General features: G+C 57.1%; 227 protein-coding genes, 3 tRNA genes and 8 pseudogenes (2 of these 238 cut by a window edge). 116 read left to right on the forward strand and 122 right to left on the reverse strand.

Annotation, left to right across the window (positions count from 1 at the left end):
- From LGL98_RS10740 to LGL98_RS10755, 4 genes are all read right to left on the reverse strand, one after another.
- Positions 1-168, reverse strand: the beginning of a protein-coding gene (locus LGL98_RS10740; RefSeq protein ID WP_136032488.1) for a cupin domain-containing protein. 516 nt of this gene lie to the left of the window's left edge; the window shows 168 of its 684 coding nt (coding positions 1-168); it begins with the start codon at positions 166-168; the stop codon falls past the left edge of the window.
- 40 nt (positions 169-208) lie between these two features.
- A complete protein-coding gene (locus LGL98_RS10745; RefSeq protein ID WP_007712977.1) occupies positions 209-553 on the reverse strand; it encodes a carboxymuconolactone decarboxylase family protein in 345 nt (114 codons plus the stop codon).
- Between the two features lie 36 nt (positions 554-589).
- On the reverse strand, positions 590-871 hold the full coding sequence (locus tag LGL98_RS10750) for a hypothetical protein (RefSeq protein ID WP_050887078.1): 282 nt from the start codon (positions 869-871) through the stop codon (positions 590-592).
- Between the two features lie 217 nt (positions 872-1,088).
- Complete coding sequence (locus LGL98_RS10755; RefSeq protein WP_136032490.1) at positions 1,089-2,003, reverse strand: LysR substrate-binding domain-containing protein; 915 nt, start codon at positions 2,001-2,003, stop codon at positions 1,089-1,091.
- 176 nt (positions 2,004-2,179) lie between these two features.
- On the opposite strand from LGL98_RS10755, the gene LGL98_RS10760 reads away from it, so the two are divergent.
- From LGL98_RS10760 to LGL98_RS10795, 8 genes are all read left to right on the forward strand, one after another.
- Complete coding sequence (locus LGL98_RS10760; RefSeq protein WP_032730570.1) at positions 2,180-2,956, forward strand: SDR family NAD(P)-dependent oxidoreductase; 777 nt, start codon at positions 2,180-2,182, stop codon at positions 2,954-2,956.
- Positions 2,957-3,001: 45 nt separating this feature from the next.
- Positions 3,002-3,484 carry an OsmC family protein gene (locus LGL98_RS10765; protein ID WP_032730568.1) on the forward strand — a complete coding sequence of 161 codons (483 nt, stop codon included), beginning with the start codon at positions 3,002-3,004 and terminating at the stop codon, positions 3,482-3,484.
- A gap of 37 nt (positions 3,485-3,521) precedes the next feature.
- Positions 3,522-4,040 (forward strand): carboxymuconolactone decarboxylase family protein, encoded by a 519-nt coding sequence (locus LGL98_RS10770; RefSeq protein WP_136032492.1) that lies wholly within the window; start codon positions 3,522-3,524, stop codon positions 4,038-4,040.
- A 26-nt stretch (positions 4,041-4,066) separates the two neighbouring features.
- Positions 4,067-5,095: a zinc-binding dehydrogenase gene (locus LGL98_RS10775; RefSeq protein ID WP_136032494.1), complete on the forward strand. Its 1,029-nt coding sequence runs from the start codon at positions 4,067-4,069 to the stop codon at positions 5,093-5,095.
- Between the two features lie 4 nt (positions 5,096-5,099).
- Positions 5,100-6,305, forward strand: coding sequence for an MFS transporter (locus LGL98_RS10780; RefSeq protein WP_032730563.1), 1,206 nt, complete (start codon positions 5,100-5,102; stop codon positions 6,303-6,305).
- A gap of 297 nt (positions 6,306-6,602) precedes the next feature.
- Positions 6,603-7,493, forward strand: coding sequence for a LysR family transcriptional regulator (locus LGL98_RS10785; protein ID WP_136032496.1), 891 nt, complete (start codon positions 6,603-6,605; stop codon positions 7,491-7,493).
- Positions 7,494-7,642: 149 nt separating this feature from the next.
- The gene (locus tag LGL98_RS10790) at positions 7,643-8,635 is read left to right on the forward strand and encodes a zinc-dependent alcohol dehydrogenase family protein (RefSeq protein WP_136032498.1); all 993 of its coding nucleotides are present in this window, start codon (positions 7,643-7,645) and stop codon (positions 8,633-8,635) included.
- Between the two features lie 79 nt (positions 8,636-8,714).
- A complete protein-coding gene (locus tag LGL98_RS10795) occupies positions 8,715-9,590 on the forward strand; it encodes an MBL fold metallo-hydrolase (RefSeq protein ID WP_203034095.1) in 876 nt (291 codons plus the stop codon).
- A 524-nt stretch (positions 9,591-10,114) separates the two neighbouring features.
- Here the strand turns inward: LGL98_RS10795 and LGL98_RS10800 are convergent.
- Positions 10,115-10,612: pseudogene (locus LGL98_RS10800) on the reverse strand (LysR substrate-binding domain-containing protein); the annotation flags it as partial.
- 28 nt (positions 10,613-10,640) lie between these two features.
- On the opposite strand from LGL98_RS10800, the pseudogene LGL98_RS10805 reads away from it, so the two are divergent.
- Positions 10,641-10,887: pseudogene (locus tag LGL98_RS10805) on the forward strand (transcriptional regulator).
- A gap of 36 nt (positions 10,888-10,923) precedes the next feature.
- Here LGL98_RS10805 and LGL98_RS10810 read toward each other — a convergent pair.
- The 13 genes from LGL98_RS10810 to LGL98_RS10870 all read right to left on the reverse strand — a co-directional run bounded on the left by LGL98_RS10810 (position 10,924) and on the right by LGL98_RS10870 (position 23,342).
- A complete protein-coding gene (locus LGL98_RS10810; RefSeq protein ID WP_136032500.1) occupies positions 10,924-11,412 on the reverse strand; it encodes a DinB family protein in 489 nt (162 codons plus the stop codon).
- 117 nt (positions 11,413-11,529) lie between these two features.
- Entirely contained in the window at positions 11,530-12,057 is a 528-nt protein-coding gene (locus LGL98_RS10815; protein ID WP_136032502.1) for an anti-virulence regulator CigR family protein, read from the reverse strand.
- Positions 12,058-12,421: 364 nt separating this feature from the next.
- Positions 12,422-13,393: an ABC transporter ATP-binding protein gene (locus tag LGL98_RS10820; RefSeq protein ID WP_136032504.1), complete on the reverse strand. Its 972-nt coding sequence runs from the start codon at positions 13,391-13,393 to the stop codon at positions 12,422-12,424.
- Entirely contained in the window at positions 13,390-14,370 is a 981-nt protein-coding gene (locus tag LGL98_RS10825; protein ID WP_136032506.1) for an ABC transporter ATP-binding protein, read from the reverse strand. Before LGL98_RS10825 ends, LGL98_RS10820 begins: the two co-directional genes overlap by 4 nt.
- Positions 14,367-15,317: an oligopeptide ABC transporter permease gene (gene opp4C / locus LGL98_RS10830; protein WP_136032508.1), complete on the reverse strand. Its 951-nt coding sequence runs from the start codon at positions 15,315-15,317 to the stop codon at positions 14,367-14,369. Before opp4C ends, LGL98_RS10825 begins: the two co-directional genes overlap by 4 nt.
- Positions 15,314-16,273, reverse strand: a complete 960-nt coding sequence (locus LGL98_RS10835; RefSeq protein ID WP_008804589.1) for an ABC transporter permease — start codon at positions 16,271-16,273, stop codon at positions 15,314-15,316. Before LGL98_RS10835 ends, opp4C begins: the two co-directional genes overlap by 4 nt.
- 45 nt (positions 16,274-16,318) lie before the next feature.
- On the reverse strand, positions 16,319-18,022 hold the full coding sequence (locus LGL98_RS10840) for an ABC transporter substrate-binding protein (protein ID WP_136032510.1): 1,704 nt from the start codon (positions 18,020-18,022) through the stop codon (positions 16,319-16,321).
- 148 nt (positions 18,023-18,170) lie between these two features.
- Entirely contained in the window at positions 18,171-19,214 is a 1,044-nt protein-coding gene (locus LGL98_RS10845; RefSeq protein ID WP_136032512.1) for a methionine ABC transporter ATP-binding protein, read from the reverse strand.
- 51 nt (positions 19,215-19,265) lie between these two features.
- Positions 19,266-20,042 (reverse strand): MetQ/NlpA family ABC transporter substrate-binding protein, encoded by a 777-nt coding sequence (locus tag LGL98_RS10850; RefSeq protein ID WP_136032514.1) that lies wholly within the window; start codon positions 20,040-20,042, stop codon positions 19,266-19,268.
- A 32-nt stretch (positions 20,043-20,074) separates the two neighbouring features.
- Positions 20,075-20,749, reverse strand: coding sequence for a methionine ABC transporter permease (locus LGL98_RS10855; RefSeq protein WP_136032516.1), 675 nt, complete (start codon positions 20,747-20,749; stop codon positions 20,075-20,077).
- A 1-nt stretch (position 20,750) separates the two neighbouring features.
- Positions 20,751-21,977 (reverse strand): SfnB family sulfur acquisition oxidoreductase, encoded by a 1,227-nt coding sequence (locus tag LGL98_RS10860; RefSeq protein ID WP_136032517.1) that lies wholly within the window; start codon positions 21,975-21,977, stop codon positions 20,751-20,753.
- A 266-nt stretch (positions 21,978-22,243) separates the two neighbouring features.
- A complete protein-coding gene (locus LGL98_RS10865; RefSeq protein ID WP_136032520.1) occupies positions 22,244-22,927 on the reverse strand; it encodes a CatA-like O-acetyltransferase, family 1 in 684 nt (227 codons plus the stop codon).
- A 31-nt stretch (positions 22,928-22,958) separates the two neighbouring features.
- A complete protein-coding gene (locus tag LGL98_RS10870) occupies positions 22,959-23,342 on the reverse strand; it encodes a VOC family protein (protein WP_136032522.1) in 384 nt (127 codons plus the stop codon).
- Positions 23,343-23,433: 91 nt separating this feature from the next.
- On the opposite strand from LGL98_RS10870, the gene LGL98_RS10875 reads away from it, so the two are divergent.
- Positions 23,434-24,204: a DeoR/GlpR family DNA-binding transcription regulator gene (locus LGL98_RS10875; RefSeq protein ID WP_136032524.1), complete on the forward strand. Its 771-nt coding sequence runs from the start codon at positions 23,434-23,436 to the stop codon at positions 24,202-24,204.
- Between the two features lie 4 nt (positions 24,205-24,208).
- Here LGL98_RS10875 and LGL98_RS10880 read toward each other — a convergent pair whose 3' ends face one another.
- Complete coding sequence (locus LGL98_RS10880; protein ID WP_136032526.1) at positions 24,209-24,838, reverse strand: LysE family translocator; 630 nt, start codon at positions 24,836-24,838, stop codon at positions 24,209-24,211.
- 248 nt (positions 24,839-25,086) lie between these two features.
- Here LGL98_RS10880 and LGL98_RS10885 point away from each other — a divergent pair, with 248 nt between their 5' ends.
- On the forward strand, positions 25,087-25,722 hold the full coding sequence (locus LGL98_RS10885) for a carbonic anhydrase (protein WP_002907811.1): 636 nt from the start codon (positions 25,087-25,089) through the stop codon (positions 25,720-25,722).
- Positions 25,723-26,044: 322 nt separating this feature from the next.
- On the opposite strand, the gene LGL98_RS10890 is transcribed toward LGL98_RS10885, so the two are convergent.
- The 3 genes from LGL98_RS10890 to LGL98_RS10900 form a co-directional block, all read right to left on the reverse strand.
- Positions 26,045-26,254: a YdgH/BhsA/McbA-like domain containing protein gene (locus tag LGL98_RS10890; protein WP_016946501.1), complete on the reverse strand. Its 210-nt coding sequence runs from the start codon at positions 26,252-26,254 to the stop codon at positions 26,045-26,047.
- An 84-nt stretch (positions 26,255-26,338) separates the two neighbouring features.
- Positions 26,339-27,055, reverse strand: coding sequence for a hypothetical protein (locus LGL98_RS10895; RefSeq protein ID WP_136032527.1), 717 nt, complete (start codon positions 27,053-27,055; stop codon positions 26,339-26,341).
- A 46-nt stretch (positions 27,056-27,101) separates the two neighbouring features.
- Positions 27,102-27,536 (reverse strand): winged helix-turn-helix domain-containing protein, encoded by a 435-nt coding sequence (locus LGL98_RS10900; RefSeq protein WP_136032529.1) that lies wholly within the window; start codon positions 27,534-27,536, stop codon positions 27,102-27,104.
- 401 nt (positions 27,537-27,937) lie between these two features.
- Between LGL98_RS10900 and LGL98_RS10905 the strand changes: the two genes are divergently transcribed.
- Positions 27,938-28,087 (forward strand): hypothetical protein, encoded by a 150-nt coding sequence (locus tag LGL98_RS10905; protein WP_168435331.1) that lies wholly within the window; start codon positions 27,938-27,940, stop codon positions 28,085-28,087.
- A gap of 72 nt (positions 28,088-28,159) precedes the next feature.
- Here LGL98_RS10905 and LGL98_RS10910 read toward each other — a convergent pair whose 3' ends face one another.
- Both LGL98_RS10910 and LGL98_RS10915 read right to left on the reverse strand, forming a co-directional pair.
- A complete protein-coding gene (locus LGL98_RS10910; RefSeq protein ID WP_136032531.1) occupies positions 28,160-28,996 on the reverse strand; it encodes an MBL fold metallo-hydrolase in 837 nt (278 codons plus the stop codon).
- Positions 28,997-29,003: 7 nt separating this feature from the next.
- Complete coding sequence (locus tag LGL98_RS10915; protein ID WP_136032533.1) at positions 29,004-29,519, reverse strand: DUF4286 family protein; 516 nt, start codon at positions 29,517-29,519, stop codon at positions 29,004-29,006.
- 155 nt (positions 29,520-29,674) lie between these two features.
- On the opposite strand from LGL98_RS10915, the gene LGL98_RS10920 reads away from it, so the two are divergent.
- Positions 29,675-30,559: a LysR substrate-binding domain-containing protein gene (locus tag LGL98_RS10920; RefSeq protein ID WP_136032534.1), complete on the forward strand. Its 885-nt coding sequence runs from the start codon at positions 29,675-29,677 to the stop codon at positions 30,557-30,559.
- Here LGL98_RS10920 and LGL98_RS10925 read toward each other — a convergent pair.
- On the reverse strand, positions 30,556-31,482 hold the full coding sequence (locus LGL98_RS10925) for an AraC family transcriptional regulator (protein WP_136032536.1): 927 nt from the start codon (positions 31,480-31,482) through the stop codon (positions 30,556-30,558). The genes LGL98_RS10920 and LGL98_RS10925 overlap by 4 nt on opposite strands.
- Positions 31,483-31,580: 98 nt before the next feature.
- On the opposite strand from LGL98_RS10925, the gene LGL98_RS10930 reads away from it, so the two are divergent.
- The 3 genes and pseudogenes from LGL98_RS10930 (at position 31,581) to LGL98_RS10935 (ending at position 33,776) form a co-directional block, all read left to right on the forward strand.
- Positions 31,581-32,333 carry an SDR family oxidoreductase gene (locus tag LGL98_RS10930; protein ID WP_136032538.1) on the forward strand — a complete coding sequence of 251 codons (753 nt, stop codon included), beginning with the start codon at positions 31,581-31,583 and terminating at the stop codon, positions 32,331-32,333.
- A gap of 950 nt (positions 32,334-33,283) precedes the next feature.
- Positions 33,284-33,552 (forward strand): annotated as a pseudogene (locus tag LGL98_RS26320) (hypothetical protein); the annotation flags it as partial.
- 53 nt (positions 33,553-33,605) lie between these two features.
- Positions 33,606-33,776, forward strand: coding sequence for a hypothetical protein (locus LGL98_RS10935; RefSeq protein WP_168435344.1), 171 nt, complete (start codon positions 33,606-33,608; stop codon positions 33,774-33,776).
- A gap of 184 nt (positions 33,777-33,960) precedes the next feature.
- Here LGL98_RS10935 and LGL98_RS10940 read toward each other — a convergent pair.
- The 3 genes from LGL98_RS10940 to LGL98_RS10950 all read right to left on the reverse strand — a co-directional run bounded on the left by LGL98_RS10940 (position 33,961) and on the right by LGL98_RS10950 (position 34,199).
- Positions 33,961-34,037: transfer RNA gene (locus LGL98_RS10940), tRNA-Val, on the reverse strand.
- A 4-nt stretch (positions 34,038-34,041) separates the two neighbouring features.
- Positions 34,042-34,118 (reverse strand) — tRNA-Val (locus LGL98_RS10945).
- A 4-nt stretch (positions 34,119-34,122) separates the two neighbouring features.
- Positions 34,123-34,199 (reverse strand) — tRNA-Val (locus LGL98_RS10950).
- 254 nt (positions 34,200-34,453) lie between these two features.
- Here LGL98_RS10950 and LGL98_RS10955 point away from each other — a divergent pair.
- The gene (locus LGL98_RS10955; protein WP_136032542.1) at positions 34,454-35,032 is read left to right on the forward strand and encodes an LOG family protein; all 579 of its coding nucleotides are present in this window, start codon (positions 34,454-34,456) and stop codon (positions 35,030-35,032) included.
- Here LGL98_RS10955 and ydgU read toward each other — a convergent pair.
- From ydgU to mdtK, 3 genes are all read right to left on the reverse strand, one after another.
- Positions 35,025-35,108: a small membrane protein YdgU gene (gene ydgU, locus LGL98_RS26400; RefSeq protein WP_002907795.1), complete on the reverse strand. Its 84-nt coding sequence runs from the start codon at positions 35,106-35,108 to the stop codon at positions 35,025-35,027. The two genes, LGL98_RS10955 and ydgU, sit on opposite strands and share 8 nt — an antisense overlap.
- A 65-nt stretch (positions 35,109-35,173) precedes the next feature.
- Positions 35,174-35,467 (reverse strand): acid resistance repetitive basic protein Asr, encoded by a 294-nt coding sequence (asr, locus tag LGL98_RS10960; protein ID WP_136032546.1) that lies wholly within the window; start codon positions 35,465-35,467, stop codon positions 35,174-35,176.
- Between the two features lie 176 nt (positions 35,468-35,643).
- Positions 35,644-37,017, reverse strand: a complete 1,374-nt coding sequence (gene mdtK / locus LGL98_RS10965) for an MdtK family multidrug efflux MATE transporter (RefSeq protein WP_025710853.1) — start codon at positions 37,015-37,017, stop codon at positions 35,644-35,646.
- A gap of 229 nt (positions 37,018-37,246) precedes the next feature.
- Here mdtK and LGL98_RS10970 point away from each other — a divergent pair, with 229 nt between their 5' ends.
- Entirely contained in the window at positions 37,247-37,882 is a 636-nt protein-coding gene (locus tag LGL98_RS10970; protein ID WP_136032548.1) for a riboflavin synthase subunit alpha, read from the forward strand.
- 36 nt (positions 37,883-37,918) lie between these two features.
- Here LGL98_RS10970 and cfa read toward each other — a convergent pair whose 3' ends face one another.
- Positions 37,919-39,067, reverse strand: coding sequence for a cyclopropane fatty acyl phospholipid synthase (cfa, locus tag LGL98_RS10975; protein WP_136032550.1), 1,149 nt, complete (start codon positions 39,065-39,067; stop codon positions 37,919-37,921).
- Between the two features lie 292 nt (positions 39,068-39,359).
- A complete protein-coding gene (gene punC, locus LGL98_RS10980; RefSeq protein WP_136032552.1) occupies positions 39,360-40,541 on the reverse strand; it encodes a purine nucleoside transporter PunC in 1,182 nt (393 codons plus the stop codon).
- Positions 40,542-40,653: 112 nt separating this feature from the next.
- Between punC and punR the strand changes: the two are divergent.
- Positions 40,654-41,562: pseudogene (punR, locus tag LGL98_RS10985) on the forward strand (DNA-binding transcriptional activator PunR); the annotation flags it as partial.
- Between the two features lie 22 nt (positions 41,563-41,584).
- On the opposite strand, the gene purR reads toward punR, so the two are convergent.
- A complete protein-coding gene (gene purR / locus LGL98_RS10990; RefSeq protein WP_136032556.1) occupies positions 41,585-42,610 on the reverse strand; it encodes an HTH-type transcriptional repressor PurR in 1,026 nt (341 codons plus the stop codon).
- Between the two features lie 292 nt (positions 42,611-42,902).
- Between purR and cydH the strand changes: the two genes are divergently transcribed.
- Complete coding sequence (cydH, locus tag LGL98_RS10995) at positions 42,903-42,995, forward strand: cytochrome bd-I oxidase subunit CydH (protein ID WP_002907776.1); 93 nt, start codon at positions 42,903-42,905, stop codon at positions 42,993-42,995.
- A 167-nt stretch (positions 42,996-43,162) separates the two neighbouring features.
- Positions 43,163-44,329, forward strand: coding sequence for an MFS transporter (locus tag LGL98_RS11000; RefSeq protein ID WP_136032559.1), 1,167 nt, complete (start codon positions 43,163-43,165; stop codon positions 44,327-44,329).
- A gap of 62 nt (positions 44,330-44,391) precedes the next feature.
- On the opposite strand, the gene sodB is transcribed toward LGL98_RS11000, so the two are convergent.
- The gene (sodB, locus tag LGL98_RS11005) at positions 44,392-44,973 is read right to left on the reverse strand and encodes a superoxide dismutase [Fe] (protein WP_002907771.1); all 582 of its coding nucleotides are present in this window, start codon (positions 44,971-44,973) and stop codon (positions 44,392-44,394) included.
- 486 nt (positions 44,974-45,459) lie between these two features.
- Between sodB and LGL98_RS11010 the strand changes: the two genes are divergently transcribed.
- Positions 45,460-45,945 carry a helix-turn-helix domain-containing protein gene (locus LGL98_RS11010; RefSeq protein WP_136032866.1) on the forward strand — a complete coding sequence of 162 codons (486 nt, stop codon included), beginning with the start codon at positions 45,460-45,462 and terminating at the stop codon, positions 45,943-45,945.
- Here the strand turns inward: LGL98_RS11010 and LGL98_RS11015 are convergent.
- Complete coding sequence (locus tag LGL98_RS11015) at positions 45,900-46,772, reverse strand: C40 family peptidase (protein ID WP_136032561.1); 873 nt, start codon at positions 46,770-46,772, stop codon at positions 45,900-45,902. The two genes, LGL98_RS11010 and LGL98_RS11015, sit on opposite strands and share 46 nt — an antisense overlap.
- Positions 46,773-47,112: 340 nt before the next feature.
- Here LGL98_RS11015 and LGL98_RS11020 point away from each other — a divergent pair, with 340 nt between their 5' ends.
- A complete protein-coding gene (locus LGL98_RS11020) occupies positions 47,113-47,460 on the forward strand; it encodes a Grx4 family monothiol glutaredoxin (RefSeq protein WP_002907768.1) in 348 nt (115 codons plus the stop codon).
- Positions 47,461-47,507: 47 nt separating this feature from the next.
- Here LGL98_RS11020 and rnt read toward each other — a convergent pair whose 3' ends face one another.
- From rnt to LGL98_RS11040, 4 genes are all read right to left on the reverse strand, one after another.
- The gene (gene rnt / locus LGL98_RS11025; RefSeq protein ID WP_136032563.1) at positions 47,508-48,155 is read right to left on the reverse strand and encodes a ribonuclease T; all 648 of its coding nucleotides are present in this window, start codon (positions 48,153-48,155) and stop codon (positions 47,508-47,510) included.
- Positions 48,156-48,292: 137 nt separating this feature from the next.
- A complete protein-coding gene (gene gloA, locus LGL98_RS11030) occupies positions 48,293-48,700 on the reverse strand; it encodes a lactoylglutathione lyase (RefSeq protein WP_136032565.1) in 408 nt (135 codons plus the stop codon).
- Positions 48,701-48,778: 78 nt separating this feature from the next.
- Positions 48,779-49,876 (reverse strand): alkene reductase, encoded by a 1,098-nt coding sequence (locus tag LGL98_RS11035; protein WP_136032566.1) that lies wholly within the window; start codon positions 49,874-49,876, stop codon positions 48,779-48,781.
- Positions 49,877-49,929: 53 nt separating this feature from the next.
- Complete coding sequence (locus LGL98_RS11040; protein WP_136032568.1) at positions 49,930-50,529, reverse strand: TetR/AcrR family transcriptional regulator; 600 nt, start codon at positions 50,527-50,529, stop codon at positions 49,930-49,932.
- Positions 50,530-50,668: 139 nt separating this feature from the next.
- Here LGL98_RS11040 and LGL98_RS11045 point away from each other — a divergent pair, with 139 nt between their 5' ends.
- The 3 genes from LGL98_RS11045 to sodC all read left to right on the forward strand — a co-directional run bounded on the left by LGL98_RS11045 (position 50,669) and on the right by sodC (position 52,446).
- Entirely contained in the window at positions 50,669-50,911 is a 243-nt protein-coding gene (locus tag LGL98_RS11045) for a DUF1289 domain-containing protein (protein ID WP_168435332.1), read from the forward strand.
- Between the two features lie 48 nt (positions 50,912-50,959).
- Positions 50,960-51,856: an aldo/keto reductase gene (locus LGL98_RS11050; protein ID WP_136032572.1), complete on the forward strand. Its 897-nt coding sequence runs from the start codon at positions 50,960-50,962 to the stop codon at positions 51,854-51,856.
- A 68-nt stretch (positions 51,857-51,924) separates the two neighbouring features.
- On the forward strand, positions 51,925-52,446 hold the full coding sequence (gene sodC / locus LGL98_RS11055; protein ID WP_136032574.1) for a superoxide dismutase [Cu-Zn] SodC: 522 nt from the start codon (positions 51,925-51,927) through the stop codon (positions 52,444-52,446).
- On the opposite strand, the gene LGL98_RS11060 is transcribed toward sodC, so the two are convergent.
- Genes LGL98_RS11060 through LGL98_RS11070 form a run of 3 tightly spaced genes read right to left on the reverse strand, consistent with a single transcriptional unit; the run spans position 52,439 to position 55,606 of the window.
- Entirely contained in the window at positions 52,439-54,463 is a 2,025-nt protein-coding gene (locus tag LGL98_RS11060; RefSeq protein WP_136032576.1) for an FUSC family protein, read from the reverse strand. The genes sodC and LGL98_RS11060 overlap by 8 nt on opposite strands.
- The gene (locus LGL98_RS11065; protein ID WP_136032578.1) at positions 54,463-55,359 is read right to left on the reverse strand and encodes an efflux RND transporter periplasmic adaptor subunit; all 897 of its coding nucleotides are present in this window, start codon (positions 55,357-55,359) and stop codon (positions 54,463-54,465) included. Before LGL98_RS11065 ends, LGL98_RS11060 begins: the two co-directional genes overlap by 1 nt.
- A gap of 10 nt (positions 55,360-55,369) precedes the next feature.
- Positions 55,370-55,606: a DUF1656 domain-containing protein gene (locus tag LGL98_RS11070; RefSeq protein ID WP_136032580.1), complete on the reverse strand. Its 237-nt coding sequence runs from the start codon at positions 55,604-55,606 to the stop codon at positions 55,370-55,372.
- Positions 55,607-55,778: 172 nt separating this feature from the next.
- On the opposite strand from LGL98_RS11070, the gene slyA reads away from it, so the two are divergent.
- Positions 55,779-56,219 carry a transcriptional regulator SlyA gene (gene slyA, locus LGL98_RS11075; protein WP_004143833.1) on the forward strand — a complete coding sequence of 147 codons (441 nt, stop codon included), beginning with the start codon at positions 55,779-55,781 and terminating at the stop codon, positions 56,217-56,219.
- 34 nt (positions 56,220-56,253) lie between these two features.
- On the opposite strand, the gene LGL98_RS11080 is transcribed toward slyA, so the two are convergent.
- Both LGL98_RS11080 and slyB read right to left on the reverse strand, forming a co-directional pair.
- Positions 56,254-57,615: a sensor domain-containing diguanylate cyclase gene (locus LGL98_RS11080; RefSeq protein ID WP_136032582.1), complete on the reverse strand. Its 1,362-nt coding sequence runs from the start codon at positions 57,613-57,615 to the stop codon at positions 56,254-56,256.
- A gap of 223 nt (positions 57,616-57,838) precedes the next feature.
- Positions 57,839-58,306, reverse strand: a complete 468-nt coding sequence (gene slyB, locus LGL98_RS11085; RefSeq protein ID WP_002907749.1) for an outer membrane lipoprotein SlyB — start codon at positions 58,304-58,306, stop codon at positions 57,839-57,841.
- A gap of 267 nt (positions 58,307-58,573) precedes the next feature.
- Here slyB and anmK point away from each other — a divergent pair, with 267 nt between their 5' ends.
- The 5 genes from anmK to pdxY all read left to right on the forward strand — a co-directional run bounded on the left by anmK (position 58,574) and on the right by pdxY (position 63,147).
- Positions 58,574-59,698, forward strand: coding sequence for an anhydro-N-acetylmuramic acid kinase (gene anmK, locus LGL98_RS11090; RefSeq protein ID WP_136032584.1), 1,125 nt, complete (start codon positions 58,574-58,576; stop codon positions 59,696-59,698).
- A 91-nt stretch (positions 59,699-59,789) separates the two neighbouring features.
- Positions 59,790-60,113, forward strand: coding sequence for a C-type lysozyme inhibitor (gene mliC, locus LGL98_RS11095; protein WP_032428306.1), 324 nt, complete (start codon positions 59,790-59,792; stop codon positions 60,111-60,113).
- 57 nt (positions 60,114-60,170) lie between these two features.
- Positions 60,171-60,827 (forward strand): pyridoxamine 5'-phosphate oxidase, encoded by a 657-nt coding sequence (gene pdxH, locus LGL98_RS11100; protein WP_136032869.1) that lies wholly within the window; start codon positions 60,171-60,173, stop codon positions 60,825-60,827.
- A gap of 124 nt (positions 60,828-60,951) precedes the next feature.
- Positions 60,952-62,226, forward strand: a complete 1,275-nt coding sequence (gene tyrS, locus LGL98_RS11105) for a tyrosine--tRNA ligase (RefSeq protein ID WP_136032586.1) — start codon at positions 60,952-60,954, stop codon at positions 62,224-62,226.
- A 60-nt stretch (positions 62,227-62,286) separates the two neighbouring features.
- On the forward strand, positions 62,287-63,147 hold the full coding sequence (gene pdxY / locus LGL98_RS11110; RefSeq protein WP_136032589.1) for a pyridoxal kinase PdxY: 861 nt from the start codon (positions 62,287-62,289) through the stop codon (positions 63,145-63,147).
- Positions 63,148-63,192: 45 nt separating this feature from the next.
- On the opposite strand, the gene gstA is transcribed toward pdxY, so the two are convergent.
- From gstA to blr, 13 genes are all read right to left on the reverse strand, one after another.
- Positions 63,193-63,798: a glutathione transferase GstA gene (gstA, locus tag LGL98_RS11115; RefSeq protein WP_136032591.1), complete on the reverse strand. Its 606-nt coding sequence runs from the start codon at positions 63,796-63,798 to the stop codon at positions 63,193-63,195.
- A 110-nt stretch (positions 63,799-63,908) separates the two neighbouring features.
- Positions 63,909-65,414: a dipeptide/tripeptide permease DtpA gene (gene dtpA / locus LGL98_RS11120; RefSeq protein WP_136032593.1), complete on the reverse strand. Its 1,506-nt coding sequence runs from the start codon at positions 65,412-65,414 to the stop codon at positions 63,909-63,911.
- 601 nt (positions 65,415-66,015) lie between these two features.
- Positions 66,016-66,651, reverse strand: a complete 636-nt coding sequence (nth, locus tag LGL98_RS11125; RefSeq protein ID WP_008804641.1) for an endonuclease III — start codon at positions 66,649-66,651, stop codon at positions 66,016-66,018.
- A 1-nt stretch (position 66,652) separates the two neighbouring features.
- A complete protein-coding gene (locus LGL98_RS11130; RefSeq protein ID WP_025710825.1) occupies positions 66,653-67,351 on the reverse strand; it encodes an electron transport complex subunit E in 699 nt (232 codons plus the stop codon).
- Positions 67,352-67,353: 2 nt separating this feature from the next.
- Positions 67,354-67,974 carry an electron transport complex subunit RsxG gene (gene rsxG / locus LGL98_RS11135; protein WP_136032871.1) on the reverse strand — a complete coding sequence of 207 codons (621 nt, stop codon included), beginning with the start codon at positions 67,972-67,974 and terminating at the stop codon, positions 67,354-67,356.
- A 10-nt stretch (positions 67,975-67,984) separates the two neighbouring features.
- The gene (rsxD, locus tag LGL98_RS11140) at positions 67,985-69,037 is read right to left on the reverse strand and encodes an electron transport complex subunit RsxD (RefSeq protein ID WP_136032595.1); all 1,053 of its coding nucleotides are present in this window, start codon (positions 69,035-69,037) and stop codon (positions 67,985-67,987) included.
- The gene (gene rsxC / locus LGL98_RS11145) at positions 69,038-71,299 is read right to left on the reverse strand and encodes an electron transport complex subunit RsxC (protein ID WP_226651844.1); all 2,262 of its coding nucleotides are present in this window, start codon (positions 71,297-71,299) and stop codon (positions 69,038-69,040) included.
- The gene (rsxB, locus tag LGL98_RS11150) at positions 71,292-71,870 is read right to left on the reverse strand and encodes an electron transport complex subunit RsxB (RefSeq protein WP_136032599.1); all 579 of its coding nucleotides are present in this window, start codon (positions 71,868-71,870) and stop codon (positions 71,292-71,294) included. Before rsxB ends, rsxC begins: the two co-directional genes overlap by 8 nt.
- The gene (gene rsxA / locus LGL98_RS11155) at positions 71,870-72,451 is read right to left on the reverse strand and encodes an electron transport complex subunit RsxA (protein ID WP_025710820.1); all 582 of its coding nucleotides are present in this window, start codon (positions 72,449-72,451) and stop codon (positions 71,870-71,872) included. The genes rsxB and rsxA overlap by 1 nt, the downstream gene beginning before the upstream one ends.
- Positions 72,452-72,529: 78 nt before the next feature.
- Complete coding sequence (locus tag LGL98_RS11160) at positions 72,530-72,970, reverse strand: DUF2569 domain-containing protein (RefSeq protein ID WP_136032601.1); 441 nt, start codon at positions 72,968-72,970, stop codon at positions 72,530-72,532.
- 75 nt (positions 72,971-73,045) lie between these two features.
- A complete protein-coding gene (gene ydgT / locus LGL98_RS11165) occupies positions 73,046-73,261 on the reverse strand; it encodes a transcription modulator YdgT (RefSeq protein WP_004202843.1) in 216 nt (71 codons plus the stop codon).
- A gap of 216 nt (positions 73,262-73,477) precedes the next feature.
- Positions 73,478-74,848, reverse strand: coding sequence for a GH1 family beta-glucosidase (locus tag LGL98_RS11170; protein WP_136032603.1), 1,371 nt, complete (start codon positions 74,846-74,848; stop codon positions 73,478-73,480).
- A gap of 115 nt (positions 74,849-74,963) precedes the next feature.
- Positions 74,964-75,101 carry a division septum protein Blr gene (gene blr / locus LGL98_RS11175; protein ID WP_136032605.1) on the reverse strand — a complete coding sequence of 46 codons (138 nt, stop codon included), beginning with the start codon at positions 75,099-75,101 and terminating at the stop codon, positions 74,964-74,966.
- Positions 75,102-75,290: 189 nt separating this feature from the next.
- On the opposite strand from blr, the gene LGL98_RS11180 reads away from it, so the two are divergent.
- Positions 75,291-76,331 carry an oxidoreductase gene (locus tag LGL98_RS11180; protein ID WP_136032607.1) on the forward strand — a complete coding sequence of 347 codons (1,041 nt, stop codon included), beginning with the start codon at positions 75,291-75,293 and terminating at the stop codon, positions 76,329-76,331.
- A 35-nt stretch (positions 76,332-76,366) separates the two neighbouring features.
- On the opposite strand, the gene add is transcribed toward LGL98_RS11180, so the two are convergent.
- Positions 76,367-77,368, reverse strand: a complete 1,002-nt coding sequence (gene add / locus LGL98_RS11185; RefSeq protein WP_136032609.1) for an adenosine deaminase — start codon at positions 77,366-77,368, stop codon at positions 76,367-76,369.
- A gap of 220 nt (positions 77,369-77,588) precedes the next feature.
- Between add and LGL98_RS11190 the strand changes: the two genes are divergently transcribed.
- Positions 77,589-77,774, forward strand: a complete 186-nt coding sequence (locus tag LGL98_RS11190; RefSeq protein ID WP_136032611.1) for a hypothetical protein — start codon at positions 77,589-77,591, stop codon at positions 77,772-77,774.
- Between the two features lie 9 nt (positions 77,775-77,783).
- Here the strand turns inward: LGL98_RS11190 and LGL98_RS11195 are convergent, their stop codons facing one another.
- Positions 77,784-78,146, reverse strand: coding sequence for an RND transporter (locus tag LGL98_RS11195; protein ID WP_136032613.1), 363 nt, complete (start codon positions 78,144-78,146; stop codon positions 77,784-77,786).
- A gap of 255 nt (positions 78,147-78,401) precedes the next feature.
- Here LGL98_RS11195 and cybB point away from each other — a divergent pair, with 255 nt between their 5' ends.
- From cybB to LGL98_RS11210, 3 genes are all read left to right on the forward strand, one after another.
- The gene (gene cybB / locus LGL98_RS11200; RefSeq protein WP_136032615.1) at positions 78,402-78,929 is read left to right on the forward strand and encodes a cytochrome b561; all 528 of its coding nucleotides are present in this window, start codon (positions 78,402-78,404) and stop codon (positions 78,927-78,929) included.
- A gap of 105 nt (positions 78,930-79,034) precedes the next feature.
- Entirely contained in the window at positions 79,035-79,310 is a 276-nt protein-coding gene (locus LGL98_RS11205; RefSeq protein WP_136032617.1) for a metal/formaldehyde-sensitive transcriptional repressor, read from the forward strand.
- Between the two features lie 24 nt (positions 79,311-79,334).
- Positions 79,335-80,453 carry an S-(hydroxymethyl)glutathione dehydrogenase/class III alcohol dehydrogenase gene (locus LGL98_RS11210; protein ID WP_136032619.1) on the forward strand — a complete coding sequence of 373 codons (1,119 nt, stop codon included), beginning with the start codon at positions 79,335-79,337 and terminating at the stop codon, positions 80,451-80,453.
- Between the two features lie 69 nt (positions 80,454-80,522).
- Here LGL98_RS11210 and LGL98_RS11215 read toward each other — a convergent pair whose 3' ends face one another.
- The 4 genes from LGL98_RS11215 to pcaH form a co-directional block, all read right to left on the reverse strand.
- Entirely contained in the window at positions 80,523-82,895 is a 2,373-nt protein-coding gene (locus tag LGL98_RS11215) for a glucose/quinate/shikimate family membrane-bound PQQ-dependent dehydrogenase (RefSeq protein ID WP_136032620.1), read from the reverse strand.
- 296 nt (positions 82,896-83,191) lie between these two features.
- Entirely contained in the window at positions 83,192-84,115 is a 924-nt protein-coding gene (locus tag LGL98_RS11220; protein ID WP_136032622.1) for a LysR substrate-binding domain-containing protein, read from the reverse strand.
- 178 nt (positions 84,116-84,293) lie between these two features.
- Positions 84,294-84,914 carry a protocatechuate 3,4-dioxygenase subunit alpha gene (gene pcaG, locus LGL98_RS11225; protein ID WP_136032624.1) on the reverse strand — a complete coding sequence of 207 codons (621 nt, stop codon included), beginning with the start codon at positions 84,912-84,914 and terminating at the stop codon, positions 84,294-84,296.
- Positions 84,911-85,651, reverse strand: a complete 741-nt coding sequence (gene pcaH / locus LGL98_RS11230; protein WP_136032626.1) for a protocatechuate 3,4-dioxygenase subunit beta — start codon at positions 85,649-85,651, stop codon at positions 84,911-84,913. The genes pcaG and pcaH overlap by 4 nt, the downstream gene beginning before the upstream one ends.
- Positions 85,652-85,890: 239 nt before the next feature.
- Here pcaH and hglS point away from each other — a divergent pair, with 239 nt between their 5' ends.
- Positions 85,891-87,234, forward strand: coding sequence for a 2-oxoadipate dioxygenase/decarboxylase HglS (gene hglS, locus LGL98_RS11235; RefSeq protein ID WP_136032627.1), 1,344 nt, complete (start codon positions 85,891-85,893; stop codon positions 87,232-87,234).
- A gap of 41 nt (positions 87,235-87,275) precedes the next feature.
- Positions 87,276-88,781, forward strand: a complete 1,506-nt coding sequence (locus tag LGL98_RS11240; protein WP_136032629.1) for a carboxylesterase/lipase family protein — start codon at positions 87,276-87,278, stop codon at positions 88,779-88,781.
- Positions 88,782-88,834: 53 nt separating this feature from the next.
- Here the strand turns inward: LGL98_RS11240 and LGL98_RS11245 are convergent, their stop codons facing one another.
- Positions 88,835-89,923: an NAD(P)-dependent alcohol dehydrogenase gene (locus tag LGL98_RS11245; protein ID WP_136032631.1), complete on the reverse strand. Its 1,089-nt coding sequence runs from the start codon at positions 89,921-89,923 to the stop codon at positions 88,835-88,837.
- Positions 89,924-90,363: 440 nt separating this feature from the next.
- Between LGL98_RS11245 and LGL98_RS11250 the strand changes: the two genes are divergently transcribed.
- Entirely contained in the window at positions 90,364-92,019 is a 1,656-nt protein-coding gene (locus tag LGL98_RS11250; protein ID WP_136032634.1) for a glucan biosynthesis protein D, read from the forward strand.
- Positions 92,020-92,072: 53 nt separating this feature from the next.
- Positions 92,073-92,651: a 50S ribosomal protein L7/L12-serine acetyltransferase gene (rimL, locus tag LGL98_RS11255; RefSeq protein ID WP_136032636.1), complete on the forward strand. Its 579-nt coding sequence runs from the start codon at positions 92,073-92,075 to the stop codon at positions 92,649-92,651.
- Here the strand turns inward: rimL and ydcK are convergent.
- On the reverse strand, positions 92,637-93,617 hold the full coding sequence (gene ydcK, locus LGL98_RS11260; RefSeq protein WP_136032638.1) for a YdcK family protein: 981 nt from the start codon (positions 93,615-93,617) through the stop codon (positions 92,637-92,639). The two genes, rimL and ydcK, sit on opposite strands and share 15 nt — an antisense overlap.
- A 111-nt stretch (positions 93,618-93,728) precedes the next feature.
- Between ydcK and tehA the strand changes: the two genes are divergently transcribed.
- From tehA to LGL98_RS11275, 3 genes are all read left to right on the forward strand, one after another.
- Positions 93,729-94,733 carry a dicarboxylate transporter/tellurite-resistance protein TehA gene (gene tehA / locus LGL98_RS11265; RefSeq protein ID WP_136032640.1) on the forward strand — a complete coding sequence of 335 codons (1,005 nt, stop codon included), beginning with the start codon at positions 93,729-93,731 and terminating at the stop codon, positions 94,731-94,733.
- A complete protein-coding gene (gene tehB / locus LGL98_RS11270; protein WP_136032642.1) occupies positions 94,730-95,326 on the forward strand; it encodes a tellurite resistance methyltransferase TehB in 597 nt (198 codons plus the stop codon). The genes tehA and tehB overlap by 4 nt, the downstream gene beginning before the upstream one ends.
- A 263-nt stretch (positions 95,327-95,589) precedes the next feature.
- Positions 95,590-96,258, forward strand: a complete 669-nt coding sequence (locus LGL98_RS11275) for a DUF3313 domain-containing protein (protein WP_136032644.1) — start codon at positions 95,590-95,592, stop codon at positions 96,256-96,258.
- A 47-nt stretch (positions 96,259-96,305) separates the two neighbouring features.
- Here LGL98_RS11275 and LGL98_RS11280 read toward each other — a convergent pair whose 3' ends face one another.
- Entirely contained in the window at positions 96,306-97,202 is an 897-nt protein-coding gene (locus LGL98_RS11280) for a DMT family transporter (protein ID WP_136032645.1), read from the reverse strand.
- A gap of 181 nt (positions 97,203-97,383) precedes the next feature.
- Between LGL98_RS11280 and LGL98_RS11285 the strand changes: the two genes are divergently transcribed.
- On the forward strand, positions 97,384-98,253 hold the full coding sequence (locus LGL98_RS11285; protein ID WP_136032647.1) for an AraC family transcriptional regulator: 870 nt from the start codon (positions 97,384-97,386) through the stop codon (positions 98,251-98,253).
- Here LGL98_RS11285 and LGL98_RS11290 read toward each other — a convergent pair.
- Complete coding sequence (locus LGL98_RS11290; RefSeq protein ID WP_136032649.1) at positions 98,230-99,396, reverse strand: benzoate/H(+) symporter BenE family transporter; 1,167 nt, start codon at positions 99,394-99,396, stop codon at positions 98,230-98,232. The two genes, LGL98_RS11285 and LGL98_RS11290, sit on opposite strands and share 24 nt — an antisense overlap.
- A gap of 184 nt (positions 99,397-99,580) precedes the next feature.
- Here LGL98_RS11290 and LGL98_RS11295 point away from each other — a divergent pair, with 184 nt between their 5' ends.
- Entirely contained in the window at positions 99,581-100,150 is a 570-nt protein-coding gene (locus tag LGL98_RS11295; RefSeq protein ID WP_136032651.1) for a helix-turn-helix domain-containing protein, read from the forward strand.
- Between the two features lie 10 nt (positions 100,151-100,160).
- Here the strand turns inward: LGL98_RS11295 and LGL98_RS11300 are convergent, their stop codons facing one another.
- Positions 100,161-100,328: a hypothetical protein gene (locus LGL98_RS11300; protein ID WP_168435333.1), complete on the reverse strand. Its 168-nt coding sequence runs from the start codon at positions 100,326-100,328 to the stop codon at positions 100,161-100,163.
- Between the two features lie 33 nt (positions 100,329-100,361).
- Here LGL98_RS11300 and LGL98_RS11305 point away from each other — a divergent pair, with 33 nt between their 5' ends.
- Positions 100,362-102,323 carry a peptidase U32 family protein gene (locus LGL98_RS11305; RefSeq protein ID WP_136032655.1) on the forward strand — a complete coding sequence of 654 codons (1,962 nt, stop codon included), beginning with the start codon at positions 100,362-100,364 and terminating at the stop codon, positions 102,321-102,323.
- A gap of 7 nt (positions 102,324-102,330) precedes the next feature.
- On the opposite strand, the gene LGL98_RS11310 is transcribed toward LGL98_RS11305, so the two are convergent.
- The 5 genes from LGL98_RS11310 to LGL98_RS11330 form a co-directional block, all read right to left on the reverse strand.
- Entirely contained in the window at positions 102,331-102,564 is a 234-nt protein-coding gene (locus tag LGL98_RS11310; protein ID WP_136032657.1) for a DUF2554 family protein, read from the reverse strand.
- Positions 102,565-102,715: 151 nt separating this feature from the next.
- Entirely contained in the window at positions 102,716-103,042 is a 327-nt protein-coding gene (locus tag LGL98_RS11315; protein ID WP_136032659.1) for a hypothetical protein, read from the reverse strand.
- A gap of 95 nt (positions 103,043-103,137) precedes the next feature.
- Positions 103,138-103,263, reverse strand: a complete 126-nt coding sequence (locus tag LGL98_RS11320; RefSeq protein WP_136032661.1) for a DUF2474 domain-containing protein — start codon at positions 103,261-103,263, stop codon at positions 103,138-103,140.
- Positions 103,263-104,273: a cytochrome d ubiquinol oxidase subunit II gene (gene cydB / locus LGL98_RS11325; protein WP_136032663.1), complete on the reverse strand. Its 1,011-nt coding sequence runs from the start codon at positions 104,271-104,273 to the stop codon at positions 103,263-103,265. Before cydB ends, LGL98_RS11320 begins: the two co-directional genes overlap by 1 nt.
- The gene (locus LGL98_RS11330; RefSeq protein WP_136032664.1) at positions 104,273-105,670 is read right to left on the reverse strand and encodes a cytochrome ubiquinol oxidase subunit I; all 1,398 of its coding nucleotides are present in this window, start codon (positions 105,668-105,670) and stop codon (positions 104,273-104,275) included. The genes cydB and LGL98_RS11330 overlap by 1 nt, the downstream gene beginning before the upstream one ends.
- A 528-nt stretch (positions 105,671-106,198) precedes the next feature.
- Here LGL98_RS11330 and LGL98_RS11335 point away from each other — a divergent pair.
- From LGL98_RS11335 to patD, 6 genes are all read left to right on the forward strand, one after another.
- Positions 106,199-107,611, forward strand: coding sequence for an aminotransferase-like domain-containing protein (locus tag LGL98_RS11335; RefSeq protein WP_136032666.1), 1,413 nt, complete (start codon positions 106,199-106,201; stop codon positions 107,609-107,611).
- Positions 107,612-107,915: 304 nt separating this feature from the next.
- Complete coding sequence (gene ydcS / locus LGL98_RS11340) at positions 107,916-109,061, forward strand: putative ABC transporter substrate-binding protein YdcS (RefSeq protein WP_136032668.1); 1,146 nt, start codon at positions 107,916-107,918, stop codon at positions 109,059-109,061.
- A 16-nt stretch (positions 109,062-109,077) separates the two neighbouring features.
- Positions 109,078-110,091, forward strand: a complete 1,014-nt coding sequence (locus LGL98_RS11345; RefSeq protein WP_136032670.1) for an ABC transporter ATP-binding protein — start codon at positions 109,078-109,080, stop codon at positions 110,089-110,091.
- A gap of 1 nt (position 110,092) precedes the next feature.
- A complete protein-coding gene (locus LGL98_RS11350) occupies positions 110,093-111,022 on the forward strand; it encodes an ABC transporter permease (protein ID WP_136032672.1) in 930 nt (309 codons plus the stop codon).
- The gene (locus tag LGL98_RS11355) at positions 111,012-111,818 is read left to right on the forward strand and encodes an ABC transporter permease (RefSeq protein ID WP_136032674.1); all 807 of its coding nucleotides are present in this window, start codon (positions 111,012-111,014) and stop codon (positions 111,816-111,818) included. Before LGL98_RS11350 ends, LGL98_RS11355 begins: the two co-directional genes overlap by 11 nt.
- 22 nt (positions 111,819-111,840) lie before the next feature.
- A complete protein-coding gene (gene patD / locus LGL98_RS11360; RefSeq protein ID WP_136032676.1) occupies positions 111,841-113,268 on the forward strand; it encodes an aminobutyraldehyde dehydrogenase in 1,428 nt (475 codons plus the stop codon).
- A 336-nt stretch (positions 113,269-113,604) separates the two neighbouring features.
- Here patD and LGL98_RS11365 read toward each other — a convergent pair whose 3' ends face one another.
- Positions 113,605-113,727 carry a small membrane protein gene (locus LGL98_RS11365; protein ID WP_168435334.1) on the reverse strand — a complete coding sequence of 41 codons (123 nt, stop codon included), beginning with the start codon at positions 113,725-113,727 and terminating at the stop codon, positions 113,605-113,607.
- Between the two features lie 477 nt (positions 113,728-114,204).
- Here LGL98_RS11365 and LGL98_RS11370 point away from each other — a divergent pair, with 477 nt between their 5' ends.
- Entirely contained in the window at positions 114,205-114,456 is a 252-nt protein-coding gene (locus LGL98_RS11370) for a hypothetical protein (RefSeq protein ID WP_136032677.1), read from the forward strand.
- A 51-nt stretch (positions 114,457-114,507) separates the two neighbouring features.
- Here LGL98_RS11370 and yncL read toward each other — a convergent pair whose 3' ends face one another.
- Positions 114,508-114,600, reverse strand: coding sequence for a stress response membrane protein YncL (yncL, locus tag LGL98_RS11375; RefSeq protein ID WP_071993330.1), 93 nt, complete (start codon positions 114,598-114,600; stop codon positions 114,508-114,510).
- Positions 114,601-114,795: 195 nt separating this feature from the next.
- Here yncL and LGL98_RS11380 point away from each other — a divergent pair, with 195 nt between their 5' ends.
- Positions 114,796-114,969, forward strand: coding sequence for a GhoT/OrtT family toxin (locus LGL98_RS11380; RefSeq protein WP_008804686.1), 174 nt, complete (start codon positions 114,796-114,798; stop codon positions 114,967-114,969).
- Positions 114,970-115,057: 88 nt separating this feature from the next.
- Complete coding sequence (locus LGL98_RS11385) at positions 115,058-115,807, forward strand: alpha/beta fold hydrolase (protein ID WP_136032679.1); 750 nt, start codon at positions 115,058-115,060, stop codon at positions 115,805-115,807.
- Positions 115,808-115,820: 13 nt separating this feature from the next.
- On the opposite strand, the gene LGL98_RS11390 is transcribed toward LGL98_RS11385, so the two are convergent.
- On the reverse strand, positions 115,821-117,254 hold the full coding sequence (locus tag LGL98_RS11390) for an aldehyde dehydrogenase (protein WP_136032681.1): 1,434 nt from the start codon (positions 117,252-117,254) through the stop codon (positions 115,821-115,823).
- 269 nt (positions 117,255-117,523) lie between these two features.
- On the opposite strand from LGL98_RS11390, the gene LGL98_RS11400 reads away from it, so the two are divergent.
- Both LGL98_RS11400 and LGL98_RS11405 read left to right on the forward strand, forming a co-directional pair.
- Positions 117,524-119,122 carry an ABC transporter substrate-binding protein gene (locus LGL98_RS11400; protein WP_136032683.1) on the forward strand — a complete coding sequence of 533 codons (1,599 nt, stop codon included), beginning with the start codon at positions 117,524-117,526 and terminating at the stop codon, positions 119,120-119,122.
- 15 nt (positions 119,123-119,137) lie between these two features.
- Positions 119,138-119,371: a YdcY family protein gene (locus LGL98_RS11405; protein WP_136032685.1), complete on the forward strand. Its 234-nt coding sequence runs from the start codon at positions 119,138-119,140 to the stop codon at positions 119,369-119,371.
- Between the two features lie 8 nt (positions 119,372-119,379).
- On the opposite strand, the gene LGL98_RS11410 is transcribed toward LGL98_RS11405, so the two are convergent.
- Positions 119,380-119,829: a DMT family transporter gene (locus LGL98_RS11410; RefSeq protein WP_136032686.1), complete on the reverse strand. Its 450-nt coding sequence runs from the start codon at positions 119,827-119,829 to the stop codon at positions 119,380-119,382.
- On the reverse strand, positions 119,826-120,344 hold the full coding sequence (locus LGL98_RS11415) for a GNAT family N-acetyltransferase (protein WP_136032689.1): 519 nt from the start codon (positions 120,342-120,344) through the stop codon (positions 119,826-119,828). The genes LGL98_RS11410 and LGL98_RS11415 overlap by 4 nt, the downstream gene beginning before the upstream one ends.
- A 162-nt stretch (positions 120,345-120,506) precedes the next feature.
- Here LGL98_RS11415 and LGL98_RS11420 point away from each other — a divergent pair, with 162 nt between their 5' ends.
- Both LGL98_RS11420 and curA read left to right on the forward strand, forming a co-directional pair.
- Positions 120,507-121,088, forward strand: a complete 582-nt coding sequence (locus tag LGL98_RS11420; RefSeq protein WP_002906794.1) for a helix-turn-helix domain-containing protein — start codon at positions 120,507-120,509, stop codon at positions 121,086-121,088.
- 65 nt (positions 121,089-121,153) lie between these two features.
- Positions 121,154-122,191, forward strand: a complete 1,038-nt coding sequence (gene curA / locus LGL98_RS11425; protein WP_136032690.1) for an NADPH-dependent curcumin/dihydrocurcumin reductase — start codon at positions 121,154-121,156, stop codon at positions 122,189-122,191.
- Between the two features lie 63 nt (positions 122,192-122,254).
- Here curA and rihA read toward each other — a convergent pair whose 3' ends face one another.
- A complete protein-coding gene (gene rihA / locus LGL98_RS11430; protein ID WP_136032692.1) occupies positions 122,255-123,190 on the reverse strand; it encodes a pyrimidine-specific ribonucleoside hydrolase RihA in 936 nt (311 codons plus the stop codon).
- Between rihA and LGL98_RS11435 the strand changes: the two genes are divergently transcribed.
- On the forward strand, positions 123,152-123,382 hold the full coding sequence (locus LGL98_RS11435; protein ID WP_136032694.1) for a hypothetical protein: 231 nt from the start codon (positions 123,152-123,154) through the stop codon (positions 123,380-123,382). The genes rihA and LGL98_RS11435 overlap by 39 nt on opposite strands.
- Before the next feature lie 89 nt (positions 123,383-123,471).
- Positions 123,472-123,771, forward strand: coding sequence for a DUF406 domain-containing protein (locus LGL98_RS11440; protein ID WP_136032696.1), 300 nt, complete (start codon positions 123,472-123,474; stop codon positions 123,769-123,771).
- 98 nt (positions 123,772-123,869) lie between these two features.
- Here LGL98_RS11440 and LGL98_RS11445 read toward each other — a convergent pair whose 3' ends face one another.
- Both LGL98_RS11445 and pqqU read right to left on the reverse strand, forming a co-directional pair.
- Positions 123,870-125,576, reverse strand: a complete 1,707-nt coding sequence (locus LGL98_RS11445; RefSeq protein WP_136032697.1) for an amidohydrolase — start codon at positions 125,574-125,576, stop codon at positions 123,870-123,872.
- A 196-nt stretch (positions 125,577-125,772) separates the two neighbouring features.
- Positions 125,773-127,878 carry a TonB-dependent receptor PqqU gene (pqqU, locus tag LGL98_RS11450; protein ID WP_168435335.1) on the reverse strand — a complete coding sequence of 702 codons (2,106 nt, stop codon included), beginning with the start codon at positions 127,876-127,878 and terminating at the stop codon, positions 125,773-125,775.
- A gap of 258 nt (positions 127,879-128,136) precedes the next feature.
- Here pqqU and yncE point away from each other — a divergent pair, with 258 nt between their 5' ends.
- The gene (gene yncE, locus LGL98_RS11455; RefSeq protein ID WP_136032699.1) at positions 128,137-129,198 is read left to right on the forward strand and encodes a 7-bladed beta-propeller protein YncE; all 1,062 of its coding nucleotides are present in this window, start codon (positions 128,137-128,139) and stop codon (positions 129,196-129,198) included.
- Positions 129,199-129,369: 171 nt separating this feature from the next.
- Positions 129,370-129,591 (forward strand): YgdI/YgdR family lipoprotein, encoded by a 222-nt coding sequence (locus LGL98_RS11460; RefSeq protein WP_136032701.1) that lies wholly within the window; start codon positions 129,370-129,372, stop codon positions 129,589-129,591.
- A 50-nt stretch (positions 129,592-129,641) separates the two neighbouring features.
- Here the strand turns inward: LGL98_RS11460 and ansP are convergent, their stop codons facing one another.
- Both ansP and LGL98_RS11470 read right to left on the reverse strand, forming a co-directional pair.
- Positions 129,642-131,096, reverse strand: a complete 1,455-nt coding sequence (gene ansP, locus LGL98_RS11465; protein ID WP_136032703.1) for an L-asparagine permease — start codon at positions 131,094-131,096, stop codon at positions 129,642-129,644.
- Positions 131,097-131,285: 189 nt separating this feature from the next.
- On the reverse strand, positions 131,286-132,173 hold the full coding sequence (locus LGL98_RS11470) for a LysR family transcriptional regulator (protein ID WP_136032704.1): 888 nt from the start codon (positions 132,171-132,173) through the stop codon (positions 131,286-131,288).
- Between the two features lie 245 nt (positions 132,174-132,418).
- Between LGL98_RS11470 and LGL98_RS11475 the strand changes: the two genes are divergently transcribed.
- The 8 genes and pseudogenes from LGL98_RS11475 to LGL98_RS11510 all read left to right on the forward strand — a co-directional run bounded on the left by LGL98_RS11475 (position 132,419) and on the right by LGL98_RS11510 (position 140,578).
- The gene (locus LGL98_RS11475; protein ID WP_136032875.1) at positions 132,419-132,970 is read left to right on the forward strand and encodes a P-loop NTPase family protein; all 552 of its coding nucleotides are present in this window, start codon (positions 132,419-132,421) and stop codon (positions 132,968-132,970) included.
- 91 nt (positions 132,971-133,061) lie between these two features.
- Positions 133,062-134,069, forward strand: coding sequence for an MsnO8 family LLM class oxidoreductase (locus tag LGL98_RS11480; RefSeq protein WP_136032706.1), 1,008 nt, complete (start codon positions 133,062-133,064; stop codon positions 134,067-134,069).
- On the forward strand, positions 134,059-135,180 hold the full coding sequence (locus tag LGL98_RS11485) for a M20 peptidase aminoacylase family protein (protein ID WP_136032708.1): 1,122 nt from the start codon (positions 134,059-134,061) through the stop codon (positions 135,178-135,180). The genes LGL98_RS11480 and LGL98_RS11485 overlap by 11 nt, the downstream gene beginning before the upstream one ends.
- A 24-nt stretch (positions 135,181-135,204) precedes the next feature.
- Positions 135,205-137,468, forward strand: a pseudogene (locus tag LGL98_RS11490) (NtaA/DmoA family FMN-dependent monooxygenase).
- A gap of 11 nt (positions 137,469-137,479) precedes the next feature.
- Complete coding sequence (locus LGL98_RS11495) at positions 137,480-137,989, forward strand: GNAT family N-acetyltransferase (RefSeq protein WP_136032713.1); 510 nt, start codon at positions 137,480-137,482, stop codon at positions 137,987-137,989.
- Positions 137,990-137,998: 9 nt separating this feature from the next.
- Positions 137,999-138,925 carry an amino acid ABC transporter permease gene (locus LGL98_RS11500; RefSeq protein WP_008804709.1) on the forward strand — a complete coding sequence of 309 codons (927 nt, stop codon included), beginning with the start codon at positions 137,999-138,001 and terminating at the stop codon, positions 138,923-138,925.
- Positions 138,909-139,688, forward strand: coding sequence for an amino acid ABC transporter ATP-binding protein (locus LGL98_RS11505; protein WP_025712680.1), 780 nt, complete (start codon positions 138,909-138,911; stop codon positions 139,686-139,688). Before LGL98_RS11500 ends, LGL98_RS11505 begins: the two co-directional genes overlap by 17 nt.
- Positions 139,689-139,726: 38 nt before the next feature.
- A complete protein-coding gene (locus LGL98_RS11510) occupies positions 139,727-140,578 on the forward strand; it encodes a transporter substrate-binding domain-containing protein (protein ID WP_168435346.1) in 852 nt (283 codons plus the stop codon).
- A gap of 65 nt (positions 140,579-140,643) precedes the next feature.
- Here LGL98_RS11510 and LGL98_RS11515 read toward each other — a convergent pair whose 3' ends face one another.
- Entirely contained in the window at positions 140,644-141,954 is a 1,311-nt protein-coding gene (locus LGL98_RS11515) for an MFS transporter (protein ID WP_136032715.1), read from the reverse strand.
- A gap of 205 nt (positions 141,955-142,159) precedes the next feature.
- Positions 142,160-143,356 (reverse strand): L-talarate/galactarate dehydratase, encoded by a 1,197-nt coding sequence (locus LGL98_RS11520; protein WP_136032717.1) that lies wholly within the window; start codon positions 143,354-143,356, stop codon positions 142,160-142,162.
- A 304-nt stretch (positions 143,357-143,660) separates the two neighbouring features.
- Between LGL98_RS11520 and LGL98_RS11525 the strand changes: the two genes are divergently transcribed.
- The 6 genes from LGL98_RS11525 to LGL98_RS11550 all read left to right on the forward strand — a co-directional run bounded on the left by LGL98_RS11525 (position 143,661) and on the right by LGL98_RS11550 (position 147,085).
- Positions 143,661-144,665 carry a LacI family DNA-binding transcriptional regulator gene (locus LGL98_RS11525; protein ID WP_136032719.1) on the forward strand — a complete coding sequence of 335 codons (1,005 nt, stop codon included), beginning with the start codon at positions 143,661-143,663 and terminating at the stop codon, positions 144,663-144,665.
- 83 nt (positions 144,666-144,748) lie between these two features.
- Positions 144,749-145,366: a glutathione S-transferase family protein gene (locus tag LGL98_RS11530; protein WP_136032722.1), complete on the forward strand. Its 618-nt coding sequence runs from the start codon at positions 144,749-144,751 to the stop codon at positions 145,364-145,366.
- A gap of 70 nt (positions 145,367-145,436) precedes the next feature.
- Entirely contained in the window at positions 145,437-145,664 is a 228-nt protein-coding gene (pptA, locus tag LGL98_RS11535) for a tautomerase PptA (RefSeq protein WP_136032724.1), read from the forward strand.
- Positions 145,665-145,870: 206 nt separating this feature from the next.
- Positions 145,871-146,188, forward strand: a complete 318-nt coding sequence (locus LGL98_RS11540) for a type II toxin-antitoxin system RelE/ParE family toxin (protein WP_136032726.1) — start codon at positions 145,871-145,873, stop codon at positions 146,186-146,188.
- A 75-nt stretch (positions 146,189-146,263) separates the two neighbouring features.
- Positions 146,264-146,560, forward strand: a complete 297-nt coding sequence (gene nadS, locus LGL98_RS11545) for a NadS family protein (RefSeq protein WP_004180116.1) — start codon at positions 146,264-146,266, stop codon at positions 146,558-146,560.
- A gap of 78 nt (positions 146,561-146,638) precedes the next feature.
- Positions 146,639-147,085: a hypothetical protein gene (locus LGL98_RS11550; protein ID WP_136032728.1), complete on the forward strand. Its 447-nt coding sequence runs from the start codon at positions 146,639-146,641 to the stop codon at positions 147,083-147,085.
- A 40-nt stretch (positions 147,086-147,125) separates the two neighbouring features.
- Here the strand turns inward: LGL98_RS11550 and LGL98_RS11555 are convergent, their stop codons facing one another.
- The 3 genes from LGL98_RS11555 to LGL98_RS11565 are packed head-to-tail and all read right to left on the reverse strand — an operon-like array spanning position 147,126 to position 151,760.
- Positions 147,126-148,742, reverse strand: coding sequence for a carbohydrate porin (locus LGL98_RS11555; protein WP_136032729.1), 1,617 nt, complete (start codon positions 148,740-148,742; stop codon positions 147,126-147,128).
- Between the two features lie 43 nt (positions 148,743-148,785).
- Complete coding sequence (locus LGL98_RS11560; RefSeq protein WP_136032731.1) at positions 148,786-150,168, reverse strand: glycoside-pentoside-hexuronide (GPH):cation symporter; 1,383 nt, start codon at positions 150,166-150,168, stop codon at positions 148,786-148,788.
- Between the two features lie 23 nt (positions 150,169-150,191).
- Positions 150,192-151,760 carry an alpha-L-rhamnosidase-related protein gene (locus LGL98_RS11565; RefSeq protein ID WP_136032733.1) on the reverse strand — a complete coding sequence of 523 codons (1,569 nt, stop codon included), beginning with the start codon at positions 151,758-151,760 and terminating at the stop codon, positions 150,192-150,194.
- A 204-nt stretch (positions 151,761-151,964) separates the two neighbouring features.
- On the opposite strand from LGL98_RS11565, the gene LGL98_RS11570 reads away from it, so the two are divergent.
- Complete coding sequence (locus LGL98_RS11570; RefSeq protein ID WP_136032735.1) at positions 151,965-152,789, forward strand: helix-turn-helix domain-containing protein; 825 nt, start codon at positions 151,965-151,967, stop codon at positions 152,787-152,789.
- Between the two features lie 55 nt (positions 152,790-152,844).
- Here the strand turns inward: LGL98_RS11570 and LGL98_RS11575 are convergent, their stop codons facing one another.
- The gene (locus LGL98_RS11575; protein ID WP_065811240.1) at positions 152,845-153,426 is read right to left on the reverse strand and encodes a flavin reductase family protein; all 582 of its coding nucleotides are present in this window, start codon (positions 153,424-153,426) and stop codon (positions 152,845-152,847) included.
- Positions 153,427-153,735: 309 nt separating this feature from the next.
- Between LGL98_RS11575 and nhoA the strand changes: the two genes are divergently transcribed.
- Positions 153,736-154,581, forward strand: a complete 846-nt coding sequence (gene nhoA / locus LGL98_RS11580; protein ID WP_136032737.1) for an N-hydroxyarylamine O-acetyltransferase — start codon at positions 153,736-153,738, stop codon at positions 154,579-154,581.
- Positions 154,582-155,249: 668 nt separating this feature from the next.
- Here nhoA and narI read toward each other — a convergent pair.
- The 6 genes from narI to LGL98_RS11610 all read right to left on the reverse strand — a co-directional run bounded on the left by narI (position 155,250) and on the right by LGL98_RS11610 (position 164,150).
- Positions 155,250-155,930, reverse strand: a complete 681-nt coding sequence (gene narI / locus LGL98_RS11585) for a respiratory nitrate reductase subunit gamma (RefSeq protein ID WP_136032738.1) — start codon at positions 155,928-155,930, stop codon at positions 155,250-155,252.
- Positions 155,927-156,622: a nitrate reductase molybdenum cofactor assembly chaperone gene (narW, locus tag LGL98_RS11590; protein ID WP_136032740.1), complete on the reverse strand. Its 696-nt coding sequence runs from the start codon at positions 156,620-156,622 to the stop codon at positions 155,927-155,929. The genes narI and narW overlap by 4 nt, the downstream gene beginning before the upstream one ends.
- Complete coding sequence (narH, locus tag LGL98_RS11595) at positions 156,622-158,166, reverse strand: nitrate reductase subunit beta (protein WP_136032742.1); 1,545 nt, start codon at positions 158,164-158,166, stop codon at positions 156,622-156,624. Before narH ends, narW begins: the two co-directional genes overlap by 1 nt.
- Positions 158,163-161,903: a nitrate reductase subunit alpha gene (locus LGL98_RS11600; RefSeq protein WP_136032744.1), complete on the reverse strand. Its 3,741-nt coding sequence runs from the start codon at positions 161,901-161,903 to the stop codon at positions 158,163-158,165. Before LGL98_RS11600 ends, narH begins: the two co-directional genes overlap by 4 nt.
- Positions 161,904-162,017: 114 nt before the next feature.
- On the reverse strand, positions 162,018-163,400 hold the full coding sequence (locus LGL98_RS11605; RefSeq protein ID WP_038435361.1) for a NarK family nitrate/nitrite MFS transporter: 1,383 nt from the start codon (positions 163,398-163,400) through the stop codon (positions 162,018-162,020).
- Positions 163,401-163,574: 174 nt separating this feature from the next.
- Positions 163,575-164,150 carry a TetR family transcriptional regulator gene (locus LGL98_RS11610; protein ID WP_136032746.1) on the reverse strand — a complete coding sequence of 192 codons (576 nt, stop codon included), beginning with the start codon at positions 164,148-164,150 and terminating at the stop codon, positions 163,575-163,577.
- A gap of 123 nt (positions 164,151-164,273) precedes the next feature.
- Here LGL98_RS11610 and kmrA point away from each other — a divergent pair, with 123 nt between their 5' ends.
- Positions 164,274-165,773, forward strand: a complete 1,500-nt coding sequence (gene kmrA / locus LGL98_RS11615; protein ID WP_136032749.1) for an efflux MFS transporter KmrA — start codon at positions 164,274-164,276, stop codon at positions 165,771-165,773.
- Here the strand turns inward: kmrA and LGL98_RS11620 are convergent.
- Positions 165,768-166,658, reverse strand: a complete 891-nt coding sequence (locus LGL98_RS11620; protein WP_168435347.1) for an IclR family transcriptional regulator domain-containing protein — start codon at positions 166,656-166,658, stop codon at positions 165,768-165,770. The two genes, kmrA and LGL98_RS11620, sit on opposite strands and share 6 nt — an antisense overlap.
- A gap of 117 nt (positions 166,659-166,775) precedes the next feature.
- On the opposite strand from LGL98_RS11620, the gene LGL98_RS11625 reads away from it, so the two are divergent.
- The 7 genes from LGL98_RS11625 to LGL98_RS11655 all read left to right on the forward strand — a co-directional run bounded on the left by LGL98_RS11625 (position 166,776) and on the right by LGL98_RS11655 (position 173,022).
- Positions 166,776-167,939: a muconate cycloisomerase family protein gene (locus LGL98_RS11625; RefSeq protein WP_168435336.1), complete on the forward strand. Its 1,164-nt coding sequence runs from the start codon at positions 166,776-166,778 to the stop codon at positions 167,937-167,939.
- 19 nt (positions 167,940-167,958) lie between these two features.
- Positions 167,959-168,249 (forward strand): muconolactone Delta-isomerase, encoded by a 291-nt coding sequence (gene catC / locus LGL98_RS11630; RefSeq protein WP_009307770.1) that lies wholly within the window; start codon positions 167,959-167,961, stop codon positions 168,247-168,249.
- A 66-nt stretch (positions 168,250-168,315) separates the two neighbouring features.
- On the forward strand, positions 168,316-169,242 hold the full coding sequence (catA, locus tag LGL98_RS11635) for a catechol 1,2-dioxygenase (RefSeq protein WP_136032754.1): 927 nt from the start codon (positions 168,316-168,318) through the stop codon (positions 169,240-169,242).
- Between the two features lie 103 nt (positions 169,243-169,345).
- On the forward strand, positions 169,346-170,728 hold the full coding sequence (locus LGL98_RS11640; protein WP_136032756.1) for a Rieske 2Fe-2S domain-containing protein: 1,383 nt from the start codon (positions 169,346-169,348) through the stop codon (positions 170,726-170,728).
- Positions 170,728-171,213: a benzoate 1,2-dioxygenase small subunit gene (gene benB / locus LGL98_RS11645; protein ID WP_136032759.1), complete on the forward strand. Its 486-nt coding sequence runs from the start codon at positions 170,728-170,730 to the stop codon at positions 171,211-171,213. Before LGL98_RS11640 ends, benB begins: the two co-directional genes overlap by 1 nt.
- A 9-nt stretch (positions 171,214-171,222) precedes the next feature.
- On the forward strand, positions 171,223-172,239 hold the full coding sequence (gene benC / locus LGL98_RS11650; RefSeq protein ID WP_136032761.1) for a benzoate 1,2-dioxygenase electron transfer component BenC: 1,017 nt from the start codon (positions 171,223-171,225) through the stop codon (positions 172,237-172,239).
- 9 nt (positions 172,240-172,248) lie between these two features.
- Complete coding sequence (locus tag LGL98_RS11655) at positions 172,249-173,022, forward strand: 1,6-dihydroxycyclohexa-2,4-diene-1-carboxylate dehydrogenase (protein ID WP_136032763.1); 774 nt, start codon at positions 172,249-172,251, stop codon at positions 173,020-173,022.
- On the opposite strand, the gene yddG is transcribed toward LGL98_RS11655, so the two are convergent.
- Positions 173,019-173,897: an aromatic amino acid DMT transporter YddG gene (gene yddG / locus LGL98_RS11660; RefSeq protein ID WP_136032765.1), complete on the reverse strand. Its 879-nt coding sequence runs from the start codon at positions 173,895-173,897 to the stop codon at positions 173,019-173,021. The two genes, LGL98_RS11655 and yddG, sit on opposite strands and share 4 nt — an antisense overlap.
- Before the next feature lie 225 nt (positions 173,898-174,122).
- Here yddG and fdnG point away from each other — a divergent pair, with 225 nt between their 5' ends.
- From fdnG to fdnI, 3 genes are read left to right on the forward strand one after another with little or no spacing between them, the layout of a single operon-like run.
- Positions 174,123-177,170, forward strand: coding sequence for a formate dehydrogenase-N subunit alpha (gene fdnG, locus LGL98_RS11665; protein ID WP_136032767.1), 3,048 nt, complete (start codon positions 174,123-174,125; stop codon positions 177,168-177,170).
- Between the two features lie 11 nt (positions 177,171-177,181).
- Positions 177,182-178,066, forward strand: a complete 885-nt coding sequence (gene fdxH / locus LGL98_RS11670; RefSeq protein ID WP_136032769.1) for a formate dehydrogenase subunit beta — start codon at positions 177,182-177,184, stop codon at positions 178,064-178,066.
- Positions 178,059-178,715, forward strand: coding sequence for a formate dehydrogenase-N subunit gamma (gene fdnI, locus LGL98_RS11675; protein ID WP_032447504.1), 657 nt, complete (start codon positions 178,059-178,061; stop codon positions 178,713-178,715). The genes fdxH and fdnI overlap by 8 nt, the downstream gene beginning before the upstream one ends.
- A gap of 51 nt (positions 178,716-178,766) precedes the next feature.
- Here fdnI and LGL98_RS11680 read toward each other — a convergent pair.
- The 4 genes and pseudogenes from LGL98_RS11680 to LGL98_RS11695 all read right to left on the reverse strand — a co-directional run bounded on the left by LGL98_RS11680 (position 178,767) and on the right by LGL98_RS11695 (position 180,780).
- Positions 178,767-179,093 (reverse strand): annotated as a pseudogene (locus tag LGL98_RS11680) (CcdB family protein).
- On the reverse strand, positions 179,090-179,275 hold the full coding sequence (locus tag LGL98_RS11685) for a hypothetical protein (protein ID WP_136032771.1): 186 nt from the start codon (positions 179,273-179,275) through the stop codon (positions 179,090-179,092). Before LGL98_RS11685 ends, LGL98_RS11680 begins: the two are co-directional and overlap by 4 nt.
- A gap of 178 nt (positions 179,276-179,453) precedes the next feature.
- Positions 179,454-180,272, reverse strand: coding sequence for a polyphosphate kinase 2 (ppk2, locus tag LGL98_RS11690; RefSeq protein WP_025711566.1), 819 nt, complete (start codon positions 180,270-180,272; stop codon positions 179,454-179,456).
- Between the two features lie 67 nt (positions 180,273-180,339).
- Entirely contained in the window at positions 180,340-180,780 is a 441-nt protein-coding gene (locus tag LGL98_RS11695; RefSeq protein WP_136032773.1) for a VOC family protein, read from the reverse strand.
- Positions 180,781-181,045: 265 nt separating this feature from the next.
- On the opposite strand from LGL98_RS11695, the gene araJ reads away from it, so the two are divergent.
- Entirely contained in the window at positions 181,046-182,200 is a 1,155-nt protein-coding gene (gene araJ, locus LGL98_RS11700; protein ID WP_136032775.1) for an MFS transporter AraJ, read from the forward strand.
- Positions 182,201-182,206: 6 nt separating this feature from the next.
- Here araJ and LGL98_RS11705 read toward each other — a convergent pair whose 3' ends face one another.
- From LGL98_RS11705 to adhP, 7 genes are all read right to left on the reverse strand, one after another.
- Positions 182,207-183,298, reverse strand: coding sequence for an alkylhydroperoxidase domain protein (locus tag LGL98_RS11705; protein ID WP_136032777.1), 1,092 nt, complete (start codon positions 183,296-183,298; stop codon positions 182,207-182,209).
- A 9-nt stretch (positions 183,299-183,307) separates the two neighbouring features.
- The gene (locus tag LGL98_RS11710; RefSeq protein ID WP_168435337.1) at positions 183,308-184,294 is read right to left on the reverse strand and encodes a putative FMN-dependent luciferase-like monooxygenase; all 987 of its coding nucleotides are present in this window, start codon (positions 184,292-184,294) and stop codon (positions 183,308-183,310) included.
- Entirely contained in the window at positions 184,294-185,910 is a 1,617-nt protein-coding gene (locus LGL98_RS11715) for a dipeptide ABC transporter ATP-binding protein (RefSeq protein ID WP_136032781.1), read from the reverse strand. The genes LGL98_RS11710 and LGL98_RS11715 overlap by 1 nt, the downstream gene beginning before the upstream one ends.
- Positions 185,907-186,755, reverse strand: a complete 849-nt coding sequence (locus LGL98_RS11720) for an ABC transporter permease (protein WP_136032783.1) — start codon at positions 186,753-186,755, stop codon at positions 185,907-185,909. The genes LGL98_RS11715 and LGL98_RS11720 overlap by 4 nt, the downstream gene beginning before the upstream one ends.
- Entirely contained in the window at positions 186,752-187,696 is a 945-nt protein-coding gene (locus tag LGL98_RS11725) for an ABC transporter permease (RefSeq protein ID WP_136032785.1), read from the reverse strand. The genes LGL98_RS11720 and LGL98_RS11725 overlap by 4 nt, the downstream gene beginning before the upstream one ends.
- Before the next feature lie 10 nt (positions 187,697-187,706).
- On the reverse strand, positions 187,707-189,329 hold the full coding sequence (locus LGL98_RS11730) for a TIGR04028 family ABC transporter substrate-binding protein (protein ID WP_136032787.1): 1,623 nt from the start codon (positions 189,327-189,329) through the stop codon (positions 187,707-187,709).
- Between the two features lie 171 nt (positions 189,330-189,500).
- A complete protein-coding gene (adhP, locus tag LGL98_RS11735) occupies positions 189,501-190,511 on the reverse strand; it encodes an alcohol dehydrogenase AdhP (RefSeq protein ID WP_136032789.1) in 1,011 nt (336 codons plus the stop codon).
- Between the two features lie 252 nt (positions 190,512-190,763).
- Between adhP and LGL98_RS11740 the strand changes: the two genes are divergently transcribed.
- Positions 190,764-191,372 carry an inorganic diphosphatase gene (locus tag LGL98_RS11740; RefSeq protein ID WP_136032791.1) on the forward strand — a complete coding sequence of 203 codons (609 nt, stop codon included), beginning with the start codon at positions 190,764-190,766 and terminating at the stop codon, positions 191,370-191,372.
- 3 nt (positions 191,373-191,375) lie between these two features.
- Positions 191,376-191,471: pseudogene (locus LGL98_RS11745) on the forward strand (MarR family transcriptional regulator); the annotation flags it as partial.
- A 36-nt stretch (positions 191,472-191,507) separates the two neighbouring features.
- Here LGL98_RS11745 and LGL98_RS11750 read toward each other — a convergent pair.
- From LGL98_RS11750 to LGL98_RS11765, 4 genes are all read right to left on the reverse strand, one after another.
- A complete protein-coding gene (locus LGL98_RS11750) occupies positions 191,508-193,226 on the reverse strand; it encodes an ABC-F family ATP-binding cassette domain-containing protein (RefSeq protein ID WP_136032793.1) in 1,719 nt (572 codons plus the stop codon).
- A 361-nt stretch (positions 193,227-193,587) separates the two neighbouring features.
- A complete protein-coding gene (locus LGL98_RS11755; RefSeq protein WP_136032795.1) occupies positions 193,588-194,274 on the reverse strand; it encodes a hypothetical protein in 687 nt (228 codons plus the stop codon).
- Entirely contained in the window at positions 194,271-194,966 is a 696-nt protein-coding gene (locus LGL98_RS11760; RefSeq protein ID WP_136032797.1) for a glycosyl transferase, read from the reverse strand. The genes LGL98_RS11755 and LGL98_RS11760 overlap by 4 nt, the downstream gene beginning before the upstream one ends.
- Before the next feature lie 180 nt (positions 194,967-195,146).
- The gene (locus LGL98_RS11765) at positions 195,147-196,844 is read right to left on the reverse strand and encodes an NAD-dependent malic enzyme (RefSeq protein ID WP_136032800.1); all 1,698 of its coding nucleotides are present in this window, start codon (positions 196,842-196,844) and stop codon (positions 195,147-195,149) included.
- A 56-nt stretch (positions 196,845-196,900) separates the two neighbouring features.
- On the opposite strand from LGL98_RS11765, the gene LGL98_RS11770 reads away from it, so the two are divergent.
- Entirely contained in the window at positions 196,901-197,029 is a 129-nt protein-coding gene (locus LGL98_RS11770) for a hypothetical protein (protein ID WP_002906122.1), read from the forward strand.
- On the opposite strand, the gene sra is transcribed toward LGL98_RS11770, so the two are convergent.
- Together sra and LGL98_RS11780 are read right to left on the reverse strand one after the other, a co-directional pair.
- Positions 197,026-197,166, reverse strand: coding sequence for a stationary-phase-induced ribosome-associated protein (gene sra / locus LGL98_RS11775; protein WP_136032802.1), 141 nt, complete (start codon positions 197,164-197,166; stop codon positions 197,026-197,028). The two genes, LGL98_RS11770 and sra, sit on opposite strands and share 4 nt — an antisense overlap.
- 177 nt (positions 197,167-197,343) lie before the next feature.
- Positions 197,344-198,195, reverse strand: coding sequence for a Vmh family MBL fold metallo-hydrolase (locus tag LGL98_RS11780; protein WP_136032804.1), 852 nt, complete (start codon positions 198,193-198,195; stop codon positions 197,344-197,346).
- 114 nt (positions 198,196-198,309) lie between these two features.
- On the opposite strand from LGL98_RS11780, the gene LGL98_RS11785 reads away from it, so the two are divergent.
- A complete protein-coding gene (locus LGL98_RS11785) occupies positions 198,310-199,203 on the forward strand; it encodes a LysR family transcriptional regulator (RefSeq protein ID WP_136032806.1) in 894 nt (297 codons plus the stop codon).
- Between the two features lie 57 nt (positions 199,204-199,260).
- On the opposite strand, the gene LGL98_RS11790 is transcribed toward LGL98_RS11785, so the two are convergent.
- Positions 199,261-199,506 (reverse strand): DUF2543 family protein, encoded by a 246-nt coding sequence (locus tag LGL98_RS11790; RefSeq protein ID WP_136032809.1) that lies wholly within the window; start codon positions 199,504-199,506, stop codon positions 199,261-199,263.
- A 166-nt stretch (positions 199,507-199,672) separates the two neighbouring features.
- Complete coding sequence (locus LGL98_RS11795) at positions 199,673-200,587, reverse strand: SDR family oxidoreductase (protein WP_168435338.1); 915 nt, start codon at positions 200,585-200,587, stop codon at positions 199,673-199,675.
- A gap of 652 nt (positions 200,588-201,239) precedes the next feature.
- Between LGL98_RS11795 and LGL98_RS11800 the strand changes: the two genes are divergently transcribed.
- The 5 genes from LGL98_RS11800 (at position 201,240) to LGL98_RS11820 (ending at position 204,235) form a co-directional block, all read left to right on the forward strand.
- Positions 201,240-201,425, forward strand: coding sequence for a con-10 family general stress protein (locus tag LGL98_RS11800; protein WP_008804757.1), 186 nt, complete (start codon positions 201,240-201,242; stop codon positions 201,423-201,425).
- 200 nt (positions 201,426-201,625) lie between these two features.
- Positions 201,626-201,841, forward strand: coding sequence for a hypothetical protein (locus LGL98_RS11805; protein WP_136032810.1), 216 nt, complete (start codon positions 201,626-201,628; stop codon positions 201,839-201,841).
- A gap of 23 nt (positions 201,842-201,864) precedes the next feature.
- Entirely contained in the window at positions 201,865-202,371 is a 507-nt protein-coding gene (locus tag LGL98_RS11810; protein WP_136032812.1) for a ferritin-like domain-containing protein, read from the forward strand.
- Positions 202,372-202,388: 17 nt separating this feature from the next.
- Positions 202,389-202,571, forward strand: coding sequence for a hypothetical protein (locus tag LGL98_RS11815; protein ID WP_136032814.1), 183 nt, complete (start codon positions 202,389-202,391; stop codon positions 202,569-202,571).
- 38 nt (positions 202,572-202,609) lie between these two features.
- Positions 202,610-204,235, forward strand: a complete 1,626-nt coding sequence (locus LGL98_RS11820; RefSeq protein WP_136032817.1) for an alpha-amylase family protein — start codon at positions 202,610-202,612, stop codon at positions 204,233-204,235.
- Here the strand turns inward: LGL98_RS11820 and LGL98_RS11825 are convergent.
- The 3 genes from LGL98_RS11825 to LGL98_RS11835 form a co-directional block, all read right to left on the reverse strand.
- Positions 204,232-205,227 carry an SDR family oxidoreductase gene (locus LGL98_RS11825; RefSeq protein ID WP_136032819.1) on the reverse strand — a complete coding sequence of 332 codons (996 nt, stop codon included), beginning with the start codon at positions 205,225-205,227 and terminating at the stop codon, positions 204,232-204,234. The two genes, LGL98_RS11820 and LGL98_RS11825, sit on opposite strands and share 4 nt — an antisense overlap.
- Before the next feature lie 316 nt (positions 205,228-205,543).
- Positions 205,544-205,990: a DUF421 domain-containing protein gene (locus LGL98_RS11830; protein ID WP_136032821.1), complete on the reverse strand. Its 447-nt coding sequence runs from the start codon at positions 205,988-205,990 to the stop codon at positions 205,544-205,546.
- Positions 205,991-205,998: 8 nt separating this feature from the next.
- Complete coding sequence (locus LGL98_RS11835) at positions 205,999-206,502, reverse strand: hypothetical protein (RefSeq protein WP_136032823.1); 504 nt, start codon at positions 206,500-206,502, stop codon at positions 205,999-206,001.
- A 145-nt stretch (positions 206,503-206,647) separates the two neighbouring features.
- On the opposite strand from LGL98_RS11835, the gene LGL98_RS11840 reads away from it, so the two are divergent.
- From LGL98_RS11840 to LGL98_RS11855, 4 genes are all read left to right on the forward strand, one after another.
- Positions 206,648-207,052 carry a YdeI family stress tolerance OB fold protein gene (locus tag LGL98_RS11840; protein WP_136032825.1) on the forward strand — a complete coding sequence of 135 codons (405 nt, stop codon included), beginning with the start codon at positions 206,648-206,650 and terminating at the stop codon, positions 207,050-207,052.
- 15 nt (positions 207,053-207,067) lie between these two features.
- Positions 207,068-207,214 (forward strand): hypothetical protein, encoded by a 147-nt coding sequence (locus LGL98_RS11845; RefSeq protein ID WP_168435339.1) that lies wholly within the window; start codon positions 207,068-207,070, stop codon positions 207,212-207,214.
- Positions 207,215-207,336: 122 nt separating this feature from the next.
- Positions 207,337-207,768, forward strand: a complete 432-nt coding sequence (locus tag LGL98_RS11850; RefSeq protein ID WP_002906030.1) for an OsmC family protein — start codon at positions 207,337-207,339, stop codon at positions 207,766-207,768.
- A 104-nt stretch (positions 207,769-207,872) separates the two neighbouring features.
- Positions 207,873-208,742 carry an oxygenase MpaB family protein gene (locus tag LGL98_RS11855; RefSeq protein WP_136032826.1) on the forward strand — a complete coding sequence of 290 codons (870 nt, stop codon included), beginning with the start codon at positions 207,873-207,875 and terminating at the stop codon, positions 208,740-208,742.
- 3 nt (positions 208,743-208,745) lie between these two features.
- Here the strand turns inward: LGL98_RS11855 and LGL98_RS11860 are convergent, their stop codons facing one another.
- The gene (locus LGL98_RS11860) at positions 208,746-209,432 is read right to left on the reverse strand and encodes an ABC transporter substrate-binding protein (protein WP_136032828.1); all 687 of its coding nucleotides are present in this window, start codon (positions 209,430-209,432) and stop codon (positions 208,746-208,748) included.
- Positions 209,433-209,651: 219 nt separating this feature from the next.
- On the opposite strand from LGL98_RS11860, the gene LGL98_RS11865 reads away from it, so the two are divergent.
- The 11 genes and pseudogenes from LGL98_RS11865 (at position 209,652) to LGL98_RS11915 (ending at position 223,826) form a co-directional block, all read left to right on the forward strand.
- Positions 209,652-210,593 carry a cation diffusion facilitator family transporter gene (locus LGL98_RS11865; protein WP_136032831.1) on the forward strand — a complete coding sequence of 314 codons (942 nt, stop codon included), beginning with the start codon at positions 209,652-209,654 and terminating at the stop codon, positions 210,591-210,593.
- 232 nt (positions 210,594-210,825) lie between these two features.
- Positions 210,826-211,743, forward strand: coding sequence for a bestrophin family protein (locus LGL98_RS11870; protein WP_136032832.1), 918 nt, complete (start codon positions 210,826-210,828; stop codon positions 211,741-211,743).
- Between the two features lie 317 nt (positions 211,744-212,060).
- Positions 212,061-214,361, forward strand: coding sequence for an FdhF/YdeP family oxidoreductase (locus LGL98_RS11875; RefSeq protein WP_136032834.1), 2,301 nt, complete (start codon positions 212,061-212,063; stop codon positions 214,359-214,361).
- A 146-nt stretch (positions 214,362-214,507) separates the two neighbouring features.
- Entirely contained in the window at positions 214,508-215,389 is an 882-nt protein-coding gene (locus tag LGL98_RS11880; RefSeq protein ID WP_136032836.1) for a LysR family transcriptional regulator, read from the forward strand.
- A 403-nt stretch (positions 215,390-215,792) separates the two neighbouring features.
- Positions 215,793-217,028: a PTS sugar transporter subunit IIC gene (locus LGL98_RS11885; protein WP_168435348.1), complete on the forward strand. Its 1,236-nt coding sequence runs from the start codon at positions 215,793-215,795 to the stop codon at positions 217,026-217,028.
- A 50-nt stretch (positions 217,029-217,078) separates the two neighbouring features.
- On the forward strand, positions 217,079-219,691 hold the full coding sequence (locus tag LGL98_RS11890; RefSeq protein WP_136032840.1) for a family 78 glycoside hydrolase catalytic domain: 2,613 nt from the start codon (positions 217,079-217,081) through the stop codon (positions 219,689-219,691).
- A gap of 42 nt (positions 219,692-219,733) precedes the next feature.
- Positions 219,734-220,678 carry an AraC family transcriptional regulator gene (locus tag LGL98_RS11895; RefSeq protein WP_004180047.1) on the forward strand — a complete coding sequence of 315 codons (945 nt, stop codon included), beginning with the start codon at positions 219,734-219,736 and terminating at the stop codon, positions 220,676-220,678.
- A 193-nt stretch (positions 220,679-220,871) separates the two neighbouring features.
- Positions 220,872-222,155, forward strand: a complete 1,284-nt coding sequence (locus LGL98_RS11900) for a carbohydrate porin (RefSeq protein ID WP_136034477.1) — start codon at positions 220,872-220,874, stop codon at positions 222,153-222,155.
- Between the two features lie 32 nt (positions 222,156-222,187).
- Positions 222,188-223,143, forward strand: a pseudogene (locus tag LGL98_RS11905) (alpha/beta hydrolase fold domain-containing protein).
- 35 nt (positions 223,144-223,178) lie between these two features.
- On the forward strand, positions 223,179-223,502 hold the full coding sequence (locus LGL98_RS11910; protein ID WP_025711521.1) for a PTS sugar transporter subunit IIB: 324 nt from the start codon (positions 223,179-223,181) through the stop codon (positions 223,500-223,502).
- A 9-nt stretch (positions 223,503-223,511) separates the two neighbouring features.
- Positions 223,512-223,826: a PTS lactose/cellobiose transporter subunit IIA gene (locus LGL98_RS11915; RefSeq protein ID WP_136034473.1), complete on the forward strand. Its 315-nt coding sequence runs from the start codon at positions 223,512-223,514 to the stop codon at positions 223,824-223,826.
- A 40-nt stretch (positions 223,827-223,866) separates the two neighbouring features.
- Here the strand turns inward: LGL98_RS11915 and LGL98_RS11920 are convergent, their stop codons facing one another.
- A protein-coding gene (locus LGL98_RS11920; RefSeq protein WP_136034471.1) for an MFS transporter crosses the window boundary here: on the reverse strand, positions 223,867-223,962 show its end. The gene runs 1,311 nt beyond the window's last position; only the last 96 of its 1,407 coding nucleotides appear in the window; its start codon lies off the right edge, out of view; its stop codon occupies positions 223,867-223,869.

Raw genomic sequence — 223,962 nt, forward strand, 5'->3', positions numbered from 1 at the left:
AAATTCGGATCCGGGCGCATACCGGACAAGGCTGGTTGCGCGGGCCTGCTCGCGACCAATCCGGTCAAGCATCACGCGCTTAACGCCGGGCTGGGGAGAAGGTATCCACTGATAATCGTCCGGAGTAACGATCGCACGCTGCGAAAAATCAGAATTCAGTAACATCATAGTGAGTGATTAGACGGCCCCGCAGGGGCCGTCTGCAGGCCTATTTGTTCGGCAGATTATCGTAAACATCCAGAGCACGCGCGGTATATGTCAGCGCTGCGCCAGTGTTCAGGTTAATGGCAACGGCCAGCGCTTCGGCGATCTCTTCGCGCGTGGCACCGTGCTTAACAGCAGCGTCGACGTGTACGGCCAGGCAACCGTCACAGCGGGTGGTGACGGCCACGGCCAGTGCAATCAGTTCATGGGTTTTGGGATCGAGGTGCTTGTTTTCTGACGCCCCTTTATCCATCTGTTGAAAGCCTTTCATAAACTCTGGCTGCAGTTTGGCAAATTTGCCGATGGTGGCGAGCAGGCCACTGCGATATTCATTCCAGTTTAAGAACATTGAAAACTCCGGTTATTTTTTGTCTCAGAAAAATCATTACATGACGTCGAAAATACGTACGTCAGGCGCGCTGTTTAAATAGGGTTTTAATCCTGCAACGACATCCTGCGTGAACAGCGGACTGCCAAGGTATGCCTGCGCCTGCGCTACAGTCTTAAAGCCGTGCAGCACCTGGACATCCTCATCACGGACAAGCAGCTCTTTAGAGGTGGCACCCTCGATGGTGGTCAGAAACGGGGTTTTGTATTTCTGGTATACCCCCGCGGCTGCCGCACGGTTTTCATTACTGATATCCAGGGTGATTTGCAGATAAGCCATCGTTCTCTCCTTCGCTCAGGGTTGAGGTAACACGCCCGCTTAAAAACCCGGCCTGTATTACCTTTCGTTGAGGGCGATTATCAGAAAGCCAGACAGCTTCAACAAATCAGATAATCTTGCGGAGCAGAGAAGAAATTCTACGTCGTGGTATAGCAGGGAATAAAGCATCACGCGGCTGGACTGATTGCCGGGACAGCGTGATGCCTGATGAGGCAGTTTATGAGCGGTCTGAAACGACATCCTGAAGAAGCCAGTCATGGAAAACTTTTACTTCATCACGCATTACATTCTGCTGCGGGGTGACCAGATAATAAGACCACTTGAGCGGCCACCGGTGGTCAGGATGCAACTGGACCAGCTGTCCGGTTTCGATAAGCTTTTTCACCAGAGCGTATCGCACGATGGCCACGCCTCTGCCGCTCAGGGCCGACAGAATCACCGCTGAGGTGGAGTTAATATGCAGCCCGCTTTCCAGCGCTTCGGGGGCACCGACCGCCATCAGGACATCATTCCATGACGGAAAATCCGCCCCCGGGTGGGGCGTGTCATCATGAATGAGTTTTTGCGTGGCGAGCCATTCACTGCAGGCCATTTTCCCGGACGGCACCAGGTGGGGACTGCAGACCAGTACCGCTTCCTCATCCATCAGCCAGGTTTTATTCACGCCTGGCCAGTCGCCCTGGCCGCAGCGAATACCTATATCCGCCTCGCCGTGCGACACGTCCATCAGCTTTTCCGTGACGTTAAGCCGCAGATCGATATTTTCGTGCGCTTCCGAAAACCGGTTCAGGCGATCCATCAACCAGTTCATCATCAGTACCTGCGATGCCGTCACCACCACCACTGAGCGCGAGCGGCGACCACGAAGCTTGTTTAATCCGGTTTCAAGTTTGTCGAGCCCCTGCGTGATGTCCTGGAGTGCCTCCTGCGCTTCGTCAACCAGCGTCAGCCGCTCTTTTCCTGAGCGGGTGCGGTGAAGAAGCGGGTGTCCGACCCAGTCTTCCAGCGAGCGGACCAGCTGGCCTACTGCGGCGGGCGTAACACCCAGCTCCTGTGCCGCGCCGGTAAAGCTGCCGTGCCTGGCGGTGGCTTCAAAAGCATGCAGCCATTTAAGTCGGTTTAGCGATCGCATTGAGGTTATCCTGATGCATTATTTTCCTCAGTATACGCCAACGAGAAAGATTTTCTTTCCTGAGTCGCAATTTCTTCTCAGTCGTCAATCAGGGGCCCGGGTGGCATTCTGATTTCACACGATGAGGAGCGCGGCTTTTCATCAATGACAACCATATGAATTCAAAGAGGTTAGCGATGAACGCATCTTTTGCCGGTAAAAAACTGTTAGTGGTCGGTGGTACAAGCGGTATGGGCTTCGAAACGGCGAAGCTGGTTCTGAAAAACGGTGGCAGCGTTGTGCTGGTTGGCAATCGTCAGGACAAAGCCGAGCAGGCCCGCCAGGCGCTGGCTGCAGACGGTCAGGTTTCCATCATCGTTGCCGACCTGATGAAAGAAGAAGGTATGCAGCACGTGGTGAATACCATTAATGCCGAACACAAAGATATTAGCCTGCTGGTCAATGCGGCTGGCGTATTTTTCCCGAAACCGTTCACCGAACATGAAACGTCAGACTATGACATGTACATGAGCATTAACCGCGCGACGTTCTTTATTACCCGTGACGTGGTGCGCAATATGGTCGAAGCCGGCATTAAAGGCTCCATCGTTAATATCGGTTCCATGTGGGCACAGCAGGCCATCGGTGCCACTCCGTCTTCAGCTTACTCAATGGCAAAAGCGGGTCTGCACGCGCTGACCAAAAACCTGGCCATTGAGCTGGGTGAAAAAGGGATCCGCGTGAATGCGGTGTCTCCGGCCGTTGTTCACACGCCAATTTACGAAGGCTTCATTCCGAAAGACGACGTGAAGGACGTGATGAGCAGCTTTGACAGCTTCCACCCGATCGGTCGCGTGGGTACCCCGGTCGATATCGCGGAAACCGTTGCTTTCCTGCTTTCTGACAAGACTGGCTGGGTCACCGGCGCTATCTGGGATATTGATGGTGGCGTAATGGCTGGCCGTAACGCCTGATGACCATGCCGCACGCGCTTACCCGCGTGCGGCACTGGAGTAATTATGCAAATCCAGACCGTGCATTATGACCTTGTCACCTCATGGCAGGGGGGCATGGCCAGCCGGACGCTCTGCCAGTCCTTTTCCGCAGACAACGCTTCGCCGGCCCTGCAAAGTCATGTTATCGATTCCGATGAACCGGTTTCGCTGGGTGGCGAAGGGCTGGCTCCTGACCCCCAGGAGCTGATGCTCGCTGCGTTTAACGCCTGCATAATGGCCGCCTTTATTCTCGAAGCCAGGGCTGAAGGTCTCGCCCTTACGCATCTTGAAATTCACACTGACGGGCACCTTCCGAAGGGTATACCTGCCTCCGGTGACAGACCTGCAGAGGATGCCTCCGGCAGGCTTGTGTATGTCATCCACGTAAGCGGTAGCGGCACGGTGCATCAGTTTGAAGGGGTCCATCAGCGGGTGATTGACTCCTCCCTGAACCGGTGGTTACTGGCCCAGAATATGCTCATCGAAGGTGACTTAATACTGAGCTGACGCGGCTGGATTGTTTTGTTCAACAGGAAAAAATGATATGACCACACCAAGAGTAACCCCCTGGCAGGATGAAGAGCCCGTTGACGCCAATCTTCTCAACGCGATAAAGGCCCGTCGGCCCGGCGGAAAACTGATAGGTATTGACCGGGTATTACTGAAGAGTGCCCCCCTGGCCACGGGCTGGAACGAACTGATGGTACGGGTACGTCAGGAATTTTCGCTCAGCCTTGAATACCGGGAACTGATCATGCTGCGCGTTACCTGGCTGAATAAAGCAGAATTTGAATGGAACGTGCACTACCCTGCCTATCTGGATGCAGGCGGAACGGCTGAAAAAGCAGAAGCCCTGCGGTTATCCTCCGCGCCACACATCTTTAATGACACCGAAACGTTGCTGATACATCTTACGGACCAGTCCACCCGGAACGTCGTGGTTGAGGAGAACATCATCGGGGCGCTGAAAAGCCTGTTAGGTGAAAAAGAGACCGTGGAAGCGGTTGCTACTGTCGCCGCCTATAACATGGTATCCCGTTTTCTCGTCGCCCTTGCCATCTGATATCCCTAATTTTTCCGGTGCAATTTATGAATAAAAAATATCGCGCTATGCAGATCGTTGCCCCCGGGGTGCTGGAAATGACAGAGCGGCCGGTACCCGCTCCCGGCCCGGATGAGGTGCTCATCAGAATTGAAGCATGCGGCGTATGCGGTGCCGATCTCCGGGACGCGGAAAAAGCGCCGCAGGCGGGCCAGCCCGGCCGTATACCGGGACATGAAATTGTCGGATTTATTGCCCGGAAAGGGAACAGGGTACCCGATATCTGGCAAACCGGTCAGCGGGTTGGCATCGGGCGTCTGGGGGGATACTGTCAGCACTGCAAACCCTGTCGCAGCGGGCTTTTTCACCTCTGTGAAAATCAGCTTACGCCAGGACTCAGCTGCGATGGCGGCTACGCAGAGTACGTTGTCATGCGGCATACCGCGCTGATAGCCATCCCCTCCGCGCTCTCTTCCGTACATGCAGCGCCGATCCTTTGCGCCGGTACCGCAACCTTCAACGCACTGCGTAATTCTGGCGCCAGAGCGGGCGACAGAGTGGCGGTTCTCGGAATGGGTGGCCTTGGCCACATGGCCGTTCAGTACGCCCGTAAAATGGGGTTTGACGTTACGGTGGTGGCGCGCGGTAGCGATAAAGAACGAGCGGCCATTGAGCTGGGTGCGCATCACTACATCGATACACTTAAGGAAAACGCATCAGAACGTCTGAAAAATGACGGCGGTGTGGATTTTATTGTGGCAACGGCACCGGATTCAGAAACGGTATCAGCCCTTCTGTCCGCCCTCGCCCCCCGGGGAAAAGCGATCCTGCTGGGTACCGGACAAACGCCGGTGCAGGTCACGCCGGGTATGATGATCGGCGCTGAACGTACCCTGACAGGATCCTTCGTCAGCACACCGGCGCAAACCGAGCGCGCACTACAGTTCAGCCACCTCTTTCAGACGTTGCCTGTCACTGAACTGCTGCCATTTGAAAGGGCAAATGAGGCGCTCAGCAGACTGAAGCAGGGTCTGGCGCGATACCGGATAGTGCTCACCATGAATCAGGATAATTAATCACATGTCCGCAGAACATTTCCTGCCCGTTGCAGATCAGAAAAATAATATTATACGCCTGTCGGCCGCACAGGCTCTCGCCGGTGCTAACTCCGTCGTCTTTTATGCCACAGGGGCAATTGTGGGTAATGCGATTGCACCTGCCAGTTCGCTGGCCACCCTGCCCATCACCATGTTTGTTCTGGGGATGGCGGCCTGCATTCTGCCGTTAGGCTCATTGGCGCGGAAAAATGGTCGTAAAACTGCCTTTATGGTCGGCACCGGAGCAGGCGTCATCACCGGCCTGACGGCTGCTCTGGCCGTCTTCATCGGCTCATTCCTGCTGTTCTGCATTGCTGCATTTCTGGGCGGTGCCTATGCGGCAGTCGCGCTCAGCTTTCGTTTTGCCGCAACGGACGGCGTTACGCCCGAACGAAGGGCCAGGGCTTTGTCGCTGGTTATGGGGGGCGGAGTGATTGCCGGCGTGGTTGGGCCCATGCTGGTTTCCGGAACGATGCACCTCTGGCCGCCTCATACCTTCGCCGTCACGTTCCTCGCCCAGGCGCTCGTGGCCGTTATTTCGGCATTCATACTCAAAGACGTGAAAACCACAGAACCTGCCGGCGCAGTAAAAACGGGTGGACGACCTTTGCGCGAGATTGTCCGACAGCCAGGGTTTGCCAGAACCGTATTCAGCGGTGCGGTCACCTATATGGTGATGAATTTCCTGATGACGGCAGCCCCCCTCTCGATGCACATGCACGGCATTTCTCAGCAGGCGTCCAATCTTGGTATCCAGTGGCATGTGATTGCCATGTACGGTCCGGGCTTTTTCACCGGCAAATTAATTAACCGTTTTGGGGCCATGCGTATCGCCGCTGCGGGTCTGCTTATCACGGCATGCTCTGTGCTGGCCGGACTTGGTGGAACTGATATTTTTCACTACTGGCTGTCGCTGATATTGCTGGGTCTGGGCTGGAATTTTGGCTTCACCGGCGCATCGGCGAAGATCATTGAATATCACCGTCCCGAAGAGAAAAACCAGGTCCAGTCCCTGAATGATTTTGTGGTGTTTGGGGTGATGATTGTTGGGTCATTTTCTTCAGGAGCCCTGCTCAGTCTCTACGGCTGGAACGCCGTCCTGTGGGGATCCCTTGTTCCCGTCGGGCTTGCATTTTTAGGTATTATTAACGGGTTGCGGACAAAAAAGCAGGATAAATTAAGCTTCTGACGTAGTTTTCTCTGCGGCCTGGAAGCGGTTTATGTTGATGTGCATAGTATCTTAAGCCCAAAATCAATGAGCATGATTTTGGGCATACTTGTCGATGCTCACTGGCCCCATTATTTCATGAACGTCCGTTCTTCGCTCACAGCGGACTTTAAACGCACCCAGTACGCCCGCTTCGAGCCAGGAGCGGACATTTTGAAAGCCATCAAGTCCTTAGTTTGATGCCCATCGGAATTGTTTACTTTACAATACCAGCTACGAACAGCCTAACTAAAGCCAGGTGATCACGTGCATTCAAACATGATTGAATACCTTAATATTTTCGTACAGGTTGTTGAGCAGGGCAGCTTTACAAGAGCCGCTGACATTCTGCAGATTCATCGTCCCACCGTGAGCAAAGCGATACAGCAGATAGAGGACGACCTCGGCGTAAAACTCATCCATCGCACTACTCGTAAGTTGAGCGTTACGGCTGAAGGGGAGGCGTTTTATCATCGCGCCAGGCTTGTATTGTCTGAAGTTAATGACATGATGGCGAGTTTTTCACCTACTCTTCCGCCTCGGGGGCGGCTCAGGCTTGATGTCCCGCTGGCGCTGGCTCACGCCATACTGATCCCTAATCTCAAACATTTCCAGTCACTGTATCCTGACATTGATGTCATTTTGGTTTCATCGGACAAAAAAACCGATCTAATCACGGAAGGTGTGGACTGTCTTGTCCGCCTGGGCGAGCTTCAGGATTCGAGTTTTATCTCCAGACGTCTTGGTGACATCAGGATGGTCACCTGTGCAGCCCCGTCTTACCTGCAACAACATGGACGACCGGAAACACTTGCGGATCTGGAGCAGCATCGGGCAATAAATTTTTTCAGCGACCACAGTCGTGATGTGATGGAGTGGAAATTTATTAAGGACGGGAAGATCGTTTCGTTGCGTCCCGTGGGCAGCATGCTGGTTGATAATTCAGATATTCTGCTCTCCTGTGGCCTGGCGGGCCTCGGCATAATTCAGGGCACCTTAAACGCCCTTGCTCCACATATTGCTTCCGGCGCTCTTGAAGAGATTCTGACGCAATACCCTTCTGTGTCCAAGCCCGTGTCGGTGCTGTATCCGGACAGGCGCTACCTTTCCCCCAAAGTACGGGTCTTTATCGACTGGTTCAGTGAAGTTCTGACCATGCAGAACCGCTGAAACCAGTGGATTGTTAACAGATAATTAATACTGAAGTTCCCTGTCAGCTATTTTTGGTACGTTTATAGCAGCGTAGATTGTCAGTAAATGAACCGGGCATGTCTTCAACAATATTCTAAAGATATGCTGATAACTGACGAGAGCTGAAAATGTCTAAAGTTGTTACCTTTAACCGCACCGGTGGTCCGGAAGTTTTGGAAGTTGTCGATGTGGAGGTGCCCGCACCAGCAGCGGGTGAAGTTCAGATTCGCGTACATGCTATTGGACTTAACCGTGCAGAAATCATGTACCGCAACGGCCAATATGTTATTGAGCCGGAATTTCCGGCACGTCTTGGTTATGAAGCGGCTGGCGTTGTGCAGGCCGTAGGTGAGAATGTTGAGGCATTTACCACTGGCGATCTGGTCAGCGTAATCCCTTCATTTATGTTTAATGAATACGGTATGTACGGCGAAGTGGTCAATGCACCTGTGCACGCTGTTGTGAAGCATCCTGAAAATCTTTCCTTTGAGGAAGCCGCTGCAAGCTGGATGATGTATATCACTGCATATGGCGCGCTGGTTGAATATGGCAACCTTCAGGCTGGGCAGAATGTTGTGATCCGCGCGGCATCAAGCAGCGTAGGACTGGCTGCCATACAGATAGCTAACATGCTGGGTGCTAAACCCATTGCGCTTACCCGGACTGCCGAAAAAAGAGACATGCTTCTTAAAGCGGGTGCCGCCACTGTTATAGCTACCGCTGAGCAGGATATGGTTGCGGAAATCAATCATGCGACAGATGGCATGGGCGCCCATATTGTTTTTGATCCTGTCGGTGGGCCGGACGTGGCAAAACTGACCCAGGTGATGGCACCGCAAGGTATGTTCTTCCAGTACGGCGCGCTAGACAGCCGCGACCTGCTTGTGCCTGTCTTTGATATTCTCGGTAAGCATCTCACGCTCCGTGGATACGAGCTGTTCGAAATCACGACGGACCCTGAAAAAAGGGCACGCGCAAAATCCTTCGTCACCGAAGGGTTACGTTCCGGCAAACTGAAACCGGTCATTGATAAAACATTTCCGCTTGAGGATATTGCGGATGCACAGCGCTATATGGAAGCAAATGGACAGGTTGGCAAAATCGTTGTAGTGGTTGAGTAAACCTCAAACCCACTATGAGAAAGTTGCATTCGCCAATCGGTTTATTTCCTGAAATAACTTCACCGCAATGGAGTAACTCTTGAATTCACAATACAACTGGCAGGCACCAGCCATTAATCGCAAAAAAGTGGGCAACATGACTGTGACCATGCTCAGTGATGGTTACCTGGATGTATCCTTTGAGCTATTGTCGGGTATCGAAGGCTCCCGAGCGGAGGCACTCCTTCAGAAGCGGGGCGTGCCAGCATTGCCTCGCATTAATATCAACGTTTACGTGATCCAGACACCTGAGCGCACTATCCTGGTAGACAGCGGTGCTGGCGGTATCAATGGCTGGGGCGGTCGGCTTCAGGTTGCGCTGGCCGCTGCCGGTATTGACCCGCTCGCTATCGACACCATTTTACTGACTCACGCGCACCCGGATCATATCGGTGGTCTTGCCGGCCCTCTGCAGACTCCGGTGTTCCGTAATGTTCAACAGCTTTTTGTTCATGAAAAAGAACTCGCTTTCTGGCGCGATGAAACTATTTCAGCCAGCGCGCCTGATGCGTTCAGGCCGTTCTTTGAGGTAGCTAAAAACGCTTTTAACGCCTACGACGACAAACTGGTGCCTTTTCGTGAGGAAGCTATCCTGCCGGGGATCCAGACCGTTGAACTGTTTGGCCATACACCGGGCCACAGCGGATACCTGCTGGGCGATGAAAAAGAATCTCTGCTCATCTGGGGCGATATCGTTCATTTCCCGCATGTCCAGGTTGCTCAGCCTGATGTAACCATCGCGTTCGACAGCGATCCTGTGGCCGCTGCTGCCGTCCGGGGCAGACTGCTTGACCGTGCTGCGAGTGATAACCTGGCCGTTAGCGGAATGCATTTTAACCTGCCAACCACGGGTAAAGTTGTTCGAGATGGCAGCAGCTTTGCCCTGAACTATGATCTCTGGTCACCAGCAGTCTGAACCTTCCCCTTCCCGGTAGAATCACCGGGAAGGCATTTCTTACTTTCCCGCGCTTATCTAAGGGCCTGTGAATATGACATATTCGCAAACAAAAGGCTTATTGCCACCACGCCCAGGTTCTTTGTTCTTCTCTTGAGAACACGCATTGTTGCGGGGAATATTCGCCTGTTCAGTACAGCGCACCGTTTCATCTACTGTTCTTACGCGGGGCTTTTTCCTGATTAATATTTTTTGCTTCTCTGTTTTTAAGATTCAACGTCTGCCCTGCGCTGTGAGTTCAATCGGTCGATGCAGCGCTATTCTTAATCAAGGGGGACGTTGCCATGAAACGAAGAACTCGGATTCACTCCACGCCAGTTCGCCTTGGATATACGGAGTCGAGTTCCCACTAACCGTTCACCCAGATAAGCTGGTGTGAAAGGTGAAGCGGAGGGCCATATGCTGCAGATCAGGATTCATCGGTGCAGACATTTCTGACCTTAAGGGAAGGGGGCGGCACACTCTGCTTCAGTGGGGGTAGTGAATCACCTCAAATTGTTAGATACAAGGGATAGGGGTGCCGATGCGGGTGACAAGGGTATCTTTGCCGCAGCCATAAAATCGATAAAACAGCGTATTCGCGGTGACAGATAGCGGCTGGCGGGCCACAGGACCGAGAAATGCCCATCCTTCACGCAACAGCTGGGCAACACCTCCTGCAGCCGTCCCTCATCCATGGCCTCGCGCACGACAAAATCAGGCACACAAGCGATGCCCATTTCCGCCGTACTTAAGCGAATGACGGCCTCAATGTTATTGACCGTTATCACGGAAGCGGCCCTGAAATCTCCCGTCAGCCGCATATCGCGTAGCTCCCAGGGCTGGATCAGCTCCGTCGCGGGGAAGCGGAAAAAAATGCAATTATGCGCCGCCAATTCCGCTGGCGAGCCGGGAACGCCGTATTCCGCCAGATAAGCCGGACTGGCGCAGAGCACAAAACGAAAGCCACCCAGCGTTCTGGCTATCAAGCGGGAGTCCGCTAATTATATCGAGATCCTGGAAACGGTGCTGATGGCCACCCTGGATCCTGATTTGTGGAAATCGGCGCTGCAGAAACTGGTGTTTCTCACCGGCAGCGCTTTGATGGAGCTGTTTAATGTCAAGCCCGCCGAGAATGCGGTGGCGGAGCTGCTGGTGAGGGACATGACCCCGGATGAATGCGCCTTACATCTGGGCGTATCCATCGCCACCTTCAGAACCCACCTCCGCGCCCTGTACCGGAAAACTCATACCCGTCATCAGGCAGAGCTCCTGCTGATTCTCCGCGCGATACACGGCAGATGGTTTCGCTTCCTCAGGAATGATGGTCGCGCAGGAAAACGGTCAGCACCTCTTTCGGCGGCACGCCGCCGCATTCGCCAATCATCCAGCCCACCGCCCCGCGGTGATAGGTGCCGTGAAAGAGCATGTGATTCAGCATCTCCATTGCGGTCATATTGCCGTCGCCGCCGTCGACGAATTTGAAGGCGATACGTTGGTGGAAATCGGCGGGGGTCATGGCGCTGGCGTACTGAATGTATTCGTCCGTACAGGCGGTCATGGCCGTTTCCAGCTGATCAACGGTTGGCGTCTCAGGGGTATTCAGCGCGGTGTAACCGTGCGGCCTGCCGCGCAGGTTCGCCCGGAAAATCATGTCAACGACATGGATATGGTTCATCAGCCTGAGGGTCAGATGACGTTTTTCACCATATACCGTTGCGTCAATCGCGCGGATCGCCTGCAAGGTGGCAAGGTCAATCCAGCGCTTGTATTTCAACAGCGTTACTACTGTGTCTTTGTCCATAGTCAGTCCCGGGTTGGTTGAACCGTTATCATACTGGTTATGCCGGTGAGTCGTCACTCACCGGCAGCAGGCACAAAAAAGCCTCGCCGGGGCGAGGCTTTTCAACAAGCAGGTGATTTAGTCAAACACACCGTTAATCACGGCGGTGACGATCGCGGTGCTCAGGGCGACCAGCACCAGATCATCGCCGACCGCACGCCATTCGTAGCCAGGATAGTAGGGCAGGTCGTTAATCATCGAAGCAGGCAGGGTCTTTTTCGCGATACCCGGAGGGAGCGGTTTGCCGCGGGCGACGTTTTTGGCGATACCCGGCGGCAGCGCCTGATAGCCGACCAGACCATAGTTCACGGCAAGGGAGCGCGCCCGTGAAAAGCTAATATCGCTATCGACGTGGTCGGGTTTGCCGTAGTTTTTGCGTTTGCCATGATCGTCAGTGGACTGACCTTTATTCTGGCCTTTATTGCCATGGTCGCCATTGTTACTGCTGTTACCATGATTGCCGCTATTGCCATGGTTACCGCTGTTCCCGTGATTACCACCACCATTACCGTTGCCGTTACCCGGGTTGGCATAGACCGGCGCGGCCAGCACGGCAAGAGAAATAACCGCCGCCAGTGCTGTTTTGAGAGTGCGACGCTTAAGCATGATGTTGTTTCCTTAATGGGGAGTACACGCTTAAAAAATAAGATAAAGCTATACCCCTGACAATCTCATTATTTCTGATTTTCAGAAGGCTTTTGAACGCTGGTGGGAAAGGGATAGCGGGGCGCGGACGAGCAATTCCATTGCTGCGTTTTGACAGACGGGCGACCGCGCCCCGCTAAATGGGTTGCCAGCAGGATCGCTCCCGGGCATGGAGAAAAAAATGCCCGAAGCCATCGGGCAAAAAGAACAAAAATATTACGCTTCATTCATAACGCGTCTCACAAGACGGAGCGGATAGTAAAGCCTGGCGCCGTCGCGCACAATCGGCCGGTTGTTTAGAAATAAACAACCCCGCCGACCGTGCTCAGGGTGCGACCCAATGACAGGCAACCCGATGGCCGGGGACTATCTCGCGTAGCGCCGGAGGCTCTCTGCGGCAACGTTCGCTGGCCAGCGGGCAGCGGGATGAAAAGCGGCAGCCGGTGGGCGGATTGGCTGGATCCGGGATCTCGCCTTGCACCAGCGCCTGTGGTTCACTGTGCGGGTCGAGGGTGGGCACCGCGGCCAGCAGGGCGCGGGTATAGGGATGGAGAGGGCGACTGAACAGCGCATCGCGGCTGGCGCTTTCCACCAGCTGCCCGAGATACATTACCGCCACATCGTCACATAAATGCTCCACCACCCCGAGGTCATGGGAGATAAACAGGAACGTGACGCCGCGGTCGTCGCGCAGGTCGGAAAACAAATTGATAATCTGCGCCTGAATCGACACATCGAGAGCCGAGATGGGCTCATCAGCGACGATAAAATCCGGGTTAAGGATCAGCGCCCGGGCAATACCGATCCGCTGGCGCTGGCCGCCGGAGAACTGATGCGGGAAGCGGGCGTAGTGTTCCGGCGCCAGGCCACAGATCTTCATCACGGCGATCACCCGGTCATACAGCTCATCGCGGGTGCACAGCTTGTGCTGCAGCATAGCTTCGCCAATCGCGTCGCCAATACGCAGCCGTGGGTTCAGCGAGCTGTAGGGATCCTGAAACACCAGCTGCATTCTGGGCCGGATGGCGCGCAGGGCAGGCGCAGTCAGGTCGGCCAGCTCCTGACCGTGAAATTTCACGCTGCCGGCACTTTTCTCATACAGGCCAAGCAGGGTCCGGCCGACGGTGGTTTTACCGCTGCCGGACTCGCCCACCAGGCCAAAAATGGTGCCCGGACGGATGTTAAAGCTGACGCCGTCCACTGCGCGAAGCTCGCCGGTCTGCTGGCCAAACAGGCCGTAGCGCAGGGGAAAATATTTTTTCAGACCATCCACTTCAATGACATAGCGTTCGCTCATGCTGTCGCCTCCGTAAATTCGCTATAAAAGCAGGCGGCCCGCTGGCGCTCACCGAGCAGGGGCGGAATCGCCTCCCGGCAGCGCGCTGTCGCCCGCTCGCAGCGCCCTGCAAAGGCGCAGCCCGCTGGCAGAGCGGCCAGATCCGGCACCTGGCCGGGAATAGAGTACAGCCGCCGACGCCGCTCACCCGGCACCGGCCGGGAGGCGATCAGCCCCTGCGTGTAAGGGTGCTGCGGATGCCGTAACACCTCCGCGGTGGCGCCCTGTTCCACGATCCGTCCGGCATACATCACCACTACCTGCTCGGCCATCTGCGCGATCACCCCCAGATCGTGGGTAATCAGCATCATCGCCATCTGGCTGGCCCGCGCCCGATCGCGCAGCAGGCGCAGGATCTGCGCCTGCACGGTGACGTCCAGGGCGGTGGTCGGTTCATCGGCGATCAGCAGTTTGGGCCGACAGCTCAGCGCCATGGCGATCATCACCCGCTGCAGCATGCCGCCGGAAAGCTGGTGAGGATAGCGGGTCATCAGGCTGTCGCCGCGCGCCAGGCCGACCTCGCTTAACAGCTGGATGGCCTGCTGCCAGGCGGCTTTCGGCGTGGCGCCGAGGTGGCGGATCGGCGGTTCGCACAGCTGCTCCCCGATGGTCAACACCGGGTTCAGGGCCGACATCGGTTCCTGAAAGATCATGGCCAGCTGGTGGCCGCGCAGGTCGGCCATCTGTCTGGCTTTCAGCCGCAGCAGATCGCGGTCCGCGAAGCGGATCTCGCCGCCGTCGATGCGCGCCGCCTGCGGTGGCAGGAGACCCATCAGCGCCATGGCGGTGACGCTTTTGCCGCAGCCGGATTCGCCCACTACGCCAACGGTTTGTCCGGCCTGAATGGTGAAAGAGACCTCCTGCACCGCGCGCACGCGGGTGCGTTCGCCGGCGAAAGAGACGGAAAGATGATTAAAGGAGACTAACGGCGGGGTCATTTCAGCCTCGGTTTCATATTGGGATCCATGGCGTCGCGCAGGCCATCGCCCAGCACGTTGATAGCAATCACGGTGATAAAGATGGCGATGCCCGGCGGCATCCACAGCCAGGGGCGGCGCTGGAAATCGATCAGGCTATTGGCGGCATCCATCATATTGCCCCACGACGGCGTCGGCGGTACCACGCCGAGGCCGAGATAGCTCAGCGCGGATTCACTGAGAATGGCGTTGGCGACGGCCATGGTCGCCATCACCACCAGAATCGGAATGGTATTCGGCAGCAGGTGGCCAAACAGCCGGCGGCGCGCCGACAGGCCCAGCACCTGGGTGGCCAGCATAAAATCGCGTTCGCGCAGGGAGAGACATTGTCCGCGCACCAGCCGCGCCAGTCGGGGCCACTCCAGCAGGCTGAGCATCACCACTACCATGTAAATGCGCGAGTCCGGGGAAAAATCGAGCTCGGAAAGCATCGCCCCGGCGACAATTAACAGCGGTAATCCGGGAATGGTCATCACCAGGTCGGCCACGCGCATGATCAGTTTGTCGGTTAACCCGCCGAGATACCCCGAGAGGGCGCCGAGCAGGTAACCGAGAAACACTGACATCACCATGGTCAGCAGGCCGATAATCAGCGATATGCGCCCGGCCAGCAGCAGGCGGGTGTAGACATCGCGACCGAGGAAGTCGGTCCCCAGCCAGTGTTCCTCCCCGGGCGGTTGGTTGATGCTCAGAGCATCGGTGGCATCCTCTTTCCACGGCGACCAGACGGGCCCCAGCACGCACCACACCGCCATTACCGCCAACAGGATCAGGCAGAACATGGCCAGCCGGTTACGGCGCAGCTGTCGCCACCCCTGGCGCCAGGGCGAGGGGGTAATGTGCGCCAGCGCCGGGATAGCCGCCTGTCGCTGGCGGCGACGGGAAGCAAAATAAGACAGCATCATCATGACCTCACCCGAATACGCGGATCGGCCCAGGCGTACAGCACGTCGGCGAGCAGATTCCCGACTATCGTCAGCACCGCCAGAAACAGGGTAAACCCCATCAGCACCGGATAGTCGCGGGCCGCCAGCGAGTCGATATGAATGTGGCCCGCCCCCGGCCAGTTGAATACCTTTTCGGTAATGATCGCCCCGGAGAACAGCCCCGGCAGCTCGAAGCCCAGCAGGGTGATAATCGGCAGCAGGGCGTTGCGCAGGGCATGTTTGAGGATCACCGTGCGCTCCTGCAATCCCTTGGCGCGGGCGGTACGGATAAAATCCATTTTCACCACGTCGAGCATACTGGCGCGCACATAGCGCGTCAGGCTGCCCGCCTGCAGCATCACCAGCGCCAGCACCGGCAGCGCCAGGTGGGCGGCCACCTGCAGTACATACTGCCAGCCGCTCTCGTCGCTGCCGGTGTTGGTCATCCCGCCTACCGGTAGCCAGTGGAGATCGACGGCAAACCATTTAATCAGCAGCAGGCAGAGGAAAAAGGTGGGGAACGACATGGCGGCAAACACCGCGACGCTCACCAGATGATCAAACCAGGAGCCAGGTCGCAGGGCAGAAACCACGCCGACCGCCAGGCCAATGCCCCAGTAAAAGACCAGCGCGACGCTGGCCAGCAGAAAAGAGTTCCAGATGTACTGGTTGAGCAACTGGCTGACCGGGATCTGATATTGCAGTGAAAAGCCTAAATCGCCGCGAAGCAGCTGTCCCAGCCAGTGGAGGTAGCGGGTGAACAGCGGCTGGTCGAGGCCGTAGATCGCCTTCAGCTCCGCAGCGCGGGCAGCGGTGAGGGTGATATTGCCATCGATAAAGTCGCCGGGGGTTTTGGCGAACAGCATAAAAATGATGAACGAGGCCAGCAGCAGCATCGGCAGCGTTTGCAGCAAGCGCCTCAGGATGAAATTTTTCATGACGGTCTCACATCAGCCGCCGGTTAACCCGGCGGCCAGGGGGATTTACTTGACGATTTTTACATCCGGCAGGCTGCCGGTCAGGCCGTTGTAGATATCCGGCTTAAAGCCGCTGACGCGGGCGCTGCTGGCGGAAAGGATCTCGCGATAGCCGAGCAGGATCACCGGCGGATCGTCGGCCAGCACTTTATACAGCTGGTGGTAGATCGGCTTGCGCTGTTCAATGTCGAGCACCGCGTTGCCGGCGTTAATCAGCTTATCGACTTCCGCGTTATGGTAGCCGGACTCTTTAGCTTCGCTGCTGTAAAAATCCCATACCCCATCGTGCGGGTCGTTGAGGGTGCTGGTGCTAAAGGAGGCCAGATCGTAATTTCCGGCTTTACGCTGCGCCATCAGGGCGTTGAAATCCACCACCTGCGGCTTCAGCAGCACGCCAATCTGCCGCCAGTTCTCCTTGGCGATGGGGATCAGCGCATCGTTGAGCACCTTCTTGCTCACCAGCAGGGTCAGCTCCAGGCGCTGGCCGTCTTTGGCGCGGATACCGTCGGCGCCAGCTTTCCAGCCGGCCTCATCCAGCAGCTTTTTCGCCTGTGCCGGATCGTAAGGGTAAGGGTTGACGCCTTCAGCGTTAAAGGCCCAGGAGATCGGCGCGATCGGTTCGATGGCGACTTTGCCGTACCCCTGATAGACCACGTCGATCAGCTTCTGCCGATCCAGGCCGTAAATCAGCGCCTGGCGCACCCGCTTATCCTGTAGCGCCGGGCGATGCACGTTGAATTCCACCTGGCTGTAGTCGCTGGAGCCGTAAAGATTAATATTGGCGAAGCCGAGCATCTTCAGTTGCTCAATATCGTCGGGGCGCGAGGTAAAGGCGTCGTAGTCGGTCTCCCCGGTCTGGAACAGCTGGAAGTTGGTGGACGGATTGGTCACGCGATAGATAAAGCGCGGCGTTGGCGGCGTCCCACGGTAAAAATGGCTATTGGCATGGAAGCGAATTTCCTGACCGGGAATGTATTTGTCGTACACGTAAGGGCCGTTGCCCAGCGGCTTGCCGTGCAGTGAGCGCAGATAGTCGAGATTTCCCCGCTGATACCCTTTGCCGTACCAGGCTTTCGACAGTACAGGCCCGCCAATTTTGGCCAGCGTGGTGGCGCCTGGCTGCGTGGTGGTCACCTGCAGAGTGAGCGGGTCGATGACCTTCAGGCCGCTGACGCTGTCAGCCTTGCCGGCTTTGTAGTCCGCGCCGCCAGCGATATTGGCCAAGGTGATGTCGGTATCGCCATCATAGCTGGGGTCGAGCAGGACCGTCAGGGTAAAGGCGACATCTTCCGCCGTCAGCGGTGAGCCGTCGCTAAAGGTGAGGCCCGGGCGCAATTTGATGGTATAGACTTTACTGTCCGGGCTCACCGTCCAGCTCTCCGCCAGTCCCGGGACCAGCTTGCCCTGGCTGTCCCAGTCGATCAGGCGTGAAAAGATAACGTTGGTGACGTTCTCATCCCAGCCGTTGACGAAAAAGTAGGGGTTAAAGATCCCCTGCGGCTCGGAGATCCCGGCCACCACCGTGTCTGTGCGCAGTTTGGCGCTGGCCGGGATCTGGCTGGCGTCGCTGGCTGGGGTGATGCCTTCTTTCAGGAGCCCTTCCGCATGGGCAACAGAAGAAAATGCTACCACGCCGCCGAGCAGGGCCACTTTTAGCGCCAGGGCGAAGCGGGTTTTTCGGGTTTTTAATCCTTGTTGTAATCTGGACAAAAGTGCTACCTCATCAAATAATTGCGTGGTTATTTACAATTCATGACGAAAGATAAGAGGCGCACTTCGCCCTGTCTAACACTGAAACGCTATGGTTTATAACCAATTATCCTTAGCAAAGGATCGGCAATATAATCCCATTCGATGGCTAAGAAGCAGTGGTTTCCGCTGTCTGATGATGGTGGGTCAGAATGCTGTCTGCGACCCAGCCATCCTGCGCCAGCGCGCTGGCGGCCAGCGGCCCGCTCAGCCGGACCTGCAGCTGGCCGATCACCCGGCCCTGAATGCGCTCGCAGTTGCCGTACAGCAGTCGGGCGTCGCCTCCCAGCAGGCTGGCGATATGCTGCAGATTGGGTTCGCGCCCGCTGCTGCCGTCAAAACGTAAGGTCACGATCTGCTCGCCGTCGCGCAGCGCTGGCCCGGCCTCCGGGCGATCAGGGTGCTGCAGGCCGAGCATGGCGCGCGTCACCGGGTGCTGCGGGTTGCCAAACACGCGCCAGACATCGCCCTGTTCGACAATGCGCCCGCCCTCAAGCACGCTGACCCGATCGCAGAGAGTGCGAATGACCTCCATTTCGTGGGTAATTAGCACAATAGTCAGCCCCAGGCGCTGGTTAATCTCCTTCAGCAGGGTTAACACCGACAACGTGTTTTCCGGATCCAGCGCCGAAGTTGCCTCATCGCACAGCAGAATTTCCGGTTGAGTCACCAGCGCCCGGGCGATGCCGGTCCGCTGTTTCTGGCCGCCGGAAAGGCGGGCAGGATAGCTGTCGCGCAGGGCGCTGAGGCCTACCAGCTCAAGCATTTCCGTGACCCGCCGCTGTCGTTCGCCGGCCGGGACGCCAGCCATCTTCAGCGGCAAGGCGATGTTCTGCGCCACGGTTTTGGTGGCCATCAGATTAAAGTGCTGAAAAATCATCGCCACCCGCCGACGCAGGTCGCGCAGCTGGCGCGTGGAATAATGCACGGTTGACTCACCGTGGATGAACATCTCGCCGCTGTCGGCATTTTCCAGACGATTAAACAGGCGCAGCAGGGTGGATTTTCCGGCGCCGCTGCGGCCGATGATGCCGAAAATTTCGCCCTGACGGATGGTCAGGTTAATGTCCTGTAGCGCCTGCACGCCGTTAGGATAGGCTTTGCTGATACCGGCAAACTCAATATGGATCGGTGGGGCGGGGATATGCGTCACGATAATGCGCTCCGTTAGCCGGGCAGCGGCTGACGCCGCTGCCCGCGGTGATTAGAATCCAGGTAAAATTTTGCCCTGATAACGCGTCAGGATGAACTGACGAACCGCGTCCGAATGCAGCGCTTGCGCCAGCTTCTGAATGCCCGGATCCTGAATATTGTCCGGGCGCGCCACCAGATATTCGACGTACAGATCGCTGCCTTTTTCCACCAGCAACGCTTTATCGGTATCAATGCCAGCCTCCAGCGCATAGTTGGCGAAGATAAAGGCCAGGTCGACCTGCTTCACCGCCCGCGCCAGCATGGCGCCCTCCAGTTCGCGGATTTTAAAGTGATGCGGGTTACTGGTAATGTCCTTGGTTGCCGATTGCGGGTTGTGCGGATCCTTGAGGGTAATCAGCCCCGCGTTACTTAACATCACCAGCGCGCGGCCGGTATTCACCGGATCGTTAGGAATGGCAATCGTGGCGCCGTCAGGCACCGCGGCGAGGGCCGTGTATTTGCTGGAGTAGGCGCCAAAGGGCTCAATATGCACCCCCACAACCGGCACAAGATTGGTATGCCGGGTCTGATTGTAGTTATCAAGGAACGGACGGTACTGGTAGTAGTTGGCGTCGAGGTGTTTCTCCGCCAGCTGTTGGTTAGGCTGAATAAAATCGTTAAACACTTTGACCTGTAAGTCGACGCCTTCCTTTGCCAGGACCGGCTTCACAAATTCAAGGATTTCCGCATGCGGTACCGGCGTGGCGCCGACGATCAACGTCTCGTTAGCCAGCGCTGCGCTGGAGAAGAGGGCCAGCAGTCCGGCGGCAATAATGGATTTTTTCATAATCGTGATTTCCTTAAACCTGGAAGGGTAAGTTATTTGCGGCTGACGTAGCGCACCAGGCGGTCGCCGCTCATTTGCAGAAGCTGTACCAGCGCAATCAGCATCAGGACGGTGACCACCATCACGTCAGTCTGAAAGCGCTGATAACCAAAACGAATGGCCAGATCGCCCAGCCCGCCGCCGCCGATCACCCCCGCCATCGAGGTGTAGTCGACCAGCAAAATGGCCGTCACGGTCACGGCGGCGATCAGCCCGGCCCGCGACTCCGGCAGCAGCGTGTGCCAGATAAGCTGCCAGGTGCTGCCGCCCATCGACCAGCTGGCCTCCACCAGGCCGTGCTCCACTTCGCGCAGGGCGGTTTCCACCAGCCGGGCGAAGAACGGGGCGCAGCCGGCGACCAGTGGCGGAATGGTTCCTTCCACCCCCAGCGAGGTGCCGGTCAGCAACGTGGTCACCGGGATCATCACGATGAGTAAAATGATGAACGGCAGGGAGCGCAGCACGTTGACGCACAATGACAGCAGGCGGTAAAGGCGCGGGGCGTACAGCAAACGCGGCTCGCCGGTGAGATAGAGCACAATCCCCAGCGGAAGGCCCAGCAGTACGGTCCATCCCAGCGACCAGGCCAGCATAGTGAGGGTATCGAGGGCGGCCTGGGCCACATCGCTCCAGTCGATTTGCGCGAAAAACGCCAGCAGACTCGTCATATCAGTTCCAGTCATGTCGTTGCGGGCGAACGCCGTTCAGTACCCAGTTGCCAAGCAACTGATACTTCCAGCGAACCGGGTCGTGCAGGGTGTGCACCCGGGCATTGCGCCAGTGACGGTCGAGGTTGAGCGACTCACCGGTGGCGCGAGTGCCACCCAGCTCGAACAGGCGGCTGGCGGCCTCCAGCGCCACTTCGGTGGTCCAGATTTTGGCGCGGGCGACGGCCAGCGACGCTTCGGCGACGTGCTCCTCGCTGAGGTCATTTTTATAGCGATCAAGCACCCGTCCCGCCCGCTCCAGCAGCGCGTCGGCGGCGGCAAGACGGCTGTCCAGCTGACCGATATGGTAGATAGTCAGCGGATCGTCGCTCGCCTGCTCTACACCGGCGTCGATCCACGGCCGGGCACTGTGGCGCACGAACGCCACGGTATCGTCCAGCGCCGCGCGGGCGATCCCGGCGTCTATCGCCGCGGTGGTCAACTGGGCGAAGGGGCCGGCAAGGGTCGGGCTGGCGTAGGACTTCCACGTTGGAAAAAGGTGGAATGGATTAACCGGAAGATTATCGGCCAGTACGGTACCGCTGGCGGTGGTGCGCTGACCGAGGCACGCCCAGTCATTAATTACTGTCAGACCGGGACTGTTCTGTGGCACAAAGGCGAGCTGAGCCCGCTCGTCGGCGTCCAGCGCCAGAATGCCAATCCAGTGGGCGTACAGCGAGCCGGTGCAGTAGCCTTTGCGGCCATTGATCCGCAGACCATCTGCGCCTTCCACGATACGGGTACGAATATCAAGGACCGTTTTCCCCCCGGTTTCCGACAGGGCATTGGCGAAGCGATAGCCCTGTAATACCTGGGCGAAAAAGTACGCCTGCTGGTCGTCGCTACCCTGCAGACGAATATCCTCCAGCAGGCAGTAGTGGTTCTGGGGTATCTGGCCTAACGACGGATCCGCTGCAGAGAGAATGGCGATAACCTGCGCGAGGGTCGCGGCCGAGACCTCGGCGCCGCCAAAGCGGCGCGGCACCGTGATGCCCCACAGTCCGCTGTTGGAATAGGTGTTGACGATCTCCGCCGGGACAATGCCCGTCCGGTCGCGCTCGGCGGCGCCGGGTTTAAGCACGGCGGCGATCTCATGGGCGATGGCGAGGGCTTCCGCATCGCTGGCAATAATATGCGCCTGCGGCGTGGACTGGGTGTAAGGCAGAGCGGGTGAACTGGCTGACATCATCTTCTCTCTTATTCAGTAGATAGCTTATGCATAAATTAGATAAATAAATAATTCATAATGCCTGGATGTTATATGTATGCATAAGCAAAACCTGTGCCAGCGAGAGAGGAAGGCGCGATGGCGTTATTTAGCGGGTTGCAAAGGTCTGCTGCTGGTGCGGACTGCTGCAAATGCAGCGCAGTTTTGCGCCGGCTGTTGCAAAGGCAACAGTTGGAGAAACGATCGCCGGACAGAGGGGGCTGTCCGGCGGTGAGTATGGCGAGGCCTCAGCGCCCCTTCGCCGCTGGGGGAAGCAGTGAGGGGGCGGTCGCCGTTAGCGGCTGCCAGAGCCGCTCGGGCTCGCTAAATCCCTCTTCGACGAGGGCAAAAAAGCGGCTGGCGTGGAGACCGTCGACGAAGGCATGGTTAAACCGCCCGGCCACCGGGATCACGCCGTTCTGCAGTTTCCCCCAGGTGAGCGCGGGGACCGCCGCGCCGACGGCATATTCCGCATGGGTCATCGAGGTGAAGTGGAGCCACGGTAGACAGCTGGCGCAGATAAAATGCTCGCCATCGACGATGAGCGGCGCCGGGGATGTCTCTTTTGCCGCGACGATCTTCGGCGTGGCCGCGTCGCTGAAGGCGGTGAACTCGGGGGCGTTGTCGCACCACACCTGGCGGAATCCCTCCCCAACGGTCATTACCGGCGTCATTACCGCCAGACTGTCATATTCAATCACGTCATCGTTCCGCACGCGCTGGCGTAGCTGCGGTACCCCGTTGGCCGCGCGCAGCAGGGCATAGAGCGCGAGCTGAAAAAACGAGACCCGACGGTCCTTCGCACATTCATACAGGCGCTGCGCCGCTATCGGCACGCAGAGGTTAAAGCTGGGGTTGGCAAATTGGCGGTAAAAGGTGAAATGGTCCCGACGTGGCCAGGATGCGGTGTCGATAATCCGGTAATGAGCCATGGATGCCTCCTTATTGCTGGCGGTCTGCTGACTATGCGACGATTTCGATCAGGTTGCCATCGGGATCGGCAATCACCGCCTCATAATAGCCGTCGCCGGTGGTGCGCGGCGGCGAAACCAGTATCCCGGCGGCCTCGGCGCGTTGAGCGAGCGCATCGACCTGTTCCGCACCGCCCACCGAGAGGGCCAGATGCGCCCAGCCGGTATGGTTGTTATCCGCGCTGGTCTGCTGCAGGCCTGGCTTGGTCATCAGCTCGATCACCACCTCGTCGTCGATAGTAACAAAATAGGAGGCAAAACCGGGGTTGGTCTGGCTAAGGTATTGTTCGTTGATGCTGGCGGCAAAGAACTCCACCCAGAAGCGGGCCTGAACGTCTAGCTGCTGAGTCCACAGGGCGAGATGGGCAATTTTCATGGTAAACCTCCGGGCAGGAATGTTGACAACCAGAGCAGGGCAGACGATTATGCTTGCTGTTGCTCGGTTATGATTGTTTAAGGATTATGTTATGCTCGATTATGCTGCTTTCCCTCAACAACGACAAGCGCTGATTTGCCAGATCCTGCAGGAAAACGGCAGAGTAGTGTGCGCGGAGCTGGCGGCGAGGCTACAGGTGTCGGAGCATACTATTCGGCGCGATCTGCATGAGCTCAGCCGTGAGGGGGTGTGTAAAAAGGTGTATGGCGGGGCGGTGCTGAGTCTGCCGGAGGCCGGGGACTACAGTGAGCGGAAAGATAAAAATCGCGCGACAAAGCTCAGGATCGCGCAGCAGTGCGCCCGACTGGTGAAGCCCGGCGGCACTATTTTCATTGATACCGGCACCACTAATCTGGCGATGGCCGAGGCACTGCCTGCCGAGCTGGCGCTGACGGTGGTGACGAATTCCCCGGAGATCGCCGCGGTATTGGTGAAAAAACCGCTGTATGACGTGGTGATCCTCGGCGGCCAGGTGCAGCGGGCAAGCGGCGGCTGCGTCGGCGCCGCGGCTGTGGCTCAGGTGCAGGGCATGTTATTCGACCAGGGGTTTATCGGCGGCTGCGCCATGGCGCCAGAGTCGGGCCTGACCGGCTTTGACTATGCCGACTGCGAGTTCAAGAAAGCGGTCATTAAACAGTGCAGCGAAATTATTGTTGGCCTGACCTCGGATAAAATTCCGGCAGTAGCGAGGTTTGTGGTCGCCGCCAGCAGCGATATCGATGTGCTGGTGGTGGAAGAGAATATCAGTCGCGAATATCGTGCTGCCTTTCAACAGCACGATATTCGCATCCATACCGTGTAACCCGCTAGCGGGTAAGGGAGGTGGCGATAAGCCGCAGGCCCAGTGCCCCTAGCACCGTCGCGGTGGCGATGTCGATCCGTCGCTTCAGCCGCAGGTAGACGCGCCGCGGGCGGTCGGCAGACAACACCAGCGCCACCAGCGAATACCAGCTGACGTCAATCAGAAAGCTCATCAGCGGCACAATATAATAGAAAGCGGTAGGGATCTGCGCCGGTAGCAGGGCGGTAAAAATTGAGGCGAACACCAGCGCGGTTTTGGGATTGCTCAGCTGGGTATACAGCCCGTCGCGGAAGGTCTTCAGCAGCGAACGGCTGCCGGCCATGCCGCTGGCGGAAAAGTCCATCGGCTGTGCCGACCCGCGAAAAATTTTATAGCCCAGCCACAGCAGATAGAGTCCGCCCGCCACCTTTAAACCAATGAACAGCTCGGGTACCGCGGTAAGCACCTTCTGCAGGCCCAGCATCGCCATAATGGAAAAAATGGCCGCACCGGCGCCGGTACCGAGGGCGGTCACCATACCGTGCAGACGCGAGCGGGCGACCGCATTACGCGCGACAAAGATAAAGCTTGGACCGGGACTGATCACGCCCATGATCAGCACCGCGGCAATGGCCATCAGGCTGGATAGGAACATAGCGACTCCTGTTATGTCCGCCGCTGGCAGGCGGTCGGTAACATGTGACGGTTGGAGCCGACAGAGTAGCAAACTGGTTCAGGAAAGCACGTCAAAAAGGTGTGGTTAAGGCGGGGAGAAGTGGGCGTTGGCGGCGCGCGTTTTCTGCGCAACTGTTTGAATAACGATTCCCATTCTTGTCATCGATGGTAAACTGAATAAATGTGATCTTTGTCATACCGTAATAACAACAGAGAAGAGACACTGCTATGCAACATATCATTGAGGGCTTCCTCAACTTCCAGAAAGAGATCTTCCCCCAGCGTAAAGAGCTCTTCCGCAGCCTGGCCTCCAGCCAGAATCCCAAAGCGCTTTTCATCTCCTGTTCTGACAGCCGTCTGGTGCCGGAACTGGTTACCCAGCAGGAGCCGGGACAGCTCTTTGTCATTCGTAATGCCGGGAATATCGTGCCGTCTTTCGGGCCGGAGCCGGGCGGCGTTTCCGCGACCATCGAATACGCCGTGGTTGCGCTGGGCGTGACGGATATTGTGATCTGCGGCCACTCCAATTGCGGCGCGATGAAAGCCATCGCCACCTGCCAGTGCCTCGAGCCGATGCCGGCGGTGTCTCACTGGCTGCGCTATGCCGATGCCGCGAAAGCGGTGGTGGAAAAGAAAACCTGGGCCAGCGAAACCGATAAGGTCAACGGCATGGTGCAGGAAAACGTCATCGCTCAGTTGAACAACATCAAAACCCATCCATCGGTGGCGGTCGGTCTGCGCGACCATACCCTGCGCCTGCATGGCTGGTTCTACGACATCGAAACCGGCGACATTCAGGCGCTGGATAAAAACACGAAATCCTTTGTTTCGCTGTCGGAAAATCCGGACGTCTTTTTCGAATAAAGTCGTTCCAGGGCACGGAGGCCCTGTACAACTCTCAACCCCCCCCCCCCACGCAAGTTTTGCCAACATGGGCGCCGCTTTGCAGTTAGCGAAAGGCCTCTGACAGTTTCGCCACGACAGACCTATCAGCGCTATGCCGACAAGCCACAAATGATCCAGCGAATCGGGAATTTTTTGTTATCAGGCTCTTTTTTGGGCTGAGAGTTAGTATTATCCGGGAACGGGCGAATGCCACATTGACCTGCTGGGAAACGTCAGGAAGGGGAAAAAAGTAAAGCGCCCTCAAGGCTGGCGCTTCAGGAAACGTTTAAGGTAAAAGGGATTATTTACTCAGTTCAGCCGTCATATGAACACGGTTGTTAAACTGGGCGCTGGTAATTTTATAGGATGCACCCTGTTCTGCGGCCTGGGCGGCAATTTTTGCTTCCGCGCGGTCCAGCGTGGAGGCAGTGGCGCTGATGCTTTGGGCGAAGCTGGCAGCAGAGAACAGAGACAGCGCAGCAACAGCAACGAAAGTTTTGATGAATTTCATGGTCGTATTCCTTAATTTGGTGTCTGATAAAGGGCCTGTCGCCCTGATGTGATAAAGAATACGCTTGAGGCCTTGAGGTTAAAATCAAAACAATTTGCGAAACTCTTTCAAATAATATGAATGATTTTCCAGCGTCCGTGAGGCTGCGCGCTGCGCGTGGGTTGGGATAGCGGCTGTGTTCAGGCTGCGGAGATCGGCAGACAAGTGACTAAAAGAGAGCCTGGCGGTCATGAAATGATGGAAATGGCTATGACTGACCAGACGGAAATTCACTTTAATCCTTTCCAGACCGTTATAGACCCGCTTACGATTAATTCCCAGCGTAGCGGCCATTTGATGAACCGACTGACCCTTCATTGTGGCATCAATCATCCGCATTTCCAGGCGGTTGAGCGGGGCTCGTTGACGGGAAGAAACGCTCTGACGTTGGTGACGCGGCACGAGTGGCCAGCGATGCTCGGCCAGGCAGCGCAGAAGGCGGCTCACTTCACGTACCGTTTCGCGCTGGCTGACCCACAGTAGGGTATCCGCGAAAAAGGCACGGCCACGCTTTACGTGACCGGCTGACGTAAAGCCGATGACCAGGCCCTGAAAGTGCTGAGCGATTTCAGTGGCAGCCAGGTAATCATGATAGTTTTCCAGTGACAGAATAATCACATCCAGCCCGGACAGTTCTGGTAGATGGCTGAGGGGCAGGGAGTGAATAACCTTTAATTCGGGCGTCGTTTTCTGAATATCCCGAAAACACTGGGCAAGACCAATATTAAAATAAATATTATTGCTGTGAATTAAAATGTTCAACGGGAAATACCTGTTACAAGCGACGTATTGGGATCCAGAGAGGGGGTTAGCTACGTACCAGGAGTTTCTTCATATCAGCAGGCGAGGTGTTAATATAATTCAACATCCCCGGCGGCTTAAATGAATAAATTTCGGCTACATACGCATTATTAATATAATACCCTTCACATTTAACCCTAATAATTAATGTGTTTTCCACCCCCACCTCGGCTAGTCGGGATTTCAAGCTCTGAATGACCTGCCATAGGCGCTGCGCGGAAGGGCGGAGATTATTTTTTTCCCAGACATTAATCATTAACTCTTCGTCGTTGACTATCCGTTCTCTGCCATGCGCCAGCAGGTACTCCAGTAAACAGGCCATGGTGCTACGCAGTTGAATCTGTTTTCGGGCCCCTCGTAGGGTAATAATTTCCCGATGATGCAGGCAGTAGAAAATATCATCTGCTAACTTATAGCCAAGTAGTTTATAGCCTTTAGTCATCCACCACTCCATGATAAATTCTCTTATTGCCGATGCAGATTACCTGCCAGGCGCGTCCTGACCAAGTTAATTTTATCAGCTAGAATAATCAAAACAAATAACTATACACGTATACATAACTAGAATAAAAATCTGATAATCTTGCTCTCTTCTGTTGGATTATGTGGTATAGGAAAAGTCTTAATCAAGGGGCGGTCACAGGCAAGCGGTTGAAAATATGGATGGCAGAAAAAAATAAAACCACTTACATTGATCTAGATCAATTTAATAACTTTCAACTGGTATTGGACATTTACACAGGAAAACAAAGACTGAAATAACTTACGTTATGCGATGTTAAGCTGATTCTGAACTTATGGAATTACCCAGGGAACTGTTCACGACTTTACAGGAGCGTTTTTATGGTTATTGCAACGCGTAAGCCTCTGTGCAACAAACGCTGGTCGGCCAGTCCGGCCTCTCAGGATCTTCATCTCACCCAACTACGCCATCCATGGGTCGCCACTAAAGCCAGCTGCAAAAGTAAAAAAGCCTGGAAAAGCCGCGGTTAGCGGCCTGTCCAACCGCCCTTACATAAAGCCCTGCTTGCCCCTGCGGACATGCAGGGCTTACCTCTGCGACGTTTACACCGCCCGCAACAGATAGCCGGAGGGGGTCTCCACCACCCTGGCAAAACCAGGCAGGCCAAGATGCATCCCGGCGATCAGCCATTGTTCGCTGGCGGCCTGACGCAGCAGGTTCTCGCGGGTTTGCCGGGCCTGGTCAGGATCGACGTCGAAAGCCACCGATACCTCGGGCCGCGCGGTCTGGATCGGCGGAAAATGGACGATATCCCCCCAGATCAGCAGCGAGGTATCGCCCAGTTCCAGTCGATAGCCGGTATGCCCGGGGGTATGGCCGGGTAGCGCACATGGCTGGATACCTGCCACCCTTGTTTCTTCATTAAGTTCACGAATTTGTTCTGCGCAGATCGCCAGCACGCGGCGGACGAACAGCACGTTGCGCTGGCCGCGATCGCTGGCATGGGTGAGGGTCGACGCCGCAAGCCAGTAAGCGCTTTCCCGCAAAGGCAGGAACACCGTGGCGTTGGGATACGCCGGAGCGCCAGCGGCCGTCAGCAGGCCACCAATATGGTCCGGGTGTGCGTGGGTCAGGAGGATGGTGTCGATTTCTTCAGGGCGTACGCCGAGCAGCGCCAGATTGGCGATAAGTTCGCCGCCGACGCCGTTGACCCCACCGGTGCCGGTATCCACCAGCACCGTGTGCCCACGACCACGGATCAAATAGGCGCCAATCTGGATGGACTCTGGTGAAGCGATTCCGGCCTGTCGCTGCAGGCGCGCCGCTTCATCAGGAGGCAATCCCGAGAGTAATGTCAGTGGCGCTGACATCAGACCATCACTCACGGCGGTCACCGTCAGGTCGCCTGCGGTCAACGTATAAAAGGGGGCTGATGTCATGGCGACCTCACGTGCGCTGCGCCGGGTTACGTAACCGGGCGGTGATGGGCTGATAGATAAAGACGGCGGCAGTCGTGCCCAGGTGATGCAGGTCGTCACGGGGGACGATGGCGGCATACCGGATTTGTTCGGTCGCCAGGCCGCCAGGCTGCATGACGATCGCCTGCGTGACGGGTAGCGCCTGAGGCGTATCGCTCAGCAGCAGCACCTCATCCTGTCGGACCTCCCGCACGTCGCCATCTGTAACATAGAGGTGGCGGTGCCAGTCAATGATCGCCGATTGCCAGCGGGCAAAATGGCCGCCGCCGTGGCGGCGATAGGCGTCGCTGTCGATGACCGTAGCATCATGGACATCGTGCAGCGCCAGGTAGCGAGGACAGTCCTCGCTGAGGGCGCGAAAGCGCTGGGAGGCGTAGAAACCGGGCACAGAGACCAGCGCCGGCAGTTTTTCCTGATTGTAAAAGGTATTCCACGCCGCTTCGCTTTGTGGGTCGGTGTAGGCGCATTCGACGACATAGAGCATTGGGACCTCGCTGGACAGATGATTGCGCGCACAAGGCGCTTTAGTGAGTTTTCATCATCCTATCGGCTAAAACTGGCGCTGAAAAACGACGTTAATTCAAGGTTCAGTGATATTCTGTCACTGACTTTCGCCGAGGCCGTACAGGAGCCATCGTTATGCGTCGTAAAATCCCCAGCAGCGCTGCGCTACTGGCTTTTGAGGCCGCCGCCCGCCACGGCAATTTTGCCCGCGCCGCGGCGGAGCTCGCGTTAACGGAAGGGGCGATCAGTCGGCAGATAGCCCGTCTGGAAGCGCTCCTCAACAGCAAACTCTTCGACAGAACAGGGAGTCGGGTACGGCTCAACCCGGCAGGCGCTCGCTATGCCCGCCAGGTCCGTGAGATTCTCACCCGACTGGAGCGGGAGACCCATGACGTCAGCGGGATGCCCGCCGAGGGTCGCAGTCTGGAGATCGCTGTGCTCCCCACCTTTGCCAGCCGCTGGTTAATTCCCCGGCTCGGGCGCTTTACGGCGCAGCATCCACATATCGTGGTTAATATCGCCGCCCGCAGCGATCCCTTCATCCTGCCGGGAAGCGGATTTGATGCCGCCATCCATTTTGATCACCCGGCGTGGACGGGCATGGAGGTGACGTTTTTGTTCGAGGAGTATCTGCTGCCGGTCTGTCATGCTGCGCTGCTGACGGATGACGATCTTCCGGGGCTGCTTAACCGGCTAACGCGCATTCACCGGAGGCAAAACCCGGATGCCTGGCTGCACTATGCTCGTGAGTGTGGTCTGGCGCTGGATAACCCCTCTCAGGGACCGCGCTACGATCTGCATGAGATGGCGATCGCCGCGGTACTAAGTCAGCAGGGAGTGGCCCTGGTGCCGAAGATGTATGTGGAAAGCGAGCTGCGCGCCGGAACGCTGGCCGCCCCGTGGCCGGGCTCCCCGACGCTGGCTAAGCGCTTCTGCCTGATCAAACCCGGCGGCGGGGAGGGGGAGCCAGCGCTGCAGATGTTTGAGCGCTGGCTGCTGGCTGAGATTGCGGCAGGTTAGGGAATGGCTGTACCTGGAGCCGGTAATGTTGCCCGCTGGCGGGCATATTTGCCTGGTGATATCCCGGTATAACGGGTAAAGGCCACGCTGAACGCGCTGGCCGAGCCATAGCCCAGGCGCTCGGCGATATCCGCAATGCTCATGCCCGTCTCGCCCAGCCACTGCATGGCCAGCGTCATTCGCCAGCCTAACAGATAGCCCATCGGGGTCATCCCGATCAGGCCGGTAAAGCGTTCAAATAATGTCGAACGAGACAGCGCGCAGTCGGCTGCCAGGGCGTTGACCGTCCAGCGTCTGGCGGGCTCCTGATGCAGCAGGCGAATTGCCTGAGCGATCCGTGGGTCGCTCAGGCCGCGCACCAGACCGGGGGTCGCAAGAGTTCCGGTGGAACGGATGGCTTCGATGAAAAGCAGTTCCACCATCCGCGCCAGAACAAAAGATTTGCCCGCGCGATCCGCCTGCGCTTCCTCTTTCAGCAGCCCGACAAAGGTGGCCAGCCTCGGCTCGTCGCGGACTACCACAAAGGCTGGCAACAGCGAGGCCAGCAGGCTGGCGTTCGTCGAACCGGAAGCGCAGTGGCCAATTAGCGCCTGCATCTGCACAGGCTTGTCGAGGGCGCCCAGCCGAAAGTGTCCCTCCGCCAGTTGCACCGGGAGGGTCTCCAGCGCTGGAGAAGGGGGCGGGGTCAGGCTGGTTAGGGCGAAGCGGTACGCCGCCGGGATCAGAATAAAATCTCCGGCGCGCAGGATCTGCGGCTCATACTGGTCAATTTCCAGCCGACAGCCCCCTTCCAGCACGACGCCATAAAATGACAACCCCTGGTCCGAGCGTCGCACTCGCCAGTCTCCCGCCCCTTCGATGGTTTTGGTCAGCACCGCTCTGAGATGTAACATCGCGATGACCTCCGCCAGCGGATCGCTCATTTCCGGACTCCTGCTAATGAATGATGGATTATTGACCCTATATCGTCCTGCGCGGCCTGTCTATGATGAAAAGGAAGAAACCAATCGGAGACAGAGATATGCAAACGATTATGATCACCGGCTGCTCATCGGGTTTTGGCCTGGAGACGGCGCGTTATTTTCTCGAGCAAGGCTGGAAGGTTATTGCCACCATGCGCACGCCGCAGGAAGGAGTGCTGCCCGCCAGCGACCGCCTGCGTCTGGTGCGTCTTGACGTCACCTCGGCGCAGAGTATCGCAGAGGCTATTGCTGAGGCGGGCGAGATTGATGTGCTGGTTAACAATGCCGGGGTGGGGATGCTTAATGCTCTGGAGGGTGCCTCGCGCGAGGCGATAACCGACCTGTTTGCCACCAATACCCTGGGAACAATCGCCATGACTCAGGCGGTGATCCCCCAGTTCAGAGCGCGCCGAAGTGGAGCAATTGTCAATATTACCTCGGCGGTGACCCTGCAACCGATGCCTCTGCTGGCGGTCTATACCGCAAGCAAGGCGGCGGTGAATGCCTTCACGGAGTCGCTGGCGCTGGAGCTGCGTGCTTTTAATATTCGCGTCGGGCTGATCCTCCCGGGACGCGCCCCGCAGACCCGGTTCGGGGAAAACGCTCGCCGGACGATGGGGCAGCTCCCGGAGAGCTATGCGGCGCTCGGTCAGCAGATCTTCGACAGCATGCAGGATAACGCCCGCGTGACGCAGGCGACCGATGTCGCTCAGGCCGTCTGGCGAATGGTGCACGATCCTGATACCCCTGTGCGGCTGCCGGCAGGGGAAGATGCCCTGGCGATGGCGCAGGCCAGTCTTAGCCGTGTCTGAGGCAATATGCGGGGCTTGTCTGTCAGACGGTAGGTGCGCAAGCTGCCGCTAGGCTTTATGGCCGGGGAATATTATCCCTGTCAGGATCGCGTGGATAATATTAGCTGTTATACGAAATAACGGTTGGGCGGTGCTTACTCATGTAAATCAGGACAGCAATGTATTTCATGGTGCGTTTTTCGCAGTTTATTCTGGATACGTGCGATCCGTGCACCATATTATTACATGATCAATGACTCAGGTCTTTTATATTTAATTTCTAAATGTCATTCGGGCGTTAATCTTAAAAATTTAGTCTGGCCAGGCCGGGGCTGGACTTTCTTTATTCTCTTGTGGCAAGGTTTTATCCCTTATTTACCGCATGCTTGCTTTATTACGCCAGAGATAGTTTTCAGTATGGAATCTTGTTTTTGCGAAGCCACCGCTTCCGCCCTGCGTCCAGACGGCTTCCTTCTCTGGCATGACAAAATATTGTCAGTTTATTTTTTTTATTCTGTTTATCGTCTTTTTCAACATTACACAGCCACCTCCGAGCTGAACCGAAATACCGCTGAACTCAAACTGAATGTACTCCGCGAATACGCGGAGACAAACGGGATTTTCATGTGCATGTATTGCTGAGTGTCTGTTATCCAGGACGTTAAAAAAAGCAACCGTTCTGCCTTGCTCAGTGCGCTTAGGGTTCCTTTAGGAGACAGCGATGGGCGGTAGCGTTCGCGAAAACAGGCGGGTGCGTTAGCGCAGCCAGGGGGCGGGACGGCGGAGGTAAATGAATGAAGGACGTTGTGATGGAGCTTAACACCAGAAAAGATGGAGTAAAGCGATGAGTAACAGCCTGCTGAATCAGCAGATATTGCCGGTGCTGAGTTAGCAACTGTTACCCCATATAGCGGCAGGACAGAAGCCGCAGCACCTGACCCTGGACTGGGATGAGGTAGAGGGGGAGCGCCTCCAGAGGCGTGTCCGCTTTTTTCGCAGGAAGTCTGCCGGGTTATTATTATCCATTGGTGCTGAAACATCCAGAGCAATATATACGTCGCGATATCTGAAGCGTAGAAATCCGATACTGCATGATAAACTGCAAAATCTGGGAGATCTGGATCTTCTGTATTTTCTTGTTGAGGATATTGTAAAACCTTTCGAAACAGCGTGTATGGTCGGTGATAAGAATTCAGCAGAATTTAACAAAATATGTGAATACTTCTTTGGTGGATTATGAATATAAAACGAACATTACTCATCATACTTTCCCGTGTTACCAGAGGGGCAGGTATGGGATTAGGTGCTTCAGGTATCGCGCTGGCTGGCTGGTTCTTTTTTTTCTCAGTCAATGAATATAAATATCTCTGGGGTTTACTTTCAGTTGTGGAATTCCTGGTGGGGTATCTGATATATCGATTTGCATATGCATATATTTATGATGAATGGAATGATTATCATTAAAAATTAAACGGCATGATCTGCTAATCGATTATTGATGCTCAATAAAAGGGTTGGCTTCCACAACATTCATGTTGGCTAGTATGGAAGGCGCAGGAAAAACTCTTTTCCAGTGCACAACAGTTTTGTCAGCAAGACCATCGGGGAGCAGGTGATAAAATTCAGGAATTACAGAAGAAAAACGGATTGGTGCGTCTGAATGGACTCGAACCATCGACCCCCACCATGTCAAGGTGGTGCTCTAACCAACTGAGCTACAGACGCATTATGGTGCGTTTAATTGGACTCGAACCAACGACCCCCACCATGTCAAGGTGGTGCTCTAACCAACTGAGCTATAAACGCATTATGGTGCGTTCGATTGGACTCGAACCAACGACCCCCACCATGTCAAGGTGGTGCTCTAACCAACTGAGCTACGAACGCAATGTTGTGGTGACAACGGGGACGCATATTAACGGCAGGGAGGGGATGTGGCAAGAGGTAAACATCACTTTTCTTGTACATTGCATGCGATTGCGGAACTTTTACCCATTCCGGATATATTTTACTGAACCACAAGGATATTTCTTCGCCAGCGAGCGTCACGGCTCTCATTTTTCAGCCAGTCCAATCCTGCGCGAAAGGGTTGCCGTTGTGTTAAATTATCGGCCACCAGAAGAGAAGGAGTCATAACGAAGATGAAATCGATTGGTATTTTCTGCGGTTCTTCAGCTGGCGAGCATCCGCTGTATCTTGAAACTGCCCGTCTGGTTGGACGTACGATGGCGCAGCAGGGGCTGGCGCTTGTCTATGGCGGCGGCAAAGTCGGTCTGATGGGGGCGGTCGCCGATGCGGCGCTGGAGGCCGGTGGCGTGGTGATAGGTGTGATGCCGCGCGGCCTGGTAGAGCGGGAAATTGCCCACCGTGGTTTGACGGACCTGCATGTGGTCGAGGATATGCACGAACGGAAAACCAAAATGGCGGCGCTGGCGGATGGCTTTATTGCCCTGCCGGGCGGGGCGGGGACGCTCGAAGAAATTTTCGAACAGTGGACCTGGGCGCAGCTGGGGATCCATGAGAAACCGTGCGCGTTCCTGAATATCAAGGGCTATTACGATCCGCTTCAGGCGATGGTGGAAAACATGGTGCGGGAAGGGTTTATGCACCCGCGCTACGCGGAGATGCTGCCGTTTGCAGACTCGGCAGATGAGATTATCACCGGTTTTCGCGACTATACACCGCCGGCCCGTAAATGGGTTCAGCAGCCCGCTATTTAAACATCAAACGCAGGGTAAACAGCGCGCAGACGATGAGCAGTAACAGCAGCAATTCGAAGCGATAGCGTTGCAGCATGATGTCCTCCAGAAAAAAAACCGGCGCTGATCAGCGCCGGTTTATCACCTTTTACGCCCTGACCGTTATGCCGCTGGTTTAACCGCCGGTTTAGCTGCATGGTGCGCTGCTTTGTGGTGCTTTTTCGCTGCCTGGGCTTTTTGCTCAGCAGCCGGTTTCGCAGCGGCTTTATGGTGTTTCTTCGCGGCCTGGGCTTTCTGTTCGGCTGCCGGTTTAGCGGCCGCTTTATGATGTTTCTTATGGTGAACGGTGGTATGGCTGGCTGCTGTACTCGGGGTGGTGCTCGCTGCATCGGCAGCGAAAGCAACTGACGACAGACCCATAGCAGCGGCAACGACCAGAGCTAATACTTTTTTCATTCTGCAATCCTCGACTTGGTTTCTTGAGTAACCCCACTGCGGGGCTGTTGGCAACACTATAAGCGCCTGCCGGGAGGCCATCAGTGAGTCTTTGGTGTCAGGGAGTAACGGAATGTACAACGCGGCCGTTATAGCGGAGAACGAAAAAGCCCGCCGGAGCGGCGGGCTTAGACAAGTTAGCGCGCAGCGCGCTGTAAGATGATGCTCGAAGGCTGGCGCTGCAGAAAACGCATCCGCAGCATCATCATGATGGCGGCGGAGGTCAGACCGATGATAAATCCGCACCAGAAACCGGCAGGTCCCATGCGGGGCACAATCATATCGGTCAGCGCCAGCAGATAGCCGCTCGGCAAACCCAGCACCCAGTACGCAGTGAACGTGATAAAAAAGATAGACCGCGTGTCTTTATAGCCGCGAAGGATGCCGCTGCCGATCACCTGAATGGAGTCAGAGATCTGATAGATAGCCGCCAGCAGCATCAGGTGCGAGGCCAGCGTCACTACCTCCGGGTTGTCGTTATACAGCAGGGCAATCTGCTTACGCATCAGCACGGTAAAGATAGCAGTAAACACCGCCAGGCAGACGCCCACGCCCACGCCGGTGCGGGCCGAAACCTGGGCATCTATCGTAGAGCCCTGGCCAAGGCGGAAGCCGACGCGAATGGTGACCGCTGCCGCCAGCGACAGCGGCAGAACGAACATCAGCGAACTGAAGTTCAGCGCGATCTGGTGTCCGGCGACGTCAATGATCCCAAGCGGGGAGACCAGCAGCGCGACGACGGCAAACAGGGTGACTTCAAAGAACAGCGCCAGAGCAATGGGCAGCCCCAGCTGCACCAGTCGTAACAGAACGGCGAAATCGGGACCATTGAAGCCCTCGGCGCAGCGAATATCCCGCATCGAACGCGCCCGGCGCACCCACCACAGCATGCTGGCGAACATCACCCAGTAAACGGAGGCCGTCGCCACGCCGCAGCCGACGCCGCCCAGCTCGGGCATGCCGAAATGACCATAGATAAAGATATAGTTCACCGGAATGTTGACCAGTAAGCCAATAAAGCCCATGACCATCCCGGGCTTGGTTTTTGCCAGCCCTTCACACTGGTTACGCGCTACCTGGAAGAACAGATAGCCCGGCGCGCCCCACAGCAGCGCGCGCAGATAGCCAACCGCCTTTTCTGCCAGCAACGGATCGATGTTATGCATAGAGCTGATGATATACCCGGCATTCCACAGCACGACCATGATCAGCACCGAGACAAAGCCGGCCAGCCAGAAGCCCTGACGCACCTGCGGCGCGATACGCTCCCGCCGCCCGGAGCCGTTAAGCTGCGCCACCACCGGGGTCAGCGCCAGCAGCAGGCCGTGGCCGAAGAGGATCGCCGGCAGCCAGATGGAGGTCCCGATGGCCACGGCGGCCATATCCGTGGCGCTGTAGCCACCCGCCATCACGGTATCGACAAAACCCATCGCCGTCTGCGCCACCTGCGCAAGAATGACGGGTATGGCCAGAGCTAATAACTGACGCGCTTCAATAAAATACTTCTGCACGTGAACACCTTCGAATTGTTGTTATTTTGAGACTAAAAAAGCCGCCGTAACTGGCAGCAAGGGGATAAAAATGAGGAATTTCCAGTCTATTGTAGCGAGGATTGGCTATTAAGCCAGTGAAAAAAGAGTTGGGGCACGAAGCGCGCTGGCAACCGCTTTGCCCTCCTGTTATTGTTCCCGATAGCGAAAACGGTAATCATACCGTCATGATTTTCAACAGGAGCCTAAGATGTTTACAGGTATTGTTCAGGGAACCGCGAAAGTGGTCTCCATTGATGATAAACCCAATTTTCGCACCCACGTGGTGGAGCTACCGGCACATATGCTGGAGGGGCTGGAAACCGGCGCCTCGGTTGCCAATAACGGCTGCTGCCTGACGGTGACTGAAATCAACGGCGCGCGCATCAGCTTCGATTTGATGAAAGAGACACTGCGCATCACCAACCTCGGCGATATCAAGATCGGCGATGAAGTGAACGTTGAGCGAGCGGCGAAATTCAGCGATGAGATTGGCGGGCATTTAATGTCCGGTCATATTATGACCACCGCGGAAATCGTGAAGATCCTGACCTCCGAAAATAACCGTCAGATCTGGTTTAAAGTGCAGGATCCGACGCTAATGAAATATATCCTCTATAAAGGATTCATCGGTATTGATGGCATTAGTCTGACGGTGGGTGAGGTGACGGCTACCCGTTTCTGCGTGCATCTTATTCCGGAGACGCTGCAACGGACCACCCTGGGAGCGAAAAAGCTGGGCGATCGCGTCAATATTGAGATCGATCCGCAGACCCAGGCGGTTGTCGATACGGTTGAACGCGTGCTGGCTGCGAAAGAGATTGCGGCTAAGATCAATGAGGCCTGAAAAAAAATCCCCCGCTGATAAGCGGGGGAGTGCTATTTAACGGGCGACGCGCAGTCCATGTTCAATACCGCGCGAGAACACCACCTGCCAGAGCTGAATGTCGCGGGCGCGGAAGGCGCCGGCGCAGGCGTTCAGATAATAGGTAAACATGCGTTTGAAACGTTCAGAATAATTATCGGCAATTTCCGGCCAGCTGGCGAGGAAACGCTCATACCAGGCCATCAGGGTCGTGTCGTAATCAGCGCCGAAGTTGTGCCAGTCTTCCATCACAAAATGCTTCTCGCTGGCTTCGGCAATGTGACGCACGGAAGGCAGGCAGCCGTTAGGGAAGATATATTTATCGATCCACGGGTCAACGTTATGGTCAGTGACTTTGGAACCAATAGTATGCAGTAAGAAACGGCCATTGGGTTTCAAATTACGGTCGGCAACCTCAAAGTAGGTGGCGTAATTTTTCGGCCCCACGTGCTCAAACATGCCTACGGAAACAATGCGGTCAAAGCTGTCATGCAGATCGCGATAATCCTGGAGACGAATTTCTACATCGAGATCGGCGCAACGGGCCTGAGCCATCTTTTGCTGTTCAGCGGAGATGGTTACACCCACGACGCTGACCTGGTAGTTTCGTGCCATATATTCGGCAAGGCCACCCCATCCACAGCCGATATCCAATACCCGCATGCCCGGTTCAAGCTCCAGTTTGCGACAGATCAGATCCAGTTTGTCCTGCTGCGCGGCCTCGAGGGTTTTCGCCTCTTTCCAGTAACCACAGGAGTACTGCATGTAAGGATCAAGCATTCGACTAAAAAGATCGTTACCGAGGTCGTAATGCTCTTTGCCCACAATCCAGGCACGTTTTTTACTTTGTAAATTAAACAGACGAGCGCCTGCTATGCGGAGTGTGTCTTTGAAATGATGAGGGAGCTGCTTTTCCAACCCGGCGCGTAACACCTTGTGGAAGAATATATCCAGGCGCTCGCATTCCCACCAGCCGTCCATATAGCTTTCGCCTAAACCCAGCGAACCTTCCTGCAAAACCCGTTTAAAAAAGAGAGGGTTTTTAACCCGCAGGTCTGACGGCGCGGAGCCATTGATTTCAATTCCCGCACGGCCTAATAATTCAGCTGCAATCCGGTACCAGTCATCATTTGGTACACTTACTTCTTCTATACACGATGAACTCATAGCTTCTCCATCACGCCCAAGTGATCAGAACCTTAAAACAGCGTAGACGCTTTTTTGGCTTTGTGAGAAATCTCACGGATAATCCGTGAAGTCGCTATCCGACGTAAACAGAGGAAGGGAGATAACCCTTGCCGAAAGGCCTTCCATGGTGAAACGGAGGCATCCTGCTTCCGTTAATCTGTAACTATTTTCTATTTATGTGAACCCGGATCCAGTATAGGACGCTAAGTACTGGCTTTCAATAAAAATTTCTTAGCATGCTAACGACTGGCCCGGGCCCTGATGATGAAAATTATGCGTGGGAAGAGTGGGGTGTCAGCGCTGGTGTCTGCTGCAGACGAAAGCCTATCCCGGCTAAGCCAATCGAGACCAGCATTACGCTGGTAGTGGTCAGCAGCGGCGTGGCGATCAGCGCGGACACCAGCAAGCTGGTCAGGAAGCACAGGCCAAGCTGCAGGGTATTCTGCAGCGCCGCTGCCCGGCCGGTCGCCTGCGGGAAAGGCTTCAGCGCCTGGGCAACCACAATAGGGTAGATCCCGCCGTTGACCACTGCCATCAGGCAGAAGGGGATCATTAACGCCACCAGCGAGGCATGCGTCTGCAGACCGACCAGCCAGGTGGCGGCTACGCTGACGGCGAAGACCACCAGCAGCCACGGCAGCATCTGTTGACCGGACCACTTTTGCAGCAGCGCGCGGCAGCCATAGCCTCCCACCAGAAAGGCGATGGTCTGTGGGATGTAGCTCAGGCCGATAGCGGTTGGGCCGTAGCCCATTTCATGAAGGATAAAAGGCGAACCGGTAAGCCAGGCGAAGAAGCTGGCGGAACAGGCGGCGTAGATCAGGACGTTGCCGCTGTATTCCCGTGAACGGAGCAGCGCGAGGAAGGTGATCTTCTGCTGCGTCACTGCGGCTGGCCTTGCCGCTGCCTTCAGGCGCAATGCCGGCAGCATCAGCAGCAGGGTAATTGCAAACAAGGTGGCGAAGATGGCCTGCCATTCAAAGTGAACCAGCAGCCAGCTGCCCAGCAGCGGGGCCAGGGCTGGCGATAATCCCACCAGCGGCATAATAGTGGCGAAGATGCGGTTAGTGCGCTGTGCGGGATAGTAATCGGTAACCATTGCCTGCCAGGTAACGGCCGCGGCACAGACGCCGATCGCCTGCAGAAAGCGCAGCGCCAGCATCAGAGTGGCATTGTGCACCCACAGCATTCCCAGACAGCCGAGAGCGAAAATCGCCAGGCCGCTCAGCAGCACGGGTTTACGCCCATAGCGGTCTGACAGCGGCCCCCAGAACAGCTGACCCAGCGCGAAGCCAGCGAGGAACAGGCTCAGACTGGCGCTGATCGAGGCGGCGGAGGTATTGAGATCCTGCTGCATGGCGGCAAACGCCGGCAGGTACATATCAGTGGCCAGAAAGCCCAGCACGCTCAGGCCGGCCAGCCAGACTAAAAATCCTTTCCCAGGTCGTGACATAACGTTCTCATTTTTGGAGTACAGGTACGATGCCGCAGAGTGTAGGGAGTGCATTGAGGCTTGTGAAACGCTAATATTTGTCACATGCATTCAAAAATTTTGCAGGCAGAAAATGTGGTCTGAATACTCTCTGGAAGTGGTTGATGCCGTTGCACGCAACGGCAGCTTCAGCGCCGCCGCGCAGGAGCTGCACCGGGTCCCTTCCGCGGTTAGCTATACCGTACGTCAGCTTGAAGAATGGCTGGCGGTTCCCTTGTTCGAGCGTCGTCATCGTGATGTGGAGCTGACCCCCGCCGGGGTCTGGTTTTTGCAGGAAGGGCGCTCTGTTATCAAAAAAATGCAGATCACCCGCCAGCAGTGCCAGCAAATCGCCAACGGCTGGCGCGGGCAGTTATCGATCGCGGTGGACGACATTGTGAAACCGGCGCGGATGCGCCAGATGATCGTCGATTTCTATCGCCATTTTCCCGATGTCGAGCTGATCGTCTTTCAGGAAGTGTTCAACGGCGTGTGGGATGCGCTGGCCGACGGCCGCGTAGAACTGGCGATTGGCGCAACGCGCTCTATTCCGGTCGGCGGTCGCTATGCGTTTCGCGATATGGGGATGCTGAGCTGGGACTGCGTGGTGGCGAGCGATCATCCGCTGGCGAAGATGGATGGTCCGCTGAGCGACGATATCCTGCGTAACTGGCCGTCGCTGGTGCGGGAGGATACCTCGCGCTCGTTGCCTAAACGAACAACCTGGCTGCTGGATAATCAGAAGCGGGTGGTCGTGCCCGACTGGGAATCGTCGGCGACCTGTCTGTCGGCGGGCCTCTGCGTTGGCATGGTGCCGAGCCATTTCGCCCGTCCGTGGATAGATCGCGGCGAATGGACTGCGCTGATGCTGGAAAATCCGTTCCCGGATGCGGCCTGCTGCCTGACGTGGCAGCAGAATGACGCTTCACCGGCGCTAAACTGGATGCTGGACTATTTGGGAGACAGCGATACGCTGAATCGGGAGTGGCTGCGGGCGCCGGAGTGATCCGCGCCCGCCAGTGGCCTTAACGACGATAATCGACAAACGGGCCATCCGCTACCGAACGGCGTTCAACCAGACGAGGGTGCACTTCGATAGACTGCGACTCTTCGCGCTTGTTGACGATACGATCCAACAGCATGTTAAATGCGGCTTCGCCCAGAGAATCTTTCGGCTGATGAATGGTGGTTAACGCCGGGCTGAAATAGCGGGCGTTACGCACATTATCATAACCGATCAGCGAAATGTCCTGCGGCACCCGCAGTCCCATTTCGTCTGCGGCGCAGATGGCCCCCATCGCCATGATATCCCCGCCGCAGAACACCGCCGTCGGACGGTGCTGCTGGTTTAAGATCTGCTGCATAGCGCGGTAGCCGGATTCAGGCTCGAAGTCGCCCTGCACAATCCAGTTTTCCGGCACGCTGATATGCGCCTCTTTCATCGCCTGCATAAAGCCGGCCAGGCGTCCTGCGCCGGTGTTGCGCTCCAGCGGTCCGGGGATCACGCCGATTTCGCGGTGGCCGCGTTCAATCAGGTAACGGCCGGCGATATACCCGCCCTGGAAGGCGTTATCGATGACCGCATCGGTGAAGTCGGCTTTCGCCTCGCCCCAGTCCATCACCACCATCGGAATATGGCGGTACTCTTCCAGCATGCTCAGAACCGAATCCGGATACTCGGAACACATCACCAGCAAGCCGTCGACGCGCTTTTGCGCCATCATCGACAGATAGGCACGTTGTTTTTCCGGATCGTTCCATGCATTACCGAGGATCAGGGTATAGCCCTTCTGGAAGCAGCTCTTTTCAACGGACTCAATAATTTCAGCGAAATAGGCGGCTTCGCTACTGGTCGCCAGCAGGCCAATCGATTTTGTATGATTGACTTTCAGGCTGCGCGCTACGGCGCTCGGCGAGTAGTGCAGCTCTTTGATCGCCGCCCATACCGCGTTACGCGTCTCTTCGGCAACGAAACGGGTTTTGTTAATTACATGTGACACGGTTGTAGTGGAAACGTTTGCGCGCTTCGCTACATCTTTAATAGTTGCCATTACATCTCACTCCATGCCTTGACCTGATCGCCTGAACATCGATACGTAAACGTTTGCCTACACACACCCTGAATACAATTTTCAACATTGCATCACGTCGGGAAAACGACACAGAACGACAGGAAGGGGTCAATGGCCGATACGCTTTTAAATTAGCGTGGGATTTTGTCCGATCTTGGGGCAAAGTGGAAGAGCAAAAATGTGCATCGCCCTAAATCCCGGAAGATTTTTGCGATTTTTTGTGCAAAAATGAGCAAGCTCACTTTTGTTGTGGGGATAACCAGAGGGAAAAATGATGGATACCAATTTAAAGTTTTCGCTGATCACCACGATTATTGCTCTCGGCGTGATTGTCGCTTTCAGCCTGACCGCCATTCTGCACTAATGTTTCGCTGAGGGAGGAGCGCAGCTTCCTCCCCATATCCTGTCATTATTATCAATTCTGCAAAAATCTTTTGTCATTTCGTTCACTTTTGTTTTTTTGTGATTGATGTCATGCTTTTGACTTCTGATGTTACGCCGTCCTCTCTGACGGTCTGATGGAGTCATTGAATGAAAATCAACTTTCCTTTACTCGCGCTGGCGATCGGCGCCTTTGGCATCGGTACCACCGAGTTCTCCCCTATGGGATTGCTGCCGGTGATTGCGAAAGGTGTGGACGTCTCAATACCGGTAGCGGGAATGCTGATCAGTGCGTATGCCATCGGCGTCATGGTCGGCGCACCGCTGATGACGCTGCTGTTGTCGCATCGCGCGCGGCGCAATGCGCTGATTTTTCTGATGGGGATCTTCACCGTCGGCAACCTGTTGTCATCCATCGCGCCGGATTACACCACGCTGCTGCTGTCGCGCATTATTACCAGCCTCAACCACGGCGCTTTTTTCGGCCTGGGATCGGTGGTGGCGGCCAGCGTCGTGCCGAAACACAAGCAGGCTAGCGCAGTAGCCACCATGTTTATGGGACTCACCATCGCCAACATTGGCGGCGTGCCGGCGGCCACCTGGCTTGGCGAAACTATTGGCTGGCGGATGTCTTTCCTCGCCACCGCGGGGTTAGGCCTGCTGGCGATGGTAAGTCTGTGGTTTTCCCTGCCGAAGGGCAGCGCGGGTGAACGCCCTGATGTCAAAAAAGAGCTTTCTGTCCTGCTGCGCCCGCAGGTGCTCTCCGCCTTGCTGACCACCGTGCTGGGCGCCGGGGCGATGTTTACGCTGTATACCTATATTTCTCCGGTACTGAATACGCTGACCCACGCTTCATCGCTGTTTATTACCGCGATGCTGGTGCTGATTGGCGTTGGTTTTTCGCTGGGCAACTATCTGGGCGGCAAATTCGCCGACCGGTCGGTCTCTGGCACCCTGAAAGGCTTTCTACTGCTGCTGATGGCGATCATGCTGGCGATCCCGCTGCTGGCGCAATCCCAGGCCGGAGCGGCCATCAGCATGATTGTCTGGGGTGCTGCAACCTTTGCGGTGGTTCCGCCGCTGCAGATGCGGGTCATGCGCGTAGCGCATGAGGCGCCGGGTCTTTCTTCTTCGGTGAATATCGGCGCCTTCAACCTGGGCAACGCGCTGGGCGCCGCCGCCGGTGGGGCGGTGATCTCTGGCGGACTGGGATATGCGTTTGTGCCGGTGATGGGCGCGATTATCGCTGGTTTGGCGCTGCTGCTGGTCTGGTTTAGCGGGCGAGCGCAGCCGGAAGAAGCTTTCGTCAGCCAGTAATCATCGGGTGAGGAAGGGCTTAAAAAAACCGCAGCCGGGGAGTCCCTGCTGCGGTTTGTCGTTTATGCCGCCAGGTTAGCTGCAACAAACTTCCAGTTAACCAGCGCCCAGAAGTGGTCCAGGTAGCTTGGACGGGCGTTGCGGTAGTCGATGTAGTAGGCGTGTTCCCAGACGTCAACGGTCAGCAGCGGCTTCGCGTCGGTAGTCAGCGGGGTGCCGGCGTTGCTGGTGGAGACGATAGCCAGGCTGCCGTCGGCATTTTTGACCAGCCAGGTCCAGCCAGCGCCGAAGTTTTTCGCTGCGGCATCGGTAAATTTGGCTTTAAAATCCGCAAAGCTGCCGAAGGATTTGGCAATCGCTGCCGCCAGTTCGCCTTCCGGTTCGCCGCCGGCGTTCGGCGCCAGGCAGTTCCAGTAGAACGTGTGGTTCCAGACCTGCGCTGCGTTGTTGAATACCCCGCCTTCAGAAGTGCGCACGATCTCTTCAAGGGATTTACCTTCGAACGCAGTGCCTTTGATGAGGTTGTTGAGGTTAGTGACATACGCCTGGTGGTGTTTACCGTAGTGGTATTCCAGGGTTTCTGCGGAAATGTGCGGCGCCAGGGCGTCTTTTGCATATGGTAATGCAGGTAATTCAAACGACATTGCTACTCTCCTTATAACTTTTTGTTTTATCTCACATTGACAGGATGAGGTTTTCACCTGAATCGTGTTCTTACCGCCCGACGCTGTCGCGTCCCGGGCGTGTTATTGTATTGAGAATGTTAACATTTGCCGGTGGCAGTGAAAAGCCTTACCACGATAAAGGTTATTGCGACCAACGCAACTGACGAAGACTTAACCATTTTCTGCTAAACCGAGGTAATCTGTGCCTGGTGATGTAACAAAAATGTATTAATAGCCTGGGTTTGGCGTTCCGAACTCTGTCGTGCTATGTCGTCAGCCTATCTGCTTCCCTTTAATGACGGTCCCGCTATCCAACCGGCGCATGCTAGCTAATCCTCTTTAAATCAAGTTATTAAATTAAATATGCATCCAGGCAATCGCCGCTATGCCAATAATTCATTGTCTATTTTGACATTTGTATGACAAATATAGCTATCGACGAAAACGACCAACAGGATGCTCATGATGAACAAAAAAGATGAGGTGGTGAGCCCAAAGATGATCCCGGTGGTGCAAGGGATCGTTGACTGGATCGAAGCCCATATTTTTGACACCCTGCCAGTGAGCGCGATTGCCAAAAAGTCCGGGTATTCGCACTGGTATTTCCAGCGGCAATTCGCCATGGTGACCGGCTGTACCTTAGCGAATTACGTCAGCCGGCGGAAAATGTCCATTGCGACTATCTACTTAACGCAGACCCAGGCCTCAATGCAAAGTATCTCTGAGTGCCTCGGTTACGAGGGACAGGCGGCATTCTGTCGTGCTTTCCGCCGTCACTTTGGCATGTCGCCGACCCGCTATCGTCGTGAAACGCCGGGCAAAGAGAACAATTTGCAATATCCCCTGCGGGTGGGGATGGGGAGCGAGCCGGGGAGGCGGTCTGCCGCCGCAGCGGCAGACCGGGATCAGCGAATGGTTTTCGGCGTCATGACGCGACGGGCGCCAACGTAATGGCGAACCCAGTAGTCCTCGCTCAGGGAGGTGATTTGAATGTCGCGTCCCGTACGCGGCGACTGAATAAATTTCCCATTGCCGACGTAGACGCCAACGTGGTCGGCAGTGCCGCGTCCGCGGGTGCGGAAGAAAACCAGATCGCCGCTCTGCAGTTCATCACGATCGACCGGACGCGCGTCGCGCAGATGGTACATTTCGTTGGCGGTGCGCGGGATGTGGATCTTAACCAGGTCTTTATAGGCGTAATACACCAGCCCGCTGCAGTCAAACCCGGTGCGCGGAGAGGTGCCGCCCCAGCGATACGGTTTACCCAGCTGGCCCATCAGTTTATTCATGGCGGTGCTCTGCGCTTTTTGCACCCGAACTTTATGGGCGTCGGCAATCGTTAGATTTGCTTCGCTGGCCTCGGGTTTACAGCGTTTTTTATAGCCCTTACGCACCACGCATTTGCTTTTGACGCTGTTCAGCGCCAGGGTCGGCTCGGCGCTGGCGGCGACCGTTTTCGCACACTGCTTTTTATAGCCTTTACGCAAGACACATTTTTTCGTGACGCCGGCGGCCTGACGGTTTAGCGCGGTTTGGCTTGCGGCGGTAGTGCGGGAAGGGAGCCGGGTGCTGGAAGACTTTTTGCTGGTGTTTTTAGCGGTGGTTTTAGTTTTTTGACTGGTTGCTTTTTTCTTGCGCTCTGAGCCACTTTTCGCGGGCAACGCCTTTGGCGAAGCGGAGGCGTGCGTATGCCCTGACGCCTGAGCCAGTGGCGTGAATGAGATAGATGTGAACAGTAATGCACAGAGCGATATCGCGATTTTGTTTAGCCGCGCCACTGAGCAATCCCCTGATTAATTACAGACATGTACAAATGCCTGACGATGAATGACAAACCGGAATGATTCTAAAGCATAAAAAGCCGGAAAGTTAATATTCTTTTGTATCAAAAATGTCGATTGGTTAACGATTGCAAGAAAACGCGTCAGACATTGACCGTCTCGCACAGAAAATGCGCAATGCGCGCCGGCCCGCGGCATCAAAATGATATTTTTAAGGCAACTTCGCGCAACAGAAGATAAAATATGAATAGTGAAGAAAATGTTATTATCCGTCCGGCCTTCGGGACGCTACAATGACAAGTTACTGCCGTAGAAAGAAGTTTAAGGAAGCACGACAATGAGCTCGACTTTAGAAAAGATCCAACGCCAAATCGCTGAAAACCCGATCCTGCTGTACATGAAAGGGTCGCCGAAACTGCCAAGCTGCGGTTTCTCTGCCCAAGCCGTTCAGGCGCTGTCAGCCTGTGGCGAACGTTTTGCTTACGTTGATATTCTGCAGAACCCGGACATCCGCGCCGAGCTGCCTAAATATGCCAACTGGCCGACCTTCCCGCAGCTGTGGGTAGACGGTGAACTGGTGGGCGGCTGCGATATCGTTATTGAAATGTACCAGCGCGGTGAGCTGCAGCAGCTGATCAAAGAGACGGCGGCGAAGTACCACACCGACGAGCCGAAAGCGGAGTAATTTCCGCCATCAGTAAAAAAGCGACTTCCTGGAAGTCGCTTTTTTTATCACTCCGGTGTGGCCACAGGCAGCGGCCAGCCGCCCAGACGTTTCCAGCGGTTCACAATCTCACAAAACAGCTGCGCCGTCTGCTCGGTATCGTACAGGGCGGAGTGGGCCTGGGCGCCGTCGAATGCCATACCAGCGGCGATACAGGCTTTGGACAATACCGTCTGGCCTAACGCCAGCCCGCTCAGCGCGGCGGTGTCGAAAGTGACAAATGGATGGAACGGGTTGCGTTTTAGCCCTGCCCGTTCGGCGGCGGTCATGGTGAAGCTGTGGTCAAATGTGGCGTTATGCGCCACCATGATAGCCCGGCTGCAGTCGCTCTCTTTCATCCCTTTACGTACCATTTTAAAAATGGCGTGCAGGGCATCGTATTCGCTGACGGCGCCGCGCTGCGGGTCGTGGGGGTTAATCCCGTTAAAGGCCAGCGCTTCGGGCTGCAGATTGGCGCCCTCGAAAGGTTCAACATGGAAATGCAGCGTTTCATCGGGTATCAGCCAGCCTTGCTCATCCATCTTTAACGTAATGGCGGCGATCTCCAGCAGGGCGTCGGTTTTGGCATTAAATCCGGCGGTTTCAACATCAATTACCACTGGATAAAAACCGCGGAAACGGTCGCACAGACCATTCAGTTGAGCGTTCTCGGACATCAGATTCTCTTAGCTGGAAAAAAGTAGCGCGCATTATGGCAAATTTTGCCGCGGCTTGCAGCAGGCAGGGGTGAAAACAACGGGCGCCGCAGCGCCCGGGCGAGCCATGACATTAAAGATGCCAGGGTGGGGAAGCGTTAGTTGCCGAGGCCTTTGCCGGTATCTTTCTCTTCAATCAGCTCGATTTTGTAACCATCCGGATCTTCCACGAAGGCGATGACGGTGGTGCCGCCTTTTACCGGGCCGGCCTCACGGGTGACGTTGCCCCCGTTCTGGCGGATCCGTTCGCAGGCTTCCGCGGCGTTGTCGACGCTCAGTGCGATATGACCGTAGGCCGTACCCAGCTCATAGCTGTCCACGCCCCAGTTGTAGGTCAGTTCGATCACCGCGGTATCGCTTTCTTCGCCATAGCCGACAAAGGCGAGGGAGTATTTGTACTCCGGATTTTCGCTGGTGCGCAGCAGCTTCATGCCCAACACGTTGGTATAGAAGTCGATAGAACGTTGCAGGTCGCCAACGCGCAGCATGGTGTGGAGTAAGCGCATAATGTCCCCTATGCAGTTTATTTGATAGATCAGAGCGTTGAGTATAGCGGCGATACGTCGCCGCTATCAATGGAGGGATTACAGAGTCGGATAATCGGTGTAACCTTCCGCGCCGCCGCCGTAGAAGGATTCCGGGCGTTGCGGGTTCAGCGCCGCTTTTTTCTGCAGTCGGGCCACCAGATCCGGGTTGGCGATGTAATCGCGGCCAAAGGCTACGGCATCAATCAGCCCTTTGTTAATCAGGTCGTTGGCTTTATCTACCGTGTAGGCGCCAGCGCCAATGATCACCCCCGGGAAGCGGTCGCGGACTTTCTGACGGAAGGCTTCGCTGTACGGCTTGCCGCCCGCCCAGTCCGGCTCGGACATGTGCAGATAGGCGATACCGCGTTTCGCCAGCTCGCTAATCAGATACAACGCGTCTTCTTCTTCGTTCGGGCCATTATCGACGTTCTGGAAACTACCGATTGGCGACACACGGATACCGATCCGGTCGGCGCTCCACTCTTTGCTCACGGCGTCGACCACTTCCAGCACCAGACGAGCGCGATTCTCCACGCTGCCGCCGTACTGGTCGGTGCGCTGGTTAGAGGAAGGCGACAGGAACTGGTGCAGCAGGTAGCCGTGGGCCGAGTGCAGTTCAACCAGATCAAAACCCGCGTCGCGGGCATTGCCGACCGCCTGACGGAAATCGTCGACGATTCCCGGGATCTCTGCGGTTTCCAGCGCGCGCGGCATAGACGTATCGACGCGAATGGCATGACCATTTTCATCGCGCAGTGAGGTGCGGGTGCCAGCGCTCAGCGCCGACGGTGCGACCGGGGCAGCGCCGCCAGGCTGCAGGCTGCTATGGGAAATGCGTCCGGTGTGCCAAAGCTGCACGGCGATGTGGCCGTTTTCGGCATGCACGCCGGCGGTGATTTTCTGCCAGGCGGCAATCTGCTCCGGACTGTGCAAGCCTGGCGCACCGGCATAGCCTTTGGCCTGAGCGGAGATCTGCGTTGCTTCGGTGATGATCAGCCCGGAGCTGGCGCGCTGGCGGTAGTATTCACCCATCAGCGGGGTAGGAATATCGCCCGGTTCGATGCTGCGCAGACGCGTCAACGGCGCCATAAACACGCGATTAGGTACGGTGACCGCACCGACTTTCAGCGGGCTGAACAATTTTGCTTCCGACATAGTGACTCCTGAGTAGACCGGTCGTCTAGTAACTGATGAAATAAAAACGCCTGTTATGCCGCAGGCGCCGCAATAATCTGTTTGGCGTGTGCAAGGGCGCTTTCCAGCGGCGTTGCGCTACGCGTAATTTTGGCCTGCAGGTTGGCGCCAAGCCACAGGGAATACAGTACCTGAGACAGGGTCATGGCCTCACCGTCGAATGCCAAACTGCCTTCCTTGCGGCCTTTCTCCAGCGCGTCGCCCAGCAGGGCGATAATCTGGCTGGCGCCGCGATCCATGGCGGCGCGCATATCTTCCGACAGATCGCACACCTCCGCCGATAGCTTGACGGTAAGACACCCGCTAATAATCCCCTGCTGGCAGAACTGGTTCAGCGTGTGCTGATAATAAGCCAGCAGACGGTCGCGATAGTTGCCGTCGCCATGATCGAAGTGATCGACCAGGCGCTGCAGATAGCCGGTGTAGTGATGCTCAAGCAGCGCGACGCCGAAGGCTTCCTTAGAGCGAAAGTAGTGGTAGAAAGAGCCCTTGGGCACTTCCGCCGTCTTCAGAAGTTCGCTCAAGCCCATTCCGGTAAAACCGCGATGCATGCAGAGCTGCTCGCCAGTGACCAGGATATGTTCTCGGGTATCGCATTCGCTGTGTCTGTTCATGGTGCACACTGTAGTAGACCGATTGGTCTAATGCAAGCCCTTGCAGAAAAATGTTCGCTGACGCAGCACGGTGTGAACAAAATTTGCGTCGGCGCGGGGAAACGTCTTCAATGAAAGGAGACGAGGGGACAGGAGGCGTGTGGTGGCAGAGCAGTTAGAGTTTTTCCCGGTGCAGAGCCCGTGCCGGGGAATATGTCAGACCGACGAGCGCGGCTACTGTCGCGGCTGTTTCCGCAGCCGTGAGGAACGTTTTAACTGGCAAACGATGAGCGATGCGCAGAAACAGGAGGTGTTGCGTCTCTGCCGCCAACGGCTGCTGCGCAAAATACGCGCGAACAAGCCGGAACCGGGGGAAGAACCGCAGCAACCCTCACTGTTTTAAACCAAAAAGTACGTATACTCAGAGCACTTTTTTATTGAGGAAGCGGTTATGGTTCAGCGTATTGCTATGGCTCCCCAGGGGCCGGAATTTTCACGTTTTGTGATGGGCTACTGGCGTCTGATGGACTGGAAAATGTCGCCTGGCGAGCTGGTCAGCTTTATTGAACAACATCTCGATTTAGGCGTGACCACTGTCGATCACGCCGATATTTATGGCGATTACCAGTGCGAATCCGCCTTTGGCGAAGCGTTGAAGCTGGCACCGCATCTGCGTAGCCGGATGGAAATTGTCAGCAAATGCGGCATCGCCACCCGGGCGCGTGCCGAAAACACCATCGGCCACTATATTACCGATCGGGACCACATTGTGCTCAGCGCTGAGCAATCACTGCGTAATCTGGCGACGGACCATCTCGACTTGCTGCTGATCCACCGGCCAGACCCACTGATGGACGCCGACGAGGTAGCCGAAGCTTTTCTCGCGCTGCATCACAGCGGTAAAGTGCGCCATTTTGGCGTATCGAACTTTACCCCTGCCCAGTTCACCTTGCTGCAGTCACGTCTGCCGTTTACCCTCGCCACCAACCAGGTCGAAATTTCACCGGTGCATCAGCCGCTGCTGCTCGACGGTACTCTCGATCAGCTGCAGCAACTGCGTATTCGTCCGATGGCGTGGTCTTGTCTTGGCGGTGGTCGCCTGTTTAACGAAGAGGGCTTCCAGGCGCTGCGCGATGAGCTGGCGCAGGTGGCACACGAGCTCAACGCCGACAGCATCGAACAGGTGGTTTATGCCTGGGTGCTGCGTCTGCCGTCGCAGCCGTTGCCGATTATAGGCTCGGGCAAAATCGAGCGCGTTCGCTCGGCGATTGTGGCTGAAAAACTCAGCATGACCCGTCAGCAATGGTTCCGCATCCGTAAAGCCGCGCTCGGTTACGACGTCCCGTAACGAGCATTTGCCTCCGGAAAGGCGTTCCTGGTTTACACTTAACAGGGAGACAGCCATCCGGAGGTGTTATGCAACGATGTATTCTCGCGATCTTATCCCTCGCATTTTGCGCTGGCGCACAGGCCGTCAGTGAAGATGTTCAACTTAATCTCGTGACCCCTCAGGGCGTCGGTCAGTCCATCGGCAGTGTAAAAATCACCGAAACCGATCGCGGCCTCGAGTTTGCCCCCGAACTGCGGGCATTACCGCCAGGCAAGCACGGCTTTCATATTCATGCCGAAGGCAGCTGCCAGCCGGCGATGAAAGAAGGCAAAGCGATGGCCGCCGGGGCGGCGGGCGGACATTATGATCCGCAACATACCGGGAAACACGAAGGGCCGCTGGGCACCGGGCATCTCGGCGATCTGCCACTGCTGGTGGTCAACGACGCGGGCGTGGCCGACCAGCCAATTATTGCCCCACGTCTGAAAACGCTGGCGGAGGTGAAGGGTAAAGCGCTGATGGTCCACGTAGGCGGTGATAATATGGCCGACAACCCGCAGCCGCTGGGGGGCGGCGGCGAACGGTTTGCCTGTGGAGTCATTAAGTAGTTTTTTCGCCAATCGTGCCGGCGATCGGGGCCTGTTCCAGCTGCGACAGCGCGCAATAGAGCCGCCAGATTGCGGCGGCCAGTTCCCGGGCTGCCGGCTGATGGTGGTGGTTCAGGGCGTCGCAGATCCGTAACAGCTCCTGCAGAGTAGAAACCAGCGGTCGTTGCTGTACACCACGCTCGCTCATCACATCGCGCAACAGGTTAATACACAGATCGCGCACCTGGGTGAGGGGATCCGAGCGGGTTTCCCATTCACGTAGCTGCCAGACGACGTGCGAGCAGTTAAGCAGCACGACGCCCCAACGCAGCAGCCAGCGCCGGGCCAGGGCATCCTTACTTTGACTGAGCTGGCTGACATGGTGATAGACCAGCGATTCAAATTCATGCTCACTGTGCTGAGGATGACGGCTAAGCTGATCGACAAAGTGACGCCGTAACGCCCTGATATGGCGTCGCCCTTTGCGGGCGTCCGAGCCCGGACTCAGCACCGCAAAGGCCAGCCAGGCAAAGCCTACTCCGACAATCTTGCTCAAATTATCATTAAAAAAGGCCGCATAATCGTATACCGGCGGGTTGGTGACGGCGATAAACGAGCCCATAAAGACGATAAGCTGCCCCCACAGGCCGGCGTATTTGGGCCACTGTAGTTTGAGTAACTGCATGGTGGTCAGGAGCGGGAACAGAAACAGCAGAAACTGCCACAGGTCGGTTATCTGTACCATCAGGCCGAACTTCACCACAAAACTGAACAGCGACAGCAGCACCAGGGTCTGCATCAGCAGCGTCAGCGAGCGAAACGGCGAGGCGGATACGGAGTAAAGCACGCAGCAGATGGAGGCCAGGGTCAGGGCCGCCGCGCAGCTGGTCCATTGGGTGCTGATCCCCCACGCGCCAATCGCTACCAGTGCGCAAAAGGTACGGATGCCGTTGAGCAAGGCTTCAGCCTGGTCGGTATGACGGGCCAGTGCGGGGGCTGAGGGCACATTAAACTCAGTGATGGCCGACGCATTTTCCACCCTATGTATCCAGCGACTACCCTCCAGATAAATGCGGCAGAAATAGCGCAACCGCGCCCAGAAGGCGATATGTCGGTAATCTGCGCCCGGCGGCGGCGCCAGCGGCGCCAGGATCCGTGCGACGTGATAACTGTCGGCGCGAGGGGTTGCCAGTTCAGCGAGTAGCGACTCCAGTACTTCACGAGTGTTCGCCGGTGCGTCCGGCCAGTTCAGCAGCATGCGCCGCAGGCTGGAGATGACGCTGGTCATTCTGAGTTGCTGATGTAGCAGGTAGTTCAGCAGAGGGTTCTGCCGCCGGAAGCGGTAGTGGCTCCAGAAGGCCTGGATCCGCAACAGATTCATCGTGAGGATCTGGCCGATTACGCTTTCGTGGGCGGTGCGAATAGCATCCGTCGTCTCTGGCACCCACAGCAGGCTGGCATGCTCCAGCAGCCGGGCGTGCATGGTTTTCAGGGCTGTCAGCAGGTTGCTGCCGTCGGAGGTGCTTGGCAGGATCATCATCATGAGTCCGCCGCAGAGGATCCCGACGATGACTTCGCAAACGCGCGACTGGGCGATAACCCAAAGTTCGTAGCTGTCGCTGATGTTAATCACCGGAAAGGCGATGATGGCGCAGGTATAGCCCGCCAGCTGAAAGGCATAGGCGACATTGTTGGTGAACAGGGCACAGGCCCAGGTGCACAGCGCCAGCCAGCCGGAGATACTCAACAGAAATAGCCAGGGATCGTTGAGGGTATGGCCCGCCAGCAGCAGGGCGGCGCAGGCGCCAAGCAGGCTGCCGGCGATGCGGCCAAAACTCTTACTGATCACACCGCCGACGGTGGGAAAGCTCACCACCGCAGCAGACGTCATTGCCCAGTAGGGTTCATCAAGATCCAGCGCGTAGGCAATGCTCAGCGCCAGACACATGGCAATGCCATTGCGCAGTGCGTATCGCCACTGCGGCCGGGTGGCTTTAACCCAGGGCAGTGTGCGCCACGACAGGGTTTGCAGGTTCATTACTGTCCGCCGACCGAGACGGTGCAGGTGGTCCCGGAAACCAGCGTGACGTCGTCTGGCAGCTTATCGAACGCGATCCGCACCGGGACGCGCTGCGCGAGACGGACCCAGGGGATGTTGGGTTTGATATTGGCCACCAGCCCGGTTCCCTGTTCCACGCTTTGGTCGACGATCGCGCGACCGATACTGGCGACATGACCCTGCAGCGTTTGCTGATTGCTGTAGAGAATAATTTGCGCCGGATCGCCGATGCGAATGTGGCGCAGTTTGGTCTCTTCGAAGTAACCCAGCACGTAAAATGAGTGGCTGTCCACTAAAGCAAAGACCGGATGGCCGGTGGTGGCGTAATCACCGACCCGGGTGGAAAGGTTGGTCACCCAGCCATCCACCGGCGCTTTGACAACCGTCTGGCTGAGCTGCCACTGCGCATGCTTCAGCGCCGCCTCGGTGACGCCGACCCCCGCTCTGGCGGCAGCCAGGGTGGTGGTGGCCGTGTTCAGCGCGGTATTGACGTTCTCAAGATCTTCAGCCGAGATAGCATTTTGCGACAGGCTTCGGCGACGGCGGGCTTCGCTGGCGGCCTTACTTTGCTCTGCCTGCGCTTTTGCCACCTCGGCTTGCGCTTTCGCCAGCTGTGCCTGGGCGTTCAGCACCGCGATGCGGTAGGGGGTGTCGTCGATGGTAAACAATACTTCCCCGGCCTTGACCCGTTGGTTATCGGTTACGTTCAACTGCAGAATACTGCCGGAAACCTGAGGGGTGATCCCAACCTGCTCGGCGCGGACTTTACCGTCGCGGGTCCAGGGGGACTGAGTGTAGAAACTCCATAACAACCATGCGGCAATCAAGGCGATGGCCGCCACCAACAGCGTTGAGAGATATTTTAATTTTTTCATAGCAGGGAGATCACCAGGCAATCAGTAACACCAGGGCCAGACAGACCGAAAGCGCGAACAGGGAAAGATCCATTAGCAGTGGGTGCCAGATATCGCCTGCATACATCCAGTCACGCAGCTGGCGATGTAAAAACAACCAGATTAAAAAACCTAATAAAACCGCTTTGAACAGTGGGGGGAAATAGACGGATGCGCCGAACACCAGGTCCTGCAGCGGCAATCCGGATGTGTTAAGACTCAGTTTCACAAGCAAAAATCCTTTGCCATTACAGGGATAACCTCAGGACGTGCTACTCTTTAACAGTGTAAATCATTGTTTTGGTTTTTGTTGAATCAAGTAATTCATTTGTTTTGATAATTCAAATGCTGCACACTATTCTAAAATCAGTATAATAACTTAGCAAGCTAATTATAAGGAGATGAAATTGGAATCGCCACTTGGTTCTGATCTGGCACGTTTAGTTCGCGTCTGGCGCGCACTAATCGACCATCGCCTGAAACCTCTGGAGTTAACGCAGACCCACTGGGTCACGCTGCATAACATCCACCAGCTGCCGCCTGAGCAGTCGCAGATCCAACTGGCGAAAGCCATTGGTATCGAACAACCATCGCTGGTGCGTACGCTCGATCAACTGGAGGAGAAGGGGCTCATTTCGCGCCAGACCTGCGCAAGCGATCGGCGGGCCAAACGCATCAAACTGACCGAGAAAGCTGAACCGCTGATCAATGAGATGGAAGAGGTGATAGGCAAGACGCGCGACGAGATCCTGTCGGGGGTTTCGAAGCAGGAAGTGGAAACGTTGCTCCACTTAATTCGTAAGCTCGAACAAAATATCCTCGATCTCCAGGCAAAAGATTAATCTTTTTGCGGCCCGGATTGCCCCGGGCCTTTTTTCAATTGCCCTGACGGCGCCAGACCACCACCCGATTACGCCCGCTGTTTTTTGCTTCGTACATCGCCGTATCCGCTCGCTGAACGCACTCCTCCGCGCTCACGCTGCTATCGCGTGTGGTATACACGCCCATACTGATGGTCATTCGCTCCGGCAAATGGCTTTGCTCAACGCTGACCGCTATGCGGATGCGTTCGGCGATCGACTGCGCATCTTCTTCACCGGTATTGACCAACAATAAGGCGAACTCTTCCCCGCCAATCCTTGCGGCGGCGTCGTCAACACGCGAATGGTTCTCCAGTACCGAGGCGGCGAACTGGATCACTTTATCACCCACCACGTGGCCGTAATTATCATTAATGCGTTTGAAGTGGTCGAGGTCGCTGACCAGCACCGACAGCGGATGCTGGGCATTGACCTTCGAAAGCTGCTGATTGAGGGTGTCGTAGAAGAAGCTGCGGTTGTAGAGACGAGTTAAAGGATCACGGATCGAGTTCTGATACGAATTGACGTACTTATGGTTCGATTCCCGGTAGAGAATGAAAACATCAACCAGCAGCACCAGGATGAGGAACAGCGTGCATAGCGTTTCAAAGAAACGGGCCTGGTACCAGGTCTGATCGAGGTCCCCCGTAACGGAGAGAAGCTGATACAGGGTAAAGAGATAAGCGCTGCAAAAAAAAGCGCCGCTGTACCAAAATATATTGCGCAATTTGCTCAAGCAGATTAATAAAACCAATGTAATAAACCAGATGAATATCAGCACCCAGCCAGTAATACTCTGCCACAGCGGGGTAAAAGTATGGCTGATATCATCGATGAAGTCGACGTTCAACCATGGTGAGTGACTAGAGAAGAGCCAGGACAAAATAATAATAGTTAAAGAAAATACAATACACGCCGTGAATGTAATTGCGCGAGCGTGCCACGAATGCATCAAGCGCTGGCGGAAAGAGTACAAAATTATTGATGACATGAATGATAATGCCATCATTATATTGCGGAAGAAATAATATATAACGGCGTCATTGTGTTTGACTACCGGCGTCGTCATGCAGGTCCACCAGTTCGGATAGCTGCTGAGGGTACCCAGCATAAGAAGTGCGGAACAGGCGAAGGCGAAAGCAATCGGGGTCAGATACAAGCGACGTTTACTGCTCCAGTACTTCATACCCATAAAGCAGGCGATAGTAATGTGAAATACCATCAAAAAGCTGGTGAGCAGAGGAAATAATATTGAAGAAGTACTACTGAGACTGCTATGAAAGAAAGCCGTTAATCCGGCGATGCCTAACCCCGCTAAGATACAAATAAAAATATAAATGATGAGTCGTTTTGTAAGATGATTGGCGGGTGTGAGCATAAACAAGATTCCACAACAATAAGCAGCGATATCGACATTCAGGCGTCGAAAATGTTATTACCCGCTGAGAGTAGTGCGCTGAGGAGGGCAAGATATTGCGCAGGCGCAATGATTGATGGATTAATTAAATTAATAAGTCTGAGGGCTAATACGAATCTGCTACGTAAAAATAAACGAGGCTGAAAAATACGATGCGGCGCAACCGGCCGCATCGTAAGGGAGATTATCGCGGAGAGACGGTGACCTGGCTGCCGCTTCCGGCAATCGCCACTCGCTGGCCGACAGAGAACGGCGTGCTGCCTTGTTTCTGCACCACCATAATGGTGTTGCCATCATCCTTGCGGATTTCCAGCTCAACACCCTGCGTTTTATTCATCGCACCCTGTACACCCTGACCCGCTACGCCACCTGCGACCGCACCTGCCGCGGTTGCCAGGGAACGACCGGTACCACCGCCGATGGTGTTCCCGAGGAACCCGCCCAGCACAGCACCGCCAATCGCGCCAATCGCATTGCTGTCATCGCCGCTCTGGATCTGTACGGCGCGCGTATGGACAATCGTACCGTAAGTTACGCTCTGCACCTGTTTGGCTTCAGATGCGGAATAAACGTCGCCGGACAGGCCGCTGCTGCTGACGCAGCCTGCGAGCGTAAAACCAATCATCGATACAGCCAAAACACGTAAAATCATTTATGAATCTCCTGTTCACCGAAGGTGTTCAACTGAACGTCCATACGGTTAATTATATGGTATTTAGTCGTCGGCGGGCATAGGTTCTCCTCAGACTATACAAAAAATAATAATTAACGGTGCTTCAACCTAAACTAAACACCGCTTCTTTACGATGTTCTCTGAATTGTCGCTCTATTGTTAAAAAGTATTATTACAACATAGCATTAGCGAGCACTTTATGATGGAGTGAGAGGCATACGAGGGTCATGGAATGAAGGAAAACGTATGAGATCGGGTCGCTTTATTGGCGTTATGTCAGGTACCAGCCTTGATGGTATTGATGTCGTTTTGGCCGCCATTAACGAAAATTTGGTGGCGCAGCAGGCCAGTCTCAGCTGGCCGATCCCACACGCGATAAAAGAAGAGATCCTCGCCATTTGTCAGGGGCAGTCGCTGACCCTGTCACAGTTGGGGCGTCTGGACACTCGACTGGGACGATTGTTTGCCGAAGCCGTACAGGCATTGATGCGCCAGGAAAATCTCAAACCGTCAGATGTAATTGCCATTGGCTGCCATGGACAGACCGTTTGGCATGAACCGCTTGGCGATGCGCCGCACACGCTGCAAATTGGCGACAACAACCAAATCGCTGCCCATACCGGAGTCACTGTCGTTGGTGATTTTCGTCGCCGTGATATGGCGCTGGGCGGGCAGGGCGCGCCGCTGGTTCCGGCATTTCATCATGCGTTGCTGGCTCATCCGGTTGAGCGACGAATGGTGCTCAATATCGGCGGGATCGCCAACCTCTCGTTGCTGGTACCAGGCCAGCCGGTGCGCGGCTATGATACCGGGCCCGGTAATATGTTGCTTGATGCCTGGATCTGGCGTCAGCGGGGCAAGCCGTACGACACGGATGCACAATGGGCCAGCGAAGGGAAAGTGCTGTTACCGCTACTGCAGGATATGCTGAGCGATCCGTGGTTTGCTTTACCGGCGCCGAAAAGCACCGGTCGTGAATATTTCAATTATGGTTGGCTGGAGAAGCATCTGGCGCGCTATCCGGGGCTGCGCGGACAAGATGTGCAGGCCACGCTGGCAGAATTAACTGCTGTCACCATCAGTGAGCAGGTATTGTTAAGCGGCGGCTGCGAGCGTTTGTTAGTGTGCGGCGGCGGTGCGCGTAACCCGCTGTTGATGGCGCGCCTGGCGGCTCTGCTGCCGGGAACGGAAGTGTCGACCACCGACGAGGCGGGTATCAGCGGCGATGATATGGAAGCCCTGGCCTTCGCCTGGCTTGCCTGGCGCACGCTTGCCGGTCTGCCGGGCAATCTGCCGTCAGTCACGGGAGCCAGTGAAGCTACGGTGCTGGGGGCTATATTTCCCGCTAATCCACCGCAGAATCGGAGTTAACTGAAATATTAACCAGGACGCTACCAGTAAACTGGACCGGTTAAGGGGAGGGTGAGCGCCCTCCATGACCGGGAAAGTCGAAGGCAAACGAATGAAAAAAATTCTTATCGCAGTTGTACCTTTTATGCTGGCGGGCTGTAGCTACTACAACCAGTTCGTTGAGCGGATGCAGACGGACACGCTTGAGTATCAGTGCGACCAGAAACCGTTGACGGTTCATCGCAATAATGCACGCCAACAGGTTAGCTTTATCTATGATAATCAGCAGCTGAATCTGTCTGAGGGGCTGTCGGCCTCCGGCGCGCGCTACACTGATGGCGTCTATGTCTTCTGGTCGAAGGGCGATACCGCTACCGTCTATAAGCGCGACCGCATTATCCTCGATAACTGTCAGCTACAGACTGCCAAACGTTGAGATTTCTGTCCGGGGGGCGCACAATAACGCCACCTTATGACTACTTCCTCAATGGCCATGTCTGATAACGACGAACTCCAGCAAATCGCGCATTTGCGCCGTGAATATACCCGTGGCGGTTTGCGTCGCCACGATCTTCCTGCTGAACCTCTGCCGCTGTTTGAGCGCTGGTTGCGTCAAGCCTGTGACGCGAAACTTGCCGACCCAACGGCTATGGTAGTTGCCACCGTTGATGAGCGTGGTCAACCCTTCCAGCGCATCGTCCTGTTGAAGCATTACGACGAAAAAGGGCTGGTGTTTTATACCAACCTGGGTAGCCGCAAAGCCCATCAGATTGAAAATAACCCGCAGATCAGCTTGCTTTTTCCATGGCATATGCTGGAGCGTCAGGTGATGGTGATCGGCAAAGCGGAACGTTTGTCGACGCTGGAAGTAGTGAAATATTTCCATAGCCGCCCGCGCGACAGCCAGATTGGCGCCTGGGTCTCTAAGCAGTCCAGCCGAATCTCCGCTCGCGGTATTCTGGAAAGTAAATTTCTCGAACTTAAACAAAAATTCCAGCAGGGCGAAGTGCCGCTGCCGAGTTTCTGGGGCGGCTTCCGCGTCAGCATTGAGCAGATGGAGTTCTGGCAGGGGGGGGAACACCGCCTGCATGACCGCTTTTTATACCAGCGCGATAATGGCGCCTGGAAAATAGACCGTCTGGCGCCGTAAACGCCGAAATTAGTTATCGAAGCGCTGGCGCTGAATGGGCCGGCGCTTTATTCTATGTACTTTTCGCATCTGGCGAAAAGTCGTGTACCGGCAGAGGTGCAGTCGTTTATACATGGAGAATTTGATGGCAAGCAGTAACTTGATTAAACAATTGCAAGAGCGGGGGCTGGTAGCCCAGGTGACGGACGAGGAAGCGTTAGCAGAGCGACTGGCGCAAGGCCCGATCGCGCTCTATTGCGGCTTCGATCCTACCGCTGACAGCTTGCATTTGGGGCATCTTGTTCCATTGTTATGCCTGAAACGCTTCCAGCAGGCAGGTCATAAACCTGTGGCGCTGGTGGGCGGCGCAACCGGTCTGATTGGCGACCCAAGCTTTAAAGCCGCTGAGCGTAAGCTAAATACCGAGGATACCGTGCAGGAGTGGGTGGATAAAATCCGCAAACAGGTGGCCCCGTTCCTTGATTTTGACTGCGGCGACAATTCGGCGATTGCGGCGAACAACTATGACTGGTTTGGCAGCATGAACGTGCTGACCTTCCTGCGTGATATCGGTAAACACTTTTCTGTTAACCAGATGATTAACAAAGAAGCGGTGAAGCAGCGCCTGAATCGTGACGATCAGGGGATCTCCTTTACCGAGTTCTCTTACAACCTGCTGCAGGGGTACGACTTCGCCTGCCTGAACAAGCTGCACGGCGTGGCGCTGCAGATTGGCGGTTCAGACCAGTGGGGCAACATCACCTCCGGTATCGATCTGACCCGTCGTCTGCATCAGAACCAGGTGTTTGGCCTGACGGTTCCGCTGATCACCAAAGCAGATGGCACCAAATTCGGTAAAACCGAAGGCGGCGCGGTATGGCTGGATCCAAAGAAAACCAGTCCGTACAAATTCTACCAGTTCTGGATCAACACCGCGGATGCTGATGTCTATCGCTTCCTCAAGTTCTTCACTTTTATGGACATTACGGAAATCAATGCCCTGGAAGAAGAAGACAAAAACAGCGGTAAAGCGCCGCGCGCCCAGTATGTGCTGGCAGAACAGGTGACGCGTTTGGTTCACGGCGAAGAAGGGCTGGAAGCGGCGAAGCGCATTACCGAAAGCCTGTTCAATGGTAATCTGAGCGATCTGAGCGAAGCAGACTTCGAACAGCTGGCGCAGGATGGCGTGCCGATGATCGAAATGGAAAAAGGCGCCGATCTGCTGCAGGCATTGGTAGATTCCGAGCTGCAGCCGTCCCGCGGGCAGGCGCGTAAAACCGTCGCCTCTAACGCGGTTACCATCAACGGTGAAAAACAGGCCGATCCGGAATATGTTTTTGCCGACAGCGACCGTCTGTTTGGCCGCTACACCTTGCTGCGCCGTGGTAAGAAAAATTACTGCCTGGTGTGCTGGAAATAATAAATACTACCAGGGCGTGGGAAACCACGCCCTTTTTCTTTTTAGGGTTGTGGTAAGAAAATGAAGAACATCCTCGCCATTCAGTCTCACGTTGTGTTTGGCCACGCCGGCAACAGTGCTGCCGAGTTTCCAATGCGTCGTCTGGGCGCCAATGTCTGGCCCCTGAATACCGTGCAGTTCTCCAATCATACGCAGTACGGCAAATGGACCGGCTGTGTCATGCCGCCGGCACACCTGACGGAGATCGTCCAGGGGATTGCCGCTATTGATAAGCTACAGACTTGTGACGCGGTACTGAGCGGTTATCTTGGCTCCGCTGAGCAGGGCGAGCATATCCTCGGTATCGTGCGTCAGGTAAAAGCGGCCAATCCGACGGCGAAGTATTTTTGCGACCCGGTGATGGGCCATCCCGAGAAAGGCTGCATTGTCGCGCCGGGCGTGGCGGAATTCCACGTGCGCTATGCGCTGCCGGCCAGCGATATTATTGCGCCGAATCTGGTGGAGCTGGAGATCCTGTGCGGTCATCCGGTCGCCAGCGTGAACGACGCGGTGGCGGCGGCGCGGGAGCTGATTGCCCAGGGCCCGGAAGTGGTATTAGTCAAGCATCTCGCCCGTGCGGGTCTGAGCATGGATCGTTTTGAGATGCTGCTGGTGACGGCTGATGAAGCCTGGCATATCAGCCGGCCGCTGGTGGATTTTGGCCTGCGTCAGCCGGTCGGTGTTGGCGATGTGACCAGCGGTTTGCTGCTGGTGAAACTGTTGCAGGGCGCCAGCCTGCGTGATGCGCTTGAGCACGTTACTGCCGCAGTTTATGAGATCATGTTGACCACCAAAAACATGCAGGAGTATGAACTACAGGTGGTGGCGGCGCAGGATCGCATCGCCGTGCCGGAGCATTGCTTCAGCGCCACCCGGCTGTAACGTCCTCTCCGCTCTGCCCGGCAGGTCGCCGGGCAGGTCCAGGGCTTACTTTACGCCTTCCGCCGCCAGTGCAGCAGCCACCGCTGGACGCGCTGCCACCTGCGCCATCCAGCTGCCGATATGACCGTAGGCAGCCATATTCAACTTGATCCCGTAGCCCCAACGCAGCACCGTGAACAGATAACCATCGGCAATCGTGAAGCGATGGCCGGTCAGCCACTGTTTATCCGCCAGCGTTGCGTCAACGTACTCGAGCTTCTTCTCCAGCAGGGCGCGGGCGACAGGCTTATAGTCCTCCGGGGTGTCAGGGCGGAACAGTGGGGTAAAGCCTTTATGCAGCTCGGTCGCCACATAGTTGAGCCACTCCAGGGTCTGGTAGCGGGCAATGGTGCCCACCGGTGCCAGCAGGTGGCGATCCGGGACCTGGTCTGCAATGTACTGCATAATGGCCACGCCCTCGGTGAGCAGGATCTCATCATCCAGCAGCAGCGCCGGAACCTGACCTTTCGGGTTGATCAGAAGATAGTCATCCCCGTTTTCCAGCCGTTTGTTGGCCAGATCAACGCTCTGTAAAGTGAAGTCCAGACCGCTTTCGCGCAGGGCGATATGCGAGGCAAGGGAACAGGCGCCGGGTTTGTAGAACAGTTTCATACGTGACTCCTCGTGGCTGCAGTTTTGTGTATGTTAGTCCTGCCAGGGGTAAAAAAAAAGCCGCTAAACTAACGTTAGCGGCTTAAAAATAATTAGTTTTCCCTGCGGCGTCAGGCAGCCGCGGTTTCGCGTGCTTTAATGTCAGCGCTGTCGTCCTGAGTCATACGATTCAGTTTCGGCGCAGTCAGCAGCATCAGGACAGCGATCACCGCGGTGACGATACCAATCTGCAGGAATACGTGACCGTACACTTCCAGCGACACCAGCGGATCGGTGACATTCTCCGGGACTGCCATCAGGTTAGCGATTTTCCCGGCGATGATCGCCGCGCCTGCCGTGGTGAGGAACCAGCTACCCATAATGAAGCCCATCAAACGCTGAGGAACCAGCTGAGCGACCATCGCCAGGCCAAGGCCGGAAATCATCAGTTCACCAATAGACTGCAGCGCGTAGCTCAGAATCAGCCAGTTCACCGAGACGATACCCGCGTCGCTGGCGAACTTCGCCCCTAAAGGCAGGACGAGGAACGCGCCAGAGCATAGTACCATACCGATAGCAAACTTATGCGGCATCGGCAGGCGGTCGCCCATCTTGTTGTAGATGGCGGCCAGAATCGGGCTACCAATCATGATCCAGAACGGGTTCAGCGCCTGATATTGTTCTGGCTCGAAGGCGAGACCGAGGATCGAGTGCTCTACGTTACGAATGGCGAAGAAGTTCAGGGAGGTCGGCATCTGGCTGTACAACACGAAGAAGACAATCGCTTCTACCATCAGCAGGAAAGCGACGATCATTTTACGACGCGGAGCGCCTTTCAGGCCTATGGTTTCTTTGGCGAAAATCACGACGATACCCAGCGCGACGACGCCCAGCACCATACGTGCGATACCCTGGTTGTGCAGCAGCCAGGTGGCGATGGCGACCAGCACCACCACGCCAGCGATAGTCGCCAGCAGTTTGCCCATGTGTACCGGGGCAAAGTCCGGTTTGGAACCGTACTGTTTAACCCATTTCTGGCAGAAGGCAAAGTTAATAATCGTGATCACCATCCCCACCACGCTCAGAGCAAACGCTACGCTCCAGCCGAAACGAGCGGCCAGCCACGGGGTTGCCAGCATAGAGAAGAACGAACCGATGTTAATGGACATGTAGTACATGGTGAATGCACCGTCCAGACGCGGGTCGTTTTTGTCATAGCAGGTAGAAAGCAGGGAAGATGGGTTGGCTTTAAACAGGCCGTTACCGACGGCGATGGTCGCCATACCCATATAGACGATAGCAGCATCATGGCCGGACCAGGCCACCAGTGCATAGCCGATAGCCAGCACGATAGCGCCCAGCATGATGACACGTTTGGTGCCCAGCACTTTGTCGCCCAGCCAGCCGCCAATGGCAACCAGGCCGTAGACCAGCGCGCTAAAAGAAGAGAACAGAGTAATGGAATCCGCTTCCGACATACCCAGCTGTTTTACCAGGTAAACGGCCATGATCCCTTGCAGGCCGTAATAACCAAAACGCTCCCATAACTCGATCGAGAAAATGAGATAGAACGCGCGTGGTTGTTTGAAAGCGTTCAGACTCACGCTTTCTGCTGGTTTATTGTTTGCAGTAGACACATATACCTCTTTTTTTACATCCCATATTTACTGGGGGGTGTTCGGGGCGCAATCTCGTTGGACCGCCGCCTTTATAGTTATTCTTGGAGGGAAAACGGCAAGTAATGTTCACTATCCTGGCGTATCAGGCAAGGCTTTTGTAATAATCTGTTACACATAATATCACTGGTATAATGCTCCGGACATATGAATGTTATCCAGAGTTAAATTTTACCGTTTCGCTATTGATGATATTTTTATCTTAATCGCCAACCCTGTCGCAGCGAAAAGGCGATATATTCTACTGATTTGGCGTTAAGGTAGTGATATTGCCCATCATCCTAAAAAATATTGGGTAATTATCCTGGTAAATTTTGCCCGGCCATTGTAATCCCTGACATTTATTTCCAATTTGGCAACAATGGAGCAACAAGAAGTTGCGAATATGATCTCGATCACAAATGTATAGAAATTTTGCGTTGAGAAAAAAAGAAAGAACTGACTGTTCGTTATCTAACCGGATTATTAGCCATAATACGGTAGATTCTATGGTGTTAACGACGGGTTAAATGCATAAATTCGAGCCATAACTCAGGGTTAGGGAATGGCTCGATAGTATAGATCAGGCGTAGACTTTCTCTTTGAATTCACACAGGTCTTCTATCAGGCAGGAGCCGCAGCGCGGCTTGCGAGCGATGCAAGTGTAACGACCGTGCAGGATAAGCCAGTGATGGCAGTCGACCTTAAATTCAGCGGGTACGACCTTAAGGAGCTTCTCTTCTACCTGTTCAACGTTTTTCCCAGGGGCGAACTGCGTCCGGTTACAGACGCGAAAGATGTGAGTATCTACGGCAATCGTCGGCCAGCCAAAAGCGGTATTCAACACCACGTTAGCAGTTTTACGACCTACGCCGGGCAGGGCCTCCAGCGCCGCTCTATCCTCAGGCACTTCGCCATTGTGTTGCTCCAGCAGGATCCGACAGGTTTTGATGACGTTTTCCGCTTTGCTGTTAAACAGGCCGATAGTCTTGATATATGATTTCACCCCATCCACCCCCAGGGCGAGCATCGCCGCCGGCGTGTTAGCCACTGGATAGAGTTTGGCTGTCGCTTTATTAACGCTCACATCGGTGGCTTGTGCCGAAAGCAGAACGGCAATCAACAGCTCGAACGGGGAGCTGAAGTGCAGCTCCGTGGTGGGGTGGGGATCGTTTTCTCGCAGCCTGGTGAGGATCGCCAGGCGTTTGGCTTTGTTCATATTACGCTTTCCCTGTCACATCAGACGGGGCGACAGAGCCGGCACGGGCCGCCTGCGCCTTTCGCTGCTTGCTACGTTCATCGATGAGGTATTTTACCGCCAGCATCATGCCGAGGCCAATAAAGGCGCCTGGCGGCAGCATAGCCAGCAGGAAAGGGGTATCCGTATGGAAAACCTCGATGCGCAGCACCTTTGCCCAGCTGCCGAGCAGACTGTCGGCGCCGTCAAACAGGGTGCCGTTGCCCAGGATTTCACGCAGGGAGCCCAGCACAAACATCGCGCAGGTGGCGCCCATGCCGATAGAGAAGCCATCCAGCGCTGACAGCGCCGGCCCTTTTTTGGCGGCAAAGGCTTCAGCGCGGCCCACCACGATACAGTTGGTGACGATAAGCGGAATGAAAATCCCCAGCGACTGATAGAGGCCGAAAGCATAGGCGTTGATCAGCATCTGTACGACGCTCACCACCGAGGCGATGATCATGACGTAGATGGGGATCCGGATCTCCGCCGGCGTCCAGCGGCGCAGGCTGGAGATGGTCAGGTTGGTCAGGGTTAACACCAGGGTGGTGGCCAGACCCAGCCCGAGGGCGTTGGTGGCGGTTGAGGTAACCGCCAGCAGCGGGCACATGCCTAACAGCTGAACCAGGGCGGAGTTATTTTTCCACAGCCCCTGGACGATGACGTCTTTAACTTCGCTCATGGTTACTCTCCACAGGCGGTGAATTCAGGAAGTTGCTCAGGCAGCGTTTGTGCATACAGGCCTGCGCGCTTAACGGCATTGACCACCGCCCGGGGAGTGATGGTGGCCCCGGTGAACTGATCAAAATCGCCGCCGTCTTTTTTAACCGCCCAGTGGCTGTCGCCCTGGCCGTGGATGACTTTCCCGGCAAAATGCGTGATCCAGTCCGACAGGCGAAGCTCGATTTTATCGCCCAGACCTGGCGTTTCATGATGCTCGGTCACGCGGGTGCCGAGAACGGTACCGCTGAAATCGGCGGCCACCAGCAGCTGTATCGCCCCGGAATAGCCATCCGGCGCGGTGGCTTCCATGACCGCGCCAATCGGTTGGTCATTATTTTTGGCAATCCACACCTTATGCTGACCTTTCCCCAGCGCCGGAGCGCTGACCAGATAGCAGCTCTTGATCAGATCGTTATTATAGCGGTCGGCAGGTAAGACCTGGTCGAATAACGCTTTCTGCTGCAGGGCTGCCTGCTGATCGATAGTACTCTTGGTCAGTTCATTGATCGCCGCCGTCAGCCCGGTGGAGCCGGCGGCAAACAGCGCCAGCGTGACGCCGTGTTTTCGCATCGTTTTTAACATCATCGCACTCTCAACGGTGGCCATACATGCGCGGGCGCGTGTAGTAATCGATCAGCGGCACGGTAATATTCGCCAGCAGAACGGCAAATGCCACACCATCCGGGTAACCGCCGAAGCTACGGATGAGCCAGACCAGCAGGCCAGCGAGGGCGCCGAAGATCAGGCGGCCGCGGTTGGTTGTTGAAGCCGTCACCGGGTCGGTCAGGATAAAGAAGGCGCCGAGCATGGTCGCTCCGGAGAGCAAATGCATCTGCGGTGAGGCCAGGCTCTGTGGTGAGAAAAACCAGCCGAGCGTGGCGCACAGGCCGAGGCTGACAAGGAAGCTTACCGGGATATGCCAGCGGATCGCCTTCTGCCACAGCAGGAACAGGCCGCCTACCAGCCAGGCGATATTCACCCACTGCCAGCCCAGACCCGCCAGCACGCCGCCGTAGACCGGCAACTGCAACACCTGCTGGACGCTATGTCCGGCATGCAGGGAGGTTTTAAACGTGTCCAGCGGGGTCGCCTGGCTGACGCCGTCGATACCCAGCCGCAGGCTGGCCATGTCGCCCCCGGCGGCGGTATGGCCCGTGAAGATCATCTGCAGCGCATCGCTGAACGCCGGGATATGGGCGGCAATCTCATAAGAGGGCAGCCAGGAAGTCATCTGCACCGGGAACGAAATCAGCAGCACGACATAGCCGATCATCGCCGGATTAAACGGGTTATGACCTAATCCACCGTACAGCTGCTTGGCTATCACTACGGCAAAGGCAGTGCCGAGCACCACCATCCACCAGGGGGCCAGCGGCGGAATACTCACCGCCAGTAACAGGCCGGTGAGCAGGGCGGAGTTATCCTTCAGCGTCGCCACAATATGCTGTTTACGCAGTTTGAGAATTGCGGCTTCCGTCGCCCAGGCCGTCAGGGCGGCGAGGACAATCTGCAGGACGGTGCCCCAGCCGAAAAACCAGGTCTGGACCACAATGCCAGGCACGGCGGCGAGCAGCACCAACAGCATAATGCGCGAGGTCTGCCGCTGGTTATGGGTATAAGGGGAGCTTGCGATTCTGAAAACCATTTATTCCTCGTTAACTGCCTGCTGTGTTGCTTTACGTGCCTGAACGCGGGCGATGGCGGCGGCGACAGCCGCTTTGCGTGGATCGTCATTAGCTGCGATTGCTGCGCTATCTGCCTGGGTTGCCTGCTGCTCAGCTTTACGCGCTTTGGCGCGGGCAATGGCAGCTTCCACCGCGGCTTTGCGCGGGTCGACGGCGTCGGTTGCCGGAGCGTCCACCGGTGCGGCCTGCTGCTCAGCTTTACGCGCTTTGGCGCGGGCAATGGCAGCTTCCACCGCGGCTTTGCGCGGGTCGACGGCGTCGGTTGGCGGAGCGTCCACCGGTGCGGCTTGCTGCTCAGCTTTACGCGCTTTGGCGCGGGCAATGGCAGCTTCCACCGCAGCTTTGCGCGGGTCGACGGCGTCGGTTGCCGGAGCGTCCACCGGTGCGGCCTGCTGCTCAGCTTTACGCGCTTTGGCGCGGGCAATGGCAGCTTCCACCGCAGCTTTGCGCGGGTCGACGGCGTCGGTTGGCGGAGCGTCCACCGGTGCGGCTTGCTGCTCAGCTTTACGCGCTTTGGCGCGAGCGATGGCAGCTTCCACCGCGGCTTTGCGCGGGTCGACGGCGTCGGTTGGCTGAGCGTCCACCGGTGCGGCCTGCTGCTGCGCTTTACGCGCCCGGGCCTCAGCCTTTCTGGCTTCACGAGCGGCAATCGCCTCGCTGTTGTCCGGTTTGGCGCCAGCCTGAATCACGATCGGTTGCGCGGCGTCGCGCTGTTTATCACGTACCCGGGCCAGAGCGGCGTTAATCGCCTCCTGATCTTTGGCGGCAGGCTGAACGGCGGCTTTTTTATGCCGTTCGGCACGGGCCGCTTTCTCACGCTCCAGTCGCGCCTGTCGGGCTTCGAATCGTGCTTTGGCTTCCGCGGCGCGCTGCTCTTCCTGACGAATCGCGCTGATCTCGGCCTTTTCCTGACGGAAGTACTGCACCAGCGGAATATTGCTCGGGCAAACCCAGGCGCAGGCACCACATTCGATACAGTCCGCCAGATTGTGGGCGGTGGCTTTATCATGCTGCTGGCCTTTGCTGAACCAGTACAGCTGCTGCGGCAGCAGATCGGCCGGGCAGGCGTCGGCGCAGGCGCTACAGCGAATGCAGCCCTTCTCTTCCTGCGGCTCGCCCATCTCGCTGGCCGAAGGCGCCAGCAGGCAGTTGGTTATCTTCACCACCGGAACATCCAGCCAGGGCAGGGTAAAGCCCATCAGCGGGCCGCCCATGATCACCATCGATTCGGCGCTGGCGCAAAAGCCGGCATCATCCAGTAGATGGCGCACCGGCGTGCCAAGGCGCGCCCAGACGTTGCCCGGACGGGTCACCGCCTCACCGGTGAGAGTGACCACGCGCTCTGTTAACGGTTCGCCGTCTATGATGGCGCGTTTCACCGCGTAGGCCGTACCGACGTTTTGCATCAACACGCCAATATCCGACGAACGGCCACCGTGCGGCACCTGCTTGCCCGTGAGAATTTGAGTCAACTGCTTGGCGCCACCGGAGGGGTATTTGGTGGGGATCACCCGCAGCGAGATACCATGGGCGTCGCAGAGCACCGCCCGCAGCATTGAGATGGCCTGCGGCTTGTTGTCTTCAATACCGATCAGCACTTCGTCAGGCTGCAGAATATGAGCGAGGATACGGATACCGTCGACAATCTGCGCCGCACAGTCCTGCATCAGGCGGTCATCCGCCGTGATATAAGGCTCACACTCAGCGGCGTTAATGATCAGCGTTTTGATTTTATCTCCGCCACCGCGCAGTTTGCTGCCGGTAGGGAAGCCGGCGCCGCCGAGGCCCGCGACGCCAAACTGATGGATACGTTCGATAAGCGCTTCACGCGTCCGGGTCTGATAGTCGCTCCAGCCGTCGCGTTCGATCCAGCGATCTTCGCCGTCGGCGTCAATAATAACGCTCATCTCCGCCAGCGCTGACGGATGTGCGGTGGTATGCGGGGCGATGGCGGCGATGGTGCCGGAGGTTGGCGCGTGAACGGGCAGCATTCTGCCCCAGCCGCGAGTCAATGGCTGGCCGCGCAGCACTCGATCGCCCACCTTGACGCACAGTTCGCCCTCGGTGCCAATATGTTGCTTCAATGGAATAACAAGACGCTGCGGCAGAGATACCTGGCGCAGCGGGGTGCCGTTAGACTGGGTTTTCATTTCCGGGGGATGAATACCGCCGTTAAAATCCCAGACTTTATCTTTTCGGAAAGCGGAAAATAACTTAAACATGTTGTTCCACAGGAATATTTCGCACCGGGATCGCATGCAGATCCCATTTCCAGGTTTCCGGGGTCGTCGCCACCGGAACGAGTGATATGCACTGGGTCGGGCAGGGGGCCACACACAGATTGCAGCCGGTGCAGAGGTCGCTCATCACGGTATGCATGGCGCGGGTCGCGCCAACAATGGCATCCACCGGACACGCCTGGATACATTTGGTACAGCCAATGCAGTTCGGTTCGTCTATCACCGCGAGCATGCGAACCGGCTCCGCCTCCTGCTCGTCGCCGTCGACAGGCTGCGGATCGACGTTCAGTAAGGCGGCGATTTTTAACATCACCGCTTCGCCACCCGGCGCGCAGCGGTTAATTTTTTCCCCCTGGACACCGACCGCTTCCGCATAGGGGCGGCAGCCAGGGTAGCCGCACTGCCCACACTGGCTTTGCGGCAACAGCTCATCAATTTTCTCTACAACCGGGTCATCCTGCACCGCGAAACGGCGGGAGGCATACCCCAGTATTAAGCCGAAAATCAGCCCTAACAGGCTGATGGCGATCACGGCTATCCAGACTGCACTCATTACAACTTCACCAAACCACTAAAGCCCATAAAGGCGAGAGACATTAAACCGGCGGTAACCAAAGCGATGGCATTCCCGCGAAACGGCGCCGGTACATCGGCTACCACCAGACGCTCGCGGATCGCCGCGAACAGCACCATCACCAGCGAGAAGCCAACGGCAGCGGCAAAGCCGTACAGTGCAGACTGCAGGAAATTGTGGCCCAGATTAATATTCAGTAAAGCCACACCGAGCACCGCACAGTTGGTGGTGATCAGCGGCAAAAAGATGCCCAACAGGCGATAGAGCGCCGGGCTGGTTTTTCGTACCACCATCTCGGTGAACTGGACCACCACAGCGATTACCAGAATAAAGGCCAGGGTGCGTAAATAGACCAGGTTGAGCGGGATAAGGATCCAGGTATCAATCAGCCAGGCGCAAATAGAGGCCAGAGTCATCACGAAGGTGGTGGCAAGCCCCATCCCCATTGCGGTTTCCAGCTTTTTGGAAACCCCCATAAACGGGCACAGACCAAGAAACTTCACCAGAACGAAGTTATTGACCAGGACAGTACCAATAAAGAGCAGTAAATAATCAGCCATCATGCGACCTGAAACGAAAAAAAGCCGTTTATTATCGAATAAATCGATACCGGCGACAACAGGTTAAGTGTGGGGTTATTACGGATTAACAAATGTCCGTTTCACCCGCTGGGAACGGCGAAAATAGGGTGCCAGCAGCGCGGCAGCCAGCAGCGGAAACAGCAGCTGACGCAGGGCAAGTACATCTGAAACGGGAGAAAAGGCAAAAGCCTTAATCGCCAGCAGCAGAGTAATCAGCAGCCAGATAATATAGTGTTTCGGCACTACCGCGCGTCGCTTGAAAAACGCAATGGTCAGCCAGAGCGTGTAATACCACATGGCCAGGGCAAACAACAGCGAGGCGACCCACAGCGCCAGGTGTCCGGCGCTCATCGCGTGCAGCAGGGCCCAGGTCTGCGGCGACATGAGGGCATTGGCAAAAAACAGTAGCGATAACGAAGCGCTCAATAGCGCCACCAGCAGCCAGGCCAGCGGTGCCAGCAGCCATCCGCCGATGCGTTCCGCAGATTGAGACGTCATGTTTCTCCCCTATTCAACGCCAGTGAGTAAAAGCAGGCCGGGAAGTATAAGCAACTGGCGTGAAGGATGACAGTCTTACTGCACGAATCGCCAAACGGATTTCGGCACCTGGCCCACATCGAACAATTTACCGCCAGAAACCAGCTCAGCCCGGCGGTGGTCGGCCGCACGATACATATTCACGATCTCTTCAGTGTCGGTCAGGGAGTAGTTAAGGTGATCAAATAGTTTTTCAAGACTTTCCAGCGAACTGATTTTGCGGAATTTTAATAAATAGTCCAGAACGGTCATTTTCGTATCCATTTTATAATCGGAATAATTACATTGAATATTATCAGCATTCACTAAACCTACTCTCAACCATTGGCGCCTTCTGCTGGGGCCGCATGGAGTGATTCAGGTTATATAAACCCATGACAAGGGGCAAAGCCAGCCTTGAAGAGTAAGGAGAAGTGTAAGAATATTCTAAAACCAGACCGGGCGCCGAATGGCGCCCGCAGGAGAAGATTAACGTTGTTCGCCGTGACTGGCAATAACAGATTTGTACCAATAAAAGCTCTTCTTTCGTTTCCGCGCCAGATTTTGCTGGTGATCGACATAGACAAAACCGTATTGCTTTTGATAACCGTTGAGCCAGCTCAGCAGATCGATAAACGACCACGGATAGTATCCACGCACATCTGCTCCCAGCGCCAGTGCCTTTTCCAGAGCGCCGATATGGCTGCTCAGGTAGTCGATTCGCGGGTCATCGGCCACTTCACCCGCAATAATCGGGTCTTTTGCTCCCAGGCCATTCTCGGTGATATAGATAGGGATATCACCATAGCGCTCCTTGATCATCATAATGCCGTCGGTTAGCCCTTGCGGCCAGATTTCCCAACCCCATTCGGTATAGGTGCTCTGTGGATTACGTACGAAATAAAACAAACCTTCTACGCCAGGCTCGCCGCCGGTGGCGACTTCGGGCGGCTGCGCGGATACCGTTTCCCGACGATAGTAGTTCAAACCAATAAAGTCGCAGCGATTGTCACGGAGCAGCGCGTCGTCGCCCGGGGCAAAGCGCGGTACGCCCCACAGGGCCTGGGTCTGCGCCAGCAGTTCGGCAGGATAGGTGCCTTTCAGTACCGGATCGTACAGCCAGTGGGTATGGATGGCGTCAGCCAGTTCAGTGGCCTTTATGTCCGCCTCGCTGTCGGTGAGTGGGGTATGCGGCTGTAGCACATTGACGAAGCCAATCTCGCCCGCCACGGCCATCTCGCGAAAGGCCTTCACCGCCAGCGCATGGGCGATAAACACATGATGACAGGCTTGAATAGCGCGTGCCGGATCGCGGACAGCCGGTGGATGCAGGCCGTTTATGTAGCCGTGGCCGATAAACACAATGGTCTCGTTAAAGGTGGCCCACAGTTTCACCCGTGAACCAAAGCGCGCGTAGCACAGGCGGGCGTATTCAGCGAAGGCCTCGGCGGTACTGCGCGCCTCCCAGCCTCCCTCATCCTGCAGGGCCTGCGGCAGATCCCAGTGATAGAGGGTGATCATCGGTTCAATATTGTGTGCCAGCAGTTCATCAATCAAATCGCTGTAAAACTGCACTCCCGCTTCATTAACTTCGCCACGTCCGGTGGGCAACAGTCGAGGCCAGGAGATGGAAAAACGGTAGCTTTGCAGGCCCATTTCGGCCATTAACGCCACATCTTCACGAAAGCGATGATAGTGATCGACGGCGACATCGCCGGTGGTGCCTTCAAAAGTGGTGCCCGGCAGATGAGAGTAGATATCCCAGATTGACGGTCCTTTACCGTCAGCGTCGTGTCCTCCCTCAACCTGATACGCTGCGGTTGCGGCACCCCATAAGAAATTGTGCGGAAAAGCGGCCATGAAAAAGCTCCCTGTCTGATGATAGAGGGAGTGTAATAAAAGGCGTGCTGTATGTGCAACCGGTTTCTGAAACCGGTTGCACAGTTGCGAAGCGGGTCACTCTTTCCGAGCAGTACTACTTAGTCTTCACCACATCCACAGGCGGGGGAGTCTGGTAGTTATCAATATGGTGCGCGATAACCAAAAGCAGTGCGGAAATACCAAAAACAATCCAGCCAATAAGTTCTACAATACGGGTAAAAACAGTTGTCATAATACTTCAATATCCTTTGAACACAGCGTGAAATGTTACTCCATGGTCAGCGGATCACAAGGGGTATCTGTCTGATTTTGCAAGCGTGCAGGAAGAGCGCAGGTTAGAAAATGATAAATCTTGCTCATTATTTGCAAGTTTATTCTCATTAACCTGTTACTGACATCAGTACAAGAGTGAGGCGGTAACATGAGTGACGCGATCCGGGTAGGGCTAATAGGCTACGGCTACGCCAGTAAAACGTTTCACGCGCCGTTAATCAGTGGCACGCCGGGCATGGTGCTGGCGGCAGTCTCCAGCCGCGACGCCGACAAAGTTCATGCGGACTGGCCGGGCATAAAGGTGATAAGTCAGGTGGGTGAGCTGCTTAACGATCCTGACATTGACCTGGTGGTCATCGCCACCCCGAATGATACCCATTTCCCGCTGGCCAAAGCGGCGCTGGAGGCCGGGAAGCATGCGATAGTGGATAAACCTTTTACCGTGACACTGTCACAAGCTCGTGAGCTGGAGAGCCTGGCGAAGCACTGCGGTCGGGTGCTGTCGGTGTTTCATAACCGCCGCTGGGACAGTGACTTCTTAACAGTCAGGTCGCTGATTAACGAAGGTCAGCTGGGGGAAGTGTGTTACTTCGAGTCGCATTTCGACCGCTTCCGGCCGCAGGTGCGCCAGCGCTGGCGGGAGCAGGCGGGCCCTGGGAGCGGAATTTGGTATGACCTGGGGCCACATCTGCTCGACCAGGCGGTGGTGTTGTTTGGCTTACCGGTAAGCATTACCGTGGATCTCGCTCAGCTGCGGCCCGGCGTGCAATCCACTGACTATTTCCACGCCGTGCTGGCCTATCCTCAGCGGCGGGTGGTGCTGCACGGCACATTGCTCGCCGCCGCCGAGAGCGCGCGCTTTATCGTCCACGGCTCGCGGGCCAGCTTTATCAAGTACGGTCTCGACCCGCAGGAGGAGCGGCTGAAAAATGGCGAGCGTTTGCCGCAGGAGGACTGGGGATATGATATGCGCGACGGTACGCTAACCCGCGCCGAAGGCGACGAACGTAGCGAGGAGACATGGCTGACGCTGCCGGGCAATTATCCTGCTTACTATGCTGCCATCCGCGATGCGCTCAACGGGGTGGGGGAAAACCCGGTCCCGGCCAGCGAGGCGATTCAGATAATGACCCTGCTTGAGCTGGGTATCGAGTCGGCCAGACATCGCGCCACGCTAAGCCTGGTGTGAGGTTGATCCCGGCAGCGTGGCTGCCGGGCCGGTTATCAGCCTTTGGCTACCCGCTGAATGAGCGCGGCTTTTTCCTGTTCGCTGAGGAACGCCTGGGCCAGACCGTTGATCTGCGCCTGGCGGATCTGCTCCCGGCTCAGGCCCGCCGCCGGCGCCGCCACGGTGTATTCGTGGATAATGTCGATCCCCTGGACCGCCGGATCGTCAGTATTGAGGCTCGCCAGCACGCCGTGTTCAAGGAACTGCTTTAGCGGGTGCTGGGCCAGGGAGGCCACGGTGCTGGTTTGCACATTCGAGGTCAGGCACGATTCAATCCCGATGCGGTGCTCGGCGAGGTAGTCCATCAGGGCCGGCTCCTGTACCGCTTTCACCCCATGACCGATACGCTCGGCGCCCAGCTCGCGGATGGCCTGCCAGATACTTTCCGGGCCAGCCGCTTCGCCAGCGTGGACGGTAATATGCCAGCCAGCGTCGCGGGCCTGATTAAAATGATTGAGGAACAGCGCTCCCGGGAAGCCCAGCTCGTCGCCGGCCAGATCCAGGGCGGTGATGCCCTCGCGGTGGGCAAGCAGCGCCGCCAGCTCCTCCTGACAGGCCGCTTCGCCGAAGGTGCGGCTCAGAATGCCGATCAGGCGGGCGTCGACCTGAAAATCGCGGCTCCCTTCACGTACGCCAGCGATCACTGCCTCTACCACCCCGTCGACCGGTAGCTGGTGGGTCATCGCCATATAGCGGGGAGAGAAGCGCAGCTCTACATAGTGCAGGCCATTGCGCGCGGCGTCTTCCACGTTTTCGTACGCCACACGGCGACAAGCTTCCAGCGAGGCCAGCACTTTTACCCCCCAGTCGAGCTTGGCGAGAAAACTGACCAGATCCGGTTCGAGGCTGGTGACCTGGACGTGGGGACGCAGCGATTCAAGGGTGGTAGCGGGAAGGGCAATATTAAACTCGCGGCCAAGATCGAGGATGGTTTGGGCCCGGATGTTACCGTCAAGGTGGCGGTGAATGTCGGTTAATGGCAATGAAGAATCAATCATGGTCGCACTCTTTTTTTAGTTAAAGTGCACGTCATTATACATCAGATGCCAAACGCTTTAAAACGATTGAAAAAGGCAACGGATGCAAAAGCCTGCGCCAGGGGCGACCGCCGCCGCTGTAGGTGGTGCATAATTATTTACATTTATTTTTTATTTGAATGTATTCATGTAACATATTAAATTCTGCTTACTTTATCGACGATGAGGCAAGGATGCGGATGTGGAGAGCGTAATCCATAACAATATTACGGGTTTTCTGCTGATGTTATTAAGCATGTGGCCCATTCTGATTGTGGTCTTTATTGGCGTCGCGATTTCATTCTATACCATGCTGTTACGCAAAACGGCGCTGGCTTGTCTGCTGTTCGCTGTGGCCATCGGCGCCGCAGGCTGGAGCTTTGCTTAGCGCTCCTTCTCAGGGTTTATCCAGCAGGCTCATGCTGGAGGTGGCGGCGCCATCATTCAGATTGGACGGTGAATGCCAGTCACGACCCGCCAGCGCGCTGTCGCTCTGGCCGCTGCCGACGCCTGGCTGCGTCGACAGCGATGAACCTTCCAGTGCTTCATCTGCCCCTGACCGATCGGGCAGGGAGGTAGTATACCCGCCATTATTCGAGTACGTATCCATGCCATTCACTTCATTAGGCACCGTGTCGGTAGTCGTGCCGTCATCGTTAATGCAAAACAAGCCGCCAATGCCATTTGGCTGACAGTCTGCGGCAAAAGCCGGGCTGGTCAGCGTGGTCAGTAGCAATAACGATAAGCCGATTTTCTTCATTTTCATCTTCCTGCGCAGTGTGGCCCGACAGATCTTTTCCACTATAGAAGGCGCAACGTAGCGGCAGGTGACAAAACTGTTTAATTTTGTAATGACCGATGGGGAATCCGTTGCCGGCAATCTCTGTCTGTTTAAGGCACGCCGCGTAGGCCCGCATCAGGAGGTAATTAATTGTTAATTCAACGTAAAGGTTAATGAAAATTTAAGGCAAGGCGGCTATGTTGGCTGCATCAGACTTTCCATTAAGGATATTCCATGCGCGATAAATATTCGGGCCTGCAGATAGGCATTCACTGGCTGGTCTTTTTGCTGGTGGTGGTGGCTTATGCGGCAATGGAGCTACGCGGATTTTTCCCCCGTAGCGACCGGCCGCTGATTAATATGATTCATGTTTCCTGCGGGATCGCCATCTGCGTGCTGATGGTGGTGCGTTTGCTGGTGCGGCTGAAGTCGCCAGCGCCGCCGATCGTGCCGAAACCATCGCCGATGATGACCGGTTTTGCCCATCTCGGCCATCTGGTTATCTATCTGCTGTTTATTGCCTTGCCGCTGATCGGCATGGTGATGATGTACTGGCGCGGAAATCCCTGGTACGCCTTTGGCCTGACCATGCCGTATGCGCCACAGAGCGATTTTGAGCGGGTGGATACCCTGAAGGCGATCCATGAATGGTTAGCCAACGCCGGGTACTTTGTGATTGGCCTGCATGCTCTCGCCGCGCTGGCCCATCATTACTGGTGGAAGGATAATACTCTGCTGCGGATGATGCCCCGTAAGCGCTAAATGATCGTTACCGTTTTGCCTAACCCCGTCCCGCGACGGGGTTTTTTTTGCCTTTATGGGTAATAAAATATAGTATACCCCCCTATATGATACGGAGGCGTAATCGTGCCACATTCACCTGAAGATAAAAAACGGGCGCTCAGTCGCGTACGGCGCATCCGCGGCCAGGTCGAAGCCCTCGAGCGCGCGCTGGAGTCTGGCGAACCCTGCATGACAATCCTGCAGCAGATTGCCTCGATTCGCGGGGCGGCAAATGGCCTGATGGGCGAAATGGTGGAGATGCACCTGCAGGACGAGCTGGTTAGCGGCGAAACCACCCCGGACCAGCGGGCCGCGAGAATGGCAGAGGTCGGTCATCTGCTACGATCCTATTTAAAATAACATCACGACGAGGAAGAGACAGTTATGAAATCACGCGCAGCAGTTGCCTTTGGCCCCGGCCAGCCGTTAAAAATCGTTGAGATTGACGTCGCGCCGCCGAAGAAAGGCGAAGTTCTGGTGAAAATCACCCACACCGGGGTGTGCCACACCGATGCCTTTACCCTCTCCGGCGACGATCCGGAAGGGGTCTTCCCGGCGGTGCTGGGCCATGAAGGCGGCGGCGTGGTCGTGGAAGTAGGCGAGGGCGTCACCAGCCTTAAGCCGGGGGACCACGTGATCCCGCTGTATACTGCGGAATGCGGTGAGTGCAAGTTCTGTAAGTCGGGTAAAACCAACCTCTGTCAGGCGGTGCGCGCCACCCAGGGCAAAGGGCTGATGCCGGACGGCACCACCCGTTTCTCGTACAACGGCGAACCGATCTATCACTACATGGGCACCAGCACCTTCAGTGAATATACGGTTTGCGCTGAGATCTCGCTGGCGAAAGTGAATCCGCAGGCGCCGCTGGATAAAGTGTGCCTGCTGGGCTGCGGCGTGACCACCGGTATCGGCGCGGTGCACAACACGGCGAAGGTCAAGGCCGGGGATAGCGTCGCGGTCTTTGGTCTGGGCGGCATTGGTCTGGCGGTGATCCAGGGCGCGGTGCAGGCGCAGGCCGGGCGTATTCTGGCGGTCGATACCAACCCGGATAAGTTCACCCTGGCAAAAGAGATGGGCGCAACCGACTTTATCAACCCGAACGACTACGATAAGCCGATTCAGGATGTGATTGTCGAGCTGACCGATGGCGGGGTGGATTTCAGCTTCGAGTGCATCGGCAATGTGAATGTGATGCGCGCGGCGCTGGAGTGCTGCCATAAAGGCTGGGGTGAGAGCGTCATCATCGGCGTCGCAGGGGCTGGGCAGGAGATCAAGACCCGTCCGTTCCAGCTGGTTACCGGCCGTGTGTGGCGCGGTTCCGCCTTTGGCGGCGTGAAAGGACGCAGTCAGCTGCCGGGAATGGTGGAGGATGCGATGGCCGGTAAAATTCGCCTCGACCCGTTTATTACCCATCGTCTGCCGCTGGAGCAGATTAACGAGGCCTTCGATCTGATGCATGAAGGGAAATCGATTCGTACCGTCATCCATTTTGTCGACCAGTAATCGCCGATGCTGAAGGCATATCGTCACCCATAAAAAAAGGGCCCGGATGGGCCCTTTTGTTTATGTCGATCAATGATGGTCAGGGAGCGCGTAGGCGATGATGTAATCGCCGCGATCCGGAGACTGACGGGCGCCGCCGGCATTGATAATGATGTACTGCTTACCGGTTTTCGGTGAGACGTAGGTCATTGGGCCGGACTGGCTGCCGACCGGCAGACGCGATTTCCAGATCTCTTTGCCGTTCGCGGTATCAAAGGCGCGCAGATAGAAATCCTGGGTACCGGCAAAGAACAGCAGTCCGGACTGCGTGGACAGCGATGCGCCAAGGGTCGGCATGCCGATCGGAATTGGCATATGCATACGGATCCCCAGCGGCCCGGTATCTTCTACGGTACCAACCGGTACCTGCCACACCAGTTTCCCGGTTTTCAGATCCACCGCGGACATGGTGCCGAACGGCGGTTTCTGGCACGGAATGCCCAGCGGCGACAGGAAACGTTCGCGCATCGCGCCAAACGGCGTGCCTTCCATCGGCACAATGCCCATCTCGATCCCGCTGGCATCTTTCGCCACCTTCGCGCGTGGCACCATGTAGTTGGCGAGGCCCAGGCGCATATCGTTGACGAACATCAGGCTGTTGTTCGGATCCACCGAAACGCTGCCCCAGTTCATGCCGCCGAGCGAGCCAGGGAACTGCAGGGAGCGGTCTTCACCTGGTGGGGTAAAGACGCCCTGATGGCGCATCTCTTTGAACTGGATACGGCACAGCAGCAGATCGATCGGTGTCGCTCCCCACATATCGGACTCGGTCAGCGTCTGGTTGCCGATCATCGGCATCCCCACGGAGTAAGGCTGCGTCGGTGAGTAGCGTTCACCCTTGACGTTGCCCGCCGGTACCGGACGCTCTTCCACTTTCGCCACCGGCTCGCCGGTCTCGCGGTTGAGCATAAAGATCATGCCCTGCTTGCTGGTCTGCACCAGCACCGGCGTGGTGCCGCCCTTGCCATCAGGCAGATCGTACAGCAGCGGCTGAGACGGCAGGTCAAAATCCCACAGGTCGTGGTGCGTGGTCTGGAAGTGCCAGCGCACCTGACCGGTGGTGGCATCCACAGCAACGATAGAGGAGCTGTATTTATCGTCCAGCGCGGTACGTTCGCCGCCAAAGAAATCTGGCGTGGCGTTGCCGGTTGGCAGATAGATCAGGTTCAGCTTTGCGTCGTAGGACATCGCCGACCAGACGTTTGGTGTGCCGCGCGTATAGGTCTGGCCTTCCGGCGGTACGCCGGTCAGCGCTGGATTGCCCGGATCCCACGCCCACGCCAGTTTGCCAGTGTGGACGTCAAACGCACGGACCACCCCAGGCGGTTCGCCGGTAGAGTAGTTATCCGCGACGCGGCCACCCACCACCACCACATTGCCTGCCACCAGCGGGGTAGAGGTCTGCTGATAGTAGCCTGCTTTGACTTCCCCCATGCCGACGCTGAGGTCGACAATACCGCGATCGCCGAAGCTCTCACACAGTTTCCCGGTGTCGGCATCAATGGCGATCAGGCGGGCGTCGATAGTCGGCAGGAACAGACGACGGGAACAGGCGGCCGGCTGCGAGCCTGACGCTGACGTGGTTTGCGCCTGGCTATCTTCGTAATAGCCTAAGCCGCGGCAGCGCTGCCAGTTAGGCGAAGAAGATTTCGAGTCGTAGCGCCATTTCTCTTTCCCGCTGTCCACATCCAGCGCCAGCACTTTGCTGTACGGGGTACAGACGTAGAGGGTATCGCCAATCTGCAGCGGCGTATTTTGATCCTCCGCGCCGGAACCATTGCTCTGCGGGATATCGCCAGTATGCGCGACCCAGGCCACCTGCAGCTGGTTGACGTTTTGCTTGTTGATTTGGTCCAGGGCGGCGAAACGGTCGCCATGGGTGGTGTTACCCCAGTGCGCCCAGTTTTTCTGCTGTTCGCCTGGTGCGACGGGCTTCACCGGTACCGCTTCAGTGGCGCTAACCAGCGGTTCGGGTTTGAACATCCAGCCAAAGCTTACCGCCAGCGCCACGGCAAAAATGGCGGCGATGGTAAAAGCCGGGCCTTTTTTCGCCGGCGGGTTGGCGAGGAAAGGCCACACCAGGGCGGAGAGAAAAGCCAGCACGCCGAGCGCAAACAGGCGCGAGAAGAGCGGCCAGAAGTTCCAGCCAGCGTCGCTAATCGCCCAGATCACCGAGGCGATAAACGCCACGGCGTACAATACAATGCCGCCGCGGCGGTGACGGAAAATCAGCACTGCGGCGATGACCATCACCAAGCCCATCAGTGCGAAGTACAGCGTGCCGCCGACGGTAGCCAGTTTTACCCCAAGAATACCGATAGCCAGACCGATGATGAGCATCAGTCCGGCGAGAAGCCACTGCAGGATCCGGGGGAATCCGCGCGGCGCGTTGCCAGTTGCCATGTAATCTCCTTAACCACACCTACCACCTCAGGACGAACCAAATGAAACACATTCTAATTATTTCATTTATGAATGAAGTGGCTTGCACCTTCGTAAATGCGTATTTATTGCCAGATCTGATTTCGAGTGAACCATTTGGTGAAATCACGGTATGATAGATCTGTTAAATAAATTTGCGCAAATGTTAATAAATAATTTCGCACTAAATGATTATTATGCTGAATGTGTTTCGCTTAGCGGGGGCGGAGTCGGAGTGTATTCTGGCTCCCGGCCGCTACGGGCCGGGGAGAAGAGGATCAGGCTGGCATGGATTTACGGATGGCGCTGAGCAGCGTTTGCGTACCCGGGGTTAGCGTCGCATCGACGCGGGTCAGAATGCCGATGGGCTCCCCGGCGCCCTGGGTGGCGATTGGCAGGGCGGTCAGTACGCCCCGGCGAAGATCGTCTTTCACCGCCCCGGAAGGCACGAACCAGACATAGTCAAAATCGACCGTCAACTGCCGTGACAGAGAGGCGGACAGGGTCTCGATGCAGCCGGCGGGTATCTTACAGCCCTGACTCTGCAGGAGCGCTTCAGCATTTTGCCGCGGCACAGTCCCCTTCGGTGAGACCACCACTGGCCAGTCCATTACCCGGCTGAGGGTAACCGTCTCCTGAAGCAGGGGATGTCCCGGGCGAACCACCAGCTTCAGGGATTCAAGGAACAGCAGTTCGTAATGCAGCCCGCTCATCAACTCCGGGTCGGACATACGTCCAATGCCGATATCGATCTCCCCGGATTTTAATCCGGCAAGCAGCATGGTGTTGTTCATAGTGGCGACCTGCAGCGTGATATCTTTTTGCTGCTTGTGGAACTGGCCGATCACCGTCGGCAGGATACCCAGCGCGGCGGTGGGCAGCGCGCCGATGCGCACGATGTCGTTATTCAGACCCTCTTTGCGGTTCAGCGCCTGGCCGGCAGAGTTAAGAGCATCAAGCACCTTAACGGCATGCGTCAGAAACTGTTCCCCAACCAGGGTCAATTGTGCCCCCAGGCGGCCTCGTTCAAACAGCCGGGTACCGGTCAACTGTTCTAATTCGTTGAGCGTTTTCGAAAGTGCTGGCTGGCTCAGATTTAATGTTTCAGCCGCGCGCCCCAGCGTTCCCTGTTGAGCGACGGCCACGAAGGTGTGTAGATGGCGCAATCGAATGCGCTGACTGAAAAGACCATTTTTTTCCATAGTAAGATGATGTTAAAAACACAGCGGTGAAAGAGACAAGCGGCCTTGTTTAAATTTGATAACCAGATAGCAAAATATTATTAACATTTGACCTGGTGACATGACAAGATCTTTCCCTGGGGTTTCAAAACGCCTTCGCCCCGCAGAGACGGGGCGAAGGCGGTGGTTATCACGGCGGCTAAATATCGAAAAAGACGGTTTCGTTCTCGCCCTGCAGATGAATGTCGAAACGATAGACCACTTCGGCTCCGCGGATCTCACGGTCGGCGATCAACGTTTTGCGTCTCACCTCCCATTCGATGAGATTTAGCACCGGGTCGCTGGCGTTGGCCTCGTGTTCATCGGCAAAGTACATCCGGGTGTTCAGTCCGATGTTGATCCCCCGCGCGACGACCCATAAGTTGACGTGCGGCGCCATCAGCCGGCCATCGCGGCCGACCACCGGGCCTGGCTTAATGGTTTCAAAGCGCCAGATGCCGGAGGTGAAATCAGAGCAGGTACGCCCCCAGCCGCGAAAGGCCGGGTCGACGGCTTTCTGCTGTTGACGATCGTCAGGATGGTTATAGCGACCCGCGGCGTTGGCCTGCCAGATCTCCAGCAGCACATCGCGGACCGGCGTCCCGGAGCCGTCGATAACCCGGCCTTCAATGGTAATCCGCTCCCCGGCGGTATCGGCGGTAGCGAGGACCGGGCCAAAGTTTTTCTCAAAAATATGAAAACCCGCGGCGTCCGGCGCCAGACCGATATGGACATAAGGTCCCGCCGTCTGCGAGGCGGTTTCAGGCAGATACTCTTTCATCGGGCGGCCCCCTGAGTGCGATTTTCAAACAGCGTGGCGCGGTGGCCGCGCAGAACAAGGTCGAAGCGGTAGGCCAGACAATCCAGCGGCACGGCGGCGTGCATGTCCAGCTCGGCGATCAGCGTGCGCACGGCGTCGTCATTATTAATGGTTCGGACGATCGGGCACTGTTTAATCAGCGGGTCGCCTTCAAAGTACATCTGGGTGATAAGGCGCTGCGCCCAGGCCTCGCCTGACAGAGAAAAATGGATATGCGCCGGACGCCAGTCGCTGGCCTGGTTGCGCCACGGGTAAGGGCCGGGCTTGATAGTGCGAAAACAGTAATAGCCGTTTTCATCGGTAAGCACCCGGCCGCAGCCACCGAAGTTCGGGTCAATCGGGGCCAGATACTGATCTTTTTTATGTCGGTAGCGGCCGCCGGCATTCGCCTGCCAGACTTCCACCAGCGTATTTTTCATCGGTCGGCCAAAGCCGTCGCGAACATAGCCGTGGACAATGATTCGTTCACCAATCGGCAAGCCCTCTTTGGCGTAGTTAAGGATAAGATCGTTATCCAGAGGGCCCAAGTCGTCGTGGCTGAATACCGGCCCGGTGATCTCTGACAATGAGTTCTGCAGGGAGATCAGGGCGTTTTTCGGGGAGCGCAGGACGCTGGTTTTATAGCCCGGCGCGTAAGCGGGCGGATGACTACTGTAGTCGCGATGGATAACCTCGCGTGGGGACCATTTATCGTTCATCGGGTACTCCGTATAGACGGTAGAGGGGCATGTTGTTGTAATGTCGCCAAAAACAGTGTGTGTAAATGCATTGTTAATTTAAAGTGAAATTACCGGGTGTTTTTCATAACCATGGGTTATGTTTTGAGCAATACCTGGGGCCGGAAGCAGGTTATCGCCATCACAGTTTGTAAATTCTTCCCCCCGCCGGGAGGCAGCTTTCCTACACTCCAGGAAGTATTCACTGGAGGTAACACATCATGGCGAACACCATCACGGCTGATGAGATTCGGGAGCACTTTTCGCAGGCCATGTCGGCCATGTACCAGCAGGAAGTTCCGCAGTACGGGGCGCTGCTGGAGCTGGTGGCTGACGTCAACCTGGCGGTACTGGAAAATAATCCGCAGCTGCATGAACAACTGGCCAATGCTGACGAGCTGGCGCGCTTGAACGTGGAGCGCCACGGCGCGATCCGCGTGGGCACGGCGGAGGAACTGGCGACGCTGCGTCGCATGTTTGCCATCATGGGTATGTATCCCGTGAGTTATTACGACCTCTCGCAGGCCGGTGTGCCGGTTCATTCCACGGCGTTTCGCCCCATCGACGATGCCGCGCTGGCGCGCAATCCGTTTCGGGTTTTCACCTCGCTGCTGCGCCTGGAGTTGATTGAAAATCGCGCCTTACGTGAGCGGGCCGCTACCATCCTCGCGCGGCGCAAAATCTTTACTCCCCGCTGCCTGGCACTGATTGCGCAGCATGAAGCTGAGGGGGAATTCACCTCTGCCGACGCGCGCGAGTTTGTGCAGGAGGCGCTGGAAACCTTTCGCTGGCACCGGCATGCCACCGTCGATGAGGAGACTTACCATGCTTTGCATCGCGAGCACCGCCTGATTGCCGATGTGGTCTGCTTCCCGGGATGCCATATCAATCACCTCACGCCGCGGACGCTGGATATTGATCGCGCCCAGGCCCTGATGCCCGAGTGCGGTATTGAACCCAAAGCGCTAATTGAAGGGCCACCGCGGCGGGAGGTCCCGATCCTCCTGCGGCAGACCAGCTTTAAGGCGCTTGAGGAGCCGGTAATGTTCGCCGGCGAACACAGAGGCACTCACAGCGCCCGCTTTGGCGAAATTGAGCAGCGCGGCATTGCGCTAACGCCAAAAGGACGCGCGCTGTACGACCGGCTGCTGCAGGCGGCAGGGACCGGAAAAGACAATCTCAGCCACCAGCTGCATCTGCAGGAGGTGTTTCGTGAATTTCCCGACAGCGAATTTCTGCTGCGTCAGCAGGGGCTGGCCTGGTTTCGCTACCGCCTGACGCCCGCTGGCGAGGCCCATCGCCAGGCGTTTCGTCCGGGAGACGATCCGCAACCGCTGATTGAGCGCGGGTGGGTGGTCGCCCAGCCGATTATTTATGAAGATTTTTTACCGGTCAGCGCGGCGGGTATTTTTCAGTCTAATCTGGGCAATGAAATTCAGGCGCGCAGCCACGGGAATGCCAGCCGCGAGGTCTTTGAAGCGGCGCTGGGCTGCCCGGTACAGGATGAGTTTGAACTGTACCGGCAGGCGGAGGAACGCAGCAAACGACGTTGCGGTCTGCTGTAAAATCAGTACCCTGCTGGCATCAGCCTTACAGGGAGCAGGTTATGCAACATCCGTCGAAACCGTTGGCGAAAACCCGCCAGGGAAGTCTGGCCGGGCGCGAAGAGCAGGGGATTTATATCTGGCGCGGTATTCCATACGCTGCGCCGCCGGTTGGTCCGTTGCGCTGGCGTGCCCCGCAGCCACCCGCCCGCTGGCAGGGCGTCCGTCAGGCCGACGCTTTTTCAGCTGCCAGCTGGCAGGACATTGACTATTGCCGTGAACTCGGCGGCGGTGATCCCGGCCGTTTCAGTGAAGACTGCTTATACCTCAACGTCTGGGCCCCCGCCAGCGCCGCGCAGCCGCTGCCGGTGATGGTCTGGCTTCACGGCGGCGGGTTTACCATCGGCGCCGGCAGCCTGCCGCCTTACGATGGCAAAGCGCTTGCCAGTCGCGACGTGGTAGTGGTGACGGTTAACTACCGGCTGGGCCACCTCGGCTTTTTTGCCCATCCGGCGCTGGAGGAAGAGGCAGGCGAACGGCTGTACAACTTCGCGTTGCTCGACCAGATTGCCGCCCTGCAGTGGGTTCAGGACAATATCCACGCCTTTGGCGGGGATGCCGCTAACGTCACCCTGTTTGGCGAATCCGCCGGGGCGCGCAGTGTACTGTCGCTGATGGCTTCGCCCAAAGCCAGGGGATTGTTTCATAAAGCGATCATCCAGAGCGGGTATACGTTACCCGACCTGCCGCGGGAGAGGGCGCTGGAGAAAGGCCGCCTGCTGGCGGACCATTTCGCTTTGCCTAATGCCAGCGCGGAACAGCTGCGTGCGATCCCGGCGGAGGCGTTCTGGTCGCTCGCCGCGCCGCTGAATACGGGCCCGGCTCCCATTGCCGGGGACGTGGTCCTCCCGCAGCCGATGCTGGAGACTTTTTTCGCCGGGCGCCAGCACCCGATGCCGGTGATGATCGGCTCCAACAGCGATGAAGCCAGCGTGATGGCGGTGTTTGGCGTCGATATCGCCGGGCAGATCCAGAAGCTGCGCCGCGAGCGCCGTCTGGGGTTGGGGCTTATCAAACTGCTCTATCCCGGTGTGAAAGGCGACGCGGCGTTGGGACGGGAAGTCTGCCGGGATATGGCCTTCACCACTCTTGGCTATGTAGTGATGCAGGCCCAACAGCGTGTCGGCCAGCCGTGCTGGCGTTACTGGTTTGATTATGTCGCGGAGGCGGAGCATGACACCTATCCGCACGGCGCCTGGCATGGCAACGAGGTACCTTACGTATTTGATAACCTACGGCTGACAGAACCCGTCCGGCAGTACGCCAGCGCAGCGGATCTGGCCTTTGCCGCTCAGGTCGCTGACTACTGGGCCCAGTTTGCTCGCGTCGCCAGCGGCGAGCAGGCGCTTTCCGGCGCGGTGCGTTGGCCGGCGTGCTTGCGCGGACGGGATCGTCTGTTGCGCATTGGGTTACATAAACGTGCCGGGTTCAAAGTGGAGAATCGCTTTATGCGCGCGCGGCTGGCGCTGTTTCGTCGGGTGATGAAGCATCACGTGACGCTGGACTAAATGTCGTCATGGCCGGGAAACTATCGCCGCCACCGGCGGGTGGCGGCGTCATGTCACATGACCACTACCGGCTTGATCACCTTGCCGGAGGCTGAATCGGCAAACGCCTGGTTAATCTCGGCCAGCGGATAGCGCTGGATGAGCTTATCAATAGGGAATTTGCCCTGCTTATAAAGCTGAACCAGTAGTGGAATGAAAAGGGCCGGAACGGCATCGCCTTCAATCACCCCGACCAGCGATTTGCCTTCCGCCATCAGGTCGTTCTGCACGTTAAAGGTGATATCGCCGGTAAAGCCCACAATCGCCACCGTGCCTAACGGTTTCACCGCATGCACGGCCTGAAGCACGATGGCCGACACGCCGGTGGTTTCCACCGCATAGTGAGCCCCTTTACCGGTGATCTGTTTGATGCGGGCAACGGCATCTTGTGCTTTGCCGTTGATCTGATGCGTGGCGCCCAGTTCTCCGGCCAGGGCGAGGCGATTGTCATGAATATCCACCGCGATAATTTGCGAGCAGCCGGTTAATTTCGCCGCCATGATCGCACTGAGCCCCACCGCGCCGCAGCCGAACACCACAAGTGACTCCCCCACGACCGGTTTCAGACGGTTAAGCACCGTCCCGCTGCCGGTCTGGATCCCGCAGCCAAGCGGGCCGAGTAGCGTAAGATCAACCTCCGGGTCGACCACGATGGCATTGGTTGCGCGGGTCACCACATACTGGCTGAAGGACGACTGGCCAAAAAACAGGGACAGATCCTGGTCTCCCAGGCGATAAGGGGTTGTGCCATCCTCACGGCGGCCGCCAAAGTTAAGTGGATTAAAGTCTTCGCAGGCGGAAGGATGGTTACTTAAACAATTTTCGCAATGATGACAGGCGGCGTAGCTGAGCACCACATGATCGCCTGCCTTAATGCCGGTGACCGCTTCTCCGATGCTGGCCACAACCCCGGCACCTTCATGACCGAGGATCGCCGGCATGGGCACCACCCCGGGGTTGTCGCGCATCACTGCGTCGGTATGACACACGCCGGTGGCGGCGATTTTGACCAATATCTCATCCTTGCCCGGCCGGGCGACCTCGATGTCTTTAATAACGAAAGGCTGCTGATAGCCCAGCGTGACGGCTGCTTTTACTTGCATAGCATACTCCTGAATGAATTCCCTGGAGAGTGTGAAGGGAACGCCCGGACGGCGCTCCCATGTTGGCCGCTAACCTAAAGAAATTTCGCGGTTATCCATAAAAAGTTAGCACCAGGCGTGGTGGAAATTTACGCGAATTGTGCCTAAAAACAGCACATGGCGGGGAGATATAGATGCGGTAAATATTCAGCGACAGAGAATAGCTATCCGCTCAATAAATCGGCGCGGCAAGCTGCGGGTGTGTTGCCTGCGACCTATTCAGACTCGTAGGGAAAAGTAAAAATACAGGCAGTTCCGCTGGACAGGTCTTTTTTACCCTTTTTTCTGCCGCCAACAATTGGATTATTAATCGTTTTTGTCTAGAGTGGGCGGAATTTATCACGCAGCGTGATGTGGCGTTGCGTATCAATTCACCCGTGCAGAAGGACGCTTTCTCAGGCATGAACCGCAGACGTTTTCTTAAATCTTCCATGGCTGTTGCCGCCGTATGCGGAACGTCAGGAGTCGCTTCCTTGTTCAGTCAGGCCGCTTTTGCCGAAGACGCGGGCATTGCCGACGGGCAAACGCGTCGTTTCGATTACACCGTACTGCAGACTATGGCCCACGATCTGGCGCGCCAGCCATGGGGCGGCGCCCCGCGCGATCTGCCTCCGACGCTGGCCAACCTCACCCCGCAGGCCTATAACAGCATCCAGTACGATGCCAACCACTCGCTGTGGAACAATATCGAAGAACGCAAACTGGACATCCAGTTTTTCCACGTCGGGATGGGGTTCCGTCGCCGCGTGCGGATGTTCTCTTTAGACGCCAATACCCAACAGGCGCGCGAGATCCACTTCCGCCCTGAGCTGTTTAAGTACAATGACGCCGGGGTGGATACCCGTCAGCTGGAAGGGCAGTCTGACCTCGGCTTCGCCGGATTCCGGGTGTTTAAAGCGCCTGAGCTGGCGCGCCGCGATATCGTGGCCTTCCTCGGCGCCAGCTACTTCCGCGCCGTAGACAGCACCTACCAGTACGGCCTGTCGGCTCGTGGGCTGGCGGTGGATACCTTTACCGATTCACCGGAAGAGTTCCCCGATTTCACCTCCTTCTGGTTCGAAACGGTCAAAGGGGATGCGACGGTATTTACCGTTTATGCACTTCTGGACAGCCCGAGCATCACCGGCGCTTACAAGTTCACTATCCACTGCCAGGATACTCAGGTCGTTATGGACGTAGAGAACCATCTCTACGCCCGCAAGGACATCAAACAGCTGGGGATCGCCCCGATGACCAGTATGTTCAGCTGCGGCAACAACGAGCGGCGGATGTGCGATACCATTCACCCGCAGATCCACGACTCCGATCGGCTGTCGATGTGGCTGGGCAATGGCGAATGGGTCTGCCGACCGCTGAATAACCCGCAGAAGCTGCAGTTCAATGCCTTCCAGGATAAGAACCCGCGCGGCTTCGGCCTGCTACAGCTGGACCGCGATTTTTCTCACTACCAGGACGTGATGGGGTGGTATAACAAGCGCCCCAGCCTGTGGGTTGAACCGCGTAATCAGTGGGGCAAAGGGGCGGTCAGCCTGATGGAGATCCCGACCACCGGCGAGACACTGGATAATATCGTCTGCTTCTGGCAACCAGAAAAGGCGGTGAAAGCCGGCGACGAGCTGGACTTCCGCTACCGTCTCTACTGGAGCGCGCAGCCGCCGGTGAGCACCCCGCTGGCGCGGGTTCTCGCCACCCGCACCGGGATGGGCGGCTTCCCGGAAGGCTGGGCGCCGGGCGAGCACTATCCGGATAAGTGGGCGCGCCGTTTTGCCATCGACTTTGTCGGCGGCGATCTGAAGGCTGCCGCGCCGCGCGGTATTGAACCGGTGATCACGCTTTCCAGCGGGGAAGCGAAGCAGATAGAGATCCTCTACGTCGAGCCGTTCGATGGCTACCGGATCCTCTTTGACTGGTATCCAACCTCCGACTCGACCGACCCGGTGGAGATGCGTTTGTTCCTGCGCTGTCAGGGGGCCGCCATCAGCGAAACATGGCTCTATCAGTACTTCCCACCGGCAGCGGATAAACGCAACTACGTTGACGACCGGATCATGAAATAACCCTGAGTTACCCGACGCCCGCAGGCAGTCCCTGCGGGCCTGAAGAGAGCGCTATGACCGCAGATATCCCAGCAGTACCTGAGTCGATCCCGGTGACCGAGGCGCTGACGCTGATTACCATTGATGAGCAGTATGTTAGCGATCTGCACCAGCTGGTGGTCAAAAACCAGCGCTGGTTACAACAGTCGCTCAGTTGGCCCGCCGCGGTTCGCAGCGAAGAGGAAACCCGCCGCCATGTGCAGGGTAACGTGATGCTGCATCAGCGGGATTACGCCAAAATGTTTTTGCTGTTTCTCGATAAGCAGCTAATTGGCGTCCTGTCGTTCAACCAGATTGAACCGCAGAATAAAACGGCCTATATCGGCTACTGGATCGATGAAGAGCACCAGGGGCAGGGTTATCTGTCCCGTTCCCTGCAGGCCTTTATCCACCATTATGCCCGTAGCGGACTGGTGCGCCGGTTTGTGATCAAATGCCGGGTAGCGAATACCCGCAGCAACCAGGTGGCGTTGCGCAATGGATTTGCCCTTGAAGGCTGTCTGAGGCAGGCCGAGTATCTGAACGGCCGCTATGACGATCAGAATATCTATGCGCGCATTATTGACCGCGATGAGGCATTACAGCGCGCCTAACAGCGGTGTCCGGGTGATCTGCTCCTGCGCGCCGAGCGTCTTCGGGCCGCGCAGATGAATGGCTTCGCCTTCGCGCGCGACGATCTGCACGTCGTCGTCTATCGTTACCTGTTGCTCAACGATTACATCGCCGACGATGACTGCCCGGCCCTGGATCAGCACATCGTCGTCGAGCAGAATTGGCCCGCCGCGCAGCTGCGCCTCGCCGCCGACCATCGCCCGATGCTTCAGCAGGCAGTTGCCTTCAATGACCGCATTCTCCGCCACCTGTGAACTGTAGCGCACCGTGGGAATGGCATCTTCTCCGTGACCGGCGATCAGACGCGCGTGACCGTATACCCGGGCGTTATCGCATACCCAGACGTCGTTTTCTTCGTTCCCCTCAAGTCTTGCCTGGTCAAACACCTCCGCCCGATGTTCGACAAACGCATGCTCAACGAAGGCATCGCCGTAGATTTGTGCCTGGTGGAGAATGCGCGAGGCACTCACAGTGGCTCGCTGATAGATCTGCAGCACTTTGTCACGATCGGCGGTCAGGCCGCGGGCGGCAATCACCTGGCAGTGGGGGAGGAGACGCGCTTCGTCGGCAAGGCGGCAATAACCACGCACCTGGCTATGATAAACCGTGACGTTGTCACTTATTTGCGCCTCGTGGCTGATGTGCGAGGCCTCGATACAGGCCTTTCCGCGGAGGGTGGCCCCATGACTGACGACACAGGGGCCGGTGAGCCGGGCATCGTCGAAGATCCGCGCGCCGGCAAAAACCACGCTGTTGGCATCGTAGATCCAGCAGAGACCCTGTTGGCTGAGATCGCTTTCCGTTTCCACCCAGCCGCCTTCGCTGCCCGCTTTGACGTCAGCGAAATCAATAAGCGCCACGATCTGGCGCAGGGTGACGCTTTGTTTGCCATGCTCATCCTGATAACAATACTGCCGGGTCTGTTCGCTGAGACGGTATTTACGCATGGCCGATCCTCATTACTTATGGTTAACATAAACATAGCAAAGTTCGCCGTAGCGTGCGGGATAAGGTTCCTTTAAAATGCAACTTCAAATTAAATTGATATCATCAACAAAATGAAGAATAAGCAAAAGCCACGGCAGGTGCTGAACCTGCCGGCAGGTTATTTTGGCATGGTGCTCGGCACCATCGGAATGGGCTTCGCCTGGCGTTATGCCAGCACCCTCTGGCCGGTGAGTCGCAGCATTGGCGATGGGCTGGTGACGCTGGCGATAGCGATGTGGGCGCTGCTCAGCATGGCGTTTCTCTGCCGGGCGATTCGCTTTCCAGAGAGTGTGCTGCGGGAGATGCGTCATCCGGTCAGCAGCAGCTTTGTCAGCCTGTTTCCGGCCACCACGCTGCTGGTGGCGATCGGGCTGGTGCCGTGGTGCCGGCCGCTGGCGCTGGGGCTGTTTGTACCGGGCGTGACGCTGCAGCTTGCCTATGCCTCCTGGCAAAGTGCCGGACTGTGGCGGGGGATGCATCCTCACGAGGCCACCACGCCGGGGTTGTATCTGCCGACGGTAGCCAATAATTTTATCAGCGCGATGGCCTGTGGTGCGCTGGGGTTTTCCGATGCCGGACTGGTGTTCCTCGGCGCCGGGGTCTTCTCCTGGCTGAGCCTCGAGCCGGCAATTCTCCAGCGTCTGCGCAGCGCGGGCGAGCTACCGACGCCGCTGCGCACCTCGCTGGGGATCCAGCTGGCGCCGGCGCTGGTAGCCTGCAGCGCCTGGCTTAGCGTCAACGGCGGGGAGGCCGATACCTTTGCTAAGCTACTGTTCGGCTATGGCCTGCTACAGCTGCTGTTTATGCTTCGTCTGATGCCCTGGTACCTTCGCCAGCCGTTCAATGCTTCCTTCTGGAGCTTCTCGTTCGGTATTTCCGCGCTGGCCACCACCGGTCTGCATCTCGGCCAGGCCAGGGGAGACGGCTTTTTTCATCATCTGGCGATGCCGCTATTTATTTTTAGTAATCTGGTTGTCGGCCTGCTGCTGCTGCGCACAGCGTTGCTGTTGGTCAGCGGGAAACTGCTGGTAAAAGTCGACCAGGAAACACTCCTGAATAAGAAGGAAGGATCATGACAATACGTGACGCGGATTATTTTAGTGAAAAATATGGCCTGACCCGCACCCACTCCGAGGTGCTACATGCCGCGACGATTGTGCCGCCGGGGCGGGCGTTGGATCTGGGCTGCGGCAACGGGCGTAACAGTCTTTATCTGGCGGCCAACGGCTTCGCGGTGACGGCATGGGATAAAAATCCCATGAGCGTCAACAATCTGGAGAGCATTCGTGCCGCCGAGCGACTGGATAACCTGCGCACTGCGGTGAAAGACCTCAACAGCCTGCGCTTTGACGGCGAGTATGACCTGATCCTTTCTACCGTGGTGATGATGTTTCTTGAGGCCGGCACTATCCCGGGACTCATCGACAATATGCAGCGTTGCACCGCCGCCGGGGGGTATAACCTGATTGTCGCGGCGATGGACACCGAAGATTATCCCTGCACCGTCGGCTTCCCGTTTGCCTTTAAACCTGGCGAGCTGCGCGACTATTACCAGGGCTGGGAGCTGCTGAAATACAATGAAGACGTCGGAGAACTGCATCGCACCGACGCCAACGGCAACCGCATCAAACTGCGCTTCGCTACGCTTCTGGCGCGCAAGTCAGTCTAATCTCTTCGACGCAGGGAATACATCAGGTTACCTGCGTCGCTTGTCCGCCAATAAAACACGACAGCGCTGAGTAAAAAACAGCCTATCGGCAGAGAGAAAATGCAGGCCAATTCCATTTTTAAGTGATTATTTAATAACGTAATGTTCAGGCCACCAATATTTATAAATCTTCCTTGACGAAGCCCTTTTTTTGTCACAAAACTAGTGGGTCCTATTTGCTATAACGTCTGCCGAAAAAAAACTGCATTTACAGGGATCTCTCTATGCGTACTCGCGTTTTACTGAAAGTCGCCGCTCTGGCGGGGATGTTAGCGTTGACTGGCTGTGCGTCGAAACTGGCGCAACCGAATCAATATTCGGGCTTCTTAAAAGATTATTCCAACCTGAAAGAAACCACTACCGCTTCCGGCAAGTCGGAGCTGCGTTGGATCGATCCAAATTACAATCAGGCTAACTACGATAACGTTGTTTACCATCCGGTGACCTACTATCCGGTACCGAAGCCGACCACCCAGGTAGGGGAGAAGGCGCTGCAGGATATTCTTAATTACACCAACAAAGAGCTGAAACAGGCTATTTCCGAGCGTAAACCGCTGGCCACCACTGCTGGCAAGCGGAGCCTCATTTTCCGCGGGGCAATTACCGGGGTGGACTCCAGCAAAGAAGGGCTGCAGTTCTATGAAGTGATCCCGGTAGCGATGATCGTTGCCGGTACCCAGGCTGCGACCGGCCATCGCACCATGGACACCGACCTCTATTTTGAAGCCGAACTGATCGACGCCAGCACCAACAAGCCGGTAATCAAGGTCGTTCGTAAAGGGGAAGGAAAGACCCTGGCCAACGAAAACACGCCGCTGACCATTGAAACCATGAAGCAGGTTATCGATGATATGGCGGTCGATGCGGTGAAATTCGACCCTTCTCAGCATTAATGGCTATAGCGCCGTCATCCGACGGCGCTGTTCTTCAGCCCGCCGCTTCAGGCCAGCTTCCGACGCAGTAATAGCTGTTCAGGTCTGGCAAACATCACCAGGTTACCCAGCAGGATCAACGCCAGTCCGATCACGGCATTGCTGTGCCAGACATATCCCTCGTAGACGGTGGAAATAGACAGCGCGACCAGTGGAAACAGCAGCGTACTATAGGCGGCTTTACTGGCGCCGATGCGCCCCACCAGGGTGAAATAAGCCCCGAAGGCGATCACCGAGCCGAACAGCGCCAGATATAGCAGGGCGCCCAGATAGCTGACGGTCCATTCTGGCATAAAGTTATCGCCGCGCAGTAGAGCGATCGCTCCCATCACCAGCGTGCCGTACAGCATTGCCCAGCTGTTGGTGGTCAGCGTTTCCAGCCCGCGGCGCTGGTGGCGAATACTGAACATATTGCCCAGCGAAAAACCATAAGTGCCCAGGGCGCTCAGACCGATCCCCCACAGTAGCGAGGCGTTTAGTCCGTTGGCCAGCAGGTCGTCCCAAAACAGGATGACGATACCGGCGAGACCCAGCGCGGCGGCGGCCCAGAAGCGGCCCGGCGGTTGCTGGCGGAAAAAGAGAAAGCTGTTGATGGCGTTAAACAGCACGGCCATCGAAAAGATCACTGATTCCAGCCCGGTGTTGATCCAGGCGGCGGCGGTATAAAAGCACCAGAAATTAAAGCAAAAGACGCAGCAGCCCTGCAGCAGGCAGCACAGATGGTCTTTCGCGCGCAGCGGCCGCAGGCGTCGTGTGACGAACAGAATCGTCAGCATCGTCACGCTGGCTACGGCGAAACGCCAGAAAATCGATACCGGTGCCGCCACCGGCCCCTGCTGTAAAAAAATCGCAATCCACGTTGTACCCCAGATGACGACAACGAGTGCATAGAGTAATGCGTTCACTCTGGTTCTCCTTAGCCTTGTTGAAGGAGGCAGTATGCTGCCTGTCGTCACCCGCGGCTTTCACCGTTTTGTTGTCGGCTTGCAAATTCTTGCGCTTATTTGTCACAAGGGCATGCTGAAGACTGGAAACCGCGCCACAGTCTCCCTAGACTAAGGCTTTTACAGACAATGTGTGAAGACGATGGGTTACGGGACATTTGAAACATTACGGCGACAGAACGCGGTGCTGAAGGGAACCGTCGAGCTGAATTCCGGTATTCAACTGGCCGCCTGGTATAACCACTGCGATACCATAACGGTACGCAGCGATCATCATACGTTGAGTCTGTACGTGGCCGATGGCTACGAAAGCTATCAAAAAACCCCGCACGGCTGGAAAAATGGCGGCGGCCCGGATCGTTTTTGTCTGATGCCGAAAGGCGATGAAAGCGTCTGGGATATCCGCGGCGATCTGTCGTTTGTGCATCTCTACTGTACCGATGAGCATCTGCGTCGCGTCGGCGAAGAGGTGTGGGACCGCAGTCCGGCGAACTTCACCCTGCAGGAAAAGACCTTCGCCAGCGATGATAAAATCACCGCGGTATATCGTCAGTTTTTGCTGGCTAACGACTGGCGGCAGCCGGCGAACCAGCTGACCCTCAGCGCCGCCAGCAGCTTACTGCTCACCCATCTGATCCAGCACTATTCCACCGTGCAGTGGCGTTTGCCGACGGTCACCGGAGGGCTGGCGCCAGGCGTAAAGCGTCACGTGCTGGCGTGGATCGACGCTCATCTCGATCACCCTTTAACCCTGGCCGACCTGGCGCAGCAGGCGGGACTGAGTGAGTTTCATTTTGCGCGAATGTTCCGTCAGTCGCTGAATATGGCCCCGCATCAGTATGTCATGCAGCAGCGAATGGCGAAGGCGCAAAACCTGATCTGTCATAGCACGCTGCCGTTAACCGATATTGCGCTAGCCTGCGGTTTCAGCTCTGCCAGCCATTTCAGTCACCGGGTCAAAGCCGCCACCGGCCTGACGCCGTCCCAGCTACGAGCGGCGCAGCGCGGATAACACGCCGTAGCTCGCCCCACCCAACACCACACCCCAGAAGGCTGAGCCAATTCCCGCCAGCGACACGCCGCTGGCGGTTACCAGAAAGGTCAGCACCGCCGCGTCGCGTTCACTGGCCTGATGCACCGCCTGAAACAGGCTGCCGCCGATGGTGCCGAGCAGCGCTAGTCCCGCCAGCATCTGGATCCACGCCGTCGGCAGGGCTGACATCAGGGCAGTGATCGACCCGCCAAAAAGCCCGGCCAGCAGATAAAAAACGCCCGCCGCCATTGCCGCCAGCCAGCGCTGGTTAGGATCCGGGTGCGCTTCCGGGCTCTGGCAAATGGCGGCAGTGATGGCCGCGATACAGATGGAATAGACCCCGAAAGGAGCCAGCAATAGCGCCAGCCCTCCGCAGGCGACGATTAGCGTCGACACCGGTACGGTATAGCCCGCTGCCTGCAGGGTGGCGAACCCGGGGGCGTTCTGAGAGGCCATGGTAACGAGGAAAAACGGCAGGCCGACGCTGAGCAGCAGCGATGGCGTAAACTGCGGGGCGATCCATTCCGGCGCCACCCACGTCAGCGGTACGGCGGTGCTGGCGACGTCCCCGGATGCCGCCGCGATCAGCGCCCCGACGACCAGCGCGGCCACCACCGCGAAGCGGGGCCATAGTGCTTTACAGAGAAGCCAGGCGGCGAGCATGCCGCCGCACAGCAGCAGATGATCCTGCAAACCGGCGAAGGCCTGCAAACCAAACCGCAGCAGAATGCCGGCCAGCATCGCGGCGGCCAGCGAATGGGGAATGATCTTCATCAGCCGGGCAAACAGGCCCGTCACGCCGCAGAGGACGATCAGCGCGTTAGCGAAGATAAACACCCCCACGGCTTCAGCAAGGGTAACGCCTTGCAGGCCGCTGACCAGCAGCGCTGCGCCCGGCGTTGACCAGGCGGTGAGCACAGGCACTTTACGCCAGCCGCTCAGGACGAGGGTGCTAATCCCCATGGCGAGACCCAGCGCCGTCATCCAGCCGGCGATCTGCCCGGGCGTAGCGCCGGCCGCGGCGGCGGCCTGCCAAATGATGGCGGCGGAGCTGGCATAACCCACCAGCACGGCGACGAAGCCGGCAAACAGGGTAGGAAGCGGAACAGTAAAGGCGCGCATAGTATTCTCTTGTGCGTTATAACGTCCAATCAATCTATCATTGTGCGCTATAACGCACAAGGTGAAGGTGAGATCGCAGATAGCCGACAAGTATTCTCGGCCGCAACGGCCAGGGAAGCCGCTAAACGCCCTGTAGAATCAGGCAAATGCGGGTATACTTTGGTCAGCATAATCAGGAGGTAGGATGAATATTGCGCAACATCTGGCGGCAACGCTCAAAACCCTGCGCCAGCAGCGCGGCTGGAGTCTTTCCCGTCTGGCGGAAGAGACCGGGGTGTCGAAAGCTATGCTCGGGCAGATTGAGCGTAATGAATCGAGCCCGACGGTGGCGACGCTGTGGAAGATTGCCACCGGGCTGAACGTGCCGTTTTCGGCGTTTATTGTGCCTGACGCCAGCGCTGCGCCCGCCGCGTTTGATCCGCAGCAGCAGGCGATGGTGGTGACCCCGGTTTTTCCATGGGACCCGGAGCTGCGCTTTGATCATTTCTCAATAACACTCGCCCCCGGGGCGCTGAGCGAATCGACGCCGCATGAGAAAGGGGTGATTGAACATGTGGTGGTGATTAGCGGCACCCTCGAGCTCTGTTTGCAGGGGGAGTGGCATTTACTGCAGGCAGGTGAGGGACGGCGCTTCGCCGGCGATGCGGCCCACGCGTATCGTAACCGCGGCGTTCAGGCGGCCCATTTCCATTCTCTTATCCATTATCCAAAAGAAAAAACCGCGGGCGGACCCGCGGCCAGACAAGATGACTGATGATAACCACTCACAACGTGACGAGGAAAATCCGGAATACGTGAAGACAGTACTCTGTGCCGTTAATTGAGGGAAATATCTTTTCCTTCAATACTTTGCTGAAAAGTGAAAATTCGTCGTCACGCGACGGCGGAAAAGGTTTTCGTCTGTGCCCGGTTCTGACTACAATAGCCGCCATTTCGACCCCCTTATACTGGATAACAACACGCGTATGCGCCTGCACAATCATCGTCTTGAACTTCTTAGTCCTGCCCGCGACGCCGGTATCGCTCGCGAAGCGATCCTCCACGGCGCCGATGCCGTTTACATTGGTGGGCCCGGCTTTGGCGCCCGCCATAATGCCAGCAACAGTCTGAGCGATATCGCCGGGCTGGTGCCTTTCGCTCATCGTTATGGCGCGAAGGTCTTTGTGACGCTGAACACCATTCTGCATGACGATGAACTGGCGCCGGCGCAGCGGCTGATTACCGATCTTTATGAGGCGGGTGTTGACGCGCTGATTGTGCAGGATATGGGGATCATGGAGCTGGACCTGCCGCCGATTGAGCTGCATGCCAGCACCCAGTGCGATATTCGCAGTGTGGAAAAAGCGAAATTTCTCTCTGACGCGGGTTTCAGCCAGATCGTACTGGCACGCGAACTGAACCTTAGCCAGATCAAAGCCATTTACGACCACACCGACGCTACCATCGAATTTTTTATCCATGGCGCCTTGTGCGTCGCTTATTCTGGCCAGTGCTACATTTCTCACGCCCAGACCGGACGCAGCGCCAACCGTGGCGACTGCTCGCAGGCCTGCCGCCTGCCGTATACCCTGAAGGACGATCAGGGGCGGGTAGTAGCTTATGAAAAACACCTCCTGTCGATGAAAGACAACGACCAGACCGCCAACCTGGCAGCGCTGATCGATGCCGGCGTTCGCTCCTTCAAAATTGAAGGTCGTTACAAAGACATGAGCTACGTGAAAAACATCACCGCCCACTACCGGCAGATGCTGGATGCCATTATCGACGATCGTGGCGACCTGGCGCGCGCCTCGGCCGGACGCACCGAGCACTTCTTTATTCCGTCCACCGATAAAACCTTCCATCGCGGCAGCACCGACTACTTTGTTAATGCCCGCAAAGGGGATATCGGCGCGTTTGATTCGCCAAAATTTATCGGCCTGCCGGTGGGAGAAGTGCTGAAGGTGGGTAAAGATCATCTCGACGTTGAGGTCAGCGAACCGCTAACGAACGGCGACGGTCTCAACGTGATGATTAAGCGTGAAGTGGTGGGCTTTCGCGCCAATACCGTGGAAAAAACCGGAGAAAATCGTTATCGGGTGTGGCCGAACGAGATGCCGGCGGATCTGCATAAAGTGCGCCCGCATCAGGCGCTCAACCGCAACCTTGATCATAACTGGCAGCAGGCGCTGCTAAAGACCTCCAGTGAACGCCGCATCGCGGTAGACGTGACGTTGAGCGGCTGGCAGGAACAGCTGGTGCTGACCATGACCTGTGAAGATGGCGTCAGCGTGACCCATACTCTCGATGGCGATTTCGCCGAGGCCAACCAGGCGGAAAAGGCGCTGGCTAACCTGCGTGACGGTGTCACTAAACTGGGGCAAACCATCTACTATGCGCGCGATGTACAGGTTAATCTGCCGCCGCTGTTTGTTCCCAACAGCCTGCTCAACCAGCTGCGTCGGGAAACTGCCGAGATGCTGGATGACGCGCGCCTCAACGCCTGGCAGCGCGGCACCCGCAAACCCGTCTCCGTTCCGCCGCCGGTCTATCCGGAGACCCATCTCTCCTTCCTCGCCAACGTCTATAACCATAAGGCGCGGGCCTTTTACCAGCGCTATGGCGTGCAGCTGATTGACGCCGCCTATGAGGCGCACGAAGAGAAGGGCGATGTGCCGGTGATGATCACCAAACACTGCCTGCGATTTGCCTTTAACCTCTGTCCGAAACAGGCCAAAGGCTCCATCAAGAGCTGGAAAGCCACGCCGATGCAGCTGATCCATGGCGATGAAGTGCTGACCCTGAAATTTGACTGCCGGCCGTGCGAAATGCACGTGGTGGGCAAGATTAAAAATCATATCCTGAAAATGCCGCATCCGGGGAGCATTGTGGCTTCCGTCAGCCCGGACGAGCTGCTGAAAACCCTGCCTAAACGCAAAGGCGCCTGATTCGACGCTACAGGCTTAAGGGCGCCTGCGGCTTGCGGGCGTTCTGCCAGAGATGATGCTCACGCAGTTCGGCGGCAACCTCTTCACACCGGCTGCGCAGCTCATCGCTATCCGCCTCGTGCAGCAGCTGCTGTTCGAGGCTTTGCAGCGGAAAGTAATCGTGTCCCTGGCGGTGAGCCAGCAGATGTCCTGAAAAAAGCGCACACAGCAACAGCAGGGCGCTTATGCTTCTCCTCAACATACCTTTTCTCTGCGAATCAAAAACGTAGGCCTACTATGCCTGGCGGAGCGCAGGTTTATTTGTGGTTAATTCAAAGAAGGGCAAGCGTTTGTCAATGGGGACTGAAGGAGGGCGAAAAAAAAGCCTGGCGCAGAGGGCCAGGCCAGAGGGATCACGCTTTCGGCGGCAGCGGTTTCCCGTTGTGCTCGCCACCTTTGGGCGGCTGCTTGCCGTCATGCGGCGGTTGTTTACCATCGTGTTGCGGCTGTTTACCGTCGTGCGGCGGTTGTTTACCATCGTGTTGTGGCTGTTTACCGTTATGCGGTGGTTGTTTGCCGTTGTGCTGACCGTCCTTCGCCGGTGGCTGCCCCTGGTGCTGTGCGCCCTGGCCGTCATGCTGTGCCCCTTTTTCCGGCGGCGGCGGCGGGTTATCTGCAGCAAAAGCCCATGACGATAATCCCAGCGTCATTACGGCGGAGAGAAAAGCTAACTTCTTCATAGCAATATCCTTTCTTCTAATGTGTCGCCGTATTTCAGCAGGCAAAAGTGAAGATAAAATGGAGAAGTCCATTTTCGGACTTCTCTGCATCCCACTTAGACTTTTAGCCCTGCGGCGGTCATCAGCAGGCGGAACAGCAGGCTGATCGCGGCCAGCGTCAGCACACTGCCTCCCCACAGTACGATTAGCCAGAGCAGACGCTTAGTCCAGGCGGTTTTCATCAGTGATAGCCCTCCCCGGGTTGGACTTTGCCGCGGAAAACGTAATAGCTCCAGCAGGTGTAGCCCAGGATCACCGGAATAATCAGCAGCGCGCCCACCAGCATAAAGCCCTGGCTTTGCGGCGGGGCGGCCGCTTGCCACAGGGTGATGGACGGCGGAATTATATGCGGCCAGATGCTGATCCCCAGCCCGCTAAAGCCAAGGAATACCAACCCCAGCGTCAGCGTGAAAGGCGAAACATGGCGGTTACGCTGATGCAGCGTGCGCCACAGCCAGGCGCTAATCAGGATCACCAGCGCCGGCACCGGCAGCAGGTAATAGAGATTCGGCAGGCTAAACCAGCGCTCGGCAATCGCCGGGTGCGCCAGGGGCGTCCACAGGCTGATGACGGCAAATACCGCCAGCAGGGCGACCAGTAACCAGCGTGCCGCGCCGCGCATCCGCTGCTGCAGCGCCCCTTCACTTTTCATCACCAACCAGGTTGCGCCCAGCAGGGCATAGGCCACGCACAGCCCCAGTCCGCAAAACAAGCTGAAGGGGGTAAGCCAGTCAAACATGCCGCCGCTAAAGGCGCGGCCATTGACGGTAAAACCGTTGATCACCGCTCCGACCACCACGCCCTGGCTAAAGGTCGCCAGCAGGGAGCCGCCAAAAAAGGCGCGATCCCAGAACGGTCGATGCGACGGTGTAGCCTGAAAGCGAAACTCAAAGGCGACGCCGCGAAAAATCAGGCCGATCAGCATCAGGGTCAGGGGAATCGACAGGGCGTCGATGATCACCGCGTAGGCGAGGGGAAAGGCACCAAATAGCCCTGCGCCGCCGAGCACCAGCCAGGTCTCATTGCCATCCCATACCGGCGCGACGCTGTTAACCATTACGTCGCGATCTCCGCCGCCCCGCACCGTGCTGAACAGCAGGCCGATGCCCAGGTCAAAGCCATCCATGACGATGTACATCAGCGTGGCAAAGACGATAATCACAAACCAGATCACCGATAATTCGATACCCATTAGCGGGACTCCTTCTGCAGATAGCCTTCAGTGGCGGCGGACAGTGGGCGGGCAGGGGTTCCGGATGTCGCCGGGTGCATCTCCTGTGGCCCTTTACGTATCAGGCGCAGCATATAGCTGTAGCCGACGCCGAACACAGCGCTGTACACCACGATAAAGGTCAACAAACTTACTGACATGTGCAGATCGCCATGGGCGGAAACGGCATCGGCGGTGCGCTGAACGCCATACACCACCCAGGGTTGGCGGCCTACTTCGGTGGTGACCCAGCCGGCGAGAATGGCAATCAGGCCGGAAGGCCCCATCCACAGAGCAAAATGCAGAAACGGTCGTGAGTGGTATAGCCGGCCGCCGCGACGCAGCCACAGGGCCAGCACGCCGAGCAGTAGCATCAACATGCCCAGCCCGGCCATCAGGCGAAACGACCAGAACACTACGGTAGCGTTCGGACGATCCTCAGGCGCGAACTCCTTCAATGCCGGCACCTGTTTATCAAGACTGTGGGTGAGGATCAGACTGCCCAGGGCCGGGATCTCGAGACCGTAGCGGGTGCGCTCCTGCTCCATATCGGGCCAGCCAAATAGCAGTAACGGCGTTGGCTCCCCGGGCGGATTTTCCCAGTGGCCCTCAATGGCGGCGATTTTAGCCGGCTGGTGCTTCAGGGTATTCAGGCCATGCATATCGCCAATTAGCGCCTGAACGGGCGCGACCAGCAGCGTCATCCATAGCGCCATTGAAAACATCTTGCGTATCGCCGGCGACTGGTTGCCGCGCAGCAGATGCCATGCCGCCGATGCACCGACGAGCAGCGCGCTGCTGAGAAACGCCGCTACCGTCATGTGCAGAAGACGATAGGGGAATGACGGGTTAAAGATCACTGCCAGCCAGTCGACGGGCACCACCTGGCCATCAACAATCTCAAACCCTTGCGGGGTCTGCATCCAGCTGTTAGAGGCGAGGATCCAGAACGTCGAGATAATGGTGCCCAGCGCCACCATGCAGGTGGCGAAAAAGTGCAGCCCCGGCCCTACGCGGTTCCAGCCGAAAAGCATCACCCCGAGAAAGCCCGCTTCCAGAAAGAACGCCGTCAGAACTTCATAGGTCAGCAGAGGGCCGGTGATACTGCCCGCGAATTCTGAAAATCCGCTCCAGTTGGTGCCAAACTGATAGGCCATCACCAGCCCGGAAACCACCCCCATGCCAAAGTTGACGGCGAATATCTTCGACCAGAAATGGTACAGCGAGCGCCAGACAGGATTTTTTGTTTTTAGCCATAAGCCTTCGAGCACCGCCAGATAGCTGGCCAGTCCGATGGTAATGGCGGGGAAAATAATGTGAAACGAGACCGTAAAGGCGAATTGAATTCGCGCCAGATGGAATGCATCAAGACCGAACATGCAGGACTCCACAACAAAATTGATTCAGCGCAATTTTAGGCAGCGCGGGAGTGAGGGGGCAGAAACAGTCCGGCCATTTTTTACGATAACAGTTGGCCACTGTTATGTTTTTGACCGTCCGGACATGTCTGTGCCCGGATATCTTTTGATGGGGTATGACCCTCTTCGGCCTGATTTATTATCATTCATTAATATGAGAATCAGTAAAAAGGATGAGCTAGTTAATAGTGAATTAAAAAATTTTAAATTGTCCAGTCATTAGACTCTTCGTACTGTATTCAACGAATAACAAAATAAGGGAATGCCAATGTCTGAAAAAGGATTACAGAGCTTGTGTATTACGCTTGGTGCCATGCTGATCTTCTGGTTTGTTTTAATCACGCTATGTTGGATGGTGATATTTTAAACGCCCGCAGCCTGGGACAGGAGTATCACGAATGCTTTCGTAGGCATAACAGTTATCAAAACCTATTATTTTTTATTAACTGATATATGATAAAGGGAGGTTATCGTACGGGAACGACCGCAATGAAAAAGTATCAACAGCTGGCGCAGCAGCTGACCGAGCAGATTGCGCTTGGTGTCTGGTTGCCGGGCGATCGGCTTCCCTCCCTGCGTGAGCAGGTGATTAGCAGCGGGATGAGCTTTATGACCGTCAGCCATGCCTATCAGCTGCTGGAAAGCCAGGGACGGATCGTCGCTCGTCCGCAATCGGGATATTACGTCGCTCCCCAGCCGGTGAAGCTCCGCCAGCCGGCGCCGCCTGCCCAGGTGACCCGCGATGAAGCCGTTGATATCAATACCTATATTTTTGAAGTCCTGCAGGCCAGCCGCCAGGCGTCAATGTTACCCTTTGCCTCGGCCTTTCCGGACCCGCGTCTCTTCCCGTTGCAGCAGCTCAACCGCTCACTGGCGCAGGTGAGTAAAACCGCCACCGCCATGAGCGTCATTGAGAATCTGCCGCCGGGCAATGCAGAACTGCGGCATGCCATTGCCCGTCGCTATGCTCTGCAGGGTATGAACGTCTCGCCGGACGAGATCGTCATCACCGCCGGGGCGCTGGAGGCGCTTAACCTAAGCCTGCAGGCGGTGACTGAGCCGGGAGACTGGGTGGTGGTGGAAAACCCCTGCTTCTACGGTGCCCTGCAGGCGCTGGAGAGGCTGCGTTTGAAAGCATTGTCGGTGGCCACTGACGTCAAGGACGGTATTGACCTGACGGCGCTGGAAGCGGCTTTGGAAAACTACCCGGTGAAGGCTTGTTGGCTGATGACCAACAGTCAGAATCCGCTTGGGTTCACCCTTAGCGCAGCGAAAAAAGCGCAACTGGTGGCGCTGCTGGCGCGCTATAACGTAACGCTTATCGAAGATGATGTTTATAGTGAACTCTATTTTGGCCGCGAGAAACCGTTACCGGCGAAGTATTGGGATCACAACGACATGACGCTGCACTGCAGCTCGTTCTCCAAATGTCTGGTACCCGGATTTCGCATCGGCTGGGTAGCGGCCGGTAAACAGGCGCGACGGATCCAGCAGCTGCAGCTGATGAGCACGCTCTCCACCAGCTCACCGATGCAGTTAGCCCTGGTGGATTACCTGTCCACCAAACGCTATGACGCCCATCTGCGTCGTCTACGTCGCCAGCTGGCGGAGCGTAAACAGCTGGCCTGGCAGGCGCTGCTGCGCCATCTGCCGCCTGAGGTGACCATCCACCATAGCGACAGCGGGTATTTTCTGTGGATCGAGTTACCGGAAGGCGCCGACGCCAGCGTGCTCAGCGCCCGGGCGCTGGCGTCGCATATCAGCATCGCGCCGGGAAAAATGTTTTCCACGACCGCCAGCTGGACCTCGTTTTTCCGTTTTAATACCGCCTGGGGCTGGGGGGAACGCGAAGAGCAGGGGGTTAAGCGTTTGGGGGAGCTTATTCGCGAACAGCTTGCCTGACTATGTCGTTTATTTTCGTCATCATAAACATTCGGCGAAAATAAACGAATCAGGATTTTTATCGAGGCCGGTCATTATTTTACTGGCGCTCACCATAGGAAATATGCATACCCCTCCTTTTTGTCTAACTCGTTGTCTATAATCCATAAAGTCATTTTTGTGTTGGCGATTTTTACGTAATGCGTCCCGGGTCACAACCTGCATAAATTCCTCCGGGGGCGTTAATCTGCTGACTACCCTTATTTCAGGAGATATTTTTACGGCACGGCTGCCGCTAATTCCTTTGTGACAGGAGTAACACCTGATGAGCAAAAAATTTGCCCGTTGCAGCCTTTATGTGCTGATTATGGCTAGCTTAACCGTTCAGGCCGCCGAACCGCTCACGTCGCTGGATAAACCAGAAGGGCGTCTCGATATTATTGCCTGGCCGGGGTATATCGAACGCGGCCAGACAGACAAGCAGTACGACTGGGTCACTCAGTTTGAAAAAGAGACCGGCTGTCAGGTCAATGTCAAAACCGCCGCCACCTCTGACGAAATGGTCAGCCTGATGGCGAAGGGCGGTTACGATCTGGTGACCGCGTCAGGGGATGCTTCACTGCGCCTGATCATGGGCAAACGTGTGCAGCCGATCAACACGGCGCTGATCGCGGGCTGGGGCTCCCTTGATCCGCGTATTGCGAAAGGGGCGTGGTTTAACGTCGGGGATAAAGTCTATGGTACGCCCTATCAGTGGGGGCCAAACCTGCTGATGTATAACACCCGCGTATTCCCGACGCCGCCAGACAGCTGGCGCGTGGTGTTCGTCAAGCAGGACCTGCCGGACGGTAAAACCAACCAGGGGCGGGTGCAGGCCTATGATGGCCCGATTTATATTGCCGACGCCGCGCTGTTTGTCAAAGCCACCCAGCCGCAGCTGGGGATTAACGACCCCTATCAACTGACGGAAACCCAGTACAACGCGGCGCTAAAAGTATTGCGCGACCAGCAGCCTCTGATCCATCGCTACTGGCACGATGCCACCGTGCAGATGAACGACTTCAAAAATGAAGGCGTGGCAGCCTCCAGCTCGTGGCCCTATCAGGCCAACGGCCTGAAGGCTGAAGGCCAGCCCATCGCCACCGTGTTTCCGAAGGAGGGGGTGACTGGCTGGGCGGATACCACCATGCTGCACAGCGAAGCGAAGCATCCGGTCTGCGCCTATAAATGGATGAACTGGTCGCTCACGCCGAAGGTGCAGGGCGACGTGGCAGCCTGGTTCGGCTCGCTCCCGGTAGTGCCTGAGGGCTGTAAAGCCAGCGCGCTGCTCGGGGAAAAAGGCTGTGAAACCAACGGCTATGACCAGTTTACCCGCATCCATTTCTGGAAAACACCGATCGCCGAAGGCGGGAAATATGTTCCCTATAGCCGCTGGACTCAGGACTATATCGCGATCATGGGCGGCCGCTAAGGACGGGAGGCAAACAATGACGTACGCGGTCGAGTTTCAGAATGTATCGCGCTTCTACGGCGATGTGCGGGCGGTAGATGGGGTCAGCATTGGCATCCGCGATGGCGAGTTTTTCTCGATGCTGGGTCCCTCAGGCTCGGGAAAGACCACTTGCCTGCGGCTGATCGCCGGATTCGAGCAGCTCACTGGCGGCATCATCCGTATTTTTGGTCAGCCGGCGAGTGAGTTGCCGCCCTGGCAGCGGGATGTGAATACCGTATTCCAGGATTACGCGCTGTTTCCCCATATGTCGATCCTCGACAACGTCGCCTATGGTCTGATGGTCAAAGGCATGGCGAAAAAAGCGCGCTATGCCCGCGCCCAGGAGGCGCTGGAAAAAGTGGCCCTCGGCTTTGCCCATCAGCGTAAACCTTCGCAGCTTTCCGGCGGCCAGCGGCAGCGGGTCGCTATTGCCAGAGCGCTGGTGAACCAGCCGCGTGTGCTGCTGCTCGATGAGCCGCTGGGCGCCCTGGATTTGAAGCTGCGCGAGCAGATGCAGGTGGAGCTGAAAAAGCTGCAGCAGTCGCTGGGGATCACTTTCATCTTCGTGACCCACGACCAGAGCGAAGCGCTGTCGATGTCGGACCGCGTGGCGGTGTTTAATAATGGGCGTATCGAGCAGGTCGACGCGCCGCAGGATCTCTATCTGCACCCGAAGACCGCCTTTGTCGCCGACTTTGTCGGCACCGCCAACGTCTTTGAAGCTGAGGCGGCCAGGCGATTGTGCGGTATGCCGGGCAGCTGGTCGCTGCGTCCGGAGCATGTTCGCCTGCAGAGCGGCGGCGAGGTGGAGGTGCAGGGCGTGGTGCAGGCGGTGCAGTATCAGGGGGCGGCGACGCGGATCGAGCTCCGTCTGGCGGATGGCGACAAACTGCTGGTCAGCCAGGCCAATATCGATGGCGCTGCGGCGGCCAGCGTACCGCGAACCGGGCAAACGGTTCTGGCTTCCTGGGCGCGGTCGGCGATGACCCCGCTGGAAAGCGGAGGCTGAGATGACCATGGCGTTGATTCCTGCACAGACCGGACGGGTATCGGGGATGTTCTGGCGCCGGCCGGCGCTGGGCCTGTTTTTACTGTTGATCGGGCCGCTGATGTGGTTTGGCATCGTTTATCTGGGATCGCTGCTGACCCTGCTGTGGCAGAGCATTTATACTTTTGACGACTTCACCATGTCGGTGACCAGTGACTTCACGCTGGCGAATCTGCGGGCGCTGTTCAACCCCGCCAACTACGACATTATTGTGCGTACTCTGGTGATGGCGCTGTGCGTCACGCTGGCCAGCGCGCTGCTGGCGCTGCCGATGGCCTGGTATATGGCGCGCTATACCCGCGGCAAAATGAAGGCCTTCTTTTATATCGCGGTGATGCTGCCGATGTGGGCCAGCTATATTGTCAAAGCCTACGCGTGGGTGCTGCTGCTGGCGAAAGATGGCGTGGCGCAGTGGTTCCTCAGCCATTTGGGTCTGGAAGGGGCGCTGAGCGCGCTATTGAGCGTTCCGGCGGTTGGCGGTAACACCTTGTCCACCTCCGGTCTCGGACGCTTTCTGGTGTTCGTCTACATCTGGCTGCCGTTTATGATCCTGCCGGTACAGGCGGCGCTGGAGCGCATTCCTGGTTCGTTGCTGCAGGCGTCAGGCGACCTTGGCGCGACGCCGCGGCAGACCTTTCGCTACGTGGTGCTGCCGCTGGCCATTCCCGGCATCGCCGCTGGGTCGATCTTCACCTTTTCGCTGACGCTGGGCGACTTTATCGTGCCGCAGCTGGTCGGCCCTCCGGGGTACTTCATTGGCAATATGGTTTATTCGCAGCAGGGGGCGATCGGCAATATGCCGATGGCGGCGGCGTTTACCCTGGTGCCTATTGTCTTGATTGCCCTCTATCTGGCGTTCGTGAAACGTCTGGGAGCTTTCGATGCACTCTGATCGCGCACCCTGGTATCTGCAACTGGCGACCTGGGGCGGGGTGATATTCCTCCATTTCCCGCTGCTGATCATCGCCATCTATGCTTTTAATACTGAGGATGCGGCCTTCAGCTTTCCGCCGCAGGGGCTGACGCTGCGCTGGTTTAGCGAGGCAGCAGGGCGCAGCGATATCCTCGAATCCGTGACGTTGTCACTTAAAATTGCCGCTCTGTCGACAGCCATTGCCTTAGTACTTGGCACGCTGGCTGCAGGTGCCCTGTGGCGCAGCACTTTTTTTGGCAAGAATGCGGTATCGCTACTGCTGCTATTACCGATTGCCCTGCCGGGGATCATTACCGGCCTGGCGCTGCTGACGGCGTTTAAGGCCGTCGGCCTGGAGCCTGGCGTCCTGACCATCGTGGTGGGGCACGCCACTTTCTGCGTGGTGGTGGTGTTTAACAATGTCATCGCCCGCTTCCGCCGGACGTCGTGGAGTATGGTGGAGGCCTCGATGGATTTAGGGGCTACCGGCTGGCAGACCTTTCGCTACGTGGTGTTGCCCAACCTGGGGTCGGCGCTGCTCGCGGGGGGAATGCTGGCCTTCGCTCTGTCGTTTGATGAAATCATCGTCACCACGTTCACCGCAGGGCATGAACGCACCTTGCCGCTGTGGTTACTGAATCAGCTGGGGCGGCCGCGAGATGTGCCCGTCACCAACGTTGTCGCGCTGTTGGTGATGCTGGTAACAACCATACCAATCTTAGGGGCCTGGTGGCTCACCCGTGACGGCGATAATGACGCCGGAAACGGGAAATAAAACCATGAAACAGGATAATGCTATGCAACACAACCTATTGATAAACGGTAAGTTAGTGGCAGGTGAAGGCGAGAAAGTGCCGGTATACAACCCTGCAACCGGCGATGTGATCCTGGAGATTGCCGAAGCGACAGCGGCCCAGGTCGATGCCGCCGTTGAGGCGGCGGATCGGGCGTTCGATGCCTGGAGCCAGACAACGCCGAAGACGCGTTCCGAGTGCCTCCTGAAGCTGGCGGATGTCATCGCGGCGCAGGCGGAGACCCTGGCGCAGCTGGAGTCGCTGAACTGCGGCAAGCCGCTGCACTGCGTGATTAACGATGAGATGCCGGCCATTGCGGACGTCTTCCGCTTCTTCGCCGGCGCCGCCCGTTGCCTGCCGGGGATGGCCGCCGGAGAGTATCTGGAAGGACATACCTCGATGATCCGCCGCGACCCGGTGGGCGTGGTGGCTTCCATTGCTCCATGGAACTATCCGCTAATGATGGCGGCCTGGAAGCTGGCCCCGGCGCTGGCGGCGGGCAACTGTGTGGTGATCAAACCCTCAGAAATCACCCCGCTGACGGCGCTGAAGCTGGCAGAGCTGGCAAAAGATATCTTCCCGGAAGGGGTGATCAACGTGCTGTTTGGCCGCGGCAAAACGGTAGGCGACCCGCTGACCGCCCATGCGAAAGTGCGAATGGTTTCGCTGACCGGGTCGATTGCCACCGGGGCCCATATCATCGGTCATACCGCCTCGTCGATTAAACGCACCCACATGGAGCTGGGCGGTAAGGCGCCAGTGATCGTTTTTGACGATGCGGACATCGATGCGGTGGTGGATGGGGTGCGGACCTTCGGCTTTTATAACGCCGGCCAGGACTGCACAGCCGCCTGCCGGATTTACGCTCAGCAGGGCATTTATGAGCAGCTGGTGGAGAAACTGGGTGCGGCGGTGGCCAGCCTGAAAATGGGCGCGCCGGAGGACGCCGCTACCGAGCTGGGGCCGCTGAGTTCGCTGGCCCATCTCGAACGCGTCAGCGCGGCGGTGGAAGCCGCCAGGGCGCAGCCGCATATTAAAGTAGTTACCGGCGGCAGTCGGGCTGACGGCACGGGCTATTACTTCCAGCCGACGCTCCTCGCCGGCGCCCGGCAGGAAGACGCCATTGTCCAGCGGGAAGTGTTTGGCCCAGTGGTTAGCGTGACGCCTTTCAGCGATGAAGCGCAGGCCCTGAGCTGGGCGAATGACTCACAGTATGGCCTGGCCTCCTCGGTATGGACGAAAGATGTCGGTCGCGCCCATCGTCTTAGCGCCAGGCTGCAGTACGGCTGCACCTGGGTCAATACCCACTTTATGCTGGTCAGCGAAATGCCGCACGGTGGTCAGAAGCTGTCGGGCTACGGCAAGGACATGTCGATGTATGGCCTGGAAGATTACACTGTGGTTCGCCATGTGATGGTGAAGCATGGCTAACATGTTGAAGGTTAAGCATCAGGCGATTATTTCGCCACGGGTGTGTTAGTTCGCTAATAGTCACAATGGCAAGAAAGGTCAAAACTCAATGCCAGGGATATGAGATTATTCTTATGCCCCTTCAAGAGCTAAGCCATTGTGAGTGCCGGAGATAAGCGCCGGATGGGGACCGCCAGTCACCCTAGGCGCACAGCGCCCGGCGGGTGAGGCGGCAACATCGCCCTTCGCGAACAAATATCGGCCCCTGCCTGTTGGCAGGGGCTTTTTTTCTGTCTATTGCATGTTGGAAGGAGGGCTAAGCCTCAAGGGCGCAAAGGGGCATCACATCGCTGTCATTCAGTGCCGGTTTTTTTTGCTCGGCAAGCTGGCGCTGCGCCGATCCCGAATGTAGGAAATAAGATTATATACCGCCGCGACCAGCAGGATCAGCGCGATGATCAGCGTGATGATTCCGGACATATCCACCTCGAATTTATCAAGCGCCGTGGCGCAAAACATTACCAATGGTTATGAATGTAAGTATTATCTCAGAGCAAGGCAAATGATATTTATTGTCATTTAGCGCCATCTGTCGCGTATATTTGCGGAAAAAAAGCGTGAAGGGTTTATGTTACAACAGCTTGTCTCTGGCCTTTGTCCGGTTAAGGATCAGCCATCCGTGGGGAATAATCGCATCTTTAGTCAATTTTACGAACAGCAGTCTCTGGCAGCCGGCGCAAGCGTCGGGATATTTTAATTGTTAGTTGCCGTGATTCGTGGATAGCAGCAATCTATTTCGGCATTAATAATAAGCTTTTTATATTGGCGGATTTTGCAGGATATTCGTTCTCAATATCTCATATGCCGTTGCTGCGGCCGAAACGCCGCCAGGTTTGACTTTACAACATCCGTCATGCGATCATTTACCGCATATTAGGTTTTAACGTTGATGTGGCTGTGAGAATTTTTGCTTTTATTTTATTGGCTATCGGCATCCTGACGCTGAGCTACGGTAATGCCCCGGCGAAACGTATCCAAAGCTGTGAGCAGATGGGGGTTGGGCAGGCCGTTTGCGCCGCCGCCGAATGGGATAGTGAAAAAGTCAACGCTCTACCGCGCTATAACCATAATCTAAATAAGGTAATGGCAGCCGGGCAGTTAGCCCCCACCGCTCGAAAGCAAGATAACAACTCTGTTGTTCGCGCGTAAAAAAGCAGCCTCCAGGGCTGCTTTTTTAGGTTTCGTTGCTGAGTAAAATGATTAAAACCAGCCAAATCTTACGGATAGCAGGCTGATAAGCGCAAACGCGGCGCAGACATTAATCAGAATGACGGTTTTGCTGGAGACATCCATAACGCCACCTTAATGAGTAAGTCCCTAAAGGTATAGTACGACGTCTGCGGTTGCGCTATCGGATTAAGACGAATCAGGCTTTATTCTGAATATTCAGCCTGTTTCTGAAATTGTTATACAAGTATCTCTGAAACACGACGTCATGGCAGATAATCATCCCACCATGGAACGCCCCTCAGGGAAGGAAGAACAAGAATGACGTTATATCAAAAAATGTTGGTGTTTTACGCCATTATGGGCGTGATATGCGCCGTGATTAGCTGGTTTTTAACCAAAGAGAGCAGGGTGATCCGACTGCTGGCGGCCCTGTTGATCGGCGCCACCTGGCCGTTCAGCTTCCCGATGGCGCTGCTCGTCTCGCTGTTTTAACCCTCAGATGACGGACGGCAGAAAAGGGTGGCGGGAAGGGTAAGGTTACTGTATAAAAAAACAGTATCCTTATCATGGAGTCATACAGGTGAATAGTTTCTTTTCGTCCGTCGCAGGCGCCACCCTGCGCTGGCTCGATATTCCGGGAGATGGCCTCCCGGTGGTGTTCATCCACGGCCTCGGCTGCGCGTCATCTTACGACTACCCCCGTGTCGCCAGCGCCCCCGCGCTCAACGGGCGGCGCAAAATACTTATCGATCTACCGGGCTTCGGTTACAGCGATAAACCGCACAACTTTAGTTACAACATACATATTCAGGCACTGGTCGTGGAGCAGCTACTTAACCACCTGCGCCTGCAGCGCTTCGCGCTGTTCGGGCATAGCATGGGCGGAAGTGTTGCCATCGAAGCGGCGGGGCTGCTGGGCGAACGGGTGACCACGCTGCTGGTCTCTGAACCCAATCTGTTCGCCGGCGGTGGCGAGTACAGCAGGCGTATTGCGGCGCAGTCAGAGGCGGACTTTGTTGCCGAAGGCTATGCCCGAATGCTGGCTGAGGAGCGCTCGCCATGGGCGGGGTGTTTGCAAAACAGCGCGCCCTGGGCCGTCTGGCGGGCTGCCAGCAGCTTGATGCGCGGCAGTGACCTACCCTGGTTTACCCAGCTCTGTCAGTTACGTTGTAAAAAAAGACTGATTGTCGGCGAGCTGTCGCTGCCTTATGCCGATAGCGATCTGGTGCAGGCGCATGGGATCCCGGTCGGGGTGGTGTCCCGGGCGGGACACTCGATGGCGTGGGAAAACCCGGAGGGGCTGGCGCAGCTTATCGCCAGCCATGGTTAAGAGGCGCTTGGCCTCAGAACGGAAGCTCGCGAGGCTGGGTCTGGATCGTTATCCAGCGCAGCTCGGTGAATTCCGCAATCCCGGCCCGGCCACCAAAGCGGCCATAGCCGGAGGCTTTGCAGCCGCCAAACGGCATTTGCGCTTCATCATGCACCGTTGGGCCATTGATATGGCAAATACCGGTTTGCAGACGTTGCGCTACGTTCCATGCTCTGGCGCTGTCGCGGCTGTAGACCGCCGCGGAAAGACCATAGTCGCTGTCATTGGCTACCGCCAGCGCCTCCTCTTCGCTGTTTACGCGAATAACTGCTTTTACCGGGCCAAAGGACTCTTCGTTCCACAGCCGCATCTCGCGGGTCACGCCGTCCAGCAAGGTCGGCGCCATGTGGGTATCGCTGGCTTTACCACCGGTTAGCAGGCGAGCGCCTTTCGCTAGCGCATCCTCGATTAACGCGTTGCAGCGGGTGATGGTATTCATATCAACCACCGGCCCCGTGAGGGAGGCGGGCAGGGCAGCGGCGCGCCTGGCCAGCAGCGGGATAAACGCCTCCGCCACGGCATTGTCAACAATAATGCGTTCGGTGGACATACAGATCTGCCCGGCGTTAGCGAAGGCGCCAAAAATGGCCCCAGCTGCGGCCTGCTCAATATCGGCATCATCCAGCACCAGCAGCGGCGCCTTACCGCCAAGCTCCAGCACCGCTGGCTTGAGATGCTGTCCGCAGGTGCGGGCAATAATCCGCCCAACCGGCGTGGAGCCGGTAAAGTTAACGCGCCGTACCGCCGGATGGGCAATCAACGACTCCACCAGCGCCGGGGCATCCTCTGGCGCGCAGGTAAGATAGTTGACCACGCCTGGCGGGAAGCCCGCCGCGTCAAGGGCATCGATAATCAGTCCCTGAGTGGCTGGCGACAGCTCCGCACCCTTGAGGATCACCGTGTTGCCGCAGGCCAGCGGCGTCGCCAGCGCTCGGGTAGCCAGAATCAGCGGAGCGTTCCACGGCGCCATGCCCAGCACCACCCCCGCTCCCTGGCGGACGCCCATTGCCAGGTTACCTGGCACGTTAGAGGGGATGATCTGTCCTTCAATCTGGGTGGTCAGCGCCGCCGCCTCGCACAGAATATCGGCCGCCAGATGGACGTTAAATCCGGCCCAATGGGCGGTCGCGCCGGTCTCCGCCGCCATGGCGGCGATAAATTTCGCCTCGCGCAATAGCATCTGTTCCGCCGCGTCGAGCAGTAAGCGACGCCGTTCCGCCGGCGCAGTATCGCGCCACAGCGGGAAGGCTTTGGCTGCGGCCTCGATGCAGCGTTTGCCGTCGGCGAGACTGGCGGCCGCGGCCACCGAGGCGACGTCGTCGTGGGCCGGGTGGCGGCGGGTAAAGGTGCGGCGGTCTTCGGCATCGTGCCACTGGCCGTCGGTGTACAGATTGCAGGTGATTGTCATGTTGGAAACCTCTTGTTCTGCGGTTCCCCCAGTGTACCGGGCACTACTGACGGTGAGCGTGAGCAGGGCGGTTATCGCACATTTTTTTGCAGGAATTCTGTGTGGCTCACAACATCCTGACTGCCACTGGCGTAAAAAGCAGCGCGACGCTGCTTAAACCAGCGATTTCAGCGTGATTTGCATAAGGTGATAGCCATTGATTATTTGCCGGGGGCGAGCGCCTGTGCTGATATTACTGTTCTTATAATCAATAATCAGGACTTATAACCATGTCTACAGGGAAAACCACGCTGGCGCTGCTGCTGAGCGCACTGCTGCCGGCCGGCGCCGCATGGGCCGCAGGCAATGACACACTGGTCTACTGCTCAGAGGCCTCCCCGGAGTCCTTTAATCCGCAGATCGCCAGCTCCGGCCCGTCGTTCGTCGCCAGCTCGCAGGTACTGTATAACCGTCTGGTTTCCTTTGACCCGGTGAAGAACACGCCGATCCCGTCGCTGGCCACCGAGTGGCACGTCTCTGAGGATGGCAAAACCTGGACCTTTACTCTGCGTCAGGGAGTGAAGTTCAACAGTAACAAATTCTTCAAACCAACCCGCGATTTTAACGCCGACGACGTTCTGTTTTCCGTGCTGCGCCAGATGGATCCCCAACATCCTTACCACAAGGTGTCGCAGGGGAACTATGAGTACTTCCACGACGTGGGCCTCGATAAGTTGATTAAGTCGGTGAAAAAGGTCGATGATTACCACGTCCAGTTCGAACTCAACGAGCCGAATGCGGCGTTTCTTGCCGACTGGGGCATGGACTTTGCCTCTATTCTGTCGGCGGAGTATGGTGAGGCGATGCTGAAGAAAGGGACGCCAGAGAACGTCGATAACTGGCCGGTCGGTACCGGGCCGTATGCCCTGCAGCAGTACAAAGTCGATTCGCAAATCCGCTATATCGCCAATCCCCACTACTGGGAAGGCGAGGTACCGACCAAGCATCTGATCTTCTCCATTACGCCGAACGTCGAGACCCGTCTGGCGAAACTGCAGACCAACGAATGCCAGATTATTCCGGCGCCTTCCCCGGTACAGTTCCCGGTGATTAAGGGCAATAAAGATCTGGCGCTGCATGCGGTTGAGGCGCTGAACGTCGGCTATCTTGCGTTCAACACCGAGAAAAAACCGTTTGATAATGTGCTGGTGCGCCAGGCGTTAAACTACGCTACCGACAAGCAGGCGATCGTCAAGGCAGTGTTCCTCGATTCCGGCAATGTGGCGAAATCACCGATCCCGTCAACGATGCTCGGGTATAAGAAAGATCTGCCGGACTACGATTACGATCCACAGAAAGCGAAAGCGTTGCTCAAGCAGGCGGGTCTGGAGCAAGGGACGGAAGTGACCCTGTGGTCGATGCCGGTTCAGCGGCCGTACAATCCGAACTCAAAACGCATTGCCGAAATGATCCAAAATGACTGGGCGAAAGTCGGGGTCAAAGCCAGGATTGTTAGCTATGAATGGGGCGAATACCTTGCCGGTATGCGCAAAGGGGAGCACGACAGCGCCCTGTATGGCTGGATGTCGGACAACGGCGATCCGGACAACTTTGCTGGCACACTGCTCAGCTGTGATAATATCCAGACCGGCTCCAACGCCGCTCGCTGGTGTGATAAATCCTATGACGCGCTGGTGAAGAAAGCGCTGTTGGTGAGCGATCCGCAGGCGCGGGCCAAACTCTACGAACAGGCGCAGGAGATCTTCTATCAGCAGGCGCCATGGATCACCCTGGCGACCGGGAAAACCTTCTATGCCACCCGCAGCAACGTCAGCGGTTACACTGTGAGCATGATGGGAAGTGATTTTTCCAAAGCGAAAATTAATTAGCGAAAGGAGAACAGGATGGCACATCTGGATGAGGTTATTGTCAGCGTTGATAATACCATTGCCGAGGGCGTTATTGCTCATATGAATGAGCTGTTGATCGCGCTGAGCGATGATGCGCAGCTCAGTCGTGAGGAACGCTATACCCAGCAGCAGCGTCTGCGCACCGCCATTGCCCATCATGGGCGACAGCATCAGGAAGAGCAGGACGCGCGCCGCGAGCAGTTGACTAAAGGCGGCGCGATCCTCTGAAGAGACGCTCAGAACTGGCGTCTGGCCACCAGCCAGGCGCCGACCACCAGCATCACTGCCCCGCATAACGGTCCGATCAGCGCCCGCACTGGCACGCCGTGGGCGCGAATTAAATCCATGATTAGCCCGCCCACCAGCTGGCTGGCCACCAGTACCGCAATGGTCGTCGCCGCGCCAACGTTTTGATAACCGCTAATGCTGGCGAAGACGAAAAAGGAACCCAGCAGGCCAGGGATCAGCGTCCACCACTTTACGCTCAGGGCCAGCTCCTGAAAACCGGCGACGCCCTGGCGCAGCAATAACAGAGTCACGAAGATAACGATCCCGACCAGCGAATTGAGCAGCATGGCGATAAGGATCGTCGACGCCGACTGGGTGATGCGCACCATCAGCGTGTTCTGCACCACCAGACCAACGCCGGCGGCGATCAGGCAGGTGAGGGTGAGCGACGCATTCATGCCTTGCCGTCCGGTTCCTGACGCTCGTCAAGCTGCAGCTGCATAAAGGTGAGATCCAGCCAACGGCCAAATTTAGTGCCCACCTGCGGCATCTGTCCGGTGGTGATAAAGCCCAGTGTTTCATGCAGATGTAGCGAAGCGTGGTTCTGCGATTCGATGCCGGCGACCATCACATGTTTATTCAGCCGTCGCGCTTCGGCGATCAAGGCGACCAGCAGCTTGCGGCCCAACCCTTTCCCCTGATGTTCGGGATGAACGTACACCGAATGCTCCACGGTATGGCGAAAGCCGTCAAACGCCCGCCAGTCGCCAAACGAGGAATAACCGGTAATGACGCCGTCTTCCTCGCTCACCAGTACCGGAAATCCAGCCAGCTGGCGGGCTTCAAACCAGGCGATGCGGTTGTCGGTATCCACCGTTTTATCATTCCAGATGGCGGCGGTATGGACGACGGCATGGTTATAGATCTCGGCGATCGCCGCGCAGTCGTCTTTAATGGCAGGGCGAATGGTCATAGCAAACCTCAATTTTCTGTACACTATAGTGGTACGCTATTATTACAATAATGAACGCTACGCTGTCATCCGTTTTCAGCATAATTTTAACGGCTAACCGCGGATTAACGCGCCTTGATGGACGGTTGTGTAATGGGTGGGTGCACACTATAGTGTTACGTTATGAATACTATAGAAGACAATCTCAATCAGCGCATCAGCGCGCGCATCCGCATCGAACGCGAGTCCCGAGGCTGGTCGCTGAACGACCTCGCCGAACGGGCCGGCGCCTCGCGGGCGATGATCCATAAAATCGAGCGCGGCGAAAGCAGCCCTACGGCCTCGATGCTGGGTCGCCTTTCCGGCGCTTTCGGCATCAGTATGTCGACCCTGATCGCCCGTGCGGAAATGCAGGAGGGCAAACTGCTGCGCTTTGCCAGCCAGCCGGTATGGCGCGATCCGCAAAGCCACTATCTGCGCCGCCACGTTTCGCCACGCAGCGATCTGCCGATCGATCTGGTGCAGATTGAGCTGCCGCCCGGCAGCGATGTACCGATGCCGGCCGCGTCCTATGCGCTGGCCCGCCAGCTGATCTGGCTCCAGCAGGGCGAGCTGGTGTTCGTCGAAGGCAATACCCGCCATGAGATGCAGGCAGGAGATTGTCTGGAGCTTGGCCCGCCAAACGATTGTCGCTTTATTAATGAATCCGCAGAGACCTGCGTCTATCTGGTGGTTCGCCTTAATCAATCGCCATCCGGCTCTTAATGTTAAAGCGTAATGCGCATAAAGCAGCTAGCCTCAGTACAGTCTGCTAACAAGAGGAGTTTGCTATGACAGATCAACCGCAACGCCATCGCCGCTGGGTCCTGGCTTCCCGTCCCCATGGTGAACCGACGGCAGAGAATTTCCGCCTGGAAGAGAGCGAGGTGCCGACGCCAGGCCCGGGCCAGGTGCTGCTGCGTACCGTTTATTTATCGCTCGACCCGTATATGCGCGGGCGCATGAGCGACGCCCCGTCCTATTCGCCGCCGGTGGCTATCGGCGCGGTGATGGTCGGGGGAACGGTGAGCCGCGTGGTCAGCTCAAATCATGCCGATTATCAGCCCGGCGACTGGGTGCTGGGCTACAGCGGCTGGCAGGATTATGAACTCTCCGACGGCAGCGGACTGGTGAAGCTGGGGGACAATCCGCAACACCCGTCCTGGTCGCTGGGAGTCCTGGGGATGCCGGGCTTCACCGCTTATATGGGATTGCTGGATATTGGCCAGCCGAAGGCGGGCGAAACGCTGGTGGTCGCCGCGGCCACCGGGCCGGTGGGCGCCACGGTCGGACAGATCGGCAAAATTAAGGGCTGCCGCACCGTCGGCATCGCTGGCGGCGCGGAGAAATGTCGGTATGCGGTTGAGACGTTAGGCTTTGATGTCTGCCTTGACCATCGTGCGGATGATTTCGCCGAACAGCTGGCCCAGGCCTGCCCGCAGGGCATTGACGTTTATTATGAAAACGTCGGCGGCAAGGTTTTTGACGCGGTGCTGCCACTGTTGAATACCGCAGCACGGGTACCCGTCTGCGGGCTGGTGAGTGGCTATAACGCCACCGGGCTGCCGGACGGGCCGGATCGTCTGCCGCTGCTGATGGCGACCATCCTCAAAAAGCGCATCCGGATGCAGGGCTTTATTATCGGCCAGGATTATGGGCATCGGATCGCCGAATTCCAGCAGCAGATGGGGCGCTGGGTGCAGGAGGGGAAAATCAAATATCGCGAACAGCTGATTGACGGCCTGGAACAGGCGCCGCAGGCGCTGATCGGCCTGTTAAAAGGTGAGAACTTCGGTAAGGTAGTGATCCGCGTCGCGGCGGACGACTAGCCTGGCGGGCTTCGACTGAACAGGCCCCTTTTCCCGCCAGGGAAAAGGGGCCTGGCATAAAGGTCAGGCGTAGAAGGCTAACCGCTGGGCGAGCAGATCCACAAACGCCTCGCGGTCCACATCCAGCATCAGGGTGGTATTGGGCCGATTGCCGGTCAGATAGTAGTAATCGACCACCGTCATCCCCTCGGTATATTTGCCTTCTGTTTCCACGCCAACCCAGCGTTCGATAGTGGTAAAGATCTCCGGCTTGAGGAGCCAGGCGATGGTGCAGGGATCGTGCAGCGGCGCGCCGTCGAAGCCCCACTTTTCATCTTTGTGGTAGGCCATAAAGAAGTCGAGCAGTTCGGCGACAATGGTCGACACCGGGTTGCCAATCTGGCGGAATCTCTCGATATCTGCGGGAAGGATTTGCGCCCGATGCGTAACATCCAGCCCGGCCATGACCACCGGGATCCCGGACTGAAAGACGATTTCCGCGGCCTGCGGATCAACGTAAATATTAAACTCTGCCGCCGGTTGCCAGTTGCCCAGCCCCATCGCGCCCCCCATGATTACGATGCGGGCGATCTTCGCGTGCAGCTCCGGATGGCTGGCGAGCAGCAGGGCGACGTTGGTCTGCGGCCCGGTGGCCACCAGGGTCACCGGCTCCGGGCTCTCGCGCAGCACGCTGGCCATCAGCTCGACAGCGGTGCAGCTCTGCGGTGCAAAGGACGGATCCGGCAGGCTTGGGCCATCCAGTCCGCTTTCCCCATGCACGTTATCGGCGATGATCAGTTCGCGCATCAACGGCTTCCTTGCGCCGCCGGCAACCGGAATATCCGGCCGGTTCAGCAGCGTAAGCATACGCAGCACGTTGCGCAGGGTCTTCTCCGGGGTCTGGTTGCCCGCGGAAGCGGTGACGGCTTTCACCTCCAGCTCCGGCGAGGCGAGGGCGAGGACCAGGGCGATCGCGTCATCATGTCCCGGATCGCAATCAATCATAATCGGCAGTGCCATAGCAGCTCCTTGTTGGCGATGTTCTGTGACCAGACTAACGCTGCGAGTCGAGGCAGACGAGATGGTGTGCAGAATAGTGTGATGGAGACCACGATTGCTGCGAGGGCATCGCGTATCGTCACGCGACCGTCCGCAGTGATATTGCCTCGTTTTGCGGTGGCGCAAGATGGCGCCCGGCGCGGCGCGATATAATAGAAAAATTGCTAATCCTTACGGATATTAATGGTTTGCTTTTCGGCGGGCAGGTTCTTATCCTTAAGAAAACTCGAGAGGTTATTACGATGAAAGATGTAGTAGATAAATGCAGCACCAAAGGCTGCGCCATTGATGTCGGGACGATCATTGATAACGAGGACTGCGTCTACCGGGCCGAGAAGGTGTTCCCGAGCCGCGAAGAAGCGGAATCCACCGTAGCCGCCGTACGCGAACGTGCCGCCGCCGCGGCGCCGGCCAGTGAACCACCGCAGGTCGATTACACCATCGCCGCCGCTGGCGACGGGGTGAAACTCGACCTCTCCATCACCTTCTCCTGCCAGGCGGAGAAGATCATTTTCGAATTATCCCTGAGAAATCTGCTTTAATTCGCGCCTGTAGCGGAAGAACGTTGCCCCCGGCGGGCAGGCGCCTTCCGCTGATGCAGCAAGCTGCCCACCCGGCGACCTGAGCCGGGTGCGCGCGGTTAGTCTTGAAAGACGATGTTTCCGCCAACCATGGTCATCACCACGCGACTGTCGCCAATCTCCTCATGGGCAACGGCGAAAATATCGCGGTCCAGCACCTGAAAATCAGCGACTTTACCGATCTCTATTGATCCGCGTACCGCTTCTTTCCCTTCCTGATAGGCCGCATTGATGGTGTACATCCGCACGCCGTCGGCGACGCTAATCGCCAGTTCCGGGCGAATAACGTTGCCGCTGGACGATGATTTGCGGGTGACGGCAGCCTGAACCATTTTGCGCCAGTTTACCAGCGCCATAATGCCATCTGACCCGCCAGCGACGATGACCCCAAGGTCGATGATATCCCGTAGCCCTTTGCTGATTTCCCCCTTGATGTCACAGTAGCGGGCACGTTGTTCGTAGTCATACGCCGGGCCGCCGGGTGAGGGTTGTTCGGAAAGCAGAATGCCGTATTTTGCCGCCGTCACGAAATCTTGCCTATCGCCCATGGAGCCATGCAGTACATAATGCCGTCGACTCTCCCCCGGATAGCGCTGAATCGCCTGCACGAAGCTGTTAATCGTGACTTTTACCGCCTTATCGCCGACCGCATGGACAGCCACCTGAAAGCCGCGCTGGTGAGCCAGCAGAATCATCTGCTGTAGCGTCTCCGCTTGTTCTTCCTCAGTTGCCACGGGGCCACCGAACACCGAGCGTCCGCGATATCCCGGCCGGTCAGCGTAATCCTGATTCATCCACGCTGTGTGCGATGTGGGTACGCCATCGCAGAACAGCTTTATGGTCCGGCAGTCCAGCCAGTGCCGGTCGGTGAACTGGGAAAAATCAAAGCTATCCAGATCGCTCTTCAGGGTCGCGCGGGACTGAACGCCCCGATCGGCGGAGTAAAAGGCGATGGATACCCGGGCGGTGAGCCTTCCTTCATTCTGCAGTTCACGGTAGGCGGCAATGGCGCGATCCCCCGCGGCGCCCACCTCGCGCGTGTTTTCCCCCGGGCCCATCGCGCCTTCGGTGTAGCTGGCGTAGCCTTCACTGTTCATCAGGCGCTGGGCTGCCAGAAGGTTCTCTTTGAGGGCCGCTACGGTCAGACGCGGCATCGTGCCGGATGCGAGATGCAGGGCGGGCAGGTCGATGAAATTGCCGTCCAGTTCGCCATTGGTCGTTCGCCCCAGATGTCCGCCGAGGGGATCTGGCGTGCTGGCGTCAAGACCGGAGAGGGCCAGTGCCCGGCTGTTGACGATACAGGAGTGACCGTCCCACAGGGCGAGCAGGGTGGGATGATCGGCCGTGACATCGTCAATATCCCAGCGCGTCAGGGAGCGCTGGTCGGCCGCGCACTCCTCAATCGCATTCGGATCCAGTCCACAGACGCGGATCCACTCCCCGGCGGGAGTGCGCGCTGCCTGGTCGCGCAGTCTTTTCCGCAGTACTGCCAGGGAACGCACGTCCTGGCAGTTCAGGCAATGCCAGCTGTCAGCGAGCCAGCCGATATGGATATGTGAGTCATGCGCGGCGGGTAAAATGAGTTTGCCGCCAAGGTCAATGACCTGCGTCTGGGGACCAATATGCTGCTGTATCTCCTGGTCTTCACCCACGTTAATAATCCATCCCTGCTTTACGGCGATGGCGCGCTTAAAACTAAAATGTGCGTCCACCGTGGCGACCTTGCCGTTAATCAATACGCAGTCCGCATAAACGACATTATCCATTTGTTCCTCCCTGTCGGATGAAAGTACCGATCAATATAAATAGTAATCAGGGTGATTATATGTCGGCTATCTGACTACGAAGGGGGGAGAGTGTCAAGCGCGGGGGAGGCGGGTATTAGCCTGGCGGTGCAAGAGACGATAAGGAAAAGCGCTGCGCCCGCCGAGCGTGAGAGGCATCGGCGGGCGCAGGGGCGAGTTACTCGAAGCGCCAGGCGAGATTCAGGCCGATGCCGTAGTTACGTCCCGGAGCAGGCTCGTAGTAACGCCCGTTAGACTCGTTAACGATGACAGAGCCGACGTACTCCCGGTCGAACAGGTTGTCGACGCGACCGAACAGATCCATATCCATCCTGCCGTAGCTCCATTTATAGCCGGTGGTCAGGCCAACCACCGTCCAGGAGGGCGCTTTGGCGGTGTTTTCGTCATTGGCCATGATATCGCTCATATAGCGAATATCGCTGCCGGCGTACCAACCTTGCTCCGGCTGATAGCCGAAGGAAGCGTAGCCCATATTGCGCGCGATCCCCGGAATGCGATTGCCGTTGCAGCTGGCATCATCGCAGACGTTAGTGCGATAGGTCGCGTCCAGCCAGGTCCAGGCCGCCTTCAGACGCCAGCTCTCACCAAACTGCTGATCCAGCCCCAGCTCCATTCCCTGACGGCGGGTCTTGCCGGCGTTTTTATAACTGGTGCGCCCGCCGCTGCTGCTGTCGACCACGATCTCATTATCGGTATTGGTCTGGAACAGGGCGGCGGTGAACAGCCCATTGCCGATCCGCGTCTTGCTGCCGATCTCCACCGTGTCGTTGGTGGAGGGTTTCAGGCCGAAGTTGAGGCCGCTCTGGTTATCGGAGCGGTAGGAGAGTTCGTTAATGGTCGGCGTCTCGAAGCCGCGGCCGGCGGAGAGGTAGACGTTCCACGCGTCGGTCAGGGCATATTTCAGCGAGCCCGCGGGCAGCCATTTGTGATAGCTGGCATCGCCGCTGTCATCGCCATTGCCCGGCGTGATGTAGTAGTCATTCGAGTCGAACCATACTGAGCTGTAGCGAACTCCGGCATCGAGCGAGAGTTTTTCCGTTAATTGCCACTGGGTCTGCAGGTAGGGATCGACGTTCCACATCAGGTTGCGTTCGTTACGGCGGAGCGCGCCCTGTTCGCCATACTGCGGCGCGCCGTTGACCATCACAAAGTTTTCATACCCTTTGCGCCGCTCGCTCATGTTCTCGTAGTCGAGCCCGGCGGTCAGAGTGACGGGCACCAGCAGCTCTCCGCGATGGGTCAGCCGGGTATCGATCCCCTGGTAGTGACGGGTAAGGTCGATCACCCCGCCGGCATGGCTCGGCTTCAGCTGCGGCGCGCGCGGGATCGACTGGAACTGGGTGGTTTCACGTTCCCCGGCGTACATCATAACGCTGAGATCGTCCTGGGCGCTGAGCTGGCGCTCATAGCGCAGGCCGGCCTGGGTTTGTCGGGTGTTCTTGCGGGTATTGTATTCGTCGCCGCGCGGTGACTGGCGCGGGTTATCGCGCCATTCGTCGGCGGTTAAGCCGCCAGCGTCATTGGCTTTGATATCCACGCTATTCAGCAGCAGGGTCAGCTTACTGACGTCGTTGATGCGCACCCCCAGCCGGGCGTTCGCCAGATTTTTGCGCGCGCCGCTGTGATTGCGATAGCCATGGGTGGTGAAGCGATTGGTTGAGACCGTGTAATCCACATCGCCTGCGTGGCTGCCATCGCCAACGGCGCCAGTGGCTTTCATCCCGTAGTGCCAGGTGCCGAAGCTGCCATAGTAGCTGCTGGCTTCCACGGTGGGCGGCTGGGTGCCGGTCTGGCTGGTGACGTTGATCACCCCGCCGGACGAGTTACCGTACAGGGCAGAGAAGGGGCCGCGCAGCACCTCAATGGTGTCAACGCTGCCGATATCGATATTTGAGGTCTGCCCCTGGCCGTCGGGCATAGTGGCCGGAATGCCATCCACATAGATGCGCAGCCCGCGCACGCCATAGGTTGAGCGGGAGCCAAAGCCGCGAATCGACAGTTGCAGATCCTGAGCATAGTTTTGCCGGTTCTGCACCTGCAGGCCCGGCACGGCGCCCAGCGATTCAGAGAGATTGACGCGCGGCGCGGCCTGGCGCATCTCATCCCCATTGACCACGCTGACGGCGGCGGGGGTGTCCAGCTCAGAAACTGTGGTTGGCGCGGCGGTCACCACCATGGTTTGTTCATCAGCGGCCTGGGCCGCGGCAATCAGTGGCAGCAGCAGTGCTGGCAGGGCGGCGTGACGCACGGATAGGATTTTCATCGATAATACTCAAAGACGAACCAAATGGAACATATGTATATATGTTACCTCGTTTGTAAAATATTTGAAAATTATTAACTGCTGCTGGTTAACGGACAGAGCTCACCAGGCATGAATTTACCGAACAACAACAATTAGCGCTCCACTTTGCGATGAATAATGATTACTATTCGCATTCAAAAATCAAGGTAGAGCCAGGACTTTACCGCCGGAAGCGATGTCGGGTCAGCACATACTGGTTTATCAAAGGGAGTCGTCATGTCACTACGTCATTTTGCCGCGCCGCGTCTGCGCCATTCACTGTTATTCACCTCTCTGCTGCTGGCAGGTAGCTTTAGCGCCCACGCCGCAGAAGAGATGCTGCGTAAAGCTGTGGGAAAAGGAGCCTATGAAATGGCCTACAGCCAGCAGGAGAATGCCCTCTGGGTTGCCACGTCGCAGAGCCGTTCGCTGGACAAAGGCGGTATTGTTTATCGTCTAGACCCTAACACCCTGGACGTGACGCAGATTATTCACAACGATCTGAAGCCGTTCGGCGCCACTATCAACCATGCCACCGGCACGCTGTGGTTTGGTAATACCGTTGACAGCACTGTCACCGCTATAGACGCGAAAACCGGGGCAGTGAAGGGGCGCCTGGTGCTCGACGAGCGCCAGCGCAGCGAAACCGTGCGTCCGCTGCAGCCGCGCGAGCTGGCCGTGAATGAGCAGACCAACACGGTCTATATTTCCGGTCTGGGCAAGGAAAGTGTGATTTGGGTGGTGGATGGTGCCACGATGAAGCTGAAAACGACCATCGCCAACACCGGCGCGATGGCCACGGGTCTGGCGATCGATCCGCAGGCTAAACGTCTCTATACCACCAACGCCGACGGCGAACTGCTGACCATCGACAGCGAGAGCAATACCATTGCGTCGCGCAAAAAATTGCAGGATGACGGCAAAGCGCATTTCTATCTTAACCTGAGCCTCGATACCGCCGGCCATCGTGCCTTTATTACCGACAGCAAGCAACCGGAAGTACTGGTGGTTGATACCCGCGACGGCAAGGTGCTGGAGAAAATCGCCGCGCCGGAGTCGCTGGCGGTGCTGTTTAACCCGGCGCGCAACGAAGCCTATGTGACGCACCGTAAGGCCGGCGAAGTCAGCGTTATCGACGGCAAGAGCTACAAGGTGGTGAAGACCTTTAAAACGCCGACTCACCCCAACAGCCTGGCACTTTCCGAGGACGGCAAAACGCTGTACGTCAGCGTGAAACAGGCTTCCAGCCGCGAAAAAGAAGCCACCGCGCCGGACGATGTGATCCGCATCGCGCTGTAAGGCGCCCGGGTGCGACGCTGAACGGTTTCCGCTCGTCGCGCCCGGCATCCCACCGGGCCGGGACAGACACCTCACCCTCTGTTACAAACGCGTATTGGCCTGATAAACCTGATGGTTATACACTTACCGCTTTCCCGCCAGGCGCGGGCAGTAGTAATCAGTGGAGAGAAAATGAAAAAACCATTTATGGTACTTTGCGCAGGCGCCATGCTGGCGCTGCTGGCAGGCTGTACGTCCAACTACGTGATGACCACCAAAAGCGGTCAGACGATTGTCACCCACGGCAAGCCGCAGCTGGATAAAGACACCGGGATGACCAGCTATATCGATGAGTCAGGTAATAAGCGGGAAATTAACAGCAGCGATGTCTCGCAGCTGGTTGAAGATAATTAAGTCCTGACCTCCCGGTTTGCCCGCGATGGACAAACCGGGAGTCCTGACCGTTACTTCTTCAGCGTCGGCGCCGTACTGTGAATGGCATGCACGCGTTTACGCACACCAAACCAGCCAGCCACCAACAGCACCGCCAGCAGCGGAATTGATCCTATGGTGTAGGTACCATTCGGATAATCGAAGGCCATCAGCACCAGCACGCTGAACAGGAACAGCAGCGTCAGCCAGGAGGTGAACGGCGCTCCCGGCATTCTGAAGCTTACCTTTGCCGCTTTCCCTTCCTTGATCGCTTTGCGCAGACGCATCTGACACACCACGATAAAGCCCCACGAAGCAATGATCCCCAGCGACGCGACGTTAAGTACGATCTCAAACACTTGCGACGGCACCAGATAGTTGAGGAAAACCCCGACTACATATACCCCCAGCGTCGCCAGGATCCCGGCGTAAGGCACATGATGACGGCTCATCTTCGACATAAATTTCGGCGCGGAGCCCCCCATCGACATCGAGCGCAGAATACGCCCGGTGCTGTAGAGACCCGAGTTGAGGCTGGAGAGGGCGGCGGTTAACACCACGATGTTCATCACGCTGCCGATATAAGGTACGCCCAGTTTTGAGAAGAAGGTGACGAATGGGCTTTGTCCGGCCTGGTAGGCGTTCCACGGCAGAAGCAGCACCAGCAGTACCACCGAACCGACATAGAACAGGCCGATACGCCAGATCACGCTGTTGATGGCCTTCGGCACCATTGTCTCCGGATCCTTACACTCGCCGGCCGCGGTCCCTACCAGCTCAATGGAGGCGAAGGCGAAGACCACGCCCTGCACCAGCACCAGCGCCGGCAGGAGGCCGTGCGGGAAGAAGCCGCCGTTATCGGTGATCAGATGGAAACCGGTGGCATTGCCGTCCAGTGGCTTACCGGAGCCGAGGAAAATGGTGCCGACCACGAGGAAAGCGACAATCGCCAGCACCTTAACCAGCGCGAACCAGAACTCCATTTCGGCGAACCACTTCACACCGATCATATTCATGGTGCCGACGATCGCCAGCGCGCCGAGGGCGAAGACCCACTGCGGCACATCGCCAAACGCGCCCCAGTAGTGCATATACAGCGCCACGGCGGTGATATCGACAATCCCGGTCATCGCCCAGTTAACGAAGTACATCCAGCCGGCCACGTAAGCGGCTTTTTCACCGAGGAATTCCCGGGCATAAGAGACGAAGCTGCCGCTCGAGGGGCGGTGGAGAACCAGTTCGCCGAGGGCGCGAAGAATAAAGAAGGAGAAGATGCCGCAGACCAGATAGACCAGGGCAAGTGCTGGCCCTGCCATTTGTAAACGTGCCCCGGCGCCGAGGAACAAACCGGTACCGATGGCGCCGCCGATGGCGATCATCTGTACCTGACGGTTGCCCATCGCTTTGTGATAACCCGCTTCATGTGAGTTAAGCCAGTGGCGTTTTGCAGCATGATGCTCCGCTGCATTTTCGTGTTTCGTATTCATTGATGTATCAGTTTCCTGTCAATGCCCATGTTTGCAGCCGGAATGGAGGACGGCTGGCACATTATGCTGGCTTTCTCATCATTCTGACGTAGGAGATAAGCTCAGACATGGCGCTGAATCCTACACGTAACCTAATAGTTACGCACCTAAAACATTTACCGATAGCATTTGACAGATTTATCAATGAGATCAGCGTCGCAGAGTTTCCAGTAACAGCGTGAAAGCGCTGGTATGCTGGCGCCGGCTGGGGTAATAGAGATGGTAGCCGGGGAAGGCGGGGGTCCACTCCGCCAGCACCCGCACCAGCCGGCCGCTGGCTAAGGCCTCCGCCACGCTGTCATCCGGAACGTAGGCCAGTCCGAGGCCCGCTTCCGCCGCGTCGATGCGCTGCGGCAGGCTGTTGAGGATCAGCTGTCCCTCCACCCGCACCTGAATCTCCCGTCCATCGCGGGCAAATTCCCAGGCGTAAAGTCCCCCTCGTGTCGGCAGGCGCAGATTGATGCAGCGATGTTGGGCAAGATCCCAGGGCGTTTGCGGCGTACCGGCCCGCTGCAGATAGGCCGGCGAACCCACCACCGCCATCCGCATATCCGGGGCGATGCGCACGGCAATCATATCTTTTGCCACCTGTTCGCCGAGACGCACCCCGGCGTCGAAGCGGTCACCCACGATATCCGTGAGCCCATTATCAACAGTGATTTCGATGTTAATATCAGGATATTGCAGCATAAATGGCTTTAGCGCTGGCCAGAGTACCGCGCTGGCGGCATGCTCCCCGGCGGTGATGCGCAGGTTGCCCGCCGGGCGCTCTCGGGTGTTGCGCAGGGCGGCCAGGGCCTGCTCCATCTCTTCCAGATGCGGACCGAGGCGCTGAATCAGTCGCTCGCCCGCTTCGGTCGGCACCACGCTGCGGGTGGTGCGGGTCAGCAGCCGCACATCGAGCCGCGCTTCAAGATGGCGCATAGCATGGCTGAGCGCCGATTGCGACACGCCAAGCTGGGCCGCCGCGCGGGTAAAGCTGCGCTCACGCGCTACCACCATGAAGGAGAGCAGATCGTTTACGTTCTCTTTTAGCATAATCTTTCCGGATTGATGAATACCGCTCACAGGTACGCAGAGTGTAAGCCCGGCCTGGGGATTCTGCCAGCCTGATGGCCGAACACAGTGGAGCATAATGGTTATGGCGGGTGTTTTATTCATCTGCGCAGGGCAGGTATTGTAATAGGCCAAAAAACGCCAGCGCCAGGCGAATCGACATTCACTGGCGCGGCATGACCGAAGGGCATCGCCAACGCGAATCTGACAGCCAGGGAGAAACAGAGATGAACATCAACGTGGTCGGCACCAGCGGCTCAGGCAAATCCACTTTGGCCCGGCACCTGGCGCTCAGGTTGGGGCTGCCGTGGATCGAGCTCGATCGCCTGTACTGGCGGCCGAACTGGCAGGGCGCACCGGATGAGGCATTTTTCGCCGCCATTGCCGCCGCGACGGCCACGCCGGGCTGGGTGCTGGATGGCAATTACAATCGCAGCCGCAGCGTTAAATGGCGTGCGGTGGATATGGTGATCTGGGTAGATTATGGTTTCTGGCGCACGCTCCGCCAGGCGGTAGGGCGGGCGGCGAGCCGGGCGTGGCGACATCAGGAGCTGTGGCCGGGCACGGGCAACTGCGAGAGCTTTCGCCGTTCGTTCTGCAGCCGGGAATCCATTATCCTCTGGACGCTGAAGACCTGGCGGCAGCATCGTCGACGCTATCTGGCCGATATGCAGGATCCGCAATATCGCCATATTCGCTTCGTCCGGGTACGCAATCCCCGGCAGGCTGAGGCGCTGCTCCGTGAGCTGGAAGCGCAGCGTTCAGGCGGGCATATCTAATTTTCAGCAGTACACATGTGAATTAATTGTTTCTCAATGGTTAGCAGAGATTTTAATAATGCAGGCACGTACTTTCACATGAGCCTGCGAAATGTCTTATCGAATCAGTATCCTGGATAAAAGTCCGCTTGCCGCAGGGGAAACCGCTGCGCAGGCGCTGGCGCGTACATTAACGCTGGCGCAACACGCCGAAGCCTGGGGTTACCACCGCTTCTGGGTCGCCGAACACCACAATACCGATCAGCTGGCGAGCCCCTCGCCGGAGCTGGTTATCGCCTGGCTGCTGGGCCACACCCGGCGCATTCGCCTCGGATCCGGCGGCGTCATGCTCCAGCACTACAGCCCCTATAAGGTCGCGGAAAACTTTAACCTGCTGGCCGCCCTCGCGCCGGGTCGTATCGATCTCGGGGTGGGCAAGGCGCCTGGCGGCCTGCCGCTTTCCACCCGCGCCCTGCAGCAGGGCCTGCATCAGGAGGAGAAAGGCACCTTTGCCGATCAGCTGGCGCAGCTGGATAACTGGCTGTCACTGACTGAGCCAGGGGGAGAGGAGAGCCTGCGCGCCACGCCGATCCCGCCGCGCCGGGCCGACGGTTTCCTGCTCGGCGCCAGCCTGGAGAGTGCGGAACTGGCCGCCCGTCTTGACTGGAACTTTGTCTTTGCCGCCCATCTCAATGGCGACAGCGCGCTGCGCCGTTCCGTGTTCAACCGCTGGCGTGAGCTCAGCCCGCGTGAGGCGATCGTCGCCGTGCAGGTGGTGGTGGCTGACGATCCGGCCACCGCCGCCGCGCTGGCGCAGCAGGTCGAGGTGTGGGGCGTCGAGCTGGAGAACGGCCAGCGAGTGACCGTCGGCAGTGAGGCGCAGGCCGTCGCCTTTGCCCGCCAGGCCGGCAGCCGACCGACGCGCATTGCCCGCCGCGAATCCTCACTGATCTCCGGTACTCCCGAACAGGTTAAAGCCCGGCTTGACGCGCTGCAGGCGGAAGATCAGCTGGATGAACTCATCATTGATACCCCTATTAGCGACGGGCCAGCGCGCCTGCACTCCCTGCGCCTGCTGGCGCAGGTTCACTACGGCAAGGAGGTGCTGAATGTCCTTTGAACAACAACTGATTAGCTGGCGGCGCGAGCTGCACCAGAACCCGGAGCTCTCCCTGCAGGAGGTGGCCACCACCGCGCGGATCCGCGACTGGCTGCTGAGCGGTGGGCTAACCCTGCTGCCCTACGATCTGAAAACCGGGCTGGTCGCCGAAGTCGGCAGCGGCGACAAGGTGATTGCTCTGCGGGCGGACATTGACGCGTTGCCCATTGAGGAGGCGACCGGTCTGCCTTACCGCTCGCAAAATGAAGGGGTGATGCATGCCTGCGGCCATGATATTCACACCAGCGTGATGCTGGGGGCGGCGCTGCTGCTGAAGGAGCGGGAAGCGGAACTCCCGGGGCGGGTGCGGATCCTGTTTCAGCCGGCGGAGGAAAATTTTGGCGGGGCGAAAACCCTGATCCGCGCCGGGGCGCTGGAGGACGTGTCGGCGATCTTTGGTATGCACAATGAGCCCGGCCTGCCGGTGGGGGAATTTGCCACCCGCGGCGGCGCGTTCTACGCCAACGTCGACCGCTTCGTCTTCAAAGTGACCGGGAAGGGGGCGCATGCCGCGCGCCCACATGAAGGCAAGGATGCGATCCTGCTGGCCAGCCAGCTGGTGACAGTGCTGCAGAGCGTGGCCAGCCGGGAAGTGAACACCCTCGACTCGGTGGTGCTCAGCGTGACGCGGATCCAGGGAGGCAATACCTGGAACGTGCTGCCGGAGAGCGTCGAGCTGGAAGGGACGCTGCGCACCCACAGCAGTGACGTGCAGCAACGGGTCAAGGCCCGGGTCAGCGAGATCGCCGCCGGTTTCGCCAGCGCCTTTGGCGCACAGATTGATGTCTTCTGGTATGCCGGCCCAACGGCACTGGTCAACGACGCCCGCTGGGCCGACTTCGCCAGCGACGTGGCGGCCCAGACCGGGTACCGCACCCATCACGCCGATCTGCATCTCGGCGGCGAAGATTTTGCGGTCTATCTTCAGCATATTCCCGGGGCGTTCGTCAGCATCGGCAGCGCCAGCGAATATGGTCTGCACCATCCGGCATTTAATCCGGACGAACGTCTTATTGCGCCCGCAGCACACTATTTCGCCCAGCTGGCGGAACAGGCATTACAACATATTTAATGGATGACAGGGGAAGGGGGAGCTATGTCTGGAAATCGACAATTGCGTCTGGGAACGATATTACATGGCGCATCGGGAAATATGTCCGCCTGGCGTCATCCGGCGGCGCAGGCGGACGCCAGTATTAATTTTGACTTCGTCACCCAGACGGCGTTAAAAGCGGAAGCGGGGAAGCTGGATTTTATTTTTGTCGCCGACGGTTTATATATCAATGAAAAATCTATTCCCCATTTTTTAAATCGCTTCGAACCCTTAACGGTACTTTCCGCACTGGCCGCAGTCACCCGGCGTCTGGGGCTGGTGGGGACGTTATCGACGTCGTACAGCGAGCCGTTTACTACCGCTCGCCAGTTCGCCAGCCTCGACCATTTAAGCCAGGGACGGGCGGGATGGAATGTCGTCACTTCGCCGCTGGAAGGATCGGCGAAAAATTTCTCCCGCGCCCAACATCCGAATCATGCGCTGCGCTATCGCATTGCCGATGAGTATCTGCAGGTGGTGAAAGGCTTATGGGATTCGTGGGAAGAAGACGCCTTTGTGCGCAATAAGGAGACTGGCCAGTTCTTTGATAAAAATAAACTGCATACGCTCGATCACCACGGCGATTTCTTTAAAGTCGTCGGGCCGCTGAATATTGCCCGCACGCCGCAGGGCCGACCGATTATTTTCCAGGCCGGCGCGTCGGACGACGGCAAAAAATTAGCCGCACGCCACGCCGATGCCATTTTTACCCATCAGGACTCGCTGGCCGAGGCGCAGGCATTTTATCAGGATGTCAAAAGCCAACTCGCCGCATATCAGCGCACCCCGGATCAACTGCATATCTTCCAGGGCGTCAGCGTCATCGTCGGAGATGACGCTGAGGACGCGGAGCGGCAGTATCAGACCACCGCGGCGCTGGTCTCCATCGAGGATGCGCTGAATTATCTCGGGCGCTATTTTGAACACCACGATTTCTCGCAGTATCCGCTTGATGAACCGTTCCCGGATATTGGCGACCTGGGACAGAACAGCTTCCGCAGCACCACCGACGAGATTAAACGTCACGCCCGCGAGCGAGGATTAACCCTGCGCCAGGTGGCCCTGGAGGCAGCCAGCCCGCGTCCGCGCTTTACCGGCACCGCCAGCGATGTCGCCGATGGCCTGCAACTGTGGTTCGAACAGCATGCGGCGGACGGCTTCATTATCCAGGGCGGCACGCCGGAAACCTTCCCGCGCTTTGTGGATGAGGTGGTTCCGCTGCTTCAGGCGCGCGGACTGTTCCGACGCGACTATCCGGGCACTACCCTGCGGGAAAGTCTGGGCCTGGCGCAACCCGCTAATCAATTCCAAAAATAATAAAAGAGAATCACGCTATGCAAAAAACAACACTCTTGCTGGCCGTCGCGTTGGCATTTAGCGCCTCGTCGTGGGCACAGGACGTCAAGATCAATGGCACCGGGGTGAGCCTGGAGGCCAACAAAACGCCGATTCACACAGCGAAAAATCCGCAGGCCATTGCCCTGTTGCCGAAAGATCTGCATCTGGCGGTGCCGGGGAAATTCACCGTCGCGGTAGCGGCCCTGAACTCACCGCCGCTGACGGTCTTCGCCGATGACAACAAAACCCTGCTCGGCAGCGAGACGGATATCGCCCGACTGGTGGCGGAGAGCCTCGGACTGGAAGTGAACGTGGTTCCTACTTCATGGGAAGACTGGCCGCTGGGCGTCACCTCCGGCAAATATGATGCCGCGATCAGCAATATTACCGTCACCAAAGAGCGTAAAGAGAAGTTTGATTTCGCTACCTACCGCAAAGACTCGCTGGGCTTCTACGTCAAAAGCACCAGTCCGCTGAGCAAAATTGACAAGGCGGAAGATATCGCCGGGCTGAAGATTATCGTCGGCTCCGGTACTAACCAGGAGGCGATCCTGCTGGCGTGGAACGCGGAGAACATCAAAAAAGGGCTGAAGCCGTTTACCCCGGTTTACACCAAGGATGATGCCGCCCAGACGTTGGCCCTGCAGACCGGGCGAGCCGACGCCTTTTTCGGCCCCAACGTGATTGGCGCGTGGAAGGCGGCGCTGACCGGCAAAACCAAACTGGTGGGCAGCGTCGACGGCGGCTGGCCGAAAGCGGCGCATATCGCGGTGACGCTGAAAAAAGACAGCGGGCTGGTGAATGCCGTCCAGGCGGCGCTGAACGGCGCTATCGCCAGCGGGGACTACGCCAAAGTGCTTAACCGCTGGGGCGAAGGGGTGGAGAGTATTCCGCAATCAGAAATCAACCCACCCGGACTGGGCGACTGACAGGAGGCGCGATGAGCGAAGCATTCCGTGATATTTCTCCGGAGGCTCCGGAGCTGCAGCCGATTCTTAGCGGGCTGTTTGCCGAATATGCCGCCCGCTACGGCGACTATTTTTCCCGCGATGCGGAAGTGGAGTTAAGTGAGTGGTATGTGCCACCGCAGGGGCTGTTTATCGTCCTTGAACGCGAGGGCGAAATTGTCGCCACCGGCGCCTATAAGCCGAAAGATCGCCACACCGCGGAGATCAAACGTATCTGGACGCACCGTCGTCTGCGCCAGCAGGGGCTGGCGGCGAAGGTGGTCCAGGAGCTGGAGCGGCGGGCGGTGCTGGCCGGGTACAGCCATATCTACCTGACCACCGGCTTCCGTCAGCCGGAGGCGGTAAAGCTCTATCTCAGCCAGGGGTATGAGGCGCAGTTTGACCTCACGCGAGACCCGGAAGAGTACAGTCAGCCGCCGTACGATGGCCGGCTGCGGTTCACTAAAGCGCTGGCGGTGAGCGCCTACAGCCACAGCGCCTGAGGAGGCATGATGCATTCATCTGAAACGATCAAAGTGGTGCCGGCGCGCTATCCGCTGCGGGTGGTCGGGGCGCTGGTGGCCTTGCTGGTGCTGGCGGTGGTGATCCAGTCGGTGGCCTTTAACCCGCGCTGGGAGTGGGGCGTCTTCGCCCGCTGGTTCTTCGACCCGGTGATCCTCGAGGGGCTGGGTCAAACCCTGCTCCTGACCCTGCTCGGCACGGTGCTGAGCGTGATCTTCGGCGGCCTGCTGGCGCTGGCCCGCTTATCCTCATCGTGGCTGCTCAGCAGCCTCGCCTGGGGCTATATCTGGCTGTTTCGCTCGCTGCCGCTGATTGTAGTGCTGATTATTCTGTACAACTTTTCCTATCTCTACGACACCCTGTCGCTGGGGATCCCGTTTACCGGCGTCACCTGGGCCAGCTATCAGACCATTAACGTGCTGGGGCAATTCTCCACGGCGGTGGTGGGCCTGACGCTGGTGCAGAGCGCCTATACCGCGGAGATCATTCGCGGCGGCTTTTTGGGGGTCGACCATGGGCAGTATGAAGCCGCTGCCGCGCTGGGGCTTCCCGCCTGGCGACGTACGCTGCGCATTATTCTGCCGCAGGCGCTGCGCACCATCCTGCCTTCCGGCTTCAATGAGATCATCAGTCTGGCCAAGGGAACGGCGATGGTGTACGTCCTGGCGATGCCGGAGCTGTTCTACACCATCCAGATGATCTACAACCGTACCCAGGAGGTGATCCCGCTGTTGATGGTCGGCGCCGCCTGGTATCTGGCGATCACCAGCGTCCTCTCCGCCATTCAGTATCTGGTGGAACGCGCCCTGGCGCGCAGCGAGCGCCGCTCGGCGGTAAACAGCGCCCGCAGCAGTCGTCTGAATCAACCCGCACGTCAACCACAGCCGCAGGAGGCCGTTCATGCCCAGCTCTCATAATGGCCATATCTCTATCACCGGGGTCAGCAAATACTATGGCCGCCACAAGGCGCTGGACGATGTGTCGCTGGAGATCCCCCCGGGCACGGTGACGGTGATCCTCGGCCCTTCCGGCTCGGGCAAGTCCACGCTGCTGCGCACTATCAATCACCTCGAACGTGTCGATGAGGGATTTATTCAGATTGACGGCGACTATATCGGTTATCGCCGCAAAGGCGACAAGCTGTATGAGATGAAAGAGAAGGAGATCCTCCGCCAACGGATCAACGTCGGCTACGTGTTCCAGAACTTTAACCTGTTTCCGCACCTGACGGTGCTGGAGAACCTGATAGAAGCGCCGATCGCCCACAAGCAGGTCACGCGCAAAGAGGCCATTGCCCGTGCCTGGGAACTGCTGGACGTCGTCGGACTGCGCAATAAAGCCGACGCCTGGTCGCGGCATCTCTCCGGCGGGCAGCAGCAGCGTATCGCCATTGCCCGGGCGCTGGCGCTGGACCCGCGGGTGATCCTGTTTGATGAACCCACCTCGGCGCTGGATCCCGAGCTGGTGGGCGAGGTGCTGGATGTGATTAAAAAGCTGGCGCGCTCCGGCACTACCCTGGTGGTGGTGACCCACGAGATTGGCTTTGCCCGCGAGGTGGCCGACCAGGTGGTGTTTATGGTCGACGGCAGGATCGTCGAGCAGGGCAGCAGCGACGAGGTGCTCAACCATCCGCAGCATCCGCGCACCCGACAGTTTTTATCCAGGGTGCTGCCGTCATGAAAAGAGCGCTAATGACCCTTTTTCTCAGCGCGTTTGTCATGAGCGCTCACGCGGCGCTGGATCTGCGCGCCAATGAGCAGCCATTGCCGGTCACCCGTGACCCGCAGGCGATAGCGAAAATCCCGCCGGGCTATCGCTTCGTGGAGCCGGGGACGCTGACGGTGGCGATCTCGGCGCTCAATTCGCCGCCGCTGGCGCTGCTGGCCAGCGACAACCGCACGCGGATCGGCAGCGACCCGGATATAGCCCGCCTGCTGGCCGGAAGCCTTGGCCTGAAGCTCAGGCTGGTGCCCACCGCGTGGGAGGACTGGCCGCTGGGCATCGCCTCCGGCCGCTACGATGTGGCGCTGATCAATATCGCGGTGACCGAGAAGCGCAAAGAGAAGTTCGATTTTGCCACTTACCGGGTGGACTCCCTGGCCTTTTCGGTGAAATCCACCAGCGACATCGCCGCGGTAAACGGACCCGCCGACCTCGCCGGGCGCAAAGTGATCGTCGGGTCCGGCACCAATCAGGAGCGGATCCTGCTGGGCTGGAACGAGGACAACCGCGCCGCCGGACGGCCGCAGGCCCAGCCGGTCTACCTGACCGATGATGCCTCCGGCAACCTCTATATCCAGTCCGGGCGGGCGGATATCTTTTTCGGCCCGCAGTCGGTGGCAGCCTATAAAGCGGCGCTTAACGGCCAGACCCGGGTGGTGGGCCTGGGGCCGAAAAAAGCGTGGGTGGCGACAACCACCAAAAAAGGCAACGGTCTGGTCTATGCCCTGCAGGCGGCCCTCGACGGGGCGATTGCCCGCGGTGAATATCAGCAGGTGCTGGCGCGCTGGGGAGAACAGGGCGAAGCGGTGACGCAGTCGGTGGTTAACCCGCCGGGGATAACCTACTAAAAAACCGCTGTTTCGCCGGAGTACGACGCGAAACAGCGGAGGCGAATGCTCGCCAGGGTCTTCAATCAAACGGTGCGCGGAGTGAGCGTCAAGCGATCCAGAGGCCCAACGATAAACAGATAGGAGAACAGGCCCAGCACGCCCATGGAACCGACGTAGAGGATGGCGTAATCAAAGGAGTGGGTATTGGCGAGGATCACCCCGATGACCAGCGGGGTAATGATGCTAGCCAGGTTGCCACACATATTGAACACGCCGCCGGCAATACCGAGCATCTCTTTTGGCGAGGTGTCGCTCAGCACGCACCAGCCGAGGTTTCCGAAACCTTTGGCAAAGAACGCCAGGCTCATGGCGGCGATCACCACCACTTCCGAGGCGGTGTAGTTGGCGACGACAATGACGCAGGAGAGCAGCATGCCGCAGATCACCGGGAGCTTACGGGCGGTGGTCAGACTGTAGCCGCGTTTCAGCAGCCAGTCCGAAAATACGCCGCCCAGCAGGCCGCCGATAAAGCCGGCTATGGCCGGGATACTGGCGACAAACCCGACCTTGAGGATTGACATGCCTTTGGCCTGGTAGAGGTAAGTCGGAAACCAGGTGAGGAAAAACCAGGTAATCGAAGTGACGCAAAACTGGCCGATATATACCCCGATCATCATGCGATTGACGCAAACGCTTTTAATCTGCGCGAGAGTTAATTTTTGCGGTGTTTTTTGGCTACCTAATTCCGGTACGCCGCCGCCTTCACGAATATAATCGAGCTCCTGTGGGTTAATTTTAGGATGATGTGCAGGATCTTTCACTTTTACCAGCCAGAATATCCCCAGCACCACCCCGATAGCGCCAATATAATAAAAGACATAGTGCCAGCTTAAATTATGCAGAATGATGGTCATCAGCGGCGTAATAATGCCCAGCGAAATATACTGCGCGGCCTGATAGACCGAGGTGACAAATCCACGCTCTTTATTGGGAAACCACTGGACGCTCAGGCGACTGTTGGCCGGAAAGGCGGGCGCTTCAATGGCGCCCATCATCAGACGCAGGATCACCAGCACCACCAGCGGACTGGCAAACAGATAAATAGTGCCCTGAAACATAGTGACGACCGACCAGCCAATCAGCGCGCAGCCGTAGACCAACCGCGAACCATATTTATCCAGCAGCCAGCCACCGGGGATTTGCATAATGACGTAGGAAATACCAAACACCGAAAAGGCCAGGCCCATTGCCTCTGGGTTAAAACCTAACTCTTTACTCATCATCGGCGCGACAACGGACAAGGTGGCCCGGTCAGCATAATTAAATACGGTCGCGAGAAATAAAAAAACTAATATACCGTAACGCACGTTGCTGCGTTTTAGTTGCTGTTGCATGTTATTCAACTCCTTTGCAGGGTTGTGAAGACACATCATCCTCCATGCCAGCCTTGATGCTGGCTGCAGGATTTCGTGTATTGCGAGTACAGCGGGTCAGAGGTTTATCCCCGGTGGCGTTGCGCTTACCGGGGCTACGGTTCCTCAGTGGTCTGCGGATCCGTAGCCCGGATAAGGCGTTGGCGTCATTATCCTGGGAACGTGATTACGGGCGTTTTCCAAACTCGCAGCTTTGCTGGGTCCAGCGGCGGGCCTGCTCGCTGAGGGTGAAGCCCAGACCATGGCGTTCGGAAATCCACATCCGCCCATCGCGCAGTTCTAATTGTTCATTGAACAGTGGATTCAGCCACTCGAAATGCTCCAGCCATGGCTCCAGCGGGTAGGCGGCGGCGAGATGCAGGTGTACTTCCATTGCAAAGTGCGGGGCCAGCTTGCGACCGTGCTTCGCGGCCAGATCCATTATTTTCAGGAACGGGGAGATCCCGCCGACGCGCGGGGCGTCCGGTTGCACAAAGTCGCTGGCGTTGCCGAGGATCAATTGCTCATGTTCGCGGAAGCTGGTCAGCATCTCGCCGGTGGCAATCGGCGTATCCAGCGCGGCGGCCAGCTGCGCGTGTCCTTCAACGTCATAAGCATCCAGCGGCTCCTCAATCCAGATCAGATTGAACGGCTCCATTTTGCGCCCCATGCGGATGGCGGTTTCGCGATCCCACTGCTGGTTGGCATCGACCATCAGCGGGAAGTCATCGCCCAGCACTTCACGCACCGCCGTCAGACGACGGATATCCTCGGCAGTATTAGGCTGACCGACTTTTAGTTTAATCCCGCCGATGCCGTTTTCACGGGAGATAGCCACGTTTTTCAACACCTGATCCAGGGGGGTATGCAGGAAGCCGCCGGAAGTGTTGTAGCACTGCACGGAATCGCGATGTGAACCCAGCAGTTTCGCCAGCGGTAGACCGGCGCGTTTGGCTTTCATATCCCACAGGGCAATATCGATAGGGGAGATAGCTTGTACCGCCATTCCGCTCCGGCCGACGGAAGCCCCAGCCCACAGCAGTTTGGTGTAGATCTTGTCGATGTCGTTCGGATCTTCGCCAAGCAGATTATCGGCTATCTCTTTGGCGTGAGCGTAAATGCCCTGGCCGCCCGCACGTTTCGAGTAGCTAAAGCCGACGCCGGTGAATCCATCCCGGGAGTGAATTTCCGCGATGATAATCGCCACTTCGGTCAGCGGTTTTTGGCGACCGGTCAGCACTTTGGCATCGCTGACGGGGGTGGCCAGCGGCAGAAAAGCCAGCGACAGTTTAACGTGGTCAATGCGGTCGCCGGTTTCTGCGGCGGTTTTGACGCCGAAAGCTTTGGCGTAGGTTACGGACTCGGAATTGGCGCTTGAGGTCATAGTGGTGTCCTTTTTGATAATAAAATGATTGCGCTATCATTTGTAATGGTGAAATGCTTTTGTCGCTACGCTAGTGGTTTTAATTTGTACAAACGATCACAATTAGCCGTTATAAAGGCGAAAACTTTGCCGTGCAGGTCACAATCCAAAACAGTTTGTGAAATGTGACAAGTTAAAATGATAGCGATAACATTTTGAGTTGCAGGTCATTGATTCTGTTAGGGGAGAAGCGGCGGGCGCTGGCAATTGCGTGGGGCATCATCAATAATGCCCACAGGAAACGACTTAACACAGGGGCTTAGCCGTGAAAAGCAAAAAACCGACGCGGGCGCCGACGCTGGAGGATGTGGCTCGCAGCGCCGGGTTGTCGCCGATGACGGTCAGTCGGGCGTTGAATGCGCCCCAGCTGGTCAGGCCAAAAACGGTAGAGAAAGTGATGCAGGCGGTGCAAGCGACGGGCTATATCCCCAATGCGCTGGCCGGCGGACTTGCCTCCAGGCGCAGCAAGCTGGTGGCGGTCGTGGTGCCGCAGATCAACAACAATATGTTTGTCGATACTATCCAGGCGCTAAGCGATACTCTGGCGGCGCGCGGCTACCATATGCTGCTGTGCGTAGCAGGCTATGACCGACAGACCGAAGCCGAGCTGGTCTCCACCTTACTGTCAAGGCGCCCCGATGGCGTGGTGTTAACCGGCATCCAGCATGCGCCGCTGTTAAAGAAAACGATTCTTAACGCCGCCACGCCGGTGGTGGAAATCTGGGATCTCACCCCGACGCCGCTGGATATGCTGGTCGGTTTTTCCCATGAAAAAGTTGGCGAAACCATTGGCGAGTATGTGCTGGAGAAAGGCTATCGGCGTCCGGGTCTGCTGTGGGCGGGCGATGCGCGCGCGATGTTGCGTAAGCAGGGGCTCTGTGCCCGACTGGCTAAAAAAGGGCTGGACCATGCGCCTCAGGTTGAAGTGCCGCTTCCGGCGTCGCTGGCGCTGGGACGAAGCGGTATGGCTGAGCTGCTGGCCGCCGGCGAGTTTGATGTGATCATCTGCAGCTCAGATACCCTCGCCCAGGGGGCGATTATGGAAGCCGAAAGCCGGGGGCTACGCGTACCGCAGGATCTGGCGGTGATCGGTTTTGGCGATCTGGATTTCGCCGCCAGCAATCGTCCGGCCATCACTACCGTCAGCGTCGACCGCCATGCCATCGGCGAACGGGCCGCTACGTTGCTGGCCGACCGTATCGAAGGGGGAGAAGAAAGCGGGGTGATTATAGATATCGGCTTTCAGCTGGTGGCGCGGGAATCGGCGTAGGCCTGCTTTTTCAGGGTGCGGTATGCCGGGTGGGTGAGCGGCGGTTTTCTGCCTACACTTAGGCTTTACCCTGGAGGCAGACCATGATAACCGTTTATGGCGTGCCGGGATGGGGCTCGACGATTAGCGAGCTGATGCTCTCCCTGGCCGATATTCCCTACGAGGTGGTTGATGTGGAGGGCTTTGACCAGCCCGGCCCGACGCGCGAGCGTCTGCGGCAGATTAACCCACTGTGCCAGGTGCCCACCCTGCAGCTGGCCGACGGCAGCATCATGACCGAAAGCGCCGCTATCGCGCTGATGATCCTCGACCAGCGTCCCGATCTGGCCCCCGCGCCGGGGACGCCGCAGCGTCCGCAGTTTCAGCGTCTGCTGATCTGGCTGGTGGCCAACGTCTATCCCACCTTTACCTATGCTGATTACCCGGAACGCTGGGCGCCCGCCGCGGCGGAGCAGCTGGTGGAGAATTGTCGCCAGTACCGGAAAAATCTCTATCTCTGGTTCGAACAGCAGCTGGCCGCCGGGCCGTGGGCGCTGGGCGCGTCGATCACCCTCCTGGATTGTTATATCGCGGCGATGTACCGCTGGGGGCCGCGGCAGGCGTGGTTTGACGACCACACGCCAAAATTCGCCGCCGTCGCCCGGGCGGTCTGTCAGCGACCGGAGCTGGCCGCGGCGCTGCGCCGTAACAAGCTGATTTAACGCACGCGATGCCAACCATAACGGCCATTCTGTGGTAGCGTTATGGCTCTGACCACAAGGAGTTTTTGTTATGCCGCATGTTGATATTAAATGCTTTCCCCGTGAGTTGACTGACGAACAGAAAACCGCGCTGGCCGCCGACATCACTGACGTACTGATCCGCCATCTGAACAGCAAAGAGAGCGCCGTCAGCGTCGCGCTCACTCAGGTTGAGCCGGAGGCGTGGCAGGCGGTGTGGGACAGTGAGATCGCCCCGCAGATGGCGCAGTTGATTAAGCAGCCGGGTTATAGCATGTAACCCGACACCCGGAGGCGATGCTGCGCATTTGTCCAACGGCAAGGGGCTTTGCGCCGCCTCCGGCAGGTGTTTCTTTGGCGAAGTGCTGATTGATGAATTTTGTTATGGGTGAATTTTTTAAAATGTACCGGGTACATAAACTCCTTGATTAGTGTACCCGGTACATGTATGTTATTTGGTAAGTCGTCAGGACATCAGGGAATGAGATGTTGACTTTTATTGAACTACAAGGTTTCAGTAAGCGACGCCAGGTGCTGTTGCAGGATGATGAATTTCGGGCCTTTCAGGAAATCCTTATAAACGATCCCGAGGCTGGGGACACAATTTCGGGAACCGGTGGTTTTCGTAAAATTCGCTGGAGTCGTCCCGGGATGGGGAAGCGCGGCGGTGTACGAGTGATTTACTATAATGTAACGAAAAAGGGAAGAATTTACCTGGCGCCCATCTATCCTAAAAATGAACAGGATGAGTTAAATCAGGAGCAAAAAAAGATGTTGAGACAAGTGGCTGATTTAATAAACTAGCATATAAACATAAAGTAAGGCTGAGCTATTAATGATGGAAAAGTCGATAGCGCCAGAGAGCCAACTGAGGTGTATATGAAAGACGAATTGTTTGCCGATCTGCTGGCGAGTGCAGAAGAAATGGTCAGGATCGAGAAAGGTGAACAAATGCCGAAGGAGCAGCACGTTCATACCTTCAGCGAAATTGACGTGAAAGCGATACGTGAAGCCACAGGTTTAAAACAGCAGGACTTTGCAGCGGCCGTTGGCGTTAGCTACGAGTTGGTTAAAAGCTGGGAAACGAAACGACGTCACCCAACCGGTGCAGCCAGAAAGCTGCTTTTATTGCTTCAGGGTAATCCATTGATTATCAACTTGTTGAAGGTTGTTTGAAAGGTTATTCTTCGCAAGGAAAATGGCAGAGTTTGCCCTCTTTCGTAACCGGGGCCTTTAAAAAGGAGTGCATTACGTATGGAAACCAATGATTCTATTTTGGAAGAAATCAATAAATACAGCGCTCATATTGATAGGTTTAGAGCGCGAGCAAACACTCATGGTATCTGGTTGTTTATTGCTACCCTTGGATGCTGGGGGGTAACTGAACCCAGTATTCGGATATTAGCATTCGTTATGCTTTTCTTTATTTTTTTGTTTCTACAACACGGTAGCTTTCCAGGTGAAAAGCGAACGTTTAAAAAGATTCACGATGATATAAAAAATAAAATAGTTGATAATTTAACACCAGAACAACAGCAAGAAAGGTTTCACGATCTTCTCATCGTTGAGAAAAAACGAAAGTCACTTGTTGGAATTATAAAAACAACCTTTATCTTTTTAGCCTGTTATGGTTTTTATTTTATGAGTTTATATTACTTCATACAGCACTGGCATAGTGACAAATTAACAGCGTGTATTTAAATCAACCCGTCCTGGCATTTGAGCCGGACGGGCCGTTTGATTAAAACCAAATCTCCGTCTGCACGCCGAAGTTCCATGTCCCGCCGGCGGTAAAGCCTTTGCTGCCGAAATCGTCATTTATCGCGTAGCGATCCAGCGCTTTATCCCAGTTCATCCAGGTGGCAAAGAAGCGGATTTCCGGCCGCGCTTTGATATCCAGCACATCACCCACTTTAAAGGTGGGGGCGAAGGTCAGCTTGTAGAAATCACCGCGCACCGCCTGATACTGATAAACGTTGTCATTATAGCGATAGCTGCGCCCGTTCGGATTGAGATCCATATACTGCCACGAGGCCTCATACAGCAGGGCGAAGTGAGCGGAGATCCCCTGTGATACCCGCAGGTTAAACGTCGCCCAGTCGTAGCGGTCGCCGTCGCGATAGCGGTCTTCGCTGTGCTGGGCTATCACCGACGGCGCCAGCTGCCAGTTTTTCCCCAACGGCAGGATGCCATACGACGCAAAGCGCAGGGAGGCCGCGTTCTCGGTCAGATCGCCATCGCTCCCCGGCTGACGCGCTTCGGCGCCCAGCCCGACGCCGTACTGCAGGGCGCTTTCAGACACCCCCGGCGCCAGGCCGTAGAACTGCTGTTTGTCGTGCAGAGCCAGCATCGCGTAGTAGCCGTTTTTGGCGGTGTTGTCGCTGCGCAGGGCATAGCTCCCGGTGGTCGAGGTATTATCTTTCAGGTCATCGTTGCCCTGGGCGGTCATCACCGTGGTCATCAGCTGCCAGTTGCCGTAAAAATGGTTGGCGGTGAACAGCAGATTCTGGATGTCATTATCCGCGTAATTATCGCTGCCAAGGTCGCCGAAGTTACGTGCATACACCGAATAGTCGCCGCGCAGGCCGCTTCCCCAGTCGACATCATTGATCCCGCCGCCGGTACCGCCGAGGAACATAATGTCGCTATCGGTAAAGTGGATATCGAAGTTATCCCGATCGAAGCGCTTACCGGCCCAAATTGAGGCGCGTTTTAACGGACCGGTGAATTCGGCAAAGTTACCCATTTCGACGTACAGCTGACGAATGTTCAGATGGTGACTGTCGTTATCCTGAACCCACGGATCCGGGTTGGTGGCCCCGTCGGCGAGCATGGTCTTAAAGCGCGCCCATGAGCCATCGTTGAAGGTGAGCTTTTTGCCAAAGCTCAGCTCAGCGTAATTATCTTTTTCGTTACCGAGACGACCGACATGGGCATCGCCGTTGAGTGAGCTGGCCGGGGAGACGCCTGGCCCGCCGCGGGCGCCTTTGCCATGGCTGTTGACTAACATCCCGGAACGGGCATAGGCGTTAAAGGTAAAGCCATCGTCCGGGGCGCGCTTCGCCAGCTGTTCGCTCAGCTGCCGATTGGTGGCCTGCTGTTTTTGTTCGCGAGCCGTGGTCTGCTGGCTAAGCGCCTGCACCTGCTGCTCCGCCGCTGCGGCGCGCTGTTCGGCGGCGGCAGTTTGCTGTTCTGCCCGCTGCGCGCGGCGGCTGGCCTCGCTGGCCTGCTGTTCAGCGAGATTGAGGCGCGCTTCCAGCTGCGCCAGCCGTTGCTCCACGCTCAACCCGGCGGCGCTGACGCTGATGAGCGGAAAAAGGGCGCAGCAAACCGCTGCGCTAATCACAGAGATACGCATAAAAGTCCTTAATTTATCCAGAGGTTAAATCAGCGGGGGCGCCTTACATGGCGGGGGATTCTCCGGTGGTCGGGGCCGGGGCTGGCGAGGCGCCGCGTCCGGCATCAAGGTCGGCACGAATCTGCTCATACTGATCGTCGAGGCGGTAGAAGCGGCCCATCCACAGCATCGAGGCGAGGATCAATAGCGCCGGAATGTACAGATAGCAGGCCTTGATGGCCAACAGGGCGCTGTCGCTCTGCGTGTGGTTGGCGATATAACCGCTGGAGGAGAGCAGTACGCCGGTGATAGCCCCGGCGCCAGCCATCGCCACCTTGCCGAGAAAGCCGTTTATCGAGGTCAGGATCCCTGCGGTATTAATCCCGGTTTTCCACACGCCGTAATCCACCGGGTCGGCCTGCATCGAGAAATAGATAGCCGTGCGCTGACCGGCGCCGAGGGAGAGGATCACCGCCCCGACGATCAGTCCCAGAACGTGGGCGCCAGACACCATCATAATCCCCATCCCAAGCAGATTGACCGCGCTGGCCACCAGATAGACATGACGTTTTTTCATGCGTCGGGCCAGCAGCGGGACGGTGAGGGTGCCGAGCAGGGGAACGAAGGTGGAGATCCCGGCGATAACCGCCGTCAGCTCGGTATTCCCGACGTAATAATGGAAGAAGTACACCAGGGCCCCGGTCTGAAAGAAAAAGGCACCCCACATCAGAAAGATATTGCTGGCGAAGACCCACCATGGACGATTGGCGCGCAGACTAATCCAGGCGCGTTTCAGGGTCATGCGCTCCCCGGTAAGGGTGATCTTTTCTTCGACGTTGCGAAAGCTCACCAGCAGGAAAAAGGCCGCCAGTACGCCAAAAACCACCGCGGTATAGAGGAACCCCTGCTGCTGGTTGCCCTTGCCCAGCGCACCGACCAGCGGCAGCGTAGCCACGGCGACGATGGTGGCGCCAAGGGAGCCCAGCAAAATGCGCACCGCCGACAGCGTGGTGCGCTCTGCGGAATCACTGGTTAAAAATGGCAGCATGGCGCAGAACGGAATATTCACCAGGGTGTAGAGGAACGACAGACACAGATAGGTGATAAAGGCGTACAGCAGTTTGCCGGTAGTGCCGAAATCCGGCACATAGAAGGCCAGAATACACAGCAGACCAAAAGGCAGGGCGCCGATCAGCAGCCAGGGACGGCAGCGCCCCCAGCGGGTGGCGGTATTATCGATCACCAGCCCCATCAGCACGTCAGCCACGCCGTCTACCAGCCGGGTGACCAGGAACATCAGGCCGACATAATAGGCCGGGAGGCCCATCACGTCGGTGTAAAAGAACATCAGATACAGAGAGATCATCTGCCACACAAGGTTGCAGGAGAGATCGGCAATGCCATAGCCAAGGCGCTGCCGCCACAGGGTAAACGTTGTTTCTGCCATAAATCACTCACTTATCGTTGTTGTTAAAGTCCATACTGGCGAATAAACCAGGCCGGGGTACAGCTCCACGCATGGCAGTAACTGTTGATAAGCTTACTGCCATAGGGGGAAAAGTCAGGATGGTGTGGGTCGAAAATTTCCCAGAAGGTGTCGGCGCCGTAGGCGACCATCGCTCCCCAGTAGGCTTTGATCTCCGCCACCGCCTCCTCGCGCAGGCCGGACTGCAGCAGGGCGACAATATGATGATGGCGCAGGTACGGGGTGTTCATGGCAATGGCCGGCGGCTGTTGCTGCAGGCGGCGCATCAGCGCCTGACGCTGCTCGGCGGTGCCAACCTCCGCCAGCACCAGCCAGATCTGCGACGCCCACGAGACTTGGCGCGCGGCGCCGCTGATAAACACCTGCCGCTCGCTATCCCACAGGTGGCGGAGGGCGGCCTCTTTCAGCTGCGCGAGCGTAGCGGTGTAGTCGGCTACCCGCTGCGGTTCAAAACGCTGCGCCAGCCAGAGGGCGCGCTGCAGGCAGTAGATAAGCACCCCCTGCGCCGACGCCTGTTTATTCAGCTCTGCCTGCCAGTCGATAAATACCCACCAGTCATCGCTGTCGCGCACCAGACCCTGGGGATCGCAGCGGGTGAGCGCCAGCTCGATTTGCCGTCGCGCCGTGGGCCACAGTTCACGGGCGGTGTCCGTGTCGCCAGTGCTTTGCAGGTGGTTATAGAGCACGTCGACAAAAAACAATGAATAATCAAACAGAAAGGTGTCATCGGCGCGCACCTCTGGCTGAACAAAGACATTGGCGGAAACCATGCCATCTTCCCGGGTATGGCCGGCAAAGAGATACAGGCAGCGGCGAACCAGATCGTGGTGGCCGAAGGTGACGTCGTTCACCTGCGCCTGCAGGCGCAGGTCCCCCAGCCACAGCCGCCGGTCGCGTTTCGGCCCATCTTCAAACACCTCCTGCATGCAGTTTTTCAGGGTACGAACGGCAACGTCATCAATGGCTTTCAGCTGCGGATCGGCGATGACCGCTAGCTGCGGGCTGCCGGCAGAGGTGACGGTTTCCAGAGCGATCTCATCGAACTGCAGACGAAACTTGCGCGACAGCGCTTTGACCTCCACCTTCAGGTAGCGCAGGCAATAGCGACGTGGCAGAGCGACCCGGGCGGGCAGGACGTCAAGCCACAGATCCTGCTGCTGCAACCAGCTGCTGCTCAGCCATCCCTGGTATTCGCTGAACGGCTCACAGACTTCGCTCAGCGTCTCGCCGAAGGTGAAGTGCAGATGGGCCGGGGCATCGGGGGGGCTGCCGACGCTGCGGCAGCTGAACTGCAGGTAGCCAACAAAATGGCTGCCAAAATCAATAATGATGCTGTCGCCGACGTTGAGCGGTTGCTGATAAAACTGCTCCGGCGTGCAGACGGTATGCCCCCGCCAGCCGTTCAGCGCTCCTGGTTCAGCGACGGCCTCGACGATGGCCTGCGGCGTCTGGCGCAGGCGTTGCAGCGCGGGCGTCAGGTCGGCCGCACGCTGTAAAAAGCGCGGATGACGGATCATCGCCACGCTGGAATTGTATTGAATTGCTTGTGACATACTGCGTCCTCTCCGTTAGGTTAGGCGCAGCATAGGCCGTCGTCCGGCGCGGCTACCACTCTGGCAATGCCAAACCGTCAGTGAAAATGGCAGGAATAATGAGGTGTGGGCGCTGGCGATCACAAATCCGCACATCGGGCGCGTGCCGAGGGCCGGAATAGATTATCGTGCCCCTGCGCCATAGGTTGTTCAGGATTTGCTGTAATGATGACACTGACCGTTGAGTATTATTTCACCCATCCCCAGGATAAGCTCGGCATGTACGCCAGTGACCCGGAGGATAATAGCCAGGAGCATGGCCATGAATTTGCCGAACTGGTGATCGTCGAGGAGGGGCATGGGTTACACGTTATTAATGGCCGCCCGCTGTATATCCAGCAGGGCGACGTATTTTACGTCCAGCCTGGCGATGTGCATTATTATGATGAGCTGGGGACGCTGAAGCTGATTAATGTCTTAATTAATCCGGCGGTGGCCTTTGGCTATTTACAGCAGATGGAGGGATTGCTGCAACAATTATCCGCGCAGCGCGCCGCCTGCTATGGCTGGCTGGCGCCGGAGACCCGCAGCTATTGCCGAGAACTGGTGGAGAAGATATTTTCCCCGGCGCTGAGAGCGGCGGATAATACCCCACTACGGGAGTCTCTCTTTTTCCAGCTGGTGACCACCATTCTCACTGCTGAGTCGGAAGCCGAATATAGCAGTACCCGCTATAAACTGCATAAATTACTCACCTGGCTGCAGGAGCACTGTTTCGAAGAACATAACTGGCAGCAGCTGGCGGAGCAATTTCATCTCACCACCCGTACCGCGTTTCGCCATATTAAAGAGGCCACCGGATTAACCCCGGATAATTATCTGAAACGTCTGCGGCTGGTCTCCGCGCGGGTCAAATTACGCGAAACGGAGATGACCATTACCGAAGTGGCTTATCTGTGCGGCTTCGCCAACAGCAACCACTTTACCACCCTGTATAAAAAAGTCTTTGGCCTTACGCCCAGCGCCGATCGCCGCCGCCCGCTGGGTTAAAAGGGGGGCCGCAGGCCGGGCAGGGGGAAAACCTGCCGCCCGCGGCAAGTGACGCTTATTCGTCAAGGGAGTTTGCCCGCACATGACGGCCGCTGGCGACAAAATTGCCGGTGCCAAGATGATGCAGGGTATTGAGCTTATCGTCGTCAAACTGCCAGCGTCCGGTGACGAACGCGCGCTCGTCGGCGGCGGCAGAGACCACCTCTCCGAACAGGGTATCGTACTGGGTCTGGGCCGCCGTCGCCGGCAGCAACCGGCACTCCATCCATGCCAGACACTTCTCCTCGATCAGCGGCAGCCCCAGTTCCGGACCGGTTACTACCGGAATCCCCCAGGCATTGAATTTGTCCTCATCGCGGCCGCTGACGCTGCCGACGGCGTAGGTCCAGCTGGCGGCTGCGACGCCGGGAACCACAATGCCGAAGGTGCCGTTGCGCTCGATGATCTCCCGCGTCCAGGTGCTTTTATCCACCACGATAGCCACCCGCGGCGGGGCGAATTCCACCGGCATTGACCAGGCGGCGGCCATAACGTTGCGCCGGTCGGACGCGGCATCGTAGCTGGTGATCAAAATGGTTGGGCCGTGGTTGAGCAGGCGGCTGGCGTACTGCAGTTCAACGTGGCGAAAGCGGCTCATAGGCGTTCCTTGAATAATGGGTCGGTTGGCAGATAACACGTTAAGCCGCAATGAAAATGTAATCAATACGTCATCTCGTCTGACTATAGTCGCCAGCACTAAGTCCCAAAGAGGATCACAATATGTTGGCTCCCCTGATGTTATCCCAGGTGAGCGTGCCCCGTCGGATGTCGACCGGTCTGGTACAGATGCTGACGGCGCTGGCGCTGATGCAGCGCCGCACGCGCGGTTAACGACAAGCGCACAAAAAAGACGGTCGGCGCGGAAAAATAGGCTATAAATGTCGGACACCAACAGCTGGAGGCCTTGATGAGTCCCTTTTTACGCGCCTATTTTTCCCGTCTGGGCTGGACGGGTGAGCCTGATGTATCCATTGATACCCTGCGGGAACTGCATCTGCAGCATAACAGCGCCATCCCCTTTGAAAACCTCGACGTTCTGCTGCCGCGTGAGATCCACCTTGACGATCGGGCGCTGGAAGAGAAGCTGATCGCCGCCCGCCGCGGGGGGTATTGTTTTGAACAAAATGGCCTGCTGGAGCGCGCGCTGCGTGAGATAGGCTTTAACGTCCGCAGCCTGCTGGGCCGCGTGGTGCTGGCCAACCCGCCGCAGATGCCGCCGCGTACGCACCGTCTGTTGCTGGTGGAAGTGGCGGGGGAGCGCTGGATCGCCGACGTCGGCTTCGGCGGCCAGACGCTGACCGCGCCGATCAAACTGCTGGCCGATATCCCGCAGCAAACGCCGCACGGTAGCTATCGTCTGGTGCATGAAGGGGATGAGTGGACGCTGCAGTTCAACCATCACGAACACTGGCAGTCGATGTACCATTTCGATTTAGGCCGCCAGTATGCGTCTGATTATGTGATGGGCAACTTCTGGTCGGCGCACTGGCCGCAGTCCCACTTCCGTCACCATCTGCTGATGTGTCGTCATCTGCCGGACGGCGGCAAAATGACCCTCACCAACTTCCACTTTACCCACTGGGAGAATAACCACGTGGTGGAGAAGGTTGATTTTGCCGATGTTTCTGCGCTGTATGAAGGGCTGCAGACCCGCTTCGGCCTGGGGGTGGACGATCCTAAACATGGCTTCAGCGAAGCGGCACTGGCGACGGTGATGGCGGCGTTCGATACCCATCCGGAAGCCGGGAAGTAAATTTCCTCATGCCCGGCGGCGCTGCGCTTGCGCGGGCCTACGGGGTATGAGCCTGTGAGAGGGCCCTGTAGGCCGGGTAAGGCGTAGCCGCCACCCGGCGAAATTACAGGTACCGTGCCTGATATCTTGCCCGGCGGCGCTGCGCTTGCGCGGGCCTGCGAGGTATGAGCCTGTGAGAGGACCCTGTAGGCCGGGCAAGGCGTAGCCGCCACCCGGCGAAATTACAGGTACCGTGCCTGATATCTTGCCCGGCTGCGCTGCGCTTGCGCGGGCCTGCGAGGTATGAGCCTGTGAGAGGACCCTGTAGGCCGGGCAAGGCGTAGCCGCCACCCGGTGAAATTACAGGTACCGTGCCTGATATCTTGCCCGGCGGCGCTGCGCTTACGCGGGCCTGCGAGGTATGAGCCAGTAAGAGGACCCTGTAGGCCGGGTAAGGCGACAGCCGCCACCCGGCGAAATTACAGGTACCGTGCCTGATATCTTGCCCGGCGGCGCTGCGCCTGCGCGGGCCTGCGAGGTATGAGCCTGTGAGAGGCTCATGTAGGCCGGGTAAGGCGACAGCCGCCACCCGGCATAAAGTCTGGAGCCAGGTACGATAAATACCCGGACTTGGCGCGAAGGCCTCGTCCGGGCTATCGGTAAGGATGAATGGTAAACGCCGCCAGCGCTCAGCGCCGGGAGCGTACCACCTGGTAGCGGCGGGTGAAATACTCCACCGGCGCACTCCACACATGAACCAGACGGGTGAAGGGGAAGATCAGGAAGATGGTCATCCCCAGCACCAGGTGGACGCGATAGATCCACGCCACGCCGTCCAGATGCGCCGAGGCGCCGCCGTGGAAGGTGACCACCGCCTGCGCCCAGTCCACCAGCTTCAGCATTTCGCTGCCGTCCGGATGCCGGGCGGAGAAGGGAATAGTCGTCAGTCCCAGCGCACACTGAATCAGCAGAATGCACAGGATCAGAATATCCGCCGTGGTGGAGGTGGCGCGAATGCGCGGTTTGGTCAGGCGGCGCACCAGCAGGCCGAGTCCGCCGACCAGGGTCAGCACGCCACAGACGCCGCCGAGGATCATGGCCATCAGCTGCTTCTGCGACATCGGCAGGAACCACGAGTAGACCCAGTGCGGGGTCAGCATGCCAAAAAGATGGCCGAAGAAGATGCCGAGGATGCCGATATGGAATAAGTTCGACCATAGCACCATCCCGCGCTTATCCAGCATCTGGCTGGATGAGGCGCGCCAGGTATACTGCCCGTAATCATAGCGCAGCCAGCTGCCTACCAGAAAAACGGTGCCGCAGAGGTAAGGGTAGATATCGTAAAAGAAGACGTTCAGATACTGGATCATTTCGGGCCTCCGGCGCGGATGTCAACGTACTGCGGCGCCACATCCTGACTAAAGCGTCGTTGATAAGCTTGCATCGACGAGCTATCGCAAGCGGTCGCATTATCTTCGATAAACTTCACCTGCTCTTCTTCCCACACGGCGTCCAGCGCCTGACGGGTATCGTCGCGCTTTTCTCCCGCCACCTGTTTTGTGACACTGTCACTGGTGAGCGGGCTTTTAGCCAGCGCCAGCAGGGCGTCAAACAGCTGGTAGTACGGGCAGGCTCGCTGCTTAAGGCGGCCGCCGATCAGCGCCAGAATCGGCGCGATATTCTGCAGCCCCTCCCGAGCCTCCGCGGGGGGTAAAATACTGAGGTACTCCAGATACAGCGGCAGATGATCGGGCAGCTCGCGACAATCGATTTGCAGGCCCGCCTGCTGATACTGATTCATCAGGTCGACCATCGCCTGGCCGCGGTCGCGGGACTCGGCATGCACATGTTCAAACAGCAGCAGCGAGGTGGCGCGCCCGCGCTCGAACACCTCGCACCACTCGGCCTGGCGATCCAACAGCGGAGCCGTCAGCAGCTCACTGACAAACGGCGTCAGGGAAGGGACATCGACGCTGACCAGCGCCAGGGCATCGTCGCGGTTCTCCCAAAGTAACTCGTCGGGGTACTCCAGCAGCAGACCGATCACTTTCAGGATCCGCATCACTCGCCCTCCCCATGCTTACGCACGCCGCTGACGTCGATGGCGTCGATCCGCCGGCTGTTAAACAGGTTGAATTTCGTATCTGACCCGTGGCAGCCATCGCCGAAGGTAAAGCCGCAGCCGTTACGTTCCGGAAAGGCATCCTCCGCCAGTTCGCGATGGCTGGTGGGGATCACGAAGCGGTCTTCGTAGTTGGCGATCGCCAGATAGCGATACATCTCTTCGACCTGCTCAACGCTGAGGCCCACCTCTTCAATGGCGCGGGTATCGGTGACGCCCTCGACGGTTTGCGAGCGCTTGTAGTGGCGCATCGCCATCATCCGTTTCAGCGCGCGCAAGACCGGTCCGGTATCGCCGGCGCTCAGAAGATTCGCCAGGTATTGCACCGGGATGCGCAGACTCTCAACCGCCGGCAGGATGTTGCCGTTGCTCGGTAAGCCGCCGGCGTCGGCAACCGACTGGATCGGCGACAGGGGCGGCACGTACCAGACCATCGGCAGGGTGCGATACTCCGGATGCAGCGGCAGGGCCAGCTTCCAGTCCATCGCCAGCTTATAGACCGGCGACTTCTGCGCCGCCTCAATGACGTTGTGCGGGATCCCTTGTTTTAACGCTTCCTCGATGACCGCCGGATCGTTTGGATTAAGGAACACCTCGCACTGGCGCTCATAGAGGTCTGTTTCATGTTCGGTACTGGCTGCCTCTTCGATGCGGTCGGCGTCATACAGCAGTACGCCAAGATAGCGGATGCGCCCAACGCAGGTTTCTGAGCAGACCGTTGGCTGCCCGGACTCAATACGCGGATAGCAGAAGATGCATTTTTCCGACTTGCCGCTCTTCCAGTTAAAGTAGATTTTTTTGTACGGACAGCCGCTGATGCACATCCGCCAGCCGCGGCATTTATCCTGATCGATCAGTACGATGCCATCTTCCTCACGCTTGTAGATGGCCCCGCTCGGGCAGGTGGCCACGCAGCTCGGGTTGAGGCAGTGCTCGCACAGGCGTGGCAGGTACATCATGAAGGTATTTTCGAACTGGCCGTACATCTCTTTTTGCATGGCTTCGAAGTTGCGGTCGCGAGCGCGTTTCTCGAACTCGCCGCCGAGCAGCTCCTCCCAGTTCGGGCCCCAGTCAATCTTATCCATACGCTCGCCGCTGATCAGCGAGCGCGGGCGGGCGGTCGGCAGATATTTGCCCTCCGGCGCGTTGTGCAGATGCTGGTAGTCGTAGGTAAAGGGTTCGTAGTAATCGTCGATCTGCGGCAGCACCGGATTGGCGAAAATCTTCGATAATACGCTGACCCGATTGCCGAGGCGGGGCGTCAGCTTACCGCTAATGCCGCGGATCCAGCCGCCTTGCCACTGATCCTGGTCCTCCCAGTTTTTGGGGTAGCCAATGCCCGGTTTGGTCTCCACGTTATTGAACCACGCGTACTCCATGCCTTCGCGGCTGCTCCAGACGTTTTTACAGGTGACCGAGCAGGTATGGCATCCGATGCATTTGTCCAGATTCAGCACCATTCCAACCTGAGAACGGATTTTCATTTTTTCGCCTCCTGTACCTGATCGCGACCTTCGTCATCCAGCCAGGCAATATTCTTCATTTTGCGGATCATGATGAACTCGTCGCGGTTGGAGCCGACGGTGCCGTAGTAGTTAAAGCCATAGGCCAGCTGGGCGTAGCCGCCGATCATGTGCGTTGGCTTCGGACAGACGCGGGTTACCGAGTTATGAATGCCGCCGCGACGACCGGTCACTTCCGAACCCGGGATATTCATAATCCGTTCCTGAGCGTGGTACATCATGGTCATCCCCGGCGGCACCCGCTGGCTCACCACCGCCCGCGCGGTGAGAGCCCCGTTGGCGTTGAAGGCTTCGATCCAGTCGTTATCTTCAATCCCCAGTTCTTTTGCGTCGGTTTCGCTAAGCCAAACGATCGGCCCGCCGCGCGACAGCGTCAGCATCAGCAGGTTTTCGCTATAGGTGGAGTGGATACCCCATTTCTGGTGCGGGGTCAGGAAATTCAGCGCTTTTTCCGGAAAGCCGTTTGGCGGCACGGCCTTCATCTGGCTGACGCTGCGCGTATCGATCGGTGGGCGATAAGCCACCAGACTCTCGCCGAAGGCGCGCATCCACGGATGGTCCTGATACAGCTGTTGCCGCCCGGAGAGGGTACGCCACGGGATCAGTTCGTGAACGTTGGTATAACCGGCATTGTAGGAGACGTGCTCGCTTTCCAGACCAGACCACGTTGGGCTGGAGATGATCTTGCGCGGCTGCGCCTGAATATCGCGGAAGCGGATTTTCTCATCCTCTTTATTCAGCGCCAAATGAGTGTGATCGCGGCCGGTAAATTCTCCCAGCGCTTGCCAGGCTTTCACCGCCACCTGGCCGTTGGTTTCCGGCGCCAGGCTTAAGATGACTTCACTGGCATCGATAGCGCTGTCGATCCGCGGACGGCCTTTGGCCGGACCGTCTGGCTTGACGTAGTTAAGCTTGCCGAGGAAATCGACTTCGCTTTGCGTATTCCACGAAATGCCTTTCCCGCCGTTGCCGAGCTTATCGAGCAACGGGCCGAGAGAGGTGAAGCGTTCCCAGGTGGCGGGATAGTCGCGCTCCACCAGGGCAATCGACGGCGCGGTTTTCCCGGGGATCAGATCGCATTCGCCTTTGCGCCAGTCAAGCACCTCGAACGGCTGCGACAGTTCGCCGGGAGAATCATGCTGCAGCGGGACCAGCACCACATCGGTCTCTTTGCCAAGATGGCCGACGCAGACCTGCGAGAAGGATTTAGCGATATCCTTGTAGATCTCCCAGTCGCTCTTTGCCTCCCAGGCCGGGTCGACAGCGGCGGAGAGCGGATGGATAAACGGGTGCATGTCTGAGGTGTTCATATCGTCTTTTTCATACCAGGTGGCGGTCGGCAGGACAATATCGGAGAACAGGCAGGTACTGGACATGCGAAAATCGAGGGTCACCAGGAGATCGAGTTTGCCCTCAATCGCCGCGGTCTGCCACTCGACTTCCTCAGGTTTTACCTCATCGCTGGCACCCAGTTCATCACCCTGAATACCGCTGTCGGTCCCGAGCAGGTATTTGAGCATATACTCATGCCCCTTACCGGACGATCCCAGCAGGTTAGAACGCCAGATAAACAGGTTGCGCGGGTGGTTGTTGCCGCTATCCGGCTGCTCGGCGGCAAAGCGAATATCGCCTGATTTTAACGACTGGACGGTGAACTCAGCGGGGGAGAGCCCGGCGGCCTCGGCCTGCTGCTTAATGGTCAGCGGGTTGACGTTAAGCTGTGGCGCAGAGGGTAACCAGCCCATCCGTTCCGCACGGACGTTGAAGTCGATAAGGCTGCCGCTAAATTTGCTGGCGTCGGCCAGCGGCGACAGCAGCTCCTGGGCGGTCAGTTTTTCGTAGCGCCACTGGCTGGCGTGGTTGTAGAAATAAGAGGTACTGTTCATCTGCCGCGGGGGACGACTCCAGTCCAGGGCGAACGCCAGCGGCAGCCAGCCGGTCTGCGGGCGCAGTTTCTCCTGACCGACATAGTGCGACCAACCGCCGCCGCTCTGGCCGACGCAGCCGCAAAATACCAGCAGATTAATCATCCCGCGGTAGTTCATATCCATGTGGTACCAGTGGTTCACCCCGGCGCCGAGGATAATCATTGAGCGGCCATGGGTCTTATGCGCTGTATCGGCAAACTCGCGGGCAATCTGCTCGATATGCTGGCGCGGCACGCCGGTGATCTGCTCGGCCCACGCCGGGGTATAGGCTTTGACCTCAGAGAAATCCTTCGCCGCATTGACATCGTCAAGCCCGCGATCCAGACCGTAGTTGGCCAGAATCAGGTCATAGACGCTGACCACCAGGCCGCTTTCGCCACTGGCCAGCGTCAGCTGTTTAGTCGGTAGCGGGTGAAAGGTCACCGGTGACTGCGCTACGCTGCGAAAATGCGGATTTTCGTTGCCGCCAAAGTAGGGGAAGCCCACCGACACCACGCTGTCGCGAATATCCAGCAGCGACAGCTTCAGCTCAACATTTTTGCCGTCTGCCCGTTGTTCGAGATTCCATTTGCCTTTTTCGCCCCAGCGAAAGCCGATGGAGCCGTTCGGCGCCACCAGTTCGCCGTCGGCGTTATAGGCCACGGTTTTCCATTCCGGGTTATTACTTTCTCCAAGACCATCAAGCAGGTCGGAAGCACGCAGCATACGGCCCGGCGTATAGCTGCCGTCGTCGCGCGGCTCGAGTATCACCAGCATCGGCATGTCGGTGTAGGTCCGGCAGTAGTTAAGAAAGTAATCGCTCGGGTTATCGAGGTGGAAGGCTTTAAGGATCACGTGGCCCATGGCCATCGCCAGTGCGCTGTCGGTGCCTTGCTTTGGCGCCAGCCACTGGTCGCAAAGCTTGGCGACTTCCGAATAGTCCGGCGTGATGGCGATGGTTTTGGTGCCCTTATAGCGTACTTCGGTAAAGAAGTGGGCGTCAGGGGTTCGGGTCTGCGGGACGTTGGAGCCCCAGGCAATAATGTAGCTGGAGTTGTACCAGTCGGCGGATTCCGGCACGTCGGTCTGTTCGCCCCAGGTCATCGGCGAGGCAGGGGGTAAATCGCAGTACCAGTCATAAAAGCTCAGGCAGGTGCCGCCGATCAACGATAAATAGCGGGTACCCGCGGCGTAGGAGACCATCGACATCGCCGGGATTGGCGAGAAGCCGGCGACGCGGTCCGGGCCATAGTTTTTGATGGTCCAGACGTTGGCCGCAGCGATCAGTTGGTTTAACTCTTTCCAGCTGGAGCGAACAAACCCGCCTTTACCGCGCGCCGCTTTATAGCTGCGGGTTTTGGCCGGATCCTGCATGATGCTATCCCAGGCCAGTACCGGGTCGGGATGTTGTGTCAGGGCTTCGCGCCACAGCTCAATCAGCCGTTTACGCGCCAACGGGTACTTCAGGCGGTTAGCGCTGTAGAGATACCAGGAGTAGCTCGCGCCGCGCGGGCAACCGCGCGGTTCGTGGTTTGGCAGGTCCGGCCGGGTGCGCGGGTAATCGGTTTGCTGAGTTTCCCATGTAACCAGGCCGTTTTTGACGTAAATTTTCCAGCTGCAGGAGCCGGTACAGTTCACACCGTGCGTGGAGCGGACAATTTTATCGAACTGCCAACGTTGACGGTAGCTATCTTCCCAGTCACGGTTGTTGTTGTAGACCTGGCCGTGGCCGTTGGCAAAGGTGTCGCCTTTCTGCTTAAAGTAGCGAAAGCGATCCAGAAGTTTACTCATGACATTTCTCCTGCTCCGATGATGTCCGGCATCGTGCCACCCTGCCGGATGAGCGAACGAACTCGTAAGGCCGGATAAGGCGTAAGACGCCATCCGGCAGATAAATCGTTATGGTTATGCGGGTTTACGGCGGCCGTAGACCAGCCAGGTCACCAGCACGCAAACCACATAGAAGACAAAAAAGACTTTCATCGCGCCAACCGGTGAGCCGGTCATCGCCAACGAGGTGCCGAAGGCTTTTGGAATGAAGAAACCGCCGATGGCGCCGATCGCCGAGATAAAGCCCAGCGCGGCAGCGGTATCGGTCACCGCCTCGTGCTGCGCTTCTTCATCGCTGCCGCCGCGCTGTTTAACGCTGTCGATGGTGAGCTGGCGGAAGATGACGGCGATCATCTGGAAGGTGGAGCCGCTTCCCAGACCGGCGGTTAAAAAGAGCCCCATAAACACCACGTAGAAAGCGAGAAAGCTGCCGGAGCCGCTGCCTGGCAGGGTCAGAAACAGCAGGCCGGTAAACAGCGCCATCAGGACGAAGTTAACCAGCGTCACCCGCACGCCGCCGAGACGGTCGGAGATGATCCCGCCGAACGAGCGCGCCAGCGCGCCAATGAACGGTCCAAAGAAGGCGAGCTTGAGGATATCGACGGCGGGAAACTGGGTTTTCGCCAGCATGGCAAAGCCGGCGGAAAAGCCGATAAACGAGCCAAACGTCGCCAGATAGAGCAGGCTTAACAGCCACATATGCGGTCGCTTGAGTACGGGAAGCTGATCGCGAATCGAGGCCTTTGAACCGGCGATATCGTTCATGCCGAACCATGCGGCGACGGTGGCGAGCAGCAGCAGCGGTACCCAGACGAGCGCCGCATTACTCAGGGTGATTGTTGAACCATCGGGTTGGGTGACGCCATGGACGCCGAGAAAGGTGAAGAGCGGCAGGAAGATGACCGCTGGGGCGACCATCTGCATCACGCTTACGCCGAGATTGCCAAGGCCGCCGTTGACCCCCAGCGCGCTGCCCTGTTTCGCTTTGGGGAAAAAGAAACTGATATTTCCCATGCTGGAAGCAAAATTCGCGCCGGCAAAACCGCACAGCAGCGCAATAATAATAAATACCCAGAACGGAGTAGTAATATTCTGGATTGCCACCCCTAACCAAATACAAGGTACCACCAGAATCACGGTGCTTAATACGGTCCAGTAGCGCCCGCCAAAGAGGGGTACCATAAAGGAGTAGGGGACCCGTAATATCGCGCCGGAAAGTGAAGGCAGGGCGGTTAATAAAAAAAGCTGGTCGGTGGTGAAATGAAAACCAACCTTATTGAGATTGACCGCTACGGCGCTGAATAGCATCCATACGCAGAAAGCAAGTAGCAAGCAGGCCACTGATATCCATAGATTTCTTCTCGCAATGGCTTGGCCTTTATTTTCCCAGAACGCCTTGTTTTCAGGCCGCCAGTTGTTCAAAAGGTAATGATTATCTTTATCATTCTGTACCGACATATTGCCCTCTACTTGCCCGGAAAGGAGTAAATAAATAAGGTCAACAGCTGAATACAAGGGGATGGTGAATAACGCTTAATTTGCGTTATCTATGAAGCGTAGATAAAAAAAACGTGCTGGCAGAGAGCACGTGGTAAGCGTAGCGGAATTAATTGTTACTAAATGTAAAGTTAGCTAAAACAGCTCCAGCGTAATCATCTTATTTACGTAACGGCTAAACGCCGCCTCATCCAGGGCCTGTGCGTCCAGCGCGTAAATCCCGTCGAGGCCGCACACCAGGGCGATAAAGCGCCAGGCGATATCCGCCGCAGGCTCAGCCGACCGGAATTCGCCGCTGGTGAGGCCCTGCTCGATGATGGCGACGGTCTCGGCATGCCACATATTCATGGTCAGCAGGTAGACCGCTTTGATGTCCGGATCGCTGTCGGCCAGCACCTGGCCTTCGCGCCACAGGCGGATGTAGGGTTCCAGTCGGCCATCCTCGCTGCCGATCATCGAGAACAAGCGCTCGCGCCAGCTGGCGTCCTCAGCCACCAGCGGCATATCGAGCATCTCGCGGATCAGGCGGATAAAAACCTGTGCTTTCAGCTCGCCGATGGAGGCGAAGTGGTGGTGCAACTGCCCGGCGGCCACCTGGGCTTCGCGGGCGATCTGCCGTACGGTCATGGCGGCAAAGCCGCCGCGCAGCGCCAGGCGCATGGCGGCCTGCATGATCACTTCCCGTCGTGCATCTCGTTGTAAATAGTGCATAGAACCCCGCTGTCATCTGGCTTTGGCCGAGTGTAACAAAAAGTTGGACATGTGTTCAACAATCCGGCAGGATCGCCATCCTGGACGCGTGTCCAATTTTTAATATTGATTGAGGTACAAGCTATGTCACGGCAATGGATGACGCTGATGGCGATTTTGCTGGTTTATATTCCGGTGGCGATTGACGCTACGGTGTTGCATGTGGCCGCGCCGACCCTCAGCGTGGCGCTGGGTAGCAGCGGCAATGAGCTGTTGTGGATCATTGATATCTACTCATTAGTGATGGCCGGCATGGTGCTGCCGATGGGCGCCCTCGGCGATAAGATCGGCTTTAAGCGCCTGCTGCTGCTCGGCAGCGCCATTTTTGGCGTCGCGTCGCTGTGCGCCGCGCTGTCGCCGACGGCCATGACGCTGATTGCCTCACGTGCCCTGCTGGCGGTGGGGGCGGCGATGATCGTCCCGGCGACGCTGGCCGGGATCCGTAGCACCTTTGCCGAGGCCAGCCAGCGCAATATGGCGCTGGGGCTATGGGCAGCGGTCGGCTCGGGCGGTGCGGCTTTCGGCCCGCTGGTGGGCGGTATCCTGCTGGAGCATTTCTACTGGGGGTCGGTGTTCCTGATTAACGTGCCGATCGTGCTGGTGGTTATCGCGATTAACGCGAAAGTGGTGCCGCGCCAGCCCGCGCGCCGCGAGCAGCCGCTGAATCTGCTGCAGGCGCTCGTTTTGATTGCCGCGATCCTGATGCTGGTGTTTAGCGCGAAATCAGCGCTGAAAGGCCAGCTGGCGCTGTGGCTCACCGCACTGGTGGCGATCGGCGGGGCGGCGATGCTGAGTTGGTTTATCCGCAAGCAGCTGTCGGCCGCCCGCCCGATGGTGGATATGCGGCTATTCACCCATCGCATAATCTTAAGCGGGGTGATGATGGCGATGACGGCCCTGATTACCCTGGTCGGTTTTGAGCTACTGATGGCTCAGGAGCTGCAGTTTGTGCACCAGAAAACGCCGTTCGAGGCGGGGATATTTATGCTGCCGGTAATGGTGGCCAGCGGCTTCAGCGGCCCGATTGCCGGACTACTGGTGTCGCGGCTTGGGCTGCGCGAGGTGGCGACCGGTGGGATGTTGCTCAGCGCCTTTAGCTTTCTCGGCCTGGCGTTGACCGATTTCAGTACCCAGCAGTGGCTGGCCTGGGGGCTGATGACGCTGCTGGGCTTTAGCGTGGCCAGCGCGCTGCTGGCCTCCAGTTCCGCGATTATGGCGGCAGCGCCGAAGGAGAAAGCGGCGGCCGCCGGGGCGATTGAAACCATGGCCTATGAGCTGGGCGCCGGTCTCGGCATAGCGCTGTTCGGCCTGATCCTGACCCGCAGCTACAGCGCCTCTATTGTGCTGCCGTCTGGACTGAATGACGCCATGGCGCAGCAGGCGGCGTCATCGATTGGCGAGGCGGTGAGTCTCACCCAGACGCTGCCCGCCGGGGTGGCGCAGGCGCTGATGGCGGCGGCAAAGACGGCTTTTATTCAGGCTCACAGTCTGGTACTGGCGACGGCGGGTATATTGCTTCTGCTGCTGGCCGCCGGGATCTGGCGCAGCCTCGCCACCGTGGCGAAACCGCAGTCGGCGCTATAGCTGCAGCGACAGATCCATCGCCGCGCGCCGTAGCGGGGCGAGGGCCTTCTCTTTTAACGCCGCGGCGCTAACCGTCGCGGCGGGAACCCCGACATTCAGAGCGGCCACCACCTGACCGTGACGCGACAGGACGGGTACCGCCAGCGAGCACAACCCCACTTCGATCTGCCGGTCGGCGAGGGCATAGCCCTGCATGCGCACCCGGGCGATCTCTGCACGTAAACCGGACAAATCGCACAGGGTATGCGGAGTGTAGCGAATAAGCGTAGCTCGTGACAACGTCACTTCCAGCTGTTCCTCCGGCAGCGCGCTCAGCAGCACCCGCCCCATCGACGTGGCCCACGCCGGCAGGCGGCTGCCGCGCCCCAGATCGATACTCAGTAAATTATTGACCGCCGCGCGGGCAATATAGAGCACGTTATCCCCGTCGAGCGTCGCCGCCGAACAGGATTCGCCGAGCGCTTTGCCAAGACTATCCAGCGCCGTCTGCGCCACCTTGGCCAGCGGCGTGCCGGCCAGATAGGCGTGGCCGACGGCCAGCACCCGGGGGAGCAGTTCATAGCTGCGGCCATCCGGACTGTGCACCATGCCCAGCGCGGCGAGGGTATACAAACAGCGGCGTACCGCCGCACGCGAGATTTGCGTTTTCTGGCTGAGCTGAGAAATGGTCAGCCGCTGACGCTGGGGGGTGAAGGCATTAAGGACCTCCAGCCCGCGGGCCAGAGACAGCATAAAGTTAGGGTCGTGCTCGGCCTGCCTGGCGCTCAGCGTATTGGGGATATTGTCGCTCATCGCATCCTTCTCCGTTGCAGCGTAAAGCTCACGGCAGATCACTATACCTTGCGCAAAATGGGGCGCGCTGAATTGTGCCGGTTTTACCACCACGATCACATTAATAACCGTCTTTTAACAAACGCGTCGATAATCGCACAACATTTCGATTATCGCCGTTGACCATCCGCCAGGCTGAACCCTATTGTCAATGGCACGGACCTCCCCGTTATGGATGTGGGTACAAAAAGTTATATATCTCATCAGGAACAGAAAATGACTGCCACCGTAGAACAAATCGAGAGCTGGATTGTGGATGTTCCGACCATCCGGCCGCATAAATTGTCGATGACCACCATGGGCTGCCAGTCGCTGGTGATCGTGCGCCTTACCCGTTCTGACGGCATCTGCGGCATCGGCGAGGCCACCACCATCGGGGGGCTGAGCTATGGCGTTGAGAGTCCAGAGGCCATCTCGTCGGCGATCACCCATTATCTGACGCCGCTGTTGAAAGGGCAGCCAGCCGATAACCTGAATGCGCTGACCACCCGCATGAATAGCGCCATTAAAGGCAACACCTTTGCGAAGTCCGCCATCGAAACCGCGCTGCTCGACGCCCAGGGCAAAGCCTTAGGTCTGCCGGTATCAGCCCTGCTCGGCGGCGCGCTGCAAACGGCGTTGCCGGTGCTGTGGACCTTAGCCAGCGGCGATACCGCGAAAGATATCGCTGAAGGAGAAAAACTGTTGGCCGAAGGCCGCCACCGGGCGTTCAAACTGAAGATCGGTGCGCGTGAACTCGCCACCGACCTGCGTCATACCCGCGCCATCGTTGAAGCGTTAGGCGACCGCGCCAGCATCCGTGTCGATGTCAACCAGGCCTGGGACGCCGCCACCGGCGCAAAAGGCTGCCGCGAACTGGCGGCGATGGGCGTCGATCTCATCGAACAGCCGGTCAGCGCCCACGATAATGCCGCCCTGGTGCGGTTAAGCCAGCAAATTGAAACCGCGATCCTCGCGGATGAAGCGGTCGCGACCGCTTACGATGGTTATCAGCTGGCGCAGCAGGGCTTTACCGGCGCTTACGCGCTGAAAATCGCTAAAGCCGGGGGGCCGAACAGCGTGCTGGCAGTGGCCCGCGTCGCGCAGGCCGCGGGGATTGGCCTGTACGGCGGCACCATGCTGGAAGGCACCGTAGGGACCGTTGCGTCGCTGCACGCCTGGTCGACGCTGCCGTTGCAGTGGGGTACCGAGATGTTCGGCCCGCTGTTGCTGAAAGACGATATTGTCAGCGTGCCGCTGCACTTTGCCGACGGTCAGGTGGCGCTGCCGCAAACGCCGGGCCTTGGCGTCGAGCTGGATGAAGACAAACTGCATTTTTATACCCGCCAGCCGTAGCGGGGAACAGGAGGAAAAAATGTTATTTAAAGTGGATATGACCGTCAATATTCCGCCTGGCTTTCCCGCCGCCGAGGCGGAGGAAATAAAACAACGCGAAAAAGCCTATTCGCAACAATTACAGCGGGAAGGCAAATGGCGACATATCTGGCGCGTTGCCGGCCTTTATGCCAATGTCAGTATTTTCGATGTTAAAGATGCCGAAGAATTGCATCAAATATTAATGGGGTTGCCGCTCTATCCCTTTATGGCGATAAAAGTGGAAGCCCTCTGTCGTCATCCGTCATCAATTCGCGATGACGATCGCTAATAATAATATCTGACCTCACGCCGGTATTACCGGCGTACACCCTGCAAAATATAAGAGAGAACCCGTATGAGTAATGTATTCGTACAACAACCTGCTATTCAGAAATTATTACGCGACAGTGCCGGATTAGATGTTGCCGGCGGCGATGAACGTTTTAAGACGATTGTTCATCGTCTGCTGGAAAATATCTGCACGCTCATCGACGACTATAACGTTACGGAAGAGGAGTTCTGGCACGCGGTAAACTATTTGCACGAGCTGGGCGGGCGCCAGGAGGCGGCGCTGCTGGCGGCGGGTCTGGGACTGGAGCATTTCCTCGATCTGCGCCAGGACGCCATCGACGCGGCAGCGCATCGGGAAATCGGCACTCCACGCACCATTGAAGGGCCGCTGTACGTGGCTAACGCGCCGCTGGCCGAGGGCCACGACCGCATGGATGACGGCGCCGACGCCGGAGAAGTGATGTGGCTGCACGGCGAAGTCAAAGACACCGAAGGCCGGCCAGTGGCCAACGCTATTGTTGATATCTGGCACGCCAATACCCTCGGAAATTATTCCTTCTTTGACCCAAGCCAGAGTGAGTATAACCTGCGCCGGCGGATCCGCACCGGCGCCGATGGCCGCTACAGCGTGCGTAGCATCATGCCTTCCGGCTACGGCTGCCCGCCGGATGGCCCAACCCAGAAACTGCTGGACAGACTGGGCCGCCACGGCAACCGTCCGGCGCACATTCACTTTTTCGTCTCCGCGCCGGGTCATAAACATCTGACCAGCCAGATTAACCTCAATGGCGATAAATACCTGTGGGACGATTTTGCCTTTGCCACCCGCGACGGCCTGATTGCCGATCCGGTAAAAGTGACCGACCGCGAGATCATCGCGCAGCGCAATCTTGAGGGAGAGCACACCGAGGTTTGTTTTGATTTCACCCTGTGTAAAGCGCTGAGCGCCGACGAAGAGCAGCGCGGTACTCGCCTGCGCGCCAAAGAGTAAACGGCGCGACCCGCCCCGGGCGTGCAACAGCTCCGGGGCGACGCTGCCGTGAATTTATCCATCATATTTCGTGGATCCTGAATGCAGCAGGAGGAACTGACTCATGCAAAAAACGCTCTCGACGCTCAAAGACAAAATCAATAATGCCTTAATTGTCGACCGTGAAAATCATATTTATCGCTGCCATCGCTCTATATTTACCGACCCGCAGCTGTTTGAATTTGAAATGAAGCATATTTTCGAAGGTAACTGGGTATTTCTCGCTCATGAAAGCCAAATTCCCCAGCCGGGTGATTATTATACCCTGACGCTGGGCCGCCAGCCGGTTATTATTACCCGCGATAAAAAGAATGAGCTGCACGCGCTAATTAACAGCTGCGCTCACCGCGGCGCCATGTTATGTCGACGCAAAACCGGCAATAAAAATTCTTTTACCTGTCCGTTCCACGGCTGGACCTTCAGCAATAATGGCAAATTATTAAAGGCCAAAGATGAGAGCACTGGCGGCTATCCGCCGAGCTTTAAACAAGACGGCTCCCACGACCTGCAAAAGTTGCCGCGTTTTCAGTCCTATCGTGGTTTCTTATTCGGTAGCCTCAATGCCGACGTACAGCCACTGGAGGCTTATCTCGGGGAAACCTGCAAGATTATCGACCTGATCGTCGACCAGGCGCCGGAGGGTCTCGAGGTACTTAAGGGTTCGTCGAGCTATGTCTATGAGGGCAACTGGAAACTGGGCGCGGAAAACGGTGCCGATGGCTATCACGTCAGCGTGGTGCACTGGAACTATGCCTCGACCATGTCACGCCGCAACTATGAAGCGGAAGGGACGCACGCGGTGGATGCCAACGGTTGGTCAAAAAGCCTCGGCGGCGGCTATGGATTTGATAACGGCCATATGCTGTTGTGGACCCGGGCGCTCAACCCGGAAGTGCGCCCGGTCTATGCCCACCGCGAGCGGCTGCAGGCGGAATTCGGCGAACGCCGTGCCGACCAGATGGTCAACGAAACCCGCAACCTGTGCCTGTACCCCAATGTCTACCTGATGGATCAGTTCTCGACGCAAATCCGCGTGATCCGCCCCATTGCGGTGGATAAAACCGAAGTCACCATCTGGTGCTTTGCGCCGAAAGGGGAATCCGACCAGGCCAGAGCGCTGCGTATACGCCAGTACGAGGATTTCTTTAACGTCAGTGGGATGGGGACGCCGGACGACCTCGAAGAGTTCAGCGCCTGCCAGCGCGGCTATCTCGGCGAAAATCTTCCGTGGAGCGATCTCAGCCGCGGCGCGCTGCACTGGGTCGATGGCGCGGATGAGCATGCGCAACATGCCGGCTTTTCGCCGCGGTTAAGCGGGGTGAAATCGGAGGACGAAGCGCTGTACATCGCCCATCATCACCACTGGCAGACGCTGATGCTGGCGGCCATTGAACAGGAACAGCAGCGTTATGATCAGTCGATTACTCAGCGCGTGGAGGTGGCCTGATGCTTAACCTCGAACAGGTTCGCCAGTTTCTCTACTACGAAGCCCGTCTGCTGGACGATCGTCAGTGGGACGAATGGCTCAGCTGCTACAGCCCGCAGGTAGTCTACTGGATGCCGGCGTGGGGCGACGATGACCAGCTGACCCGCGACCCGCAAAAAGAGATTTCGCTAATCTACTACCCCAACCGCGAAGGGCTGGAGGATCGCGTCTACCGCATTAAAACCGAGCGCTCCGGGGCCAGCACGCCAGAGCCGCGAACCACCCATATCATCAGCAACGTTGAGCTGCTGGGGGAAAATGACGAGGGGCTTGAAGTGCGTTACAGCTGGGTCACCTGGAGCTATCGCTATCAGCACACGGATGCTTATTTCGGCTCAACCTGCTGCACACTGATCGAGCAGGAGGGCAGACCGCAGATCGTGCGCAAAACCGTGCGCCTGAATAACGACTATATCCGTCAGGTGATTGACGTTTACCACATTTAAGAGGCGCTTATGACCTTTTCTATTGCTCTTAATTTTGAGGACGGCGTAACCCGCTTTATTCAGTGCCACGCCGGAGAGAAAGTCCTGGATGCGGCCTATCGTCAGAAGGTGAATCTGCCGATGGACTGCTCGGACGGTGTGTGCGGCACCTGCAAATGCCATTGCGCCAGCGGGGAATATACCCTCGGCGAGGAGTTTCTCGACGAGGCGTTAAGCGACGAGGAAGCGCAGGCCCGCCAGGTGCTGACCTGCCAGATGGTGCCCACCAGCGACTGCGTGATCGATGTGCCGGTGGCCGCAGCCCAGTGCAAAACGGCCCTGGCGACGCTCGGGGCGCAGGTGCAGCAGGTCAATTTGCTGTCGGACTCAGCCATCGAGCTGGTGGTTGCGCTCGATGAGCCGCTGGCCTTCCTGCCGGGGCAGTACGTCAACATTCATGTACCGGGCACGCCTCATGTGCGCGCCTACTCATTTAGCTCGCAACCGGGTTCCCTCGAAGGGCACTTCCTTATTCGTAACGTGCCTGGCGGCATGATGAGCCAGTGGCTGACGCAGCGGGCGCAGCCCGGCGATCGCCTGACCCTCAGCGGGCCTATGGGCAGCTTCTATCTGCGCAGCGGCGAACGCCCGCTGCTCATGCTGGCGGGTGGCACCGGCCTGGCGCCGCTGCTCTCCATGCTCCATACCCTGCAGACACAGGGTAGCCAGCGTCCGGTAACGCTCCTGTACGGCGTAACCCGTGATGGCGATCTGGTGAAAACCGACGCGCTGGACACCTTTGCTCAACAGCTGACGGGGTATCGCTGGCTGCCGGTGGTGGCGGATGAAAACAGCCCCTGTCCGCAGCGCGGCTTCGTCACCGACCATCTCGACGACGCGATGCTGAACAACGGCGACGTGGACATCTATCTCTGCGGCCCGCCGCCGATGGTCAACGCGGTCGCCACGGCGCTGCGCGACCGCGGGATCACCCCGGCGGGGTTCTGGTATGAGAAATTTATTGCCAGCCAGAGCGCGGCGGCATAAGGAGGCAGTATGCGTTTTAGCGATAAAGTGGTCGCCATCACCGGTGCGGCCCAGGGCATTGGCCGCCAGACAGCGGAGCAGGTGGCCGCAGAAGGCGCGGCCCTGCTGCTGATTGACCGCTCGCCTTATATACACGAACTGGCTGCCGTTTTAGCCCAGGCCGGAAATCAGGTTCTTGCGCTGGAGGCTGACCTTGAGCAGTGGCAGAGTACTGAACAGGCGTTTGCCGCCGGGGTCGCGCATTTTGGCCGGCTCGACGTGCTGATCAACAACGTTGGGGGCACTATCTGGGCGCGGCCCTTTGCCGAATACCAACCGGAGCAGATTGAGAAAGAGATCCGCCGCTCGCTGTTCCCCACGCTGTGGGGCTGCCGCGCGGCGCTGCCGTGGATGCTGAAGCAGGGCAAAGGCAGCATTGTCAATATCTCGTCGGTGGCGACGGCGGGGGTGAATCGGGTGCCTTATTCGGCGGCGAAAGGCGGCGTTAACGCGCTGACCCGGTCGATTGCCATGGAGTACAGCGGCAGCGGTATACGGATTAACGCCGTGGCCCCGGGCGGGACCGAGGCGCCGCCGCGCCTGACGCCGCGTAACGAAGAGCAACCGAGCGACCAGGAGAAAGCGTGGTATCAACAGGTGGTCGATCAGACGGTGGCGAGCAGCCTGCTGCACCGGTACGGCACACTGGCGGAACAGGCGAACGCGATCCTGTTTCTCGCCAGCGATGAGGCCAGCTATATCACCGGCGTCACGCTGCCGGTGGCCGGGGGCGATCTCGGCTAACGCCGGGTAGCATACCAGCAGAGCAGGGAGCCGAGACACACCATCCCGGCGCCCTGCCAGAATGACCATGACAGGGCCGCACTCAGCAGGATCGCCGCCAGCGCAGAGGAGAGCACCGGCGTGAAGTAGGAGGCCGCCGCCAGCAGGCTGACGTTGCCGTGCAGGATCCCCACGTTCCAGGCGGCGTAGGCCAGGCCCAGCGCCACCGAAACAGTCAGCAACTTGATGCTTACCGGCCAGCTAAAGACCATGGGCGGCTGCGGTGTGGCGAGAAACTTCAGCCACAGCGTCAGGGCGGTTAACAGGACGAACAGCGTAATGGCGTTTTTACCGCGGGCATATTTAGCCGTCACCGTGCAGTAGGCGGCCCAGATAAACGCCCCGACAAAGGCCAGCAGATAGCTAAGCGGGCTGGAGATGACGTTGCTGATAATCTCGTCCAACTGCAGGCCGTGCTCACCGCCCAACACCCAGCCCACGCCGAGCAGGGCGAGAAGCAGGCCGGGGATCACCAGCCAACTGCTTTTCTGGCCGTTAAAGAGAATGGCGAACAAAATCGTCAGGCTGGGCCACAGGTAATTCACCATCCCTACCTCAATGGCCTGCTGACGGCTGGCGGCATAGCCCAGCGACAGCGCGAGGCAGATTTCGTAACTGACGAACAGTACGCTGCCGGCCAGCAGATAGCGACGCGGGATCTGGCGCAGGTTGGGAAAACCAACGGTAAAGATCAGCAGCAGGCCGCTAAGGCTGTAAATCATCGCTGCGCCGCCGACCGCTCCCAGTCCTTCGCTGACGCCGCGAATCAATCCGACCATCGTGCTCCATAAGATAATAGCGGCGAAGCCGATCGTCGTGGCTCTCTTTTTCTCCATGCTTTTCCTGATGGTTACGCAAATGCAGCGGGCATATATATCATCTTTTTATCGGTGAGGGGCGAAATTTTCCGCCGTTGCTAACCCTTAGGGATTAGCGAAAATGGCCAGGGCTGGCGATTAAGGGGGCGATGGTTTTCCTCCTTGATTTGACGCAAATTTTCCCGGGATTTTACTGTTAGTTTCCTCCGCGCGATGAATCAACATCCTGCATGGAGGAATGCAATGGACGTCAGCCGCAGAAAGTTCTTTAAGATCTGCGCAGGCGGTATGGCCGGAACCACCGCCGCCGCCCTGGGCTTTGCCCCTAAAATGGCGCTGGCTCAGGCACGCAATTTCAAATTGCTGCGTGCGAAAGAGATCCGCAACACCTGCACTTACTGCTCCGTGGGCTGCGGGCTATTGATGTATAGCCTCGGCGACGGTGCGAAAAACGCCAAAGAAGCGATCTACCATATCGAAGGGGACCCGGACCATCCGGTTAGCCGCGGCGCGCTGTGCCCGAAAGGGGCTGGCCTGCTGGACTATGTCCACAGCGAAAACCGTCTGCGTTATCCGCAATACCGCGCCCCGGGCTCGGATAAATGGCAGCGCATCTCGTGGGATGAAGCCTTTAACCGCATCGCCCGACTGATGAAGGCCGATCGCGACGCCAACTTTATTGAAAAGAACGAACAGGGCGTGACGGTTAACCGCTGGCTTTCCACCGGCATGCTGTGCGCCTCGGCGGCAAGCAATGAGACCGGCATGCTAACGCAAAAATTTGTGCGATCGCTGGGTATGCTGGCGGTAGACAACCAGGCGCGCGTCTGACACGGACCAACGGTAGCAAGTCTTGCTCCAACATTTGGTCGCGGTGCGATGACCAACCACTGGGTGGATATCAAAAACGCCAACGTCGTGGTGGTGATGGGCGGTAACGCCGCCGAAGCCCATCCGGTGGGCTTCCGCTGGGCAATGGAGGCGAAAAACAACAACGACGCCACGCTGATCGTTGTCGACCCGCGCTTTACGCGTACTGCCTCGGTGGCCGATATTTATGCGCCGATTCGTTCTGGTACCGACATTACCTTCCTGTCGGGCGTGCTGCTGTACCTGATCGAACATAATAAGATCAATGCCGAGTACGTTAAGCATTACACCAATGCCAGCCTGCTGGTGCGGGATGATTTTGCCTTCGAAGAGGGGCTGTTCAGCGGCTACGATGCGGAAAAACGCCAGTACGATAAATCGTCCTGGAACTACCAGTTCGATGAAAACGGCTACGCCAAACGCGATGAAACGCTCACCCACCCGCGCTGCGTGTGGAACCTGCTGAAGCAGCACGTTTCCCGTTACACGCCAGAGGTGGTCGAAAATATCTGCGGTACGCCGAAAGCGGACTTCCTCAAGGTGTGCGACGTGCTGGCCTCAACCAGCGCCGCCGATCGCACCACCACCTTCCTGTATGCCCTGGGCTGGACGCAGCACACCGTCGGCGCACAGAACATCCGCACCATGGCGATGATCCAGCTGCTGCTCGGCAACATGGGCATGGCCGGCGGCGGCGTCAACGCCCTGCGCGGTCACTCTAATATTCAGGGGCTCACCGATTTGGGACTGCTGTCGACCAGTCTGCCGGGCTATTTGACGCTGCCATCGGACAAGCAGACCGATCTGCAAAGCTACCTCAGCGCCAACACGCCGAAGGCGACCCTGCCCGAGCAGGTGAACTACTGGAGCAACTACCCGAAATTCTTCGTTAGCCTGATGAAATCCTTCTACGGCGAGGCGGCGCAAAAAGAGAACGACTGGGGCTTTGAGTGGTTACCGAAGTGGGACCAGGCTTACGACGTTATCAAATACTTCAACATGATGGATAACGGCAACGTCACTGGCTATATCTGTCAGGGCTTTAACCCGGTAGCCTCCTTCCCGGACAAAAACAAAGTGGTTCGCAGCCTCAGCAAGCTGAAATATATGGTGGTTATCGACCCGCTGGTGACCGAAACCTCGACCTTCTGGCAGAACCACGGCGAGTCTAATGATGTCGACCCGTCGGCGATTCAGACCGAAGTCTTCCGTCTGCCGTCGACCTGCTTTGCCGAAGAGGACGGTTCGATCGCCAACTCCGGCCGCTGGCTGCAGTGGCACTGGAAAGGTCAGGATGCACCAGGTGAAGCGCGCAATGATGGCGAAATCCTGGCCGGGATTTACCATCGCCTGCGCGAACTGTACCGCACCGAAGGCGGGAAGGGCGCGGAACCCCTGCTGAAGATGAGCTGGCGCTATAAGCAGCCGGACCATCCGGAATCGGCAGAAGTGGCAAAAGAGAACAACGGCTACGCGCTGGCGGATCTCTACGATCAAAATGGCACTTTGCTGGCGAAAAAAGGCCAATTGCTGAACAGCTTCGCGCTGCTGCGCGATGACGGCAGCACCGCGTCATCGTGCTGGATCTATACCGGCAGCTGGACCGAGCAGGGTAACCAGATGGCGAATCGTGATAACGCCGATCCTTCGGGCCTGGGCAATACGCTGGGATGGGCCTGGGCGTGGCCGCTCAATCGTCGGGTGCTGTACAACCGCGCCTCGGCCGATATCAACGGCAAGCCGTGGGATGCGAAGCGGATGCTGATCCAGTGGAACGGCAGCAAGTGGGTCGGGAATGATATTCCGGACTTCAATACCGCGCCGCCAGGGAGCAAAACCGGGCCGTTTATCATGCAGCAGGAGGGGCTGGGTCGCCTGTTTGCGCTCGATAAACTGGCGGAAGGGCCGTTCCCGGAACACTACGAGCCGATGGAAACCCCGCTTGGCACCAACCCGCTGCACCCGAAGGTGGTCTCCAGCCCGGTGGTGCGGTTGTATGAAGAGGACGCCATTCGCTTAGGTAAGAAAGATAGGTTCCCGTATGTCGGGACCACCTATCGTCTGACCGAGCATTTCCACACCTGGACCAAGCATGCGCTGCTCAATTCCATCGCGCAGCCGGAACAGTTTGTCGAAATCAGCGAAGGGCTGGCGAAAAGCAAAGGTATCGTCAACGGCGACTGGGTGAAAGTCAGCAGCAAGCGCAGCTTCATTCGCGCGGTTGCCGTGGTGACCCGCCGATTACGCACGCTGAACGTTAATGGTCAGCAGGTGGAGACCGTCGGGATCCCGTTGCACTGGGGTTTTGAAGGCGTGGCCCGCAAAGGCTACATCGCCAACACCCTGACGCCTAACGTTGGCGATTCCAACTCGCAAACGCCGGAATACAAGGCGTTCCTGGTCAACATCGAGAAAGCGTAAGGAGCGATTCAATGGCGATGGAAACACAAGACATTATTAAACGCTCCGCGACTAACCCGATCACGCCCGCGCCGCGCGCGCGGGACTATAAGGCCGAAGTCGCCAAGCTTATCGATGTCTCCTCCTGCGTGGGCTGTAAAGCGTGCCAGGTGGCTTGCTCTGAGTGGAATGACATCCGCGATGAAGTGGGGCACTGCGTCGGGGTGTACGACAACCCGGCGGATCTCAGCGCCAAATCCTGGACGGTGATGCGCTTTAGCGAGACCGAACAGAACGGCAAACTGGAGTGGCTTATCCGCAAGGATGGCTGTATGCACTGCGAAGAGCCGGGCTGCCTGAAGGCCTGCCCGTCCGCCGGGGCGATTATTCAGTACGCCAACGGCATCGTCGATTTCCAGCAGGAAAACTGCATCGGCTGCGGCTACTGCATTGCCGGGTGTCCGTTTAACGTCCCGCGCCTCAATAAAGAGGATAACCGGGTCTATAAATGCACCCTGTGCGTGGATCGGGTCAGCGTCGGCCAGGAGCCGGCCTGCGTGAAAACCTGTCCTACCGGCGCGATCCACTTCGGTACGAAGAAAGAGATGCTGGAGGTGGCCGAGGAGCGGGTGGCTAAGCTTAAAAAACGCGGTTATGCCAACGCCGGGATTTACAACCCGCCGGGCGTCGGCGGCACCCACGTGATGTACGTCCTGCATCATGCCGACCAGCCGGAGCTGTATCACAAACTGCCGAAGGAACCGCAGATCGATACCAGTATCAATCTGTGGAAGGGGGCGCTGAAACCACTGGCGGCGGCGGGCTTTATCGCCACCTTCGCCGGGCTGATTTACCACTACATCGGTATCGGGCCGAATAAGGAAGTTGACGACGACGAGGAGAAGCATGATGAGTAAATCGAAGATGATTGTGCGCACGACGTTTATCGATCGCGCCTGTCACTGGACGGTGGTTATCTGTTTCTTCCTCGTGGCGCTGTCGGGAATATCGTTCTTCTTCCCGACGCTACAGTGGCTAACGGAAACCTTCGGCACGCCGCAGATGGGGCGTATCCTGCACCCGTTCTTTGGGGTGCTGATTTTTGTCGCGCTGATGTTTATGTTCGTGCGCTTTGTCCACCACAACATCCCTGATAAGCAGGATATTCCGTGGCTGAAAGGCATCGTCGAGGTGCTGAAAGGCAACGAGCATAAGGTGGCGCGCGTCGGTAAATATAACGCCGGGCAGAAGATGATGTTCTGGACCATCATGAGCATGATTTTCGTGCTGCTGGTGACCGGGGTGATTATCTGGCGGCCCTATTTCGCGCCATATTTCCCGATGCAGGTGATTCGTTATAGCCTGCTGATTCACGCAACATCGGCCATCATTCTGATCCACGCCATCCTTATCCATATGTATATGGCATTTTGGGTCAAAGGGTCGATTAAGGGGATGATTGAGGGTAAGGTCAGCCGCCGCTGGGCAAAGAAACATCACCCGCGCTGGTATCGCGATGTCGAACGCCTGGAGGCGATGAAAGAGAGTCGCGAAGGGATGAAGTAAGCCTTTACAGGGTAAACCCGCTCCGGTGATATCGGAGCGGGTTCCCGGCAGTCAGCAGTTCGTGATAAGTGTATCGATTGAATCGATAACGCCCTGGCGCGCATGACTCAGATTGCAGACGAAATCCTGTGGCTGGATCCGTTTATTATTTAAGTTACTGATCATCGGCGTACAAAGTAAAAAACTGTCAAATTCAATATTTATCCTTGGCGCGACATGCTGATGCCAACGAGGTCATTGCTGCGGTCGCATTAAAGGAATAATGACTTTTGTGGCCAGGTCTGCATAATAATCATTCTGCACAATTATATAATACGGCAGGGATTTATTTGTCTGAGCAGAACAATTTCGATAGACATTGAATTGTTCAAGCATCATAGTACCCTGAAAAATTCATCATCCGTGAGAGTGCCTCCTTTTGCAATAAAGTCATTCATTGCGGTAATGAATTCCTTGTGCTGACGCTGCTTATCGGCTTCTCGTAGATCCTTACCTGGCTGTGCTGACGCCTTCCGGGCGGGTACGTCAGTGGGTCTTTTACGTAGCGTATTACTTTTCATCATCGGCTCCTTGTGGTTGGTTCCGTGATTATTCGCTTTACTTACTAAAAAATAAATCCCAGCAGTAAATTTAATATTTATTTTGCGAAGCAGCTTCCAGAGGAAAGAAACAACCTGAAATATTCATGGTTATAGTAATAAACCTGGCGCTGGCATTAACCAGCGCGACGGGAAATAATCAAAACTTCTCCGGAATAAAGCGGAAGGGGAAATTGGTCTGTTTCATTTTGCCAATTTTGCGCTTCGGCAGCGTCACATGCTCCACCGGTAAAGCTTCATACGGGATCTGCGACAGCAGATGGGTAATGATATTCAGACGCACGCGCTTTTTATCCTCCGAGCGGGCGACGAACCACGGCGCCCAGGCGGTATCGGTGGCGGCGAACATGGCGTCGCGGGCGGCGGTATATTCATCCCAGCGGTTGAAAGACTTGATGTCCATCGGCGAGAGCTTCCAGATTTTACGCCCATCGTCGATACGATCCCGCAGACGGCGCTCCTGCTCCTGCGGAGAGACCTCCAGCCAGTACTTGAGCAGAATAATGCCCGATTCGACCATGCCGCGCTCCACCATTGGCGCGCCGTCAAGAAACTTCTGTACCTCCTCCGGCGTACAAAAGCCCATCACCCTTTCGACGCCGGCACGGTTGTACCAGCTGCGATCGAAAATCACAATCTCGCCCGCCGCCGGAAGGTGTTTGATATAGCGCTGAAAATAGAGCTGGCTTTTTTCGCGCTCGGTGGGCGAGGGTAAGGCCACGACCCGGAAGATACGCGGGCTGACACGCTCGGTGATGGCCTTTATTGTGCCGCCTTTCCCGGCACCGTCCCGGCCTTCAAAAACGATGCACACTTTCAGTCCTTTGTGCACCACCCAGCGCTGGAGTTTCACCAGCTCAACGTGGAGTTTGCGCAGCGCTTTCTCGTACGCTTTGTTGTCGAGCGGCGCGATTTTTGCCGCCGTATCGACCGGATTACCGCTTTTCTTGTTGCCCATCGCCATGCTCCGTGTTGCCGAGGTATCCCTTTGAAGTGTAATCCTCCCCCGGCGAGGCGGTGGAAAATTATTCGCCGGGTTTTCCCGCCTGGATGACTTCCAGTCCCACCCGCTGCCCCCACGACAGCTCCAGGGTGTTACCGTCCGGGTCGGCAAAGAAGGCGAAATAGCCCACCGGATCGCCCAGCTGCTCCGGTTCCCGACGTAAAACACCTTCCCGCCGTGCGAGGGCCACTTTCTCATCGATCTCCTCCTGGGTAGCGCAGGCGACGCCGAGGTGGCCGAACGGTCCCAGCGGCGTATCGGCCGGATCGTCACTTTGCACCAGCACCAGGGCAAAAGGCCGGGTGCGGTCGCTGAGCCATGCCACTTTCCGCGCCGAGGGGAGGTCGGGTTCGCGCTGGTGAATAACGGTCATCGCGGTATAGCGGGTATAAAAATCGATGCTGCGGGCCAGACAGCGGACGGTAAAGGCGACATGAGTAAAGCCGACATCAACAGTTTGCATGGATAATTCTCCGGTGGTGAGCGATGTTTTTGACTTTACAACCTCAAGTTAACTTGAGATCAATGAGCTGTTTATCTCTTTGAGCTCACTGATTTTGATAGGGGATTGTTACTGCGAAACCGCGCCGCCGGTATGCCACGCTGCTGGGGAACATGAACGAATCAGGCTGTTGTATGGAGGAAACTGCCGTCGGGCGTTTTTAGCTGGTGTGTCGGAGCGGGATGGTCAATAATGCCGGCCGTCTCTCAATACCCCTAACAGATGTATGAAAAAAACGATTTTTTCACTGGCGCTGGGCACCTTCGGACTCGGCATGGCGGAATTTGGCATTATGGGCGTGCTGCCGGAGCTGGCGCACGATGTCGGGATATCCATTCCCGCCGCCGGCAATATGATTGCCTGGTATGCTTTCGGCGTGGTGATTGGCGCGCCGATCATGGCGCTGCTCTCCAGCCGCTTTTCCCTGAAATCGGTGATGCTGTTTCTTGCCGCGCTGTGCCTTCTCGGCAACACCTTGTTTACCGTCTCCAGTAGCTACCCCATGCTGGCGCTTGGCCGACTGCTTTCCGGTTTTCCCCATGGGGCGTTTTTTGGCGTCGGGGCGATTATTCTGTCGAAAATTGCCCCACCGGGGAAAGTGACCGCTGCGGTGGCGGGGATGATTGGCGGCATGACGCTGGCTAACCTGGTGGGGGTCCCGGGTGGCACCTGGCTCGGGCATCACTTCAGCTGGCGCTATACCTTTGCGCTTATCGCAGTATTTAACGTGGCGGTATTTCTGGCGATCTTCTGCTGGGTGCCCACGCTTTATGACCGGGCCACCACCCGGTTGCGCGAGCAGTTTCGTTTTCTGGCGTCTCCAGCGCCGTGGCTGATTTTCGCCGCCACCATGTTCGGTAACGCCGGCGTGTTTGCCTGGTTCAGCTATATCAAGCCCTTTATGATCAACGTCTCGGGATTTGCCGAAAGCCGGATGATGCTAATTATGATGCTGGCGGGGTTGGGAATGGTGGTCGGTAATTTGTTCAGCGGCAAAATTTCCGGACGCTATAGCCCGCTGCGCATCGCGGCGATAACCGACGGGGCGATCGCGGTGACGCTGCTGCTGATCTTTGCCTTCGGTGAGCACAAAGTCGCTTCGCTGGCGCTGGCGTTTCTCTGCTGCGCCGGGCTGTTTGCTCTGTCGGCACCGCTGCAGATCCTGCTGCTGCAGAATGCCAAAGGCGGTGAAATGCTGGGGGCGGCAGGAGGACAGATCGCCTTTAACCTTGGCAGCGCCATTGGCGCCTTCTGCGGTGGGATGATGATCGCCCAGGGCTTTGGCTGGAACAGCGTGGCGCTCCCCGCCGCCGCGCTGTCGTTTCTGGCGATGAGCGCCTTGCTCATCTATGGCTGTCACCAGCGGCGGCAGGTCGCCTGACGTCGCTTACTCGCGCCAGGGCTCCCCGAGCGTCAGCATCAGCCGGTTGGCCCAGGCGAAAAAGGCAGCCGACTGCAGCAGATCCAGCTGGGCCAGGGTATCTAAACCCTGCTCATCAAGCGCCGCCAGATGGCTGGCATTCAGCCCCGGCGGCGTCACCGACAGCGCGGCGGCGGCGTCGATCTCCGCCTGCCAGCGCGGCGACTGCCCGTCGCGCAGATTATCTCCCGGCGTGACCGCCAGCAGCGTGTCGACGGCGGTCTCGTCCTTCGCCAGCTGCGCCGCTTTGCGGGCATGCACCGAGGCGCAGTAAATACAACCGTTGATTTTACTGGCGACCGTGGCAGCCAGCTCGCGTTCGGCGCGCGGCAATCCTCCCGGGGTATAGAAAATGCCCTTGTCGGTCAGGGTCCGCTGCTCCAGCACCGGCTGGTTGCGTGCCAGCAGGCGAAAGTAGGGGGAGTCGCTATGGCCATATTTGGCCAGAATCGCCTGTTCTTCAGCGTTGAATTCCGCCAGCGGTTTATCGGCCAGCCAGGGTTCCCAGTGCAGCTCGTCGCGGGTGAAGCGAACCGGGGCCGCTTTGCCGCTCTGGGTATGCGGTGTGGTATGCCAGTACCCGGCGACCAGCGGCGTATAGGCACTGACGATGGGCTTATGGTTGAGCGCCCGCAGGCCCAGCAGCAGTCGGCTCTGGAAGCTGACAAAGGCCACCAGCTGCGCCAGGGTGATGATCCCCCGCAGACTCCAGCCTGCGTTGCTCAGGGGGTGCAGCGCGCCGGGAGTCGCTTCGACGGGGGTGAAAGTGAGCAAGCGGGCAAAGGCCAGCGCCGGAACCAGACGATCGGTGGTCGGATCGGCGAGGCCAAAACCGGCATAGTGCGCCGCCAGCGCGTCTGCCTGGTGCAGTTTCGCCACCTTCGCGGCCACCGCGAAGCGTTCATCAAGAGGAAAGTCAGCGTCCTGCTGGCTGAACAGCACTTCATAACTTCCTTGGGCGTGACGGGTGGCGGCATCGCGTACGGCGCGCGCCTGATCGAGTGGGGAACCGGCGGCGATCTCCGCCAGTTCGGCCAGAATATCCTGACTCAGCGTCATGGTGACTCCTTATCTGATGTGGGGGGCAATATGCTGAGCGATCAGCTCAATGGAACGCAGCGTATCCCGGTGCGAAGGCTCCACCGAGTGCACCTGAAACGAAATATCGGTGGCGCGGGCCAGCACGCTGTCCTTAGCGAGGGAGGCAATAACATGCTCAGGATCGCCGACGTGGGCATCCAGTTGTTGCAGATAGTCAGTGACACTGTCACCTTCTATCAGATGACCCGCCGCTCGGTGCTGTGCCGCCTGTTTGCGCAGACCGGGCTCGGCAACCTGCAGGGCGTGGGCGTGACTGTCGGCGACGAAGGCAGTGCGCGAGGCGAGGATCCGCGGCGCAACGCCGTCCGGCAGCGCCGCCAGGTAGGCGTCGATGATCGGGTTCTGAATGGCGTCCAGCGGCAGGCGTGGTTCTCCGGGCGGCCGTGGCTGAGTGCGTGACAGCATCAACCCGTGTCCCGCCTGACCGGCGCGGATAGCGCCCTCCACCGAGAAGGTGGCGATCCAGATACGCTCCGCCAGCTGCGGCGCCGGTGGATAGAGACGGTTGTCCGGGTGGCTCAGCGTGTCGCCGCGCCAGGCGCTATGGATCAGGTGCAGATGTTCGGCAAATACCGCCCCGCGCTGCTCGCTGGTCAGGCCGAAGGGCAGAAACGAGGTTGGCGTGCCGCCGGAGCCAAACCCCACCTCCAGACGTCCGTCGGTGAGTAAATCCAGTACCGCCGCGTCTTCGGCGACGCGCAGCGGATTTTCCATTGGCAGGGTAATGATGGCCGTGCCGAGACGGATCCGGTCGGTCTGTGCCGCCACGTGGGCGAGAAACACCAGCGGAGAAGGCAGGCCGCCTTCCTGTTCATGAAAATGGTGCTGGGCAATCCAGGCGCTGTCGAAGCCCAAACGCTCCGCGTGGCGGATCTGTTCGGCCGCCAGCCGGTAGCGCGTTTGTGCGGAGCCCTGATCGAGCAGACGGGTAAAAAAACCGAGGCGTTTAGGCATTATGCGTTCTCCATGTGGGCTTGCGCTAAGCGGGAGGAAACCTGAGGAATGGCGGCGATCAGTTCGCGGGTGTAGGCCTGCTGCGGGGTGGCGAACAGGCGGTCAACGTCGCCATGCTCCACCATCTGGCCGGCGCGCAGCACCGTGACGCTGTCGGCAATCCGCCTGACCGTCGCCAGATCGTGGGTAATGAACAGGTAGCTCAGACCCAGCTGCTGCTGTAGCTGTTGTAGCAGGGCGAGGATCTGCGCCTGAACGGTAACGTCGAGCGCCGAAGTCGCTTCGTCAAGGACCAGTATCGCCGGCTCGAGGATCAGCGCCCGGGCAATCGCCACCCGCTGCCGCTGGCCGCCGGAAAGCTCCCGCGGCGTCCGCGACAGCAGCTCCGGAGCCAGAGCCACCCGGGCGGCGACGCTCTCCACACGCTGGCGACGCGTCGCCGCGCTGAGGCGCTCAAAGTTTTTTAACGGTTCTTCGATAATCGCAAACAGCGTCTGACGCGGGTCGAGCGAAGCGAAGGGGTTCTGGTAGACGAACTGGATTTTGCGCCGCAGCTGACGCTGCGCCTCACGGCTGAGATGCCCGGCGTCAATACCGTCGATGGTCACCTGTCCGGCGTCGGCGCGCTCGAAGCCCAGCAGGATCCGCGCCAGGGTGGTTTTCCCGGAGCCGGATTCCCCCACCAGCGCGTGCGTGCTGCCGCGTCTGACCTCAAAGCTGACGCTGTCGAGCGCCTGCAGCGCCTGTTTGCCCAGCGAGAAGCGTTTGCTGATCCCCGCCACGCGAATGGCCGGCGTGGCCAGCGGCCGGTGACGCGCCGCCGTTAGCCTCAACGGCGCATCCTGCAGATCGTGGAGCAGCTGGCGAGTGTAAGGATGCTGCGGACGCTGGACAATCGCCTCGGTGGCGCCCTGTTCCTGAATCTCTCCCTGGCGAAACACCATGATCCGGTCGGCGCGTTCGGCGGCCAGCGCCAGATCGTGGGTGACAAACAGCACGGCGGTGCCCGACTCGCGACGCAGGATATCGAGCAGATCGAGAATGCGCTTCTGCACTGTGACGTCGAGGGCGCTGGTGGGCTCGTCGGCAATAATCAGGTCCGGCTGCAGGGCAATGGCGATGGCGATCAGCACCCGCTGTTTCATCCCGCCCGACAGCTGATGCGGATACTGGTCAAGACGCTGTTCCGGGTGGCTGAGACCGACTTTAGTGAGCAGGTTAAGGGCCTGCTGTCGGCGCTCAGCGGCGGAGAAGGACTGATGCAGCCACAGGATCTCTTCTACCTGCTGACCAATGGTTTTTACCGGGTTAAGCGAATTGCCGGGGTCCTGTGGGACCAGGCTGATGCTCACTCCGCGCAGGTGGTTCAGGCGTTTTGCCGACCAGTCACTAATCACTTCGCCATTGAGGATAATTCGCCCGGCGTCGCGGCGGGCGTTATCCGCCAGCAGGCCGATAATGGCCTGCGCGGTAGTAGTTTTCCCCGAGCCGGATTCTCCGACAAAGGCCAGCATTTCGCCGCGTTGGATGGAAAAGCTGACGTTGTGCACCACCTCGCGCCATTCGCCCCGCGTGCGGTAGCTGATGCGCAGATCTTCAACGGACAAAACGGTCATGGGCGTGCTCCACTCCACTGGCGGCTAAGACGATTGGCGGCAAGGACCACGGCGACCACGGCGAGGCCGGGGAAGGTGGTCAGCCACCAGGCGGTTGACAGGTAATTGCGACCTTCGGCGATCAGTAATCCCCACTCCGGGACCGGCGGCGGAGTGCCGTAGCCGAGGAAGCTGAGGGTGGCCAGGGCCAGCATCGCCTGACCGAACTGCAGCGTCGCGAAAGCAAGCACCGCAGTGAGCGAGTTGGGTAGAATATGGCGCCAGAAGATGGCGAAAAAGGTGCCGCCGCTGCCCCGGGCCGCCTCGACGTAATCGCTGTGGCGCACGCGCACCACTTCTGCCCGCGCCAGGCGCGCGAAGCTGGCGATAGCCGCCACGCCAACCGCCACCGCCGCATTCACCGTGCCGAAACCCAGCAGAATAATCACCGTCAGCTGCAGCAGCAGGGAGGGGATGGCCAGCAGGACATCGACCAGGCGCATAATGGTGGATTCCACGCGTCCGGCCAGCGCCCCGGCGAGGGTGCCCAGGGCGGTACCCACCACCAGGCCGATGGCGACGGCGATCAGCGCCGCCGACAGGGAATGTACCGCGCCGTAAACCACCCGCGTCCACAGGTCGCGCCCCAGCTGGTCGGTACCCAGCCAGTAGTGCGCCTGCGGCGCCAGGCGCTGAGCGCCGGGGATCCCTTCCAACGGGTTAGCGGAGGTAAACCACTGCGGGGCAACGGCCATTAACAGCGCGGCGATTATTACTGCCCACGCCAGCCACAGGCCAGGCTGCAGACGCACTCTGCGCCACTCCGGGCGGCGGCGAACGGCGATGGCATAGTCGACCAGGCTCATTTCGCACCTCCGGTCTGTAAATGGAGTCGGGGATCCAGTCGCGGCATGACCAGGTCGACCAGCAGGTTGATCAGGACGAAACCGAGGGCGGAGATCATCACCACCGCCTGCAGTACGGCGATATCCTGGTTATTGACCGCCTGCTGGGTCAGCTGGCCGAGGCCGCTGCGGCCGAAGACGGTCTCGGTGATCAGCGCCCCGGCAATCAGCTCGCCGAGCAGCAGCCCGGCAATATTCAGCGCCGGCAGCAGGGCATTACCCATCACATGGCGCCAGAGGACGCCCGTTTCGCTCATGCCTTTGGCGCGGGCAACCGCAACGAAGGGCTGAACCGCCACCTGATCCATGCTGCGCATCAGGATCTGCGCCAGTGGGGCGGAAATGGGCAGCGCGACGGCGATAACCGGTAAAATCAGTCCTTCCAGTGGGCCGGGGTTGATTACCGGGATCCATCGCAACTGAAACGAGAAGAGCTGGATCAGGGCGATACCCAACCAAAAGGTAGGCAGAGAGATAAACAGCACCGGTAGCGACTGTAGAAAATTGCTCAGCCAGCGCAGCCCCGGCAGCCGCGAGGCGAAAGCGAGGGCGAACGCCAGCGCCACGGCCAGCAGGAAGGCCGGTAGCGCGAGGCTTAAGGTATCCGGCAGGTTGCTGGCAATAAGACTACTGACGGCCAGACCCGCCTGCAGGGAATAGCCAAAGTCGCCGTGCAGCATCGCCAGCAGCGTGTGCAGATACTGGCGCCACAGCGGGTTATCGGCGCCGTAGGCCAGCCGCATCTCCGCAATTTGCGCCGGACTCAGGCCGAGGTCCGGGTTCTGAAACTTGATCAGCACCGCATCCCCCGGCAGCACCTGTAGCAGGAAAAAGGTGAGGGTAAAGGCCGCCCACAGGACCAGCAGCCCCTGGCCGAACCGTCGCAGAAGATAAGCGCTCATATCCGGCCTCTTAGTGCTTGTCCAGCCACGCGCCGTAGAACGACGGACGACCGACGGCCTCGAAGCTGACGCCTTTGACCCACGGCGCGCCGGCAAACACCTGCGGCTCTTCGAAAATGGGGATCACATAGGCGTTATCGATCAGATAGCGCTGGGCGTCACCGGTTAACTGCAAGCGCTGCTGCGGCTCTACCGCCGCGGAGATGCCGGTCAGCAGGTCATTCAGCTTATCATCGCGAAAGTGCTGCACTTTATCGCTGGAGCCGCCTTTCTGCAGCAGCGCATCACGGTTATTGGGGAAGAACATACTTTTCACCACATCCGGGTCGGCGCGGCCCACTTCTGAGACGGTGAGCGGGGTTTTCTGCGGGTCAAGATTGTCCAGCGTACGGCTACCGGCATCCCCGGCTTTGACCGTCAACGCCACGCCCACCTGGCGCCACTGTTGGGCAATCAGCTGCAGCACTTCTTTATTCTGCGGCTGCGGCAGCGACTCATAAACGGTCAGCGCCAGCCGCTGACCGTCTTTGCTGCGAATACCGTCGGCGGCGGGCTTCCAGCCGGCGTCATCCAGCAACTGCCGGGCTTTGGCCTGGTCGAAGGTCAACTTATCGCTCAGATTGACATAGCCGGCGGCGGAGCTGGCCAGCACGGAGGTGGCTTGCGGGTAGTTAGTGGAGAACAGCGTCTCCACCACCTGTTTGGCGTTGGTGGCATGGAGCAGGGCCTGGCGCACCCGCAGGTCTGCAACCAGTGGGTTGTCCGGGCGGAAGCTCAGGCTGTCGTTGACCCCGCGGGTAGGGGCAGCGTAGACCTTAAATCCCTGATCGGTCGCTTGTTTCTCATCGTAGGCCTGTACCTGGCGAATAAAGCCCGCCTGACCCGCCAGCAGCGCGCCGATGCGTACGCTATCTTCCGGGGTCACAATATAGGTGATGCCGTCGAGGTTAGCCGGCCCCTGCTGGGCGCTGTTTTTCGGCCCCCACTGATAATCCTTGCGCGCCACCAGCGTCAGCTCGCGGCCTGGCTTTTCATCCTGTACCACAAAGGGGCCGGAGCCGATAATATGCCGGGCATCGCCCAGTTCTTCAAAATTGCGCTGCAAGGTGCTGAGGGACACCAGACCGGAGCCGATGGTGGCGGTTCCCTGCAGGAAGCCCGGCGACGGTTTGTTGAAGTAAAATTTCACCGTTAGCGGGTCGATCACTTCGCTGCGCTGGTAGTTATTGATGACCTCCGAGACGGGCAGGCGGTGGGCTTTATCGCCCAGACCATAGGTGTCGAAGTTTTTGGCGACGGCGGCGGCGTCCAGCGGCGTGCCATCTGAGAAGGTGACCCCTTTGCGCAGGTGGAAAGTGTACTCGGTTTTATCGGCATTGCTGGTCCAGCTCTCGGCGATCCACGGCTCAATCTCCAGCGTTTTCGGGTTCTGCCAGGTGAGCTTGTCGGTGATCTGATTGAGAATCCCGCCATTCGGATAAAAGCCGCCGGCGGGCGGATAGAGATTGGTGTGCGGTTGCTGCTCCAGATAAATTAAGGTGCCGCCTTTAACCGGCGTGTCGGCGGCCCAGACGGAAAAGGCGCCGGAGAGAAACAGCGCAGCCAGCGCGGGCAGGCGAAAATGACGATGCATGGTGAATTCCTTTGTTATCTATTGTGTTGCCATCATCGGGCGCGGCTAAAAACAAAGGAACCAAGGAATTGCGCTAAGCATTTGCGGAAATTGCATTTACTTCCCGGGTTGGGAAGCGAGGGGAAGCGCCAGGGGGGAATCGCCTCTCCCGGGCGGGAGAGGCGCGGGTGATTAGCTACGCAGATCGATAACCATACGGCCGCGGATCTGACCTTGCTCCATCTCTTTGAAGATAGTGTTGATATCTTCCAGCGGACGCAGGGTGACTTTCGGCACCACTTTGCCTTCAGCGGCAAACTGGAAGGCTTCCACCAGATCCTGACGGGTACCGACCAGCGAACCGACCACCTCGATGCCGTCCAGCACCAGGCGTGGAATATCGAGGCTCATCGCCTCCGGCGGCAGGCCCACAGCGACCACGCGGCCACCGGCGCGAACGGCATCCACCGCCGAGTTAAAGGCTGCTTTAGCCACCGCGGTTACTACGGCAGCGTGGGCGCCGCCGGTTTTTTCCTGAATCACTTTCGCCGCATCTTCATTGCGGGAGTTGATGGTGAGGTCAGCGCCCATCGAGGCCGCCAGCTCCAGCTGCCCGTCGTTGACGTCAATAGCAATCACCTTGGCGTTAAATACATTCTTCGCATACTGCAGCGCCAGGTTACCCAGCCCACCGAGGCCGTAGATGGCGATCCATTGACCCGGTTTGATGTGGGAGACTTTGACCGCTTTGTAGGTGGTGACGCCCGCGCAGGTGATGCTGCTGGCGGCGGCAGAGTCGAGGCCATCCGGCACTTTTACTGCATAGTTGGCGGTGACGATGCACTCTTCCGCCATGCCGCCGTCGACGGTATAGCCGGCGTTTTTCACCGAGCGGCACAGCGTCTCGTTGCCGCTGTTACAGTAGTCGCAGTGGCCGCAGCCTTCGAAGAACCACGCCACGCTGGCGCGGTCGCCCGGCTTCAGGGAGGTGACGCCCGGGCCGACTTTTTGTACCACCCCGATCCCTTCATGGCCGAGAATGACGCCGGTTTTATCGCCAAAATCGCCGTTTTTCACGTGCAGGTCAGTATGACACACGCCGCAGCATTCCATTTTCAACAGCGCTTCGCCGTATTCCAGCGGGCGCAGCGTTTTTTCCGTGACGTTAACCTGATGGTCGTGGGTAACAACAGCTGCCTTCATGCCTGTCTCCTTGTGGGGGAATTGATTAACTTAATTAATGCAATAGTACCCAATAAGGATTAGACGCTGAGCGGTAAAATACAAGGCGCTTAGTACAGAATGTGGCTTTTTGCTACAGAGATAGCACAAAATTCAGACAATATCGCTATATTTGGTAGGTAATAATATTGACGCTGAATGGTCATGTTTTTGTCATCACTCGAATCTATTGTTTTGTGCATCAATTTCTTATAACAACAGAGTGATACAACAATGCATCTGGTAAAAACCATCCTCACCGCCGGCCTGCTTTTGTCCGCCGCCGCTCAGGCCCATAATGTGCTGGAATTTCCCCAGCCGGAAAACAACCCGGAAGAATTTTACGCCGTCACCGAGATCCCGGCGGGGGGGATCATTAAGTACGAAACCGATGCTAAGACGGGGTTTATCGTCGCCGACCGCTTTCAGTCGATGCCGGTTGCTTACCCGGCAAACTACGGCTCGCTGACCCAGTCGCTGGCCGGAGATGGGGACCCGCTGGACGTAGTGTTTTACACTCGCGCGCCGATGGCGCCGGGCACGCTGATTAAGCTGCGGCCAATTGGTGTGCTGAAGATGATTGATGGCGGCGAAAAAGACGACAAAATCATCGCCGTGCCGGCCAGTAAAATTGACCCCACCTACGATGACATCAAGACCATCACCGATCTGCCGAAAATCGAACAGCAGCGGCTGGAGGCCTTCTTCCGGGTCTATAAAGAACTGCCGGAGGGACGTAAAAAGGTCGAGCTGGCCGGCTTTAATGACGCCGCCGCCGCGAAGCAGGAGATCAAATCCGCCTGGGAAGCCTGGAAGGCGAAGAACCCGCATAATCCGCAATAAATGTCCTTTGGCTTCAGATTAAACAACGAGTGCCAGGGGGAGTCGTGGGGTAAGGCGCTGACCGGGCAGCAATTTACCCGTTCCGGAAACACCGGCTAAGCGCGTGGTGCCTTAGCCGGTGGGGGAACGTGGAGATTACGTCAGCTGGTTAAGCAGGCGGGCGATCTCTTCTCGCCACTGCGCCTGAAGCGACGGCTTTTGATGTTTTGGTTTGCGGGCCATATCGTCAGCCAGCCATTGCTCCAGGTCAATCAGCCGCGCCAGCAGCGCCTCCTCTTCATCATTGTCAGCCCCGGCGAGCGTACTCTGCAAAGCGAGTCGACTGTCCGGGGCGGGCGCCACGGCCTGCAGACGGGCATAGACCTCCTCCAGGCTGTGCCATTCCGTTAACCCGGCGCTGTCGATCAGCCAGAAGCGGTTACAGCTTTCGCTAATCAACTGACGGTCATGGCTGACCAGGAGCACGCCGCCGGGGTAATCGCGCAGCGTCTGCGCCAGCGCCGCTTTGCCCTCCATATCAAGATGGTTGGTGGGTTCATCCAACAACAGCAGACTGTAGCGCGCCAGTGACAGGCCAACGAACAGTAGCCGCGACCGCTCACCGCCGCTGAGGGTGCTGACCGTCTGGCTATGTCTCGCCCAGCCAAACCCGGCGGCGATCAGCGCCCGTTTACGGGTCTCCGCCGACGGGGCGAACGGCGTCAGGGCGTCGAGCAGGCTGGCATCGTCCGGTAACTGCGCCAGCGTCTGGTCATAATAGCCGGGGTGCAGCCGGGGATGCAGGCGCAGCCCCGGAAGAGGCGATGCGTCGTTCATTTGCTGCCACAGCAGGCGCAGCAGCGATGATTTACCGCCGCCGTTGCGCCCCATGATGGCCACGCGATCGCCGCTGCGCAGGCGCGCCACGCCGGTGGTGAAGAGGGCAGGCAGGCCCGCAGCGGGAGCCACAGGCATAGCGTCCATCTCCAGCAGGCGGTCAGCTGGCAGGGCATCCCCCTGCAATGACAGGCGCCACGGCGCGCCGACGCTGAGCTCGGTCTGCTCGTCTTTCAGGCGGGCGACCTGCTTCTCCATCTGTTTGGCTTTGCGGGCGAGATCTTCATTGTCATAGACTCGCCCCCAGGTGGCCAGCCGTCGGGCGCTGGCGCTGACCCGGTCAATCTCTTTCTGCTCGGCCTTATGGCGCAGCGCGGCGCTTTCATCCTGCTCCTGCAGTGCCTGACGGGCAGCGCTGCAGGGCAAGGCGAAGCTGTGCAGCGTCTGGTCGCGGAGGATCCAGCTGGTATTAGTTACAGCATCCAATAAGGTGTTGTCATGTGACACCAGCACGAAGCTCCCCTGCCAGGTTTGCAGGAAGCTTTCCAGCCACAGCAGGGTCGGCAGATCGAGGTGGTTGCCAGGCTCATCCAACAGCAGCAGGTCAGGCTGGCGGATCAGCGCCCGGGCCAGCAGCAGACGTGTGTGTTGGCCGCCGCTCAGGGTGGCGGTCTGCTGCTCCATCACCGCCGGGGTAAATCCCATCTGCGCCAGCAGACGCTCGGCCAGCCAGCGCTGTGCTTCCCGCGCGTCAGCGGGTAACGGGGCCAGCACCGCCTGCAGCAATGGCTGCGTACGCAGCGACTCCGGCAGATGCTGTTCAACGCGGGCCATCAGACAATGACCGGAGAGCGAGACGCTGCCCGAGGTGGGTGCGATCGTCCCGTCCAGCACCTGCAGCAGGGTGCTTTTGCCGCAACCGTTATGGCCGATGAGACCGATCCGGTCGCCTTTCTTCAGGGTGAAGGAGAGGGTGTTAAACAGCGGCCCAAAAGCCGTCTCCATGTGGAGCGCATGGGCAGTTAGTAATGTACTCATAGTCAACTTACTCAAGAGTTACAGGCATGCGAATGCCTCGTCAAAACTCGCTGACGATAACCCGGTAAGCCGGAGAGAAGGGATTGCGTGAAGGGTCTTCGCTCAAGCCGTAGTTATCGCAGCACGATATCGATAACGCTTGAGCTGGCGCAATTGCCTAAGGCATGTGAAACAATAAACATTTCACAATACAGCATGGGGGGCCTCCTTTTTTATTCAGTAAGTGGATGGGTGATGGCAGTGTAGTGGGGAAAGGGAAAGCGCGCCAGTGACAAAACTGGCAGGGGACGACACCCACCAGTTTTCGCGTTCAGTGCCATTACCGGCGAGATATTGTTGGCGCAGAAGGCTTGTATGTTTGCTAAAACGTAATGGGAAACCAGCGAGCGTGGTCGCGGGTATATTCCGTCAGCGCCTGGGGATCCTTTATCGCCTGGCAGGGGGCCTCGAGGATATTCGGATACGCATCCGGATACCAACTCTCCTCGGTGGTTAAGGTAAAAAAGCGTGACTCCCGGTGGGTTTCACAGGTATAGGCGTTTTTAATATTGTCGGCTTCGCGATATCCCCTGGGATCCCGATATTCGATATACACGTTGTACTCAGAGCGGGTATCCCGCCACGCGCTCGGATCCGCCTTCTGCCAGCGTATCGTCTGGTAGTAGCGCTCCCGCTCACCGTAGCGATAGACAGGGGGCTCCCCGCCTGGAATCACGTCGGGTCTCAGGAAGAAAAACACCAGTCCCGCCAGCAGCAGTAACACCGGTGGGAGAGTGTGGGTCAGCAGCCGCGGCGCCCGACGGTTAACCAGCAGCAGCCACAGCAGCGACGGGATCGTGCTGACGATCAAAGCAAAGAGGATTTTCGCCGGCGTATAGAGTTCATGCACTGAGACCTCGCCGGCTTTCGCCGCGTAAAACGCTTGCTTATCGCCGAAATACCAGTACTCACCGTGAAAGGCGCTGATGGCGCTCACCAGCAACATTCCGCTAAACAGCCCCAGCCAGAGGCGTAATATCGGTTGCAGAACCCTTTTTTGCTGGCTCATTTACGGCTCCTGATGGTTTTAGTGACGAGCAACTCGTCTTCAGAGACGGTATCCAGATCGGCAATCTGACTACACTGGTTGGCAAGGACCTGCGGATCGCCGTTCGGGAACCAGCCCTCATTGAATGACAGGGTGTAAAACTGGCTATGCCGCTGCACTTCACAGCGCCAGGCGCGGCCAAGATTGTTTCTGTCGATCAGCCAGCGGGGATCTTTTGCTTCAACAAAGGTTTCATATTTTGATTGCTTAGCGGAATGACTACCTGACCGGGTTTTCATCCAGAATATGGATGCATAATAGGTATTGTGTTTACCGTACTGAATACTGGCATCTTGTCCTGGGGTGACCTCCGGATGGAGGAAAATAAATATCCCGGCGGCAATCAGTACCATCAGCGCTAATATAGGATGCTGTATCGGCCGCCAGGGAATGTTACGTACCGCCAGCAGCCAGACCAGGGTAGTAATAAACACGTAGAGTAGGGCGAAGAAAAATTTACTCGGCTCATAGATGACGACATCCACCAGATCGCCGGTGGCGGGCTGATACTGCTCAGCGCGCGGGGTGAGCATCCACGTATCGCCGCCAAACAGGCACAGGCCGGCAATGATGGCGGACCCGCCCGTAACTAATAAAACAACACGGATCAGAATAGCGATCGTTTTATTTGTGCCAGAGGTTAACTTTTGCATTTCACATTCCGTTGTGAGGGGAGAGGCAACTATTTTGCACAGCAGAGGGCGTGCGGCAAATGCTATCTGTTTTCTATTTTTACGATCAATGTATATAGGCGGAAAAAGCGTTTCTGTGGCGGGAGATATTATTCTGACGTTATTAATAACCGGGCCGCTATCTCGGCCCGGTGAGAGCGATTAAATCGAGGTGCGGCGATAATTGCGATATTCCGGCAGCCAGAAATTATCGCTGATAGCCTGCAGTAGCGCTTCGGCGGAGGTTTTCACCGCCACGCCTTGCTCCTGCGCCACCTTGCCGACCGCAAAGGCTATCGCCCGCGAGACGGTCTGGATATCCTTCAGCTCCGGCAGCACCGGACCTTCACCGTTGTTTACCAGCGGCGAGTGCTTTGCCAGGGTTTCGCTGGCAGCCATCAGCATCTCGTCTGTGACCCGTGACGCGCCGGAGGCGATCACGCCCAGACCAATCCCCGGGAAGATATAGGAGTTATTGCACTGGGCGATGGGATACTGCTTGCCTTTCACGGTAACCGGGGAGAACGGGCTGCCGGTGGCGACCAGCGCCTCGCCGTCGGTCCAGCTCAGGATATTCTGCGGCGTCGCTTCCACCCGTGAGGTTGGGTTGGAGAGCGGCATCACTATCGGCCGTGGGCAGTGCTTGTGCATCTCGCGGATAATCTCTTCCGTGAACAGCCCCGGCTGACCAGAGACGCCGATCAGGATGTTCGGCTTCACGTTGCGCACAACGTCCAGCAGAGACAGTGCCTCGCTGGTGGTATCCCAGCCCTGCAGATGTTCACGCTTTTGCACCAGCTTGTTCTGGAACGGCAGCAGATTAGGCATGCCATCGGTTAACAGACCGAAGCGGTCAACCATGAACACGCGCTGGCGGGCCTCTTCTTCACTGAGTCCTTCGCGGACGATCTGGGCGATAATCTGCTCGGCGATACCGCAGCCGGCCGAACCCGCACCGAGGAAGACGATTTTTTGCTCGCTCAGCTGGCTACCGGCGCCGCGGCTGGCGGCGATCAGCGTCCCGACGGTCACCGCCGCGGTGCCCTGAATATCATCATTAAACGAACAGATTTCATTGCGATAGCGGTTGAGCAGCGGCATGGCGTTCTTCTGCGCAAAGTCTTCAAACTGCAGCAGGACGTCCGGCCAGCGGGCCTTAATTGCCTGGATCACGTCGTCAACGAATTGATAATACTCGTCGTCGGTAATGCGCGGATGGCGCCAGCCCATATACAGCGGATCGTCCAGCAGCTGCTGGTTGTTTGTCCCCACGTCCAGCACGATAGGCAGGGTGTAAGCCGGGCTGATGCCGCCGCAGGTGGTGTACAGCGACAGCTTGCCGATCGGGATCCCCATGCCGCCGATCCCCTGATCGCCGAGGCCGAGAATACGCTCGCCATCGGTGACTACAATTACTTTCACGTTGTGGTTCGGGACGTTCTGCAGGATGTCGTCAAGGTTATGGCGATTCTGGTAGGAGATAAAGACGCCGCGGGCGCGACGGTAGATCTCGGAGAAACGTTCGCAGGCGGCGCCTACCGTTGGGGTATAGATAACCGGCATCATCTCTTCGAGGTGGTTGCCGATCAGGCGATAAAACAGGGTTTCGTTGGTGTCCTGGATGTTACGCAGATAAATATGTTTGTCGATTTCAGTTTTGAATCCCTGATACTGGATCCAGGCACGTTCCGCTTGCTCTTCGATAGTTTCAACCACTTCCGGCAGCAGGCCGAGCAGGTTGAAATTGCTGCGCTCTTCCATACTGAAGGCGCTTCCCTTGTTGAGCAGGGGGAATTCAAGCAGAACGGGACCCGCGTAGGGGATGTACAGGGAACGGTTTTTCTTATGGGTAAATTGCATCGCACTAACTCCTTGATCATGACCACAGTCCCGGCGCGGCGATAAGCGAAGGGCGGGTGGAAAGCAGCGGGCAGAGTATAGAGCAGAAGGTCTTCAAGCGGGTAAACAAGCAATCAATTGCCATAAAAAAACACCATCCTGGCAACAGGACGGTGTTGTTTATCATCACTCAGGCTGAAAATTAACCACCGCGGCGTTTGCGGCCGGTAGCATGGATGTGGTTGATGGTGGTTTCTTCATCGCCTTCCAGCACCACTTTTTTCTGCCGGGAAAGCTTGTAGTTCAGACCGAGAAGATGACGTGCATGATGGTTCGATTTCATTCTGACTCCTTTATCCTGTTCTGGTTTCAAGGGCAAACCCGGTAATGACCGGATGAAATGTAACCCAAAGTCGGTCGCGCGTTTTTTGTGCGGCCACAGGTAGGGTGGTCCATTTTCTCGGCAATAGCAACCCTTGGGAGCCAGATTAAGAACTGTCTCCCTTGCGCGCCGCAGGGGTCACCACTTCATCTCACCGGTATTAACTTTGGCGCTTAACTCCAGCGAGCTGGTCTCCGCCAGGCCCGGCCACTGTGCCTCCATCGCCTTGATCACCCCGGCAGAATCCGAATGCGTCTTCAGCGCCTGCTCGAACTGCTGGAGGTAAGTTTTTGTAAAGCGCACTGCGCTGTCTCCCTCCGGCGGAGTGCCGAGATAATGGCCCGGGATCACCCGCTGCGGGTGCAGGGCGATCATCTGGTCCAGCGTGTTGCGCCATTTTTGACGACTGGCCGGTGTCTGGGTGTCGGCGGTCCAGAGATGCATGCCCCACGCCACGCCGGTGCCGCCGAGGATCGTTTTGTTCGCCCGGATCCAGACGAACGCCGCGTAGTCATGCGGCTGAATCATCGTCACTTTCTCGCCATCGATGGTAAAGCTGTTGGCCTTCAGCGCCAGCGGAACGTACACCTGCGTCGGCGCGCCATCTTTCATTTGCGGGCCCCAGTACGCCAGTTTGGCCGCTTTGGTGGCTTCAATATGCTTGACCACCTCCGGCGTGGCGACCACCTCCGCCTGCGGGAAGGCTTTCACCAGCGGCTCAAGGCCAAAATAGAAATCCGGATCGCCGGAGGTGATCACAATCCGCGTGAGCGGCTTGCCGTTTTTCTTGATCATGTCTACCAGCTTTTCGCCGTCCTTTACGCTGAACTGCGCATCAAACAGCACTGCTTCGTGCGGGCCGGAGACGAGAGTGGAGTTAACGGCAAAGAGACCGTTTTCCTGCGGATTGTAGGTTTGCAGCGTCAGAGGCGCCGCGAAGACCGCGCCGCTGAACATGGCGGTGGCAACAGCAAGGGCAGATAATTTCATGATTTATTCTCATTAACAGGTGAATGCGTTCCATTGTACGGATTTCGCTATTTGATAGAATTCCTGAAATAAGAGATGCTGAGTTTCATAAATCGTGCAGATGAAGGGGGGGTGATGGACAGGGTGATTGCGGCGCAGGTGTATCTGCGTATCTGCGAGCTGGGAAGTCTCAGCGCTGCGGCGCGGGCGCTGGGGATGTCGCGGCCGATGGTGAGCCGCTATCTGGAGCAGATGGAGAACTGGGCCGGCGCCCGGCTGATCCATCGTTCAACCCGCCGGCTAACGCTGACCCCTGCGGGAGAAAAAGTGTTGCTTAAGACCCGGGGGCTGACGCGGATCGCCGATGAAATCGCCGGCGAGCGCCAGCGGGCCGACCCCAGCGGCACGCTGCGCGTGGCCTGCGCGCACTTTACCGCTATGCAGCTGATCTCCCCGCTGCTGCCGGACTTTCTCGCCCGCTATCCGCTGCTGCGCCTGGAGCTGGATATCAATAACCACCCGGTCAGCCTGATCGGCGAGCGCATCGACGTGGCCATTCGCATTACCGACACCCCCGAGCCCGGGGCGATCGCTCGCCGCCTTGGCCTGTGCCATTCACTCCTTTGCGCGGCACCGCGCTGGCTCCGCCAGCATGGCCCCTTGACGACGCTGGAGGATCTGCAACAGCATAACTGCCTGTTATACAGCCACTTTGCCGGCCAGCGCTGGCAGTTCAGCGATGCGCAGGGCCAGGAAGCGTCGGTGGCGGTAAGCGGCAATCTGAGCGCGGGGATCTCTTCTCTGCTGCTGGAGGCGGCGGTCGCCGGGTGCGGGATTGCGATGCTCCCCGAACTGGAGGCGCGGAGCGCGATGGCCAGCGGGGCGCTGGAGGTGGTGCTCCCTGAGTGGACGCCTAAGGCGCTGAGCGTTTACGGCATCTATCTTTCCCGGGATTATCAACCCGATGGGCTACCGCTGTTTCTGGATGCGCTGCAGCGACGTCTGGGGGAAACAGCCACTGCGGCCTGAACAAGGGGGCGGCAACGCCGGCAGGCAGTGGCCCTGCCGGTGAGCTGACGATGAGACTTACTCGTTGCCCCATTGATTAAGGAAGTTGGCGATATCGTCAATTCGACGTTCGTCAATGGCTGCTTCGCGGGCCATCTCCTGCTGCGTCTCTTCATCGATCTCTTCGTTATTCATCAGCCGCTCAATCAGCAGCTGAAAATAGCGCGCCAGCGCATCGCGTTCCGTCTCGTTAACCGGAGAGGCTGCTTCGGTCTCATACTCGTCCACGATGTCATAAAATTTCAGGGGGATCTCATTACTCATCAGTTGTCCTCAGGGTCAGCGCACAGCGGCGGGTGGATATCATAGCATGCTGCCGGCTGAACACGCTGCGGGAGAGGAAAAATCGCCACGCAGGGCGGCGCGGCGATCGTATTGGGGAAGGGGCCGGCATAACGCCGGCCCGGTTATCGTTCCGGAGGCGACGGATTTAGACCACACCATCCCCGCCGTCAGAACACCATACCTGCCCGGAGGTATATGAGCAGGCATCGGAAGCCAGCGTGACATACAGCGGGGCAATCTCTACCGGCTGCCCAGGGCGGCCCATCGGTGTGTCTTTCCCGAACTGTTTCACTTTTTCGTCCGGCTGGCCGCCGCTGGATTGCAGCACCGTCCAGTACGGACCAGGCGCTACGGCGTTCACGCGAATGCCTCGTTTCGCCACCTGTTTAGCCAGCGATTTAGTGAAGATCGCCAGACAGGCTTTGGTCTGGGCATAATCGAGCAGGATCGGACTGGGTTTATACGCCTGCACCGAGGTGGTATTGATGATCGCGCTTCCGGCCTGGAGATGGGGCAGCGCGGCGCGGGTGATCCAGAACGGCGCGTAGACGTTAGTTTTAAAGGTCGCGTCGAAATCTTCGGTGGTGAGCTCCTCAAGGGTCTCGCAGTATTGCTGACGTCCGGCGTTATTGACCAGGATGCTCAGACCTCCTAGCTGTTCCACTGCGTCGGCGACCAGCGACTGGCAGAAGGATTCGGAGCGAATATCCCCCGGGAGGGCTACCGCGGTGCGTCCTTCGGCTTTGATCAGGGCGATGACTTCATCCGCATCCTCTTGCTCTTCGGGCAGATAGTTGATCGCCACATCGGCCCCTTCGCGGGCAAAGGCGATTGCCACTGCGCGGCCAATCCCGGAATCGCCGCCGGTAATCAACGCTTTCTTACCGGCCAGCCGCCCGGTCCCGGTGTAGCTGGTTTCTCCGTGGTCCGGAGATGGCTCCATTTCCGCATCCAGACCCGGCGGGGTTTGTTCTTGCTCCGGGAACTCCGGACGGGGAGCCGTCTCTTCTGGCAACATGGAGGTGGGTAATTTCTTCATTGGCGGTTTTTCATCTTGCATAGTCATCTCCTTCAGACAGAACGGGCCAGCTCTAAGGATAGGTCAGCTTCACGCCTGTTCAGGACGTCGGCGACTGGCATCAGGACGTTTGATATCCGTTAATCGCGGCGCTATCAATGCTTAACTGGCTGATCCTTGGCGTATTTCATGGTGTAGCGCTGCGTTATTATCATTACTGGTAAATTAGGATTATTCCATCATTCATCGTCGCTTAAGGTTATTTTCCCGTTATGAATATTTAGCGTCTTAAAATTTTAAATCGGCCGCAATCGCAATGAAAAAAAATAATTTCCACTCTATCGGTGATGGATTAACTACCTAAATAGGGTTACTATTTTTGAAAGCAAATGTGTCCACCCGGTGGGGAAGAAAAAAATAATTCATGCTTTTCATTTTTTTACAAAACCTTCTTCGGCAAAAAAAAGAGAGCGAAAAATGACAACAATCTAAAGCGAATAAGTCAGTTAGGCGAAATTTATTTCATGGCGCCGCTGCGTTGTTAATTTTTATTTTTCTCTTTGCGTTGATTAGCGTCTGGTTTTAATTTGACTCCTGTGGGCATTCCTCTAGTGTTAGATATCGAGGGCGATGATTTGTAACAGGGTCATTTTCCATTTACCAACCGATATTGATCAAACCAAAGGTGAAAATTATGGCAGAGCATAGAGGCGGTTCAGGTAATTTTGCAGAAGATCGTGAAAAAGCATCCGAAGCCGGGCGTAAAGGTGGGCAGCACAGCGGCGGGAACTTTAAAAATGATCCTGAGCGCGCATCCGAAGCCGGTAAAAAGGGTGGTAAGAACAGTCATGGCGGCGGCCGTAAAGCCGGCGACAGCTAATGACTGAAGCCTGAGACGCCTCACAGAGGCGTCGGTGCAAAAACCTGTGGGCCGCTGGTCCGCAGGTTTCTCTTTATTGGGCCCTTTAATAATAAATATGATCTGGCAACCCGCAGGAATTTATCTGAGAACAGGCAAGGATAAATGAACCGGCAATACGCTGGAAAGGGTTAACTATTTATATTACAGCAGGTAATCAAATGAAGTTGACGCCGGTTTTTATTAAACGCTGTCATCTTGTGGCCGCCGTTATGTGGGTAGGCCTGGCAATACCCTCGTTAATCTGGTGGAAAAACAGTGTCCTGTGGGTCATCCTTATCAGTATTTATGCAAATATTGTGGGGCACTTATCAGGATATAGCGCAGCGCGAGCTGACCAGGCGGCGGAAGAGAATGAAAATTCCGCGTCAAAATAACGAGTTTGCCCTAAGAGGTTTTTATGACTGAGATTGAAAATTACCACAACTGGCTTCGCGATGCGCATGCAATGGAAAAACAAGCTGAAACGATGTTGATTGCGGTGAGTCGCAGGATAGAAAACTATCCGCCTTTGCGCACCCGTCTTGAACAACATCTTTATGAAACCCGTCGGCAATTATCGGCCCTGCAGGATATTATTGCTCGTAATCATATTTCTCGCTCTGTGTTGAAAGAAGCGATGAGCCGCGTGGCGGCGCTGGGCCAGACCATCGGGATGATGCTGCCTGGCGATGAGATCGTTAAAATCATTACCACTACCTATGTTTTTGCCCAATTTGAGGTCGCCTGCTATACCGCCTTATTAACGGCGGCGAAACGAGCAGGCGACCACCATGCCATTCACACCCTGGAAGCGATACTGGCGGAGGAGCGCGGCATGGCAGACTGGCTGCTTCATCATCAGTCGGCGGTGGTGGCAGAATTTCTTCTCCGCGCTGAACGGTCTGGCGTTGAGGTCGGACTGTAAGCAGCCGGAGATGAATTATGGTTAAACGCCACACTATCGCGCTCCGCGCCGCCGAGGAAGAGGTGCCTCTGCTGTTAACCGCCAGACAACAGGCGTTGGTAGACGCAGTGGCTAACAGACCCCTCCCGGCATCGCAGAGTGAATCAGCGCCCGTCGAACCACCCTGCGAGAAAGAGGATGATGTGCGCCAACCGCGCTGAATCCTGGTGACTGACGGGCAGAGCGCAAGGTGATAGGGATGCAACGTGAAGAGTGGTTTCACCGAGCCGTCATTTATCAGATTGATAGTTCGCTGTTTTATGACGCCAATGGCGATGGCTACGGCGATCTCGCCGGCATTCGCCAAAAGCTACACTACGTTCGTAGCCTCGGGGCGACGGTTCTCTGGCTGACCCCGTTTTATCTTACCCCTCTGCAGGATGATGGCTATGACATCAGCGATCATCTGCAGCCTGATCCGAGATTCGGCACCATCGCCGATGTGATTGAGCTGATTGCCCGCGCCCGCGAGCTGGGGCTGCGGGTCATCGTCGAGCTGGTCATTCAGCACACCTCTGCGCAGCATCCGTGGTTTCAGGCGGCCCGGCAAGACCCTCATTCTCCCTGGCGGCCGTACTACCTGTGGGCCGATCGGCCGCCGGACAACGACGATCCCCCGATGTTTCCCGGCGTCGAGGAGAGTGTCTGGCGCTGGGACGAACAGGCCGGACAGTACTACCGGCACATATTTTATCGTCATGAGCCCGACCTGAATCTTGCTCATCCGCCGGTGATCGCGGAAATCGAAAACATCATCACCTTCTGGCTGCAGGCCGGAGTGTCAGGCTTTCGCCTCGATGCCGCATCGCATCTGGTGAAACAGGCCGGGAAGGGCGACGAGGCGCGAGGCTACCCGCTCCTGGACCATCTCCGGCAGGTTGTGCAGCGCCTCAACCCCGATGCGATACTCCTGGGAGAAGTAGACGTCGCGGTAGAAGATTACCGTCATTATTTCGGCCACGGCGATCGGCTGCAAATGGTGCTTAATTTCTGGCTTAACAAGTACCTGTACCTCAGCCTGGCGCAGCAGCGTGCCGCGCCGGTGGTGAAGGCCCTGCAGGCGATGGTGATCCCGCCGGACGGGTGCTGCTTCGTCAACTGGCTGCGCAACCATGATGAACTGGATCTTGAAGGGATTGGCGTTCGCAACAAGCGCCAGGTTATCCGCACCTTTGCCCCTGCTAAATCGATGTCCGTTTACCAGCGCGGCGTACGCCGAAGACTGGCGCCTATGCTGGACGGCGATACCCGGCGCATTGCGTTAGCCCATGCTATCCTGCTGGCGCTGCCCGGCGTGCCGGTGATGCGCTATGGCGATGAGATTGGCATGGGTGACGATCTCTCCTTACCGGAGCGCTACGCGGTCAGAACGCCGATGCAGTGGTCGGCTGCGCCTAATGGTGGCTTTTCCCGGGCAGCGCGGGACGATCTGCCGGTCAAACCGGTGGCCAGCGGGCGGTTCCGCTACCAACGGATCAATGTCGAAAAGGCACTGCGCCATCCCCGATCGCTACTGCATCGGGTGCGAAATATGGTACTGGCGCGGACGGAATACACCGAGCCGGGCTCCATTCCTTTCGCCATTCTCGCGGTGAAACCCGCTGCGGTGCTGGGCCTGAGCTATCTCAGCGAATCGCGGGAGGTGCTGATGCTGGCAAACTGCAGCGAGCAGGCGGTGGAGGTCCAGATCCCGCCGCTGGCTGAGGGCTACTGGAGCCCAATTCTGGAAGATAAGTTGTACCAGGACGCGCTGCACGGCGGGAAAGACGCGCGGCTGAATCTGGGGGGATACGGTTACCGCTGGTTCAGCCGCAGCCTGAGTTAGCGCCGTTTCCCGGAACGACGAAACAGCGCCCGCAGGGCCATCGTTGCCACCGCCACCCCAACGCCGACGGCGACTTTTCCCGGGAGATCGGCGCTAATCGTCACTGCTTTACGCCGCGCGCCATCGTTAAAGGGGCCATGGCCGGGGTGGTTGCCACGCACCGGTGAGAACAGGTCGTCCTGTTGCTCAACCGGTTTCGGCTGAGCGGTAAACTGTCCCTCCCATGCTTTCTTCACCATCAGACGATCGAGCAGGCGCGGGAAGAAAACCTGGCCGAGGATCGACTGGATGGTACTTTTCCCCACCCACAGCTCGTTGACCGGACGCCGGATGACGTTGTAGATGGCGTCGGCGGCCACCTCGGGCTGATAGACCGGCGGCACCGGCTGCATGGCCTGATCCATTTTGTTTCGCGCCCAGCCAAACTGGGCAGTATTCATCCCTGGCAGTTGTACCATGGTCAACTGGATAGGGATCTCCTCGTGCATCAGTTCGGTACGCACGGCATCGGTAAAGCCGCGGATCGCCGCTTTGGCGCCACAGTAGGCCGATTGCAAAGGGATTGAACGCCAGGCGAGTGCCGAGCCAGCCTGAATAATCACTCCGCGCTCCCGGGGCGTCATGACCGCCAGCGCTGCGCGGGTGCCGTTCACATACCCGAGGTAGGTCACCTCCGTCACCCGGCGAAATTCTTCATCACTCATCTGGCGAAAGGGCGCCAGGACGGTAGCCATGGCATTGTTGATCCACACGTCTATCGCACCGAGGGTGGTTTCCACCTCAGCGGCGGCACGTTGCAGGGCGCTGGCATCGACAACATCGACGCTGATAGCCAGTGTTTTTACGCCGAACCGTTCACAGAGTTGCTGTGTCTCCTGCAGACCGGTTTCGTCCCGAGCGATCAGCGCCACATGGTAGCCGGCGCGGGCAAAACGTAGCGCGGTGGCTTTACCCACTCCCGCGGTACCTCCGGTAATGACCATTACAGACATAGTGACCTCATTATTGTTAGCTAACGCAATATTCACTGCACGGATCGGTTAATTATTTCTCACCTATCGCAATCCAGAGGTGAGAAATATCCTGGAATAAACGCAGTGTGAATCAGGCGACATATCCAGGTTACTTTGGACAGATCCTGCCAGGCTCGATGAAGACGTTCTATAATCTGTAAGATCCCTGACAAACTGCGAGGAGGAAAAATGTTGATATTAGACGTTCTTAGCGTTGAAAAAGAAGAGGATGATGCCACCCGTGCTCCGGAGTCGGGCGATAAACAACCGGAGCGCGATAAATAGCAAACTGATACTATTCCTGTTGGGGAATAATAGATATCTGGCCGTTACGCTCAAGAATGGCGTATTTTATCGCGTGCAGTTCGTAAATCCCATGGTGCTGCCTGGCGGCCAGCAGGATATCATCGACAGAAATATTAACGAGCTTGATCTTCTCGTCGATGACAGCACCATTTTCCACCACAATAACCGGAGAGCCATCGAGGAAATTTTCTGCCTGTGAAAAACGCTTCTTAATATAGCCGAATAAAATATCAATACTGACCAGGGTGACGATGGTGAGCATCGAGCCGGTAACGGAATAGTCAGTACTGAGCATCGCCTGCTGAGTGGCTTCGCTAATTATCAGCAGTAATATCAGATCAAAATTGGTGAGCTGCATTAGCGTTCTTCTTCCTGCAATTTTGAAAATAATCAACAGGATAATATAAATTGCCGCAGCTCTGAGTACCATTTCCATAACGACTCCTACGGATAAATAAATTGAGACCAGGTGACAGCAGACCGATCGTTTACTGCCGCTTGCAGGGTGATATTCCCAGCCGTTTTGGGGGTAATGGAAAGCCACACTGACATCGGCAAACGATGGGGCGTCTGCTGATACACGAGATATAATTTCCCGCCGGTGCTGTACATCTTATCTGGTTGCGGGCGGATATCACCGATCTGGTAGCGGGTTAATATCGGGGCGGCTAAGCTGATAATGGTATCGCTGGCCGTATCCGGTTTAATCTGAATATTCAGTTCGGTTTCACTCATCAGCCTGGCATAACGCTGGTAATCAACGGCTAATTCACCGCTGGCGCTTTCCCGGTGCGCTTCGCTGAAATACCCCGAAGACCACAGGCCGCTTAGCGCGGTGAGGATGATGAGGCCTAACATAATTATCCCATAGCGCCGGAAGTAATATTCGAAGCGTAGTGCTCGGACATTCTCATCGACGATAGGACGAGGCTGTTGATTCTTAATCATTAGTATTTTCCCGGTGCGTCGTTTTGGCAGCAGCGTAACGATAAGGACTTTCTTATATTAGACGATATCAGAACAATTGACTTTGTAAAAATGACCAGCCTCAGCCAGGCTTTATTGTCATCATCAGCAAAAAAATGGAGGCATGATGAAAAAATTAGCATGGGTCATGGCCAGTCTGTTCGCCGTGGGGATAGCCCAGGCGGAAGATAAGGGAGGGTTTAGCCAGGATGCCGCACCGCCGCCGCCACACAAACTGAATGATGGCTATCGCGGCGTTGAGGAGGGGCGGATTATGACTGTCGAACAGGCGAAAACCATGCACGACGGCGCGACCATCTCGCTGCGCGGTAACCTGCTCACCCGTGAAGGGGATGACCGTTACCAGTTTCGCGATAAAAGCGGCACCATCACCGTGATTATCCCGCACGCCGCCTTTAACGAACAACACGTAGAGCCTGACGATCTGGTCAATATCAACGGCAGCCTTGATCGCAAAATGACGCCGCCGGTGGTGCGTATCGATCGTCTGCTCAAACAGTCGCCTAAGTAAGCGGAGCACGTCGCTATGAACACCATTTCTCACTCGCAAGACGAAGAGCGCAGTAAGCAACCTGCCCGTGAGGCACCGGGGAAGCAGGGCGAGGTGCCGCGTAAACGGGACGACAGCAAGGATGACAAATCCGATCCCTGGCATCCGCAGGGGGGCCGATAGCGTCATCATTTGTCACCAACGACACGAAAACCAGAGGAAAGCGGGTGCCAGAGGCCGCATAAAGACGCAGCTTCGGCATCACGCACTATACTTTTGTTCGACATTATCACTGGAGGAAACATATGGCGATTCATAAGAAAGGGCTGGCCCACTGGGAAGGCGACCTGAAGCATGGTAAAGGCACGGTGTCGACAGAAAGCGGGGCGCTGAGCCAGCAGCCCTACGGCTTTAACACCCGTTTTGAGGGGGTGAAGGGCACCAACCCTGAGGAGCTGATCGGCGCCGCGCATGCCGCCTGTTTCTCAATGGCCCTGTCATTGATGCTCAGCGAAGAGGGCTATACCGCCACGTCAATCGACACGACGGCGGTGGTCACCCTCAATAAAACCGATGGCGGCTTTGCGATTACCGACATCGCGCTGCAAAGCCAGATCGTCCTGCCGGATGTTTCACCCGCGGCGTTCGATGAGATCATCCAGAAAGCGAAGGCCGGATGCCCGGTATCGCAGGTGCTGAAAGCCAATATTACCCTCGATTACCAGCTGAATCCGTAAGCCGTCGTGCCCGCGTGCTGCGGGCACTCTTTCCGCAATATCTCTCCCAGTGCTATCCAATAGTGGTATCTTTTGTCCTTTAGTTGAGCGTAAGGGACACCATCATGATCGGCATTCGCCGAATGATCGAGGCGCAGGTGCTCGGCCTGACCGGCATGGCGCTAAAAGAGATCGACTTTGAACGACCCAAAGGTGAGCCGGGCCTGTTTGGTCCGCAGTCGGCCATCTGGCAGGTACACGGCGATTTTACCTCTATGCTGTGCGGCGGCATTAGCGCGCTGTTGCTGCAGATGTTGCACCCTCTGGCGCTGGCCGGCGTCTGGGATCACTCTCGTTTTCGCGAGGACATTTTTGGCCGCCTGCGCCGCACCAGCCAGTTTATTTCCGCTACCACCTTTGCCACTACCCCCGACGCCGAACGGTTAATCGCCAAAGTGCAGGGGATTCATCAGCGGATCGGCGGGGTGGATAAGGACGGAACCCCGTACCAGGCGAGCGACCCGGCGCTGTTAACCTGGGTGCACGTCGCCGAGTGCAGCCGCTTTATGGCCTCCCACCTGCGCTACAAGCGGACGGTGGTCAGCGCCGAGCGCCAGGAGGACTATTTTCGTGAGTCGGCGGAAATAGCGCGGCGGCTGGGGGCTCGGGATATTCCTCAGACCCCGCAGGAGGTGGCGGACTATCTCGAGGCGATGCGCCCCCGGCTGCGCTGCGACGAACGCACCCGGGAGGTTGCTCAGGTGCTGCTCTCCACCCGTCTTCCGGGGCGGATGAGCCGGCCGGTCGGCCGGGTGATGATGAATGCAGGAATCGACCTCCTGCCGGAATGGGCGCAGGAGATGCTGGGGTTGTCGCTCACGCCGCTGCAGCGGCGCACGACGCGCTTGATGGTCCATGGCATCGCCCGCGTGCTCCGTGCCTCGGTACGCAACGGCGCGTGGCATTGTGCCATGCGCCGGATGGCAGTGGAGTAAAGGTCACTCCGCGTTGCCCAGCTGTCGGGCAATCAGCGCCTCCAGGCTGCCATCCGCCCGCCACTCGCTCAGCGCTTCATTTATCGCGTTAAAACGCGCCACGTCTCCCCGGGCGACGCAGATGGCCTGCTGGATCTCGGTAAAATTATCCGCCAGTACCCGCATCCCAGCGTGCTGACGGGCTGTCGCCTCCAGCGGCTGTCGGATACCGGCGACCATATCCCCTTCACCGGCGAGAAAGGCGTCAATGGCTTCCTGCGAGGAGGGAAGGCGACTCAGGCTGGCGTGCTGCAGATGACGGGTTAACCACAGATCGTATGCGGCGTTTTGCCCGACATTAATAGTGGTTGCCGGGCGATCCATGTCGGCCACCCGCTGGCAGGGCGAATCAACTCTGACCAGCGCGGTGCCCTGAATAGTGATATAGGGCGAGGTAAAACGTAGGGTCGCCTCCCGGGCCGGATCGATGGCCAGAAAGGCAATGTCCCAGTGCTCGCCACCGGCGTCAGCCACCACTTTACCCGCGGCTGGATAGGGAACGAACTCGGCGCTGACGCCCCAGCGCGTCGCCAGCCGATGGCTGAGCTCGACGGTGATGCCCGAGGGCTTTCCTGTCTCCCCGAGATGGGCCAGGACCGCATTGCCCAGATTAATGGCAAAACGCAGTCGGGATGAAGTGATCTCTGACATCGCTGACTCCTGTAGTGGTTAAGATAAAGTGGCCCGACCTGTGGCCGCCTTCAAAAGATAGTTCATTGGCGTACGGTTGTAGCGGTCCTGCCTGACTTTCAGAAAAGATAAATTACCGCAGCAGAGATATCGTTAAACGGCAAAGCAATGGCTTTTATATTGTTAAGCATAAACTCAGCTTGTCAGTTTATTCTTCCCGCTCACTAAGGGAGAGAAATAATGACACAACATAATTTTGAAAATGATAATAAATATCATGAGCGTTCGGTGCAGGCGCGAAAGAGTACCCTTGTTAGCGTGGTGGTTAATATTTTTCTTTCTGCCTTGCAGGTAGCCGTGGGAATATTCTCCGGCTCTCAAGGATTAATTGCCGACGGAATGCACTCACTTTCCGATCTGGTTGCCGATGGGGTGGTGCTGGTGGCGAATAAAAAGAGCCGTCGACCGTCCGATCACGATCACCACTATGGCCACTGGCGCTATGAGAACGGCGCGTCCCTCATCATCGGCGCGATTCTGGTGCTGGTTGGGGGTGGCATGCTGTGGTCCGCGGCAGGCCATCTCGCGCAACCGCAAACTATTCCGCCGGTGCACAGCGCGGCGCTGTGGATGGCGCTGGCGGCCCTGGTGGTCAAGGAGGGATTGTTCCGCTATATGCTGGCGGCCGCCAGGCGGCTTAATTCATCGCTGCTCATCGCCAACGCCTGGCATGCCCGCTCCGACGCCGCATCCTCCCTGGTGGTGGCCGTGGGGATTATCGGTAATCTGGCTGGGTTTGCCTGGTTCGACCCGCTCGCCGCGCTGGCGGTGGGGCTGCTGATTGCGCGCATGGGCTATCGTTTCGCCGCCAGCGCGCTGCATGATTTAATGGACCGCGCGGTTGATGAAGAGATGCAGCAGGCGATCGCCGATACGCTGCGAACGACGCCGGGCGTGGTAGGCCTCCACGATCTGAAAACCCGTAAGGCGGGGGATCTGGTGTTGGTGGATGTGCATCTCGAGGTGGCTGGCGAGATGTCGGTAGCCGAAGGACATCAGATTGCCCGTCAGGCGCGGGAGCGGGTGCTGGCGCAGCATTCGGTGCTTAACGTAATGGTGCATCTCGATCCCTGCGAAGCGCATGGGGTTGACGAAAGCGGTCTGATACACCCGGTATCATAAGCGGAAAAATGAATTGGCTCAGCGGTTATTTTTTCTTCTGAGCCATTATTGCTGGCGCATTGATTGCCTGAAATATAAAAAAGGCCCATACTAAAAACGCCATTACCATCGCTAAATAATGGCGCAGATCTGCCCATCGCAGTTAACGATAAAATAAACCAATCGGCTCATAGATAATCTCTATTCTGTATTCAGAGATAATGACCAGAACGGTAATTCAGGAAGTCAGACAATGATCATTCGACCAGAACAACACTGGTTTCTTCGCCTATTTGACTGGCACGGCTCCGTGCTGTCGAAAATCATCTTTCGCCTGCTGCTAAATGTGCTGATGTCGATCATCGCCATTATCAGCTATCAATGGTACGAACAGCTGGGGATCCACTTAACCGTGGCGCCGTTCAGCCTGCTGGGGATTGCGATTGCGATTTTCCTCGGCTTTCGCAACAGCGCCAGCTACAGCCGCTTCGTCGAGGCGCGCAATCTGTGGGGGACGGTGCTTATCGCCGAACGCACGCTGGTGCGTCAGCTGCGCAATATCCTGCCGGCAGAACACGATGCCCATCGCCGCATCGTCAGCTATCTGGTGGCCTTTAGCTGGAGCCTGAAGCACCAGCTGCGCAAAACCGATCCGACGGCTGACCTGCGGCGGTTGCTGCCCGAGGAGAAGGTGAGCGAAATCCTTGCCAGCTCAATGCCCACCAACCGGATCCTGTTGCTGGCTGGCAACGAAATTGGTCAGCTGCGCGAGACGGGCAAGCTCAGCGACATCACTTACGGGCTAATGGACAATAAACTCGATGAGCTGGCGCACGTGCTGGGCGGTTGTGAAAGGCTGGCCACCACCCCGGTGCCTTTCGCCTATACCCTGATCCTGCAGCGTACCGTCTACCTGTTCTGTACGCTGCTGCCGTTCGCCCTGGTCGGCGATCTGCATTACATGACGCCGTTTGTCTCGGTCTTTATCTCTTACACCTTTCTGTCCTGGGATTCGCTGGCGGAAGAGCTGGAAGATCCGTTCGGCACGGCAGCCAATGACCTGCCGCTGAACGCGATGTGTAATACCATCGAGCGCAATCTGCTCGACATGACCGGTCAGCATCCGCTGCCGGAGACGCTGCGTCCGGACCGTTACTTCAATCTGACCTGAGCCTGGCACACCGGGCGGTTTCCGCTGCCCGGTCATCACTTTCCGTAGCCATTTTATCCGTCACAGCACCGCAGTGATAAGCGCAAAATTTGCAAATAAGTTAAATTTAACACCTGATAGATAACATCAATTATACAGAATTGTGGTGTATGTTATTATTCAGTTAACAAACGCAGTACCTACGCTTTCCCATCGTACTATCCTTGAGAAACAGCATTCTTTTCAGGTGACGCCATGCGATTCACGCTTCGTCGCCGGGGTTGTCGTACGCCTTTTTCGGCTCGCGACAGCCAGAACAGAGCAGCAGGAGTAAAGAGATGACCAATAAAAGACGCGCGGTTCCCGGTGTTCACCCCTATGACGGTCCGGCAGGCGGGTGGGGCGCGTTGAAGGCCACGGCCATCGCCGTGCGCACCCAGATGGATGCCTTTGAGGCGCCCGCCACGCTGCTGCGCACCAACCAGCCGGATGGGTTTGACTGCCCGGGCTGCGCCTGGCCGGATAAAGAACATAAATCGACCTTCCAGTTTTGCGAAAACGGCGCCAAAGCCGTTACCTGGGAGGCGACCACCAAACGGGTAACGCCCGCGTTCCTCGCGGCCAATACGGTATCTTCCCTGCTGGCAAAAAGCGATTTTGAACTGGAGGGCTACGGCCGCTTAACCCATCCTTTGGTTTACGACCGGGCCAGCGATACCCTCCGCCCGGTGGCGTGGGAGCAAGCCTTCGCCCGTATCGGCGAGATCCTCCGCAGCCTGCAGCCGGATGAGGTAGAATTCTACACCTCTGGCCGGGCGTCCAACGAAGCGGCGTGGCTGTTCCAGCTGTTTGCCCGCGAGTATGGCACTAACAACTTCCCCGATTGCTCCAACATGTGTCATGAATCCACCAGCGTGGGCCTGCCACAGTCGATCGGCATTGGTAAAGGCACCGTGTCCCTCGACGATTTTGACCAGACCGAGCTGGTGATCTCCATCGGCCATAATCCGGGCACCAACCACCCGCGGATGATGGGCACCCTGCATGAGCTTTCCCGCCGCGGCGTGCCGATTATCGTTTTCAATCCGCTGCGTGAACGGGCGCTGGAGCGTTTTGCCGATCCGCAGAACGTGATGGAGATGGCGACCCGGCGCTCGACGCCGATCGCCTCGACCTACTACCAGGTACGGGCCGGTGGCGACGCGGCGGCGCTGAAAGGGATCGCCAAAGCGCTGCTGCAGCTGGAAGAGGAGCAGGGCAATGTGCTCGACCACGCGTTTATTGCCCAGCATACCCAGGGTTTCAGCGCCTTCACCGATGACCTCCACGCCACCTGCTGGCAGGATATCGAACAGGAGTCTGGCCTGACGCGCGAATCCCTGACCCAGGTTGCGGTGGCTTACGCCAAATCCAGGGCCACCATCGTCACCTACGGCATGGGCATCACCCAGCATAACAAAGGTACCTCCAACGTGCGTCTGATTGCTGACCTGCTGCTGATGCGCGGTAATATCGGCAAGCCGGGGGCGGGGATCTGTCCTTTGCGCGGTCACTCGAACGTGCAGGGTAACCGCACCGTTGGGATCAGCGAAAAACCCTCCGCGGCCTTCCTCGACAGCCTGCAGCGGGTGATGGGGATTACGCCGCCGCGGCATCATGGCCACGATGCGGTCAAGGCCCTGGAGGCCATGATCGCCGGCGAAGCCAAAGCGCTGATCTGTCTTGGGGGAAACTTCGCCGTGGCGATGCCGGACCACGAACGCGCCTTCCCGGCGATGCGCGGCCTTGAGCTCAGCGTTCACGTCGGCACCAAGCTCAACCGTTCGCATCTCCTGACAGCGAAAGAGACCTTTATTCTGCCGTGTCTGGGCCGCACCGAGCTTGACCTGCAGGCCAGTGGCCGGCAGTCGATCACCGTCGAGGATTCAATGTCGATGGTGCATGCTTCGTCGGGCAAGCTTAAGCCCGCCTCGCCGATGCTGCGCTCGGAGCCGGCGATTGTTGCTGGTCTGGCGAAGGCCACCTTGCCAGCCAGTAAAGTGGACTGGCTGTACCTCGTGGAAGATTACGATCGCATTCGCGATCTCATCGAACAGACCATTCCAGGATTCGAGGATTATAACCAGCGCATTCGCCATCCCGGTGGCTTTCGCATGCCGCTACCGCCGACCGAGCGCATCTGGCCAACTGCCACCGGTAAAGCCATGTTCTCGGTGTTTAAAGGGGTGCATGAGAACGTGGTGGTGGAGGGTGAGGACGTGATGCGCCTGGTGACGCTGCGCAGTCATGATCAATACAACACCACCATCTACGCGATGGATGACCGCTACCGTGGCGTCTTTGGCCGCCGCGACGTGCTGTTTATGAACGAGCAGGATATGGCCGCCCAGGGTCTGGAGCATGGCGATCGGGTGGATATCCATACCGCGCTGCCGGACAGCGCGCTGACGCTGGAGGATATCACGGTGGTGGCCTACGGCATTGCGCCCGGCACCGTCGGCGCCTATTATCCGGAAGCCAACGTGCTGGTGCCGCTGAACTATCTCGATGAAGAGAGCGGCACCCCTTCGTATAAGTCGGTTCCCGTTCGCCTGACGCTGCGCTCGAAAGAGATCCGTCCGCTGGCCGGCGTGCGCTAAACAGGTATAGCGCAGAGCGGCGTCGCGCCGTCCTGCGCCCGCCGCCCCCTCCTGTCCTCGCTTGAATTTATCGGTAGTGAAACTAACATTCTGGTAACCTGTGCGCGGCCCCGGGGGTGAACGGCGGGGTTCAAACGGGAAAGAGAATGGATATTAAGCAACTCAAGTATTTGATCGCGCTCGATCAGACGCGCCATTTTGGCCAGGCGGCAGCGGCCTGTCATATTACCCAGCCGACGCTCTCCATGCGGATTCGCAATCTGGAAGAGGAGCTGGATCTGACGCTGATCCAGCGCGGCCAGCGTTTCGAGGGATTTACCCCGGAGGGGGAGCGGATCCTGGCCTGGGCGCGAGCGGTGCTCGCCGCTCATGACGGCCTGGCGGCAGAGGCGGCGATCTGTCGCGGGCAGATGGTCGGCCAGCTGCGGGTCGGTATGGTGCCGCTGGCGAGCCTCAATCCGATGCAGTTGATTAAACCCCTGGCGGAGAAATATCCGGCGCTGCAGTTCAGCCTGTTGTCGATGACCTCGGAGCAGATTATCGATGGCGTCAGCCGTAACCAGCTTGATCTGGGCATTTGCTATCTGCAGCATCTGGACGAGCGTCAGTTCAAGATTGCCCGCTTGCCGCAAACCCGGATGGGGCTCCTGCACGATAAACGCCATTACGACTTCAGCGCCGGGACGCCGGGCTGGGAGGCGCTGGCGACGTTGCCCCTCGGCTTTCTGACCAAGGGGATGTATTACCGGGAATCGATTGAAATTAGCTTTAAGGCCAAAGGGTTAACGCCGAGATATGTCTTTGAAAGCGATTCGACCTTTCAGATTATCCAGGCGGTGCAGGCGGGGATCTGCTGCGCCATTATGCCGCTTAACAATGGCCTCGAAGCGCTAAGCGATAATCTTGAAATTCTGCCGATCGCCGAAACCCAGGTTGATTCACAGCTGGCGCTGATTATGCGCCAGCAGGAACCAGTCTCGACCCTGGCGGAAAAATGCTTCGCCGAGGCGCAGGGGATTTTTGGCTGAGGCCGGGCCGCCGACCTGGCGGCTTGTCACTGAAATGCCTAAACGACCCTCTGATGGGAGAGTGCCAATATAGCCCCGGTGGTGCAGGACCATTGGTAAAAGTGGTATTGCGGTGCCGCTTAATGTTGTCCAGAAGATACAAGCTTTAATGACAATTTTTTATCCCTCCTGCAGTACACATCACAAATATTAACTACGGCAACAGCCGTCATTTAAGTTAACAACAACCGATATATATTACTCCATAATGATATATTAGGCTGACTTCCTGGTTAGATTATGATGCATTAATGTCATGCCGGCATATGAATTGTTAAATGAATATGTCTGAAAACTAATAACATCACGGACTGTTTACATGTCATCTCATACCAACATTGTACAAGAAAAGGCTTTGCAACTGATGCAAAGCATTGGTCAAAATACTTATCTTAAGTCAATTATGAGCGGTATGATGCTCATATTGCCAGTAACGATTATGAGCTCTGTGGCGACTTTGCTTAAAGTGTTTCCATTTGCTCCATACCAGGATTTTTTGTTACGACACAACTTAACTCGCTTCTTTGATATCCCGATTACCTTCACGAATAATTTTTTAGCCGTGATTGTCGCTTTCTCGGTTGCCTATACGCTAGCGAAAAATTTCGATGTTGATGGCTTCATGTCAGGCCTGATTTCAATGATCTCTTTCTTTATTTTAACGCCGTATGAACTCGGTGAAATAGGGCCGTTAGGGCAATCATTTTCAATTCCTGGCCAATGGCTGGGGCCCATGGGGCTATTTACCGCCATTCTGGTGGCGATAATTTCAACACGAATATTCGTGGCAATAACCCGTAAGGGGTTGATTATCAAAATGCCAGAAAACGTTCCGGAATTTATCTCCAAATCGTTCTCTTCATTGATTCCAGGAATCGCCATCCTGACGCTATTTACAATTATCTCCGCAGTCATTACCAGTGTTGGTTATGGTAGCATTCACGAAATTATTTATAAATTAATCCAGGTTCCGCTGACATCACTTGGATCCGGAATCTGGTCACTCATCTTTGTTGCTGTTGTTGCGCAATTGCTATGGTTTTTTGGGCTGCATGGCCACGCTATCACCCTCGGTATCGTAGCGCCGATCTGGTTTGCCATGGATGCCCAGCAGCTTGCTGCGTATGCCGCAGGCGTCGACTTACCCAACATCACAGGCTTTGCGTTCTTTATGACTTATGGCGCTGCTGGAGATTTATTGCCGCTGGCTATAATGCTCGCTTTTTTCGCGAAGAGCGCACGCTATAAAACGCTCGGTAAGATCGCCTTGCCGCCAGCTATCTTCACCATTGGCGAACCGATGGCTTATGGCGTGCCGCTGGTAATGAATTTTACTCTGGCGATTCCTTATATTTTTATCAATGGCATCATGCTCGGCATTGCATGGTATCTAACGGTCATTGGCGTATTGCCTCGCGTCGCTGGGGTGAGTACCCCGGCCGGCATGCCGATCATTATTTCTGGTTTTATGCAGGGGAGCTGGAAAATTGCCGCTTTCCAATTTATAGGACTTATTGCGCGATTTGCAGGATGGTATTTCTTCTTCAAGACTGCCGATCTTGTCGCTTGCCGGGAAGAAAATCAGACGGATACCATTTGAATGCTCCATAAAAATATGCCAGCAACGCCAATTTAGCCATGGTGGGAAAGATGTTAAGTATCAATTACCAAACGGAAAACATTATTGTCGATCATCTGCCAATTATGGTGTGCTGGTCTACCAATTATCCTCAAAAGTCATTTTCGATAAAAGTGTATAAAGGTGCCGAACTGGTATCTCTTATCGCAAGAGAGGGTAATAATACAATTATCACTCTCGATGCAATATCGTTACAAAACTTTACTTCTTATACTATAGAAGTCCTTACCCACGGTGACAATGGTGAGAACAATGTTTATAGAAACAGTTTTACAACCAGTAACCTTGGCCATTTTTCTGGCCGCTGGGTGAGCGGTGGGCATCACTTCACTAATGATATTCATTACTATCGCGGTAAACGTAATGTGGTAATGAGAAAAACAATTTATCTCGACGAAGACCTCCTTGATGCCTATATCAGCATTGTTGGTCTTGGTTTTTATAAATTGTATATCAACGGTAAAGAGGTCACCCGCGGTGAGCTCAATACTGACTGGACAAATTATGCTAAAATTATTTATTATGATACTTACAGTATAAAACCGTTTATTAATCAGCCGAAAAATGAAGTCATTGTTGAGCTAGCCGATGGCTGGTTTAATCCAGCGCCGCTTAAATTATTTGGTAAATATAACCTGAGAGAGAACTTAACCATCGGTGAACCACAGGTCATCGCTGACATTTATATGAAGTTTGCAGATCGCGAAATGATCATCGGTAGTGATGCCGACTGGCAATATTGCGAAGGCGCTTATACCTTCAATAATATCTATTTGGGCGAGCGCCTGGATATGAAACTGTTTCGCGGAGACAACACCACCGATTTGCTGATGCCTGACTGGAAAAATGTGGTGCTGAGCAACGGGCCTGAAGGCCGTCTGGTCTCGAGTTTTATTCCGAAAATTAACCATACGTTGTCCCTCGGGGCAGAGCATATCCACGTCGTAGACGAAGAGACATTCATTATTGATTTCGGTGCCATCGTCACCGGATTTATCGATTTATCCATTACCGCGTCTGAGAATCAACGTGTGGAACTGCTCTATAGCGAAGACGTTGATGAAAACTACGAACTAAACACTGACTCCACCCTTGCGGGATTTGTCGGCAAACAGGTTACTGAAGGTGTGATTATTGACGGCGGAATTGGAGCACCGGCGAGGGCGGAGCAGAAGGATGCCTTTGAATGCCGCAGTGGGAAGAATCATTTTATCAATGCCTTTACCTGTCATTCGTTTCGCTATGTGCAGTTAAGCGGTATTAATATTGAACAATTAAACAATGTTCAGGCGCTTTCAGTACATACAGTACTACGGGAAAACGGGGGCTTTTACTGCTCAGATCCTTACATAAATAAGCTCTTTGAGGTTGCTAAAAGAACCAAACTCAATAACATTCATTCGGTCTTCGGGGATTGTGCCCGCGAACGTTTCGCCTATGGCGGAGACATTGTCGCGTTGGCCCGCTCGCAAGTGTATCAGTTTGACTCTGCCGCTATTTATAAGAAAACTATCTTTGATTTTATCAATGATATTCGTCCCTGTGGTGGTGTGACGGAAACTGCGCCATTTATGGGAATTAAAACTAATGGCGTCGGTGGGGAAACGGGACCCCTGGGCTGGCAACTGGTATTACCTTATTTGATAGCCATTCACTATCGACATTATGGCAATGTCAATTTGCTGGCCGAAAGCTTGCCATTTCTTGAGAAGCAAATCCTCTCCCTGGAAATGCGCGACTTTGATGAGCTGGTAACCTGCTGCCTGGGTGACTGGGGAAGCCGCGATCATGATATGCGTAATTACAAAAATGGCTCGCCAGCTCTCCATTTCACCAGTGCTTGTTTCTATTATTACCATTTGTTAATTATCGCAAAAATATGTGATGATCTTGGCTTAAAAGAAAAATGGCTAAAATATATTAGCAAGGCCAATAAAATTAGAGAGAAAATTTTATCACTCTATAAGAATACGGATGGCAGCTTCGCCGATCGCAGTCAGACCAGCTTTGTTTTTGCAATCTACTTCGATTTGTGTGATGATATCGAGGGTTCATTGAACGCATTGATCGATCTCATCAAAAAAGAGCAAAATATTATCACCTGTGGGATTTTTGGCCAAAGTTTTGCCTATGAAATATTTCATCGCTATGGTCATAATGAATTAATCCTTGAATGGTTAAGAGTCGAAGCCGGATTCAGGAAAATGCTTAAAAATGATGCCAGCACATTGAAGGAATTTTTCGGTGATAACCTGAATGGTTCAAATAATCACGCGATGTTCAGTTCTTATACCAGCTGGCTGTTTCAGGCTTTGGGCGGCATTACCGTCGCTGAGGAGGCGGTTGGTGCTGATGTTATTTTGATCAGCCCATCCTTTACTGAGACGATTAACTTTGTGGATTGCTGGCATCAAACCATCAGAGGGCGTATTGAGTGTCGCTGGCGGCGCTATAAAAAAGGCATTGAATTAGTCATCAAAGTGCCATTTAATCTCAAAAAATGCACCCTTAAATTACCAAAAGTGTATCAACTTAATAAACAATTACCTGCGCCAATAGACTGTGATACCTATCATCAGTTTTATGACATTACCGATGCAGGTGAGATAAAAGTACTATTGTAATGATAGTACATATCCAAACGTTCGCTCCAGTTAGGTACTTTTATGTTACACCATGATATTCATGAAAAGCTACTGGCTTATACCGATAGAGAACTCGAACTGCTTCGCGCTAACTATCAACTGTGTCATAAATTCAAAAGCCATATGGAGCGAAGGTTTTTCAAAGACAACTACATTCATATTGAAAAGCAGACCCGATTTACTAAAATTCCGTTGCATTCTCATGGCTTTATCGAGCTTATTTATATATATCAGGGTAAAATGCATCAGAAGATCAATGAAGAAAGTCTCACTCTGGGTAAGGGTGAGATCCTGCTTATCAACCAGTTTGCCAGACACGAAATTGAAGCCGCAGGGCAGAATGATATTATCATCAATTTTATTATTAAGACTGAATTTTTCGGTCGACTCATGTCCCTTTTTGATGAAAATAACATCATTTCCCGTTTTATCCTTTCAGCAATTAATGGCAGAAAAAAGCATGGAGAGCATATTCACTTTAAAGTGGGGGAAATCGACGCAATTCAAAACATTATGCATGTCATCATCAGCGAGATCTACAGTAATAACCACTTAAAAGAGATACGCGTCAATTTCCTGGTGGGACTGTTGATGACCGAACTGCTCTCGAATGTGCAAGCCAGCGATTACCATATCAACGGCAGTTACAATGAATCACTTGCCATGGCCGTGTTGAGATATATTGATACAGATTATAAAACTGCCAGCCTGAAAGAGATCTCCTGTCGTTTAAATCAGCCTAATTATAAAGTGAGTAAACTGATAAAAGACTTCACCGGTAAGAACTTTAGCGATTTGTTGGTTGAAAAACGCCTGGATGTGTTGATCCATCTCCTCAAGCATACTAATCACTCTATTATTGATGTTATTAATATGACGGGTTATGAAAACGCCTCGCATTGTTATAAAGTATTTAAAGAGAAATATAATATGAGTATTAAGGAGTATCGTGATCTGAACTCCTGAATAGTAAATTTGCTCACAGCGTTCATGCTATTTGCTATTGCATGTTTTTGTAATAAGTAAAATCGGCAACAACCGATATATAAAAAGGCAAGCTGGGTTATAACACGAGTGGCATTCTTTAAATAAAATCAGATAAGCAATAAAAATAATAATTTTATTTATTTTATATCTCTTACCCGATGGAGTCTGAAGAATGAACCCCAGAATTATTATTCCAGGTGTTATCTTATGTTTTCTGCCTGCGGCCTTATGCCATGCGGCCAATCTAAGCGACGACGGCAGCTTCCAGTTAAATGGATATGGCATGGTGGCTGGAGATTTTCAGAGCGAACTAAACCGTCCCAAAAACATGTCGTTGCATACCGACCCCACCGGACCTAATCAGGATCCTCGTGGCAAAATGGGCGATTTGGGAAACAGTTTCTGGCACGATTACTGGACATCGCTGGCTATCACTAAAAAATGGCAGGGTCTGGCTTCTCCTGAGCAGTGGGCTGATTACACCTATGAAATGGTGGGTTACGGCGATAAAACGGTAGAAACGGCACAGAATTATGGGCGCTTTGGTGGGCTCTCTTTTCTTCCCGAGGGCGCAAACATTTGGGCTGGGCGTCGTTACCTCGATCAACGTATTAATATCTTCGCTTACAATACCAAAGAAGTGCATATTGATTCTGGCCTCGGTTATAACAGTAAGAATTTTGATTTGAACGTTGGTACCGACCAGATCGACTGGTCCAGCGATACCGCGCCGCAGGCGATAGAAGGCTCGCGGCGCATCGTTGATATGGCTTATCGTATCGATCAGACAGAACTGGGTATGACCTATGTTAAAGAAATTGATGACCCATTGGGCACTGGCAAGCAGAAAGCAATTAGTTTTTCCGCGAAATACAGCATGCCGTCTTTTTGGGGAGTGGCAAAGGGACAATCGACAGTCAAATTACAGTATGGTAAAGGGGTTATTGCTCCTTATCTGAACACCAGTCGTATTACCGTCCTTAGCGAAGAGGGCGATTCTTCAATGCGTTTTTCCACCGACGGAAACTTGACGTTGTTTGATGATTTTGCCGTCTCGCCGGCTTTCATCTATGAATATACCAAGCGTGAAAAAACTGCTGACCGAACCACCTTTATACCTGATACAGGTTATTCAGGGGGGGACATGACCTATGGTTCCGCAAATGAAACCGGCATCTTTACCGGCGTAAACGTTAAGCAAAATATTCATCACCAAAATCTCTCCATGTTGTATGAAGTCATGGTGAATAACACTATCAACAAAAATGGCGTCGAAGGCGCCAGCGGCGTCGGCTACAAAATCGCCGCCGGCCCGGCCCTACAGCTGGATGTTTTACCGTATGTCGCGCCGATTCTCAGTTTGACGGTTACCTACGCAGGCGGGGACAAAGAGGTCACGTTATTGCCGGAAGACTCGGAGTGGCGAGTCGGGTATCGAATGGAAGTCTGGTTCTGAATCATTACTACATCACTACAGGATATTACCCTATGAACAAACACGTCGCTGCTCTGCTGACGATGCTTATTATTCCGTCTGCTTTTGCGCAAACATCTTTAACAGACAGCAAAACTATCGTTATTAAACCCAGCGCTCTGGCCGTCGAGATGGTGCCTGATATTGCCTATTCATTTACGCAAAATATCATGGGACGACCGCTCCAGTTAACGATGGATTTGCTCAAGCCTTATGCTGATAAACCGTTACCCGCAGTAGTATTTATTACCGGCGGCGGCTTTCTCGATGCGCCCAAATCAAAATTTATCGGTCAGCGGGTCGATATTGCCCGGGCCGGTTATGTCGTCGCCAGCATTACCTATCGGGTCGTACCCAATGTGACTTTCCCGGGCATGGTTGAAGATGCGAAAACGGCGGTCAGATTTTTACGCGCCAATGCTGAAAAATTAGGCATCGATCCCAACCATATCGCTGTGATGGGCGAGTCGGCGGGTGGATATTTAGCCGCTATGGTGGGTACCACCAGCGGCCATAAAGAATTTGACCAGGGAGAGTATTCAAATCAACGCAGCGATGTGCAGGCGGTGGTTGATCTCTATGGCCTGTCCGATTTGACGAAAGTCGGCGCTGACTTTTCCGCGGACATTCAAAAAGCGCATCAGTCACCGGCCATACCAGAGGCGATGCTGGTTAATGGTATTCCCTGGCAAGGCGGTGGCGCTATCTCCGCCTATCCCGAAAAGGCGAAACGGGCTAATCCCATCACCTGGATTTCGAATAAAACGCCGCCTTTTCTGCTAATGAACGGCGATGCCGACAATGTGGTTTCACCCAGCCAGTCAACGCTTTTACACGAGGCGCTGGTAGCGAAAAAAATACCGTCCACCCATTACGTGGTGAAAGGGGCGGATCACGCAGGTTTGATGTGGTATCAGCCTGAAGTATCAAAAATTATTATTAATTTTTTAGATCAAAATCTCAAAGATAAGCATCAATAATACGTTATAGGAACAGGTAAATAAGATGAAAAAAATATTTTTGTGCTGCGCAGCCGGCATGTCAACGAGCATGGTGATGAATAAAATGAAGCAAGCGGCCGCAGCGAAAGGCATTGCTGTCGATATTATTGCTGTTTCAATGGATGATTTTGACCGCACGTTACCAAATTACGATTGCTGTCTTTTAGGGCCGCAGATTAAATATAAATTCGAAGAATTTAACAAAAAGGCCGCTGCGGTGGGTAAGAGAGTCGCCGTTATCGATAGCATGGATTACGGCATGATGCGTGGCGATAAAATTCTTGATGCGGCGCTGGCGCTGCTGGATGAATGTTCACTCAACAAGTAGGGCACCCGTATGGATATGGAAGCAACCGTCATGGAACTCATCATTAACGCCGGTGAGTCCCGCAGTCTGGCGATGCAAGCGCTGCAAGCCGCCAGAAAAGGAGTGTGGCAGGACGTTGATAGGCTGATGCAGGACGCCGCGGATGCCGCAAAACGCGCGCATGATGTACAAACCATGCTTATTGGTATGGATGAGGGCTGCGGCAATGTACCGGTTAATCTTATTCTGGTACATGCCCAGGATCATATAATGACCTCTATGCTCGCGCGGGAATTGATCGCGGAGCTTATTGAGGTTCAGCGCCAGTTGCAACATCGCACCTGATAAAATATGTCGCCGCCGGCACCTTCGGCGGCGACAGCCATCAGATATTCTCCAGACGAATGCCCCGCGTTCTCGGGCCGAAAATCCCCACCGACAGCATCACCATCAGCATACTGACGACGATAAAGCTAATTAC

The sequence above is a fragment of the Klebsiella africana genome, assembly GCF_020526085.1.
Taxonomy (GTDB): Bacteria; Pseudomonadota; Gammaproteobacteria; order Enterobacterales; family Enterobacteriaceae; genus Klebsiella; species Klebsiella africana.

What these genes read in the sequence shown, in the direction of transcription:
- LGL98_RS11335 (WP_136032666.1), top strand. Translation starts at nt 106,199, where the DNA reads ATGAAAAAGTATCAACAGCTGGCGCAGCAGCTGACCGAGCAGATTGCG.
- LGL98_RS11130 (WP_025710825.1), bottom strand. Translation starts at nt 67,351, where the DNA reads ATGAGCGAAGTTAAAGACGTCATCGTCCAGGGGCTGTGGAAAAATAAC.
- yncE (WP_136032699.1), top strand. Translation starts at nt 128,137, where the DNA reads ATGTCACTACGTCATTTTGCCGCGCCGCGTCTGCGCCATTCACTGTTA.
- rsxG (WP_136032871.1), bottom strand. Translation starts at nt 67,974, where the DNA reads ATGTTAAAAACGATGCGAAAACACGGCGTCACGCTGGCGCTGTTTGCC.
- LGL98_RS11485 (WP_136032708.1), top strand. Translation starts at nt 134,059, where the DNA reads ATGTCCTTTGAACAACAACTGATTAGCTGGCGGCGCGAGCTGCACCAG.
- LGL98_RS11050 (WP_136032572.1), top strand. Translation starts at nt 50,960, where the DNA reads ATGGTTCAGCGTATTGCTATGGCTCCCCAGGGGCCGGAATTTTCACGT.
- LGL98_RS11740 (WP_136032791.1), top strand. Translation starts at nt 190,764, where the DNA reads ATGCATCTGGTAAAAACCATCCTCACCGCCGGCCTGCTTTTGTCCGCC.
- LGL98_RS11815 (WP_136032814.1), top strand. Translation starts at nt 202,389, where the DNA reads ATGGTTAAACGCCACACTATCGCGCTCCGCGCCGCCGAGGAAGAGGTG.
- LGL98_RS10865 (WP_136032520.1), bottom strand. Translation starts at nt 22,927, where the DNA reads ATGGCTCATTACCGGATTATCGACACCGCATCCTGGCCACGTCGGGAC.
- LGL98_RS11295 (WP_136032651.1), top strand. Translation starts at nt 99,581, where the DNA reads ATGAATATTGCGCAACATCTGGCGGCAACGCTCAAAACCCTGCGCCAG.
- pcaG (WP_136032624.1), bottom strand. Translation starts at nt 84,914, where the DNA reads ATGAAAGAGTATCTGCCTGAAACCGCCTCGCAGACGGCGGGACCTTAT.
- LGL98_RS11915 (WP_136034473.1), top strand. Translation starts at nt 223,512, where the DNA reads ATGGATATGGAAGCAACCGTCATGGAACTCATCATTAACGCCGGTGAG.
- LGL98_RS11440 (WP_136032696.1), top strand. Translation starts at nt 123,472, where the DNA reads ATGAAAGATGTAGTAGATAAATGCAGCACCAAAGGCTGCGCCATTGAT.
- LGL98_RS10825 (WP_136032506.1), bottom strand. Translation starts at nt 14,370, where the DNA reads ATGACCCCGCCGTTAGTCTCCTTTAATCATCTTTCCGTCTCTTTCGCC.
- LGL98_RS11705 (WP_136032777.1), bottom strand. Translation starts at nt 183,298, where the DNA reads ATGACGCTGAGTCAGGATATTCTGGCCGAACTGGCGGAGATCGCCGCC.
- LGL98_RS11610 (WP_136032746.1), bottom strand. Translation starts at nt 164,150, where the DNA reads ATGCACTATTTACAACGAGATGCACGACGGGAAGTGATCATGCAGGCC.
- LGL98_RS11625 (WP_168435336.1), top strand. Translation starts at nt 166,776, where the DNA reads ATGGATGTGGGTACAAAAAGTTATATATCTCATCAGGAACAGAAAATG.
- LGL98_RS10790 (WP_136032498.1), top strand. Translation starts at nt 7,643, where the DNA reads ATGTCTAAAGTTGTTACCTTTAACCGCACCGGTGGTCCGGAAGTTTTG.
- LGL98_RS11550 (WP_136032728.1), top strand. Translation starts at nt 146,639, where the DNA reads ATGGAAACCAATGATTCTATTTTGGAAGAAATCAATAAATACAGCGCT.
- LGL98_RS11885 (WP_168435348.1), top strand. Translation starts at nt 215,793, where the DNA reads ATGCAAAGCATTGGTCAAAATACTTATCTTAAGTCAATTATGAGCGGT.
- LGL98_RS11460 (WP_136032701.1), top strand. Translation starts at nt 129,370, where the DNA reads ATGAAAAAACCATTTATGGTACTTTGCGCAGGCGCCATGCTGGCGCTG.
- pcaH (WP_136032626.1), bottom strand. Translation starts at nt 85,651, where the DNA reads ATGAACGATAAATGGTCCCCACGCGAGGTTATCCATCGCGACTACAGT.
- LGL98_RS11575 (WP_065811240.1), bottom strand. Translation starts at nt 153,426, where the DNA reads ATGAGCCGCTTTCGCCACGTTGAACTGCAGTACGCCAGCCGCCTGCTC.
- LGL98_RS11605 (WP_038435361.1), bottom strand. Translation starts at nt 163,400, where the DNA reads ATGTCGGTACAGAATGATAAAGATAATCATTACCTTTTGAACAACTGG.
- LGL98_RS10925 (WP_136032536.1), bottom strand. Translation starts at nt 31,482, where the DNA reads ATGAGCGATCCGCTGGCGGAGGTCATCGCGATGTTACATCTCAGAGCG.
- narH (WP_136032742.1), bottom strand. Translation starts at nt 158,166, where the DNA reads ATGAAAATCCGTTCTCAGGTTGGAATGGTGCTGAATCTGGACAAATGC.
- LGL98_RS10780 (WP_032730563.1), top strand. Translation starts at nt 5,100, where the DNA reads ATGTCCGCAGAACATTTCCTGCCCGTTGCAGATCAGAAAAATAATATT.
- LGL98_RS11805 (WP_136032810.1), top strand. Translation starts at nt 201,626, where the DNA reads ATGAAGTTGACGCCGGTTTTTATTAAACGCTGTCATCTTGTGGCCGCC.
- sra (WP_136032802.1), bottom strand. Translation starts at nt 197,166, where the DNA reads ATGAAATCGAACCATCATGCACGTCATCTTCTCGGTCTGAACTACAAG.
- LGL98_RS10770 (WP_136032492.1), top strand. Translation starts at nt 3,522, where the DNA reads ATGACCACACCAAGAGTAACCCCCTGGCAGGATGAAGAGCCCGTTGAC.
- LGL98_RS11060 (WP_136032576.1), bottom strand. Translation starts at nt 54,463, where the DNA reads ATGAACCTGCAAACCCTGTCGTGGCGCACACTGCCCTGGGTTAAAGCC.
- LGL98_RS10835 (WP_008804589.1), bottom strand. Translation starts at nt 16,273, where the DNA reads ATGAAAAATTTCATCCTGAGGCGCTTGCTGCAAACGCTGCCGATGCTG.
- LGL98_RS10850 (WP_136032514.1), bottom strand. Translation starts at nt 20,042, where the DNA reads ATGAAAAAATCCATTATTGCCGCCGGACTGCTGGCCCTCTTCTCCAGC.
- LGL98_RS11790 (WP_136032809.1), bottom strand. Translation starts at nt 199,506, where the DNA reads ATGAGTAATGAGATCCCCCTGAAATTTTATGACATCGTGGACGAGTAT.
- LGL98_RS11315 (WP_136032659.1), bottom strand. Translation starts at nt 103,042, where the DNA reads ATGAAGAAGTTAGCTTTTCTCTCCGCCGTAATGACGCTGGGATTATCG.
- LGL98_RS11330 (WP_136032664.1), bottom strand. Translation starts at nt 105,670, where the DNA reads ATGTTCGGTCTTGATGCATTCCATCTGGCGCGAATTCAATTCGCCTTT.
- punC (WP_136032552.1), bottom strand. Translation starts at nt 40,541, where the DNA reads ATGTCACGACCTGGGAAAGGATTTTTAGTCTGGCTGGCCGGCCTGAGC.
- LGL98_RS11380 (WP_008804686.1), top strand. Translation starts at nt 114,796, where the DNA reads ATGACGTTATATCAAAAAATGTTGGTGTTTTACGCCATTATGGGCGTG.
- rimL (WP_136032636.1), top strand. Translation starts at nt 92,073, where the DNA reads ATGACCGCAGATATCCCAGCAGTACCTGAGTCGATCCCGGTGACCGAG.
- sodC (WP_136032574.1), top strand. Translation starts at nt 51,925, where the DNA reads ATGCAACGATGTATTCTCGCGATCTTATCCCTCGCATTTTGCGCTGGC.
- LGL98_RS11890 (WP_136032840.1), top strand. Translation starts at nt 217,079, where the DNA reads ATGTTAAGTATCAATTACCAAACGGAAAACATTATTGTCGATCATCTG.
- LGL98_RS11750 (WP_136032793.1), bottom strand. Translation starts at nt 193,226, where the DNA reads ATGAGTACATTACTAACTGCCCATGCGCTCCACATGGAGACGGCTTTT.
- LGL98_RS10785 (WP_136032496.1), top strand. Translation starts at nt 6,603, where the DNA reads ATGATTGAATACCTTAATATTTTCGTACAGGTTGTTGAGCAGGGCAGC.
- LGL98_RS10870 (WP_136032522.1), bottom strand. Translation starts at nt 23,342, where the DNA reads ATGAAAATTGCCCATCTCGCCCTGTGGACTCAGCAGCTAGACGTTCAG.
- nadS (WP_004180116.1), top strand. Translation starts at nt 146,264, where the DNA reads ATGAAAGACGAATTGTTTGCCGATCTGCTGGCGAGTGCAGAAGAAATG.
- LGL98_RS11600 (WP_136032744.1), bottom strand. Translation starts at nt 161,903, where the DNA reads ATGAGTAAACTTCTGGATCGCTTTCGCTACTTTAAGCAGAAAGGCGAC.
- purR (WP_136032556.1), bottom strand. Translation starts at nt 42,610, where the DNA reads ATGGCAACTATTAAAGATGTAGCGAAGCGCGCAAACGTTTCCACTACA.
- LGL98_RS10955 (WP_136032542.1), top strand. Translation starts at nt 34,454, where the DNA reads ATGAAATCGATTGGTATTTTCTGCGGTTCTTCAGCTGGCGAGCATCCG.
- LGL98_RS11865 (WP_136032831.1), top strand. Translation starts at nt 209,652, where the DNA reads ATGACACAACATAATTTTGAAAATGATAATAAATATCATGAGCGTTCG.
- LGL98_RS11810 (WP_136032812.1), top strand. Translation starts at nt 201,865, where the DNA reads ATGACTGAGATTGAAAATTACCACAACTGGCTTCGCGATGCGCATGCA.
- LGL98_RS11040 (WP_136032568.1), bottom strand. Translation starts at nt 50,529, where the DNA reads ATGAACAGACACAGCGAATGCGATACCCGAGAACATATCCTGGTCACT.
- LGL98_RS10930 (WP_136032538.1), top strand. Translation starts at nt 31,581, where the DNA reads ATGCAAACGATTATGATCACCGGCTGCTCATCGGGTTTTGGCCTGGAG.
- LGL98_RS11470 (WP_136032704.1), bottom strand. Translation starts at nt 132,173, where the DNA reads ATGCTAAAAGAGAACGTAAACGATCTGCTCTCCTTCATGGTGGTAGCG.
- LGL98_RS11160 (WP_136032601.1), bottom strand. Translation starts at nt 72,970, where the DNA reads ATGACGTCTCAATCTGCGGAACGCATCGGCGGATGGCTGCTGGCACCG.
- cybB (WP_136032615.1), top strand. Translation starts at nt 78,402, where the DNA reads ATGCGCGATAAATATTCGGGCCTGCAGATAGGCATTCACTGGCTGGTC.
- LGL98_RS11830 (WP_136032821.1), bottom strand. Translation starts at nt 205,990, where the DNA reads ATGGAAATGGTACTCAGAGCTGCGGCAATTTATATTATCCTGTTGATT.
- LGL98_RS10880 (WP_136032526.1), bottom strand. Translation starts at nt 24,838, where the DNA reads ATGTTCCTATCCAGCCTGATGGCCATTGCCGCGGTGCTGATCATGGGC.
- LGL98_RS11540 (WP_136032726.1), top strand. Translation starts at nt 145,871, where the DNA reads ATGTTGACTTTTATTGAACTACAAGGTTTCAGTAAGCGACGCCAGGTG.
- LGL98_RS11275 (WP_136032644.1), top strand. Translation starts at nt 95,590, where the DNA reads ATGCGTACTCGCGTTTTACTGAAAGTCGCCGCTCTGGCGGGGATGTTA.
- sodB (WP_002907771.1), bottom strand. Translation starts at nt 44,973, where the DNA reads ATGTCGTTTGAATTACCTGCATTACCATATGCAAAAGACGCCCTGGCG.
- kmrA (WP_136032749.1), top strand. Translation starts at nt 164,274, where the DNA reads ATGTCACGGCAATGGATGACGCTGATGGCGATTTTGCTGGTTTATATT.
- LGL98_RS11215 (WP_136032620.1), bottom strand. Translation starts at nt 82,895, where the DNA reads ATGGCAACTGGCAACGCGCCGCGCGGATTCCCCCGGATCCTGCAGTGG.
- LGL98_RS11840 (WP_136032825.1), top strand. Translation starts at nt 206,648, where the DNA reads ATGAAAAAATTAGCATGGGTCATGGCCAGTCTGTTCGCCGTGGGGATA.
- LGL98_RS11520 (WP_136032717.1), bottom strand. Translation starts at nt 143,356, where the DNA reads ATGACCTCAAGCGCCAATTCCGAGTCCGTAACCTACGCCAAAGCTTTC.
- LGL98_RS11760 (WP_136032797.1), bottom strand. Translation starts at nt 194,966, where the DNA reads ATGCAAAAGTTAACCTCTGGCACAAATAAAACGATCGCTATTCTGATC.
- LGL98_RS10885 (WP_002907811.1), top strand. Translation starts at nt 25,087, where the DNA reads ATGCAACATATCATTGAGGGCTTCCTCAACTTCCAGAAAGAGATCTTC.
- LGL98_RS11365 (WP_168435334.1), bottom strand. Translation starts at nt 113,727, where the DNA reads ATGTCCGGAATCATCACGCTGATCATCGCGCTGATCCTGCTGGTCGCG.
- tehB (WP_136032642.1), top strand. Translation starts at nt 94,730, where the DNA reads ATGACAATACGTGACGCGGATTATTTTAGTGAAAAATATGGCCTGACC.
- LGL98_RS11350 (WP_136032672.1), top strand. Translation starts at nt 110,093, where the DNA reads ATGACCATGGCGTTGATTCCTGCACAGACCGGACGGGTATCGGGGATG.
- LGL98_RS11305 (WP_136032655.1), top strand. Translation starts at nt 100,362, where the DNA reads ATGCGCCTGCACAATCATCGTCTTGAACTTCTTAGTCCTGCCCGCGAC.
- nth (WP_008804641.1), bottom strand. Translation starts at nt 66,651, where the DNA reads ATGAACAAAGCCAAACGCCTGGCGATCCTCACCAGGCTGCGAGAAAAC.
- benC (WP_136032761.1), top strand. Translation starts at nt 171,223, where the DNA reads ATGACCTTTTCTATTGCTCTTAATTTTGAGGACGGCGTAACCCGCTTT.
- LGL98_RS11530 (WP_136032722.1), top strand. Translation starts at nt 144,749, where the DNA reads ATGATAACCGTTTATGGCGTGCCGGGATGGGGCTCGACGATTAGCGAG.
- ydcS (WP_136032668.1), top strand. Translation starts at nt 107,916, where the DNA reads ATGAGCAAAAAATTTGCCCGTTGCAGCCTTTATGTGCTGATTATGGCT.
- LGL98_RS11910 (WP_025711521.1), top strand. Translation starts at nt 223,179, where the DNA reads ATGAAAAAAATATTTTTGTGCTGCGCAGCCGGCATGTCAACGAGCATG.
- LGL98_RS10775 (WP_136032494.1), top strand. Translation starts at nt 4,067, where the DNA reads ATGAATAAAAAATATCGCGCTATGCAGATCGTTGCCCCCGGGGTGCTG.
- LGL98_RS11245 (WP_136032631.1), bottom strand. Translation starts at nt 89,923, where the DNA reads ATGCAAGTAAAAGCAGCCGTCACGCTGGGCTATCAGCAGCCTTTCGTT.
- LGL98_RS11195 (WP_136032613.1), bottom strand. Translation starts at nt 78,146, where the DNA reads ATGAAGAAAATCGGCTTATCGTTATTGCTACTGACCACGCTGACCAGC.
- LGL98_RS11220 (WP_136032622.1), bottom strand. Translation starts at nt 84,115, where the DNA reads ATGGAAAAAAATGGTCTTTTCAGTCAGCGCATTCGATTGCGCCATCTA.
- LGL98_RS11845 (WP_168435339.1), top strand. Translation starts at nt 207,068, where the DNA reads ATGAACACCATTTCTCACTCGCAAGACGAAGAGCGCAGTAAGCAACCT.
- benB (WP_136032759.1), top strand. Translation starts at nt 170,728, where the DNA reads ATGCTTAACCTCGAACAGGTTCGCCAGTTTCTCTACTACGAAGCCCGT.
- rsxC (WP_226651844.1), bottom strand. Translation starts at nt 71,299, where the DNA reads ATGTTTAAGTTATTTTCCGCTTTCCGAAAAGATAAAGTCTGGGATTTT.
- LGL98_RS11345 (WP_136032670.1), top strand. Translation starts at nt 109,078, where the DNA reads ATGACGTACGCGGTCGAGTTTCAGAATGTATCGCGCTTCTACGGCGAT.
- asr (WP_136032546.1), bottom strand. Translation starts at nt 35,467, where the DNA reads ATGAAAAAAGTATTAGCTCTGGTCGTTGCCGCTGCTATGGGTCTGTCG.
- LGL98_RS11210 (WP_136032619.1), top strand. Translation starts at nt 79,335, where the DNA reads ATGAAATCACGCGCAGCAGTTGCCTTTGGCCCCGGCCAGCCGTTAAAA.
- patD (WP_136032676.1), top strand. Translation starts at nt 111,841, where the DNA reads ATGCAACACAACCTATTGATAAACGGTAAGTTAGTGGCAGGTGAAGGC.
- mliC (WP_032428306.1), top strand. Translation starts at nt 59,790, where the DNA reads ATGAAAAAAATTCTTATCGCAGTTGTACCTTTTATGCTGGCGGGCTGT.
- LGL98_RS11685 (WP_136032771.1), bottom strand. Translation starts at nt 179,275, where the DNA reads ATGAAAAGTAATACGCTACGTAAAAGACCCACTGACGTACCCGCCCGG.
- opp4C (WP_136032508.1), bottom strand. Translation starts at nt 15,317, where the DNA reads ATGATGATGCTGTCTTATTTTGCTTCCCGTCGCCGCCAGCGACAGGCG.
- LGL98_RS11715 (WP_136032781.1), bottom strand. Translation starts at nt 185,910, where the DNA reads ATGACCGTTTTGTCCGTTGAAGATCTGCGCATCAGCTACCGCACGCGG.
- LGL98_RS11880 (WP_136032836.1), top strand. Translation starts at nt 214,508, where the DNA reads ATGGATATTAAGCAACTCAAGTATTTGATCGCGCTCGATCAGACGCGC.
- LGL98_RS11655 (WP_136032763.1), top strand. Translation starts at nt 172,249, where the DNA reads ATGCGTTTTAGCGATAAAGTGGTCGCCATCACCGGTGCGGCCCAGGGC.
- LGL98_RS11410 (WP_136032686.1), bottom strand. Translation starts at nt 119,829, where the DNA reads ATGAATGCGTCGCTCACCCTCACCTGCCTGATCGCCGCCGGCGTTGGT.
- fdxH (WP_136032769.1), top strand. Translation starts at nt 177,182, where the DNA reads ATGGCGATGGAAACACAAGACATTATTAAACGCTCCGCGACTAACCCG.
- LGL98_RS11310 (WP_136032657.1), bottom strand. Translation starts at nt 102,564, where the DNA reads ATGTTGAGGAGAAGCATAAGCGCCCTGCTGTTGCTGTGTGCGCTTTTT.
- yddG (WP_136032765.1), bottom strand. Translation starts at nt 173,897, where the DNA reads ATGGAGAAAAAGAGAGCCACGACGATCGGCTTCGCCGCTATTATCTTA.
- LGL98_RS11570 (WP_136032735.1), top strand. Translation starts at nt 151,965, where the DNA reads ATGATGACACTGACCGTTGAGTATTATTTCACCCATCCCCAGGATAAG.
- LGL98_RS11290 (WP_136032649.1), bottom strand. Translation starts at nt 99,396, where the DNA reads ATGCGCGCCTTTACTGTTCCGCTTCCTACCCTGTTTGCCGGCTTCGTC.
- catA (WP_136032754.1), top strand. Translation starts at nt 168,316, where the DNA reads ATGAGTAATGTATTCGTACAACAACCTGCTATTCAGAAATTATTACGC.
- LGL98_RS11820 (WP_136032817.1), top strand. Translation starts at nt 202,610, where the DNA reads ATGCAACGTGAAGAGTGGTTTCACCGAGCCGTCATTTATCAGATTGAT.
- narW (WP_136032740.1), bottom strand. Translation starts at nt 156,622, where the DNA reads ATGCGGATCCTGAAAGTGATCGGTCTGCTGCTGGAGTACCCCGACGAG.
- LGL98_RS10910 (WP_136032531.1), bottom strand. Translation starts at nt 28,996, where the DNA reads ATGACATCAGCCCCCTTTTATACGTTGACCGCAGGCGACCTGACGGTG.
- LGL98_RS10935 (WP_168435344.1), top strand. Translation starts at nt 33,606, where the DNA reads ATGGGATTAGGTGCTTCAGGTATCGCGCTGGCTGGCTGGTTCTTTTTT.
- anmK (WP_136032584.1), top strand. Translation starts at nt 58,574, where the DNA reads ATGAGATCGGGTCGCTTTATTGGCGTTATGTCAGGTACCAGCCTTGAT.
- rsxD (WP_136032595.1), bottom strand. Translation starts at nt 69,037, where the DNA reads ATGGTTTTCAGAATCGCAAGCTCCCCTTATACCCATAACCAGCGGCAG.
- LGL98_RS10860 (WP_136032517.1), bottom strand. Translation starts at nt 21,977, where the DNA reads ATGATGTCAGCCAGTTCACCCGCTCTGCCTTACACCCAGTCCACGCCG.
- LGL98_RS11755 (WP_136032795.1), bottom strand. Translation starts at nt 194,274, where the DNA reads ATGAGCCAGCAAAAAAGGGTTCTGCAACCGATATTACGCCTCTGGCTG.
- LGL98_RS11170 (WP_136032603.1), bottom strand. Translation starts at nt 74,848, where the DNA reads ATGGCCGCTTTTCCGCACAATTTCTTATGGGGTGCCGCAACCGCAGCG.
- LGL98_RS11800 (WP_008804757.1), top strand. Translation starts at nt 201,240, where the DNA reads ATGGCAGAGCATAGAGGCGGTTCAGGTAATTTTGCAGAAGATCGTGAA.
- adhP (WP_136032789.1), bottom strand. Translation starts at nt 190,511, where the DNA reads ATGAAGGCAGCTGTTGTTACCCACGACCATCAGGTTAACGTCACGGAA.
- LGL98_RS11320 (WP_136032661.1), bottom strand. Translation starts at nt 103,263, where the DNA reads ATGAAAACCGCCTGGACTAAGCGTCTGCTCTGGCTAATCGTACTGTGG.
- cydH (WP_002907776.1), top strand. Translation starts at nt 42,903, where the DNA reads ATGATGGATACCAATTTAAAGTTTTCGCTGATCACCACGATTATTGCT.
- LGL98_RS10745 (WP_007712977.1), bottom strand. Translation starts at nt 553, where the DNA reads ATGTTCTTAAACTGGAATGAATATCGCAGTGGCCTGCTCGCCACCATC.
- LGL98_RS11250 (WP_136032634.1), top strand. Translation starts at nt 90,364, where the DNA reads ATGAACCGCAGACGTTTTCTTAAATCTTCCATGGCTGTTGCCGCCGTA.
- ydgU (WP_002907795.1), bottom strand. Translation starts at nt 35,108, where the DNA reads ATGCTGCAACGCTATCGCTTCGAATTGCTGCTGTTACTGCTCATCGTC.
- LGL98_RS11020 (WP_002907768.1), top strand. Translation starts at nt 47,113, where the DNA reads ATGAGCTCGACTTTAGAAAAGATCCAACGCCAAATCGCTGAAAACCCG.
- LGL98_RS11895 (WP_004180047.1), top strand. Translation starts at nt 219,734, where the DNA reads ATGTTACACCATGATATTCATGAAAAGCTACTGGCTTATACCGATAGA.
- LGL98_RS11285 (WP_136032647.1), top strand. Translation starts at nt 97,384, where the DNA reads ATGGGTTACGGGACATTTGAAACATTACGGCGACAGAACGCGGTGCTG.
- LGL98_RS11765 (WP_136032800.1), bottom strand. Translation starts at nt 196,844, where the DNA reads ATGCAATTTACCCATAAGAAAAACCGTTCCCTGTACATCCCCTACGCG.
- slyA (WP_004143833.1), top strand. Translation starts at nt 55,779, where the DNA reads ATGAAATTGGAATCGCCACTTGGTTCTGATCTGGCACGTTTAGTTCGC.
- catC (WP_009307770.1), top strand. Translation starts at nt 167,959, where the DNA reads ATGTTATTTAAAGTGGATATGACCGTCAATATTCCGCCTGGCTTTCCC.
- LGL98_RS11720 (WP_136032783.1), bottom strand. Translation starts at nt 186,755, where the DNA reads ATGAGCCTGGTCGACTATGCCATCGCCGTTCGCCGCCGCCCGGAGTGG.
- LGL98_RS10820 (WP_136032504.1), bottom strand. Translation starts at nt 13,393, where the DNA reads ATGAGCGAACGCTATGTCATTGAAGTGGATGGTCTGAAAAAATATTTT.
- pdxY (WP_136032589.1), top strand. Translation starts at nt 62,287, where the DNA reads ATGAAGAACATCCTCGCCATTCAGTCTCACGTTGTGTTTGGCCACGCC.
- rsxA (WP_025710820.1), bottom strand. Translation starts at nt 72,451, where the DNA reads ATGGCTGATTATTTACTGCTCTTTATTGGTACTGTCCTGGTCAATAAC.
- rsxB (WP_136032599.1), bottom strand. Translation starts at nt 71,870, where the DNA reads ATGAGTGCAGTCTGGATAGCCGTGATCGCCATCAGCCTGTTAGGGCTG.
- LGL98_RS11010 (WP_136032866.1), top strand. Translation starts at nt 45,460, where the DNA reads ATGAACAAAAAAGATGAGGTGGTGAGCCCAAAGATGATCCCGGTGGTG.
- narI (WP_136032738.1), bottom strand. Translation starts at nt 155,930, where the DNA reads ATGATCCAGTATCTGAACGTCTTCTTTTACGATATCTACCCTTACCTC.
- LGL98_RS11860 (WP_136032828.1), bottom strand. Translation starts at nt 209,432, where the DNA reads ATGTCAGAGATCACTTCATCCCGACTGCGTTTTGCCATTAATCTGGGC.
- LGL98_RS10915 (WP_136032533.1), bottom strand. Translation starts at nt 29,519, where the DNA reads ATGCTCTATGTCGTCGAATGCGCCTACACCGACCCACAAAGCGAAGCG.
- LGL98_RS11505 (WP_025712680.1), top strand. Translation starts at nt 138,909, where the DNA reads ATGCCCAGCTCTCATAATGGCCATATCTCTATCACCGGGGTCAGCAAA.
- LGL98_RS10900 (WP_136032529.1), bottom strand. Translation starts at nt 27,536, where the DNA reads ATGACTAAAGGCTATAAACTACTTGGCTATAAGTTAGCAGATGATATT.
- LGL98_RS11435 (WP_136032694.1), top strand. Translation starts at nt 123,152, where the DNA reads ATGTCCCGGATCGCAATCAATCATAATCGGCAGTGCCATAGCAGCTCC.
- LGL98_RS11420 (WP_002906794.1), top strand. Translation starts at nt 120,507, where the DNA reads ATGAATACTATAGAAGACAATCTCAATCAGCGCATCAGCGCGCGCATC.
- slyB (WP_002907749.1), bottom strand. Translation starts at nt 58,306, where the DNA reads ATGATTTTACGTGTTTTGGCTGTATCGATGATTGGTTTTACGCTCGCA.
- fdnI (WP_032447504.1), top strand. Translation starts at nt 178,059, where the DNA reads ATGAGTAAATCGAAGATGATTGTGCGCACGACGTTTATCGATCGCGCC.
- rnt (WP_136032563.1), bottom strand. Translation starts at nt 48,155, where the DNA reads ATGTCCGAGAACGCTCAACTGAATGGTCTGTGCGACCGTTTCCGCGGT.
- LGL98_RS11405 (WP_136032685.1), top strand. Translation starts at nt 119,138, where the DNA reads ATGGCACATCTGGATGAGGTTATTGTCAGCGTTGATAATACCATTGCC.
- gloA (WP_136032565.1), bottom strand. Translation starts at nt 48,700, where the DNA reads ATGCGCTTACTCCACACCATGCTGCGCGTTGGCGACCTGCAACGTTCT.
- LGL98_RS11355 (WP_136032674.1), top strand. Translation starts at nt 111,012, where the DNA reads ATGCACTCTGATCGCGCACCCTGGTATCTGCAACTGGCGACCTGGGGC.
- hglS (WP_136032627.1), top strand. Translation starts at nt 85,891, where the DNA reads ATGGCGAACACCATCACGGCTGATGAGATTCGGGAGCACTTTTCGCAG.
- LGL98_RS10970 (WP_136032548.1), top strand. Translation starts at nt 37,247, where the DNA reads ATGTTTACAGGTATTGTTCAGGGAACCGCGAAAGTGGTCTCCATTGAT.
- pptA (WP_136032724.1), top strand. Translation starts at nt 145,437, where the DNA reads ATGCCGCATGTTGATATTAAATGCTTTCCCCGTGAGTTGACTGACGAA.
- LGL98_RS11565 (WP_136032733.1), bottom strand. Translation starts at nt 151,760, where the DNA reads ATGTCACAAGCAATTCAATACAATTCCAGCGTGGCGATGATCCGTCAT.
- ansP (WP_136032703.1), bottom strand. Translation starts at nt 131,096, where the DNA reads ATGAATACGAAACACGAAAATGCAGCGGAGCATCATGCTGCAAAACGC.
- LGL98_RS11640 (WP_136032756.1), top strand. Translation starts at nt 169,346, where the DNA reads ATGCAAAAAACGCTCTCGACGCTCAAAGACAAAATCAATAATGCCTTA.
- LGL98_RS10920 (WP_136032534.1), top strand. Translation starts at nt 29,675, where the DNA reads ATGCGTCGTAAAATCCCCAGCAGCGCTGCGCTACTGGCTTTTGAGGCC.
- LGL98_RS11835 (WP_136032823.1), bottom strand. Translation starts at nt 206,502, where the DNA reads ATGATTAAGAATCAACAGCCTCGTCCTATCGTCGATGAGAATGTCCGA.
- LGL98_RS11300 (WP_168435333.1), bottom strand. Translation starts at nt 100,328, where the DNA reads ATGGCGGCTATTGTAGTCAGAACCGGGCACAGACGAAAACCTTTTCCG.
- pdxH (WP_136032869.1), top strand. Translation starts at nt 60,171, where the DNA reads ATGTCTGATAACGACGAACTCCAGCAAATCGCGCATTTGCGCCGTGAA.
- cydB (WP_136032663.1), bottom strand. Translation starts at nt 104,273, where the DNA reads ATGGGTATCGAATTATCGGTGATCTGGTTTGTGATTATCGTCTTTGCC.
- LGL98_RS10755 (WP_136032490.1), bottom strand. Translation starts at nt 2,003, where the DNA reads ATGCGATCGCTAAACCGACTTAAATGGCTGCATGCTTTTGAAGCCACC.
- blr (WP_136032605.1), bottom strand. Translation starts at nt 75,101, where the DNA reads ATGACAACTGTTTTTACCCGTATTGTAGAACTTATTGGCTGGATTGTT.
- ydcK (WP_136032638.1), bottom strand. Translation starts at nt 93,617, where the DNA reads ATGCGTAAATACCGTCTCAGCGAACAGACCCGGCAGTATTGTTATCAG.
- LGL98_RS11180 (WP_136032607.1), top strand. Translation starts at nt 75,291, where the DNA reads ATGAGTGACGCGATCCGGGTAGGGCTAATAGGCTACGGCTACGCCAGT.
- cfa (WP_136032550.1), bottom strand. Translation starts at nt 39,067, where the DNA reads ATGAGTTCATCGTGTATAGAAGAAGTAAGTGTACCAAATGATGACTGG.
- araJ (WP_136032775.1), top strand. Translation starts at nt 181,046, where the DNA reads ATGAAAAAAACGATTTTTTCACTGGCGCTGGGCACCTTCGGACTCGGC.
- LGL98_RS10765 (WP_032730568.1), top strand. Translation starts at nt 3,002, where the DNA reads ATGCAAATCCAGACCGTGCATTATGACCTTGTCACCTCATGGCAGGGG.
- LGL98_RS11475 (WP_136032875.1), top strand. Translation starts at nt 132,419, where the DNA reads ATGAACATCAACGTGGTCGGCACCAGCGGCTCAGGCAAATCCACTTTG.
- LGL98_RS10815 (WP_136032502.1), bottom strand. Translation starts at nt 12,057, where the DNA reads ATGCTTAAGCGTCGCACTCTCAAAACAGCACTGGCGGCGGTTATTTCT.
- LGL98_RS10810 (WP_136032500.1), bottom strand. Translation starts at nt 11,412, where the DNA reads ATGGACAAAGACACAGTAGTAACGCTGTTGAAATACAAGCGCTGGATT.
- ppk2 (WP_025711566.1), bottom strand. Translation starts at nt 180,272, where the DNA reads ATGGGCAACAAGAAAAGCGGTAATCCGGTCGATACGGCGGCAAAAATC.
- LGL98_RS11780 (WP_136032804.1), bottom strand. Translation starts at nt 198,195, where the DNA reads ATGAAATTATCTGCCCTTGCTGTTGCCACCGCCATGTTCAGCGGCGCG.
- LGL98_RS11560 (WP_136032731.1), bottom strand. Translation starts at nt 150,168, where the DNA reads ATGGCAGAAACAACGTTTACCCTGTGGCGGCAGCGCCTTGGCTATGGC.
- LGL98_RS10905 (WP_168435331.1), top strand. Translation starts at nt 27,938, where the DNA reads ATGGTTATTGCAACGCGTAAGCCTCTGTGCAACAAACGCTGGTCGGCC.
- yncL (WP_071993330.1), bottom strand. Translation starts at nt 114,600, where the DNA reads ATGGATGTCTCCAGCAAAACCGTCATTCTGATTAATGTCTGCGCCGCG.
- ydgT (WP_004202843.1), bottom strand. Translation starts at nt 73,261, where the DNA reads ATGACCGTTCTGGACTATTTATTAAAATTCCGCAAAATCAGTTCGCTG.
- LGL98_RS11495 (WP_136032713.1), top strand. Translation starts at nt 137,480, where the DNA reads ATGAGCGAAGCATTCCGTGATATTTCTCCGGAGGCTCCGGAGCTGCAG.
- gstA (WP_136032591.1), bottom strand. Translation starts at nt 63,798, where the DNA reads ATGAAACTGTTCTACAAACCCGGCGCCTGTTCCCTTGCCTCGCATATC.
- LGL98_RS10890 (WP_016946501.1), bottom strand. Translation starts at nt 26,254, where the DNA reads ATGAAATTCATCAAAACTTTCGTTGCTGTTGCTGCGCTGTCTCTGTTC.
- LGL98_RS11400 (WP_136032683.1), top strand. Translation starts at nt 117,524, where the DNA reads ATGTCTACAGGGAAAACCACGCTGGCGCTGCTGCTGAGCGCACTGCTG.
- LGL98_RS10760 (WP_032730570.1), top strand. Translation starts at nt 2,180, where the DNA reads ATGAACGCATCTTTTGCCGGTAAAAAACTGTTAGTGGTCGGTGGTACA.
- LGL98_RS11480 (WP_136032706.1), top strand. Translation starts at nt 133,062, where the DNA reads ATGTCTTATCGAATCAGTATCCTGGATAAAAGTCCGCTTGCCGCAGGG.
- rihA (WP_136032692.1), bottom strand. Translation starts at nt 123,190, where the DNA reads ATGGCACTGCCGATTATGATTGATTGCGATCCGGGACATGATGACGCG.
- tyrS (WP_136032586.1), top strand. Translation starts at nt 60,952, where the DNA reads ATGGCAAGCAGTAACTTGATTAAACAATTGCAAGAGCGGGGGCTGGTA.
- LGL98_RS10750 (WP_050887078.1), bottom strand. Translation starts at nt 871, where the DNA reads ATGGCTTATCTGCAAATCACCCTGGATATCAGTAATGAAAACCGTGCG.
- LGL98_RS11850 (WP_002906030.1), top strand. Translation starts at nt 207,337, where the DNA reads ATGGCGATTCATAAGAAAGGGCTGGCCCACTGGGAAGGCGACCTGAAG.
- LGL98_RS11730 (WP_136032787.1), bottom strand. Translation starts at nt 189,329, where the DNA reads ATGCATCGTCATTTTCGCCTGCCCGCGCTGGCTGCGCTGTTTCTCTCC.
- LGL98_RS11240 (WP_136032629.1), top strand. Translation starts at nt 87,276, where the DNA reads ATGCAACATCCGTCGAAACCGTTGGCGAAAACCCGCCAGGGAAGTCTG.
- LGL98_RS11785 (WP_136032806.1), top strand. Translation starts at nt 198,310, where the DNA reads ATGGACAGGGTGATTGCGGCGCAGGTGTATCTGCGTATCTGCGAGCTG.
- LGL98_RS11390 (WP_136032681.1), bottom strand. Translation starts at nt 117,254, where the DNA reads ATGACAATCACCTGCAATCTGTACACCGACGGCCAGTGGCACGATGCC.
- LGL98_RS11725 (WP_136032785.1), bottom strand. Translation starts at nt 187,696, where the DNA reads ATGAGCGCTTATCTTCTGCGACGGTTCGGCCAGGGGCTGCTGGTCCTG.
- LGL98_RS10875 (WP_136032524.1), top strand. Translation starts at nt 23,434, where the DNA reads ATGCTCGATTATGCTGCTTTCCCTCAACAACGACAAGCGCTGATTTGC.
- LGL98_RS11825 (WP_136032819.1), bottom strand. Translation starts at nt 205,227, where the DNA reads ATGTCTGTAATGGTCATTACCGGAGGTACCGCGGGAGTGGGTAAAGCC.
- curA (WP_136032690.1), top strand. Translation starts at nt 121,154, where the DNA reads ATGACAGATCAACCGCAACGCCATCGCCGCTGGGTCCTGGCTTCCCGT.
- LGL98_RS11065 (WP_136032578.1), bottom strand. Translation starts at nt 55,359, where the DNA reads ATGAAAAAATTAAAATATCTCTCAACGCTGTTGGTGGCGGCCATCGCC.
- LGL98_RS11445 (WP_136032697.1), bottom strand. Translation starts at nt 125,576, where the DNA reads ATGGATAATGTCGTTTATGCGGACTGCGTATTGATTAACGGCAAGGTC.
- pqqU (WP_168435335.1), bottom strand. Translation starts at nt 127,878, where the DNA reads ATGAAAATCCTATCCGTGCGTCACGCCGCCCTGCCAGCACTGCTGCTG.
- LGL98_RS10855 (WP_136032516.1), bottom strand. Translation starts at nt 20,749, where the DNA reads ATGACGAGTCTGCTGGCGTTTTTCGCGCAAATCGACTGGAGCGATGTG.
- LGL98_RS11870 (WP_136032832.1), top strand. Translation starts at nt 210,826, where the DNA reads ATGATCATTCGACCAGAACAACACTGGTTTCTTCGCCTATTTGACTGG.
- LGL98_RS11900 (WP_136034477.1), top strand. Translation starts at nt 220,872, where the DNA reads ATGAACCCCAGAATTATTATTCCAGGTGTTATCTTATGTTTTCTGCCT.
- LGL98_RS11035 (WP_136032566.1), bottom strand. Translation starts at nt 49,876, where the DNA reads ATGTCGGAAGCAAAATTGTTCAGCCCGCTGAAAGTCGGTGCGGTCACC.
- LGL98_RS11515 (WP_136032715.1), bottom strand. Translation starts at nt 141,954, where the DNA reads ATGCAACAGCAACTAAAACGCAGCAACGTGCGTTACGGTATATTAGTT.
- LGL98_RS11510 (WP_168435346.1), top strand. Translation starts at nt 139,727, where the DNA reads ATGAGCGCTCACGCGGCGCTGGATCTGCGCGCCAATGAGCAGCCATTG.
- LGL98_RS11855 (WP_136032826.1), top strand. Translation starts at nt 207,873, where the DNA reads ATGATCGGCATTCGCCGAATGATCGAGGCGCAGGTGCTCGGCCTGACC.
- LGL98_RS11415 (WP_136032689.1), bottom strand. Translation starts at nt 120,344, where the DNA reads ATGACCATTCGCCCTGCCATTAAAGACGACTGCGCGGCGATCGCCGAG.
- LGL98_RS11000 (WP_136032559.1), top strand. Translation starts at nt 43,163, where the DNA reads ATGAAAATCAACTTTCCTTTACTCGCGCTGGCGATCGGCGCCTTTGGC.
- LGL98_RS11080 (WP_136032582.1), bottom strand. Translation starts at nt 57,615, where the DNA reads ATGCTCACACCCGCCAATCATCTTACAAAACGACTCATCATTTATATT.
- nhoA (WP_136032737.1), top strand. Translation starts at nt 153,736, where the DNA reads ATGAGTCCCTTTTTACGCGCCTATTTTTCCCGTCTGGGCTGGACGGGT.
- add (WP_136032609.1), bottom strand. Translation starts at nt 77,368, where the DNA reads ATGATTGATTCTTCATTGCCATTAACCGACATTCACCGCCACCTTGAC.
- tehA (WP_136032640.1), top strand. Translation starts at nt 93,729, where the DNA reads ATGAAGAATAAGCAAAAGCCACGGCAGGTGCTGAACCTGCCGGCAGGT.
- LGL98_RS11795 (WP_168435338.1), bottom strand. Translation starts at nt 200,587, where the DNA reads ATGCAAGATGAAAAACCGCCAATGAAGAAATTACCCACCTCCATGTTG.
- LGL98_RS11695 (WP_136032773.1), bottom strand. Translation starts at nt 180,780, where the DNA reads ATGCAAACTGTTGATGTCGGCTTTACTCATGTCGCCTTTACCGTCCGC.
- LGL98_RS11875 (WP_136032834.1), top strand. Translation starts at nt 212,061, where the DNA reads ATGACCAATAAAAGACGCGCGGTTCCCGGTGTTCACCCCTATGACGGT.
- LGL98_RS11710 (WP_168435337.1), bottom strand. Translation starts at nt 184,294, where the DNA reads ATGCCTAAACGCCTCGGTTTTTTTACCCGTCTGCTCGATCAGGGCTCC.
- LGL98_RS11555 (WP_136032729.1), bottom strand. Translation starts at nt 148,742, where the DNA reads ATGCGTATCTCTGTGATTAGCGCAGCGGTTTGCTGCGCCCTTTTTCCG.
- LGL98_RS11500 (WP_008804709.1), top strand. Translation starts at nt 137,999, where the DNA reads ATGCATTCATCTGAAACGATCAAAGTGGTGCCGGCGCGCTATCCGCTG.